The organism is Streptomyces sp. NBC_00654, assembly GCF_026341775.1.
GTDB lineage: Bacteria > Actinomycetota > Actinomycetes > Streptomycetales > Streptomycetaceae > Streptomyces.
Genome location: NZ_JAPEOB010000001.1, coordinates 4,365,196 through 4,595,881 on the forward strand (window position 1 = coordinate 4,365,196; position 230,686 = coordinate 4,595,881).

Consider the following 230,686-nt stretch of genomic DNA (forward strand, 5'->3'; position numbering starts at 1 on the left):
CCGTACGCGTCGTGGCCTCACAGATCACGTCCGCGACGAGATCGTCGGTGACCCCGACATCGGCCACGCCGTGTTTCCGGTGTGGGCGACCGTGTATGTGTACGTCACCTCGTCGCCCGCTCGGTACATCCGGGTGTCGTCGGCGGACTTCTCCAGCAGGAGACCCGGCCCCGCCCGAACCGGAACGGTCACGTCGTCGGGCGGCGAATCGACCCGGGTACCGCCGGAAGAGATGCCGTCCGCCGGAGGTCGGCCTCAGGCCCCCGTGTCGTGCGGGGCCCCTCGGACGCCCTGATTTCCGTGCAGTTCCTCGACGGCCTCACGAGCCACCTCGCCGATGACCGCGTCGGCGCGCGGCAGCCTGGTGTCGGCGCGGGCGGCCTGGGTGAAGACCACGGCGGTGTACGTACTGCCGTCGGGGAACTCGACCACCCCGGCCTCATGCCGCATCGCGCCGAACGTGCCGGTCTTGCCGTACACGGCGACATCGTCGTAGGGGAATCCGGACGCGAGCCGGTGGGTCCACGGCTGTCTGCTCATGACCGCGCGCATCACGGAGCAGTGTTCCCCGGAGGCGGCCCGGTCGGTCCAGATCGCCCTGAGGAGCCGTGCCATGTCCGCGGGTGTGGTGGACGCCTGCGTGACCGGGTCGTAGACCCCCGCGGGGACGATGTCGTCGTTGTCCGAGATCCGTGCCATCGCGGCGCTCAAGGATTCACTGCCGGTCTCCGCGACCAGACGGGCGAACGTGCTGACCACCCCGCCGTGGATATGCGTGTCGGGCATGCCGAGGCCGGCGCACATCTCGTCGACCACCCCGGGACCGACCGCGCGCAGTACCGCATGGGCTGCCGTGTTGTCCGAGATGCTCATCATGAGCACGACCATGTCGCGCAGTGACAGGGTGACGGGGTCCCGCAGGATGGAGATTCCCGTGGGACCGGCGACCCGCTCCCCGGGGTGCAGGGTCACTTGCGTGGCAGGGTCGATCGCACCGGTTTCCACCAGCCGCCAGAAGGCGACCATCAGCGGCAGCTTGTAGACGGAGCCCATGGGTACGGGCTCTTCGGAGTCGACGGCGACGTGACTCGAAGGGTGATGCAGTTCCGCCACGTGCAGCCAGCCGCGGACCCCCGCGTCGTCGAACATCTTGCGGATCGTGCGTTCCACACGGCTTCCGCGCGGTGTTCCGCTCATCCGGCCACCGCCGTGCCGGAAAGGGTGTCCGCCAGCAGCCGGGCCGTCCCCGCGGACTCCGCGGAACCCCGGCGCCGCGGGTCCCACGCCACGCGCAGCCGCAGGGGGAGCGGCGGGTCCGTCGTCTGCCTCCGCACGACGCCGGTGGCCGCCAGGCTGTTGTCCGCCGTCACCAGTACGGCCTGGCCCGCCGCTACGAGAGCGAGTCCGGCCCGCTCGTCGGAGACCACGACCGTCCTCACCCGCCGCCCGCGGCTCGCCAGCGTGTCGACGAAGAGGTCGTGGGCCGCGGGTGCCTCGCCACGGGCGCGCACCGCGACGGGAAGCTCCCGGAGCACCGCCGCCAGGGTGTGCTCCGCGTAGTCGGCCGGGGTGAGGGTCCAGGTCGGCAGACGTACCACCTGACCCGCGGCCAGGCCGTGCAGCACGGCCGGATGCCGGACGACCGCGATGTCGAGGCGCCCGGCCGCGATGTCGGAGAGCAGCGTGGCGGTCGGTGCCATCGCCACACCGATCCTGACCGGCGCTCCCGTCCGGACCGGTGCGGCCGCCACGTCGGCGGCCAGCCAAGCGGGTACCTCGGGTGTCAGCCCGATCCTGAGTCTGCGCCCGTCGGCGTGTTCACGGGCACCGGACTCCCGGAGCTCGGTGATCGCGGCGAGCGCCCTGCGCGCGTGGGGCAGCAGCAACGCCCCTTCCTCTGTGAGGGATACCCCCCGCTCGCGCTCGAACAGGCGCACCCCGAGCAGCGTTTCCAGTCTGCGCAGTCCCTGCGAGAGGGGTGGCTGGGTGATGCCCACGCGTTGAGCGGCGGTCCCGAAGTGTTCCTCCTCTGCCAGCGCGATGAAGATTTCCAGATGCCGTTCCGTCAGCACTCCGCCCCCTGGCGTGCGGTGATATGGCTTCCGTATCGGAGCGATGCCGAGAGCGTATTCGACATGGCGCGGGACCGCAGGTTTGACTCGTTCGACTCGTCCGATGCCACGGGCCGTCCGCCCGCCGGCCGGAGCGTCACAGCACCTGCTCGCCCCTCGGAAGGGAACCTCTTGCCCGCCACCGGATCATCCCCGTCCCGTCGTACGGCGCTCGCCATCGGCACCGGCGCGGTACTCGCCGCCCTGTCCTCGGGCGGTACCGCCCACGCCGCCTCCCGCGGCGAGCGCGTCACCGCACGGCTGAGGGCGCTCGAACGGCACCATTCCACCCGCCTGGGAGTGTTCGCGCGCAACACACGCACCGGCCGGACGGTGGCATACCGTGCGGACGAACGCTTCCCCATGGCCTCACTGTTCAAGACGATCGCAGCGGCGGGTGTGCTGCGCGATCTCGACCGCGACGGCGAGTTCCTGGGCCGTCGGATCCGGTACACCGCGGACCACGTCCGGAGGTCGGGCTACTCGCCGATCACGGAGAAGTCCGGGAACCTCGCGCGCGGGATGACGGTCGCACAGCTGTGTGACGCGGCCATCCGCTACAGCGACAACACCGCGGGAAACCTGCTGCTCCGCGAGCTGGGCGGCCCGACCGCCATCACCCGATTCTGCCGCTCCATCGGGGACGGCCGGACCCGGCTCGACCGCTGGGAACCCGAACTCAACTCTGCCGAACCCTGGCGCCCGACCGATACCACCACCCCGCGTGCCATCGGCCGGACCTACGAGAACCTCATCCTCGGCGACGCACTCGCCCGCCGCGACCGAAGCCGTCTCACCGGCTGGCTGCTCGCCAATACCACCAGCGGTGAGGAGTTCCGCAAGGGACTTCCCGCGGACTGGATCCTGGCCGACAAGACCGGCGGCGGGCGATACGGCGGCAGCAACGACGTCGGCGTCACCTGGCCGCCCAACGGCGTACCCATCGTGATGGCCGTCCTGACGACCCGGGCCGAGGAGGACGCCCCCGCCGACTCCCCGCTCGTGGCAGAGACCGCCTCGTTGCTGGCATCGGCCCTCGCGTAGAAGGAAGCGGTGCCGTACGGGGAGGAGTGATCGCCGTACGGCACCGCCGTGTCAGCCGATGAGCTTGACCAGTTGCACGCCGCTGTACGCCCGAACCCCGTCGCGGGTGACGACGGCGCGGACCGTCACCCATCCGGCACCTCCACCGGAGTCCGGCGCGAGCCACACGCTGTCGTCGTCGTCGGTTTCCAGACGCGCGATCGAGCGGCCGTCGAGTTCCCAGGTGATCCCGGCACCGGTCAGGTCGATCGGAGTGCCGTCCCAGGCCGCGAGGGACAGTGCCGCCCGGCCGGTGCCCCCTGCGGGGAGTTCGGCGGGCGTGGCGGTGAGCCGGAGATCGGCGTGCACCGTGTCCGAGCGGTACCCGGCCAGATCCGCCGGATACCAGGCGAGTTCGGGCACGAACCGGCCGCCCGTCCATCGTGCGAGGTAGCCCGGCCGGTGATGCGCGTCGCTGATCAGCGCGTACGTCGGTCTTCCGTTCTCGCAGGCGACGAAGCCGTGCGGGGCCACCGTCACCGTGCCGAGCGTGCCGGGCAGCGACAGCGCACGGGGCTGGAGGTCGTGGCTGGCGAAGATCTCGACACCCCCGTCGAACGCGGTGCGTGAGACCTTCAGGTCCTCGGTGAGATACCGGAACGCTGTCATCGCCCGCCCGAAGTACCGGGCGGCGACGCGCTTCTGGACCAGCGACAGCCCCTTGAGCATCTCGAATCCGCGCCCCGCTCTGAAGTCCCTCTCCATGTGCTGCGCCTGGTAATGCATGTTGAGGCCGAACGCCAGCGACCAGCTCAGGTTCTCGGTGGTGTCGATGCCGCGGTCGAGGTTGTGGGGGTAGAACGCGATCTTGTCGTGCATGACGGCTGTACCCAGCGGCCATTGCTGGATCACGACGCCGTTGCGGTTGGGCCCGTCATAGGTGTTGGCCCGGTCACCCTGCATGGTGTTGAGGTAGAAGCCGAGGCTCGACGTCAGGTTCTGGAAGAGCCGGTCACCGCCCACGCCCTCGGTGCCGATCGGCAGAATCGCGGCCGACTGCGCGGTCTGCTCCACGATCTCCTCGCAGTACGCGTACGGCGGGGCGCCGAAGTCCGCCGAGTAGTCGTACTCCCGGCGCGCTATCTCGTCCTGGAACATCATGTCCATGCCGTACCTGTCGCGGAATGTACGGAGCTGGTCGAGGATCAGGGCCCGGGGTGCCTTCCGCCAGCCGCCGATGAGGTACCCGAGGTTGTTGGTGTGCGTCTTGGTGACCAGCCTGCCGCGCCCGTCCCGGATCCCGATCCGTTCGACGCCGCCGAGCAGCGCCACCGCTCGGCTGTCGGGGTGCCACCAGGTCGGATTGGTGTACGCGCTGGCATAGTGCCCGCGGTCGTGGATGGTGTCGATGAGCCGTTGGAACTCCGCGGGCCCGCCGAGGTAGTCGAACGAGAGGAAGTCCGGGTAGTGGTGGTCGTGCCGGCCGTCGGAGTAGTAGCTGGCGAGTTCGACGCTGTACGGTCCGCCGGGTACCGCCCGCAGGTACTCGAAGGCCGCTTCCGGCCGTCCGGTCGCCCAGGTTCCGCCGGTCGGTTGCCAGAGGTCCATCTTGAGGTGCACCGATTCGGCGAGCCCCGCGCGCAGTCGCGGGCCGAGCTTGTCCGGGAGCCCGCGCCAGGCGTTCATCCTGTTGTCCGCCCGGTACGCCGCGAACAGGTCGAAGGCGGTGCTGCCCGTCGCGAGCCGGGTCGCCGGAAGCCTGTGGGACTCGCCCGGCGCGATCCAGGCGTCCAGGCGGTGCATCAGCCCGGTCAGGGATTCGGCGCGGGCGCGGCCGCCCACGAAGCCGAACTGGGTCGGGCGGTAGGGCTTCACGTTCGCGGGCTGCACGGAGTACACCCCGAGCGCGGAGTCGTCCTCCTCGAACAGGATCAGGTCGTGGGTCGCGGTCGGCATACCGTAGTTGGCGTAGAAGCCGCCGGCGAGCACCGACCGGGTATGGGCGAGCCCGCCCCACTTCGGCGCGATGCCGAGCATGGTGCCTTCGGAGGGGATGACCCGGTAGGCCACTTCGGGGCAGGCGACCCGCAGGATCGGACGGGACCAGAGGTTCCGGATGGCGGTCGGGCGCAGTTCGAGATGTCCTGAACGGAGTCGTACCGCCATGTCGGCGACATAGAATCCGGGCACCGTGAGCCTGACGGTCGCCTCATCGGCGGCGACCCGGAAAACCTCGGCCGTGGCCTCGTCGGAGAAGACGCCGGTGCCGTTGTCGTAGTACACCGCGAGCGGCAGCACACCGGGGGACTGGACCCGGCCGCCGGCCGTCCAGTCGAGCAGCCGGCCGCGGCTGTCGATGAGCACCCGGTCCGTGCCACTGGTCAGTTCCAGCGCACCGGCCCTGCTCCAGGTGTTCACCGGCCCGCCGTCGCCGGCCACCTCTATGGAGTCGATGTCGACCACGAACGGCTCCGCCGACTGCTTGTCGTCGGGAAAGAACACGAGCACGAGCCGGCGCAGGGGATAGGTGAGCTGTCCGTCGCCCTTCCCGCTCCATGCCATCCGGGACAACCGCTGAGGCTCGAACGTGACCCTGGTCCGCCCGTTGAATCCGGCCGGGTCGATCCGGCTCGTGAGTGTGCCCCACTCCTCGTTCTCGTGGTCGAAGAGCTTCAGCCAGAGGTTGCCCTTCTTCGGCGTCACCCCGGTGAGCCACACGGACACCCGGCTCAGGCGCGGCGTGTACGGGGCCGGGAACGCGACGGAGAACTCGCTGTAGGCGTCGGTCATGGTGACCCGCGCCTGTCCGGCCGTGCCGGTGGCCGCGAGTGTCGTCCGGTGCAGCGTGGTCGGCGGCAGATCGTGCGGTACGCCGTCGAGGACGAGGCGCACGGTCGCGGCGGTGCCGGCAGCGTCGGCGGACGGCGCGGCAGAGGCGGCGGGGGGTGCGATGGCGGTGGTGACGGGCACGGACGCGGCGGCGGTTCCGGCAAGGAAGGTGCGGCGCTTCATGGGTACGCTCCGACGGCGGCTCGATGAGGGGGGCGGCGTCTGCACCGTATGGTCCAGCCCTTAATGCGTCAACACTCCTGACGTTGCGCGTACTTGGACTCCTGATTAGTGCGTCAATGGGGGGCGCGGTCGTCGTTCGGTCGAAAGATTGATGCGTCAAGACCCGTATGTGAGGCGCTTCGGGCATGCGCGGAGGGCGGGCCGGACCCCGCCGCCGTCCCGGCCGGAGTGGGCGGCCGTACCCGGGGTACCCGGGAGACATGACTGTCGAGAAGATGAGTGTCCTGGTTCTGGACTGCGCGGAACCCCTGGAACTGGCCGAGTTCTACTGCCATTTGCTCAACGCCGAAAGCCGGATCGGGAGCGATCCGGACTTCGTGGAGGTGGTCGGGGGCCGGGGAGTGCATCTGGCCGTCCGTCGTGACCACGGCTATGCGCCGCCGAGCTGGCCGCGCCCGGAGGACGCGCAGCAGGCCCATCTGCGCATCCTGGTGCGTGCGGGCGACATGGACGAAGCGGAGCGCGAGGTGATCGGCCTGGGTGCCAGACCGGTCGACACCAAGGACAACAGCGGCCCGCGCGATGTCAGGGTCTACACGGATCCCGCCGGGCACTCCTTCTCCCTCGCCGTGTACCCGTCCTCCCTGTCCTCGCACAGCTGAGGAACGTGCTTCGGCGCCGTCGTGAACGGGCCGCGCGGACAGCCCCATTACCGTGCCGCCGTAAAGGTGACAAGTCGCCCACCCCGCACCTCGTCGGCCGTCTACTGTACGGACAAACGCGCTGCCCTTCGCAGCCGCCCGAGGAGGAGTTCTGTGTCATCGCCCTGCGACCCCAAGTACGCTTCCGCCGGTGATGTCGGCGCGGCGCTCATGCTGATCGACTCCCGGCTCAAGGGCATCCACGCCGGCAAGACCGAGACCGACCCCGAACAACAATTGCTGATCGAACAGTTCACCGCGTCAATGGGCCCCAAGGGTGCCGGTGAACTGCTGGACGGCGCGTGCACGCTCATCTTCATGTTCATGACGTGGCTGCGGAAGGCCCACGAGGAGCACGACAAGGACGTCATCGAGTACGTGGTGCCCAACCTCGTGGGCACGATGCGCATGATGCCCAGAAGCGTGCCTTCCGAGGCCATCCCCACCATGGCAGGCCTGGTCATCGCCGCGGGCACCGGCCTGAGCCCCAACCTGTGGCGCCGGCAGTACGGCGACTGGACACAGGAGGAGATGACCCCCCTCGAAGCCACGGCCTTCCTGCTCGCGGAGCACATCAACCGCATCACCGACGACCCCGACTTCGCCACCCGCATGATCACCGAAGCTCTGTCCGGGGCGGACGAGGACTGATCCGCCGCATCCTGCGCGCGGGCCCTTCCGGCCCCCGGACTTCACCCACGGACGGGCCGCTTCGACGCCCCAGGACGGGTGAGCAGCGGTGCGAGGTCGGCCCCGGCCGCCTCCAGGACGTGGATGCGGAGCGGATCGCGGACCGCCTGTTCTGGGCGGCGTTCCGCCACTGCGGGCAGGTCTGCATGGCGGTCAAGCGCGTCCACGCCGCTCGGCTGCGGCTTCCCCACCGGCTCCGGATTCGACAGGGGGACGCGGCCGGATTCCGCCGGTCACCTTGCGGGCAAGGGCTGGTCCACCTCGGTACATACCCCTTCGACTTCACCCGTCACCACGGACGCGGCCCGTCGCCCGGGCAGAACGACGCGCCGGCGGGCAACCGGTGGGTGTTCGCGGACAACCTCCGACCCTGACGCTGCCGTGACCGTGAGGTCGGCCCGGTGACCACCGCCGCACGAGCGGCGGCGGTGGTCACCGTCCTGATCAAGGCCCCGCCGGGAAGGGCCTCGCGCCGACCACGCTCGTGGTCGTACGCCCGGCTGTCGCCGCGTGCCGTCAGCCGGCGAACCGGGCCATCCACGCCTCGATGTCGTCGGCCGACCTGGGCAGGCCCGCCGACAGGTTCTCGTGGCCGTCGTCGGTGACGACGAGGTCGTCCTCGATCCGGACACCGATGCCGCGCCACTCCTCGGGAACGGTGAGGTCGTCCGGCTGGAAGTACAGGCCGGGCTCCACGGTGAGCACCATGCCCGGCTCCAGCACGCCGTCGACGTACTCCTCGTTCCTGGCCTGCGCGCAGTCGTGGACGTCCAGACCGAGCATGTGACCGGTGCCCGCCATGGTGAACCGGCGCTGGAGGCCGAGTTCGTACGCACGGTCGGCCGGTCCCTCGATGAAGCCCCACTCGACCAGCCGGGCCGCCAGATGACGCTGGGACGCCTCGTGGAAGTCGCGGTACGCGGCACCCGGCTTGACCGCGGCGATACCGGCCTCCTGCGCCTCGTACACCGCGTCGTAGACCTTGCGCTGCAGGGGAGTGAAGGTGCCGTTGATCGGAAGCGTGCGCGTGACATCAGCGGTGTAGAGGGTGCGTGTCTCCACGCCCGCGTCGAGCAGGAGCAGGTCTCCCGGGCGCACCGGGCCGTCGTTGTCGGTCCAGTGCATGATCGTGGCGTGCTCGCCCGCGGCGCAGATCGAGCCGTAGCCCAGGGCGTTGCCCTCCAGGCGTGCGCGGCGGAAGAACGTGCCCTCGATCCACCGCTCGGACGAGGCGACCGCGCGGGAGAGCTCACCGATCACATCGGTGAATCCGCGCACCGTGGAGTCCACGGCCTTGCGGAGCTCGGCGATCTCCCAGTCGTCCTTGACGAGGCGGAGATCGCTGAGCGCCTCTTCGAGCTCGATGTCACGCTCCTCCTCGGTGGTGACGGCGGCCTCCAGGGACGGGTCGATCCCGCGGACGATCCGGGTCGGCGCCGTGGAGGCGGCGGCCAGGTCATCGGCCGCCGTACGGACGTCCCGGCAGGGCAGACCGAGCACGGTCTGCGACTCGGCGAGGGAGCGGCGCCGGCCCATCCACAGCTCCGCCGTGGGGCCGGTCCAGAAATCGTTGTTGTCCCGGCTGTCCCGCGGCAGCTGGTAGCAGAAGGCGTCATGGCCACCGTCCGCGCGGGGTTCGAGGACGAGAGCGCCGTCCCGGGCCTGGTCGCCGGTCATGTGCACATAGCCCGTGTACGCCCGGAACGGGTAGGTGTCGTCGTTGGAACGGACCTTGAGGTTCCCCGAGGGGATGACGAGGCGCTCGCCGGGGAAGCGCGCGGAGAGCGCGGCGCGGCGGCGGTCCGCGTACGGGGCCTGCTCGCCGGGCCGCAGGTCGTGCCGCTCGGTGTCCGCCCATCCCGTCCGCATCAGCGCGGACAGTTCCTCGGAGATCTCCGAGTAGAGACCGTTCTTGCGGCGGCCTTTCGCCACGGCGTACACCTTCTTCCGGGTGGATTTCCAGAACAGCGAGGGACGGCGGGAACCGTACGGGCGGGACTGCTCCCGGGAACGGCTCCGGCTTCCTCGCTGCCGCCGTTCATCAGCGGCTCCCGGACGGTATCCGCTGCCGCGCGCGCGTGGTGCCCGGGAGTGCCACTGGCACTGATCGGACACGGAGCTGTACGGCACCATCGATAATCGGGCCCATGACGAACGTGAAACTCGGCGAGGCCCTGCGGCTTCTGGGCATCGACCACGCGGCGGTCCGGGTCTATCTTGTGCTGCTCGAACTGGCGCCCGCTCCGCTGAGTGCGATCGAGGCCGCGTCCGGTCTGGGCGGTGCGGAACTGGCCAGGGCGTACGGTGCGCTCGTCGACGCCGGTCTGGCCAGCGCCGCCGAGGAGGGCGGGGACGTGGTGGCCCCGGTTCCGCCGACCGCGGGGCTGGAGATCCTCGCCCGGCACCGGGCCGCCGAGATCGAGGAGTCGCGCATCGCCGTCGGGGGCGCGTTCGAGTCGTTCCGGCGGCAGCGGCTCGCCGCGTACAACGACAATCTCGTCGAGGTCGTCACGGGCGAGGCCATCGGCGCCAGGATTCGGCACGCCTGGGTGAGTGCCCGGAACCAGATCCGGCAGTTCGAGTCACCGCCCTACTTCCCCCTGGCGGGAGCCACGGACGACGCGCTGGCCACGCTCGCCCGCGGTGTGACGCAGCGCGTCGTGTACTCGCGCGAGTCACTGGAGTATCCAGGTCACCTGAAGGACGTCATCGAACCGTGCATCAAGGCGGGCGAACAGGCCAGGGTGCTGCCGTCGGTACCCGTCAAGCTCGTGATCATCGACGAGGCGTACGCCCTCGTGTCGTTGTCGATCAAAGAGGCCGACGTGCACAACACCATGCTGGTCGTGCAGCCGTGCGGCCTGCTCTCCGCACTCGTGGCGCTCTTCGAGCAGTCCTGGCAGAACGCCCTGCCGTTCCACGGCCGCACCACACGACCGGGCGGCCTGCCACCGGCCGACCGCCGGCTGCTGTGGCTCCTGGCGGGCGGCGCGAGCGACGACATCATCGCCCGCGAGCTGGGAATCAGCCGCCGTACGCTGTTCCGCCGCCTGCAGGTCCTGATGGCCCAGCTGGGCGCCGCGAACCGTTTCCAGATGGCCCTGCAGGCACAGCGCTCCGGGTGGCTGTGACCGGCACACCGCCCCGCGGAAGCGCCGCCGCGGCACGAAGACTCCACCCGCACCCGCATTCGTACCTGTCGCCTCAGGCCCGGTCACCGAGCCACTGGTGGATGGCGAGTGCGGTGGTGCGGGCGTGTTCCTCCAGCATGGTGAAGTGGTCCCCGGGCACGGTGACCTCGGCGTGCGGCAGGCTCCAGTCCGGGGCGGGGCCGGTGCCGGGCAGCAGGTCCCGGGCCCGTACGTACAGGGTGGGACAGGCGAGCGGCGCGGGCTTCCAGTCGCCGAAGAGCTCGAAGTATCCCGCCATGGCGGTGAGCCGGTCGGGCTCGGCGGCGGCGAACTCCGCCGCCCGGCGCAGCATGTCCGAGGTCATCGCGGAGAGCGCCCGCCCCCGGTCGCCGTGACCGGGCGGATAGGTGTCCAGCAGGACGACGGCCGCCGGGGCGGCACCCTCGGACTCCAGACGCTCGGCCACGGCATGGGCCACCCAGCCACCGGCCGACCGCCCCAGCAGTACCGGGGGGCCGTCGGGGGCGGCTGCGCGGACGGCGGCGGCCTGGGCGGTGACGAAGGCGTCCAGTGTGGCGGGCAGAGCCTCACGGGGCTCGAACCCCGGGTGCCGCACCGCGGAGACCGGCCGCAGCCCGCGCAGTCCGGCGCCGAGTCGCGCGTACTCCTGCGGACCGGACAGCGCGCTGAGCGCGGGCGAGCAGACCAGCCGGGCCGCCGTTCCACCTGTCGCGAGGACGACGGGTGCGTGCGCCGCACCGGGCGCCCCCGTCCTGTCGAAGACCGGGCGGAGGCGCCCGGCGATGGTGAGGAGCGCCATGCCGTCCCAGCTCCGGCCCCGGGCGCACGCGGTACGGAAGAGCGCGCCCAGGGAGTCCGGGGCTTCCCCGGCGTGCGGTGCGCCGACGGCCCGCACCCGGGCGTCCGGCGGAGTGCCCGCCTGCGTGTCGTCCCCCGCGCCGACGCCCGCGCCACCCGCCGGGCCCGAGTCAGGTGCCTCGGCGGCATACCGTCGCGTCAGCTCGGCGGTGAGCGCCCGGGGGGTCGGGAAGTCGAACAGCAGCGTGGACGGCAGTGCCAGTCCGGTCCACGCAGCGAGCTCATTGCGCAGATCGACCGCGGCCAGGGAGTCCAGCCCCAGGTCCGCCAGCACCGTTTCCTCACCGATCTCGCCCGCCCCCTCCCAGTGGCCCAGGACGCGGGCGGCCAGGGTCCGGACCTTGGTGAGCAGCGCCTCGCCCTGCTCGCCGGAGGGTGCGGCCGCCGGTTCCGGGCCGCGCCGCTCCCCGTCCCGGTCGTCCGTGCCGGCCGCAGGTGCCGGGAGCGGGCCCGCCGCCCGCTCGCCGCCGCGGAGAGCGGCCGGGGCGAGCCGCGCCGCCACCACCACGGGTTCGTCCCCGGCCACGGCGGCGTCGAAGAGGGCCAGGCCTTCCTCCGGCCCGAGCGGGCCGAACCCGGAGCGGTCCATCCGCTGCCGGTCCGCGTCGCCGAGCTGCGCCATCATGCCGTCGTTCTGCCGCCAGGGGCCCCAGGCGATCGACGTCCCGGGCAGTCCGAGCCGCCCGCGGTGTCGTGCCAAGGCATCCAGCACACAGTTGGCCGCGGCGTAGTTGGCCTGGCCGGCGGAGCCGAAGGTGCCCGCCACCGAGGAGAACAGCGCGAACACGGCCAGGTTGTGTCCCCGGGTCAGTTCGTGCAGAGCGAGAGCGGCGTCCGCCTTGGGGCGCAGCACCTGCCGCAGACGGTCGGTGGTGAGCGCCGTGACGACACCGTCGTCCAGCACCCCCGCGGTGTGCACCACACCCGTCAGCGGGTGGGCCGCCGGTACGGCGTCGAGCAGGGCGGCGAGCGCGGTCCGGTCGGCGACGTCACAGGCGTGAACGGCCACCTCCGCGCCCGCCGCACGCAGCTCCGCGACGAGTTCCCGGGCCCCCGGAGCGCCGGGCCCGCGCCGGCCGGCGAGCAGCAGACGCCGCACTCCGTGGGCGGTGACCAGGTGCCGAGCCACCAGCATGCCCAGGGAACCGGTGCCGCCGGTGACCAGGACGGTGCCCTCCGGGTCGAGCGGGCGCCGCTTCCGCGGCTCCGGTGCCGCCTCGGCCGGTGTCACCAGCTCCGGCACGTACGCCGTCCCCGCGCGTACGGCCGCCTCCGGTACCGACGCGGCCAGCAGGGCGGGCAGGGCACTCCAGGAACCGGGCCGTCCGTCCACGTCGATCAGGGCGAAGCGGCCCGGGTTCTCCCGCACGGCCGAGCGGACCAGTCCCCATACCGGCGCGTGCGACGGTACGGACCCCGCTTCGCCGGACCGGCCGTCAACGCCGTGGCCGACGTCGTCCGCGTGGAGAGCGTCGTCGGCCGGAGCGACGGCGCCGGACGTCACGAGGACGAGCCGGGAGCGGGACAGGCGAGGCTCGGCGAGCCACTCCTGTACGAGCCCGAGCGCCCAGCCCGCTGCCCGCAGCATCCCGTCAGCCTGGTCCCGCGCGTCCCCGGCCGCACCGGGCGGCGGGCACGGTGCCACGACGACGGCCGACGACGCGTCGCACGCCGCCGGGCCGGCGTACACCGGGACGCCGGAACCCGGGGGTGCGAGGGCGTCCACCAGCGGTGTGCCCGCCGTGCCCAGAACCCCCCAGCGGGGCATCGCCACGGGCGCGGGCGGCTCGGCCAGCGGCACCCAGTCCGTCCGGTGAAGGGCACCGGTGACCGTGTCCGCCGTCGCCGGGCCGGTACGCGGCAGGGGCCGGAGCGTCAGCGAACGGATCGTCGCCACCGGCGAGCCCGTCTCGTCGGTCAGTTCCACTCCGGCCCGACCGTCGGGCCCGGGAGTCAGCCGTACCCGCACGCGCCGTACGCGTGTGGTGTGCACGCGCACTCCGCCGAAGGCGAACGGCAGGGACAGTCCGCCCGGTTCCGGACCGGCCGTCCCGGAACCGTTCGTGACCAGGCTGTCCAGGGCCAGGGCGTGCAGCGCCGCGTCGAGCAGCGCGGGATGCAGGACGAAGTCCGGACCGTCCGACTCCGGGCGCGGCGCGCGGACCGCTTCGGGAAGCTCGACGTCGGCGTACAGCTCCTCCCCGTGCCGCCAGGCGGCGCGCATGCCCCGGAAGGCGGGGCCGTAGCGCAGTCCGTCGGCGGCCAGCCGGTCGTACGGACCGGCCCCCGCGCCGTCGGCAGGCAGTGGAATCGTCGCCTCGGGCGGCCAGGGCGCCTCCGGACACGACTCCTGCGGCCGGGGCGTCTGAGCGGGCGAAAGAGTGCCGGCGGCGTTCCGGAGCCAGGGCCGGTCACCCGGCGGATCGTGCGGCCGGGAGTGGAGGAGCACGGTCCGGCGTCCCGCGTGGTCCGCCCCCGACACCTTCACCTGCAGGGCGACGGCACCGTCCGGGGGCAGGGTCAGCGGCGCGGTCAGGACCAGTTCGTCCAGGACGGCCGCGCCCACCGACCCACCGGCGTGCAGAGCCATGTCGACGAAGGCGGTTCCCGGCAGCAGGATCTCCCCGGCCACCACATGGTCGGCGAGCCATGGGTGGTCGCGCACCGAGAGCACCCCGCTCAGCAGCAGCCCGTCGTCCTCCGCCGTGCGGGTGACCGACCGGAGGAACGGATGGGCGGGCTCAGCCGTCGAGGGCACGGGCGAAAGCTCCGGGGTGGCCTCCAGCCAGTACCGGCGGCGCTGGAAGGCGTACGTGGGCAGTGCGCCGCGCCGTCCGCCGCGCCCGTCGAACACGGCCCGCCAGTCGACGGGCACGCCGTGGGCGTGCAGCGCGGCCAGCGTGTCGAGCAGGGCGTCCGCTTCCGGCCGAGCCCCGCGCAGTGTCGGCAGCACCAGCCGTGCCGGGCCCCGCTCGCCGCCGGCCGCCTCGCCCGTGTCCGGTCCGGCCGGGACGAGGCAGTCGCGTACCAGGCCGGTGAGCACCCCGTCCGGCCCCAGCTCGACGTAGTGTGCCGCGCCTCGGTCACCCAGGTGCGCCACCGAATCGGCGAACCGCACCGGACGGCGGACATGGTCCACCCAGAACTCCGGTGTGCGCAGCTCCTCGTCGGAGGCCGCCCGGCCCGGGACCGCGGTGATCAGCGGCAGCCGGGGCGCGGCGAAGGACAGCCGCCGCACCACATCCGCGAACTCGGCCAGCATGGGCTCCGTCCGGGCGGAGTGGAAGGCATGGCCGACCCGCAGCGGCTTCACCGAACGGCCCCGCTCGCGGAAGTACGCGGTCACCTCCCGCACCGCGGCCTCCTCGCCCGAGACCACCACCGAGGCGGGCCCGTTGACGGCGGCGATCTCCACGGCGCACCCGGTCCCGGCGAGGTGGGCGGCCACCTCGTCCACCCCGGCGGCCACGGCTGCCATCGCGCCGCCCGGAGGCAGGGCGCCCATCAGCCGGCCCCGGGCCTCCACCAGCGTGCACGCGTCCGCGAGGGACAGCACACCGGCGACGTGTGCCGCCGTCACCTCGCCCACCGAGTGCCCCGCCACCAGGCCGGGGCGTACCCCCCAGGCCTCGAACTGCCGGAACAGGGCAGTCTCCAGGGCGAAGAGCGCCGGCTGCGTGAACCGGGTCGTATGCAGCAGCGCGCCCGCCTCCGTACCGGGCGCGGCGAACATGACGTCCCGCAGGGGCACCGGCAGCATCGGGTCCAGCAGCGCACAGCACTCGTCCAGCGAACCGGCGAAGGCCGGATGCAGATCCCGCGCCCCGTACAGTTCACGGCCCATCCCGGCGCGCTGGCTGCCCTGGCCCGTGAACAGCAGGGCCAGCGGGCCCTGGTGGCGGGAGGTGCCCGTGTGCACTCCGGGCCGCCCGCCGTCCTCCGCCACGGTCCGCAGGGAGTCGAGCAGCTCGGCACGGTCACGGGCCACGAGCACGGCCCGGTGGTCGAAGGCCGCACGCGTGGTGGCGAGTGAGTACCCGATGTCCACCAGGGACGCGTCGGGCGCGGCGGCCACATGGTCGTACAGCCGTCGCGCCTGGGCCCGCAGCCCCGGCACGCTCCTGGCCGACACCGGAAAGGCCACGGAGGCCGGTCCGGGAGGCGCGGCACCTTCCGGCGTCGCCCCGGGCCGGTCGTGGCGGTTCGCCGTCCCGCCGTCCGCCACGGCACTCGGCGGTGCGGCCTCCCCGCCGTCCGGGGCCTCTTCGAGCAGCACATGGGCGTTGGTGCCACTGATTCCGAACGAGGACACCCCCGCCCGGCGCGGACGGTCCGTGGCGGACCACTCCACCGGCCGGGTCAGCAGCGCGATCCGTCCCGTCGACCAGTCGACACGGGGGGTCGGCTCGTCGGCGTGCAGCGTACGCGGGAGCATGCCGTGCCGCATCGCCTGCACCATCTTGATCACCCCTGCCACTCCGGCGGCGGCCTGGGTGTGACCGATGTTCGACTTCACCGAGCCCAGCCGGAGGGGACGCTGCCGCGCCTGCCGCCCGTACGTCGCGAAGAAGGCCTCCGCCTCGATGACGTCCCCCAGGCGGGTGCCGGTGCCGTGCGCCTCCACCGCGTCGATGTCCCCGGCATCCAGCCGCGCGTCCGCGAGAGCCTGGCGGATCACCCGCTGCTGCGCCGGTCCGTGGGGTGCGGTCAGACCGTTGCTCGCCCCGTCCTGGTTCACCGCCGACCCGCGCAGCACGGCCAGTACCGGAAGTCCGGCGCGGCGCGCCTCGGACAGCCGGCTCAGCAGCAGCATCCCCGCGCCCTCGGCCCACCCCGTGCCGTCGGCCGACGCGCCGAACGCCTTGCAGCGGCCGTCGGGGGACAGCGCCCGCTGGCGGCTGAACTCCACGAACGACGAGGGTCCCGACATCACCGTGGCGCCGCCGGCCAACGCGAAGGCGCACTCGCCCCGGCGCAGTGCCTGGGCCGCCAGATGCAGAGCCACCAGGGACGACGAGCACGCCGTGTCCACGGTGATGGCCGGGCCTTCGAGGCCGAAGGTGTAGGCGATACGGCCCGAGGCGACGCTTCCGGCGTTGCCCAGGCCGAGGTACCCCTCGACATGCTCCGGCGTCCTCGTCAGGCCGCGGGCGTAGTCGCTGTACATCAGCCCGACGTACACCCCGGTCGCCGAGCCGCGCAGGGTGGCGGGGATCAGACCGGCGTGCTCGAAGGCCTCCCACGCCACTTCGAGCAGCAGCCGGTGCTGCGGATCCATGGCCAGCGCCTCGCGGGGAGAGATGCCGAAGAAGCCGGGGTCGAAGCGGTCCGCACCGGAGAGGAAGCCGCCTTCGCGCACATACGTCCGTCCGGCCCGTCCGGGATCGGGGTCGTACAGCGCCCGGATGTCCCAGCCCCGGTCGGTGGGGAAGGGGCCGATGGCATCCCTCCCGTCGGCCACCAGCCGCCACAGGTCCTCGGGGGAGGTCACGCCTCCGGGATAGCGGCATGCCATCCCCACGATCACCACGGGATCGTCGTCCGACCGGGCCGCGCTCCGGTGCACGGACCCGGCACCGGCCGGCGCGGTGGCCTTCCGCGCACCGAGGTGGGCGGCGAGCGCGGCTGCGGTGGGAAAGTCGAAGGCGACCGCCTCGGAGAGCGGCAGGCCGGTGGCCGCCGACAGCCGCTCCCGCAGCACCGTCGCCGTCAGGGAGTCCATACCCAGGTCCCGCAGTGCCGTGCTCGGCTCCACCGCCTCCGCCGTGCAGCCGAGCACGGCCGCCACTTCGTTCCGCACCAGCGCCAGCAGGTCCTTCGGCGGCTCCCCGGTGGCCTCCGCGCCCAGCGCCCGTGCCGGCAGGCCGGCGATGCTCCGCCGCAGCGTCTTCCCGGAAGCGGTACGGGGGATCTCCGCCACCTCGAAGAGCTCGACGGGAACCTTGACGGCGGACAGTCCGGCTCGGCAGGCGGCGAGGACGTGCCCCCTGTCCAGCACGCCGCCACCCGGTTCGGGGACCAGATAGCCGACCGGCACCTCGCCGAAGAGGGGGTGCGGGCGTCCGGCCACGGCGGCGTCCGCCACCCCCGGCAGCCGCCGCAGTACCTCCTCCACCTCCGAAGGGTGGATGCTGACCCCGCCCCGAATGATCAGATCACTCGCCCGGCCCGTGATCGCCAGTCCACCGGAGGCATCGATCCTGGCCAGATCACCCGTGCGGAACCAGCCCTCGCTCAGTACCTCCGCGGTGGCCTCCGGCCTGCCGTGGTAACCGGCCATGACCCCGGGCCCGTTGACCCACAGCTCACCCTCGCCCGTGTCCCGGCCGTCGGGGCCCCCGCCGACCCGGACGCGGGTGCCGGGCAGCACCCGGCCGCACGTCCCGGACGTCGCCCCGCCCGGCGCCGGCATGGTGACCGGGCCCGCCTCCGTGCTGCCGTAGTGCTCCAGGTAGGGAACACGGCAGACGGCCTCGAAGGATTCGCGGAACCCGGGCCCCGCCGCGGCACCGGCGCTGACACAGCCCCGCAGCGCGGGGCCGCCGAGGCCGCCGCCGTCCCTTCCGCCCTCCTCGCCCCGTACCGCGTCGAGCAACGCCGAACAGGTTGTGGGGACCCCGCCGAGCAGCGTGAACGAGGCGTCGTCGCGGCGCAGTTCGCCGAGCACTTCCGCCACCGAGAACCGGGGCAGCAGTACGGCGCTCGCCCCCACCGCGATCACCCCGAGGAAGCACACCACCTGGCTCATCGCGTGATGGAGGGGCAGCGGCCACAGCACGTGGTCCCGTTCGGACAGGCCCAGGACGCCGACGAGGCCGGTCGCGACCGGCGCGAGACGGTTGCGCTGGGTGGACAGGACTCCCTTGGGAACGCCGGAGGAGCCCGAGGTGTAGAGCAGCCAGGCCACGTCGTCCAGTGCGAGATCGTCCCGGGCCGGTGTCCGGGGCTCCGAACCCGCCAACTCCTCGTACCGCAGAAAGCCGTCCGGGCCCCTGGCGTCCGCCCCCTCCGCCCTGTCCTCGTCGCCGCCCTCCGCCACCACCACGGTCAGCCCGGGTCGGGACAGCAGCGTGCGCCGCCGCGCCAGGCAGGCGTCGTCGGTGATGAGCACCCGAGCCCCGCTGTCGTCCAGCAAGCGGGTCAGTTCCCCCTCCGGGTTCCCGGTGTCCAGAGGTACGCCCACGCCGCCGGCCCGGGTGACGGCGAGCAGGCTCTCGACCGCCTCGACCCGGTTGCCGAGCAGTACGGCCACTCGGTCGCCGCGCGCCAGACCGAGTTCTGCCAGGTGACCGGCCAGCCGAGCGGTCCGCCGTTCCAGCTCCCGGTAGGTCACACGTGTGAACCGGTCCTGGAAACAGACCTTGTCCCCGAGGCGCCGGGCGTGGTGCCCGAGCAGTTGTGGCAGTGGTGTGACGATGTCGGCGCGCGGACCCACCGCATGACCTCCTTGAGACGACCCGTCGTTGAGGACGACGGCACGGTGTACCGGGTTGCCTTCCAGTGCCGATTCGAGCCCCGCCGGAGTGCCGTCGACCCATTCGGGTGACGGGCACGAGCCACGCCGAGGGGGGAGCGTATCCACCGGACCGACAGCGTCCCGGCGCGTCGCCGGCCCGACATGACCCACAGCGAACCGGGTGGCGCGGGACCCGGTGCGAGGGGCAGCGTCCCGGATCGTCCCGTCACGGAGCGCGGACCGCGCCTTCACCCGCCCACGGGCGGCCCGGCGGCGTCCCCGCGACCCGCGGCAGAGGCCGGCCTCGACCGACCCGGCCTGCCCGCAGGCACCTCGGCCAGGGCCCAGGAATTGCTTGAACCGTCCGCTCACGCATTCCTGAGGTCACTCGAACGGCGCACGCGCGGTCGTCCTGGGCCGCTACCCGTCACAGGCTCGTACTTCCCTCATCGCTCGTATTTCCCGGATCGAAGAAAGAGGTGGCCATGAGCAGCGCGACCGCGCCCCGGGTTCCCGGTCCGGACGGTTCCGCACCGCGCCGGGACCCCGTCGGCTCCGCGAGCCCCTGGGCTCCCGGAGCCGCGATGTCCGCCGGTGTCCCGATGCGCGTGACCGGTGCCCTCGCCATCCGGGCGCTCTGCGCGGACCACCCGGACCGAGCCGCGCTCTGAGAGCGGGGAAGGGCGTGCACGGGAGAGACGGGAAGGCGGCCGTGCGCAGGAAGCTCGGCCGTCCCCGGATCGCCGATGTGAGGTCCGGCGCAGTGACCGGGCTCTTCTCCATTCCCGAGGGCATGGCGTACGCGGCGATCGCCGGGTTCAACCCGGTCGCAGGCCTCTACGCGGGTGTGGTCCCCGCGATCGTCGGCTCGCTCACCTCGCGCACCGTGCTGATGGTCACCACCCTCACCAGCGCCATCGCCCTGACCTCGCAGAGCGTCCTCTCGGACGCCGGGCTCGACCCGAAGGACGCGGGAAACGTGGCAACGCTGACCCTGCTGGTCGGCGTTGTCATGCTGGCGATGGGCGTGCTGCGGCTGGGCGTGGTGCTCAGCTTCGTCTCGAACGCCGTGATGACGGGGTTCTCCACCGGTATCGCACTGCAGATCATCACCGGCGTACTCGAGGACGCCACGGGATACGAGCCGCACGGACACAACAAGCTGTACCAACTGGGTGACTGGCTCGTCCACGCCGGCGAGTGGAAGGGGGCCGCGACCGCGGTCGCGCTCGTCACCGTCGCCGTCTGGGGGTCTCCCGCACGGTCCGGAAGCTGGAGCCCGTGGCGCTTCTGATCGCCATGGTCGCGGTCAGCCTCGGGGTCGGCATCCTTTCGGCCGACGTGGAGCTCGTGCGCGACATCGCCCACATCCCGGGCTCCCTGCCCGGCTTCTCCGCGCCCGACCTGTCCGCCGCGCCCGCGCTGATCGGCGGGGCCTGCTCCGTCGCCCTCGTCGCCCTCGCGCAGGCCGCCGGGATCGCTCCGTCCATGCCGAACCCGGACGGCAGCCGCTCCGACATCAACGGCGACTTCCGCGCCCAGGGGTACGCCAACGTGCTCGGCGGGCTCTTCCAGTCGCTGCCCAGCGGCGGCTCCATGTCGCGGACCGGCGTGGCGGTCAGCGCGGGGGCGCGCACCCGGTCGGCCGGAATCATCTCCGGCGCCTTCCTCGCCGTGGTGGTGCTGGTGTGCGGGTCGCTCGCCGAACGGATCCCCATGCCGGTCATCGGCGGGCTCATCCTCGTCGTCGGCGGGGAATGATCTGGGGCAAGCGGCACGACATCGTGCTGGTCCTCCGTACGTCGTGGGTGTCGGCCGGGGCGATGATCCTCACCTTCCCCGCCACCACGCAACTGCCGCTCCAGCAGGCCATCGTGATCGGCGCTGTGCTGTCCCTGCTGCTGTACTGCGCGCAGGCCGCGCGGCAGGCCGAGCTCGTCGCCCTCGAACGGTCGGCCGATGGCCGGTGGAGCACGGCACGGCTGCCGGAGAGGCTCGACCCCGGCGAGATCACCGTCCTCGACTACGCGGGGTCCTCGTTCTTCGCCGAACTGCCCCGGATCGAAGCTCATTTGCCCTCGGCGAGCGGCGCACAAGGCAGCGTTCTCATCCTGGTCGTGCGCGCACTGCCCGATGTGCCGTCCTCAGCCGTCCTCCGGTTCCTCGACCGCTACGCCGCCTCCCTCGCGGACCGGGGCGGGCGGCTGATCCTTGCCGGGGTGCAGCCGTCGCTGGCCCGGCTCCTGGAGAGGTCGGGGCTCGCCGCACGTCTCGGCGAGGGCGGCATCGTGCCCGCCGAGCCGGAACTCTTCGCGCCGCTGGACAGAGCGGTCGCCACCGCGCGTGCGTGGATCGCGCGACGGACGGCGCCGCGGGAGAAGTGATCCGGCGGGCCGTCGCCCGGGCGGTGACGCCGGTGAGGTCGGCACGACCGCGGTCAGCGGGGCTCTCCCCTTGACAACGCGGCGCCTGTTGTGGCTGGTCAGGGCGGTGAAAGGGCCCTATTGGCCCTCGGTCATAGTGTGCGCCATGGACTATGACGTAGTAGTGGCCGGAGGCGGCCCGGTCGGACTGATGCTGGCCTGCGAGCTCCGGCTCGGAGGCGCGCGGGTGGCCGTCCTGGAGCGCCTCGCGGAAGTGGATCCGACGATCAAGGGCGGGGCGATCACCACGCCCAGCGCCGAGGCGCTCTACCGCCGGGGCATGCTGCCCGCGCTGGCCGAGGCGCAGCGGCTGTCGATGGACCGGTTCCGGTCCTTCATGCGCGAGCGGAACGGCGGGAAAGGAGGCGGGGACGGAGACCGGGTGGCAGGCCAAGGGCTCGGGTTCGTCGGGCACTTCGCGGGGATCATGCTGCGCGCCGACCTGGTCGACCGTACGGCGCCGGACTTCGGCGACGCCGGACCGGCCGCCGAGACCAGTCTCGTGACGCAGCAGGACATCGAGCGGCTGCTCGGCGGGCGGGCGGCCGAGCTGGGCGTGGAGGTGCGCCGGGGAGTGGAGCTGACCGGCTTCGACGTGGACGAGGGAACCGTGGTCGTGCGAACGAGCGGTGGGCCGATACGCGCCGGCTGGCTCGTGGGATGCGACGGCGGCCGCAGCACGGTCCGCAAGCTCGCTGGGTTCGAATTCCCCGGTACGGAACCCGAGATCACCTGTCACCAGGCGGTCGTGGAGATGACCGGCGCCGAGGACCTGAAGGTCGGCTGGAGCGCCACGGACACCGGGGTGTACGCCCACGGGCCGATGCCGGGCCGCATCGTCACCGTGGAGTTCGACGGCCCGCCGGCCGACCGGGACGCGCCGGTCACCACCGAGGACCTCCAGGCACGGCTGCGTCACGTCTCCGGCGTGGACGTCAGGATCACCGCGGTGCGGACCGCCACCCGCTTCACCGACCACGCCCGCCAGGTCACCGAGTACCGCAAGGGCCGGGTGCTGCTGGCGGGCGACGCGGCACACGTGCACTCCGCGTTCGGGAGCCAGGGGCTGAGCCTGGGTATCGGGGACGCGATGAACCTCGGCTGGAAGCTCGCCGCGGTCATCGCCGGCCGGGCGCCGGAAGGGCTGCTGGACACGTACACCTCCGAACGGCACCCGGTCGGCGCGTGGGTCCTGGACTGGACGCGTTCCCAGGTCGCGGCCATGCGCCCGGACCCTCAGTCCCGGGCCCTGCGCGAGGTCGTCGGCGACCTGGCGGGAACGGTCGCGGGCACCACGTACCTCGCCGCGCGGCTCAACGGTGCCGCGGTGCGGTACGAAATGCCGGGCGGGCACCCGCTGACCGGCCGCAGCACCCCGGACCTCGAACTCACCGGCAACGGCCGCCTCGCGGACCACCTCCACGCCGGCCGGGCGCTCCTCCTCGACCTCACCGACGACCCGGAGCTCCGGGCCCTCGCCGCGGGGTACGCCGACCGTGTCGACATCCTGACGGCCTCCTGCCCGTCCCGTCCGGACCTGGCGGCGGTCCTCGTCCGTCCGGACGGCTTCACGGCCTGGGCGGCCGACTCGACGGCGCAGGCACCGACATCGACGGCCGGGCCGGCGGAGGCACTGGAGGAGTGGTTCGGAGTGCCGGAGGGCTCGTGAACTGGTTGATCACCGACTGACTCCGAATCCGGCGGAGAGAAGCTGTTTCACGAATGCGCCCTCCGGGTGCCTGCGCCGGCGGTGGCACAGGGCACAGTGGCGCGGTAGCCGCTCCTGCCGCCGGGGGCTGCCGCGTTGCCGATGTCTCGCTGTGGAGAGCGCTGATGGACCGGACCATGTATGCCGAGAGCTTCGTCGAGCACCGTGACGGTGAGACGTCGCAGACGCTGCGGTGGCTTCCTGAGATGTACAGGGCCGCCGCGGCGCGGCTGGAGAAACTCGAGCGGGAGGCAGAGCAGAGGTATCCAGGGATCTTCGAGCGCCTGGACACGGAACGCGTGGCGGCCGGGGGCGCTGTCCCCTCGTGGTGCTGGCTGCCGGTGGCCCGGGTTCACGAGGTACTGGCGCACGACTGCATCAGTCACGGGACGGGCGTCGAAGGCGCCTCCCCGACAGCACAGAGGTCCGTCGATGCCGCGCGTCTGGCATCGATCGGGGCGTGGCGGGCGGCAGGGCGGCACATGCTCCACCCGGACGACGACCTCATCCCCTGGCCGCACGAGGCAGAGTGCGAAGGGGGCGACGAGCTGCCTGTCGGCCTGCCCGGACGATGGCCGCTCTGCGGCCTGTACGTGGTCTTTCTGTCCCCGAACCCGGCCGTCCTGGCCGAGGGAGGCTTTCTGCACCTGGAGTGGGACGAGCGGGAGCAGCGGGCCGCCTTGCGCATCGCGCCCGACACGGCGCCGGTTGCCGGCCTGGATCGGCTGGATGCCCAGGCGCTCCACCTGGTGGGCGGGTGGGCAGGGGAGCGAAGGCACGCTTCCGAGACCCGGCGAAGGGTGCCCGGTCCGTAGTCGAGTTCAGTTGTGACCCAGGTCGCCGAGACCACTCTGGACGGCATGCGGCCGTGGCCCTGAACGCCCTGTGCCGCCCGACAGGGGTTCTTTCCCCCATCAGGCGGCGTGCGTTACGGGCCCGCGGCGGCGCGCCGGTCGGTTCAGGCCGCGTCAGCCTTGGCGGACTGCTCCTCGCTGTGAGCGGCAGCCTGTGCGGGGGCTGTTCGCAGGGTGAGCAGTGACGCGAGTGCGCCGACGGCGGCGAGGGCTGCCGCGCCGAGGAAGGCGGCGGAGAACCCGTTGGTGAGTGCACCGGGGTTGCCGAGTTCGCGGGCGCCGTACGCCGCGGACACGGCCGTCATCGCGGCCAGCCCGAGGGCGGAGCCGACCTGGTAGCTCGTGTTGACGATGCCGGAGGCCAGGCCGCCTTCTTCGGGGCGTGCACTGGACAGGGCGGTGCCGAGGGAGGGGATGAACGCCAGTGACATGCCGGCCGCGGCCAGCAGGGAGGCGGGCAGGACGTCGACCCAGAAGGTGCCCTCCGCCCGAGCGAAGGACAGCCACACCATGCCTGCTGCGAGGGCCAGCAGGCCGGTGACGATCAGCGGCTTGCTCCCGAAGCGGGCCATGAGACGGGGCGCCAGGACGATCATCATGATCATGATGGCGACCGTCATGGGCAGCAGAGCCGCGCCGGAGGCGAAGGCGCCCAGTCCCAGGACCTGCTGGAGGTAGAGGTTGAGGAAGAACCACATCGGGATCCATGCGGCGGCCATCAGCAGCTGCGCGATGTTCGCTCCGGCCAGGTTGGGGGCCCGCCAGATGCCCAGCCGCATCAGCGGCTCGCGGCGCTTGGACTGGATGGCGATGAACACGGCGACCAGGGCCACACCGGCCAGCAGCACGAGCCAGGTCCGGGCCGAGCCCCAGCCTGTTTCGGGTGCGCGGACGATGGCGTAGACGGCGGTGGCCAGTCCTACGGTGACGGTGGCTGCTCCCGCGAAATCGACGGATCCGCGACGGACCGGGGTCGTGGGCATGACGGCCGGGGTGGCAGCCAGCACGATCAGGGCGATCGGGATGTTGATGTAGAACACCCAGGGCCAGCTGGCGTACTCGGTGATGACACCGCCGAGGAAGACTCCGGCGGTGCCGCCCGCAGGGGCCGCGGCGCCGTACAGCGCCAGCGCCTTGGTCAGCTCCTTGGGGCGGGCGCCGAAGAGCATCATCAGCAACGTCAGGGCGGACGGGGCGATCAGCGCGGCACCGACACCCTGCAGGGCGCGGCCGGTCAGTTCGACCCAGACCTCGGTGGCGAGACCGGCGACCAGGGATCCCGCGGCCATCACGGTCCAGCCGGCGACGAAGATTCGCTTGGCTCCCAACAGGTCGGACAGCCGCCCGCCGAGCAGGAGCAGCCCGCCGAAGGCAACGACGTAGGCGTTGAACACCCAGGACAGGCCTTCCTGGGAAAAGCCCAGGTCAACCTGCATCTTGGGGAGGGCCACGCCGATGATGGACGTGTCCATGATGACGGTGAACTGGGCCAGGGCTATGAGGACGAGTGCCGTCCAGCGGCGTGGGCTCGGAGGAGTGGTCGGGGTTGACATGGCAATCTCCTATACCGGAGGGGGGTATATCTTCCTGAGTCGGCAATATACCCCCCCACGGTATGTAGAAGCGACCTGGCTTCCTAATCCGACCGCCCCGGTCGGCCGTCCGTGTGCTCCGTGGCGATGGACGCCTCTCCGGGGTGAGCCGGGGTGAGCCGGGGTGCGGTGGGCGCCCCGTCGCCCGCGAGGGTCTGCGTGACCGGGTGGGCTCAAGTACCCCCAGGGGGTAGTTGACTGCGGGTGTGCGGAGCCCTACTCTCCTTCCTGTCCATGAAATACCCCCTGGGGGTATAGGTGATCTTAGGAGGTCCACGATGTGCACCACGTCTGCCGCAGCTCACGACATCCCCGCCGTCGTCCGAGCGGGCACGAATGACGGCGCGCTGCCCGACTGGCATTTACGGGGCGAGTGGTTCGACGTGTGCAGCTGCGCGCTGCCCTGTCCTTGTACGTTCGCCCAGACGCCGACCCACGGGGACTGCCTCTTCACGCTCGTCTGGCAGGTTCACGAAGGGCACTTCGGGGATGTGCGCCTGGACGGCCTGGGTGTGGTGGCTCTCGGCGAGTTCGCCGGGAACATGTGGGTCGGTGATCCGGACGCCACGATGAAGGTGATGCTCTACATCGACGCCAAGGGTGACCCGGCCCAGCGAGACGCGCTGGAGCAGATCTTCGCCGGTCATGTCGGTGGCTGGCCGGGCCAGTTCGGCTCGCTCATCAGTGAACTGCGCGAGGTGCGGTACGCGCCGGTCCACTTCGATTCCGCCGAGGATCTCTCGTACTGGCGGGCCCGTGTGGCCGACAAGGTCTCGGTCGGCGCGGTCGCTCTCACCGGCCCTACTGCCGACCCCTCCCGTCGAGTCCAGCTGGTCAATGCTCCGGGCGCCGAGGTCGGCCCCGGCCAGATCGCCACCTGGGGCGTCGTCGAGAGCGACCGTGCGGAAGGGTTCGACTTCTCCCATGAATACCGCGGTGGATCCAGCAAGCACTTCCCCTTCGACTGGCGTCCCTGACCACAGGGCGGGCGCAGGGGGGCGGCCAGGGGTCTCGCCCTGCGGCTGATCGGTTCGGCTGGTCGGCGCGGCGGACGGGGCGCCGCGCCGACCGGCGGGCCACGTGCGGGATCTGCCGCTCCGGGGTGGGGTGCGGGTAGTGGCGGCTGGCTCGGCCTGGAGGATCTCTCGTGCTCCGGTGCGCAACGGCAGGGGCTCTCGAATCGATTCGATGGGCCCTGGCCGTTGCTGGGAGACTGTCGGCGTGACTGGCATGATCGTGATCGGCGACTACGACCCCCGGTGGCCCGAGCAGTTCGAGTACCTGCGGCAGAGGCTCGCACCTCATGTCGCGGATCTGGCCGTATCCATCGAGCATGTCGGAAGTACGGCCGTGCCCGGATGTGCCGCCAAGCCGATCATCGACCTTGACGTCGTGGTGGCCGAGGGGGCGGTTGTCCCCGAGTTGATCTCCCGGCTCACCGGGCAGGGTTACCGGCACGAAGGTGATCTGGGGATTCCCGGGCGGGAGGCCTTTCAAGCCCCTTCCGCGGCTCCCGAACATCACCTGTACAGCGTGGTCGCGGGTTCCAAGCCCCATCTTGATCACATCTTGCTCCGTGACTACCTGCGTCAACGGCCCGATGAGGTCCGGCGCTACAGCGCGCTGAAGGTGGCCCTCGCACAGCGGTTCCACGCCGACAGGGGTACTCGACGGCGAAGGGCGCTCTGGTGGAGGAGCTGATCGCGAAGTCCTCCACCGCTCGGGCCGCCGGGGGACCGTGACGTGACGGTGGCCGAACGGGCCAGGGCCGGAAGGTTCCGTCCGGCACGCACACTCGCGGCGTTGCCGGAGTCGTCCGCGTGCATCCGGTACCCGGACGGATGGCGTGAGCCGTCCTGCCGACCCGCTTCCGCGAGACGCCCCTGCCCGACGGGCAAGGGGCTTTCGTGGCTCCGTCGTTGGGCCGGTCGGACAGCGGAAGCCTGGAGCCACAGGGCGTCAAGGAGACGCGACATCAGCGGCGCGCTGTGCCTTCGTGCCGCCCCGGCCCTGCACGGTCCGGTAGGCCCGGAGGAAGGTCCGTACCCCCTCGACGACGAGCGGCCGGACGCGGGTGTCCTCCACGGCGTTCGCGGAGCCGAGCCTGTTGAGCGCGACACCGAAGGTCAGCGCGATGAACTGGTCGGCCGCGAGTCGCGGGTCAGAGAAGTCGAGCAGCCCGGCCGCGGCGAAGGCGGCGAACCGCTCGGCAAGTGCCTCGTCGGGGGTGTCGGCCATGGCGTTGTAGCCCTGGTGCGGCAGGTGGCCTGATTCCGCCCGGACCAGCCGTTGCAGTGTCGCGTACTCCGCCGAGCCGAGCATGTCGGTCGCGATGCGCATCGAGAACGTGACCAGGGCGTCCTCAAGGTCGGTGATCTCGGTGGGGTCGGCGAGCGTGTCGTCGAGGGTGCGCCGGATCGTGGTGATCAGTGACTGGCCGACGGCATCGACGACTGCTTGCAGCAGCGTCTGCTTGTCGCCGAAGTAGTCGTAGACCGTCCGCTTGGACACCTCGGCCCGCGCGGCGACAGCGTCGACGCTGGACCGGTCGAAGCCGTCGGCGAGGAAGAGTTCCCGGGCCGCCGAGAGGATGGCGGCCCGCTTCCGCGTGGACCCCTCGCGCAGTGTCTTCGTGGTCGGCATGAGCACATCCTAACCGTTCTACACTGCACGGTGTAGTGTAATAATGACTCGGCGCGCCGCACTCGTCCGTCCGCTCAGCCGGCGGAGCCGTGCATACGCCACTTCGGGCCGCTTCCCCGGGTTCACCCCGTCGGACGACCTCGGACCCGTACCAGAGCACCATGCGCACCGCGCCCCGCGTGAATCGGCCGCTGTGTCCGTGCCGGGCCGGCACGGCGGCAGCACTCTGCGTACGGCCGGCCTCTTGCCCCCGGCGAATGACGGAAAGGACGTCCATGACCGCAACTCTGGCTCCTCCGGTCCGTATCGGTAGGGCCGCTGTCGGAGCTCTCGGAATGCTGGCAGTCGCCACCGGAGCCCTGGAATCGGTGGTGACGCCGACACTCCCGCTCCTGCAGCGTGATCTGGATATGAGCCCAGCTGAAGGGGCGTTACTCAGCATCACGCTTCTCATCACCGGCGCGCTCGTCACGCCGGTCGCGGGCAGGTTCGGTGACCGCTACGGCGGGAAACGGGTCCTGATCCGGCTGATGGCGGTGGTCTCGGCCGGTGGCCTGGTGTCCTCGCTGGCGCCGAACCTGCCCGTGCTGCTGCTCGGCCAGGTACTGCAGGGGGCGATGGTGGGCGCGCTTCCCCTGTCGTTCATCCTGGTGCGCAAGCACCTCCCCGCGGGGGATTCGAAGGTGGCCATCGGGGTGGTCAGCGGGTTGTTCGTGGCGGGCGGGATGGCGGGAACGCTGTCGGCCGGGCCCGTGGCGGAAGGGCTGTCCCGACACTGGATGTTCGCGCTGCCGACGATCGCGGTCATCGGGGCCACCATCCTGGTGAACAGGCTGATGCCGCACGATCCGCCGGACCGTTCGGACGGCGCCGGGGTCGACTGGCCCGGCCTGGCCCTCTTGAGCGGGACGCTGGTGACGCTCATGCTCGTGCTCGCGCTGGCGCCCGACATGGGCTCGCAGCCGCTCGTGCTCGGTGCCCTCGTCGTGGTTCTGGCCGCCTTCGCCACCGGATGGACAGCCGTTGAGCGTCGTGCGGCCTCGCCGATGGTCGATCTGCGCATGCTGGCACGGCCCGCGATATGGAAGTCGTGCGTGCTGACGTTCGTGGTGTGCGTCGGTACGTCGGTGGCGGTCCACCTCGTCCCACAGTTGTTCGCCGTGTCCGCCGAAGAGTACGGCTTCGGCGCCGGCGCCACCGAGATCGGCCTCTTCCTGCTGCCCGGCGCCGTGGCCGCGTCGCTGGCCGGGCCGGTCGGCGGGACAGGGGCTCGGCGCTTCGGCTCGCGTGCCGTGGTCACCGCGGGGATCGTCATTCTGGCCGCCGCCCTGATCGCCCTGGCAGCCGTGCACACCGAGGTCTGGCACCTCGTCATCGGCAAGGTGATGATCGCGCTTGCCAACGGCCTGTGCGTCACGGCGTTGGTGACCAGCACCGCCACATCCGTCGATCGGAGCGACACCGGCATCGCCACCAGCCTGGTCCTGGTGACTCGGGTGATCGGCTACGCCGTGGGTGTGCAGGTCAGTGGCGCGATCCTCACCGCCGGGACCCCTTCCGGGTCGGACGTTCCGGCCGAATCAGCCTTCGTCACCGGCTTCGTCATAGCAGGCGCCGTCACGGCGCTGTCCCTGCTCGTTGCCCGAACCATGAGCAAAGGAGTCAAGGAATGACCCGCACCGATCTGTTGACGGATATCCGTACCGCGTCGAGGCGCAAGGTCCTCATATCCGGGGGCGGCGTCGCCGGGTCGGCCCTCGCGTTCTGGCTGAACCGCTACGGATTCGCGGTCACGGTGGTCGAGAAGGCGGGCACACCGCGTCGAGGTGGTTACCCCATCGACGTACGCGGCACCGCGCTTGAGGTCGTCCGGAGGATGGGGATCCTGCCGCGCCTGCAGGACGCGCACATCGACCTGCGCCGGCTGACCTTCCTCGAAGGGAACGGCAGCGAGGTGGCCTCGGTCAAACCGCACAGCGTCGCCGGAGGTGTCGCGGGACGGGACGTCGAGGTGCGGCGCGGGGACCTGACCGACGCTCTTCACGCGGTGGTCCGAGATGACGTGGAGTTCCTGTTCAACGACTCCATCGGCACCCTGGACCAGTCCGGCCACGGGGTCGACGTCACGTTCCGAAGGGGCAACAGGCGTACGTTCGACATGGTGTTCGGTGCGGACGGTCTGCACTCACGTACCCGGGAGGCAGTGTTCGGACCCGAAGGGCAGTTCCACCGGTACCTCGGCTACTGCTTCGCCGGATTCACCATGCGCAACACCTTCGGGCTCTCCCACGAGACCGTGATGTGGAATGACCCGGGCAGAGCCGCGGCACTCTACGCCGTAGGGGACACCGGCGACGTACACGCCCTTCTGAACTTCGCCCACCCGGAACCGCCGTTCGAAGCGTTCCGGAACCCGGAAGCCCAACGGGACCTGGTCGCCGCCGTCTTCGCCGACGCGGGATGGGAGGTGCCCGGCATGGTCGCCGCCATGCGCGGCGCGGAGGATCTGTTCTTCGACGTGGTCAGCCAGATCCGCATGCCCCGCTGGTCCAGTGGCAGGGTCGCGCTGGTGGGCGACGCCGCGTACGCACCCTCGTTCCTCACGGGGCAAGGCTCCAGCCTCGCGCTCGTCGGTGCGTACATGCTTGCGGGTTCCCTGGCCGACCGGGACCACGCCGCGGGCTTCGCCGCCTACGAGCACCACACCCGAGAGTTTGTGACCGTGAATCAGGAACAGGTCGGCGAGGGCGACGCCACACTCTTCCCCACCACCGCCCAGGCCCTGGAGCAGCGCAACGACATGCTGCGCAGTCTCGGCGCCATGTCTTCAGCGGAGGGACGACCGGCCCATTCGGCACTCACCCTGCCCGAATTCATGCCCATGACATAACTCTGGGGGCACGCACCGGTGCGGGTGCCATCGGCGGCCGTCCGAGCACGGTGAGCGGGCCGCGCATGGCTCACAGCCGGGCGTACGGTGCCCTTGCCCTTGCCCTTGCCGTGCTCCGGCGGGTCGCGCTACCTCTCCGGCACACCCGTGTCGAGGCCCGAGCTGACGGGGCGATCGTCGTTGACAAGAATGAGCCGGTTCCGCGCCCAGGTGTCAAGCCGGTCGCATGCCCAAACGGGGTCATACGCTGCGGTGGGCAGCTGGGGGATCCGCTTGCGGCCGGTGTCGTCGGGCCGGTACGAAACGTCGAAGGCCGTGTTCCAGCCCTCCAGGTTCGCGGCGAAACGCCCCTCCGCTTCCGCTGGGCCGATTCCCAGGAACCGGGCGATCTCTTCCCAGGAACTGCCCCGCTCCCGTTCGTAGACCACGGCCGAGATCACTGCGCGTTCGGCGAGCTCGACGAGCCGAAACGCCTGGCTGACCCGGCCTCCGGGCCCGGCATCGGAGTCATTCGCGGTGGCGACCAAGCCCGCTGCGCCATCGGCGACGTCCACGGCGTGATCGCAGAGGACCAGGCGTGCCAGCGCCTGGCGGGTGAACCGGGCACGGTCGGCGTCGTAAGGGGTCGTCTCAGTCACTCCCGAAGCCTCCCAGGCCGTGCTTGCGGCGAGTACCGATTTTCCACCAGGGGGATTGTTCTCCGCTCGACGGCCGCCGTCGAGCGCGACGGCTGCCGCACGGCTCCGGCCTTGCCGCTGTGGAGGGGCTGTGAGGTTACCGAGTGGCAGGTGGCCGGGTGTGCTGGCTGGAGCCCGGCGACGCTGCCGATGACAGCCCGGCATTGCGCGAACGCTGGGTATGCTCCCCGATCCATCCGTGGTCCGGTTCAGCCCCGTATGGGCCTGTCGAATTGTGGAACTGGTGCGGTCGGTATGAGTCTGGAGACCGAGCCCGCGGGCGCCCGTAGTCCGGCGCGGTCGCGCCCAGTGATCGGGCGGAGGAGAGAGCCACGGCGAAGGAGCGTGATCGGAATGGCCCGGAACCGCCGTCTGATCCTGAGCTCGCCGTCCGAGGTGTGGGGCCTGTTGTCCGACGGCCACCGCTATGGGGAGTGGGTTACGGGTACCCGGCGGGTCCTCGCCGCGGACCCGCACTGGCCGGAGGTCGGCGCCCGTCTGAGAGTCCGGGTCGGCGCAGGCCCGCTGACCTTGGATGACACCTGCGTCGTCCGTATCTGCGAGCCGCAGCGCCGTCTCGAACTGGAAGCGAAGGCAGAGCCGTTCGGCGCAGCCCGTATCGCCATGAACTTGATCCCCTGGAGCAAGAACACCCTCTTCGTCCTCGACTGGCACCCCCTCCGGGGCCCCGGCACCCGGCTGCACGGGCTCCCCGTGGACTACCTCGTCGCGGTCCGCAACGGAATGATGCTGACGAAGCTGGCCCGGATCGCGATGCGGGAGCACGCCGGAAAAGCTTGAGGCACCCCAGCCGGAGCCGCCCGCGCCCCGGCGATGCCGACCAGGTCTGTGCGCGTGAGCCGGCCGACCGGGTTGCGCGTCGGATTGCACAACGGGTTGCCGACGTTTCGGGAGTGGTCGATGACCTGGCACGCCCTGACCACATTGCTTCGAACTGGGAGCAGCCGAGTCGGTCTGGTGGCCACGGTGATCCGTGATTCTCTCCAGGCGCGCTTGCGTTCCGAACTGGCCTGGCATGCGTCCGGGGCCGGGCCGGGCCGTCCGCTCGTGGAGGGCGAACCGGTGGCCTCCAGCCGGGAAGAACCGCCTCGCCGACGAACGCGGACTTGTCGAATATCGATATGCTCCGCTAGCCTCGAACATATCGATATTCGATAGGGAGGGGTGCGATGAACACGCGACTCACGAGGGCCCTGGCCTCGGTGACCTTCATGTTGGCGGTGCTCTCCGGGCTCACCTTCGTCGGCACGGGGTTTACGCACATGCTCGACGACGGGGCGGTCTGCGTACAGACGGGCTTCTGGAGCAATGCGTCACTGGCGCCGGACAGCCTGCCGATCAACACAGGTGTGAAGGCGTCCAGCAGCGCCACGCGCCTCTGCCAGGATGGCCCCTCCACAGGTCAGCGCGCCGCGGACCTCGGGAGCGAACTGCCCTGGCTGTTGTTCGGCACCCTCGCACTGCTGCTCTTCTCCCGGCTGCTGAAAACCGTCCAGTTGCAAGGGCCGTTCACCGAAGTGGTGGCGCAACGGCTCTCGGTTCTCGGCTGGTTCATCGCGGTGGGCACGCCGCTGGCCGGCCTCGTCGTCGGCTGGTCGCAGTCCTGGCTCGTTGCGAGCATGGCACCGATGGTGGGTTCCGGGCCGACGGTCTCCGGATCACAGGAACTCGTCCTCGCAGGCCTTGCCGCAGTGATCATGGGGAAGGTCATGCGCGAGGGTGTGCGCATGCGAGAGGACCTCGAAGGGACCATCTGATGCCCGAAGAGGAGCCTCACGCCATCCGGATCCATCTCGACCGAATGCTCGCCCAGCGTGGTATGACGCTCACCGAACTGTCCGCGCAGGTGGGCATCACCGTCGTCAACCTGTCCGTGCTCAAGAACGGGCGGGCCAAGGCCATCCGCTTCTCGACCCTGTCGCGGATCTGCGATGTTCTCCAGTGTCAGCCGGGGGACCTGATCACCCATAACCCTGACGAGGCGGCCTAGAAGTCTGCTGAAGGCTCGGGTTCCGGTTCCGGTTCCGGTCCCGGCTCGGCGGAGTCGGGGCCGGCCCTGTAGGTGCGGGGGGGAACGGGCCGGGAGGCGGTTGGGCGGGATACAGGGGAGACCTGACGGGAGTTCATCCCGGCGGTGGGCGTGTTCGCGTTCTTGACCGGGCCGCCAGCTGCCCAGTGGGCCGGAGCGACGTCGGCTTCGGGGGCCTTCGAAGCGCATGAGCGGGGGATGAGCCGGGGGCTGCGGCCCGTCGCCCCGGGCCGTATGCGGTCACGGCTGTACCGTGCGGGGCTGGCTCGCCGGGATCCGGTGCGTGAAGAACAACGCGAGGAGAGCGGCGAGGGCGAGGACGGCCAGTGCGGCGCGCAGACCGTCGATCCTGGCATCGGCATTCGCGTCGAATGCTGCTTGTGCCACCTCCTTGCTCGCACCCGCTTCAGCGAAGGCGGATTCGAGCTGGGCGTCCGACAGGAACGGTGCGCCGCTTTGGAGTTCGACGGTCGCCTGGCTCTTGACCTCGGCCGGGACCGCAGGGTTCTGCTCGACGCTGGTCAGGAACGACGATGTGAGCGCGGCGATCATGATCGATCCGGCGAGTGCGGTACCGATCGAGGCGCCGAGGTTGGTCACCGCGTTCTGGACGCCACCGACCTCCGCGCTCTGTGCTTCCGGCGCCGCGGACACGGTGACCGAGCCGAGCTGGGAGGCCAGCGCGCCCATGCCGAGCCCGATCAGCAGAAGAGGAAGGGTCACAATTTCCGGCCCGGCGTTCACATCGAGGGCGGACATCAGGGCCACCGCGCCCGCGAGCAGCGCGAAGGTCCCGAGCCGCACCACCCGCCGCGGCGAGACGTCCGGGAGGAAGCGGGGGATCAGGATCGCGGCCGCGAGCAGCGTCAGCGAGAGGGGCAGGATGCGGGCCCCGGTCGCGAGCGCGGACAGGCCCAGAGCCACCGACAGATACAGCGGTACGACGAAGAACACGCCCATCTGCACGAGGTACTGGAAGAAGAACATCGTCAGCCCGCCGGTGAGCTGCTTGTTGTGCAGCATGGCCGGTTCGACGAGTGGATTGCCGCCTTGCTTCACCAGGCGGGCCTCCCAGAGGAGGAAGAGCCAGACCAGAAGCAGTCCGGCCAGCATCAGCCACACGACCAGCGAGACCCCGAGCCATGAAGGCGTGTCGGGCTTCGGCCGGAACCAGCCCCACTCGCCCGAGCGGAGTACGCCGTAGACGAAGACCCCGAGTCCGGCCGCGGAGAGGGCGGCACCGACGAGATCGATGCGAGACCGTTCGCCGATCGGCGCATCCGTGATGCGGCGGGTGAGCACCAGAATGCCGAGCACGATCACCACCTCGCCGGCGAAGACCCACCGCCAGGAGAAGTACGTTGTCGCCACACCTCCGATGAGCGGTCCGACCGCGATCGCCGCGGCACCTGCGGCCGCGACGAGTCCGTAGGCGGCGGGACGGCGTTCGGTGGCGAAGTTGCTCGCCACGAGCGCAACGATCGCGGGCAGGATGAGGGCGGCTCCGATTCCCTCCAGGAAGGACCATCCAAGGAGCAGCACAGGCAAGGTCGGCGCGAGCGCCGTGGTGAGGGAACCGCAGCCATAGATGGCGCAGCCGATCATGAACGCGCGTTTGCGGCCGATCAATGCCCCGACCTTGCCGCCGAGGATCATGAACATCGCCATCACGAGGGTGTAGGCCGTGATGGCGCCTTGAACACCGGTCACGGTCGTGCCCACGTCATTGGCCACCGTCGCGATCGAGACGTTCATGACGGAGCTGTCGAGCGCCATCAGGAACTGACCGGCCGCGAGTGTCATGAGGACGAGTTGCGCTGACGAACTCTCGGCAGTGCCTGCCTTGGGTGTCATGCCCGCATAGTTCCAGCCGCTCCGGAGGACGGTCTGCGACCCGCTGCAGGAGTCGACCACTTGGCGGACCGGATTCGAGCACACATGGACGAGAGTCGGCGTCAGGAGGCCGGAGAACAGCCTCATATGTGTGTGGCCTCAGCGTTGCGCTCCCACAGTTCACGGCGGGAGGTCCTCACCGAGTCCCGGCACCCGATCACACACGGAGCCTGATTTCCTGTCCGGCCGGTACGGCCCGGTCCTGAGCTGTCAGCCCGCTGCCCCCGGCCGTACGGCACGGGGGACCCGTACCGTACGGCCGGAAGAGGCTCGCGCAAGCTCGAACGGGCTTACGATTCAGTGGACTTACCCGGCGAGGTCGCTCTTGTAGAAGACGGTTGCCCGGAACTCGTCCGGACTGTCGATGAGCCTGCTGGAGAACCCGAAGGCGAGGCGCGGGCCGTCCGGCGATCGCCAGATCGCCATTCCCTGAGGTTCGCGACCCGGCAGAGACTCGCCCGCCTTCGTCTGGAACACCTGCTCGACGGAATCCCCCGTCTTGTTCATGTCGAGACGGACCAGGTAGGACGGTTTGGCCGGGTCCGAGAGCTTCGCGGGCGGACCACCGTAGGAGAGATAGGCGTACTGTCCGTACGACGTCACGCCCTGGAAATGGTCGGATTCGGCGAGACCGAGTTGGGCGTTGGTGGGAAGGGCACGCTTGGCGAGGATGGGCGTGGTGTCGCTGATGCCCTTGTTGATGACGGCGGGGAGGTCGAACAGCGCGAGGCGCCACGGACTCGTCGTGCCCATGTACCGGATGAGCAGCCGGTTGGTGTAGGGATCGATCGACGGTCTCGGACAGTCCCGGAAATCGGAGAGGCCGATCGGGAATGTCCAGACCCGCGCGCTGTCGGAGTAGTCGAGCACGCCCTCGTCGCTGTACTTGATGCGGCAGATCACATGGCTGTTGGGGGGCGTCCCGGGGGACAGGCTCCTCCAGTCACCCGCGAGCCACACGTACGGAGACCCGAACGTGTCCGGCTGGATCGCTATCGACGAACCGTGATCGAACCCGTGGAGCGCCATGGCACCCAGCACCGTGCCGGTCATGTCGGTCCTGGTCATCCAGAGGTCGCCGTTCGCGCTCCCGACCTTGGTCTGCACGAAGTACATGTGACCGTGGACGTGGTCAATGGCGAAGGACTGCATCGCCCAGTAGGGCTGGTGAAGTGCGGCCGGCACCACGGGATTGCCGCCGGCTCCCTCGAATACGAAGCGCTGCGACGTCGGGACGGTCGCGGACGCCGATCCGGCCGCGAACAGGGAAAGGCCACCGCTCGCGGCGGCGGCTGCTATCCCTGTACCGGTGCGGAGGAGCGTACGACGACTTACGGCAGATGCTCCGCCGGTCTGGGTATTTTCGCGCAAGTGCATCACCCTGCTGGTCGTTCGGCTGATTTGTTGGATCACGATCAACCTATCCATCGGGACGATGAGTGTCGACAGGATGAACTGCGGGTGCGGTAAGGGAACTTCGGACGCCACAAGCGTCCTGCGCCCACGCGCCCACGCGCCCACGCGCCCACGCGCCCACGGGTCGGGATCGTGAGTCGGCCTCGGTCCGGACGAGGCGCCGGCGCTCCGTCCGACGGGGACCGTGTCGGACGGCGGGGCCGCTCACAGCCGGGCCGACGTCGTGATCGGGATCGAGACCGATCGCGGCCCGTGAGTGCGGGCGCACCCCGGGCACCCACGCAGGCACCGGCCGGGGTGCCGGTGCCTGCGTCACTACAACCACCACCGCTGCCACACCGCACTCGGAGGCAAGCCCCCTATCAGCCGTGTGAACAACGCTACGGGTCAATACACCTAGCGGGTCAGCGTCTCGAAGCCGACGTCTCCGCAGTACTGCACAACGCGCCCTTCCGCCTCGGAGTCACTGTTGTTCATCGCTGCCACCGTCGCCTCCGCCAAGGTGCGGCCTCCGCCGACGGTCTCGTCCCGGAGCGGCCTCATCGCCAGGAAGGCGTCCTCGGCGACGGCCCCGACCTCGTCGTATTCGGACGGCTCCGGTGTGTCCGTGCCCGCCGCGTTCCGCGCCTTCTGCCATGCTCCCAGCTGCGTACAGTAGTTCTCCCGCTGCGCGGTCAGCCGCTGTTCGTCCTTGCCGTCGGACGAGGAACACCCCGCCGCCACCGCCACCAGGGCGAGCACCGGGACCACTGTCTTGAGCACGCGCACCATGTTGCCCCCCGGCTGAAACTGCGTTTCGCTTGTCCTTGACACCTGCAACTGCTGCAACTTCCGCAGCAGGATACCCGCGTGGGAGTCGTCGACCGCCGCAGCGGTCGCTGACTGAGCTCCGGCAGCGCCCGTACACCCGTGTCCAGTGACGACGAACCCCAACCACTTGTGATGCCTGTTTCAGTTCGCCAGGCTGAGGCGGAGTTTCGTAGTCCCGCGCCAGGGGCCGGTGCTGCATCAGCCACCCGAAGGTCCGCTCGATCACCCGCCACTTCGGAGCAGCGGCCGGTAGCCACTTGCGGTCGACCGTTCACGACCTGGACACATCGACCTCGACGTCGATGTCCAGTCCGGCACTTCACACGGGGATGTGTGACCGTCAGCTCGTCGAACAGCCGCTTCCCGCCGGTGGAGTGGTGGACCGAGGCAGCCGTGACGATGACCGCGAGGACCAGGCCGAGATCCTCACGCTTTGGGCATCCACCACCGCCGTCGACGGTTCCGGGGTGCGACCGTGGGCGTGGCGGGTCCCGTTCCGCAGCGGATCGTGGACCCGACGGGTGGCGCCGTCGGCCTCCCCCGTCATGCACCCGCGCTGTCACGCCGGGCCCGGTCCGCGCATCCCTCCAGGTGGTGAAAACCGGCTCGATCAATGCCCACCAGGCATCGCATACATCACTGCGATACGCACGACGAGTGCTCACCCACTGTCCAACGACCCACCGTCGTGAGCACTCACAAGAGCATCCCGAAACATCAACTACCCGGATCGGATGCCCTCTTACCCCACGGCTTGTCAGGCTGGAACAATATTCCCTACTCTTAGTGACTATGACACTACAGAGATCCTGGACCGTTCAGTTACGCAGGAATCACACGAGGACGTTCCGTAGTGACCGTTCCTGAGCAGGCTGCCCCGAATGACAGCCCCCGGTACACACACAGCGAGGCGACCCGGCTGCTGTGCGCGGGCGTCTACTTCGACGGGGTGTTCCGGCGTCGTGTCATCGAGGAGCTGGTTGAGCACGAGGAGCGCCCGGTTGCGCCCTCGCTGGGCATCGACGCCCTTCCGGTCCTTGCGCACGCGCTGCGCGCCCGGCGCAGGGAGACCGGGACCGGACTGGCGCTGCTGCTGATCTGGGCGCTGTTCATCGGACTGGGACTGGCGGGGACCGGCTCCGAGCAGACGGTGTTCCCGATCCCCTGGTTCGTGGCGTACGGGCTGGTCTGCCTTGTGGCCTATGCCATGCAGGGTCCCACGGCCACCACCTTCACGCTGGACCGCGCGGTACTGAAGCGGGCTACGCGAGGCCGACTGAAGGCCGTACTGCCCGTCCTGCCGTTCGCCTTGATGCTCGGCTACTGGGGCACAGTCGCCTTCTCGGTCATCTCCGGCGCGGACGTCTGGGCGGCCTTGGTGCTCCCGATACTGCTGATGCTGCCCGTAGGGGAGTACCAGAGGCGCGTTCAGGAGATCATCCGCAGCGAGGTCGGCCGTGACGCCTTCCGGACAGGTCCCCGCAAGAAGCTTCCGGACGGTGAGCAGTTCGAGCGGATCGGCGCAGCCATCGACCGCGAACAGCATGCGAGGCTGACGATCTACGACCCGTTCCGACCGTTCGTCGGTGCGGGCAAACCGTATAAGCCGTGGTCCGTGGTGATGGAGTTGAAGGGCGGCAACGTCGGAGCCCAGCCGCTCACCGGACGTGAGGTCATCGACCTCGTAAAGCCACAGCTGGAGGAACTGCGCGAGTCAGCGGCCACCAGCCGCGACCGCCTCCGCTCCCTCGAGATCGACGAGATGGTGTATCTGCCGGTCGGACTGCCCCGGGATCGGTTTGCACAGGAGCTCGACCAAACCGACAGGCACGTGGAAGCGGCTCTCGGCGAGGGCGGCGAGGGGCGTCGGCACTTCCTGCGGGTACGTATCGGGGCGTGGGACGAACAGGTCGGGATCTCTGTCCTGGTCCGAGTCCACACCCAGGGAGGCATACTCGTACTGGAGGTCATCCCGCATGTGCTCAACCCGCTGCGCCCGCAGTTCCGTTCGGCTGACGTGATCGCGCGGCATGCCACGGCCGGCGCCCTGCCGCGCAGCCTCGTCCACGTGCTGCTCACTGGTCCCGGCGCGGGCGTCGCCGCCGGGCTCTGTCTGTTCCGCACGGTCGTCTCGGCGATCCGTGTCTGGCTGACCGTGCCGCAGTACGCCCTGCCCGACGGGCCGGTGGCGTCAGTGCGGGAGCTGGGGAGCGTGGAGGAGATCTCTCTGTTCCAGGAGATGGACATCAGTCGGTACGTGAAGACGCTCCAGGACCGGATCTCAAGCGGGGTGGGCCGGGCGCTGCACGTGAAGGGCTACGAGACGGGTGACTTCGAGCGCTACGTCATCAATGTGAGCGAGGGCGGCGTGTTCATCGGGGAGATCAGCAACAGCGCAGTCGCTGTGGGCGAGAAGTCTTCGGCGAAGCAAGTGCAGTCGAAGACGGTGACCAAGGACTGAAGAGGCGACACATCGTGGCAGCGGGCAACCGGAATCCGGAGCCACAGCGAGGCGGTACCAGCATCAGGGATGACAACGCTGCAGCTCAGGGCTCACATGGTCAGGCTGTCAGCTTCGCGCAGGGGTACGACCGACGAGTACGACCACGTCGGCCGTGACGGACTTGAGCGAGAAGCTGAACGCGCGGGGTGACCCGGTTGCCCAACCCGCTGCCGCGGCCAGGGAGATTCGGGCCGACGGAAGACCATATCCGGGTGTAGGGAATGGCTGCGTGGCCAGGCCGCTATTGGCACGGGGCGCCGGACTCGTCACGGCCGGACAGACAGCCGAGCAGCACGCCCGACTCATTGACAGGCAGGGGTAGGCACCGTGGACCAGTGGGACGAGAAAAGGCAGGACTGGACGGAGCCAGACATCCCGGAGGGGCCGCCGCCGGGTATCAGGACCGCGCGGGTTGCGGTGGTGACGGCGGTCGCGGTCCTGCTGTGCGTCGCGGTGGGCGCCGGGATCTGGGCGTGGGCGCCGGACCGGGAGCCCGAGTCCCCGGGCTCCGCCCTCCCGGTCCAGACCGGGCCGAGTACGCCGGACAGCACTCAGACCGGGCCCGAGACAACGGACCCTTCCGATGGAGCGGAGAGCAGCCCCACTCCACCCAGTCCCGAGGACGAGGCGTTCGCCGGCATCGGCATTGACGACTGTCTGGACAACTTCAACGACCTCTACGGGGCATGGTCGCCCGAAACTCCGCAAGCGGCCAGCTGCAGCGGGTCCTACTACCGTGTGATGTCGATCGTCAACGACTCCACGGAGTGCTCGGAGTACGACTACAAATGGTCCCACGCCAACGACGATCTCTCAGAGACTGTCTTCTGCCTGAACCGCAACTTCCGTGCCGGCCAATGCATGTTTGCCGACGAGGAGGAACGCTTGAGTCGCAACGCGATCACTCCCTGCGATGGCGACATCCCCGACGACTACAAGTACATCATCAAGATCACGGGCGTGACCCCCAATGGTGGCGACTGCGAAGACAGTTCCTGGACGTTCGACGAACACGGCATCGCCGTATGCGGCAAGAAGGTCTGACAACCAAGCTGGTGTGATGCGCCTGGAGTCCTGATGGTTGTTCACCACCCATGTCGCCATGGTGCATCCGGGTCCTTCCGCCGTGGAGATCAAGTTGTCCGAGTCCGAGCGCGCCGAGTTGGTGCGCCGGTCGAAGCTGTCGGACCGGCGCTCGGCCGGGAAGGTCCGCATCGTCCTGGCATGCGCTGACGGCATGCCAAACGCAGGTGCCGTACGGATCTTCGGTGTCCAGGCCAAGACGGTCGGCACGTGGCGTCGGGCTTTCGTGGCAGCCCCCGCAAACTCGGCCAGCCCTTCACTCGCTGGTCCATCCGCAAACTCGTCGCCCATCTGCGCAAGGTTCACGGCAGGGTGATCCGCATCGGCTGTGAGGCTCTGAGGATGCCATTGGCCCGCCACGGGGTCACTTTCCAGCGCACCACGACGTGGAAGGAGTCCACCGATCCTGACCGTGACGCCAAGCTCGACCGGATCGAGCACGTCCTGGAACACTTCCCGGACACGCACGTTCGCCTTCGACGAGTTCGGCCCGCTGGGCATCCGCCCCACCGGCGTCACCTGCTGGGCCGAACAGGGCCGGCCCGACCGGCTGCCGGCGACCTACCAACGCGCCCACGGCGTCACCTACTTTCACGGCTGCTACTCCGTCGGTGACGACACCCTGTGGGGAGTCAACCGTCGCCACAAAAAGGTACCGCCAACACGCTCGCGGCCCCTGAAGTCGATCCGGGCAGCCCGCCCCGACGGCGCCCTGATCTCCATCAGCCTGGACAACCTCTCCGCCCACAGAGGTGCCAAGATCCGCCGCTGGGCGAAGAGGAACAAGGTCGAGCTGTGTTTCACACCGACCAACACCTCCTGGGCCAACCCCATCGAGGCGCACTTCGGGCCGCTGCGGCAGTTCACCCTCGCCAATTCCCACCACCCCAACCACCCCGTCCAGATCCGCGAGCTGCACCGGTTCCTACGCCGGCGCAACACCAACGCCCGCCCCCCCGACGTGCTGGCAGCCCAATGCCGCGAACGCGCCAGGATCCGCCGCGAGAAGGGCGTCCGCTGGGGAGGACGGCCCAGGCGACAGCGGCCTACCGACCCGGCGCTGCGGTCATAGCGGCAGACAGCCGGGCCGCTGATCAGTTGACATGTGCGGCGATGGTCCGTGCGCAGTGCATCGACTCGGCATGCGTGGTGTCCACCTCCAGGTCATAGACGATGCCCCGGTGGACCACATCCGCCTGGGACGCCGCCATGCCGATGATCCGATCACCTCGTGCGACCTCACGGCCCGCGGCAACCGCACTGTCGCATCGGACACCGACCCACAGCACCCGCAGCTCGCCCAGAGCCTTCTGCCATCGCTTCTGCGAGTCCGATCCGCCGAGAAAGACCTCATCCACGATGACCCGGGCACCCGCACGGGCCATCGCGGCGACCCCCTCGATCCACGCCGCTTCCAGCGTCCGGAACTCCGGCCCGACGATCACCTGTCCGTCCGGAGCGAACTCGATCCCGGCATCCGATGTCTGCATAGACGCGGGCATCGCGTCAACCAGTGTGTCTGTCCCCAGGGCCAGCCATGGATCCGGCAGGACTGCCTGCAGACACCGAACGATCCCGGACTTACCCGAGCTGGAACCACCGTTGAGAACGATCACCTCAGTCATCACCGCGCCACAGTAGAGGCACCACAGCTACGCTCGAAACAGTTTTCCGTGAACGCTGCACCGCCTGCCACAACCGGTGAACCTTCTGGTCAGAGCGCTAAGGGCTGTCCCGTAATCCCTGGCGGGCGCACGACGACAGCTACGGTACCTCGCCGCGTTGTCGGAACGCCCGCATACATCCGGTATGCGGGCGTCCCTCCGCCTTGCGATGCACCGCAACTGACGCCGCGCGCTGATCCGCAGACGGGAGACTCCTCCGTATGGCCTCCGGCTGAGTCACGTCTGCTCCTTGGCCGGCCATCCACCGACGAGCACGGATTCAACCAACCGCGGTTCTGTCCGGTGTCAGAGAGCGGATACGAGGTATGGGTGAGGGCAGCAGCCAAAGCAGCGACAGGGCTCCGCCAACGGCGGCGATGACGAGGGTGGCCCGCAATCCGGCCATGGTGGCCAGAAGGCCGCCCACGACGGCGCCGACGGGCCGTACCCCGTAATTGATCGTGCTGTACGCGCCGGCTACGCGACTGCGCAGGCCGTCGGGGATCACCGTGGTCTGCAGGGCGTTGAGGTTGACGTCGAACAGCATGACACCGAAGCCGGACAGGAACTGGGACGCGGCGAGGGCCCCGGCGCGGAGCCAGAGCGGACCGCCCGCCGCAGCGGCGATGGCGATCGGAGCGGGGAAGAGCACCGCCCCCACGACGATGCTGCGCCCCACACCGAACTGTCGCGAGACTTTCGGAGCGACCAGGGCGCCCAGAACGGAACCCGTCGCGCCAATCCCGAGCGCGGTACCGATGACTCCTGCGGACAGACCGAGGTTCCGGCTGGCAAACAGCACGGTCAGCCCACTGCCGGCGAGGAACGTGAAGAAGTTGACGGTCGCCGCGCATCCCAGACTGGCCCGCAGTACTGGATGACGGACGACGAGTGCCAGTCCCTCCCTCGCGCGCCGCAAGAGCGAGGGTGCCGTCGTGTCGGCCGCTATCGGCGGTTCGTCGACCGAGACACGGCCGATCAGGACCGCCGATGCCAGGAAGGTCAAGGCATCGACGACGAGGGTGACGGGAGCGGTGAGTATCTGGATCAGAGCGCCGCCGATGGCCGGGCCGGCGACATACGAGGCGGATCGGCTGGCGCTGAGTTTGCTGTTCGCCTCCACGTACGACGCGCGCGGCACGAGGCCCACGAAGAACGGGGGATAGGCGGTGTTGAACAGAACTCCGGCAGCGCCCGTGAACAACGCCACGGCGTACAGCTGACCGAGCGTCACTGCTCCCCACACATAGGCTGCCGGGACGCTGAGCAGTACCGCGGCGCGTACCAGGTCGGCAATGATCATCAGACGGCGTTTGCGAGCGCGGTGGTCGACCCAGGCCCCCAGGAAGATTGCCAGTAGGTTCGGGACCCAGATGAGTGCGGTCAACCAAGCAACCTGATTGGCCGATGCGTTCAGGGCGCTGACAGCGATCAGGGGCAGGGCCAGTTCGGTGATCCGGTCGCCGAACTGTGAAACCGCGTTTCCGGCCCAGAAGCGGCGGAACCGTAGATCACGCCACAGCGATATCGCAGTGGTCCGTCCCGCGCCGTTCACGGCGTCTGCCCGGTCTGCTCCTCGGCACCTTCCGGCAGCACGTAGCGCATCACCTGGACGCCGCGGCCGTCGGCCGGCCGCTCGGCCGGGTCGCGAGTGACATACGGCGCGAGGACGCGCTCGATCCCGTCCTCAATGGCGGCGAGTTCCTCGGCGGAGACGACGAGGCGGGTGTTCGCCAGCCCTGCCAGCCTCTGCCACGCCGGATCGAGTTCGGGCTCCACCTCTGCCGCCCACCGGCTCGGCAGGTCCGCGTAGCGCAGGAACATCTGCTGCGACAGCACCCGCACGGCCGACCGGCCCGCCTCATCAGCTGGATCCTGCGGAGTCCGGAACCGGAAACCGCGTGCCGCCGCCTCCCACCTCCTCTGGCGGCGGTCCGAGCCAGGCTCGCTGTCGCGGACCAGCCCGAAGCCGGCCAAGTGCCGCAGATGCCAGCTGGTCACCGACGGCGTCGCTCCCACATCGGGGGCGAGCTGTGTCGCGGTGGCGGGCCCGTGCCGCGTCAAGCGGTCAAGGATCGCCAGCCGCACGGGATGCGCCAACGCCCGCATCGCTTGCGGGTCACTGATCTCGATATCGCCCAGGCGATTACTGGAGTCCATGGCGTGAGAGTTTCCTCTCACATTATGTGAGAGTCAACTCTCACATATTTCGAGGGTCGGGTACGCCCGGATCCGCCTGCGGGCAGGGGTGGGCCCTGAGGTGGTGGGAGGCTTCCGTATGCCGGATGGCTGTCCGGTTCCGGCACACCGAAGGCCGTGGCGAGGTGCCGGGGATCACCGTCACCCGTGGCCGCTCAGGAGATGCAGGGAACGGTCGCCGGGGGAAGCGGTGCGGCCGCTGCTCGGCAACGGCGGTGAGGCGACGCTGGCGCTGACCGTGAAGCCCTGGGTGAATGCGAACGGATCACCCCGAAGCGGACGTGCGGCGTCGTCGCCTCACTCATCGGCAGCGGATGAGTCATGGTCCCGGATCTGCGTGGTGACGAACCATGCGAGTGCGGCATCGGTACGAATCGGTCACGGCGTGGGGCGGCGGCAACTGCCTTTTCGTGGTGAGGATGAGCCGAGGCCGAGGGGGTACTGGGCGGCTCAGTCGTGGAGTGTGACGTTGGGCAGTGGGTGGCCGGTAGCGTCGAACAACGCGGTTCCACAGTGGCAGTTCTCGTCGGCCAGGGTCTGGGACGCCGGCAGTTGCCAGACCAGCATCTGCGTGCAGTCCGGGCAGTTCAGACTGACCAGGGTCTCTTCGGGTTCCGAGCCCCAGGCCCGCACCGGGAGGTCCTCGTACGTCAACCCGGTCAGCTCGCGCTCAGCGGTCAGCGCGACCAGCACCTCGTATGTGTCGGTGCCGTTGTCCCGCACCATGAGCGTGCAGCCGAGATGCCCCAGTACACGGGACAAATGATCGAGCTGACGGACCGGGAAATCACCGCGACGCAGAGTCGGGTCGTCCTCGGCGGCTTGGTGGACAACGTCGGTGTCGACGTCTGGCGGCTCCGCCCCGAAGGCCCTTACCCGGTCCGCCGCGAACGCCGCCAGCCGGCCCGGGTGGTCCTCACCGGACCAGTCCATGGTGAACATCACACGGTCGACTCCGACACCCTGTGCCCGCTCGCCGGGGGTCAGTACCAGCTCTTCCAGCTCTGTCACGACGATCATTTTATCAACTGCCGGGCGGTGGGCCATGCTGCTGTTGTGCCGTTGCCGTGCATGGCCAACACCACTCCCGTGTCTACTCGAACGACCTTTCAGGCGAAGTCGGCCGCAGGCTCGATCCGGCCGAGGAGGTCCCGCCACTCCGCGGCCGGCAGGACGCGGGCGGCTCGGCGCAGGTCGACGGGGTGGCCCGCGCCGAGGGACGCGGCGATCTCAAGGAGGACGAGGTGAGGGTCCATGGCGCCGGGCTCCAGGTCGTCGTCCTTGAGGACCTCCGGTGTGCGAAGGAGTTCCACGACCTGATCCCAGTCCATCAGCGTCGGGTGTTCGGCCGGTTCGAGGATCCCGGCCAGGGTGGGGTCGTGGGCGAACCGGCACAGCCAGTACCCGTCCTGGCAGTAGCCGAGAAGGATGATGGCCCGGCGCATTCGGTAGTTCCCGACACCGGCCAGTAGCTGCCTGGCGATCTGGACGCCTTCGGGCTGAGTCCGGCGGCGGGACGGCAACTTTTCGACGTCGGCGTCGAGTTCGATGGTCATGTGGTCACTGTGCTGCCCATACGGGATCGGGCCTCCCGTACACGCCGGTCCTTCACCCGAAGAGGCGTCCCCGCACCAGCGATGACGTGCGTCGCGAGGAGCGGGAACGCGGCACAGGCCTCGACGGTTCAGGCCGGCCCGGCGTACGCGATAGCCAGCACGGTGAGCATGCGGGTGTCGTGGCCGAGGAGGATGACGGCGGTGGCGTGCCCCTGGGCGACGGTGCGGATGATGCCGTCGTCCTGACCGTAGGGCTCGGAATGCTCAAGCGGCCTCTGCTGCGCGTCGACCAGGACGAGTGAGAGGTCCCGGCGGGCAAGCTCGGGAAGCTGCTTGTACATGTCGAAGACGTCCGGGGAAATGTGGAGCCGGTAGGTCACGCCGCGCCCTGGCCGTGACCCTGCGGGTCGGTGTCGTTGCTGTGGCGATGAGTAGGGGCGGTCTGGTCGTGGCCGGGTCCGGCGTCGCGCAGGATGTCCGCGGTCACGTCCCGCGCCCCGAGACCCTCGGGGAGAACACCGTGGGACTTCATGCTGACCCGGGCCGCCTCGATCATCGGCCGCGCCTTCTCGAGGTCCTCGGCCGCGGCCGCCCACCCGTCGAGCACGGCGGGCAGGGCATCGATCGGGGTCAGGTTGACGTCATGGAGGAGCTGCTGCCGTGATGCGGAGTGGGGGAGCGCGACATGCAGTCGGTCCACCGTCCAGTCCTCGTGCCCCATAACATCCCCTCCGTGGAGTCAGGTCGTCCAGCGTAGCGGGGACAGGTCCCGCACAGTTCCCAACCCGTTCCTCGTCGGCAACCTGAGCAACGGCGGCCGACGAGGGAGTGCCGCGGCGGGCATCCGGCCGTACGGTACGCATCATGACCGTAGAGATCACCGAGTACAGCGACACCCACCGCGATGCGCTGCACGCCCTGTTCACCGCTGAGGACTACCGTGATCAGGCGGAGAGGCTGAAGCTTGGTCAGCACCTGTACGAGAAGCGGTACGTAGCCGTAGGGCACGATGTAGTCCTCGGCTTCGTGGAGGGAACGTTTCTCGATGGGAGCGACTTCGAACCCGGACTCTTTCCGGCGCCTCGGGCAAGGGTCGTGACTCTCCTTGTTTCCTCGGCCGCACGGCGCCATCGGATAGGCAGCACACTGCTCCACCGGTTCGCCACTGACGCACTCGATGCTGGACGCGACGCGCTGGTGCTCTTCCCCGACCCGCATGACCCGGCCGGCCGGCTCTCGTTCTTCAGGCGATGCGGTTTCGAGAAGCTGCCGTCCAACGAGATGCTGGGGGCCCATCTGCGCACTGTCCTGGCGAACACCGTGCGCGCCGTCCCATGCTGACCGGCGAGCCGGCCGATCCACGCTTCGGCCCGGCTCACACTCTGTTCATGCAGCGGTCTGCGCGGCGGTCGCCGGCATCACCGAACGGGACGTCACCGTCACCGCTCCGAAGTCGAGCCGCCCGCGCTGCGCGACGCGCTGTTCTTCCCGGAGGAGCAGCAGCCATGACCGCCCGCCCCTCGCCCGGCGCTTCCTGCGTGCTCCGCCGCGACGACGGCACGGTAGAAGAGCGAGATCAGGCGGAATACGTACCGAAGTATGGGTCGGGTTCGCCTGTACAGGGGTCAATGCCGGCCTCCCACCGGCGTCGTTCCTCGCGCCAGTGGAGGAAGTGCGGAGAGGGCTCTCCCCACAGGGAGGCATCGCTCAGTGGGCACTCGTCGAAGCCCTTGGCGAACAGGCGCCGAAGGAACTCCGCCATTCCGAAGTCGTAGATCTTCCAGTGGGGCCGGCCGTGCCGTTCCCATACGACAACGGGCCACTTGTCGGGGTCGTGGTCAACGGTGAGCCAGCCAAGGATGTCGGCTCCGCAACTGACGCCCCAGGCGATGACGGAATCAGGACGGGAATCGACCCCAGCCGGTCCTCCTTCGGACTCCCACATATGACGCATGGTGGCCGTCTCGGCCGCCATACCCCCGAAGTCTGGGCTGTCGGCCGGCCGCGTGCTCGCTTCAGGGGGCAGGATGCTCAGCGCGCCGTCGATGCCGCCGGCTCCGTACGTGCTCATGAACGCGATGTAGTCGGAGGGAAAGCCCGCTCCCCAAGCCCGCCGGACCGCAGCCCAGTCCGCCTGCTCATCGGCCCCGTCATGCGGCGGCATTACCACTGTGAGTGCGGCGAGAGCTGTTCCTCGAGACGGCATGTCCCCTCCGGTGTGATACGTCGTCCGATGCACGATATCCGGGGCCACTGACACCGAGCCTCGTGCGCCTCGTCCGGGACGAGGCCTGCTGTCACCGGTCGTCAAGCCGGGCGACGAAGGAAGTGTCATGAATCAGGTGGGCACTTACTCAGAAGGGACCCCTGATGGACGCGGAGAACGGTCACCTGATCGAGGACGCTGGCGGCGTGTCGGTTGCGGTGTTCGACAGGGACGTTGACGGTGCCGGTGTGACATCGAAGACGACGGCGGCGAGCCGGGAAGCGGCGGCCGCGCACGGGCTGAGCCCCGGGCTGATGGACGAGCTGGCCGAGCTCGCCGCCGGCAAGGTCCGCGACGGCGGGCTCAGGCTGATGGGCGAGGGCGGCCTGCTGGTCGAGCTCACCCGGCACCTGATGCAGGCCGCCGTCGAGGCGGAGATGGACCTGCACCTGGCCGAGGAGGCCGGCCGCACCGGCGGCCGGGGCTCGCGCTCGGGCGGCAACGCCCGCAACGGCCACCGGAGCCGGAAGGTGATGACGGAGGTCGGCAGTGTGACGGTGCAGGTCCCCCGGGACCGGCTGGGCACCTTCACCTCCGGCCTGCTGCCGAAGTACGCGCGCCGCACCGGCGGCCTGGAGGAGATGGTCCTCTCGCTGACCGCGAAGGGGCTCACCTCCGGGGAGATCGTCGCGCATCTCGCCGAGACGTACGGCATGGAGACATCGAAGGAGACGGTCTCCACCATCACCGACAAGGCCCTGGACGCCATGGCCGACTGGCGCACGCGCCCGCTCGATCCGGTCTGTCCGGTCCTGTTCGTGGACTGCGTGAACGTGAAGATCAGAGACGGTGCGGTGGCGAACCGCCCCATCCACGTGGTCCTCGCGGTCACCTGCGACGGCCACCGCGAGATCCTCGGACTGTGGGCCGGGGATGGCGGCGAGGGCGCCAAATACTGGCAGAACGTCCTTGCCGAGCTGCAGAACCGCGGCGTGAGGGACGTGCTCATGCTCGTCCGCGACGGCCTGAAGGGCCTGCCCGAGGCGGTCAACACCGTCTTCCCGCAGACGGTGGTCCAGCTCTGCATCGTTCACCTCATCCGCACCACGCTGAAGTACATCTCGCGCGCCGACTGGGACAAGGCCGCCCGCGACCTGCGGCCCGTCTACACCGCCGCCAACGAGGACGAGGACGAGGCCCTCGCCCGGCTCGCCGAGTTCGGCGAGAAATGGCAGGCCAAGTACCCGGCCGCGGTCCGTGCCTGGGAAAGGTCCTGGAGCGAGGTGGTGCCCTTCCTGGGCTTCCCACCGCCGATCCGGAAGATCATCTCGACCACGAACGCGATCGAGAGTCTGAACGCGCGCTACCGGCGCTCGGTCAACGCCTGCGGGCATTTCCCGAACGAGACCGCTGCCCTCAAGCGTCTCTACCTCACCACCCTCGCCCCCGACCCGACCGGGAAGGGCCGCAAGCGGTGGACCAGCCGCTGGAAGGAGGCCATGAACGCGTTCGACATCGCCTTCGACGGCCGCCTCTCGGCCGAACGTGTGTGAGCCAACCAGACCAACGAGAAACCTCTACGCCAACCGAGTGGTGAACACCGCTTTCGTGATACTCCCGCGACGAAGGAACGCGTGGGGCGGTCAGGTCTGGTTCTGAGCAGGCTGACCTTGCAGGTTTCGGGACACTGGCGGGTGGTTGCCTCCGGTGCGGTTGATCGAAGCAGTCCATGCGACCCGGTTCGGCGGGTGCCGGCGTGAGGTCGGCCGAGGGCGCGGCGAGGGCAGTGCCGCCGTTCCGTCTTCCCGACTCGATCCGCCCCTGTGGAGACCGGACTCCGCTGCCTCTACCGAGGAGTTGCCTGCATCCGAAGCCTTCCCGGTCCGAACGACGCTCCCAGGACAGGGCGGGTCCGGTGATGGCCGGGCAGGTGTTTCAGGCTCCAGCGGGCGGTGATGTCGGCGAGGGCGAGGGTGGCCTCGGCCATCGCGAAGGTGTCACCGATGCACTTGCGGGCGCCGGTGGCGAAGGGGATGAAGGCGTGTCGGGGTGGCTGGGGGCGCTCGGGGTCCCAGCGGTCGGGGTCGAAGGTTTCGGGATCGGTGTGGAGATCGGGGCGGTGGTGGATGAGGTAGGGGCTGTAGGCGAGGTTGGTGCCGGTGGGGAGTGGGTGCCCGCCGAGGTGAGTGTCATGGGTGACCGTGCGGGTGAGGAACCAGGCCGAGGGGTACAGACGGAGAGTTTCGGTGATGATGCGTCCGGTCAGCTCCAGGCGGGGCAGATCCGCATGGGAGGCCGGGGCTCCGCGCAGGACGGTGTCGAGCTCGCTGTGCAGCCGCTGTTCGATCGCGGGGTGGCGGGCCAGCAGGTCCAATGCCCAGGCGAGGGTGCTGGCCGTCGTCTCCGTCCCGGCCAGGAAGACGGTGAGGATCGTGTCGCTGATCTCCGCATCCGTCATGCCGCGGCCGCCGTCCTCAAGATCGCGGGCTGTGACCAGGGCCGAGAGCAGGTCGCCGTGGTCGGTGCCGTCGGCACGCCGATCGGCGATGATCCGGTCGCAGGTGTGACGCAGGCGGGTATGTGCGCGCTGATGGGCACGGTTGTCCGGAGTGGGGAGCCGGTCCAGTGGCGGCGCCAGGAGCATGCGCCGGAAGAGCCCGCCCGCGATCGTCCTGACGTCGTCGATGAGCTGTCCGAACTCGGCTGCGGGCAGGGAGTTGGAGAACAGAGTGGCGGCCGTGACTCGGGAGCTGATCGACATCATCTCGGTGGGCACGGCCAGGGTTCGTCCCGGCGTCCAGGAGCCGGTCACCTCCTCGACGCAGGCGGTCATGGTTCGTGCGTAGCCGGGAAGACGGTCAGGATGGAAGGCGGGCTGGGTCAGTCGGCGCAGCCGACGGTGGGCATGGTGCGGGCAACTGCTGAGACCGTCACCGAGAACGTCACGGAAGCGGTCGAACACCGGTCCGCCCTTGTCGAAGAGACGGTCGTCCACCAGGGCCTGACGGGTCAGCTCCGGATCACAGATCACGACCAGTGGGACTGGACCCATGTGGACGCGGACCAATGGTCCGTGGGCGGGCAGCGATTTCAGGAAGGCCAACGGGTCCCGTGCCAAGGACACCAGGTGGCCTATCAGAGGCCACGCGTGGGGGGCCGGGGGGATCAGCCGTAGATCTCTCACCCGTACTCCCGATGTCCTCCTGGCCCCGCCCTTCGGGGTGATCTCGTTCACAGCACTTGTCCTCCGTGGGCCGGACGGCATCCTTCTTGGTCAGGGTCGGCCGTCCCGGCCGGGGCGTAGGCCTGGTCCTGCGGGGTCAGGGCGGTGACGATTCCGTCGATGAGCCGGCCGCACGGGCCGATTCCGCTGAGTTCCGCGCTGCTTGTCAGCGTGCCGATGAAGGCTCGGCGGATGGGGATTCCCTGCAGGGGAGGCAGGGAGTAGCTGTCCCAGACAGCGTGGTAGGTGTCGATCGACAGGACGGTGTCGGCGTTGCCGGGCGGGGTGGGGGCGGTTCCGGGGCCGGCGATGATGTGCGACCAGATGCGGGCTGTCAGGCCGGCGAGTCGGGTGACGACGCCGTGAAGGGCGGAGGTGCCGACGGCGGTGGTGTCGATGGTGGGGGCGGCGGCGGTGAGGAACAGCTCACGCCAATGGGGCGCCAGGTGCGGCAGTTCGTCGGGCGTGGCCGTGGCACAGGCGCTGATGGCCTTGTGTGCCGCGGCGGCACAGGCGCTGGTGATGGCGGTACTGGTGCCGGCGGTGACGACGCGTCGTGCGGCACGTTCGGCGAGCTGACCGGCCCAGTGCGTTTCGGGTGTGTCGTCCTCGTACCACAGCGGTTCCCATCCGAGGCCGTGGAGCATGTCGCCGTCGGTCAGTCTCGTCCGCGCGACCGATCCGAGCCGTGGCCTCTCCCTGCTCAGGGAGAACTCCCGCTGAAACTCGTCTCCCGTGGTGGACAGCGCGTGCAGCTGGGCGCGGACATCGTAGCGGGGGGTCACCAGGTACCAGGCGAGGGCGCCCATGGCCGTCTCGCCCACCTCCTCGTGCCCGGCCTCTCCGCAGTCGCACGCCAGGACGTCATCGACCACGCGGGCGCACGCGGTGGCGTATCCGGTGAGTGCCCGCACCCCTCCTGCGGCGACGGCCAGCAGCGCCTCGTTACAGGTTTCCGCGTGGGCATAGTCGGTGAGGATGCCGATGATTTCGTTGTAGCGGTAGGAGCTGTCGATCGCCCGGCGGATCCGGTGGCAGCGGAACGAGGCGTCGAAGGTTCCGGCGCCGTCGTCGTCGAGCATCCGGTACGGCGGTGAGCCGAAGCCCAGACGGAAATAGGGCAGCATTGCCGCGTCCCACCACCGGGCCCACCTGTACTCGTGCGGGGTCGGTGCACCACCCGCGTCGGCCAGGAACCGATGCGGGTCGGGGAGCGGGGCGGAAGCACCCCGTAGGGCGTCCTTGGCGAGCATCACCCCACACGTCAGGACGGTCTCCTGGAGTGCGAGGTCGGCGGCACGCCCGGCCACGGCAACGGTCCCCTCGGCAGCGGCCTTGACGTGCAGGTCCCGGCCACCGACCCCGGAGTCGTCCGAGGCACCGGCGTAGTCGATGGCGCTGGCGAGGATGAACACGGAGCCGAACAGGTCCAGGAACTCGCCGGTTCCCCGAGGGAGCCAGAACGTGTTGATGCTGCCCCAGTAGTCACGAACCGCCATCAACGCGGCCTGGGTGCCGTCCATGGCGTGCCGCGCGACGTACTCGGCGATGATCGGCCCGGCCTCACCACCCTTGGCGGGAATGGCGGCGGCGAGCGCGGCCAGCCGGTCCCCCTCGGGATTGCCGGGGCCGGCCAGGATCTGCCGGACGGCCTCCGTGGCGGCCAGGATCGCCATCGGACCGCTCTCCTGGACGCTCCTGGTGACCTCGTCGCTGAACAGCGCGTCCATGAACTCTGCGCAGAGACGGTCGCCGTCCGGTGAGCCGGGGATGCCCGGTGACTCGTACGGCCGGTAATCGGTGGCGGTCACGACCTGTGCCCCATCCAGCGCGGGGTGTCCGGGCGGTCCCATGGTCAGCCGCGCCAGCCTCTGCCGGCACGCCTCGTCGGAGAGGCCGTCGGCCAGCCGTGCGAGGCCGGCCGGCACCGGACCACGACGCTGCCGGACCACAAACGGGTCGGGGAACCGATCCAGCCACCCCCGCGCCCCTTCCTGACCACCCATGATCACCCTCCAGGAGTTACGTGCCGTTCCTTCCGGCGTGCGGTGCCGTACCACCGTATTCAGGTGTGCGGGGAGTTCTCGTATGCGGCGCGCGCACCGCAGGACCTGGAGTCGGGCGAGCCGGTCCTCTCCGGCGACAGCCCATATCAAGAGCGGGTACTGGCAGGTCGCGAGGTGCTCCAGCGTGGCGGTGACATGTCCGCCGGCGAACGGGCGGACAGGTCGTGGACCGAGACCTCCGGTACGGCAACCGCGCAGCACGGAAAGCCAGTTCGTCTCGTAGAAGATCTGGCAGGATCCGGAGTCCAGCTCCCGGTACGCAGATTCGCCTGCTCTCAGTAGTCGGCGCGGCCAGAGAGGGACGAGACCCTCGTCGCCTGGAGGGGGCCGGTATCCGTGAGCGTCTCTTCACCACGATGTCAGGCGATGCCGACGAGGAGTGCTGACGGTGTCCGAGACCTACATGTCCTGGTATCGCGAGGGCCGGATGGACGAGTGCCGAGGTGACGGATCTCGGCAACGGGCTGAGTGCCGTCCGCTGGCAGGCGGGGCCCGTGGTGAGGAACCACCCGGTAGATGATCAGCCACGTTGCGGTCGCGTGGACGACCTCGTCGTACGCTGCCGGCCACCGTGAGCGCTGAACCGGAGCGGCGACCTGCCAATACCGTGGCACTTCTCGCATCCTGCACCGGATGGAGGGGTCGCTACCTGGCCTACAACGAGGCCAGTTCTTCGGGGTGCGGCCGGACGCTTCCTGTGCCGGCATCCGCTTCCGTCACTCCGCAGGCCCGGTCCTTGCCGACCATCACGTCCCGCCCCCCGCGTAGCCTCGTAGGCTCCGCCCACTGCAGCCAACTGGCCGCAGTGGTCACGCTGTTCGCCCACATAGTGTGGTCAGAACTCCGGAACGCCGAGATGGTCGTGGTCCGCTTCGGCCACGTTCACTGCCTCCCACCTCGTGGTCGAGCAGATCTCCAAGGTCCAGCGCAACCGCGCTCAGCTCGTCATGGTCGACGTATCCCTGCGGCCGGCAAGCACGAAATACGTCTCCGCACCCTCGGGGCGATCGGGCAGCCCGGCGCCATCCTGTGCCGTACCAACGTCACCCGCCGCAGCCTTAGGATCACGGCATGCCCTTCCAACCCGCGCTGCTGGACCGTTTGGAGCGCGCCGTCCGGCGTTACGGCGCCGGCACGCCGACGGACCGAGTGGAACTCGCGTCCGCGATTTCCCCTCTTGGGGTCGGCCTCGACCCGGATTACGCCGAGTTCGTCGAGCGTTTCGGGGGTTGCTATGTCGGCGTCCCCGTGTACGGGCTGCGGAACTCGGACCTGCTGGAGCACATGAGCGTCGTAGACCTCACCCTGCGCTTCCGCCGCGACGGATGGCCCGGCACCGACCGGGGACTCGTCGTGTCCTTCGACCCCGCAGGCAACCCCCTCGTGCTCACTCCCGGTGGCCCCGTGACGAGCTACGACCACGACGCGGGGCGTGCGTACGAGCTCGCCCAGGGGTTCGCGGCGCTGCTCGACCAGCACACCGAGGACTGATACGGGCCTCCGCCTGCGGGCCCGGGTCCGCGCCGGACGACACGGGCCGGGGGAGTGGGGAGACAGCCTTCAGGGCACTCCGGAACATCCCCCAGTTCGGCTAATCTAATGATCTACCGATCATCTTCCGTGTGGTGACCGGCTTTCCGCCCGGTGACGTTCCTACGCTCCCACCGACCCCGCATGGGAGGGCAAGGACCCGTGGCGGTTGGGGACGACTGTCACGCGCTGTCCGACATCTCCCACCTGCTGCGGCATGGGCCCGTGTTCCCGCAGCGGTTGCTGGTGTCCGACGAGCAGCAGTTCCAGGGACAGGTGCCCCTGGTGGCTTCTCCTTCTCCCGCAAGGAGGAGCGGTATGCGTTCCATCATCGGTAAGAGAGTTCTGACCGCCACCGCGGTGTCGGGGATCCTGTCGCTGACCGGCGGGTTCGCGGTTGCGGCGAAATTTGAGGGCAACAGCGGTGGCACGCCCGATCCTCCCGGCGGCCACCACCAGGAGATCGACGGGCTCCCCGAAGATCTCTGCGGGAAGCTCAACCTCGGTGGGATCGCCGCCCAGGCAGTCGGCGACCTGTGCGCCCCTCCACACGAAGCTTCCGACGAATCAGGATCCGGCGGTGACGACGACGGGCACCCGGCCATCTCGCACCGATGCCCCCGCTGCGCCGCCCGCAATTCCGGACGAGCCGGAGGAGCCGAGTCAGGTGACTCCGGGGTATGGGGAGCCGGAGGAGCCGACGCCGACGCCGCCGGGGTACGGCGGGCCGGAGGAGCCGACGCCGACGCCGTCCCATCCCGGTCGGCCTCAACTCCCCGGCACCGGAAGTGAGCCCGCCCTCATGGGTGCCGCCGCACTGAGTGTGGCGCTCATTCTCGGGGGGACCGTCCTGTACGTGCGGAAGGGGCGCGCATTGCGGCGCAACTGACGCAGGGACAGACGTCATCACGTAGTGCGTCACAGGCGCCGATTCGGGTGACTCGCGCGACCGGGGTCGTCGACGCGACTTGCCGCCCGACCCGCGCTGCGAGGGTCAGGCCGTGGAGGCGGGACCGGGCGGCAGGTGGACGGTCATGATCAGGTGGCAGGTGTCGGCGCCGGCGCCGCGGTAGGCGTGGGGGGCGTCGCCGTCGAAGCCTGCGGTCTGCCCGGCTTCGACGGGGTGCTCGGTGCCGTCGACGACCAGGATCATCCGGCCGGAGGTGACGCTGACGGTTTCCACGACCCCGGCCTGGTGGGGGTGACTGGGGTATTCCTCGCCCGGCTGGAGTTGCCAGCGCCAGACTTCGGTGGGGGCCGGACCTGAGGTTGTCAGTATGAGCCGGGCTTCACTGCCCCGCTCGCCGGTCCACAGCGGCATCACTGTGTCGGCGGAGACGACGCGGACACGGCCCTCTGCCCGCCCCTCCATGAGGGCGGACACGGAAACGCCGAGCGTGTCGGCCAGCCGGACCAGGGTCGCGAAGTTCGGGTTCCCCTGTGCCTTCTCCAAGGCGACCAGGGCGCCCTTGCTGACCTTGGCGCGCCGGCCGAGTTCATCCAGGGAGAGCCCGGCCCGGGTTCGTGCCGCCCTGACGTTGTGTGCGAGCGTCCGCAGTGCTACGTCCGTCTCGGCCATCCGATCACCATCCTCACAAAAGGGGACCGCGCGAATGCACCGTGCGATCTTTTGGTTGACACGGGGCGGTCGGTTCGTTGTACGGTCTGGTCGTTCCATTACATCGTAAGGGATGTGCCGTGATCGCTCTGCTGCTGGCCCTGGGCAGCTCCCTCGCCTACGGGTGCGCCGACTTCCTCGGCGGCCTCGGCGCGCGCAAGGCCCATGTACTGCGCACCGTGATGATCGCGGCCCCGGCTTCTCTCGCGCTGGAGATCATGCTGTGGCCGGTGCTCGGTGCCTCGTTCAGTGCCGGCACCCTCGGGTGGGGTGCCGCGTCCGGGGTGGCTTCGGCCGCCGCGTTCACCCTGCTCTACAAGACTCTGGCGATCGGCCCGATGAACGTGCTCTCGCCCGTGACCGCGTTGGTGTCCGCCATGCTTCCCGTCGGTGTGGGTCTGCTGCAGGGCGAGCATCTTGGTGCCGCCGGACTTGTGGGTCTGCCGCTCGCGCTGGCCGCGGTGGTGATGGTCAGTGCCGGTCACGGCGCCGGGTCGGCGCGCCCCTCCCGTACGGCTCTGCTGCTGGCCCTCGGCGCCGGTGCGGCGATTGCCCTCCAGCTGGTCTTCTTGCACCAGGCGCCCTCCGACAGCGGGGTAGCCCCGCTGATCGTGGGCCGGGCGGTCTCCTCGGCAGTCACCCTGGCCGCGGCCGGGCTGATGTTCCGCAGGCTGGGGTCCGAGAAGCCCGCCTATGCGGTGTCGGCGGCGGCGGGCCTGCTGGACTCGGTGGCGAATCTGCTGTTCCTCATGGCTGCCCGCAGCGGGGACCTCGCCGTCGTCGCCGTGATCACCGCCCTCTATCCGGCGGGCACTGTTCTGCTCGCCCGCAGCGTGCTGGCCGAACGGATCCACCGCAGCCAGCTGGTCGGGCTCGGCACCGCGGCCATCGCCGTCGGCCTCCTCGCCCTGACCTGAGCGGCCGCCCACCGTCATCGATCGCGCGCAAGGAGAGATGGATGTTCATCCAGCCCTGGGATGCGGCCCCGGGCGAGGCGGAATGGCAGGCCTGGATCGCCCCAGGCCACGACTTCGGACAGCTGAGTGTCAACGGCACGCCCGGCGGGCCGCCCGCTGTCGTCCCCACTCACTTCACCTCTTATGACGGGGACCTGCCGATCCACCTCACCCGGCCCAACCCGGTCTGGGACGGCGATGGAGCACGACCCGAACGTCACTTTCACCGTGGTCGGCGACTACGCGTTCGTCCCCGGCCCCTGGCGCGCCAAGCCCGGCATCCCGCCCATCGACGGCGTACCCACCAGCTACTGCGCCACCGCGCAGTTCACCTGCCGTGCCCACCCGGTCGACGCTCCCGAGGCCAAGGCCGAACTGCTGCGCCGCCGGCTCGCGCACTTCCAGCCCGACAGCGACCACGTCCCGGTGACCGTCGACCAGCCCCCGTACGGCCGGATGCTGTCCGGCGTCCGCGGCCTGCGCCTTGAGGTCACCGACGTACGGGCGAGGTTCACGTACGACGACCACAAGCCCGTCGAACAGCGTGCCGGTGTCGCCGACCGCCTCATCGAACGCGGACAGGATCTCGACGTTCGCGCCGCACGGCAGCAGCGCCGCCACCTGGACCACCTCGGCCCCTGGAAGCCCTGACCCCACCCCGTACGCACACACGCACCGAGGAACGGAGCCATTCATGACCGCCTTCCGTATCGCCCCCGCAGTGGCCGACGCCTTCCCCGACACCCTCATCGCCGTGATCACCGCCACCGGCCTCCACGGCCACGAGCCCTGGCCCTCCACCACCGCCGCGCTTCAGGACCTGGAGCAACAACTCGCCGACGGTACCTGGCAGCCCGCCGACGAGACCGACCCGAGGATCGAGGCGTGGCACACCGCCTACCGGTCCTTCGGTACCAACCCCCGCCGTATCCGCCCCAGCGTCGACGCGCTCGGCCGCCGCTTCACGAAGAAGGGGTCTCTGCCGCGCATCAACCCGGCCGTCGACTCCTACAACGCCGTCTCCGTCCAGCACGGCCTGCCCGCCGGCGCCTTCGACCTGGACCAGGTCACCGGTGACGTGGACATCCGGTACGCCGACGGCACCGAGGAGTTCACCCCACTCGGCGAGCCCGGAACCGTCGAGAACCCCAAGCCCGGCGAGATCATCTACACGGACACCACCGGCGTCCTGACCCGCCACTGGAACCACCGAGATGCCCACCGCACCCGCGTCACCGAAGACTCCACCCGCGTCGCCTTCATCCTCGAAACCCTCCACGCCACCCGCGACGGCCACCTGCTGACGGCTGCGGCACCGGAACTGCGGGGGCTGCTCGCCCCGCACACCGAACAGACCGCCGTGTACTACCTCAGCCCGGACCAGCCCCGGATCACCGTCTGAGGACCGGCCCCCTGCCCACGTCCCATCAACCGCAAGCGGATCGAAGAGACACCGGGCTGAGCCACTGCCCCGGTCCTTGCCCGAACGGCCGACCGGTCGGCACAACCCGTCCACACTCCGGTCGTTGATACGCAGGCTGCATTTGCCACGTGCTGCGGAGTCGCCCGGGCAGGCGTCCCCGGGACAGCCGGGAGCAGACGGCAGCCCGCCTCTTGGTGGTCGCCGCCACCGTCGGGGTGCCGGCCCCGACGAGTGATCACGGCAGGAGGTCCGCCGTAGTGGACGGCATTCCAGCACACGTCGCATTCCACCGTGCGAACCAGGGGATGACGCCAACGCACCATGCGGCAGTGGGCTGTTGCGGCCGCCGCCCGCTGTTGATACCGGTGAACGGTCCGTCCACCACCGTGTTGAGGGTGGTTCCGTCGGAGGTAGGGATGTCCAGTTGGCCGGTATCCCGCATCCGGGGCCGGTCAGGCCCGGGGCGCTGCCCTGACGAGTTGTGCGAGATGGACGGCGGCATCCCGGAGGGGAGTGTCGTCGGCGGTTACGCGGCTCAGCAGTTCGGCGCCCTCCAGAATGCTGATCACCGTCCCGGCGAGGGAGTGGGCCGCGGCCGGCGCGATACCGCTCTCTGTCAGCTTGGCCGTGACAAGGTCCCGCCAGCCGGTGAGAGCCTGGGTCGCGGCCTCCTGGAGCCCCGGGACGCGGCCGATGGTCTCCAGGGCGGTGACCGCGACGGGGCATCCGTCGCTCCAGTCCGACCGCATCAGGTCGTCGGCGAGCAGCAGGGCACAGGCGGCCGTGGCCTCGGCGGGATCGGAGGCGGAAGCGAGGCCTTCGACGAGCATCTCGCCGAACTCCCGGGCGCCGTGATGCATCGCCTCGATGGCGAGCTCCTGCTTGCCCCCGGGAAAGAAGTGGTAGACGGAGCTGGGTGAGGCCTGCGCGGCGCCGGCGATGCGTTTGACCGAGGTGCTCTCGTACCCCTGCTGCTGCAGCAGGGCGGCAGTGGCCCGGATGATCCGGCGGCGGGTGTCGGCGTCGGACGAGCGGTCGAACGGTGCGGTGGTTGCCATGACAGCGATTCTACTGATTGGAACGTTCGATCCAGAACTGTCGTATGCTCTGGATCGAACGTTCCAATCAGAGTGATGGATGGGTATCGATGCAAGCAGCAGCACCGGCTTCCTCATGGGCGAGCCACTCCGGATACACCCGCATGTTCGCGCCGGGGGAGCTGACCGTGGGGTTGTTCCTTCCCCTGTGGCCCTACACAGGGAACATGGCGGCAATGCGCGGTCAGACGAAGGTCGTCCAGCAGGCCGAGCAGGGAGGCATCGCCGCCGTCTGGGTGCGGGACGTGCCCCTGGCCGACCCCGCCTTCGGCGACGTGGGGCAGGTGTACGACCCGTGGACCGCACTGACCTGGCTCGCGGCACACACCTCCCGGATCACTCTGGCTTCCGGCAGCGTGATCCTTCCGCTGCGGCACCCCATCGACCTGGCGAAACAGGCGGCTTCCGTGGACCATCTCAGCGGGGGCCGACTGGTCCTCGGAGTGGCGTCAGGCGACCGCCCGGTGGAGTTCCCCGCGTACGGTCTGGATCACGGGGCGCGGGGTACCCGCTACCGGGAAGTGGTCGATTCCTTCCGTGGGCTGCTGGCGGAGGAGCGTCCCGGCGGTGCGAGCCTCTTGCCGAAGCCGGTGCATGACGGGATCCCTCTCCTGGTCACCGGCTCCTCCCAGCAGTCACCGCTATGGATCGCCGAGCACGCGGACGGCTGGCTGGTCTACTCCGGGACCACCGCGACCCCTGACGGCCCCCGGACCCTCGGGGACCGGATCGGGGCATGGCGTGAGCTGATCCCCGGCGGAGAGTTCCGCCCGGTCGCGACCAATGAATGGATCGATCTGGTCGAGGATCCGGGTTATCCGCCCACTGCGCTGCGCGGCGGCTTCGTCCTGCGCACCGGTACAGAAGGGCTGCTCGAACTGCTTGGCCGCTGGAGGACCGCCGGGGTCAATCACGCCGCACTCGGAGTCCAGCACGGAAGGCGCCCCGCGGCGGAGGTGGTGGCGCAGCTCACCGAAGAGGTCGTACCGCACTTCCCCGCACTGGCGTCCCCCACACCCCTGGCAGCCGCGTGGTGACTTCGCTGCCGTCCTCGCGAGTCGGTGCTCCCGGTGACGCGGCGGAGCCCGACGCGTTCCGTGAGGCCATGCGCCTCTGGGCGACGGGCGTGGCGGTCGTCACCACGCAGAGCGACCAAGGGCCGCATGGCGTGACGGTCAACTCCCTGCTGTCGGTGTCGCTCGATCCACCCACTCTGCTGATCTCCCTCAAGCGGGGCAGCCGCACCGAAGGCGTCATCGAGCGGTCCGGCCGCTTCACCGTGAACGTCCTCACCGCCGGGCAGCACGTTCTTGCCGACCGTTTCACCCGGCGTCGTGCCTTCGGTGCCGAGGAGTTCGCTGGGGTGGGTCACCGGCCGTCCCCGGATGGTGGAGGGCCGGAGTTGGAAGGGAGCGCCGTCGTTCTGACCTGCCGAATGACCCGACGTATCGAGGTCGCCGACCACGTCCTGATCATCGCCAGGACGACCGGCGTCCGTCTGGTTCCGGCCGACGGCCCCCATGTGCCGCTCGTCTACCTGGACCGGCACTACCGTCGGCTCAGCGAGAGGGCGCCGGGCGCGGAGGACGGTCCTGACCGCGCCGGTCAGTCGGGCAGGAGCTGACCGGGGCCGTTTCGACGCCACCCATGCCCCCCACTGCCACCGCCACCGGAGCCTGTCGTCCGCCGTCTGTAGAGGGCAGCGACAGGCCGGTCCGGTGTTCGCGACGGCAGCGGAGTGGCCGGAGCCAGGCGGGCGTCGGAAGCCCTGCCGCACTTGCCGCCGTCGGGGACACCGGACCGGCGAGCCTGATGCCTGCCTTCTGCTACAGACGATCGGCGCACGGACGCGGTGAACCATTTGCGCCCGTCGAGCTCGCGGGCGCCGAACGCCCACTCCCTGCGGGCGCGGCCTTGCCCGCGGAGGACCTGGACGGCCGCGCCGGAGAGGTGCCGCGGCCTGGCCAGACGCCGGGGCGCAGCGGTTTCATGGTTTGCGGGCGACGAGTCCCCACTGGTCGACGGGTACCGGCTCCTCGTCGGCCGTCGGCCGCCACTGCGAGATCGATACGAAGCCCGGCTCGACCATTTCCAGACCCTCGGCGCATCCGGTGATCTCTTCCGGTTCCCGCACCAGGTAGGGCGGGTTGTCGCCCGATGCGTACGCCTTCTCGGCCGCGAGCGTGGCGGGTGTCTTCACCGTGTCGCACAGGACGAGACAGCTCCCGGACGGCATACGGGACATGTATCTCTGGACCACTTCGATTCCCTCGGCCGGGGCCAGGTGTCCCAGGGTCGACAGCAGCATCACGGCGACCGGCTCGGACAGGTCCAGCGTCTTGGAGGCCGCGTCCACCACCGCGTCCGTGTCGGACAGGTCCGCCTCCACGTAGTCCGTCCGGCCCTCAGGAGCGCTGGTCAGCAATGCCGCCGCGTGGACCAGCACGATGGGGTCGTTGTCCACGTAGACGATACGGGCCTGGGGCACGATGCTCTGCGCCACCTCATGGGTGCTGTTCTCCACCGGCAGGCCTGTTCCCACATCCAGGAACTGACGCACGCCCAGCCCTGCAAGGTACCGGACAGCACGGGCCTGGAACGCACGCGAGGCGCGGGCGATGTCGACCGTCTGCGGGTAGGCCGCGCTCACCACGTCGGCCAGCTCCCGGTCGACCGGGTAGTTGTCCTTCCCGCCCAGCCACGCGTTCCACACCCGAGCGGAATGCGGCACGTCCGATCGGATCAGCCTACGGAAGTCAGCGTCGCTGCTGCTCAAAGCGCACTCCATGCTTGTCATATTCATACGTCAGTTGTCTATGCGTATCGTTGCACGCCGGTCGTGCCACTGGGACTTGACCTCATCGCTTCTCGAACCTCGTCTCGGATCACTGCTCAAGTCCCGTGGATCGGTCCCGGGTTGGACACGGAGGGTGCACCCTTCCGGGTGATCGACTGCCGGCCATCGCGCGGGAGTCCGAAGTGCGGCCCGCTGGGCAGACGAAGCCGGGGGTGCCGGGCGATGGTCTTCTGTCTGCTCAGCCCTTGGTGTCCGTGGGGCGCAGTCGGTGAGGACGTCGAGGCTGGTGCTGCGGCATGCGGCATGCGGCGTACGGCATGCGGCGTGGGTAGGCGGTCCGGGGCCGGGCTCTCATGCACTGGAGGGCTCGGCTGCGGCGGTCCTGGGACATTTTCCGTGCGGGAAGGCGGGCAGGAATGGCGTCGACCATGGTTCCGGCGGACAACACCCGGGCCATCCGGTGCACTTCGACATCCAGGTTCCCAACAGCGTCCGAGGGATTCCCGCGGATGAGACATCGTTCACGCCCCAGGCCCCGGACGGGCAGATCCCCGGCACGTCTGTCGTCGAGGGCACGCGCAAGGTGTCCGCCGGCACCCTCATCGGCCCGGTCCAGCACGGCGCCTGACCCTGCGGCAACACCCCGGTGGAGTTCCGGACAGTGCCCCTGTCGCGGAACGCCACGGCCGTTCCCACCAGCGGCGTCCGAGGCCGCGCGGAAGCGTGGCGGACGGGTCCGCACACGCGAGAGCCCCCACGGGTCCACGATATGCGCGGTCCCGGGTGCGGGGGCTCTCGGTCAGGGAAGTGCCACGGCCGCTACGAGTCCGGGGAGCCGAGGGCGATGGCCCCGGCGGGACAGAGGCCGACGGCCATCCGGGCGGCGGCGCGGTGCTCGGGTGCCGGTGCGGGGTGCAGGAGTACCACCAGGCCTTCCTCCTCGTCCTGGTCGAAGACCGCGGGAGCCGTCAGGGCGCACATGCCGGCGCCGGCGCAGCGCTCACGGTCGGCGCCGAGACGCAGCGGCGCTTGCGGGTCGCTCATCGCGCTACTCCTTGTCCCAGGTGACGGGCAGGCTGATCACGCCGTAGATGTTGGAGCGGTTGCGCAGCGGTACCTCCTGCGGCGGCACCGCGAGGCGCAAGGTGGGAAAACGGGAGAGCAGCGCCGGGAAGGCGACAGCCATCTCGACGCGGGCGAGCTGCTGGCCCAGGCACTGGTGGGCGCCGTGGCCGAAGGCCAGGTGCCCGGTGGCCTTGCGGTGGATGTCGAGCCGGTTGGGGTCGGGGAACCTGCGTGGGTCCCGGTTGACGGCCTGCACGGAAACGGTCACCGTCTCGCCCGCCCTGATGAGCGCGCCCTCCACCTCGACGTCCTCGAGCGCCGACCGAAGCAGAGGGTCGGCCACGCTGAGGTAGCGCAGCAGCTCCTCCACGGTCTGTCCGGCCAGGCCCGGGTCGGCGCGCAGAGCGTCCAGCTGGTCGGGATTGCTGAGCAGGGCGAAGGTGCCGAGGCCGAGCATGTTCGCCGTGGTGTCGAGTCCGGCGGCGAGCAGCAGCCCGCCTACCCCGGCCAGCTCCTCGTCGGTGAGGTCGGAGGTGGTCAGATCGCTGAGCAGGTCGTCGGTGGGCTCGGCGCGCTTGGCGAGGACGAGTTCGGCCAGGTACTGGAGCAGCGCCGTATAGGCCTCGCCCGTCGCCTCCGCATCCGCTGTCTGATCGAAGATGGTCGCCACGTGGCCCTGGAATCGCTTCCGGTCGGTGTACGGCACGCCGAGCAGCTCACAGATCATGAGCGCGGGCACGGGTTGCGCGAACGCCTCCACCAGGTCGGCCGTGGGCCCGGCCTGTTCCATGGCATCCAGACATTCCTCGGTGAACTGCTCCACACGTTCGGTGAGTTGCCGCATCCTGCGGACGGTGAACTTTCCGGTGAGCAGACGCCGATAGCGGGTGTGCTCGGGGGCGTCGAGGCCGATGATGTCGCCGGCCGGCGCCGGCGGTATCTCCCCTGACACGCCCCCCATCGGCACCGGCAGATGCAGGAGTTCGTAGCGCGAGCTGAAGCGGGGGTCGGCCAGGATCGCGCGGGCCGTGGCGTGGCCGGTGACCAGCCGGCCCACATGTCCGTCGGCGTAGCGCATACGGCGTATCGGTTCATCGCTCAGGGCGGTGAGCCCTTCGGGCGGGTCGAAGGGGCAGCCGGTGTGCCGGTCGGTGGGCAGGGTGGGGAGATCATCGGCGGTGATGTCGTCGGTTGTGGCACCGGTGGTGGTGCCGACGGCCGTCGGGTCGTGCGACATGGGGTCCTCCCGGGATCGTGGAGCTGGGCAGGGTTGGTGCGAATCGGTGAAGTGGTCTGTGGGAAGCGGCGGTTACCGCCTGAGGGCCGGTTCGGAAGGTGCGGTGCGGTCATACGTAACGAACCGGGAGAGTGACTCGTGCCGGGCGCTCCACGGCAGGGCCCTCGGCGCGGGCCTTGAGTCGGGCGGGGAGGCGGAAGGTGATCCGCGACGGGGCGATCTCATCGGTATCCGCAGGCGACGGGGGCGGTACGGGTACGGGTACGGCGGGGGCCGTGACTGGCACCGGCTTCTCCCGGAACGGTGCGGGTGCGGGCGCGATGTCACCGTGAACTCGGGGGCGAGTCACGCAGCCGTGCATCGACGGATATCGGCGTCGGCGTCCGCGTGAGCCTGCCCAGGGCGGCGGACAGTGCGGTTGGGTAGAGGGCGACCGGGTGGCGGAGCTCAGAGGGATGCTGAGTCGCTCAGGCGGCGCAGAGGCTTCGTCAGCGTCGGCGTCCGCCGCGACGGCCAACTCGCGTCGGCGTCCGCTGCCGTCGAGTAAGAGGTCCATGGCGTCATGGTGGCACACCTGAGATGCCATTTGCGAGCCAATCTGGCTCTTGATTGTGGATGGGGCTCTGAACTGCACACTCTTGCTGAATATTGTGTGATGTCGTGCCGCTATGGAAGAGGAAGGGCTTGCGGCAGTGTGATGGTGAAGTCATGGTGACGCCATGGGAGCAGCGGACTTGATGCCGCCTGGGCGTTCCCGCTGACTGGCGAGGCCCGGTCTGATCGTTGGTGAGGTCTGCGTTCAGCGTGCGGGGGCGGGCGCCCTGCCGGGTGCGCGGTATCAACTGCATGCCCTGATGGTGGTGGTTCGAGGCGGCACCGGGCGGCCGGCCGAGCTGTTGCGGCGGCTTCGCGGGGCCGGATGACCTCCGCGTGCTGTGCGGTGAGCCGGGTCAGGTCAGGGGTGGAAGTCTGTGAGCTGATCGGCCTCTTGCACGCCTGCCCCGTCAGTCGCTGACCTTGCCCGTGGTGCCGGTGTACGGCCTGGATACGCATGGCGACGCATCCCTGCCCTTGAGGAAGCCGGTGTCGTCGACAGTCAACGTCTCCGGCCGGATCTTGTCCTGGATTGTCCAGGCCGGGCGGGTCCGCGCATGCGCTGAATTCGACGGGATGGCCGTCACGAAGGCGCCAATGCCGGCCAGCCGCCGTCCTCGCCCAGCCTCGCCGCCATCGGTTTTACCGGCTCGCGCCGTCCGGCCGGCAGCCCGCGCGTACATCTGTCCCCACTGCCGCTGAACTGGTGCCGAACCACCACGAACGACACCCTGCAGCCCCGCAGCATGCCAACTCGAGTGAAGCTGACCAATCCCTGCCAGGCCACGCGGCCGCGATCGCGGGCTGACCGGCGCGGCAGCAGGCGTCGTCCGACTCCCGCCACTCGCACCGGGCACAACCGTGAACAGATCGCCCTGCGGCAATCCAGTCACGTCGGCCTCCCGGCCGGGCCCGCGCTGTCGCCGACGTCAGCGAGCGGCTGTGTGGCTCAGGTCGTGGGCGGTCAGAGGTGGGGGAGTCGGCCGCAGCCACATCGTTCCGCGCTGATAGGGATCCCTCGTGCGAGTAGCGGAGAGGTGTGAATCCCAGTGGGGCTCATCCGCGTCCAGGTAACGGACGAGCTTGGGGTGCCCAGGGGGGCGTCGAAGGGTACGTGTTCGGGCACGGCCACGGGCGACGATCTGGAGGGCAAGCCCCGGTAGCAGGCCTCGGCAGGCCTCGGCAGGCCTCCGTGAGGCCGTTCCCGGCGGCTCAGGACCTTCGGCCCTCGAAACACCCAGGGCCTGAAGATACCCTGGGGGGTATAGCGTCGGCAGTGCATCCCAGGAGGTATCCGTGAAGGTCGTCATCATCGGAGGCGTGGCGGGCGGCATGTCCGCGGCCACCCGGCTGCGTCGCCTGGACGAGCAGGCGGAGATCGTCGTGCTGGAGCGCGGCGCTCACGTCAGCTACGCCAACTGCGGCCTGCCGTACTTCCTCGGCGGGGTCATCGAGGAACGCGACAAGCTGCTGGTGCAGACGCCCGAGGCGCTGCGCGCCCGGTTCAGGATCGATGTACGGGTCCGCAGCGAGGCGATCACCGTGGACCCGGTGTCGCGTACCGTGCGGGTGCGGGATCTGGCGAACGGGGAGGAATACGCGGAGTCGTACGACCGGCTGGTGCTCTCTCCCGGTGCCCGGCCATTCGTGCCCCAGCTGCCAGGAATCGAACGAGCATTCACGCTGCGCGACGTGTCGGACGCCGATCGGATCGCCGCTGAGCTGGACGGGGGTGCGCGTACCGCCGTTGTGGTCGGTGCCGGGTTCATCGGCGTGGAGGCGGCGGAGAATCTGCGCCGCCGTGGCCTGCGGGTGACGCTCGTCGAGCTCTCCGACCAGGTGATGCCGCCGCTCGACCCCGAGATGGCCGCGCCGCTCGCCGCTGAGCTGCGTTCCGGCGGGGTCGAGCTCGCGCTCGGCGCTCAGCTGAAGGAGGTCGGTGAGGACCGCGTACACCTGGACGACGGGCGTACCGTGCCGGCCGATGTGGTCCTGATGGCGATCGGCGTCCGCCCCGAGACGGGCCTGGCGCGCGGGGCAGGGCTGACCATCGGGCCGCGCGGCGGGATCGCCGTTGACGAGACGGGCCTCACCAGCGATCCGGCCATTTACGCGGTGGGCGACGCCGCCGAGAAGCGTGACGGGCTCACCGGCGAGAGCGCCCTGGTGCCGCTGGCCAACCTCGCCAACCGGCACGGCCGCCTCGTCGCCGACGCCATCGCGGGACGCCCGGTCGTGGCCCGGCCCGCCACCGGCACCGCGGTCGTTCAGGTCTTCGGCCTGACCGCGGCGGCCACCGGCTGGAACGAGAAGCGGCTGCGCGCCGCCGGCCGCGCCTACCGAACGGTCCACCTGCACCCCGGTTCGCACGCGGGCTACTACCCGGGCGCGTCCCCGATCGCCCTCAAAGTCCTCTTCGCCCCTTCCGACCTGCGGATCCTCGGAGCCCAGGCGGTCGGCGCGGACGGCGTGGACAAGCGCATCGACGTGATCGCCACGGCCATGGCCGGCGGACTGACCGCGCCTGACCTCGCCGATCTGGAGCTCGCCTACGCGCCGCCGTACGGCTCGGCGAAGGACCCGGTCAACATGGCCGGGATGATCGCCGAGAACCTGGCCACCGGCACGGTCCGCACCATCCAGTGGCACGAACTGGACGCGGCCCGCGAAGCCGGCGCCACCGTCGTCGATGTGCGTACGGCCGCCGAATACGTCCGGGGCGCGATCCCCGGCGCGCTCAACATCCCGCTGGACGAGCTGCGCGAGCGCGTCGACGAACTGCCCGCGGGTGACCTCGTCGTCCACTGTCAGGTGGGTTTGCGCGGTCACAACGCGCAGCGGCTCCTCGCGGGCCTCGGCAGGGACAGCGCCAATCTCGACGGCGGCTACGCCACCTGGTCCGCGGGCAGGGCCGCCTGAGATTCCCCGTACCTTCGGCCGACGCGGTCGTGAGACGGAAGGCTGTCCTGCGGGACAGCCTTCCGGCGTGAGCGCATCAGAACTGATAGGCCATCAAGTGAAGTGTGCCGGAGTATTGACTCTGCTGACGGTGGTCGCGATTCTCAACTCGCCAGTAACTTGAATGGACATGCCAATCAAGGTGAGTGATGAACATGGTTCGACATCCGCGCCGCAGGCTCCGATCGCTGACGGTGGTGTCACTGCTCGTTTCCGTGATGGCCCTGCTGCTCGGTCCGATGCCCAGCTCCGCGGCGGAGCCCGGCTGGTGGACCCCGGGCGCTCGGCCCACGCCCGATTCGCAGATCAACGTGACGGGCGAGCCTTTCAAAGGCACCGATGACCAGGGGCGCGTGAGGGGCTTCGTCGACGCCCACGACCACATCATGTCCAACGAGGGCTTCGGCGGCCGGCTGATCTGCGGCAAGCCGTTCTCGGAGCAAGGCGTTGCCGACGCGCTCAAGGACTGCCCCGAGCACTACCCCGACGGCACCCTCGCCATTTTCGACTTCATCACCAAGGGTGGCGACGGGAAGCACGACCCCAACGGGTGGCCGGCTTTCAAGGACTGGCCCGCCCACGACTCGCTCACCCACCAGCAGAACTACTACGCCTGGATCGAGAGGGCCTGGCGCGGTGGCCAGCGAGTGCTGGTCAACGACCTGGTCACCAACGGCGTGATCTGTTCGGTCTACTTCTTCAAGGACCGCGGCTGCGACGAGATGACCGCCATCCGTCTCGAGGCGCAGAAGACGTACGACATGCAGGCCTACATCGACAAGATGTACGGCGGTCCGGGCAAGGGCTGGTTCCGCATCGTCACCGACAGCGCCCAGGCCCGCGAGGTCATCGAGCAGGGCAAGCTGGCCGTCGTCCTGGGCGTCGAGACCTCCGAGCCGTTCGGCTGCAAGCAGATCCTGGACGTCGCGCAGTGCTCCAAGGCGGATATCGACCGGGGCCTGGACGAGCTGCACAAGCTGGGCGTACGCAGCATGTTCCTGTGCCACAAGTTCGACAACGCCCTGTGCGGGGTGCGCTTCGACTCCGGCGCCCTCGGAACGGCCATCAACGTGGGTCAGTTCCTGTCGACCGGAACCTTCTGGAAGACGGAGACCTGCCGCGGCGCGCAGCACGACAATCCCATCGGCAACGCGGTGGCTGCGTCAGCGGAGAAGCAGCTGCCGGCGGGGGTGGCCGTCCCTTCGTACGCCTCGGGCGCGCAGTGCAACACCCGGGGGCTGACCGACCTGGGTGAGTACGCGGTGCGCGGCATGATGGACCGCAAGATGATGCTGGAGATCGACCATATGAGCGTCAAGGCCGCGGGCCAGGCCTTCGACATCCTCGAATCCGAGTCGTACCCGGGCATCGTCTCCTCGCACAGCTGGATGGACCTGGGCTGGACCGAGCGGCTCTACAAGCTCGGCGGGTTCATCGGTCAGTACATGAGCGGCTCCGAGGCGTTCAGCGCGGAGGCCGAGCGCACGGACGCGCTGCGGGAGAAGTACGGGGTCGGCTACGGCTACGGCACCGACATGAACGGTGTCGGCGGCTGGCCGGGCCCGCGGGGCGGCGACACGCCGAATCCGGTGAAATACCCCTTCCGCAGCACGGACGGCGGATCGGTGATCGACAAGCAGACCACCGGCGAGCGCACTTGGGATTTCAACACCACTGGCGCCGCGCACTACGGCATGGTCCCGGACTGGATCGAGGACATCCGGATCGTCGGCGGTCAGGGCGTCGTGGACGACCTCTTCGCGGGCGCCGAGTCGTATCTCCGCACCTGGGGGAGTTCCGAGCGGCACAAGTCCGGGGTGAACCTGGCCTCGGGCGCGGCCGCCTCGGCGTCCACGTCGCAATGGTGGAATCCGTTGGTCAGCTTCGCGCCCGACCGGGCCGTGGACGGCGACAAGGGCACTCGCTGGGCCAGCGAGTGGAACAACAACCAGTGGCTGCGTATCGACCTCGGATCCGCGAACCTGGTCAAGCGCGTCACCCTCGACTGGGAGGCGGCGTACGGGAAGTCATACCGGATCGAGCTGTCGGCGGACGGCACGAACTGGCGGACGGCCTCGTCCACGACGGCTGGTGACGGCGGACTGGACACGGTGCGGTTCGACGGAACTCCGGCGCGCTACGTACGGATCCAGGGGCTGGAGCGCGGCACCCAGTGGGGCTACTCGCTCCACGAGGTCGGCGTCTACAGCGACTGACGGCACCGGTGGAGCGGTACCCCAAGGCCGGGGCCGGCCGGATCAGCTCTCGTGATCCGGCCGGCCCCGGCTGAATTCCCGGTCCTTCTCCTTGGGCGATCACCGGCGGGGCTCCCTGTTGTCGGGGGAGGTCTTCGGCTGGGACGAGGACCTCCCGGCGACCCCGGCTCGCATCGCACCGCGATGTCGTTCACGGCGCAGTGCAGCGGCGCCTCGGGCGTGGGCAGCCCGCGAACACCCCACGCCCAGAGCCCGCGTGGCCGCCGTCTGCATTGTTCAGGTGGGCGAACTCCTCCCGCGAACCGTCACCAAGCCCTACGACCTCCCGGCCGGGGCCGACGAAGCGCGTCGCGTCGTACACGCACTCGTGCCACGTGTGCCCGTAGGTGACTTCACGACCGTTGGGGCAGCACCGGGTTGTCAGCGGGTGCCCACCGCACGCGCGAGGCGATCTGGGCGCTGTTCTGTGCGGTCACTTCGCGGAAGCTGTATGCCGGTTCCCCCGGGCCGTCCGTCCGGTAGGGCGTCGCCCGTGTACTCGTCCGGGTGAATGCGAGCTGGCCCAGCAACAGCCGCCGGCGCGGAATTTTGCGATCTTTCGGGTGCTTTGCTGTATCGCGAGGACGGCTCCGGGCGTGGCCGGGGGAGCGGACGGTCCGCATGTTCCCGCCTGCGGCGGTGCAGGCCACCGCGGCAGCGTCGCTACGATCGGCGCCGCTGCGGCCGATGCAACGACGAATCCCGTTATGCACAGATCTGACCTGCTGCTATGCAAACCTGCGGGTGTCGCGGAGGCCTGGCGGTTTCGCACGACAACAGGGAGTGGCACTAGATGGCGCAGGAGCCGGGCGGCCAGGGGCGGGAGCATGGCGCAGGGGAACAGCTGGCGATGCTGTTGCGCCGCTGGTGGGAGGAGAGCGGGAAGCCGCCCGGAGGTACCCGGCCGACGCAGCAGGCGCTGGCCTTGAGGCTGGGGGTCGACCAGACGACGCTCTCCCGCTACCTGAACCCGAGGCACGTCTCGGTCGCTCCCTTGAACGTGGTGGAGACGCTGCATGCCCTGCTGTGTGCCCCGGCGGTGGAACGTGAACAGGCGAGGGCGTTGTGGCGGGAAGCGGCGCGCGAGAGCGGCCGTCAAAAGGCAGCGGGCGGAACTGTCCCAACTCCCGCGCCCGTCGGTGCCCGGGAGGGTGAGGCAACCGCCGCCGCCCCTGACCCGGCCGCCGAGCAAGGCACGGACGGCAGCGGTGCTCGGGTCCGGCGCAGGGGGCTGTGGTTACGGCCCTTCCTGGGGGTGGCGGCCCTGGCCGTGGCGTTCACGGCGGGAGGGGTCGTCCATGAACAGTTCTTCGCCCAGCACCTCGCGCCCACGGCCAACGGTGCGGCCGGTGCTGCTGCCACGCGTGAGGAGCCGCGGGAGTGGCCGATCATGAGCATGGGCGTGGAGGACCAGTTCACGCGTGCGCGCGCCTTGCAGTACCTGCTGAACGGGCAGGGCTACGAGATCCGCGCCGACGGCTTCATCGGGGAGGAGACCCGTGACGCGGTCATGGACTTCCAGCTGAAGAAGAACCTGCCGGTCGACGGCAAGGTGGGCAGGCTCACCTGGCCGGAGCTGGTCCCGGACGTAGGACCCGGGGCCGAGACCTTCGAAGTCCGCGCCGTGCAGGAACTCCTGAACAACGCCGGTCTTGGCGGTACGACGGTGTCCGGGAAGTACACCGCGGCGACCGCTGCGGACGTGGGGTTCTTCCAGGCCAGGCATCACCTGCCCGCGACCGGCCGGGTGGACATGGACACCTGGCTGGCCCTGCTGGTGGAACAGGACCCTCCACTCAAAAGGCCGGAATACCAGAGGGACACCGGCCCGCTGCCCTCCGACTCCGTGTGAGACCGCCCATCACATCGCCCGTCCGGGCGCGCCGCACCCGTCCCGGGCACCGGCCCCGCACCCCGCAGCCCTTCTGCATCACGGCATATCCGGTGGTCAGAGCCCCGTCATGCAGGGCGCATCGATGCGCCTGAGCATGGAGCCGGTAGCCCCTTCCCCCTCCCCACCTCTGCGGTGATGCTGGGTCCGCGACCGGCGCTCCCGGACAGTCCGCCCCATCGGCGGACGCAGAGATCCAGGTCTCATGCCGGTCCGCTCCCTGCCAGCACACCGCCCGAGAGGGGCCACGTCCATGTTCGCTGCCCGCAAGATCCTCACCTCCGCTGTGACCACCTTCCTCCTCGCCGCAGGGCTTGCCCTCGGCACAGTCGGGCCGGCGAACGCGGCCGCCTGCCCGTCCTCCGCATCCCCCGTCATCGACGGAGCATCGGCCCACTGGAGCCTGCGCTGCTCCGGCGGTGATGTGACGGTGGCCGGCTGGCTCCAGGACACCCGCACGGACGGCAGGTGCGCAAAGGTCCGCATCAACGCCGGCAACGGTGAGTACAAGGCAAAGGCGGCGTGCAACTCCGGCGTCCGCAACTCCTTCACCTACACCTTCAAGCGGACGAGTTCGGCCCAGGTACGCCTGGCCACCGTCTGACCCGGCATTCCCCCGGGGGCGGGCGCGCTCCGCCCGCCCCCGGCCGCACCACCGGCGGGGCGAGTCCCGTCCGGACCGCAGCGATCGCGGACTTCCGCCCCGACCACCTGCCGCACCACACCACGCACGTGCGGCCCGGTACGCCCGGCCGCACCGGATGAACGAGGCGAAACGCATGAATCGCACCTCACGCCACCTGCGCGGCACAGCGATCGCAGGAGCCATGGCGACCACGCTGACCCTGGCACCGGACGCCGCCGCACGGACACCCACCCTCGCGGTGGCCGCGCCCACAGCCACGGTCACCCTGGTCTTCGACAAGAACCAGGGTGACCCCACCGACTCACGCCTCTCCGTTCACCAGGGGACGAAGCTCTGGGCCGCCTACCGGGCCGGATCCGGTACCGGCACCACCGACGACTGCGCACGTGCCCGGGGCTGGCTGCCGAACGGCAACTGGAGGATCAAGGTCAAGACCCCCACCTACAACGGCAGTCTGATCAAGGGCTACGCCGTCCACCTCCAGGACATGAAGTGCTCCAAGGGCACTCGCACCCGCACGGAAATGTTCATCCACTCCGAGATGAACCGCGACGGCAGCCAGGGCAGCAGTGAAGCCCGCCGCTGGGACGGCACCAGCGACTACAGGTCCAACGGCTGCGTGAAGCTGGACCCCACCGACATCAAGAAGGTGTTCCGGCTCCTGAACCGCATCGGATGGCCCACCCACCTGCGTGTAGTGGCCTGACACCTGCGGCGGCGGAGAGGGAGGACCGCTCCGCCGCCCCAGTACGACGGCAGGCGCGCCCGGCAACGGCGCCCGCCGGGTCGCTGACCGTCGCATGGCTACCGGACCTTCCGGGAGGTGGGCGAGCGTGCAGCAGCCGCGGCAAGTACGGCCCGGATCGGTACGGCACTCTCGCTCGGGACGGCACTCCCGCCCGGGACGGCACTCCCGCCCGGGACGATCCGCAGGCGGATCCGGGCGCACTGGCCGAGCCGGGTGACGTAGCCGAGGGGCCGACGAGCAGGACGTCCCGCAAGGTCCGCCGGTCCGTGGGCAGGCTCAGGGGCGTGTACTGCGTGCGGAGGCGGGTCGGTTCGGCGGGTCGTGGTGGATGTGGCCGCGGACGAGGAAGTCTTGGAGTTCGCGGTGGCGGAACTGATAGGCGATCCCGGCGGTGCGCATCAGACCCGCGTCGCAGCACCAGTCGAGGAAACGGCCGAGACGCCAGGGCAGTGGTTGGTTGGACCACCAGCGGCGGGTGCAGAGCAGGAAGGCAATGTAGCGGACACCTGCAGCGCCGAGGGCGGGGCCGGCGCCGGCACTGAACAGGGGACCGAACACCCGCCAGGGCCGGAACAGCGAGTCGAGCGCGCCGCGGTAACCACATCTGAACAGGCGGTTGTAGAGGAGAGCGAGCGCACGCCCGCCGCCGAGACCGAACAGGAGCATGTAGATGACCACTGCCCCGAGCGCGACCACGGGGCCCCCGGCGAACCAGTAGTAGGGGGCGAACCCGAGCCCGACCACGAGGCCGGTCGCGAACCCGGTCACGAGGTCGTCCCGAACCACGCCGCGCGGCGACGCGCTTCCGCGCGATCTGGGAGCTTCGGGTGTGTCCGAGAGCACGCCCGCCAGCCCGGCCCCGACCATCGCTCCACCGGCGAGCCCTACCACCGACCCGTATACGAGCCCGGCCACCGGCCCGACGACATTCCCCATGTCGACCACGACGATGAGTCCACCCCAGAAGAGCCCGCCCACAAGCCCGTTCACGAGCTGGTGTCGTGCGGCCGGGGTTCCGGCGGCTACTCGTTCCAGCCGGGACGGTACGGGCCAGGGTGGGATTCCCAGGAGAAGACCGGCCAGCACCATGAGCGTCACGTTCGTTGCGTACACGTGCCAGGCGTCGAGCAGGGCGGCAGGCACGTCGATGGTGGCCCACACCGCGATCGTCAGCAGGACGTGGACGGTGCGTGCGCGGTGGTGGCCGGTGAGCGGCCACAGTTCATGGAGTACGAGGTCGGTGCCCGACAGGTGCCGTCCGGCCACTTCGCGGGGGCTGACGGTGTTGGTGTGCAGATAGCGGGCGAGGACGGTCAGCCAGTTGTGCACCTGCAGCCGGGTGTAGGGCGCTGCCGTGCCGCCTGTCGAGGAAGCGGCGAGGATGAACAGATTCAGCAGATGGTCTCGGATCTGTTCGGGGGTTTGCGAGGTGAGTTCGAGGAGTTCCACGGGATCACGGACCCAGCTGCCGTCGGGATGACGTTCGTCGTAGACGGCGAGGGCTACGGTCAGTCGCCAGGGTGTGGACAGGCCTTGAACCAGTGGACTGGACCGGCCGGCGTGGAGTGCGTTCAGGACGGGTTCCCAGCGGGCCGGTCTGCGGGCGCGGGCGGTGACGAACGCCTCGGTCGCGGCCGGGCTGACGGGAGCGATGTCGATCCGGGAGGCGTCCTCCGCCCACAGGTTCGCACGTTCGAGAGCGAGGTAGGCGGTGCTGCGGCAGGTGAGGACGAGCTGGCCCTTGGTGGTGCCATGGAGGTAGCTGTTCATGGCCTCCAGAGCGGCTGCGGAACGGGAGTCGCCCTCGGGAGCCTCACTGGCGTCCATTTCGTCGAGCCCGTCGAGCACGGGGAGGATCAGCCGGGCGGTGACAAGGGCGGCTGCCGCGGCGGGGCGCAACTGGTAGGTGCGGGTGAGCTGGTCGGCGATCCAGCCGTCGAGCCTGTGCCGGTTGGGGTCGAAGGTGGACAACGACAGGCGTACGGGAACGGGGGCGCCCAGTGCTCGGTCGGCGAGGAGGAGCAGCATGAGGTGGAGGGCGAGCACGGTCTTGCCGGCTCCGGGTGCGCCGGTGATGACGAGGCGGCCGAGCCGGAGATCACGGTAGTAGGTGGCGATGTCTTTCAACGTGCCTTCGGGTGCCGCGCCTGTGGCGTGGTGGGCGGGGGAGGGGAGGAAGGTGAACTTGACGTCGATGGTGCGGTCGCTGCCGCCGAGGAGCCTCTGGCGGGCTTCCTCTTCGCGTTTCCTGATGTGGCCTGCGAGGCGGTCGGCGATTCCGGCGGTGTCGGTATCCTGCGAGGCCTGGGAGAGCGTCGCCTGGTACAGGCCCGCTATCGCCAGCATCAGGCTGACCAGCCCCAACGCCAACCCGCCGGGGTCGACATCCCCGGTTCCCGCCCGGATGGCGATGGCGACCGCCACCCCCACGGCCACCACAGTGAGCGCCAGCCAACCCCACAGCGTGTGACGTGCCGTCCGCATGTGCCTGTCCTCATACTTGGCTTCGTCGTTCAGGGAACCGAACGCCGCAACAGGTGTCCACCGGGTCCGTCGCTACCGGCATTCCGACCGGCATCGATCGGCCCGGCTCGGCGGACTGCCGAGGTGAGCTTCCCGGCAGGCCACCGCAGCACCCCCTCATCGTCTGGATCAGACTCCGGGGTTTCTCTCATCCCCGTTCGGGGATGCCAGGGTTCGCCCGGTCACCTGCTGTGTGAGCGGAAGCGGAAGCGGAAGGCGGCGGCCACGACAAGGCTGCCCAGGACAACAGTTCCCGCGACCAGCGGAATCAGACTCATGCCGCCTTGGCTGCCGGTCGTAGCCAGGCTGCCGGAGGGTCCGGCCGAGCCTTCCGCGGTCGCACCCGCCCTCGCACCTTGGCTCGGGCTCTGTGACCCGGTGGTGCCGGAGGTGGCCGTATCAGGCACCTTGGACGGGGTCGGTCCGGTCGTCGTCCTCGGCCCGGTGATGTCGAGCGATGCCACGGTGTTGTTCTGTCCCTTGTTCAGCCTGCACGGCACGTCGAGTTCGATGGTCATGCCGCCACTCGCGGTGACGCGCATGATGAGGTCACCTACGGTGATCTTCGCCCTGCCCGGTCGGGTGAAGGTGAACCTCGGCGCGACGCCGGTCGCCTTGACCGAGAACGGTCCGGACTCCGGGACGTTGGTCCTGGCCACATGGAACGGCACTTTGAGGTTGGTGTCGCCCTCAGGCGCCGTCACGCGGACCTTCGTTTCCGCTGTGCCCTCGATGATCTTGATACCTGCCCTGCGCAGCGCCTTCGCGTCGGCCGCGTTCACCGGCACCGCCGCATGGATGACGAATTTCGAGGTGGGCTTGCCGACCGCAGCCGAATTCGGTACATCCGAGTCGATCCTTACCGTGCCTGCCCGGTCGTCGAGCACCGGAACCGAGCATACGTACCGCAGTTTGAGCGATACCGGGTCCGCGACCGCGGTTCCGGCTCCGAGCACTCCCACGCTCGCGCAGGCAACCCCTGCGGCCATCGCCAGCCCCAAGGCCCTACGGGCCACTGGACCGCTCGGGACGGCACGGGAAGTCCTGCGCCGCTCACGCAGGTTCCGGATCGGCTTGTCACTTGCCATCTTGATCCTCAGCCAGGTGCAAGGGCCTCTGGATAAGGCTCATGGGTTCTTCCACGGAGGGGACTGCTGCGGCGCCGTCCCACCTCAGTCGGGTGGGGCCCGCCCTGCCCTGGCGCACAGCGGATCCTGTGACCGACCGTAGGACTGGACGGCGCGCCGGGAATTGTGCCTGTGCGTAAGAAAGTTGTCGCTGTACGCAACGCTTGATGCGATGGGCGCGAGGACCGACTCTGGATATGCACACTTCGAGAAGGCTGCGGTGAAGGGTGTCTTCGATGGCCTTGGAAACTTACGTTGTGGATTCGTCGACAACCCGCGACGTGACGTTGCGTGAGCGCACCGATTTCTGGAGCGAGCACGTGACGTCGTATCAAGGCCGGATGGGCTACGGGTACCCGCGCGCCGACGACTTTCATGCGGGGACGATCCGCCAGTGCACGGACACCTATCAGCTCGTCATGTTCTGGTCGGACACGATCAAGTACACCAGGACCACGGGCCAGACGCGGCACGACCCGGACGAGGACTACCGCCTGCTGCTACCGGTCGCCGGGGAGATGGTGCTGCGGCAGGACGGCCAGGAGGTACGGCTGGCGCCGGGGGCCGGGTGCCTGGTCACGTTCGCCAAACCGTTCGAGATCCTTCAGGACGCCTCCATGCGGGCGCTCATCATGTCGATCGCCGCTCAGGAGGTGAACGGGCGATTGAACCGGTCGTCGCCACTCACCGCGGGCCTCGACCTGACCTCCGGTCTGGGCCGGGTGGTGCGCGACATACTGATCGGTCTGCATGAGGAGCGCGCCACCCTCACCAGCGGCCAGTTCGACGCGGTGTCGGACCGGCTGGTCGAGCTGCTGTGCATGCTCGCCGCGGGCGAAGACCGACCCACAGCCCCGGGCCACCTGGCCGATGTGGAGACGGTGGTCCGCCGGTACATCCGCGAGCACGCGGCCGATCCCGATCTGACCGGCGTCACCGCGGCACAGGCGCTGGGTTGGTCGCTGCGCCAGGTGCAGCTGGCCCTGCAGCATGCCGGGACGACCCCCCGCGAGCTGATCCGCGAGGAACGGCTGCGGTTGGTACGGGACCGGCTGCGGGCACCCGCGTACCGGCACATGACGATCACCGAGCTGGCGTACGCGTCGGGATTCTCCTCCTCGAGCGCGCTCAGCGCGGCATTCCGGCAGCGCTTCGGGGTATGCCCCCGCGAGATGCGGCGCGCGAGCCCCGGTCCGTCGGCGATTCGCGCCGGAGCTGATTGACAGCCTCAGCCGTCAGCCCCTCTATCGCGGATCTCCCAGCGGATCCGCAGGCGTCGGCCCCGTGCAGGTGGGCAAAGGCGCGCTCGACGACCGGGCGTTGACGTGCCGAAACGTGACGGGTGCGGCCGTGTCGGGGAATCACCTGGGCCCATCCTCGGCGTGATCGGTCGGGTGAGGCGGGGGCGAGGGAGCGGGGTGGCTGTCACAGACCGAGCTCTTTCGGATGCCAGACCCCTTCGGGCCAGTTGTACTCGTCGAAGGTGTCGGGAACCCGCCCACAGGGGGCGTAGACGCTGATGAACAGAGTCGTGGTCGAGTCGTTCCACTGCACGTCGACCTGGTCGCCACCTTCCGGACTCTCGAAACGGAAGCCCAGCTCGCGGAAGGTGGATCCGGTGCGGTCGCGTTCGTGGGTGAGTTTCCAACCCTGCCGCGCCAGCCGCTGGCGCACGCGCCGCTGCGCCTCCAGTGCGGTGGCTTCGGGGACATCGGCCACGCTCCAATCGATTCCGAAGCTGCGGACGTCGCTTCGTGCCTCGTCGATGTGGGCGATGCTCCTCAGCCCGCGGTAGTAGCAGGCGCCGGTATCTACCCTGCTCGGCTCGACGGCGTACGTTTCGGGCAGCGCGAAGCCGTCGTACACCCCGTCGGACCTGCTCTTGAGCCGTTGCGCGACCGCGTCGGGGTCGGCCGAAGGATACGGAGTGCCGTTCCATACGGCCTTCCCCGCCACCGCGGCGGCGACAAGCAGCCCGGTCACTACGAGCCCGGTGACGGCATACAGGGCGGGCCGCCCGGAGACCACGGCTCTGCGTACAGGGATCTTGAACATGCAGGTGACGGTAGACGTCAGCATTGGTGCGACGCATGAGTAGCCGTACCCAGCACCCAACGATGCCAGCACGTCGAACCACGGCGGCGAGTCCGGTGTCGCCCACCGTGCGGCCGCGCGGTGTCGGATCACCGGGGCGTGCGGTCGGAGAGGCCGTCACTGCCGGACAGCCTGGACGATCAATCCAGTCCAGAACTGTGTGACCAGGCCCGCCGCACGCTGTGGTGGGAAAGGCTGTTGGCTGCGGGCAGCGTCTGGGCAAGGATGGCTGGATGTTCGAACCTGTCACCCTCCGCGCGATCACCGACCTCAACCGGCCTGCGGTGCTGGACCTGCGAGTGGCTGCCGGGCAGGAAAGCTTCGTCGACGGTGTGGTCCGCTCGTTGCGCGACGCCGCCGAGCACCCGGAACTCGCGCCCTGGCCGCGGGCGGTCTACGCCGGGGAGCGGCCGGTGGGGTTCATGATGCTTGCTGACGGCGTGGCCGAGGGCAACCCGGACGTTCCCTGGCCGTTCTACCTGTGGCGGATGTTGATCGACGGTCGGTTCCAGGGCCGCGGGTACGGGCGGGCGGCGTTGGACGCGGCGGTCGCGCACCTGAGGTCCGGACCGGACGCCCGGGAGCTGGTGACCAGCGTCGTCCCGGGGGAGGGTTCGCCGTTGGGCTTCTACCTGCGGTACGGCTTCGCCGAGACGGGAGAGATGTTCGACCACGAGCGGGTGCTACGCCTGGCCCTGTAGCGGCGCCGTGCGTCGGTACGGAGCCGCCTTCCGGCGATGGCCGCCCGGGGGGTCGGCGGGACGTGGCCCCGTGACCCGGCGGCGGGCTGATCGAGCACCCTGTGGGCGGTTGTGGCAGCCCGTTGCCAGGGGTCTGACCGGGCTTCGGTTCTGGGCGCCGCACGGGTTACGCATCCCTATGGAAGAGCCCTGTACGGGCCCGGGGGCTGGGTGTGCAGGTCACCGGTGCGGTGCCGTGTCCGGCGGGGACGGGTGCTGTCGGCGGTGCCAGAAGGGGCGGGTTGCCCAGCGTTCCTCCCAGGAGTGGACGGTTCGGTGACCGAGGAGATAGCCGTCGAAGGTCTCGTGCAGCCGTGCCGCGTAGGTGCCGGTCGCGCTGTACCGGCCCGCGAGGTGGGCGTCCACGGCCTCGCCGGCGCATTTGCCGGTGTAGAGGGCGGTGAGGATGCCCTGGGAGGAGACCGGGTCGTAGGCGGCCGCCGCGTCGCCTGCGGCGATCCACCCCTCTCCCGCCGCCGGTTCCAGCCGGGCGGTATGGGCGGCGCAGCGGCGAGGCACGTCTCCGGGGCGGGGCGGGCGGCCCTGGGCGCGGGCGGCGACGTGTGGGGTGGTGGCGAGCAGGTCGAGGAAGACCTTTGGGGTGGTGAGGGCGGGTGGGGTGAGGTCGGTGTCGGTGAAGTAGGCGACGAGGCGGCCGGTGGGGTGGCAGGGGGCGGTGTACCACCATCCGTCGGGCGCGGATTCGACCACGGAACGGCTCTCGCTGTCGTGCGGGTCGTGGGCGAGCCGGAGGTGGACGGCGACGAGCCGGTCGTAGCGGTGGCGTACGGCTCCGCAGTGCGGGGCGATGCGGGCGCGCCGGCCTGTGGCGTCGATCAGCCAGCGGCAGCGTACGGTGCGGCGCGTGTCGTGGGTGGTCAGCGCGATCTGCCAGCCACCGTCGGACAGGCGCGTCGGTCGTCCCGCGGTGGTGTGCTCGGCGACCCGCGCGCCGTGGGCGAGGGCGTGGGAGCGCAGCATGCTGTCGAAGGCGGGCCGGTCGAGATGCCAGCCGTGGCCGTGGGGGTCGTTGATGAAGTCGGCCTGTTGCGGCTGGGACGATCCCCAGACGGAGAGGGTGCCGTGGCACGGGCGGTGGTCGCTGTCGAGTGCGCGGGGGTCGATCCCGAGGTCGTGCAGCAGCATTCGGGCGGCCGGTACGAGGGATTCGCTGGTTTTCGGCGGCCCGGTGTGTGCGTCGGCGAGCAGGACGCTGCGTCCGGCCCGGGCCAGTGCGATGGCCGCGGCGGCGCCGGCCGGGCCGCCGCCCGCGACCACGGCATCGTAGTGACCCCGGTGGTCCGGGCGGCGCCCGGCGGCGGCCGCCGAGGTGGTCATCCGCTGTCCCGGAAGGGGTCGACGTTGGCGATGTAGCCGGCCGAGATCTCCTCGGGATCGAATTCCGTGTTCCGGGTGACCTCATCGACAGCCTGCTGGTTCACGTCGGTGCGCCATGCCGCGTCGGGCGCGGCGGGGCCGGCCTCGGGGACATGGACGTTGACCAGGTTCCGGCGGTCGTTGACGTGGGGGAGGCCGGGTGTGGACTCCGCCAGGATCTGGTCGGGGAACTTCTTGTCCCCGGCTGTGTACGGGTGGGTCTCGACGATGCCGAACCTGGCCCACCAGTCGACCATGTTCTGCAGACCCTTCAGTTTGTCCCGGTCCAGGAAGCGGTGCCAGACCGCGCGCCGGGCGAAGGCCTGCTCCCGCTGGTCGTCGGTGCCGTTCATGTCGTTGACGACGTTGAAGTCCTCTTCCTTCAGTACCTGGTTGGGTACCCGGGCGGGCCAGAAGGACGGGAGGTAGGGGCTGTAGCGGGGGCCGATGTTGGCCGCGAGTTCGTAGCCGGAACGACAGCTCGCGGTGTCGGTCTGCCAGGGGAGTCCCATCCAGCGGGTGAGGTCGCCCGGGCCCTGGGCGTGCAGCGGACCGTCGTCGGCGAGCGCCTTGTCGGGCGTGAGGTAGGGCCCGTAGTCCGGGTCCTGGCCGTCGGTACGGTGCAGGATGCGGAAGGGCTCCTGGTAGAGGGTGAGGTGGCGGATGGGCCAGGTGACCTCGCAGCCCGGATGGAAGGCGTCGGCGAGGCAGTAGTCCAGCGCCGCCCGGTCGAGCAGCCCGGGTTGCAGGGCGAGGGGTGCCTTGTCGAGTTCCGGCCGGGGGGTGTGGAGCGTGATGTCGTCGAACTTTCCCTCCACCCACAGTTCGAGCAGTCTCTCCTGCGTCTGCGTGAGCACGCCGTGCTGCAGGGGGGACTTCGGGCGGCTGGACATGGCGTCCCCGTACAGCCAGGGCCAGGGCAGCGGCGAGATGCCGTCGCGCTCGTAGTTGCGCATGGAGTAATAGACGCGCTGCCGCAGGTCCCGGTACTGGGGTTTGCTGCTGCCGAGGGTGGCGAGGACCTGTGGCGAGGTGAAGTCGTTCGGGGCACGCCATCCGAACTCGGCCGCGAAGCCCTCGTTGACCCACTGGTGTCCGGTGAACCGCAGCAGCAGCGGCTTGATGTGTTCGTCGAACGTCACTTTCGCGGGGAAGGAGAGGTCACCCTTCCGTACGAAGAGGTCGTACAGAAGGTCGTGGAGCGTCACGATGCCCTTGACGTCCGGTGCGTAGTTCGGCGGCCCGACCACCACCCAGGCCGGCTTCGCCTCGAAGGGCTTGTCGCCGATGGTGACCTTGGCGGTTACCGGGCCGTCGGAGATGTCGTCGTACCATCCCTCGTTGTTGCCGAACGTCGTGAGCGCGGTCTTGGGATCGGTGAAGGAGTCGGAGTGCCCCTTGCCTCCCAGAACCACGAGCCGCCCCGCCTCGTCGGTCCGCAGTTCGCCCAGGTACACCGCGATTCCGTTGATCGTCCCTTTGTCGAAGACCTTGCCGCTCTGGCTCTTTCCGGAGATCGACTGTGCGGAGGGGGTGTTCTTGAGTGTGCTCCTGTCAGCGATGTCCGCGTTGCGTCGCGCGAATTGTTCGTCCGAGAAGTCCTTGACATCCGGGATGTCCAGCGCGAGGGAGAACTTGTACCAGGCTGCCTTCTTGTTCGCCAGGCCGGCAGTCCAGGTGACCGTGGCACCGTGCTGGCCATGTGCGACCTCTCCCAGAACGTTGTCGTTCTTGTCGTAGCTGTAGACGCGGAACCGCGCTGCCTGCCTCTTGACCGCGGCGGAGCCGTCCTTCGAGAAGCCGGGTGCCTTGGGCGGTTCGTCCGGGCTCTCGGGCCCGTAGAAGAACTTGCTGCTGTTCCCGACCCGCGCGATACCGATCGCGGGGTGAATCTTCACGTACGCGATGTCCGTCATGGCGTTCTCCAGAGTGCTCACGGAAACCGCCGGAAGAGCGTCGGCACGAGGTCCCGGCCCGCATGCCACCACGAGGGCCGCGTCACGGTCAGCGGCACGAGGCGGCCGCGCTCCTCCGGCGGCTGACATCTCAGGGTTCATCCCGGGCACAGTGTGTGAAGCCTCGTGTGCGAACGGGCTGAGAGAAGGGGCCCAAGCACCCTGCGGCGGTCCCCGAACACGCCGAAGGGGTACGCACAACCCCTCACCACGATAGGCATGTTCCGCTCCGACCGCACATGGAGGGCCGGTCGATGACGGGGACGCACCGAGGCACCTGCTGAGCGTGCACGCCCATCACCCGACGCGTCCCGTTGCGAGCACGGCCCTGCCTGTCGGCGCCGCTGCGGGACCCGAGGGCCGTCCTCGGCAGTGCTCGCGCGCAGTCGGCTTTCCGCCCGTCCTTCTCCACCTGGTGCACTGCCGTTCGTCACTTGTACGGGGTATCAGGTTCGGGGAGTGCGCATGCCGAAGGAAACCAAGGGGACGGAGAGGCCGTCCGGCAGCATGTGAGGCGGGAAGATGACGCAGACGATCACGGGAACCGGCGACCGCCAGGAAACGGATGGCACCATCGGCTCGATCGCCGGACCTGCGGTGATCATGGAGCGGCTGCGGCGGATCGCCGATCCCGAGGAGCGTGTGGTCGCCTACGCTGCCGCCGCCGGGGAGAAGGTGATCAACCTCGGCATCGCGAACAACGTACTGCTGTTCCAGCTGCTGCACGACAACGTCTTCTCGAAGGTGTCACTGACGGAAGAGGACGCCAAGTACGTGTCGCCGCCCTACGGCGCACAGGAACTGCTCGACCCGATCACCACGTTCCTGCGGCAGAGGTTCTCGGCCGGCATCGACCCCGCCTACGACGTCTACGCGACCGCCGGCGGGTCGGGGGCACTGGAGTCACTGGCGTTCGCCCTGATCCACAGCGGCGTACTGGCACCGGGGGACCGGGTACTGCTGCCGGCGCCGTTCTGGCCAGGATTCCTGTGGTGCTTCGAGCAGCGTCCCGGTCTGAGGTGCGTGCCCGCGCGCCTGGACGGGGCGGATCAGCTCACCCTGACCGTGGACGCGCTCAAGCGCGCCTACGACAACTCGCCCGACCCCAAGCCTGCTCGTGCTGACCAACCCCCACAACCCACTCGGCGTCAACTACGACAAGAAGCTGCTGGAAGACATCTGCCGCTGGGCGCTCGACAAGCAGATGCACATCGTCTCCGACGAGATCTACGCCCACTCCCAGAGCACCGGGGCGGATGGCTTCAGGAGTGTGCTGTCCCTGGACGCCTACGCCACCGACCCCGACCGTTTCCATCTGGTGTACGGGCTGACCAAGGACTTCGGGCTGTCCGGGTTCCGCATCGGCTTCCTCATCTCCAAATCGAATGCTGTCCGCAAGGTCATGCAGGGCGACGAGACGTGGAAGTCGTTGGCGTGGTTCGGGCCTCTCGACTCCCTCAAGAGTGCCTACGTACGCCAGCTCTTCGGCACCACAGGACAACCGAGCGACTTCCCCTCCACGCTGATGAAGGACTACCGCAAGAGCCTCAAGGACGCGTACGACCGGGCAGCGGCCGCGTTCAGGAGCAACAAGATCCACTACGTCGGCCAGGACGAGCCATCCCGCAACGCGGCCCAGTTTTTCCTCCTCGACCTGAGCGCGTACCTGGACAGCAAGAAGTTCCCCAAGGGCCTGGAACCGCTCTACCACGAGATCGACCCGCGCGAAGCCCTCCTTGAGGCGTACCTGCGCACCGACGCCAAGGTCCTGCTCCTGCCCGGCGGAGAGATGCACTGCCCGCATCCGGGCTTCTTCCGGCTGTGCTACACCGCTGACACACCCGGCAACGTCCATACGGCGATCACCGACATCGCAGCATCACTCGCGAAACTCTGAGCCGCGCGATAGGACGTCGGCGGACACGACGACCACACGCTCCTCAGCTCGGGCCGGTGGAAGAAGACCGGAAGGTGTGACCTCTTGCTCGGGAGCACCCTGCGGACCTCACGTCCGGCGGGCCGGATCCGCAGGGCCACGAAGCAAGTACATGCGCGCGCGCCCGCCGCGGCCGTCGCCGGGCCGCGATCCTTCCCTCCACGGTCCCGGCCGGGGTGCACGGCCGTGCGCCCTCGGGTTGCTCGGTGGTCGTGGTCGAGATACCCACCACGTAGCCGAGACCGCGTTCTTCCAGGCCGAGCCGGAAGGCGGCGGTGTTGAACGACACCTCGGAGGTCGACGCCATGGTCATGCCCTGCGCGAACAGCAGCACCGTCTGAGCGTGCCGCGAGGTCACCACCGACGCGGAGCGCCCCTGCGGATGGTCCGCGGCGGCCGTTCTTCCTCAGCCTCATCGATCTCACACAAACGCACCGGTGCGGCCATGTCCGCATACTCGCTGGTTTCCCGGGCGGCGATAGAGCAGTATGCCCACAAGATACTGAACAGAGCACTCTTATCTGTTTGAAGCATCACCGAAGGAACGTATGGACACCGGCTTCGACAACACCGCCTGGCGCTACGGACCGCTGGCAACCCTGTTCTACGAACTCGACAAGCCGATCGGCACCTCGTTCGGAGACGTCGAGTTCTACGCCGACCGCCTGCGGAACGTGTCCGGCGCCATTCTGGAACCCGCCGTGGGCACCGGCCGACTCCTGATCCCCCTGCTCGAACAGGGACTGACCGTGCGCGGCTACGACACCTCGGTATCCATGCTGGAACAGTGCCGTGTCAACTGTGCTCAGCGAGGTGTGAAGGCCGACGTCTTCGAGGGTGACATGACCACGCACCACGACCCCGGCGCCTTCGAAGCGATCGTGATCCCCACCGGGTCCTTCGCCCTGCTTCCCGACCGTGAAAGCGCGCAGACCGCGCTCACCGTCATGCACGAAAATCTGGCTCCCGCAGGCCGGCTGATCGTCGACATCGAACCGCCGTCCGCGGGCACAGGCCCTGACAACGGACCGGTCCCCCACCAGTGGAGTGGCAGCGATCTCGTCACCCTCACCACGTGGCGCACGCACGTGGATCCGGTGGCCCAGCGCACCACCCGCTGGCTTCGCTATGAGGCTTGGAGGGACGGCACCCTGACACGCACCGAGCTTCAGATCTTCTCCTTGCTGTGGTTCGGGCTGGCCGAGTTCACCACCATGCTGCACCAGGCGGGTTTCGCACATGTCAGCGTCCACGGCGGCTACCGAGCAGGTACCGCACCGACAGCCGCGGACGACGTGTGGACATTCGAGGCCACCCGCGCATAGCGCGCCTACCCTCACAATTCGGGGGCCTGATCCATCCTGGCTCGCGCCGTACCGCCGTCCGAGGACGCGTACACACTCGGTCCTACCCCGGTGACCGCCGCGTGCTACGGGGCCCACCCGACAGCAGTTGTGCTGGACGGCCGCTGGAAGCAGGAGATGTCCGAAGCGGCCTGGGACCGCGCATCCGCTGCCCAAGCGGCGGAAGTCCCGACAGACCCACACCAGGTCGCCCGCGGCAGGAGGGTGAACACCCCATCGCCGTTCCGGGCCGCGGAGCGAAGCGCGAAAGAGCCAGGGCCGGACACCTGCCCGCGTTCCCTCGTCCTGGCGCCGCCTGTGCCCCGGCCTCGCCCCCGACGACAGCACCTGAGCCGGAGCAGAGGCGTCCTTTTCGCTCCCTGGGGCTCGTCGGCACCTGCTACGGCGCGCCGGCGAGCCTGCCCATCACTTCGTACGTCTGCTGTGGGGTCAGCGGGAAAAGAGGTTGTAGACGGTGCCGTGACTGACACCGGCCCGGCGGGCGATTTCTTTCAGGGGCACGTTGAGGCCGCGCTCCAGGAAGAGTTCGGCGGCGGATGCCCGCAGTTTCTCCACGTTCCGTTGCGCGTCGGCCCGCATCAGGTCGTTGCTCCGGGCTCTGGCATTGCGGCCTCCATGGCCGCGTTCTCCGCCAGACTGACTTGACCCATGGGTCAAGAACGCTGCCGTGGCGAGGAGCGGTCCTGTGTCCAAAGTGATCGCCGTTTTCGGTGCCGGTACCGGTCTGGGTGTGTCCGTGGCCCGCCGCTTCGGGCGCGAAGGTTTCCGGGTTGCGCTGGTGGCCCGCCGCAAGGACCGGCTGGACGCCCTCGTCGAGGTGCTCGCTCTCGTCGAGGCGATCCGTGAGCGCTTCGGCCGGATCGACGTGGTCGAGTACGGGCCGATCAGCGGCGACCAGGGCTTCACCCCGGCTGCCGAGCTGGACGCGGCCACCCTGGAGGGCCTGACCCCGCTGCTGCTGGACCCTCGACTCTGTCCGACGCCACCCTCACCCTCACCATCACCCTCACCGCCAAGGCCGGCTCCGGGGGTACCAGCGGACTGCTGCGCACCTCCGCCGTTCTCACCGTCGCGGGGCCGTCCGGCGGCGATCCGGCCATCGACATCGATGTGCTGGTCTTCGGCGGCAGCACATCGTCGCAACTGGTCCTCGACCACTTCTCCGTCAAGTTCAGCGTGTTGCGGTAGGGGAAGCCCCGAGCCTGCAGAAGCGGACTGCACGGTGACATCCTCCGCTACTCGGTGATACCGTGTAGTGGTACTCGGTACTACGCAGTACCGCTAGGACCGAGGAGGACTCGCAATGGACGACCTGACGGAGATGCTGAAGGGCACGCTCGAAGGATGCGTGCTCGAAATCATCGGCAGGGAGGAAACGTACGGGTACGCCGTCACTCGTCAGCTGAACGAGCTCGGCTTCGCCGACGTCGTTGAGGGGACGGTGTACACGATCTTGCTGCGGCTGGAGCGGAACAAACTCGTCCAGGTGACGAAGCGACCCTCAGGAGTCGGTCCGCCGCGCAAGTTCTACGCACTCAACGACGCCGGACGCGAGGAACTCGCGAAGTTCTGGGCGAAATGGCTGTACGTCTCATCACGCATCGACAGGCTCAAGGAGGGCGGCAAGTGAACTTCTGGGAGACCATCACAGGCAGCGATCTCACCAGGGACTGGAAGGCGTTTGAAGCCAGGGCCGAGGCTCTGCCGGACGACTACCGGGCTGCGTGGGAACAGATCAAGGGCCACCTCTTGCCCCACGGGGACTTCACCGGCCGCAACCTGATGCCGATCCTCGACGCCGCACTGGGGCTGCTCGAAGAAACAGCAGCTGACGGGCAGAGCGTCCACGAGGTGCTCGGCGACGACATCCAGGGCTTCTGCGCGGCGCTTGCCGGTGGTGAAGGGGCTCGAACCTACCGCGACCGGTGGCGCGAGCAGTTGAACAGTAACGTCGCGAGGAAACTGAACCGGCTGGGAGGCTGACGTGAGCATCCAGGACATCATCGAGGGCAAGAAGCAGTGGCGGGCGCACACGGCTCGGGTCAAGGCGCTCCCGCCGGACTACCAGATCGTCTACAAGGAGATGCAGAAGTACTTCTTCAAGGTCGGACCGGTCGACCTGCCCGACGGGCCCCTGCTCCCCGGGATCGTCGATTTCTTCGAGGAGGGCGCCGCCGCGGGCAAGGGGGTCGTGGAACTGATCGGCACGGACGTCGCCGCGTTCTGCGACGATCTGGTCAAGGATTCGCCCACCTATGCGGACGCCTATCAGGAGTCCATCGGCGGGGACTCCGGTACGGCCGCGAAGTAGCACCCGTCGCCCCATGCCAGTGGGCGTAGTTGCCCGCACACCCGGTTCGTTACCCCGGCAACACGCCAATCGTGTTCAGCAATTCACCCCAGGCCGCTCCCGGGCGGCCGCGGAGAAGCCTCTGCGATGCCTGCCGTCCCTGCCTCCGCAACCACGCGTCCCACACCTCGCCGCAGTCCCGTCACACGCCTGTCCCGATGGGCCCTGCGCCAGGATCATCACACCCAACGCGACATACAACTTCACCGACAACTGGCATGGGGTCACCCTCGGCGGCACGGGCTGGGACGGCGGACACCTGGGTCGCCGCAACCCTGGGAGGAGGAGCCACCCGCTGTTACCACCTCGTGCCCATGCTCCACACCGTCAACGCCCAAGGCAGGGCCTACTGCGCCTTCGAGGAAGCAGCTCGTAACTGCGAACAGCTGACCATGAACGTTCGTATCTCCGCCTTCCAGGTCGATGCGACCTGCCTGGACACCGTCATCGTCTCTCCCGCCGCCTGCCGCAGATGTCCCTGGAAAACGAGACGACAGGCGTGAGGGCGGACATCGGCGAGGACATGCCCTGGAATCCCACACCAACCCAGACCGCAACGCTCATCCAGGCCTTCGGCGACTTACGAAACGCTCTCAACTGCCCCTATCAGAAAGTAGACTTGGGCTCACAGCTATAGGCCGCCGGTGAGCGGCACGTGCCGCTGCCTCCGCTCGCCCCGTGCGTCTGCAGAACTGGAACGTGCGGCGCGCCTGGAGACCAGCCTCCCTTGGCGCCCACCGGCTGAAGGGATGGCGCACAGCCCGCCTTCGCGTACCGGCGGGAGCGACGGCGCGGAGGAGGCATCCCGCTGGTTCATCCGTCCGGGCGGACGTGGGCTCTTCGGCCCCGGACCGGTGCTCCGGTAGGCGATGGTGCAGCGGTCCTATGGAGGAGTTCATGATGGAGCGTTTTCTGGCGCCGCACGAGGCAGCCATCGACGCGGCCGGTGTCCGGGTCATCCTGTCCTGCGATGTGGAGGGTGATCTGGACGATGCGACCCTCGGCCGGGCCCTGGACCATCTGTGGGCGTGCAGTCCGCTGCTCGCCGGGAAAATCAGTCAGGGCCGAGAAGGAAGGCCGCTGGTCCGTATCGAGGACACGGCCCCGGGGCTGGTACTGGGCCACGGCGAGGATTTCGACGAGGAGATCAACACGCCTCTCGCTTGGGACCGGGGGCCGTTGCTGCGGCTGACCGTGCTCCGCGAAGCCGGGTGCAGCCGGGTGGTGATGACCCTGCCGCGGGCATTCGTCGACGGGATGAGCTACCTGTCCCTCCACCAACGCCTGTGGGACACCTACACAGCCCTGACCATGGGCGGCCCCCTCCCTGGCAGCCTTGTCCAGCCGGTGCTGGGCCCCGCGCTGGACGACCTGCTCGCCGCCCGATTCACCCCGGAAGAGCTGCGGGACTTCGTTGCCGAACGAGCACAGCTGGATAGTGAGGCGCCGCCCGCGCTCGTGCCCGCTCTCGCCTCCCGGGACGGCCGACCCGGCACGGACACGCGTTTCCGCATCATCGGAATCGACACCGACGCGGAACAGACCAAGCGGCTTGTCCAGCTCGCCCGGGGTGCCTCGCTGAGCCTGAATGCTCTGGTCTCAGGCATCCTGCTGACCAGCCTGCGCTTCCTGCTCCCCGCCACTGGTGGCCCGGCGAGGCTGCTGTGCACCACGGCTGTGGACATGCGCCGCCGGCTCACCCCGCCACTGTCGGCCGAGGTCCTGCAGTCCGCGGCAACCACCACTTCCATCCGGCTGGAGGTCAGTACCGGAACTCACCCCGTGGCAGCCGGTCAGGCCCTGGCCGCCCGCCTGCGGGCCGACCTGGACAGCGGCGCCGCAGCGATGGAACTGGCCGCCTTCCCCTACATGCTCGACCAGCACCCACCCAGCCTCGTCATCACCAACGTAGGCACCATCACCGAACCGGACCTGCCCCCAGGCCTGCGCATCAGCAACATCCGCCTGGCGCCCCTCGGCCACGTCCCCATGGTCTTCGTCGTCGTCAGTCGCTACCAAGGCCGCCTGGCCATCGACCTGACCTACAGCCACGCCTGGTACACCGACGACCAGATGCAGGACCTGGCCCACACGGTGACCGCCACCATCGACACCCTGACCGCCGGAGAGCCGCAGCCGACAGCAGAATCCCGGCACGCACCCGGGCAGGCAGTCGCCTGACTCCCACGCACCGGGCGCGCCACTGGTCGCCGGGCAGCAGTCGGCCTCGTCGCGACGAGGCACTCGTATGGTCCCCGGCCGGGCGGCAGTCCTGTGGGGACCGTCGGCTCGTGGGTCGAAGCCGCCCTCGCCCGGGGCCTGCCGCCTTCTACGGGTTCCTCCGTTCCTGCGCTCCTGCCGGGAGGCCGCTGTGTTGCCAGACCACCCTGACTATCCGCCGAAGAATCCGCCGCCCCCCAAGAGGCTCGTCGAGGATCCCTGACCCGGAGCGGCAAGCCGCCCCGCGGTACGTCACGGCCACGGTCCGCGGCCGCAACTGCTCGCGCGGGACGGGAGGTCGCGGAGGCGCTGCACCGGTGGGGCTACCGTCCGAAGGGGGACCACTCCCGCCGGGTGGTCGAGCTCCTGTTCCGCTCGGCGGCGCGGGACTGCGGCCGGCGGATCTCGCTGCACCTGGCGGACGACGAGGCGCGGAACCAGGTGATGGTCCTGGCGATCAGCCACCGGCAGGACATGCCGCCGGGCGACGACCAAGTGCTCCGGGACGCCGAGCGCATGCGTACCTTCGCGCCCTCGGCCCCCATGACTGTCGGTGTCGAGACACGAAGTTCCTGGTGGGGCGCGGTGGAACTTGGTCGTGAGACCTCCTGCCAGGAGCTTCATCACGTTGCAGAACCGCCCAACTGACGGACATCGCCGACTGATCGGAATCGGCGCACTGTCAACTCCCCTTCGTGTCGAGGACACAATCACGGGTGAACAGGCGGCCGCCCGGCGGGGGATCTCGCGTTTCAGCCGCCACTCCTGCTCGGCTTCGGGCAGTCTGGCGTTCTCCGGCCCGCAGCCGGGTCGGTTTCCTCCGTCGCACTGACGCTGCCGTCACGGGCTTCGGAACGGGCACGGGACTCGTCCTTGCCTACCCGCGTCCGCAGCGACCCCGCGGTGATACCGAGAGCCGCGCCCCACCACTGCGTACGTCCGCGCCTCGGCCTCGGCCCGGTGAGGCGCGACAGCATCCTTCCTGAACTCCTCCGGATACAGAGACTTGCGTCCCGCCTGGACACCCCGCCATGGACCATCAAGGTCCATTGTCAGGGTGTCCACTCCAACGGGTCTGACTCAGGTACGGCGGTGGCCCTGTCCAGGGACAGGCAGAGCGGGCGTACTGCCGGCCCGGCCGGTGTCGGTGGGCTGGGCCGGGCGACTGCTGTACCGACGACTGGTGAGGCATGTCTCGGAATGAGATCGCGAGTCGACACGCGTCCTAGTCGATGCGGTCTACCCAGGCGCTCACGACGTACCCCGCACCCCAAGGGTTGGAGGCGACCGAAGCCTGGCCGACCGGGGCCCAGTTACCGAGGATGATGCGCTGCGGCAGTCTGGGGTCGAGCGGGTTGAGCACCGCGTGGATCCGGTGCTGACCGGTACCGCTGGTGCAGAGGCTGGAGAGGCTGGTCCCGGACGAGACGGTGCAGTCGCCGGGAGCTGCCTGGGCGGCGGGCGCCGTGGCCAGCATCATGCCCGCCGTGGCCGCCGCGACGGCCACGGCACCGGCGAGACCGCGCTTCCTGAACAGGGGCTTCGTGAACATGGGGACTCCTTCTTCTGATGACGATGCGTGCTGGGAAGGGGGCGCATGTGCGGGGAGAGTGTGGAACGGAACGATCCGGTTTCGGCAGGCGGTCCTGTGGGGTGGCACGGGCGCCGCGCATACCAAAGCGCAACAATGGATGAGAAAGCGAGTGATTCCCCGCTTGATCGCGAGCAGAATCCTTCCCAGGTACGCGGGTCCTGGCAAGAGCTTGGCCAGATTTGGTACAGACCAATTGCCGGCCCTGGTGGGGGTGTGGGACGTCGGAAGCCGTTGTGGAAGCCTTCTCAGGCTGAGCTGGGGGAGGCGGAGGCCGCGTGGGACCGGTTCGTGATCGCCCGGGAGGCGGTTCGGCGAGGTACTGGCGGAACCGCGCGGTACCGAGGCGGCGTCGCCGGTCGCGATGGGCGCTGATCAGCCCGCGCGGGCAGCACGCCGCCCCGCTGGGTCTGGAGCCGGTCGTCACGGCCGGCAGCAGGCTGCGGGCGTCCACCACGATGTGCCTTTCGGCCGTTGACCTAATGGGCGGCAGTTGGCACGACTGGAGCCCGCTCGTCGTCGGCCGCCGGCGTCAGCACAACGTCCTCCGTTGATCCGGGCCCGTGAGCCCTCAAAGAAGACTGACGTGTGCTGACGCTCGCCGCCGACGACGAGCACCACCCCCTTGATGACCGATGATCATCATGGTTCAAGCCTCCTGCGGGGACCACCTCTTACGTGATCGGGAGCCACCAGCTCCGTTCGAGACTGAGGGCCCCGCAGGTCGCTGGGGTCATGAACGGCTAATCGGATGTCGGGCCAACGAGCCCTTCCATTAGAGAGACGCATGCCCTGCACGGCTTTGACCAGCTAAAACGCAGGAAGCAGATGAGAGAGCTGGAGCAAGTGAGAGTGTTCTGCGGCATCGACTGGGCCAGCGACCACCACGACATAGCCATCGTGGACGAATCGGGCGCGCTGAAGGCCCGGGCCCGCATCGACGACAGCGTCGAAGGCCTGAACGAGCTCCTCCAGATGCTCGCCGAACACGGCGACACTGCGGAGAGCCCGATCCCGGTGGCCATCGAGACCTCGCACGGCCTCCTGGTCGCTGCGTTGCGCGCGACCGGCCGCCCTGTGTACGCGATCAACCCCATGGCCGCTGCGCGCTACCGCGAGCGCCGGACCGTCGCGCGCAAGAAGTCGGATCACCTGGACGCCCTGGTGCTGGCGAACATTCTCCGCACCGACGCCGACGCCCACCGGCAGCTGCCCGCCGACACCGAGCTCGTCCAGGCCGTCGCCGTGCTCGCCCGTGCTCAGCAGAACGCGGTCTGGGACCGCACCCAGGCCGGCAACAAGCTGACATCGCACCTGCGCGAGTACTTCCCCGGCTACCTGGCGGCCGTCGGCCACCGACGTGAAGGGATCTTCCACCCGATCGCCCGCGTCCTCCTTGCCGCGGCACCGACCCCGCAACAAGCCGCCAAGCTCACCCGCGCCCAGCTGCGGGCCCTGCTGAAGAAGGCTGGCCGCAAGAACACGATCGACGCTGAGGCCGAGCGCCTCCATACCGCTCTCCGATCGCCGCAGATGCGCCAACTCCCCTTGGTGGAAAAGGCCATGGGTAGGCAGGCCCTCGCGCTCCTGCGTCAGCTGGACGCCGCCTGCACCAGCGCCGACGACCTTGCCGAAGCCACCACCGAGGCCTTCGAGGAGCACCCTGACGCCGGGATCATCACCAGCTTCCCCGGGCTCGGCCCCCTCAGCGGCGCCCGCGTCCTGGCCGAGATCGGCGACGACCGCTCCCGCTTCGCAGACCCCCGGGGCATGAAGGCCTACGCGGGTGCGGCCCCCATCACCAGGGCCTCCGGCAGGAGCACGGTGGTCATGGCCCGCAGGGTCAAGAACCAGCGGCTGGCCGGGGTCGGCTACATGTGGGCCTTCTCGGCGATGGCCCATTCAACCGGAGCCCGGGCCCACTACGACCGCCGCCGCAACGCCGGCGACCGGCACACCGCCGCCCAGCGCAACCTCTTCAGCCGCATGATCGGCTGCCTCCACCACTGCCTCACCCAGCGCACGCACTTCAGCGAGGACATCGCCTTCCCCGCGCCACGAGAAGTCCAGCTGTCCCTGGCGGCTTGACGACTTTCCGCATCGGATGTCTTCTTGCCTCCGTCGAAGCTCCGTGACACGGCCGGAACGGACGAGGCGACTTTGACGGACCGGGCGTCGATGATCCCTGCGGTCGGTTCCCGGTCCCGGCCGGCCGCCTCGCGCACCCGGTCGTGCGGCCGGTCGTGGAACTCAGCCACCAGGCCCTTGTACCGCCGGCGTCGGAAGAAGGAGTTGGCGGGACAAGGCGGGGGAGGTCTGCCAGCATCGCCCGCCGCGTGATGCCGCCGGCGACCACATAGCGCACCGCATCGATCATCTGCCGGTGGCGGTACGCCTCAGGCTGCCCGTCCTCGACGTTCATCCATGCCGGCACCAGAAGCAGGTTCCGGACCACCGCCCACTCCGCATCGGTCATGTCGGACGGGTGGCGTCGTACGTGATCCTCGTTGTCGGCCGCGTTCCCGTACATGTGCGCGAGGCAGTCACACTGTGGGAAAGCTGAGCTGGACGCGCTTGTCACCTGCACGGAAGGCTGCGGCACAGGGGCCTCCTGCTGCTCTCGGACTCGACACCCAGGGGCTGTGCAGGAGGCCCTGCTTCCATGCCCGACGTCAGGGTCGGAGTTCGGCCGGTGTCAGGAGATGGAGTAGACCGACGCCCACTTCTGGCCGGCCGAGCCGGCGGAAGCGGTGTTGGCGATGACCGCCTGGCCCGCAGTCGCGTTGCCGTCCAGGACGAAGCCGGTGGCCGGATTGGTCAGGGTGTACGTGCCGACGGCGTTCTGTGTCACCTGCCAGCGCTGGTTGGCGGCACCGAGGCTGACGGCCTGCAGGGAGACCTGGCCGCCGGCGGTGGTCGGTGCGGTCAGGTAGAGCGGGATCGGGCAGCTGTCACAGATCCGCACGGTGCCGTCGCTGTTGGAGGTGAACTTCCAGCGCTGTGAGGCCCGGGAGGTATCCAGCGTGGCGAACCGGGCCACCGATGAGATGGTGACGCTGCAGGTCCCGCCGCGTTGGAGGGCGACGCCACCGCCGTTGCTGAGCGCGTGGTAGGCGTTGTCACCAACGACCGTGGGGCCGTAGTTGATGGCGTGCGTGTCCAGCGCGGTCAGCGCTGCGCCGGTGGTGGACAGCGGCGGCACGGCCGTCGGGCGGACGTTCCTGAACCAGTCGGCGAAGGTCGCGGGCGTATGCGAGGCCAGGGTGGTGATGGTGCGGTCCCAGCTGCCGTCCACCTGGTTCCACAGCTGGAGCAGCGCGCCGTCGACGTTGCCTTGCACCTGGTCGCCGGTCTGCCAGCCCGCGGCGGCGGTGAACGGGTAGGACGAGCCGTCCGGCCACACGTAGCGTTGGTCGCCCAGGAGGTAGGCGGCCGCCGAGTCGGCGAAGCCTACGGTCCAGGCACAGGTGGCGGACGACACCGCCTGGATGTAGTGCGGGTTGCAGTTGGTGACGGACGGGAACGTGCCGTTGTACAGCCGGTGCTGGAAGAAGTGGCCCGATTCGTGCAGCACGGTGTGCTCGGAGTCCGGGTCGGCATCGGCCAGGTGGACGGTGTTCGACAGGTCGTACCACGGGCCGTCGGTGGACCCGGTCTGCCGGCGCACCGTCAGCGTGGTGCAGCTCGCGGCGTTCGTCTCGGCGGCCGTCCAGCACGGAGTGGTCGAGTTGACCCGGCGCGACCAGAGCAGGTTGACGGTGTCGAAAGCGTGCCAGGCACGGGCCTCGGTGGTCGGTTTGACGGTGCCGAGAGCGACGCTCGCCGATATGTTCGACTGTGTCGGCGTGTTGTAGGTGTAGACCGTGCCGGTGGAGTCGGCGACCCGCCACACCTGGTTGTTGCGGGTGGCGAAGCGCACGAACAGGTGGTCCATCGCTGTGGTGCATGCTCGGACCGGCCGTGCGCCCTCGAATCTGTCGGTTATCCATACGGGCGGGACCCGTCGGCGGCGGCGTTTCCGAACCGGTGTTCCAGACAGTCACCATCCAGCGTGACGGAACTCGACTGTCAGCCCATCGACACGGATTACTGTCACTACGGCACCAGGGCCTCGTGATGTTGCTCGATGATTCGACGCCAACGAGCTGTTCAGGAGGCCCTGCTCGTATGCGCCGAGCACCCGCAACCACCCGATCGGGACTCTCGTTCTATCGACAACCCCCAAGTTTCGGTACGACAACAGCCACTCGGCCTGTTGTTCAACGTCCGCCGATCCGTCTCAGCGAAGGCGTTGCGATTCTCACCAAGCGTGGGGGAGTGCTCTGGTCCGATTCGCTCGTCGGCTCGCGTTCACAGCGAGCGGTGGAAAAGCGGTGGACAAAGATCGCGCGAGCGGCACACTGACCCATGTGAAACAACTGCTGGTGGATGTGGAAAGCGTCACTACGCGCTTGGTACGTCGATTCGGACCCCAGGTCGCCGAATGGTGCGCTGACACGCCGGATCTCATCGCGCGGCTGACGTCCCAGTGGGGACTTTCGCTCGGTGAGTCCCTCCCGGACGGTGCTTCGTCGGTCGCGTTGCGGTGCCGTTGGCCCGACGGCACGCCCGCGGTGTTGAAGATCAGTCCGGAGCGGGCCCTTATGGCCGAACAGGTCGAAATGCTGGGGTGGTTCGCCGCCTCGGGCCGGGTGCCCTCGGTGCTGGCCGTCGACGAGGAAGCAGGCGCGATGGTGCTGGAGGAGATCGTGCCCGGAACGACTGCGGGGGACATGCCCGCTGCTCCGCTTCCGGGGCAGTGGTCGGAGCTGCTCGCCGCTCTGCACGGGGTCGCTCCGCCTCCGTTGCCGACGCGTGTGCTGCGGGGGCGGTGCGAGGAGGCCTTCGCCCGGGTCGGCAGGCGGCTGTCCGAGCCTGCGATCAGTGCACAGATGGACGCTACCGCGTGGGACAGGGCCATCCAGCGGTGCGAGCGGCTGCTGGACACGGAAGCGACAACCGTGTTGCTCCACGGTGACCTGCACCTGGGCAATGTGCTCGACGGCGGCGCGGAGCGCGGTCTCATGGCCATCGACCCGAAAGCCTGTGTCGGTGATCCGTGCTTCGACGCTGTGGACTACGTCGTAGCCGGTGCCGGGCTGGAGGGCGTCGAGACCCGCTGCGCGCGTGTGGCGGTGGCGTGCGGGCTCGATGGCGACCGGCTCCATGCCTGGAGCCAGGTGATCGCACCGTTCGTGGCCATCGCCCACCTCGGTAGCGGTGGTGAGAAACCGGTGATCGATGAACTGCTCGCGTTGACCCAGTGAGCACACCCGGTATTCCCGATCGTCTCGTGCTCCCGCGCTCCGCTGGAGGCGGCGGACGGTCGAGCGCGATGGTCGGTCGGGTGTCCGTCAGCCGGCCGGGGGTGGCTGGTGCGGCCCTGGTGTGATCATGTGCGTTGTCGATGCTGTTGATCATGCCAAGGCCGCGAGGGTGAGTCTGCTGCGCGACGCTGCCCGCGTTGATCTCTGACTGTGTTGTCACGGTTCCGGACCGACTTCTCCGACTGCCTGACCGTCCGCCCCGATGCGCTGTTCGAGCTGACGGACGCGGTGCTGTGCACGGACGGGCCTGTGCGGTCGCTCATCGAGCCGGCCCTCGTGCCGGAACGCCGCCGTAGCCACGGATCTCTCTACGGTGGGCTCGACCAGGGTCGGATCGGCATCGGCCGACTGCGGCGGACCCTGGCCGGGGTGCCGCGGCCGAAGGCGGCGGACGGCAGGCTGGTCCTGGCGGCGGACGTTTCGCCGTGGCTTCGGCCGGACGCTGCCACAGTCCCGGACCGCCACCCGCCACGACGTGGGCAGAATCCTCGCCACCGGCCAGGCATACACTCGATCCGCCCACCACAAGGTCGGTACCAAACTCTGGCGAACCAGGTAGAGACAAGCTAGGCGGAGGCCCCGGCAGGCGAGCCAACGCCCCGCGTTCCGGGCGCGTTGGCCACGGGACGCGCGGGGATACAGGAGGTCTTGGGAGATACCCAGGAACCGCCTGGGCCCGTCAGGGCGGCCAAGAGGTCGACGGCCTCGTGTATGCGGCGGTAGACCGTGGCGATCCCGACGTGGAGTCCCGCCGTGAGGCGGGCGTAGGTGTCACCTCGGCCGCGGCCCGGTGGAGCGCGACAGCGTGCTTCCTGAACTTCTTCGGATACGGAGACCCGCGTCCACCTGGACATCCCTCCCTGGACCATCCAGATCCATCGTCAGGGTGTCCACTCCAAAGGGCCAGCCTCACACCCGCGCGAACGTCGATCCTGCCCGGGAAGCGGCACACCCTTGCGCCGGTGCGGCAGCCGGCGCAAGGGCGTGCAACCGCTTGGCCCAGTGCGGATTCCCGGAAGATGACCGGTGCCGGCTTGACGAACTGCTGTTTCCGGGCTGACGTCCACGTTCGGGTGATTTCCCTTCGGTGTAAGGGAAATGAGGACAAGTCCCGCCAGCATGGCAGAGGGGCTACGGCAACCCTGATCTGGAGGCCGTGGGCCCTGCCGCGCGCACCGGGCCCGGAGGGGCCGGCACAGGTTCTGCCCGGAACCGGTTCCGCGATGGGGTGCACACGGCCTGGCGGGCCGCCGGCCAGGCCGTGTGCGCAGTACGTATGTCAGAAGCCGTCGGAAACACAGCCTTGCGCGGACGAGGAGACCATGCCCGCCACCAACGACACGCTGCCGTTGCACCGCCTGCAATTCGATGAGCCGGGCCCGCCCTGCCGGACTCCGCTCCACGACGGGACGCCCGTCTGGCGTTTCACCCGCTACCACGATGTGCGCCGACTGCTGGTCGACGCCCGCTTCGCACGCATCTCACTGCCCGGTTCCTCCAGCGTGCTGGACGACCCCGAGTTCTTGGCCAAACAGGACGGGGCAGCCCACCGGCGACTGCGACGCACCGTGCAGGGCGCGTTCACCCCCCGTGCGATCGCACGCATGGAACCACGCGTGGCCGAAGCCGCCGACCGGCTCCTCGACGACCTCATCCGGCAGGGCTCTCCGGCGGACCTCGTCACCCGCTATACCCAGCCGTTCCCCATTACCGTCACCAGCACACTGCTGGGCGTGCAGGACCTGGACCACGACCGCCTGCTGCGCTGGAACGAGTACTGCCTCGCCCTCACCACGGGCAGCACCCACGAATCCGCCCTCGCCCATCACGAACTCACCGAGTTCACCGCCGGGCTCCTCGCCGAACGGCGGCATACCCCAGGCGAAGATCTGATCAGCCACCTCATCCGTTCCGCCGACCACCAGGGCGGCATCCCCGACGCCCCACTCGTCAAGCTGATCAGCACCCTGGTGATCGGTGGCTACGACACCACGATGACCATGCTCGGCAACGCCCTGCTCTACTGCCTGAGTGAACGCCCGCAGGACTGGGAGCGGCTGGGAACCGACGAGAAGGCGGCAGCGGCCCTGACCGAGCGGCTGATTCACCTGATCCCCCTCAACGACCCCGAAAAGCTCACCAACCTCCTGCGAGCCACGGAGGACATCGAGATCGGCGGCGTGAAGGTCCGCACCGGCGAACTCGTCATCGCCGACCGGGCCGCGGCCAACCGTGATCCCGCGGTGTTCCCCGGCGGCCCCTGCGCGGACCTGTTCGCCCCACTGCAACAGCCCACCCTGGCATTCGGCGTCGGACAGCACTACTGTCCGGGCACCTGGCTGGCACGCACGGAACTCCGCATCGCTCTCAGTCATCTGGCCTCACGGCTCCCCGGCCTGCGGCTGTCCGTACCGGTGGACGCCATCACATGGCGCCAGAGCAACCTCACCCGAAGCCCCCTGAGCCTGCCCGCCACCTGGTAGCACAACTCGCACACCTACGACTCACGAGGTGTCAGGGCATCACCGCTCGTCCCGAACCCTGCTCCCGACACCGACGAGGAAGTGGTGAAGTGCCACCCGGGCCGGGACTGCTTCTTCACCGCTCCCGCTGACCGGCCCGGCCGGAATCCGAAACGGACTCGACCCGGCCCCCGACTCGGATCGCGAACCTGGACAGCTCGCCGGCCCACCCCTGGCAGGTGCCCGAGAACTGCCAGCGGGAGGACCCGGCCGGGGTCCCGAGTTCGCCCACGGGACCAGTGCCGATCTGCTGAATCGTCGTCGTCGCACGGTGTGTTCCACGTGGAGGAGGCGGAAGATGGGCACCGGCAGCGGTGTACATCCGTCCAGGTCCGGCAGTCCGGACCACCCGGCCAGGCCGGCTTGTTCACCCTGTCGGACGGCAGCATCTCCACCACGGGGCCGACAGCGGTGATCGCACTGCGACGCTCGGGGCGAGCCGTACCCCAAGCCGGGGCCGTCAGTCCGACGTGCTGAGGGGCGTGGGGCGGCGGTTGTGGTCCACCGAGAGGGATCTGAGATGGGGGACAGGGCCGTCGGGGCGGGCCCGGTCCCGACGCTGAGTCGAGCCGGGGGTCGTCCGGTCGCGGCCCGCCATGCGCCCGTGGGCCGGCTCGTGCCAGGTCAGGTCGGCATGGGTCAACGGTTCGGTTCGACGCGGCGAGTGTGCGCCGGTGATGCCCGGTCAGCGGCGGCCGGCGGCCAGGGTGACGAGGAACTGGCCGCCGCCTGCCTTGATGTCGGCAGTCACCGGCAGCCCCGGTACCAGTCGGGAGAACCGGTCCACCAGCCAATCCGCCGCCTCTTGGGCGTCCTGCCTGCTGGGACAACGGCCCACCATCTCGCGGCCCCCCTTGCGCTCCAGCCTCTCGGCAACGGTGATCAGCGGCGCGGGTTCGACCACGTACAGCCGGTCCGGCCAGGCGATGACCACCTTGACCGCGCCCTTGCGGGTATTGCACCCGCGGTGCGCGAGCCGCTCGGCGACCTTGGCCTTCCGGTCGGCCGTCCGGCTGTCAACGCTGGGCCCCCGCGGGTCGTTCACCGACATGTCGGGGTCGACCGTTTCGTCGCACACCCAGCACCGCCAGCCGTCGCGCTCTGCCACATCATCAAGAAGACTCACCCGAGCAAACTAGCCTGTCCGGCCGCCACCCCGCGCACCAGGGCCCCAGGCGCCGGCTTCTTTCCCGGGTGGGAGGTTCGCGTGTGCCGAGCCGTGCCCCGGGAACGCCTCGCATTCCACTGGCCGGACCTACCGACAGCGCAGTCGTGCCGGCCGCCGGATCGGGGGTCCGGTTGCACGTCGGGCTCGCGGAACGTCGGGTCGCCAAGGCCCTTCCTCTCCGCCGCCTTCCGCGCCTTGTCCACGCTCGGACCGGGCGCGGTCCGCCCCTCCGCATCGCCCACCGCATCTTCTCCCTGCACGGACGGCGGGTCGCATCGCCAAAGCACTCCGCCGCCCCCGGACTGGGGGCGGCGGAGCGGCCCGACCGGTCGCCCGGACGGGCCGGCAGGTCAAGAGGCCTTGCAGGCGCCCGCCGCGCAGTCGGTCAGCCATTGGTCGAACTCGGCGTCGTAGGCTCCACCGATGGACCGGGTCAGAAGGTCGCGCGCGCCCGGCCAGTCACCGCTGCGGTAGTAGCGGAGCAGGGTGTCCACCTCGCCCGGGTGCCGTTCGACCATGAAACGGACGGCCAGGTAGCCCCAGCGATAGGTCCGGTCCTGGTTGCTGTTGGCGTAGGTGGTGTCGAACAGCGTGCTCAGCCGGTAAGTGTGCTTTCCGGCCTCGGTGATCGCCGCTTCGTAGGTCTCCTTGAGGTAGGAGTAGGAGACGTACTCGGCGAAGCCCTCGACCCACCAGACGGTCGGTGTCGTCATGCCGTCCTCGAAGTCGCCGTACATGTTGTACCGGCCGTCGAGGTAGTGGGTGTACTCGTGGTTGAGGTTCCAGATGGCGAATTCGGGCTTCTGCCACTCCGCCTCATAGGCGATGAAGCGCGGCTGGTTGCCCTCCGCCGAGGGGTCGCCCTCCAGGTACATGCCGCCGTTGTTGGTGTCGATGCCGTAGATGATCCCGGCGTAGGTCCGGTAGTTGTTGCTGGAGTCGAAAGCGGTGACCTCGATGGTCTCGTTGGTGTCGTCCTTCACGGGACCGCTGTCCCGCGCCACGGTGTGGAAGAAGGCGTTCTGTTCGCTCATGCTGCGGCAGGCCTCGGCCAGCTGGTCGGTGGTGATCTCCTGGGCCTTGACGGTGATGCCGCCTCCGCAGTCGTGCCGCACGGGCAGCACCGCGTCGGTCAGCCGCTCCTTGAGGTTGCAGGTGCCGTACTCCTCGCACCGCTCCTTGTCGTAGGCGTCGGTCATCTCGGCGACGCCCACCCACAGCGGGGCGGTGGGACCGGTGATCTGCGATTTGGCGAGCAGGTCCTTGGCCAGCGGAAGGGCCTTGTCGCGCAGGCTGTCGTGCTGGAGGAAGCGGCCCAGCTCGCGTCCGGCGTTGTAGACGAGGAACCACTTGTCGCCGCTGAGCACCCCGATGTGGTCCGAGGCGAACTTGGTGACGGTGTCCAGCACGCTCGGGTCCTGCTCCACCGCAGTGACGAACTCCGGCACCTGGTGGCCGCGGAAGAGCACCGTGAAGACGCTGTTGACCGCGTTGACCATCCAGTACGAGCTGTCGTAGCTCTCGTCGTAGTCGGTCAGCAGCCGTTTGACGACGGACAGGTAGCGGGCGTTCTCCTGGGCGCTGTCGACCAGGACGACCGCCTCGGAAAGCGTCTCACCGTTGGCGTCGGTGACGTCTTGCGAGTGCGGGGCGGCGAAGAAGGCGTCCAGACCGCCCTGGATCGCGGACTTCAGTGTGCCGCCGTACGGGCCCACGTCGTCCGGGTGGTACCACTGCACGAAGTAGCCCGCGCGCAGGAACAGCACCAGTTGAGGCATCCCGGTGGAGCCGTCGCCGGGGTAGTCGGCCGAGCCGGCCCGGAGCGCCTGCGCGACGGTGGCCATCTGCTCCTCGCGGAAGGCCCCGCGCGCGTCGCCGCCGGTGAGGGTGAACAGCGTGTTGACGCAGTCGGTGGCGGACTCCTTGATCTTCCGCACCAGTGCGTCGCCGGTGTTCTGGGTGAAGTCGCCGATCTGACAGTCGGCTGACCGGACTCCGCTCTTCCGCCCGTGCAGCGAGGGGCGCGGATGCACGGCCTTCCCGGCCCCCGGCTGGTCGTAGTCGGTGCGCTGGGCGGACTGGTCGGCACTGAGCGGTGGACGGTCGGAGGCGGTGCGGGCGCGCCGGCCCGAGTGCGCCGCCGCGGCCGGTACCACGTCCAACTGGGCCCGCGGGGCGTCCGGGTCGGCGCCGAGGAGGCTGAGCTGCGTCCCGGCGGCCGTGGGGGCACCCGCCGGACCGGAGATGGAGGACGGGGCCGCGGCGGCGAGACCCGGGGCGGCGAGGAGCCCGCCCCCCAGGCTCAGGGCCAGGGCCAGGGCAGCCAGGGGGGCAGCTGCGCGTCGGTGCGTCCGGTGCGCGTCTCGGCGCGCTAAAGATATTCGCATGTTCGCTCTCCCATGGGGGGATTTGACGGGCCATGCCACGGATTGGCATGTGCATGCCCGTTGTGCAATGTACAATTTCACATGCCACACTGCACCGGGAAGGCCCTTGCATCAGGAATTCACCCGGGATTCCTCCCGGGCCCTTGCCGAGCCGGGGCGGCCGTGGTCCCGCCGCCCGTCACGCCGGGGGGCGTGACGGGCGACGGCCACCCACTACCGCCCCGGCGTGCTGCCGCGCACAACCGGTTCCGCGGGAAGCAGCAGCCCGTTCGTCGGGGCGGTAGTGGGGTCCTCGACGGTGGTGATCAGCTGATCGACAAGGGCATGGGCAATGGCTGCAAGGGGCAGGCGCGCGCTGGTGAGGGAGGGCTGGAGCAGCGTGCAGAGCGGCATGTCGTTGAAGCCGGTGACGGCGACGTCGCCGCCGACGGTGAGGCCTGCGGCGCGGACGGCCTGGTAGGCGGTCAGGGCCAGCCAGTCGCTTGCGCAGACCAGGGCGGTCGGGTGGTCGGGGCCGGTGAGCAGGCGCCGGACGGCGTGGGAAAGTGCGGCCGGTTCATCGTCGGGGACCCCGACCTCGAAGGCGCCGTCGGGGGCGGCGGCCGCGGCCTGCAGGAAGCCGGCCCTGCGGTCGGCGAGCCAGGGCAGGGACGCGGCGGAGTTGATGTAACAGATCCGGCGGTGGCCCTGGTCGAGCAGGAGTCCGACCAGTGCGGCGGTGGCGGCGGTGGAGTCGATGTCCACCCAGTTCTGGGGGCGGCCGGGGGCGGTACGGCCGAAGGCGGCGAACGGGAATCCGGCCTCGGTGAGCACGTCCACACGGGGGTCGTCGTGGATGACGTCGGACAGCACGAACCCGTCGACCTGGCGGGCCGCGATCAGTCCGTTGAAGGACTTGGCCACCGCTCCGGAGCCCTGTTGGGGATCGGAGCGGAACACCAGGATGCGGTGGCCGACGGCGTCCGCTGCGGTCACCAGTGCCTGGAGGAAGCCGCCCATCAGGGGGTTGGGGTCGGCGGGATTGTCCGCGGGGGCGGGATAGCCGATGACCTTGCGGGTGCCGGTGCGCAGGCTGCGGGCGGACTGGTCGGGCTGGTAGCCGAGTTCGTCGATGGCGGCGGTGACCCGGGCGAGGGTGGTGGCGCGCAGCCGGTGGGGGGCGTTGAGGGCGTTCGAGACGGTCTGGCGGGAGACTCCGGCCGAGCGTGCGACGTCCTCGATGGTCACCTGTCGAGCGGTCATCGTTCCTCTGTGGTCGGCGGGCTGGGGACTGCGGGTGGCGGCCCCCAGCCCGCGGTTGTCAGCGCTCGCGGGTCAGGGTGAGCAGGCCGCCGGTCGGCACGGTCACCGGGTTCACCCCGGCGACGAGGTCGAGCGCGGTCTCGGACAGGATCTCACCACGGCAGTCCTGGACGCGGGCGAGTGCCTGTTCCGGCCGGGTGGCGGTCAGGAGCACCACGGTGTCGACGTCCGCGTTGGCGACGAGCAGGGTCTGCGGGCCGTCCGCGGCGTGCCGGTCCGGGAGGGCGACGGGCAGCGGCGCGTAGCGGGCGACCACGGTGGTGCTGTGGTCGTGGGCAAGGACCAGGGGGTAGCCGAGGTCCGGTCGCACGGGTTCCAGGACGCCGAGCTGGAGGACGTCGGCGTACCGGCGGAAGACGCCGAGCCAGAAGCGCAGGGTGGCGAGCCGGTCAGGACTCTGGGCGGCGAGGTCGACGGAGATCTGCGGCACCGAGAACAGAGCGTTGACGAGGTGGACGGCGACGGACTCGGACGTCTCGTCGGAGTGCCACGTGATCATGTCGGCGTGGACGGCGAGCGGGCCGGCGGTGAGCCGGCAGTCGACGGTGCGCTGGCGGTTCTCGGCGGGGCTGAGCGGGCAGTCGGTGGCGCGGACCATGGTGGCGTACGGCCACAGCCCCGGGCTGACGTAGGGCTGGCGGTGCTCGACGATCACGTCCGGCCGGGTGCGGCGCAGCCGGGTGTCGAGGTCGGCGAGCAGTTGGAGGACGCCCTCGTGGACGGTGGTGCGGTCGGCGCCGGCCGGGGCGGGCGGGGGACCGGCGACGGCGAAGCGGTCGATGAAGTCGAGTTTCACACCGTCCATGCCCCACTCCTCCACGGAGCGGGCGATCTTCTCGATCAGGTACGCCCGGACCTCGGGGTGGCGGGGGTCGAGCACGGCCGCGTCCAGGTGGGGCTCCTCGCGCAGGATCATGCCCTTGAAGCGGTCCCAGGCGTCATTGTGCCGGCCGATGAACGGCACCGCGTACCAGAGGAGATAGGCGACACCGAGCCGGTGGACCTCGGCGACATGGGCCGAGGGGTCGGGGAAGGCCTCCGGGTTGGGCTCCCAGTCACCGCAGTGGCCGTAGCCGCGCGCGCGGTCGGTGGTCTGCCAGCCGTCGTCGACGATGATGCTCTCGCAGCCGACGGCCGCGGCGAGGGCGGCCTGGCGTTCGACGGCGGCGGTGTCGACGTTCTGGTGGAGGCTGTACCAGGTCGAGTAGGCGGGCATCCGGGCGGCGGGCGCGATGCCGGGGTGGTCCAGGCCCTCGGCCCACCAGTCGGTGACGGACCGCAGGGTGGCTGCGAAGTGGCGGCCGCCGAGATCGATCCGCAGCCGCAGCGGCGGCCCCTCCGGGGTGAGGTCCTGCTCCACGGTGAAGGCGAACTCGCCGCTCTCCTCCACCACACCGGCGCCGACGCGCACGGGTGCGGAGGTCTCCCCGGCGGCGGCGGTGCACAGCGCGCGGTCGTCGGCGCCGATCAGACTGGCGACGGGGGCACCCAGGGCGAGCGAGACGGTCCGGGGTGCGACCCACGACGGCGGCAGCCAGCGCGAGGCGTTGGTGTCCGGTGTCCAGTAGGCGGTGGCCCCGACGCAGGGTATCCGCCATTCGGCACGGACGGTGGCCGGGACCGGCGCCGTGACCTCGATGACGGCCACGCCGTCACCGACCGGGGTGACAGAGGTCTCCAGCCGGTCGCAGCCGAGCCCGGTGAGGTGGACGGTGAGCGGGACGCCGGCACCGTGGAACAGCCCTGTGGCGAGCTGCCGGTGGACGATGGCGTCGGGGGTCGCGTCGGCCGGAGCGTTGGGGCGCCAGATCTGGACCGGCTGCTGCGGGACCGCGGGTACTTCGGTGGTCACGGTGGTCACTCCTTGGTGGCCCCGGCCAGCAGGCCGGAGATGAACTGGCGTTGCAGGACGAGGAAGAGGGCCATCACAGGGATGGCGGCGATGGCGGCGGCGAGCAGGACCTGCGCGTAGTTGGTGGTCGCAAGGCCCTGCAGGGTGGCGGTGGCCACGGGCAGCGTGTACATGTCGGGGCTGCGCAACGCGATCAGTGGCCAGACGAACTGGTTCCATCCGCCCAGGAAGACGAACAGCGCGAGAGCGGCGATGACCGGCCGGTTGACCGGGATGACGATCCGCCACAGCACCCGCAGTTCGCCGGCGCCGTCGACGCGGGCCGCGTCCAGGAGTTCGTCGGGCATGGAGCGCAGTGACTGGCGCATCAGGAAGATGCCGAACGGGGTGACCAGGCCGGGGAGGATGACGGACTGGTAGGAGTCGATCAGGCCCAGCTTCATCATCATCTCGAAGATCGGGATGAGCATCACCGTATCGGGGAGGACGAGGGTGCTGAGCAGCAGGACGAAGAACAGATTGCGCCCGCGGAACTCGAACTTGGCGAAGGCGTATCCCGCGAGGACCGAGACAACGACCGCGCCGGCCGTCTGAACGCCCGCCACCAGCACGGTGTTGAACAGGACGCGGGTGAGCCCGATGGATTCCTGGAGCCCCTGGAGGTTCTCCATGAGGTGACCGCCGGGCAGCAGCTTCGGCGGCCAGGAGAACACGTCGCTGTTCTCCTGCGTGGCGGCCATGGCGAGCCAGTAGAACGGACCGACGCAGAGCCCGAAGGCGCCCGCGAGGAGCAGGGTGAGGAGGGGGCTGCGGCGCTTCACTTGCGCTCCCCCATCAGGCGGACCTGCAGGAGGCCGAGCACGGCCACGATCAGCGCGAGCGCGTAGGCGAGGGCCGAGGCGTAGCCGAAGTCGAAGTATTTGAAGCCGTTGTTGTAGAGATACATGGTGACCGTCAAGGTGGAGTTGTCGGGGCCGCCGCCGGTGAGGACGTACGGCTCGTCGAAGAGCTGCAGGGTGCCGATGGTGGAGAGCACCACGGTGAGGAGCAGGATCGGGCGCAGCTGGGGAAGGGTGATGGAGACGAAGCGGCGGATCGGGCCCGCGCCGTCGACCTTCGCGGCCTCGTACAGCTCCTGGGGTATGCCCTGCAGGCCGGCGAGGTAGATCACCGCGTTGTAGCCGGTGTAGTGCCAGGTGATGACGAGGACGACGCCGACGCGGGCCCAGAAGGGGCTGCCGAGCCAGTTCACCCGGTCGATACCGAACAGGGAGAGGACCCAGTTCAGCAGTCCGGCGTCGCGGTTGAGGATCACGGAGAACATCACGCCCGCGGCGACCAGACCGGTCAGTGAGGGGATGAAGACGCCGAGGCGCCAGAGCGGGCGCAGCCAGACCTTGGTGGAGTTGAGGCCGAGGGCGACGAGCAGGGCGAGACCGAGCATCAGCGGCACCTGGACGACCAGGATCAGCGCCGTGTTCTCCAGCGCGGTCCAGAACAGCGGGTCGTGCAGCAGGCGCTGGTAGTTGTCGAGCCCGGTGAAGTGCCGGCCGGCGCCGTTGCCGGTGGTGAGGCTGATCCAGAGCGAGGCGACGATGGGGTACGCCTTGAAGATCACGAAGCCCAGCACGGCAGGCATGATCAGCAGGTACGGGACGGAAGTGCGGGTCAGTAGTCGGCGGCGTCCCGGGCGGGTGCGGCCGGTCTGGTCGGTGGTGCCGCGGCCGGCCGGGGCGGCGGCGGGAGCGTGTTCGGACGGGGCGATGGTCATGAGGGTCAGGCCGCCTGCTGCCGGCCGGTCTGCTGGGCAAGCTGCTCGGCGGCCTTCTTGAGGGCGTCGGCCGGATCGGCGCCCTTGAGCAGCACCTGGCTCTGCGCGTCGCTGGCGAACTTGAGGGCGCGGGCGTAGTCGCCGGTGAAGTTGGTGGCCCGGGCATCGGCGGAGAGCGATTCGACGAAGGGCCTCAGTACCTTCTGGCCGCCGTAGAAGGGGTGCGGCGCGCTGAATCGCGGGTCGTCGTACGCCGCCTTGAGGGCGGGGAAGACACCGCCGGAGGCGAATATCCGGTTGATCTGGGCGGGCTTGGTGAGCGCGTACTCGATGAACTGCCAGGCGGCCTTGCGGCGTGTGCTGGAGCCGGAAACGGCCAGGTAGGTGGAGTTGACGATGGTGTTGCGCTTGCCCCCGGGAACGGCGGCGGGCGGCTGCATGGAGCGCCACATCCCCTTCTGCTCGGGGAATGTGGAGGCCAGATACTCCACGGCCCAGGCCGCCTCGGCGTAGGTGGCGAGCTTCCCCTGGCTGAGCAGGCGCTTCTCGGTGCCCTGGCCCGCGGTGTCGGCGATCAGGCCGGCATCGTTGAGCCGCTTGATGATGGTGAGGGCCTTGACGGCGGCCGGGGAGGCGAGCGTGATCTTCCCGGCCTGGTCGAAGTAGAAGACGTCCTGGAGTTGCATCAGGTTCTGGAAGAAGTCCATGTCCTGGGTGGCGCCGGTCTTGTCGAGCCCGAGAAGCCGGACGCCGGTGGCGTCGAGGATCTTCGACCCTGCGGCGGTCATGTCGTTCCAGTCGCTGATGCCGTCGGGGTCGACACCGGCCTTCTCGAAGTGGTCGTGGCGATAGAAGAGACCGAGCGGGTTGACCTCCCACGGGAGGGCGTGGGCGGCCTTGCCCTTGCCTGTGACGGTCGGCCAGAGGCCCTTGGCGAAGGCGGCCTGGTAGTTGTCGGCGCCGAACTTGGACAGGTCGGCGATGCCGTTGGGGAACTTGTCCAGGTAACCGGGCAGGTAGTCGACGCCGATGTGCAGGACATCGGCAAGGCCCTTGCCGCCCGAGGCGAGGCCGACGGTGATCTTGTCCCAGATGGCCGGGTTGCCGACGTCCTGGACCTCGACCGTTATGCCGGGGTTGTCCCGCTCGAAGGAGGGCACGACGCTGCGCAGCCCCTCGGCCGCGGTGGTCCAGCTCCAGACGGTGATCTTGCCGCTGTCGCCGTCGCCTCCGGCGCTGCCCGATCCGTTGTCGCCGCAGGCGGCCAGGCCCAGCCCGGCGGCGGAGGCGGTGGCGAGCTGGAGCAGCCGGCGGCGGCTCAGTTGGTGGGACATGTCGACTCCTGGGAATGTGTCGTGCGGTGGGTGAGGGTGTGCAGCGCCTCGGCGAGCAGGTCCGCCGCGGCGCCAGGGGTGGAGGTGTGGGGAGACAGCCGGATCCACTCGTCCCGACGGGTGGTGATCAGGCCGGCCGCTTCGAGGGTGCGGTGGACGGTGGCGGGGTCGTGGCCGGGCAGGCGGAAGGTGCCGATACCGGCGCGCTCGTGGGGGCCGAGTCCGTCCAGCAGGACCTCGGCGCCGGCCCGCCGCGCGCGGTCGAGCAGGTCGGCGAGGGTGTCACGGATACGGGTGCCGACGGCGGCCGGGCCGCCCTGCTCGAACAGGTCGTCGATGGCCGCACCGATGGCTGCGGCGGCCGGGAAGTCCGGGTTGGTGGCGAGGTGGGCGGCGGCCCCGGGCAGTGGCGGCGCCGGATGTCGCGGAGCGAAGGGCTCCGCGACACCGGCCCAGCCGCCGAGCCCGGGAGACAGGCGCTCGGCGCACCGGTCGCGGATCAGCAGCAGTGCGGCTCCCCAGCCGGCCCGCAGCCACTTCTGGCCGCCGCTGACGAGGACGTCGGCGGCATCCGCTTCGAGTGGGACGGCACCCAGGCCCTGGATGGCGTCGACGATCAGCAGCCGGCCGGGCCCGAGGACCTCCTTGAGGGCGGCGAGCGGTGCCACATGGCCGGTGAGCGAGTCGACGGCGCTGACGGTGAGGGCGGTGACGTCGGGGGTGAGATGGCGGCGCAGAAGGTCGGGGGTGATGTGCCGCTGCCCGGCCGCGTCGACGAGGCGGACGGCGGGGCCGCCGCGACCGGCGAACCGGAGCCAGGGGTAGAGGTTGGCGGGAAACTCACCGCGGGGCACCAGGACGGTACCGGCGCCGTGGAGTGCGGCGGCCACGGTGAACAGGCCGTTGCTGGTGGACGGTGCCAGAGCGATCTCGTGCGGACGGGCATCGAGCAGCCGGGCCGCCGAGGTCCGGGCGGCTTCGCCGAGGGCAAAGAGCCGGTCGAGGTCGGCCGGGTCGACCCGGGTCGCGAGCGTGGTCGCGGTGGCGAGGGCGGCGACGGCCGGGCGGGAGACCGGACCGACTCTGGCGTAGTCGAGGTAGCCCGCCATCGGCCCGCGGCCGGGGGGCGCGGGGGTGGCCGTCTCGACTGCACACGGAATTTGATCGTTCAAAATTGGCCCTAACGAAGCTTGATGCAGGTACTTCCAGAGATTTGAAGGTTCACATTAGGGAGATCGGCTCGTCCCAGCAAGGGGTTCGGTGCAACTACTGCCCGGCGAGCCGTGCGGCAGCGCCCCGGGGGAGGGGGGACAGCCGGCAGGGGGTCCGGCGAGGGTGCCGGAGTGCCACCCCGGCGCGTCGGTCCGCTTCACGTCATCCGTGTCCGTCGTCGGCCGCCTCGCTTCAACGGCACCGTCATTGCGACCGGAACCGGCACCCACCGCCCCGTAGGCACCCCGGCGCGCGCCGAAGTGCCAGTCAAGACCGGCTGGCGTCTGCCCTGCGTGACTTGGCGACGACGCCCGACGAGGATCGTCGCCATGACCTACGTGATCGAAGCCGCGCATCCCGACGACGCGGCGTGGTTGGGGCCTTTGCAGCTGAGGACTTGGCTGCAGACATACCCCAACGCGGAGCTGGGGATCGATGAGAACTGGATCCGTGAACAGCGCGGCTCCTCGGCCACCGCGGAGGGCATCGCCCATTGGCGGGAGTTCATCGAGGCAGCAAGCCGACAACCGGACCGACTGTTCTGCCGTGTTGTCCGGTCCGAAGCCGGCATCGTCGGTTTTCTCTGCGGCCGCAAGGACAAGGCGGTCACCCTTGGGCCGATGTATTTGCTGAACCACGCCCAGAGGCAGGGCCTCGGCGGTCGTTTGATGACCGAGTTCCTCACCTGGGCAGGCCCCACCCGCATATGCCTGTGGGTCACCGCCTACAACGGGAGCGCGGTCCGCTTCTACCAACGCCACGGATTCAAGCTCACGGGTGAGCGAGAGCTCTGGCGAGGAACACTGCCAAACCTGCGCATGATCCGCGAGGTCACATCGAGCGTCGACCTCGGCCAAGGCGGGTTCGAGATACTGATCAAGGCCGTGGAACGATCACGGGAAGGCCGTGGAGATCTGACAGACGAACAATGAGTGCGTTTGGAACCATTGTTGCCGCCGCTACCGGAGACGGTGCGAAAGCCGAGGGACGGCGGCAGTGCTTCGACGAAATCCGGTGGCGGGCGAGAGCTGGGGTGCGCCTTGGGCGGGAACGCCCGTGCGGTATGGACCGTGGGAGGCTGGGCGCACGCTCTTCCGTCGCTGTCAGATCGACGGCACCTGGGCCCGTACCTTGAAGAAGCCGCAGGTCAAGCGGATGTTTCCGGGTGCATCGACTGGGAGGTGTCCATCGACTCGACGATCTTCCGGGCCCCATCAGTACGCCGCCGGGGCCCGGAAAATTGGGATCTCCGTCCAGGCGGTACGGGTGCGGGGGAGGTGGGCCCGGCCGACGTCACTGAGGATGAACTCGCGGGCCGGCTCGGCGGCGTTCGGGTTCTTGGCGCGCTTGTTGATTCGACCGTCGGGTTCGCCGAGGACAGCCTTTGGGCGAGTTCGGCAAACAACTGGTGTCGCCGCGGTGTCCTCGGTGCCGGAGTGCCGGCCCGGAGTTCCGCGACGGGGTCTCCGGTGGCCGCTGTACGTCATCAGGGCGACGGCGGGAGAGCGGCCGGGGAATGGTCACCAGGTATTGGAGACACAGCACCACACCCGGCAGATGCTCCCCAGGCACAGCTTCGAGTTCCTTGAGGTACAGGAAGAGGTCGACAACCGCGTCATGGTCGGGACAGTTGGAGAGAACCCCTTCCAAGCACTGCACCGGATTCACCGAGGGTTCCAGCAGCAGCACCTGGAACAACTGAAGGAACCGCGCTCCCATGCTGATGTCGGATGGTCCGTCCGAGTGGCTGAACAGGACTTGCCACTCCGCCGCAGCTGATGTGAGTCCGAACTCCAGAGTGTTCAGCATGGCCAACTCGAACTGAAAGTCCTTGTCAGTGGACAGCTCTCGGACAGCTCTGTCCAGGTCGGACCTCGCATGGTCGAAGTGTCCCATTTGGCGATGCAGCAGGCTTCGAAAGGTGTGGACCTGGGGGCTGTCCGGTTTGAGTTCGATGACACGGGTGTAGTCGGTGAGTGCGTCTTCGTGCCTGCCCAAAGACCGGTAGGTTGCCCCGCGCTGGGAGACGGTCCAGGTGCTGTCCGGTTCGAGTTCGATGACACGGTTGTAGTCGGTGAGCGCTTCCTCGTACCTGTGCAGGAGCCGGTAGGCGCTGCCGCGCTGGGTGATGACCGAGGTGTTGTCCGGTTCGAGTGCGATGGCGTGGTTGTAGTCGGTGAGCGCTTCTTCGTACCTGCCCATGGATAGGTGGGTGCCGCCGCGCAGGGCGATGGCCCAGGTGTTGGTGGGGTCGAGTGCGATGGCGCGGCTGTAGTCGGAGAGTGCTTCCTCGTACCTGCCCAGGAGCCGGTAGGTGCCGCCGCGCTCATAGAAGGCCCGGGCATCTTCAGGGTCGAGCTCGACACCATGGCTGAGGTCGGCGAGTGCTTGCTCGTGGCGCCCGGACCATCTGTGGGCCAGGCCCCGCGCGATGTGGGCTTGGGCGACGGTGGGGTCTGCGGTGATGGCGTGGCCGTATGCCGTGACCGCTTCGTCGACACGCACCGCGAGTTGAAGGTGCTCCCCGTGGTGGGTGTGGGCGTGGGCGCGGGCTGTGGCGGTCAGGCGCGGAGCGCTGAGCAGTGCGGGCAGGGTATCGAGGAACGGCTGTTCACCACTCGTGGTTCCCGTCAGGCGGTCGCCCCACGCGGCGATGCCGGGATGGGCGGTGTCGCGGCCGGCCCGGACAAGCGTGTCGGCCCAGCGGCGCAGGGTCTCCAGGTCCTGTCCGGCTGCGTGAATGGTCTCTTCCAGAGCGGCTGTGAGGAAGCGGCGGGGGTGGGCGCACAGGCGGTGGTAGGTCTCGCTGAGCCGGTGAGCGCGCCAGTCGGGATCGGACCACCGTTCCTTCTCCGGGAGATGCTCCTCGGCCATGGCGCGCCACCTTGCGTAGGCGTTGGCCAGTCGGGTGTGGCGCTCGGTCCACACCAGCGGTGAGCGGGTGCGCAGGTAGCGGAGCATGCTGGTGCGCACGACGTCGTGGTACTGGCGATGGGCGCCGTGACCGGTGACGAACGGCTGCCGGCACAGCCACCCGTACCGTCCCGCCGCGGTGGAGGGGACGACGGCCTGGAAGACGTCTTCGTTGAGCCGGACCGGCAGCGCACAGGACAGGACGGCGGCCTGATCGTCCGGGTCGGGGATCCAGCGGACGAACCGCGCCACGGCCACATCGGCGGAGTACCCCGTCTCCTGCTGATCACCGGCGGTGCCGGGATGGATGTGGGCGAGGGTGTCCACCAGCAGGGGCAGGCCCATCGACAGGTGCAGGATCTCCTGGACCACACCCTCGTCCTCGCCCACGCCGCGTGCGGTGAGCAGCGCGCGTGCCTCCTGCTCGGTGAACACCTCCAGCGGCACGTCGGTGATCTGCCCCCGCAGCTCGGCCCACTCACGCTCTCCGAGCTCGTTCTGCCCGGCGAGCACTACCAGCACGTTGGCCGGCATCGGCCCGTACTCGTCCAGGAGCAGCGCTCGCACCCACGTGTCCAGGTACCGCCCGGTCAGTTCCCATGTGTCGAAGGCCAGCACCAGCCACGGATGCTCTTCCGCCAGCCGCTCCAGCTCCTGGACGAAGACCGAACTGAGCGCCCTGACGGGTCCGTCGGACAGAGGATCATCACGCACCCGACGCGCACGCCCGCGAATCCCGGTACGCAGCCGGTCCAGCCCCTGCGCGGCGATCTCCGGACTCGTCATCCCCGCAAGAACACCGACCCCCGGCAGCAACGCCGCCCCACCAAGCGCCGCCTGCGCGATCACCCGGCTCGACGCCGACGCCACCCCACCAGGATCCTCCGCACCCTCCAGGCCCTCGGCCTGCACCGGTCCTTCTTGCTGGTGGGGCTCCCGCTCCCTGCGATACCGCTCCACGGCCGTGCTGAATGCCTTCAGCACCCCGACCTGCGAACCCAACTGCGCGGCGACGGCCTCCATCGCCTCCACCACGCCCCGCACATCGACCTCATCGACGACCGCCGTCAACGCCCCCCGCGAACGCGCAGTGCCCTGCCAATGCCGCACCAACGACGACTTCCCCACACCCCCCACACCCCGCACATGGAACAGAAAATCCACATCATCCGACTCCGGATCCCGTGCCAGATTCTCCGCAAACACCGACCGCTGCGCATGACGGCCCACAAACCCCTCACGCCCCCGCGCCCGGATCAACTCCCCACGCGACCGCCGAACCCTGCGCTGCGCCATCCCGGCTCACCCCCTGGCCCAAGCCTGCCGTGAAGTGGCAGGCGGAGGACGGGAAACAGCCACATCTGGGGGAGGAGGAAGCGGCCCGGTGGTGGCACGACCAGGCCGACGATGTTCACCCCCCCCGCTCCGGTAACCGCACCCACCCACCCACCCACCCCGCCCGACCGGACCGGCTCGACACCGCGCCCACCACGAACACGCGGCGCGTCCTTCGCCGCCCGGCCAAGAACACGGTCGGCCGTTCACGCTCAGCTGCGGTCACTGAGATCACCACGTACATGCCCATCGCGGTCGCGGTCGGGTACCTCCGCGAGCCGGACATGGAACTGCCCTTGCCCGGACCAGGCTTCGTCACCACTGTCCGCGACCTGCTGTCGCGGTCGCGGACCGGCCCGACACTTCAGGCCGGTCCCCGGCCCGTGCTGGCAGAGCCTTTCTCAGGCGCCGCGACACCGACACAGCCTGTACGGCACGGACAGACCGCTCACCCCTCCCCGCAGCCGGGAGAGCCGCGAAGCGCTGAACCCACCCCCGCCGCGAGATCCAGCCTGGTGGTTCCAGAGCGACATCTGCAGCGTTCTGTGCGGCCTGCGGCGCCTGCGGCCTGCGGCTGTATGGGAGGGATGACGGTGGCCACGCGCGTGTTTTCAGCCCAGCCGTGTCCTGATGCAGCCGATCATGGTCTGGACGTGGGAGAGCTTGTGGTGGTCCGTGCCGAGTTCTTCCGCGCTCGGACTGCAGGCGACGAGAGTCATCAGGGAGAGGGCGGCGATCAGGGCGTGGCGTGAGGTCATAGGGGTGCTTCAACGGCAGGGCAGGAGGCTGTCGACCCCTCATGATCGCAGCCACGAGGACCGAGTGACAGATGACCACGTGTGCGGCCGGAACCGGGTGGCACTCCTCGCTTCGCTCATTGCCCGACTCTCCTGCTTTCCCCTGTGCGGCAACCGTCACCGCCTGTCGGCTCCCGGGGCACCGGCCGTCGTCCCGGGCCGCGGCATCGGCGACCCCATGGCAAATAGGACCCAAGCTGTCCTAGATCCCCAATAGCGTCCCGTTCATGAGTAATGAAGACACGTCAGCGTCCACGTTCCGCTACTCGGCGGTCACCTTCGACTGCCCCGACCCCGCCGAACTGGCCCACTTCTACGGACAAGCCCTCGGTCTGCCGGTGGTCTTCTCCACCGACGATTTCATCCTGCTCGGCCAGGAGGGAGCTGCCGGTCTCGGATTCAACCGTCTCACCGACTACCGCCGCCCCACGTGGCCGGACCCCTCCCAGGAGAAGCAGGCCCATATGGATCTAGGGGTCGACGACCTGGACGCCGCTGAGGCCCGCCTGCTCGCCCTGGGGGCTGTGAAGCCCGAATTCCAGCCGGACCCCGACCGGTGGCGGGTCCTGCTGGATCCTGCGGGCCACCCGTTCTGCATCACGACCCTGGCCTGACCGCAGCTTTGTGCCGTGTGACAGGCGGTCGCAGGCACTGACTGTAGCCCGGCGGTGGGCTGGGGGCTCGCTGCCGCCGGGCATGGTCACTCACCACGTGGTTCTCCGGGACCTGGCGGCGGGTGGGTGCCGGGACGACGGGTGTCGGCATGGACGCGTGCCGGACCCCGGGCTGGTCCGCGTCTCACCCGGTGGTGGGCTGGCTCTGTCGATGACGGAGAGCAGCGTTTCCCGGGCAGTTCGGGAGGCGCGAGCGCCTGGTGGCGGGCCGGGACATCGATGGGATGGACGGCCACTGTGCGACGTCGACCGAAGTCGTCCGCCCTCGGCATCGGGGCGGTTCGGAGACAAGGCGCTGGCTACGGGGGGCGGGTGGCGCGGTGGTGTGGCTCCGTTGCCGAAGTGAACCCAGTTGTGCGGGGTGAGCACGCTGCGGGCCGCCGGAGACCGGGGCCACCGCCGAGTCAGCCGCCGACATGGAGAGGAGGCGCTGCGCGCTGTGCTGTCGATGAGCTGGACCGGGTCAGCCCGCCAGTCGGGCGAGGGCCAGCGCGTGCGCGTGGTCGAGGGAGTCAGCAGCAGCGCAAGGGACGTCCGGCTGCACACCGGTGCCCTCCCAGTTCGTGCTGGAGACGGGGTTGATGGCGCGGCCAACGGGGACGGTGGCTTCCAGGTGTGGGTGCACGGTCCAGCCCCTGCACGGGTGTGCGCCGCCGCGGGTGCGCTCGCCGACGACTACGGCGCGGCCGAGCTGCTGGAGGTCGTACGCCAGCTCTTCAGCGGCAGAGAAGGTGCTGTTACTGGACAGCACATACAACGGCTTGCTGCCGCCGAAGCACGCGCCGGGAACGTGCGGCAGGCTCCAGGACTGCTCGTTGCGCTCGCCGCCTCGCCAGTACATGGTGTTGAGGTGGGTGCGCTCGTCCAGCAGGTAGCTGCAGACGAAGGCGACCGTGTCCGGGTCGCCGCCCCGGTTGGCGCGAAGGTCCACGATCAGCGCCTGGGCGCGGGAGGCCAGGGTGAGTGCGGCGCTCAGTGGTTCGGCGGCCCATTCCAGCGGAAACAGCATCGGTGCCAGCTTCACGACGGCGACCCCTCCGTCGAGCAACTGCACCCGGGGCACACCGCCCAGTGAGGTGTCGAAGTCCCGGCGCATGGCGTCCCGGGTGGCTGCCCCCTGCTTCGGGGATACCGGGTCGGCGTGGTGCTTGAGTCTCAGGTGTCGGTCGCCGTTGACGGACTGCAGGTCCGCGGTGACCAGCCGGGCGAGGCCCTCGGCGTCGTCGACCTCGTAGGCGCCCTCGGTGAGGCGTCGTTGCAGCAGGCCGGCGAGCTGCTCGGCTGTCTCGGGGTAGACGTAGTGGTCGATCAGGAGCCGGGATATCTCGTCGATGACAGGGGCCGGCGGTAACTTCGTTGGAGTCGTCATGGCGGGGAGTAGAGCACTGTCCTTGCGAAAGCGTCAAAGAGTTTAGACACTTTCGGAATGCACGATCAGCCTTCCTGTCCACCGCCTCCTGAGGATGTTCTGGAGATCGGTGCGCCTGAGCAGTTCGCGGCGCTCGCTCACCCGTTGCGTCAGCGGTTGCTCTTCGCCCTGGGCCACCGGCCTGCCACCGTCAGCCAGCTCGCGGCGCAACTCGACGCGAGGAAGGGCAATGCGGCCCACCACCTCAAAGTGCTCCGCGAAGCCGGGCTGGTCCATGTCGCAGAGACCCGCCAGGTCCGCGGCGGCACCGAGCAGTACTACCAGCGTACGGCCCGTCACATGGTCGTCGCCGAACCCCAAGCGGCAGGCACCGCCGCGATGCTCGCCGCAGTCGCTCAAGAGCTGGACCGCTCTCCCGCCGAGACCCACCTGACACTGCGCCACCTGCGTCTCAGCCCTGCGAAGGCAAGAGAACTCGGCGAGACCCTCGCCGGACTGGTCGATGAGGCCGAGGAGAATGCAGAGGACCAGCCTGTGCATGGTGTGTTGGTGGCGCTCTATCAGCATGCTCTGCCGACCGGCACCACCGGTTCCGCCTGGGCCGTGTCTTAGGTTTGGTTACCTGCGCGCACCTTGACCGTGATGATCAAAGTGTGGGGCGTGGGGATCTTTCCGGTGAGCAGTGGTCGCAAGTGGCCGGGCTGTCGGCTGTCGGCTGTCGGCGGATGGTGGACGGTGGCCGGGTGGCGCGTTCGGACCGGCGCTCCGTGGCGGGATCTGCCGGTTGAGTACGGGACGTGGCAGACGGTGTACGGACTGTTCCGGAGGTGGCAGCGTTGGGGCGTGCGGGTCCGACTGCTGGCCTTGTTGCAGACGAGGGCAGATGAGCCCGGATTGATCTTCTGGGAAGTCGGTGTCGACTCGACGATCTGCCGTGCACATCAGCATGCGGCTGATGCCTGTCGGGACGGTGCTGTGCAGAAGGAGCTGTCGGGCGGTGTGAGCGAAGAGCCCGGGGACCGCGGGTTGGCAGGTCGCGAGGCGGGTTCACGACGAAGATCCATCTGGCGTGTGAACAAGACAGAAGCCGTTGTCGTTGCTGATCACCGCAGGGCAGCGCGGTGACAGCCCGCGGTTCGCAACGGTCGAGCGGGCCTACCAGGTCAGCAATCGCAGGCGCCGCGGCCGTAGCAGTGGACGTCCCCCTCTCTTTCGACCGTCAGGACTACAAGGCGCGGCACGCCGTCGAATGTGGGATCAGCCGTCTCAAGCGGCATCGTGCCGCGGCGACCGGTTCGACAAACTCGCAGTGCGGTTTGAGGCGGCGGTCCAGGTCGCAGCGATACCTCAGGTGCTGTGACCCCGCCTGCCCTCCTGCGGTTGTCTCCTGGCATGGATGCCGGGCGGGGTGTCTCGGGTTGCACGTTCCGTAGCGGCATGTGGTCCGGTGGACTTACGTCCCGCCCCGCTGAGGAAGGCCCCCGCTCATGTGTTCGTCCTTCATCCCGCCGCGCCAGGTCAAGATCGGTGACGCGGCGGCCTTCGTCGGCACCACGCCGCGGGCGATCCGTCACTACCACGAGATCGGCCTGCTCCCCGAGCCCGTGCGGGGCGGCGACGATCGCCGCCGCTACGGCTACGAAGACATGATCCGGCTGCTGTGGATCCGCAGGATGGCCGATGCCGGGATCGCCCTGGACGACATCCGTGACGCCTTCACCGACACGGCTTCCACCGGCGCCGACAGCGACGACGGCCTCGCGAGCATCCTGGAACGGCTGGAGGGAACCCTCGTCGCTCAGGAAGCAGAACTGCGGCGGCAACGGACTGCCGTGCAGCGCATGCGTACCGAGGGCAGCAGGATGGGTCTGCTCTCCGACTTCGTCACCAGCCGCCTCAAGAGCCTGCCCGAGGGCTCCCTGCACCAGGCGGACCTGGACAGCCTGCTGGTCACCGAGCGGATCTTCGGCCCGCTCGGTGCGGCCGTCCAGGCCACCCGTTTCATCGCCCTGGCCACTCACCCGGATCTGCGGGAGGCCTCCGACCGTATTGATGCCGCCGAGGAGGCACTCGATGACACGATCGCTGTCGATGACCCCCGCGTGGCCCGGGTGGCTGCCGAACGGCACGCCTTCGAAAAGGCGCTGCAGGCCGTTATCGAGGATTCCGGCCTGGCGGAGAGCGACGACGCGCTCTTCGACTCCTGGGACACTTTGCACCCCGCTATCGCAGATGAGGGTGGGGACGAGGCCGGCCATAGCTCTGGCAGGGGGCAAGAGTCCATGAGCGCATTCGAAGCCACCGGAAAGATGCCCTACGACTTCTCTCCGGCCCGCCTGCGCTGCATGGAATTGGCCGAAGAGCTCGCCGCCCACGAGTCACCCGCTTCCTACTGCGGTTGAACTCGTGGTGTCGTAGGGGGTGACGGCTGCCTGTTGGCTGCGGTATCACCGGAGTCGTGCGGTATCCACAAGGGGGCGGGCTGACGGCCGAACGGCAGTAGTTCCGCGAGGAGTTACGGCTCCGGGCGGCCGGGCGGCCAGGCAGTTGGCCCGGGGCGAGGGCAGTACAGCGATTGCCAGGGATCTGCGGGTCGGTGTCCGCTCGGTCAAGCGATGGCGTCACTCGTGGGCCGAGGGCGGCCCGTGTTCCTTGCGGTCGCAGAGGCCGGCGTCGCTGCCGAGGCTGAGCGATCAGCAGTTCGCGCAGCTGGAGGCGGAGTCGGCCAAGGGGTGCCGCGCATGGCCGGCAGGACCGGCGCTGGACGTCGGCCCGTGTGGGGACGGTCATCGGCCGGCGCTTTCATCTGACGTGCACGATCCAGGGTGTGCGGAAGCTGTTGGTGCGTAACGGGTGGTCCTGCCAGGTCCCGGCCCGACGCGCGATGGAGCGGGACGACGATGCGGTCGCGGGGTGGGCCAAGGAGGTGCGGCCCCGCGCGGAAGGCTCGCGGCGGCGCGTGGAGCCTGGCTCGTCTTCGAGGACGAAGCCGGATTCTCCATGACGCCGCCGCACGCAAAGGCATGGGCCCCACGCGGCCGGACCCCGGTGGTCCGGGTCCGCGGACGTTCCCGCAGACGCATATCCATCGCCGCTCCGACCTGCTGCAGACCCGGACACCGGTCAAGGCTGATCCACCGGCCCCGCCGCGACGACGGCCGGCGTGACGGGCGCAGGGGCTTCTCCTGGCGTGACTACCGCGACCTGCTCATCGCCGCCCACCAGCAGCTCGGCGGCACGATCGTGCTCATCCGGGACAACCTCGACGTCCACAAGGCCGCCGGACTGCGGGAGTTCGCCGCATCCCGGGACCGGCTGACCATCTACTGCCTGCCGCCCTACGCACCCGACCTCAACCCCGTCGAAGGCATCCGGTCACTCCTACGGCGCGGATGGCTCTCCAACGTCGCCTTCAGCACCCCCGAACACCTCGTCCAGACCGCCCGGCGCGGCCTGCGGCACATTCAGTACCGCAGCCACCTCATGGACGGCTGCCTCACCGAGACCGGCCTGACCATCCGACCCACCTGATCAGCAGCACCACATCCCGAGTTCAACCTCAGCAGCCCGGCCGAGCAGGTGCTGCATTCCATGCGGACTGGCCTGCCCGGCCCACTCGGCGATGCTCCAGCAGTTCGTGCGCGGCAGGTCCGACAGCAGCCCCAGCACCAAGTCCCGCATCCGACGCCGGGGTCAACCCGAGCGAACCGGCCTGCTATCCGGGACATCAGGACCTCGAACGCCTCCTGCCAGCGGGCAGGGTCTACGCTGTGACTCGCGGCCACCGCATGATCTTCAGTCTTCACACACCGATGATCAACGGTGGCCGCGCCCGTCTTCACCGCCCCTCGGTCACGACGTGAGAAGACGGGGCCGCATCCCTTCCGTGTCCCGTACGGAGCACGCAGCGTTCGCCCGCCGTCTCGTACCAGGAGGACACATGCAACGCGGTGAAGTCTGGTGGGTCGACTTCGATGAGCGACGCCCGGTCGTTCTGCTCTCGGACGAGGAGCCATCCGGGTTTCAGGCGATGCAGGTCGTTGCGCCAGCGGGCGTCGACATCAGCGGCCTGGGCGTTGAAGTGGCCGTAGGAGCCCCGGAAGGACTGCCCTTCGAAGGCGTGCTGCGGTTCGCGTTCCCGCGTCCAGGCTTTACTCCGTGCACATGGCTGACCACCGTGGCCCGGGACGACCTGATCGAGCGGGCGGGCGTGTTGGCCTCCGTGAAGCTCAGCGAGGTTGGAGAAGCCCTCCGTGCCGCTGGACAGAGGAGGGAGTGAACCCCGATGACGGCTGCCAGGATCAGCGAGATCAAAGATGCCCGCCGTCTCGAAGGACTCGAGTAGCGGACGCCTGTGCTGCCCAGCTCGATCTCGTCGACGACTGACCGCTGCCCCCTCTCCACCGCACTTCAGCAACAAGATCACGATCTACGGCTGGAGTACTAGGGCCCGTCTTCAAACGGACCTCGCCCAGAGCAGGAACGACGCCAGGCTGACCGCCGCATCGTAGGAGGCGGTGGTCTTGTCGTACCTGGTGGCGATGCCGCGGAAGTGCTTCAGTCGGTTGAAGCACCGCTCCACGGGTGTTGCGGCGGCGGTACGTCTCGCGGTCGAAGGCGGGTGGCCTGCCTCCCCGGTAGCCGCGGTTACGTCGGTGCCGCTGTTGGTCGGCCTTCTCGGGGATGGTGTGGCCGATCCCGCGTTTGCGCAGGTAGGTGCGGAATCCGCGAGAGCTGTATGCCTTGTCTGCGATCACGTGTGTGGGGCGGCAGCGTGGGCGGCCGGGACCGAGACGTGGGACGCGGATGCGTTCCAGCAGCGGTTGCGCACAGATACCGTCATGGCGTTGACCGGGAGTGATCAGGAGGGCCAGGGGTCTGCCGCGGCCGTCGCAGGCGAGGTGAAGTTTGGTCGTCAGACCTCCACGGGATCGGCCAAGGGCTTCATCGTCCGGTTCGTCCGGTCGACGCATCCCCCTTTTCGGCCGGTGGAGGCAGCATACTGGTGAGCTCGCACGATGGTGGAGTCGATCTGGACGGGCCAGTCGATGTCGCCGGCCGCGTCGGGTTGGGCCTGGATCTGCTGGAGGGCCTGGGTGAAGACGCCGCTCAACGCGTAGCGGCGGAAGCGGGTGTAGACCGTTTGCCACGGCCCGTAGCGGTCGGGCAGGTCACGCCACGGCAGGCTCGTGCGGATCTTGTACACCATCCCGTTGATGATCCGCCGGTCGTCCACCCTGGGCCGGCCAGTCGAGGCCGAGGGTATGAGCGGAGCGAGTAAATCCCATTCTTGATCGGTGAGTTCATGTCTCTGCCTCCGACCGTGATCCTCTGGTGGATGATCTTTGGTGACAAGGCCGAAAGGGCCCCGCACAATCGCGGTATGACCAACACCGTCGATGCAGCCTGGCACGACATCCTGACCGCTTACGGCGAACCGTTCGGGCCGAACGAGTCACCGCTTCTGGAACCATTTGCAAAGCTCGTGCGGGTAGCGCATGCCGAACCACTGCTTCGCCAGCTCTCCCCGTGGACCGGTATGTGGGAGCTGCACTTCAGCAGGTGCACGGAGATGGACTACACCTGGGACATCCCGTACATCGGCACGCTGAGAGACGGCCGGTACTACGTCGAAGGACCGCATCGGAGCAGCCCTCGGATCTCAGAGACGGACAGCGCACAGGCCGCAGTAGCGATGGTCATCGATCGCCTGCCGCCACGTTGCGGCCCTGCCTTCATCGGCAATGCGGGAGAACTGGTCGCTTGCGAGAAGGCACGCGACAGCACATAGTGCGGGTTCACCGGCTTGGAGGAAGCAGGAATCGGGGCCCTGAACAGCTTTGAAGACGGGCCCTAGGCGGCCCATGCTGCGGCGGATGCCGTGCCGACGGCAGACCTCGGCGAAGGCGGCCGATCTGGAGGTGTTCGTCTCCGACTCGTCGACCCGGAAGACGAAAGCATCGATGTGCCGGCGTTCCGGCAGGCACGGACGCGGCGGCCCTTACCGACTGCGCGTCGATGATCCCCGCCGGAACCGGCCCCAGACGGGAAGTCCGCGGGCCGCGCGCGCCAGGAGATCCCGTCGGCGACCAGGTACCGGATCGCGTCCGGCATCGAGCGGTGGCAGTAGCCGTCGGGCTGTCCGCCGTTCCATTCCAGCCAGGCCGGCACCGGCAACAACGGGCGCACAGCCGCCCACTCGGCGTCCGCCATGTCCGACGGGTACCGACACACCCGGTCCGGATGGTCAGCCGCGTTCCCGTACGCGCGTGCGAGACAATCACGCGATCGGGCGGCCGGGTCGAGCGATGCGGGCGCGAGCGCGTAGAACTGCGACAGCAGGGCCTCCTGGAAGTTGCTCGGTTCGCACCTCCGAGCTACCAAGAGGCCCTGCCTTCATACGCCTACCGCCGGAAGATCACCCCGGCGGGAAACGCGTTCGACTCGCATGTTCCATCATCGGTTGAGATCGGTTTCTGAAACAAACCGAATCAGCCGGCCTGCAGCACCCAAGACCGGACACCAAACCGAGAATCGCCCCAGACAAGGAAGCGAAGGACTCCCGTATGACCACCGGCTACGGCACTTCCTTTGGAGGGAACTCATCAGCCGTTGTTCGACTCGTACTTCCAGTCCGAGCAGTAGCCGGAGGCCACCTTGCCAAGGCAGGTCATGTAGCGAATGTCGACCCCTTCTCGGACTTCAAGGTTGAACCGTGCCGGAGGCCCGTCGGATCCTTTCGTGTTGTAGAACACCCGGTTCCCAACGCCGTACCAGCCTTCGCCGGGTACGTGGTACTCAATGATCCCGATCGTGCCCTTGCCATCGGCCTTGTAGTCGTGGACGTAGAACATGTCTCCGTGGTCCTCCCAGCGTGCGCCCGCTGCAGGCGAGGAACTGCAGGCCCTCGGAAAGCAGGCCTGCCCGTCGGCCAGAGCCGGCGTGGCGGTGAGCAATGAGGTGGCGATGACGCCACCCGCGACGATGGGCAGTGTCCACAACCCTCGACGTTCCCGTGACATGGATGTACCTCCGTGAGTCATGCTTTGGATGAAGGCCGGACGATTGAGGAGCTCTGTTGTCGTGGGCGCTGTGAGGCCTTCGGCTTTCGTCCGGCGCTCCCCGGACGAAAGCCGAAGACGGGAACTTAGCCCGCTACCCGGTCAAAGACGTAGAGGAACCACTTCTTATTGCCGTCGTTGCCCCGCTGGTACTTGCAGTTGTAGTCCTTCCACCAGTGCTTGCTCGTGCCTGCCTTGCCCTCCGACAGGCACGAGCTCTTGGCCCAGTAGGCGCGGTAGAAGCTCCACCCAGCCGCCTGGAGGGCATCAGCCGAGGCAGGGGTGCTTTCACTCGCCAGCACCTGGGCCTGAGGCGGCGATTGCGGCGTTGCCTGAGCGCTGCTCACCGGTAGCGCGAACGCCATGACAGCACCCCCCGCGAGTGCCAGTGCCACGATCTTCTTGTGCATGTCAGTCCTTCCTTTCCCTGAGGGCGAACATGTGGGAGTGGTGATGTTCGGCCTTGTCCCCGGCCTGGTCCGGAGAACGTGACGCCGGGGATGTATCGAGTCTTCAAGGGCGGGCGATTGTTGCGCACGGGGGGCAGGCGCACGAAACAATGGCCGGTCCGGCGGATGCTCAAGGGAAGTCCACGGTGTGTGGCCGAATCTGCCGGGGGTCGAGGTGGTAGTACGTGGGTAATTTCTGGGTGATGTGGGCTTTGATGTCCTTTGGCGGCACTCCTGGAAGAGGAACCGATGGCGGGACGTCGGGAGAGGCCGCTGGACCCGCATGCCGGCCCGGTGCAGCGGTTCGCGCACGAACTGCGCCAGCTGCGCGCCGACGCAGGCGGTCCGACCTATAGAGAGATGACCCGGCAGGCCGGCTACTCGGTCAGCGTGCTGTCCCGCGCGGCGGCCGGGGAGAGACTGCCGACCCTGGAAGTGGCGCTGGCCTATGCCGCCGCATGTGGGGGAAGCCCCGACAGGTGGCAGCGGCGCTGGCGCGAGGCGGCGGACGAGGATCTCCAACCGGTTGACGACGGCACTCCTTCGCCTTACCTCGGACTTGCCCGGTTCGAGCCGGAGGATCAGGAACGGTTCTTCGGACGGGACCAGCTGATCGACGACATCGTGCACTTGGTACGCACGCACCGTTTGGCCGCGCTCGTCGGGGCTTCCGGCAGCGGTAAGTCCTCACTGCTGCGTGCGGGGCTGATACCTCGGTTGCGGCAGACCGATCACGATGGGACTGCCGGGTCGACCGCGGCACCGTACGAGCGGCCTGCCGGCATCCAGATCCGTACCCCCGGCCTGCATCCTGCCCGTATGCTCGCCGCGCTGGCACCCCGCCATGGTGAAGACGAAGACCAGAGCGGAGGCGACGTGGTAGTCGTCATCGACCAGTTCGAGGAGGTCTTCGCGCTCTGCCGGCACCAGGACGAACGCACTGAGTTCCTGGACGGCCTGATCGCGGCGGTCCGGCGCCCAGGGAGCCGGATACGCGTCGTCATCGCAGTGCGCGCGGACTTCTACGGCCGTTGCGCCGAACACCGTCCGCTCGCCGACGCGTTGCGCGAGACCACCCTGCTGGTCGGTCCGATGACCTCCGCCGAACTGCGTCGGGCCGTCGTCGGTCCGGCCCAAATTCACAGACTGATCGTTGAGCGAGCCCTGACCACCCGGCTGGTGGAGGAACTGCAGGGCGAGCCCGCAGGGCTGCCGCTGCTGTCGCACGCGATGCTGGAGACGTGGCGCAGGCGTCGCGGCCGAACCCTGTCGGTGGAGGCGTACGAGGCCGCAGGCGGTGTCCACGGCGCGATCGCGATGACGGCGGAAGACGCATGTGACCGGCTCTCGGCAGAGGAACTCGTGCTGGCGCGCCAGGTGCTGCTGCGGCTGATCATGCCGGGAGAAGGGGCCCAGGACACTCGGCGCCCCGTTTCCCGGGCCGAGTTGGAGGCTGTCGGTGGAGGAGGAGCCGAGCCGGAGGCGGACCGGACAGCGGCCGTCTCGCTCATCCTCGAACACCTCGCGCGTTCCCGTCTGGTCACCATCGACGAGGAGACCATCGAACTCGCTCACGAGGCGCTGATCACCGCATGGCCGCGGCTGCGAGCGTGGATCGAGGAGGACCGCGAGGGGATCCTCACCCACCGGCGGCTGACAGATGCGGCCACGGTCTGGGACCACCACGAGCGGGACCCCGGCACGCTGTACCGGGGGACCAGGCTGGCGGTGATCCGGGAGTGGGCCGCGCGGAACCGGCATCGCGAGGAACTGACCCTGTTGGAAAGGGACTTCTTCGACGAGAGCGTCGCTGCGGAAGACCGGGAGCGGGCCGTGGCCGCCCGCCGCACCCGTCATCTGCGCTACCTCGTGGCAAGCTTGGCCCTGTTGCTGACTGTGGCAATGGCCGTCGGCGCGGTGGCGGTGAACCAGCGGCACCACGCCCTACAAGCCCAGGCGGCCGCGCTCTCCCGCCAACTGGCGGCCCAGTCCCTGAACCTGGCAGACTCCCGGCCCGGCACCGCGATGCTGCTGAGCGTGGAGGCGTATCGCACCGCAAAGACCCCGGAGGCGCGAGGCGCCCTGCTGAGCATGTCCGTACGCCGCTTCTACCAGGCCGAGCTGACCGGTCACACCGATGCCGTCTCAGAGGTGGCATACAGCTCCGACGGGACACTGGCCAGTGCCGGCCGGGATGGGAAGGTCGTGCTGTTGGATCCTTTGCGCCGCACCCGCCTGGCGACGCTGACCGCTCATGCCACGTGGCTGCGGGCAGTGGCCTTCAGCCCGGACGGACGCCGGATGGCCACCGGCGGGGACGACGGGAAGGTCGTGCTGTGGGACGTGGCACGCCGCACCCCGACGGCGACGCTTACCGGCTACCGGGCTTCGGTCAAGACCGTCGCCTTCAGTCCCGACGGCCGTACCTTGGCGGCCGCCGGTGACAACGGCACGACGCTGCTCTGGGACATCGGAAGCGGGCGACGGCTGCTGGCTCTGACCGGGCACACCGGCCGGGTGTGGTCTGTGGGGTTCAGCCCGGACGGCAGTATGCTTGCCACCTCCGGCGCGGACCGCACGGCACGGCTGTGGAGCACGTCGGACGGCCGCCCGCTCGCCCGCCTGACCGGACATACCGGTTCCGTCGACTCCGTGGCCTTCAGCCCTGACGGAAGACTGCTCGCCACGGCGGGCCAGGACCATACCGCGCGGCTGTGGAACATCGCTCGCAGAACCGGTGTGGCCGTTCTGTCCGGCCATGGCGCGGAGGTCAGGACCGTCGCCTTCAGTCCCGACGGCCACACCCTTGCCAGCAGCGGCCAGGACCACATGATCAAGTTGTGGGACACCGCACGGCACACCCTACGGGCCACACTTACCGGGCACGGTACCAACGTCTACAGCCTCGCCTTCCACCCGCGTGGCCATCAGCTGGCCGCGGCAGGGGAGAGCGGCACGATCTCTCTGTGGGACCCCACCCAGGGCCCGCTCAACGGTCATGCGGACAGAGTGAACGATGCCGTCTTCAGTCCCGACGGCCGCACCCTGGCCACCGTCGGCAGCGACCGCGCGACTGCGATGTGGGACTTGGCCCGACGCACCCGCTCTACCGTGCTCGCCGTGGGGACGGGCCCGATCCGGGCCGCCGCCTTCAGCCCCGACGGCCGGGTACTGGCCACTGCTGCAGGCGTTTCCCGGGACGCCACCGGCGGACCCGTCCGACCCCCCGGTCCGGAGGACCAGGTGCTCACCCTTTTCGACCTCACGGGCGGCGGCCGACCGGTGCGGCTCACCGGTCACACCGAGCGGGTGACGGACGTGGCCTTCAGCCCCGACGGCCGTACGATCGCCACGGCGAGCGCTGACAAGACGGTCATCATCTGGGACGCCGTACGACACACCCGCCTGGCGCGGTTCACCGCCGACACCGGGATGGTGGGCAGCGGCGTCAACGCGGTGGCCTTCAGCCCCGACGGGCGCATGCTCGCCACCGCCAACTACGACGGACGCGTCACCTTGTGGGACACGGCCGGGTGGGTCCGTGAGGCCATGCTCACCGGGCACGCTGGGCAGGTCCGCGCGGTGGCCTTCAGCCCCGACGGCAGAACCCTCGCCTCCGCAGGCATCGACCAGACCATCATGCTCTGGAACCCCACCCGGCACACCAGACGCGCCACCCTCGCAAGCAGAGCGGGAGCTGCGTTCTCCCTCGCCTTCAGCCTCGACGGCCGTACCCTCGCCACGGCCAACGCGGACACGTCCGTCATGTTGTGGAACCTCACCGACCGCACCCGCCTCGCTACGCTGACCGGGCACACTGGGCAGGTCCGCGCGGTGGCCTTCAGCCCCGACGGCCGCTCTCTCGCCACCGCAGGCGACGACCACACCGCCCGCCTCTGGGACACCGACCCCGCCCGTACCGCGGCCCGCCTGTGCGGGACGCTGGCCCGGGACTTGACCCAGGAGGAATGGCGGCAGTTCATTCCGGAACGGCCCTACCGACCGACGTGCGGGACGGGTTGAGTAGCTACCAAATTGGCATTGCCCTGCTCTCGTCGCCTGAGCCGCCATCCACCAGGCCCACGGAAAGGCCCTGCCCGCCGCAGCTTCCGTTCTAGTGGTCGTCGCAACACCCCAGCTCAGGGGATGCGATGGAGTTCGAGGTTCGGAAGGTCCGGGCGCCGCGATGGCTCAGAACGCCACGGCGTCGCTGTTGTGACGGTTGTGGGAGGCTGCGCTGATCGTGCCTGTCTCCGTGGAGCGTTCCACTGCGACCCAGTAGCCCTCTCCTCCGAGGAAGGCGTGCTCGTCCCCCTCCTCTGCCTCCTTCCAGGTGATGCCCATGCCTTCGAGGACCTTGTGGTCGAACTTCCCGGCGGGGAAGACGGCGGTGATCTCGAAGGTCGTGGGATCGATCGCCGGAATGAAGAAGTCCGGGGTGTTGATCGCTTCCTCGACGGTCATTCCGAAGCGCAGGTAGTTCAACAATCCTTGGAACGTGCGCTGGTGCAACCCCGCACCCATGGAAGCGAAGCCCAGGACGGCCCTGCCGTCCCGCAGGACGATGCCCGTCTCGGTGGGTGCCGACAGACGCCCGCCGGGGGGAGTCGCCGCGACCTGCGCCTGCTGGAAGGAGGCGGGGTCGCCGATCGAGATGCCGTCGATGTTGATGGCTGTCCTGCCCCACAGGGCACAGTTGATCGAGTGGGTGATGGCAACGATGTTGCCCTCGGCGTCCGCCGCGACAACGTCGTCGGAGTGCATCGGTGCGTTGCGCTTCCACCGGGAAAGCGGAGAGCCGTCCTTGACGAGTGCCCACAGCTTCTCCGCGTGCGCCCGCGTGACCCGGGCCTCGGGGGAGAGATCAAGACCGGGAAAGAGCCTCCCGGCTTCATCCGGGGAGAAATGCCCCAGCATCATTACCTGCGTGATCTCAAGGGCTTTGCGTAGGGCTTCCGACGACTCTGTGTAGTGCGGGCCCCGGACGAGTCCGGCGACGTCGGCGAGATGCTGTGCCTCGATCAGGGCGACGCCGCCCGCGTTGGGCCAGGGCGCGGTCGCGAGGGAGAGGCCGTTGCCGACCTCGGCCACGAGCGCGTCGGCCCAGACCACCTCGTAGTCGGCGAGGTCCTTGAGCGTCATCGTGCCGCCCTCTGCCTGGAGGGCGGCGATCAGCTTCTCCCCCCAGGGCCCCTTGTACATGTAGTCGCTGCCGAACTCGGAGATCAGCCGCAGTGTCTGTGCCAGCCGGGGCTGACACAGGATGTCACCCCGCCGGTAGGCGGACCCGTCGGGCTTCAGGAGCGTTTCCCGGGTCTCCGGAAGACGGGCCAGATCGTCCCTGCGCAGCGCGTACATCCACGCGAGGTCCTCGTTCACCGGCATGCCTGTCTCGGCGACCTCGACGGCCGGGTGAAAGAGACTGGCGAAAGGCAGCTTCCCGAACCGGGAGTGGGCGGCATCGACGCCCTTCATGAATCCGCCGACCAGCGCCGTGCGGCCGCTCGGCGGACCCACGCCGAGCATGGACTCGCTCGAGGAGAAGTCGATGGCTCCAGGGATGGAAAGGGGGTCCGATTCACCGGCGACCGTGTTCCATTCCGCGTTCATGGTGTGTACCTGGCCGGTCTTCGCCTCGAAGTAGACGAGCGACATGATGCCGAAGTAGCTGATCGGGGCCCCCGCAGTGAGGGCCACCTGGGTGAGCGCCGTCGTCAGGGCCGCGTCGACGGCGTTGCCGCCCTGCTTCATCGCCTCGAGCCCTGCGCGCGCGGCGTAGGAACCATGGGCGACGGTCACGGCGCCGTGCTTTCCCGACGCCGTGGCGGCGCTGGTGCGAGCCGTCTGCTGCGAGGAGACGAACCGTTCGCGTTCGCCTGGGCCCCAGCTCGCCGAAGTGAGGTCAGGGAACGACCCCTCGCCCTGGTGCGGACGCTCTCTCCTGTTGACGGGTCGACGGTCCACGGGCACGTCCTTTCTGCCACAACAATGTGTAGCCCTTTGAATGCTGCTGGGAAAGGCTGTCGGCGATCCCGTGCAACCCGTCCGACTGCGACCTGCTCTCCCGGCAGATACCTCGTGCGTGAGATGGAGAAGGGCACGCTGTGTCGGGCCGTCTGCGCCACAGGCACGGTGTGGGGGCGGGAGAACTACCTGTACATACTGTGCGGGGCCCGTCGGCGACATCAATCAGCAGATGTCGAATGTTCCGCCCGAATCAGGCGACAGATGTATGCGGTCCGGGAAGCAGCTCGCACTGCGCCATCGGCTTTCGCTGCCCACTTTTCCCGGAACAGCGCGGCGGGTCGCCTGGAATGCCTTCTCGCGCCCCACCGATCGCGTAATCACTCCGCTTGTCGTTCGGCTGCGAGTCGTGGCCTCGACTGCCCCCGAAGGCCGCGGAGCTGAACTCCCTCGGTCGGCGGATACGGTTGTCCCCACACCTGGGGCCGACCGGTGGACGCCGCTACAGGTCGTAACTCGCGGCCAGGGAACGGAGCTTGAGCCCGAGGTACACGACGATCCGCACTACGGCGACGGCGGGAATGAGCAGATCCAGCGCGTTGGACGAGGACATGCGGACTCCTGGAGTAGGCGCGCTCCGGAGGAGCGCGGGGCCCACAGTCCGCCTCGGAAGCTTTCTGAATCCAGTTCTCGCGAAAATTCGTTCCGGCCTGCTCAGAGGCTGCTCTGACGGAGCGCCAGGCGGATTCGCGAACGCTTGACCCATGCGACGGGCGGGGGATAGCCCCGCAATCCCGACGGGAGCGTCATCACCACCCTCCGGACGTGGGTTCCGGGGACACGGCTGCGCGGTCGCGCGAGGGGGCCTCTCTCCCTCCCCGGGAAAAGCCCCTCCGGGGAAGGCCCCTCCCCCTGCCCGACGCGACTCCGGGCAGGGGGAGGGAGGGACCCCGCCCGGCTCTGCCGGTGAAGAGGCATGCTTGCCGGGACGCGCGAACGCCTGCTCCGCCCAGAACTGCACGATCGGCACCCGGGCCTGGGCCCCGATCAGTGCGGCGTTCGCCGCGGTGATGGTGTTTTGCTGCGCAGGTAGTACTGGTCGACGTGGACCAGGCGGGATTGGGCCAGTGCCTCGTAGCCTGGGTTGATGACCGGCGTCATGCCGATGTTGCACGCCTCGGAGACCAGCAGCGCGACCATGGAGGTCGTCAGGTCCTTCATGCGGGTCCTGCCGTCGCCCAGGTGCACGAACGCGTCCAGGAACCCGGTCCCTGGCAGACGTGTTCGCCTACGCCCGGGCCGAGGGCATCGAGATGCGGCTGGATGCCACCGAGGTCCAGGTCCGCAGATTTTGAAGCCGCAGGTCAGAACGGTCGCGGACCGCGCATCCCCGCTCGGCCGGGATCCTGCGTACCTCTTCGATGGCTTGGGTGGTTGTGGCGCGGTCGACACCGAACAGCAGGGCGAGGACAGAGTGCGGGAGATCGTGCCGCAGGTGGATCAGCGTGGCGACCAACCGGTCGACGAACACCAGCCGATGCCGGGCACCTGCCCCTGCCTCGCGTTTCCTGGCCCCACCGCGTGCTTCAGGACGGCGCCCCTCGACAGCGGCCTGCCACGGGCCGGCCAACTCCTCGACCAGACAGCCCAGATGCTGACGGGAGATATCAGTGAGCAGCCGCCAACTCGCCAGGGCCGCGCCGGTCGACCTCGGCATACCCGGCATCGTGCTGCGATCAGGGGCAGGCGAGAATGAGGGGATGTATCGCCTGCAAGCGGTCATCGCCACCGAATCCGTGCTCCGCGAGTTGGCCGGCTCCGCCACGCGGGCAAGCGTCGTCCTCTCGGCCAACACTTCTGGCTCTTGCAGGTGACCGACGCTCTGTTCGATGCGGTCACGGTCGCCGGGGCATCCGAACTCAACGGGTTCTGGAAGGCGCCAGCAGGCATTGAGCGCTTGCTCGGAGGCAGGACCCGTGGCCTACAACGAGGCCGACTGGTTCGGCGGGGCAGGAACCCGGACAGCGCAGGTCTGGGATGCCGAGAAGATGGTCCTTGGCCCATTGCGCCTGGACGAAGGGGAACCGTTGACCGGCTATCTCCCACGAACCGTTCGAGGTCAGATGGGCACGCCATCGACTTGGCGCAGAGAAGGAACCGGAACCAGGCAAGCAGCTCGTACGCGTAGGAGCGCAGCGAAGCCGGGCTGTCATCGTCGGCGAGCATGTCGAGCAGGAACTCGGTGACTGCCGCCACGGCGATCCCGTCATGGTCGAGCAGTCTGTACGGCAGCGACGGATCGCCGGTCTCCTCAACCCGGCCGACCCTCGGGACCGTGACTGCCGTGACGTCCCGTAACTGCGTGCCCTCTTGCACCTGATCCTCCACAAGCCGTGGTGGTCCCCAACAACTCGTGATGACAGCACATCAGGAGGCGGTGTGGCACGGCTTCCGAGGCAAGCTGACCGGCCCGACGCTTGGTTCCGTCACCGTGCGTCGATCTCCGGGGGCTCGTCGGCTCACGCCCCGGAAGTTCGGTCAACAGGCTCTCCCTGCCGTCCTGGTAACGCTGGTAGAGCTGCCAGAACCGGCCGCGGAAGAACTTCCGGGCGAGTGCGTGACGGCATTCCTGGAGGTTGGCCTGCCCCTTGATCTGGCGGCAGCATCCGGGCTCGTCGGCCAAGCGAAGGATGTGCAGGGCCTTGGCGATCCGCCCGTAGTGCGCGATCGCATTGCCCAGCGGGGTTGGGCGGCCCTCGCGCGACAGCATCCGGGTCACGTCGTAGGCGAGGACGGCCCCGGTGTGGATGGAGCCGATGATCCGCACGATGTCCTCCCGGTTCCGCTCGATCCGCCCCAGGTCGACCCGGCCGCAGGCCACGTCCTGAAAGGCGCCGTACCCGGCAGCGCGGTCGATGCGCCACATCTTCTGGTCCGGCAGGGCCGCGAGCAGGGGTGTGTACGTGACCCCGGCCAGGGCCAGGAGTTCGAACACGATGTCGGAGTAGAGGCGGTATCGGTGACGATCGTCCTGGACGACCGTCGGCATCGCGCACCCACGTCCGCAGCGTCTCGCGGCGACGTTCAGGTCGGTCGCGACTTCCTTGAGCGTCCGCTCCCTTGGCATGCCTGGGCCTCGGCGCCGCCGTCCGGACCTGCTGATGTGGCCGGCCGGGTTCGCCCGGGCGAGGGCGGTTGACTGCGGCAGTCCGCCCGCCTAAGTTTGCTGCACTTTAGATCGTTCGATGAACAAATGTTCATAGCGTGGTTGCGGGAGGTTCCTCGGTGGCTCGTCAGGCAGTGATCGGTATCGACGCGGGCACCACCGCGGTCAAGGCCGTCGTCCTCGCCCGGGACGGCGGGCAACTCGGCTGGGCGCGCGCGCCGCTGGGGGTGACACACCACGGCGACCGGGTCGAACAGGACATGGACGAGGTGTGGTCCGCCGTCCGCGACACCGTCCGCTCGGCGGTCCGGCAGGCGGGCGACAGCGTCGAGATCGCCGCCGTCGGGGTCACCGGACAGGGTGACGGCGCGTGGCTCGTGGACGCCGACGGCCGCCCCTGCGGCCCCGCGCGGATCTGGATGGACGGCGCCGCCGCCGACCGGAGCGCGCGCTGGGAGGCCGACGGCCGGGGCGCGCTGGTCCACGAGGTCACCGGCTCGTCCCTGTTCCCCGGAGCGCTGCCGGTGCTCCTGGAACAATTGGAGGCGGACTACCCCGAGCGGCTCGCACAGGCCGCCCACCACCTCAACTGCAAGGACTGGATCCGCTTCCGGCTCACGGGCGAGGTCGCCACCGACGCCTCCGAGGCATCCCGCACCTATCTCGACGTGGCCGCCGGGGAATACTCCGATGCCCTGATCGAAGGGCTGGGGCACCAGCGCTTCCGCAGGCTTCTCGCCCCGGTACTGCCCCCCGCGTCCCCGGCGGGCCGCATCACCGCCGAGGCCGCCGCCGCCACCGGTCTGCCGGTCGGCGTTCCGGTCTCCGCCGGTCTGGTCGACGCCGCCGCGGGCGGGGTCGGCCTAGGGGCGGTCCGGCCGGGCGACGCCTACCTCATCGTGGGCACCACCGCGTTCACCGCCACCGTGCACCGCGACAGCCGGGACCGCCGCGCCCAGGGCCAGATCACCCTGGCGACCGGCCTGGACGGACAGGCCCTCGCCTGCCTCGCCCCCATGACGGGCGCGCCCAACCTCGACTGGGTGCGCCGGGTGACCGGGCTGGAGGGCAGCGACTGGCCCGAGGTGGAGCAGGTCGCGCGCGCCGCGGGCCCCGGCGCGGGCGGTGTCGTCTATCTCCCCTACGGCTCGCCCAGCGGGGAACGTGCCCCCTTCATCGACAGCGCGGCCTCCGCGTCCTGGGTGGGGATGAGCGTCCGCACCACGGCCGGGCAACTGCTGCGCGCCGTCTATGAGGGCATCGCCTTCACCCTGCGCGAGTGCCTCGGCACGCCCGTCCCCGGGCGGGTGCTGCGAATCGCGGGCGGCTCGGCTTCCTCGGATCTGCTCTGTCAGGTGCTCGCCGACGTCACCGGCGAGCCGGTGGTGCGCTCCACCGCGCCGGAGCTCGGCGCCAGGGGCGTGGCCGCCCTCGCCATGGTGACCGGCGGGGTGGCCGAGGACCTCGACGCGGCGCTCACGGCGCTGGCCCGCCCCACGGACGCCTTCCACCCCGACCCCTCCCTGCAGGAACCGTACGGCCGGCAGGCGCGGGCGTTCGCCGCCGCCCGGGACGCACTGCGACCCGTCTGGCCCGCGCTGCGGGAACTGCGGACCGAGGCCGAGGCCCCGCCGTCAATATCCCCTGCCACAAACACCTCCAGCACCTCTGACCTCTCTGACACCTCTGACACCTCTGACACCTCTGACAAGGCTGAGTCGGCGTATGACGCCGATGGATGGGAAACCCTGTGACCAGTGCGTCGCCGCGACCGCGGCTGCTCATTACCGCACCATTCGACCCCGCCGCCGCCGCGCAGCTGGCCGATCTCTTCGACATCGAGACCGTGGAGCCGTCCATGGCGGGTGACTCCCTCGCCCGGCCCCAGCTCGCCGACTGGCTCGCGGAGGCCGACGCGGTGGTCTGCGAGGTCGACCGGGTCGACCAGGCGGCCCTGGACGCCGCTCCGGCGCTGAAGTTCGTGGTCACCTGCCGGGCCAGCCCAGTCAACGTCGATCTCGCCGCATGCACCCGCCGGGGCATACCGGTGGCCACCACTCCGGCGCGCAACGCGGAGATCACCGCCGATCTGGCCTTCACCCTGATCCTCTCCACCGTCCGTCACACCAGCGCCGCCGAGCGGTGGATGCGCGCGGGTGACTGGACGGCGGACGACATCTTCGAGCCGTACGCCCGGTTCCGCGGGATCGGTCTGGGCGGCCGGACCCTGGGCATCGTCGGCGGCGGCGCGATCGGCCGCCGGGTGCTGCGCCGGGCACTGGCGTTCGGCATGGACGTCCTGGTCTACGACCCCTATCTGGAGCCGGGCGCGCTGGGCGCCGACGCCGAGATCGTCGCCCTGGACGAACTCATGCGCCGCTCCGACGTCATCACCGTTCATGTGCCCCTCAACGACGCGACGGTGGGGCTGATCGGAGCACCCGAGATCGCCCTGATGCGTCCCGACGCCTATGTCGTCAACGCGGGGCGGGCCGCCGTCGTGGACGAGACGGCGCTGCTGTCGGCCCTGCGGGAGAAGCGGATCGCGGGGGCGGGCCTCGACGTATTCTGGACCGAGCCGCCGCCCGCCGACCACGAGCTGTTCCGGCTCGACAATGTCACCCTCACCCCGCATATCGGCGGTGCGTCCGACGATGTGGTCACCGAGCACTCCCGCATCGCGGAACGGGCGCTGCGGGCCTGGGCGACAGGCGCGGAGCCCGCCGCAGTGGCCAACGCGAGGGAACTGGCCTCCTGAACACACCTCCGCACAGACTGTGGGCGGGCCCCGACGGGGCCCGCCCACAGTCTGTGCGGAGGTGAGGAAGCAAGCAGAGGTCACGCGTGGTGCAGCGTGGCCAGGGCCGAGGACGGGAAAGCGGCGGTCGCGTTGCCCAGCGTCAGCGCGCGATAGGTCGCCACGGCTGCCTCCTCCAGGTTCATGGCGCGGCGGAACGCCATGCCCACATCCGCACCCAGCGAGGAACTGCCGTGGTGGGACAGGACGACGCAGTCGTGCGTCAGTGCCTGCTCGGCCGAGGCGTCGGCGAGTTCGTCCGACCCGTTGGGGTAGTACGGCACCGTGCCGATGGAGCGGACGTAGTAGGCGTGGTCGAGGGTGATCAGCCGTATCGGCTCGCCGACGGCGTCGAGGAGCACCGCGTGCTGCGGGTGCAGATGGACCACGCAGTTCACATCCGGCCGCACCTGGTACGTCCGCTGGTGCAGCTTCCACTCACTGGACGGCCGCTCCGCGCCACCGGTCCGTTCCCCGGCGAGGTTCATCACGGTGAAGTCCGCGACCTCCAGACGGTCCAGCCACGTACCCGCGCCGGAGACCACGTACTCGTCGGATCCGGGCAGCCGCGCCGACAGATTCCCGCCGCTGGCGAGCACCAGTCCGCGCTCCACGGCGAGCCGGCCGACCTCGGCCAGTTGCTCACACAGCTCCTCGCGCGTTTGTACGGGCTTCATATCGTGTCCTTTCGTAGCGTCGCTCGGATGCCCCTGGGTGTGTCGCCGCGGAACTCCCGGCGGCGGCTCATGAAGGAGCCTCCTCGGGGGCGGCGTCGGCCAGCAGCGCCTCGGCGGTGTTGACATCGGTCACCAGCACATTGATCAGGCCGTGGTGCAGCGCGACCGCCAGGGCCCGCCGCTTGTCGGCCCCGCGCGCCACGCCGATGCGGACGGGGATCGCCCGCAACTGCTCCAGACTCAGGCCGATGAGCCGCTCGTCCACCTCGCCCGGCACGGCGGCGCCGTCCGCGTCGAAAAAGCGCCCGGAGATGTCGCCGACCGCACCACGCTCCCGGATGCCCGCGAGTTCCGCGGCGTTCAGGCCCTGAACGAGCAGTCCGGCGTCGGCCGCGGTGCCGCCGACGCCGGCGACCAGCACATCCGCCGATACGGCCCGCTCCAGCGTCTCCTGGACCGCCGGGTCCTCCCGCCACACCCTTGCGGTCTGCGCGTTGCGCGCGAGCAGCGGAGCGGGCAGGTGGTAGGCCCGCCCGTCCACGGCGGCGGCGAAGGAGAGGGCCAGCTCATGGGGGCTGGCCGCGCGGGAGACGCCGCCCTTGCTCCCGGTGAGCGGGACGATGCTCAGATTCAGCCCGGCCGCCTCCCGCAGATGCCTGGGGATCGCGGCGACCGACCCCGACAGGCCCACGGCGACGGTGGTGCCCTCCGTCAGGAATGCGGTGACGCAGTCGGCGGCCACCGCCCCCAGGGAGTGGAGCGCGCGGCCCTCGTCCTCGAACGCGGGGCCCACCCACGCCTGGAGGAGCGGATAGGTGTGTCCGAGGGCAGATTCCAGGCCCACGAACAGATGGTCGTCGCTGTGCACCGTGATCTCGACAATCCCGACCATGCGGGCCTCCGCCAGCAGCCGGGTGACCTTGATCCGGGACAGCCCACAGAGATCGGCGATCTCCTGGTGGGTCAGACCATGCTCGTAGTACAGCCGCGCGATCCTGCCCAGCGGTGGTTGCTTCTGACCATGTGTTCTCTCCATTGATCCTCCGTTCGGATCCTGTCCTCGCCGCTCTCCGCCGGTCAAGGCCTGGCGGACCGGAGAACGCGCACCCCGGCCAAGGGTTGACACCCGCAGAGGCGCCACTCATATTACATGCACTTTGGTTCGAGTTTTGATCAAATGTTCACGCGTTGTTGCGTACGTCGGAGGACACATGCCCACCTCGTCTCATACCGCGGCCGACGCCGCCGTGCCCCGCCCCGGACTGCTCGAACGGCAGGGGATCGTCCGCCCGCTCGCCTTCGGCTACCTCGCCGTCATGCTCTTCATGGTCGGCGACGGCATCGAAGTCGGATTCCTCTCGCCCTATCTGGAGTCACGCGGGCTCTCCGGCAGCGAGGTCGCCCTGCTGTGGAGCGTCTACGGCTTCGTGGTCGCCGTCGCGGCCTGGCTCTCCGGCGCGCTCGCCGAAGCCTGGGGCCCCCGTCGGGTGATGCTCCTGGGCCTGGGGATCTGGGGGGTCTTCGAGGTCCTCTTCCTGACTGTCGGCGTGGCCGCCGGGAACTACCCGCTGATGCTGCTGACGTTCGGCATCCGGGGTCTGGGCTACCCCTTCTTCGCCTATGGCTTCCTGGTCTGGATCGCCATGGAGACCCCGAGCGAGAAACTCAGCCGCGCCGTCAGCTGGTACTGGTTCGCCTCCACCGCCGGACTCGGCGTCATCAGCTCCTACTTCGCGGGCGCGGTCATCCCCGTCGTCGGTGAGATGGCCACCCTCTGGCTCTCCCTCGCCTTCGTCGCCGCCGGCGGCGCGCTGGTGCTCTTCCTTGTCCGGGCCCGGGTCACCAAGGGGCCTCCGGCATCGATGAAGGACTCCATGTCCCAGATGGTCAAGGCGCTCACCGTCGTCAAGACGCACCCCCGCGTGGGCGTCGGAGGCGTGGTCCGAATGATCAACACCCTGTCCTTCTACGCCTTCGTGGTCTTCCTGACGACCCATATGGTCAACGAGGTCGGCTTCTCCACGGCGCAGTGGCAGACCATCTGGGGCACGATGCTGCTGGCCAATGTCGTGGCCAACCTCCTCTCCGGCTACGTCGCGGACTGGATCGGCGGCGTCAACACCGTCGCCTGGGCCGGCGGGCTTGGCTGTTTCGTGACCGTGCTCGCGCTTTACTACGTGCCCGAGGCGGTCGGCCCCAGCTTCGGCATCACGCTCGCCGTCGCCGTCGTCTACGGGCTGGCCCTCGGGGCGTTCGTACCACTCTCCGCGATCATGCCGCTCCTCGCGCCCCGCCATATCGCCAGCGCGGTCGCCATCCTCAACCTGGGCGCCGGCCTCAGCCAGTTCGTCGGCTCGGCCGTGGCCGGACTGGTCGGCCCGATCGGCATCGAGGGCACCGTCTGGGTGATCGCCTCCGTCTATCTGGTGGGTCTGGTGCTCACCTTCACCCTCAAGGAGCCGAAGCCCGCCGCGGACGACGCGGTGGCGGACGGGCTGCTCTCTCCGTCGCCGGCCAAGGAGCCGACCGGGGCGGCGGTCGTCGCACGGTCGGGGGAGTGAGCGGGACGCAGACCAGGCCGCCGATGCCCGCCGATGCCCGCCGATGCCCGCCGACGCCCGCAGACCGCCGCGACGGTCGGCGGGCGTCGGCGATGGATGACATGGTGTGGCCACTGTGTGATAGCCGCGAGCGAAGCGGACGCGGAACGGACCGGGGAGGAGCACGGCCTTCTGCCCGACGAGCGGGGCGTGATCGAGATGCTCCATGACCGGCATCCCAGAGAGGTCAGCGTCACCCGCGTGGGTTGATGGAATCGAAGCCCCTGCGACGGGCGCTCCGGCCCGTGCTGGATCGATGCCGAGCGCGTACCGCCGGCCTGGGGAGCCACACCTCCAGCCGGGCCGGCGTACCGTCCGGCAGCTCCTCGCGCCAGGACCGGGGCACGACGAGCCACCCTTCCCACTCCTCGTACTGGGTAAGCGCCGCGACGCCAGGCCCAACACGCCCCCAGCCGCCGCTCGGTGCGGCGGGCGGACCTCCCGTCGGCGCACGTGCCCCCGGCCCTGGCCGGAAGCGGGTGCGAGGTCCCGGGGACCCGCCGCTTCGACTTTGACGACCGGGCCGAGGACGGCAAGACGGATTTTCTCCTGGATCCGCTCGACGGGGCCTGGGCGAAGGTCGCCCTTGAGGTGTCTTCCCTGACTGCCCCTGACCGTCAGAGCCTCTGACAGGGCCTTGACCAGCACTACGGCCAGCTGACCCTCTTGCCTGCAAGGAGACCGGATGGTCGAGTCGCTCCTGGCACGCACGTGAAGAGGTCGGCCACGCCACTGGTCGGACCGGCGGCCGACCAGCCGGCTGCTCACTGATCGGCTGCCGCGACCCCGCCCCCGGCTCCGGGCAGCCGCGACGGTCACACCCGGCAGGAGCAGGACCGTTGGGACGACGGCTTCAGCACGTGTACCCGTGAGAGCGAGGAGCCTTTCGGCAGGGTGTGGTTCTCCGAGGCCGACGAGCCGGACGAGTCCGGCTCGATTCCAAAGAGTTCGACACCTGGTCCGCACTGACGGCGACCAACTCGGCATCCTCGCCGACCTCGTGGAGCCGCCCGGTGGGTGGGTGCGCGCGATGTGATACAGGTCACCATGCCACTTGGGAGGTGTTTCGTGTTTACCTACAGCTGTCCAACATTTGGAGGTTTGAATGGAGGGGTTGAGGGAGCCGCGCCGTGGCGCGACCCTGTCCGCCCAGGCCGCTGATCAACTACGGGAGCAGATCGCCTCCGGCCGCTGGCCGGTCGGTAGTCGGATACCTCCCGAACACGAGTTGGTCGCGACTCTCGGAATCAGTCGCAACACCGTGCGAGAGGCCTTGCGCTCTTTGGTGCATCTGGGCCTGCTGGAAGCCCGTGCCGGGGACGGCACCTACGTCCGGGTCGCCAGCGAGTTGGAGGCAGTGCTGGTGCGCAGGGCGGCAACGGCACACCTGTCCGATGTCTTCGAACTGCGCGCGGTATTGGAGGAGCATGCTGCGGGGCTGGCCGCGCAGCGTCGGACGAGCGCAGACGTGCAGCGATTGCGGGAGCTGCTGCACAAGGCGCAGGAGACCAACTGTGCCGGTGAGATGACCGCGTTGGCTGACGCCGATGGCTCATTCCACCTGGCGGTGGTGGAAGCCGGCGGGAACAGGTTGCTTGCCGAGGTCTACAAGCACTTGGGGAGCGCGCTGGCCGCAGCGGTCGCCGGGCTGACCTGGGGCAGTGATATCGCCGCCGAACACGACCACTGGCACACCACCCTCGTAGAGGCCATTGCAGCGGGAGATGCGGTGGCTGCCCGCTCCGCAGCCTCCACGCTCGTGCGGATCAGCCGTCGCGCTGCGCCGGGGCAAGAGGGGGTGCATGAGCGTGACTGTGCCGAAGGACGCTGACGCTTCCGTGGACGAATCCGACGGTCACCAGGGCGGAGCGCCTCGCGTGGGGTTGCTCCTGGTCGGGATCTTGCTTATCGCGGCGAATCTGCGGGCGCCGCTGACAGGTGTCGGTTCGGTGCTGCCGATGATCGAACACGACACCGGCTTGTCCAGCACTGCGGCAGGACTGCTCAACGCTTTGCCACTACTGGCTTTCGCGGCCACGTCACCGCTGGTGGGCAGGAGCGCGCAGCGCCACGGAACCGAGCGCGTCTTGTGGATCGCTTTGCTGGTACTGACGGCCGGTATTGTGCTGCGCTCGCTGCCAGGCGTGGTGACCTTGTTCGCCGGCACCGTGATCATGGCAGCGGCGATCGCCTACGGCAACGTGCTGCTGCCCTCGCTGGTCAAAAGCACTGTTCCCGAACGGCGGATCGCCGCAGTCACCGGGCTTTACGTCACTGTCATGGGGTTGATAGCCGCGGTGTCCTCCGGGGTGTCCGTGCCCCTGGCTGACCATCTTCCCGGAGGATGGCATACCGCGTTGGGCTGCTGGGCGGTGCTGGCGCTGCTCGGGGTCCTGGCCTGGGCACCGCAACTGGCCCGCCGTCGGCCCGTAACTTCCACCGCCCCCGGAGCGGAGCAGGGGCATACTCTGTGGCGTTACCCACTGGCCTGGCAGGTCAGTGCGTTCATGGGACTGCAGTCCCTCGGTTTTTACACCACGATCGCGTGGTTGCCCAGCATCGTGCACGACCACGGCGCCTCCGAAGGCGCCGCCGGCTGGCAGCTGTTCCTGCTCCAGGTGACCGGTCTGGCCTCCAGCAGTACTGTGCCGATCCTCGCCCGTCAACTCACTGACCAACGGCTGCTGGCCGTCAGCGGTTCATTGATGTGCGCCACCGGATACCTGGGGCTGCTCCTGGCCCCCGAGATGGCGACCGCCTGGAGTGTGCTGATCGGCCTTGGCGGCGGCGCCTGCCTGGTGTTGGCGCTGACGTTCCAAGGCCAGCGTGCGGCCGACGCGTCCCAGGCCGCCGCGCTGTCCGGCATGGCCCAAAGCGTCGGCTATCTCCTGGCCGCCGTTGGGCCCCTGCTGTTCGGCTCAGTCCACGACCTCGCCGGTGGGTGGACTGTCCCGCTCGGCCTTCTTGTCGCGCTGACCCTCGTTCAGGGCCTCTTCGGCCTCGGAGCTGGTCGCGCCGTCCGCCTTCCGCAATCAACGAGCGCTCAGCTGGCACCGGAAAGGAAACAATCCGCATGAACGGAACGACCTGCTTCAGTTACTTGGACACTCCCATGGCAGCACCGCTGTCCATCACCGAACTCATGCCCGGCGCCTATAACGTCATGGAGTACACCGCCGTTGCCGCCGGCGAACAGGTGCTGATCTTGACGGAGAACTCGGTGGACCCTGTGGTGGTGCAGGCACTGGCGGCAGCAGCCGCCTGTCGCAACGCCGAGGTGCACGTTCTGGCCGTTCCCCCATTCAGCGCGGGTGGCTGGGACTCCGAGCGGCCATCACCAATGCTGTCGGCCATCCACGCCGAGGCTGATGTCGTGCTCTCCTGCACATGGTGGGGTGAGGTGCACAGCGACCGCTTGTTCTTCGACGAGATCGCCAAGCGCAAGGCCCGGTTTCTCTCACTGCACCAGACCGCGACCGCATCGGCTCTGGCCACCGGTGCCCGCTTCCCGCTGGAGCTGTATTTCGCCTTGGAATCCAAGGCGACCGCACAAATCGCCGCAGCCGGCGAGATCCGGGTAACCACCGCTGCAGGCACCGATGTGACCTTCCGTGACCTCGCAACCAGTGGCCATCACGCTCCTCTCATCGCTGGAATGTGGCGGCCCTTCCCTTACGGCGGCGTCAACTTCTACCCCAACCGCACCGACGGGCTGCTGGTTATCGAGGAGTCCACGGTCACCGGCACACCGGCCGAGCCCACCACGATCGAACTCACCAACAACGTGGTAACAGCGATCGAGGGCGCGACTGCCGCCACCGAGCTACGCCAGTATTCACCAAGGGGCTACTATCTGCGGCACGCCCTGATCGGACTCAACCCGAAAGTGCGCTCAAGCGGTGGCACCCAGTTCGAACGGGAGAAGCACGCCGGTGCGTTCTACCTTGGCCTGGACGCCCTGACCAAGGAGGGGAAGCCTGACCGTAGCGGGCCAGGACACGCCCACTGCGACTGCCAGTTCGACAAGCCGACCATCACCATTGACGGCACGCCCTTTATTGAAGACGGTCGCCTCCGCCTTCTCGAAGATCCCGAAATCCGCGAACTGGCCGCACGGTTCGGCCCCGCCGATGTGCTCCTTGATTCCAATCCTCGAATGGTACTACCTGCCAGATATGTACGGTATTAACTACTGACCTTGAGTTCGTCCTGTCGTAGGGGCTGGTGGTTTGACCTTGACCCCGAATCCTGAACACGGTTTAGGCGGCTGGTGCCGGCGTAGTTGGTGTGTGCTGGAGGGTGTTCTATGCTGCACAGCCGCTTCACGGCATGGCGGCGCCGGAGGTCGGTGACACACTGGAAGCGGTTCACCAGCGCGTCTCCCCGGCGAAATACTTCGCCGCATTCCGCGGGATCTCGCGTTCCTCCTCCTACTCGCGGAACTTCTTGCGCACGGTTGTGTGACGCCGGCTCAGCGTGGAGTGCGATCAGGGTTGCTGGGGAGTCCGTGAAAACCTGCATCATCAAAGCAGGTTTCGCATTGGAACTCGTCGGGCGGCATCCGGGGAACGAATTCCTTGCACCCGACAGAACACCCTTCGTCGGGGAGACACATGGTGGGGAAGGTCGGCCACGCAACCGTGAAACCGATCCGAGAATGCGCGAGATGCGGATCGTTCGTGCTGAAGGTGTGCACAAAATCTTCCGACCGCTCTCTGCGTTGTCCCTCGAGAGGCTTGCACTTGACAGCAATTGAGCGCGCTTCATGAGGGGCGATCGGATCGGGACGGGCCGTTATGATGCAGGGAGACCCGCTGCCGCCCAAGTGTGAGCCGACTGCATCTTCGATGATCAACGGTGCGGTGCCCACGTTGTGGACTCCGATTCCATGTGTGGTTTCTGTTTCCTGTCCTTCCAGTTGAGGTTGCGAGAAGTTCGCCCAGGATTGAAGGGTTTCGTCCTCCGTGTGCGAGATGAAGCCGACGAAGTCCAGCGCTTCGGGCTCGTTGTTCTTGATCTGAAGCTGCCAGGGGCCGGAGGAGGCGCTGTGGTTGACGGTCACCAGGTAGGTGTCGATGTCCTCAGCGATACGGTGGCAATCGGCGGTTGCCACGGTCGTTCCTCCACTTCCCGTGATGTCGACCGGGTCGGCACCCTCCTCCACCGCCGTGGGACCGCCCAGGCCTGCCTTGATCAAGAACGTCGGCGGTGCCCCGCCGTGCACGACGTTGGCTTCCAGATGTGCGATCGTCCGGAGGAACGTCTGCTCGGCACCCAGCAGCACGACGAACTCGATCGGAGAGCTCATCTCGTTTTCGGCCAGACGGGAGGTTCGGAACAGTTCGAATACCATGATCCATTTCTCCTTTGCCGCATGAAACCGAATGACCTGTCACCTGAGGCGCCCGCCCGCCCGTTCGCGAACGGTTCATCGGGAGCTGTGAATGCAGACGCAGTTCAGAACATTGATGTCAAGCATTTTGTTCGCCTCTCAGGACGGGTCGGCCACGATCTGCAGGGTGGTGTGGGCGGACTTTTCGTCGTTGGTTCTGAACGTGTGCTCGAGGTTCCTGCGGCTGAGGATCTCCCCACAACTGAACGCCAGGTGATCGACGCCATGCGGGGCGATCTCCGCAGGACGGTGGACGAGGACGACGGGGGAGTCCTGCCCGCCGACCGGTGTTCCCGGACTGTCGTCGATCGTGAGAGTTCCGGTCCCCTGGTTCCGCACGACGACGAAGCCGACCGGGCTTGCGCCGGTGATCGACAGCTGGTCCTCCAGTGCCATCCAGGGCTGGAACGTGTCGTCCTTGATGTTCGAGTTGACCCAGGTGAAACGCAACGTACGGTCGGCCTTGTTCTTGATGCGCAGTTGCCAGCTGGTTCTCGACTCCGTGTGGTTGACGACCGTCAGGAGATAGATGTCATCGTGCAGGGGCTGACAGCTCGCCGTCCCTCCCCCCTTCGGGCCGGGAATGCCGACCTCCGTGCCGTCCGCGTCAACCGTGGTGATGAGGCCTTGGCCCAGCTTGATCCCGAAGGTCGGGGCGGCACCGTTCAGCGGCGTATTGTCGGTCCACAGCGCGATGACCCGAAGGAACATCGGCACGGGTTCGATCGGTACCTCGAAATCGACCAGCGGGCCGGTCTGGCCGGGCGCCAGCGTCAGCGGCTCGTCCGAGGGGAAGATCTGGATCACGCTCATCGCATATCCCCGATTCTTACGCCGGTGTGGAGAGTCTGTGCACGGCATTGCGGCAGCGGCTCGTTCCTGGAGATCGCCGCACTAGACGTTCCGGTGGTCGGGCGGGACGTCGAAGTGCTCTGCCCCTCGATGCCCGCAGGTCTCGCATGGACCGCCCACCTCAAGCGGTGGCGGCACGTATGCCGGGCACCGCCCGCAGGCTCGGCAGAAGGCCGGTTCCTCGTCCGGCGAGTCGTGCCGGGCGGAACGAGGCAGGACCTCGAACAACAGGGTCGCGTGTGCCCGGTTCATGTCGTTGGTGTCGAAGGTATGGCTGAAGCGATCCGCGAAGGAGACCTGCCCGCACTCGACCACCAGCTCGTCCGTGTCGTGCGGGGCGATCGACGCGGGCCGCCGCCGCAGCACCACCGGCGATCGGTCCGAACCCAGCCGGGTGCCCGGCGGATCGTGGAGGATCAACGGCGCCGGGCCCAAGTTCCGTACCGTGATCGCGGTCTCGGAGTCTTCACCGTGCAGCGTCGGCAGACCGTCCTGGGACGTGGTGGCCCGATCCAGCGCCATCCAGGGCTGCAAGGTCTCTTCCTCGCGGTACGACGCGACACAGGCGAACCGCAAGGTCTCCGCGTCGTTGTTGGTGATGCGCAGGTGCCAGGGTCCGGGGTTCTCCTCGAGCCCGGACAGGGTGATGAGGTAGCTGTCTGCGGGCAGCCGCCTTACCTCGGCCAGGGCCGCGACGTCACCCTCGGTCTGACAGACCTCGGCCTTGCCCGTCCTGGCGTCCACCGTGGTGAGCAGGCCGTCACGGCCGGACTTGAGCTCGAAGGTCGGGTCGTGCCCGACGAGCGGACGGTTGTCGCGCCAGAGAGCGATCACGCGGATGAACATCTCGGTTGCCTCGATGGGCACGCCGAACGGAAGGGGTGGCCCCGTCGCGTCCCCGCGGAGTTCGAGCGGCTCTGTCTCCGGCAAGAGTTGGAACACCATCGGTCTTTCCTCCGGGCATGGGTGGTCATGTGAGTTCGGCGATGTCGGCGTAGACGGGGCCGGTAGGCTCGCCCGCCGCTCCGGGAGCGGACTCGGTCTCGGTGACGGCGATACGCATCGGCCGTTCGTCGTTGGGCCGCAGGTCGAGTACGAGGTTGTCCCCGAGCCGCCCGGTCGCCTGGGCCAGGGGGGTCCAGCCCGATGGCCCGATCAGGCCGTCCCGGGCCGCGCGCGGGTCACCGGCGAAGGCCTGCAGCTCGGCACGGACCGTGGTGAAGGGAGGCCCGGTCGGCCCCGGACCGCTGAGCACGACATCAGCCCGGTGGGCGGTGCGCGTGATGACGAGATCGCGCGGCGGGAGGAGCCGGACCGGATCGATCGCCAGCGGCGGGGACAGCCGCTGGTCGGGGTCCGCGGTGTTCTCCTGGTAGCGGGCCAGCGCCAGTCGGACGAACGGACGGTACGAGGCCGCGGCAAGGGGGGAGAGGTCGAGGTCGGCGAACCAGCAGTCGGCACCCTCCTCGTAATGCGAACTGGCGTCCAGGCGGCTGGCCATCGCCACGACCGGGGCGCCCCCTAGCTCCGCCAGGTTCACCGTCCCGGAGACGTCCGCGCGGATGTGGGTGTCATCGAGGACGGCGGACGGTGTCGTGGTGGCCTGCAGCGGGTCACGGCCGGCCAGGCTGAGATGACGCCGTTGCCGGTCGGTGGGCGAGGCCGACGACCGCGGCCAGGCCAGGACGGCGAGCGCCTCGTCGGCGCCGGTGACGAACCATGGCCGTTCGAGCATGACACGCAGGCCGCCTCCGCTGCGCGACGACCGGATCACTGCTCCGCCGCCTTCGACGGACCGGGTCCACCGGACGCTCGGCACCACGTGACGGACCTCCGGGGCCGGGGGCCGGGTGGTGCTCGCCACATCGGTGGCATCGAGCTTCCCGGTGACCGCGCAGGCCAGCGGATCCTGCGCGACGACCCGGCCGAAGTACTCACCGAAGCGCGAGACGGCGGTGACCGTGTAGCTGACCTTCCGCCGCCGCGCGTCGCCGAACTCGTGGCGCATCGGCGGGAACGCACCGTCGGGTGCCTCCAACAGCGGCGGCTTGTGCGCGATCTCGAACGAGCCGACGTCCGCCACGACCCGCCTCGATGTCGGCCGGGCGGGGGCGACGTCGACGACATCGTCCCATTCGGCCCGGACGTCGATCCGTCCGGTGCTGCGTACGTCGATGTGGAACGCCGACGTCTTCAGCTCGGCGTCCGTGTCGCCCATGTGCCGGACGGCGCCGAACCGGCCGGTGGGGTGTGCCAGGGGGCGTTGCACCGCATGGACCAGGGTGATGGTGCGCGACGGGCTCACCAGCGGGTTGCGGCCGTACTCCGCCTCGATGTTGACCGGGTTGCTCGCATCCTGTGTGGCACCCGCCCAATGCGGGATGCCCAGGTCCGGGACGGCCAGCATGGAGGGACACGAGGGGAGGTCGACGGTGACCTGCTCGGCCGGGCCCAGCGAGACCGTGAACGTGCGAGGGCCGAGACCGGGACTGCGCCTGATGGTGCACCCGTCGGCAGCCGGCTCGACCCGCAGCGCGATGGGCTCCATGTCCGGCCAGGTCCCCCGCCACAGGCTCTGGGAGTCCTTCGAGTCGAACCCGTCGGCGGTTCCCGGATAGCCGGTGTCCGGATCGGTCGGCCGCGGCCGGTTCCGGAGGTTGACCCAGATCGTGCCGCGGTCGGCGAGCCAGGCCGGTCTCGGGAACGGGGGGTTCGCTGGAACGACCACATAGGTGCCGGAGCCGTCCGGGGCGCTCTCAAGATGTGCCCCGGTGATGTCGGCGACGTCCTTGTCCGCGCGGGTCGCGATCTCGAACTGTTTGCGGACCTCGTCCATTGCGGCATCCGGTCCGAACGCGGTGCTGAACGCCCCTTCGTACTGGAGGGCCAGCTCGAACGAGCTCTTCGGGGGGAACAGGTAACGGAGCTCGGCGGCAGGGTAGCCGTGCGCCGCGGCGTAGGCGGCCGCATCGGTGCCGCGCTCGGTCCGTACCACCATGCGGTGCGGCCCGGCGCCGTCGACGTAGGCCGCGGTCGGCAACAGCTCCGGTGCCGGATTCGGATCGAAGCGCCGATGGACGATCTTCTCCGTAGCGTCCTCCGAGCCGGGCTGGTCGCGCCGCAGCCCGCCGCCGGCGAGGTCGGCCAGCCGCGCCCGGAACCGGTAGGTCGAGCCGAACTTCAGTCGGGGCAGCGACCCGTCCACGGCCTCGGCTGCCGCGGCGAACGGCGGCGACGGCTCGGCTGCGGCCGGATCCACCACCCGGTCGGGCCGGGGCACCACCTGGTTCCAGCCGTCCCAGCGGGCCACGGCCTCATGGACGTGGAGCGCGGCGCTCGCACCGGAGCCGCCTGTCGTCGCCGAGCCGACGGGGACGAAGCCCTCGTCGAACAGGCCCGGCAGACCATGCTCCGGGGGGAGCGCAACCCCGCCGACGGTGTAGCGGACCTGGCGCCGGCACAGCGAGTGCCACCTTCCGGCGGCGAAGACGTCGAGCCGGTATCCCGCGAGCAGGTTCTCCGCGGTCAGCGGAGAGCTCAGGAGTTTCTGCGGTGTGTCCCGGTCGGTGGCTCGCTGCAGCCGCGCGAAGTGCTCCTCGCGGCGGTTGCGTTCGATCAGGGCGAAGCCGGTGGAGCGCAGCGCGGGCAGACCGGCGGCGTCCGCCGCCTCCGGCGGTACCTGTCCGCGGTCCGACTGGGCGACGCTGACCATCCGCAGCGCCGCGCTGTCGATATCGAACGGCATGACCGCGTACGGGGAGCTCGTGGGTGTGCCCGCCAGGGTGACCTTGGCCAGGGGCAGCATCCCTTGGGGGCGTGCGGTACCCGCCGCAGGCGGCATCAGCGGGACGAACCGGGAACCGGCCAGCGAGTAGGCGGTCGTCGGCCGCAGATCGTCCTGGTGGGCGTTGGTCCAGCCGGCCGGGGCACCGGGGTCGGAAACGGGCCACAGGGGTTCCAGGCGGAGGTGCGCGGGGCCGTCCGCGGAGGACAGCTCGGCCACCGGCACCGCGAAGTCGATCACCAGGCCCACCGTGCGCAGCAGGAGGGGGTGACCGGCCAGCCGGGCGACGACGTCATGAAAGTCCAGGTCCTGGGCCTCCTCCTCGGCGGGCGTCGCGAGGTCGGGGTTCTCCCGACGGTAGAACAGGTAGGCCCGCACCAGCGGTGACGTGTCGGCCTCGGCGGTGTCGCGGTCGGAGAGCGTCGCCGCGGCCTGCCAGTCTCGCGCGATCTCCTGCAACGCCGCCTCCCGCCGGGCGCGCTGGCGATGGTCGCGGGCGCCGGTCCTGGCGAGGGCCCACGTGGTCCGGGTGTACGCCTGCTTGATCTCCGTACCGGCCTCGTCCGCCGGGAAGTCCCGGACCTGACGGGCCCGGTAGCTGGTCGGTTGGTAGGGCCGGACGGGCATGGAGGCGGGGAACATCGTTCGCCAGGCGGACAGCTGCTGCTCCGGCGTGCACAGCGGCCGACCGTCCTCGGAGGCGGGCCGGATCCGGGTGAGAGTGAGCCGCCGGTCGCCCCGGTACGCGGCGAAGTCCATGTCCTCCAGGCGGGAGGGCCAGGCCTGCATACCGAACTCTCCGACGGTCAGGGGAGTCCCGGGTGGGGCCAGCAGCCGCGGGGTGAGCAGCACCGAGAACAGGGCCCGTCGTGCTCCGGTGGTCTCCGCGCGGCCACCGGGTATGACGGTCCAGACGAACTGGCGGGTGAGGGCGAGCGCCATGATCACTCCTGCGTGAATGCCTTGCAGTAGGTGTGCCAGGGGAAGGACGATCCGACCGGACCCCATGCGTGCTGCACCGAGGACGGGTTCGCGGCCGTGAGCGGGGCCCTGTCGTGGGGGGCCACGGCCTGGTCCGAACCGGTGAAGGTCTTCTCGCAGGTGATCTCGACGGAGGTGGACCAGAAGGTGAGGTCCACCGCAATGACGAGCCGGGCCTTGCCGCGCAGGATGTTCGGTTCGACGAAGGTCAGGCTGATCGTGAGCTCGACGGAGACCGAGACCAGCCCGAGGACACGGACGGATCCGCCGATGCGCAAGTAGCCCGCGATCTCGATGGTGCTGCCGCGTTTGGTGAACACGACGCCGCCGAAGACGTGCACCTCGCCGCGGGCGACTCCGAAGTCCATCGCCACGGCGGCGCCGAACTCGATGCCGCCGACGAATCGTTCCAGACCGGAATCGTTCCCGCCGGCACGGATGCCCAGCTCCAGGTAGCCGCCGCCACCGAAACCCATCACGGTGACCAGGAACGGACGGTCCCGGGTCCCGAAGGAGAAGTCGACCGTCACCGGGTCGTCGCCGAGCGACAGGGTGATGCCGGCCTGCAGCAGCAGGTTCTGCACGACGAACACTCCCAGCTGCGGCGGTGGCGAGACGGCGAGCGCGTAGCGGACGCGCACCTCGCGGCTGCCCACCTCGACGGTGGGTGCCTTGCCGCCGATGCCCGGGAGGTAGCTGCTGAGCTGCTGTACGAACTTCAGCTGCCGGCCGAGCCGCGCCGAGCTGACCACCAGCGTGGTCTCCGGGAGTTCGCCCGGTTCGGCGTGGAACTTCAGGGCGGTGAACCCGAGCTTGACCAGGTACTGGCTCTCCGCGGGGGAGGGGATGCCGATCGCGAAGTTGGTGACCGTGCCGTCGATCGTGCTCCGTGGCCGGCCGTCGACCAGCTCCGTCCGTATGCCGAGTGTGACCCTGCAGTCGGCCAGGGGCTGGAAGGGGCCCTTCTCGCTGGTCAGGGACTCGGTCCAGTGCAGGGTGGCCTGCGGTGTGGGGGTGCGCGACCAGGTGATCGTCGGGCGCCCGGTGACCTGGCCGATGATGTCCACCAGCGGGACGACGCCGAGCAGTTTGGCGCCGCGGTCGAACAACTTCGCCGGGTCGGTGGGCAGGTTCGCCACCGTGGGACCCAGCTCGCGATGAATCCGGTCCACGGCCATCGACGGTGCGGCCGCGACGGCGGCCCGGGCGGCGGCGAAGTTCACGGGGACCTTGTCAGGGAGTTCGAGCAGGACATCCGGCGGTCTCCCGGACCCTGCGGCGTCCGCCACCTCCCGCGCCAGCGTCGCGCGGATGGTCTGGTGCTGCCCCAGCAGCTGCTGCACCGCCGGGAGGGTCACCTCCAGCCCGGCGATCCGGGGGTGGAACGCGGTACCGCTCCCGATCCTGGTGGCTGCGAGGGTGAGTGACCGGACGTGCTGCTCGGAGCGTTCGACCGCCTCCACGACCTTGTCCGCCCGTCGGCGCACCACCAGTGGAACGGCCCGGTCGACGAGGGCCGTCGGGGGGCCGGGGGCGGCTTCGAGATCCTCCCGCGGCCCGCCTGCGTACAGGGTGTTGAGGAATCCGACATCGGTGCCCTTCTCGGCGAAGACCAGAGGCAGGTGCAGGGGAACGACGTCGCCGGCGGAGGATGCGTGGACCGTGAACATCACTGGGAGTCCGTCCCGCGTCAGCCAGTGGGCGCGGGCGCCGACCGCCGGCCGGTCGAGCGGGGTCACCAGCACGGGCTCGATGGCCACCCGGTGGAACGGAAACTCGCGTTCGTGCCGTGCCTCGATGCCGTAATCGAGGACCGGCTGCGTCACGACCAGGGTGACGGTGCGGTGCAGTCCCGCCACTCCAGTGACCGGGTCGAACTTCCGCTCGGTCACCTCCACGATGGAGGCCTCGTTCCCGAAGGGAAACAGGACTCCCCGCTGCAGCAGCCGGATGTAGGCGTCGCGCCCCATCACGACACGGTGAGTCCATTCCAGATCCGGGTAGGCCACCGAGCCGGAGAACCACGCGCCGCACGAGGAAAGGATGAGCGAGCCGACGGAGACCGGAGTACCGGGGTGGTCGCAACCTCGGGCGGCGATCTTCTTGACACCCTCGCCGAGCGGGGTGCTGTCGGCGAACGGTGTCTCCAACGGCAGGCTGGCGAAGGGGAAGACGGCCGAGTACGTGGGCGAGGACGGTGCCAGGATCCGGGTGTGCCATATCGCGGTGACGCCGTCGTCACTGGTGGCGGGGCGGTGGGGGTGCTGACAGCGGGCCTCGTCCTCGACGGCGAGAAGAAGCCGCCACGGCAGTTCGAGCGTGCTGGCCTTGCCCTGCTCCCGTGGCGTGCCGACCAGCTTCAGCTTGTTCGCCGCGTCGAGCACACCCTCGACGGTCAGGGGGATGACGTAACCGGGCGGCACGGTGAAATGCAGGCTGGTCGGCCCTGCCGGCCGCCCCTGCACCGAGAGCGAGCCCACCACGCTTTCCGCGACGTGCTGCGGCTCCAGGTCGACGATCAGGCGGCCCTCGCCCGTGGCGACCCATTCCCTGACCCCGGCGGCACCGGTGCGTTCCTGCAAGCCCGTCGAGCGGACCGTCAGCGACACGAGATCGCTCGGACGCAGGACCGCATATCGCTCCGTGGCACTCATGCCAGACCTCGAATGTTGTTCGGGTCGCCCGGTCCGATCCTGAGAAACGTTCCGCACGCGGGATGTTCAGGAGGGAATCTTGTCGTTCCCCTGCCACACGTGGTCGGGGTTCCCCCTGCCACAGGGGGTCGCCGACTCCGGGCGCCGTTCTCGTCCCCCATTGTCCGCCGCTCCGTAACGCCCCGCACCCCGGTACGGGGCGGGGCGGGGCGTTGCCGGTGACCTGACGGGCAGGGCCGTGTGCAGGTCCGCCCCCGACACCGTGCGGAGGTGATCATCCGCGTGCTCGGACACGGGGCGGGAGTGCCGGACCGGGTGACCGGCGGCTGCCGCGTTGTTCGGGCCGCGCCCCGAAGCGGGACGGGACAGGTGGAGGCGAGCGACGACATCCGGAATCCGGGGTCCGGCGGAGCGCCCGCCATGTCGAAGAACAGGCCCGCCCTCGCCGTTCGTCCACGTTGTTCTTCACACCGCACACCGCCCGGGGTTGTTCTTCACACCGCCAGGGACGGTTGTCCCGCGGTCATCGCAGCGCTCATCCCTCATCCGCCTGATGTTCGAGGTTCCCGCGCGCCCAGCCTGGACGAGGACGGCCGGGTCGACCGGCTTCGGTACTCCGGCATTTCGTGCGGCTCCGCTTCGACCGACAGTGTGCGGATGAGGCCTCCTACTGGGTGCCGTTCCGGCAGGCTGAGCCAACCATGCGGGGGTAAAATCTGCATTGCAGGGCCGTCGTACGGGAATTGCGCGCACGCCTACGCTTATGCGCCCCGGCCGGCTTCCCGCGATTTCCCGGGACGGCTGGAGCGCCTCGCTTCGCGCCACAGGCGATGCCTCTCGGAAGAGACCACGTATTGGCCGCAGAGGGAACGTTGGTCATCGGGCCGGACGAGCCTCCGCGAACCAGAGCCGAACCGCCGTCGACGGCACATTTCCGACGACAACAGGAAGTCCACGACGGAAGCAGAATGCAGGGCAGTAGAAGGGGACCAAGATGATGAATGACCAACGCGGCTGGGGCGAGAAGGGGTTTTCCACTCCTCCGGATACGCCTCCTGAAGGCTCGACCGGTGAACAGCCCGAGGGCTTCATGCTTCCCCCACGGGAACCGTCGGCGGAGAGCCGCGCGGAACTTGAGCGGGCAGCCGGCCTGACGGATTTCCGAGTCGGCACGGCGAGAGAAGAAGTCGAGGCGGCGTTGTTCGCCGACGCGGCGAACAAGGTCCGTGACGAGCGGCCGCGCCCTCCGGATCAGTTCCTGGGTGCGGGTAATGTACAAGGTGTCGGCTGGGGGCCGGCCGGGCCGGGCTCCACCGCCCTCCCCGGAACCGAGGTGCTACGGGTTTACGTGGCGGAGCCGCAGGAGACGAGCGCCGTACGGGACGTCCTGGTCGACGCTCTTGGCGTCCGGACCGCTGGGGACGTTCCCCTTGAGGTGGTGCACAGCGGCCTCATCAATCTGCAGAACCTTACGCACCGGCACCGAAAGGCCGCCGGAGGCCTCTCTGTCGGGCATGAAACGGGAGTCCAGGGCACCTTGGGTTTCCTCGCGCGGGGACGTAGCGCGCCTGACGCGAACAAGCTCTTCCTGGTGAGCGCCAACCACGTGATCGCGAAGCTGAATGCCGCCGAATACAATTCCTGCATCGTGCAGCCTGCCCCGGCTGACGGTGGACGCTGTTCCACCGACCGGATCGCTTTGCTGGACAAGGTCCACCCCCTTGATCTGACGTTTCTCACGACCAACTACGCCGACTGCGCCCGGGCTTGGTGCTACCCCAGCGAAGTGGTGCAGGAGCAGCTCCAGGTGCACCAAGTTCCGGGGACCGGCCCGCAGTACTACGGGATCGGACATGTGCCTCAATGGGCCACGCCGAACATGTGGGTCGGTAAGACCGGCTGCCTCACTCAGACCACCTACGGAAGGGTTCTGGAGACCAACTGGGGAGGGCTCATCGGCGTCCCGAACAGCCTTACGAAGATTCCGTTCGCGGGGCAGATATCCATCATGAACCCCGGATACACCTTCTCCCTACCCGGCGACTCCGGTGCCGTCGCCTGGTCGTACGACGCAAACGCCAACCCTGTGGGATTGGTCATCGGAGGCGATCCATACACCGGAGTCTCAGTCGCCAGCCACGCCAGCTGGGTTCTCGACTACCTGGATCTGGTTCTTGTCTGACCCGGGCCGCCGCGCGTACGGCACCTGGCTCCTCCGGGCTTTCGAAGGACTCACGGAGATTCGCCGAGTTCATGCTCGACACGTACCGCTTCGCGGACGCGGCGCATGACCTGGACCGGTCCTGCTACTGATCTTTTCATAAGTTCGGTGTGTGCTGTGGATGGTCAGGCCCGTATGGGCGAGGAATGGCCATGGCAGTCGGGGTTGGCGTTGATGCGGTGGATGCCTTGCTCGGTGGCGTCGGCGACATCGGCGTGGTGGTCGCCGGCGAGGTTGGCGAGTTCACGCTTCTTGAGGGAGGACCACAGCAGTTCCGCCGGGTTCGGCTCGGGAGCGTAGGCGGGCAATCGTTCCAGGGTGAGCCAGTCCTGTTCGGCGACCAGGCCCGCATCGCCCGGCTTCAGTGGGCGGACAGGCCGTCCCGGACCAGGACAACTCGCTCGCCGCGGTAGAACACCTTCATCTGCTCCAGGACCTCGATGAGCCCGGGGGTGTCGTAGCTGCCGGGCTTGAGGTGGCAGCACAGGCGCGCCCCGCGACGGGGGTCGGCGGAGTGGTAACCCAAGGCCCCGGCCATCGATGCGCGCTTCCGGTTCAGGCGGTGCCGCAGGAGCGGAGTCCGCCCTCGGGGCGAGTAGGCGCGGCGGATCCGAGGGAGCAGGGAGACGCCTGATTCGTCGAGGAAGACGATCCAGGCACGTGTGTTCACGGCCCCTTTTTGATACGCGGCCACTCGTGCGCGATCCAACGGGCGATCTCCGACTCGTCCCGCTCGACCGCCCGCCGCTCGGGCCGTTGCAAGCTCCATCCAGCCGGCCGGTCAGCAGTCGCCACACCGACGCCGTCGACAACACCACCCCCGTAGCCCGGGTGACGACCGCGCCGACTCGTTCCAGGGTCCACAGGTCGGCCTCGAAACCATGAGCCTGGGCACCTTGCTCCAATGCGGCCCGGACCGCCTCGACCTGGGTGTGCCCAGCTTGGGTGGGCGCCCGGTGGCTGCCCGTCGCCGCAGGGCCGAAGCACCACCTTGCTCCCACACCCGCCGCCAACGCCGCACACTCTCGGTACACACCCCCACCGCCCTCGCGATCTCCGCATTCAGGACGCCATCCTCGAACAACTCGACTGCCCGAATACGACGCGCCTACGCCAACTGAGGCCGCGACAAGGGAGGAAGACAGGAGCCGGCGACCGAAGGGGAGGGTTGATGAGTCGCTCCGACAGCCTCCCGCCCATACCGCCACCACACCCACCGAACTTACGAAAAGCTCAGTGGGCCGTGTATCGAAAGTGGATCTTGAGCGATGAATGATCTCGGTTCATGGGGCGGGGAGATCTCACGGACGAGCAGTGGGCGGCGCTGGAGCCGTTGTTGCCGAAGGGCACGAAGGCGGGGCGGCCGCCCGTCTGGCCTCGGCGCCAGTTGATGTCGCTCATGTGCTCGCGGCGGCCGTGGTGGCGGGCGAGGGCCCGCCAGCTTCTTGAGGTGCCCGATGCCGTGCTCGACGCGAATACGGCGTGAGGAGTGGGCCTTGCACTGGCGTTCGTGCAGCTCCTCGTACCACTCGGGCGGGGTTCTTCTTGAACTTGCGGTGCGGCGGTGTCATCACGCGTCCGCCCGTCGCCGAGTCCCTGATAGCCGGCATCGGCCAGGATCTCCACGTCAGGCCCGTCTGCCAGTAGCTCGACCAGGCCCAACTTCCGGGCATGCGTGATGTCCGCGCAGCTGGCGGGCTCGGCAGGGCTGCAGAACAGCAGGCGCCCCTCGGCGTCCGTGACGACCATGGACTTGACGGTGTTCTGCTTGTTCTTGCCGGAGATGAACTTCTCCCGGTCCTTGCGCCCGGTGGCGGGGCGTCGGACCTGGATCCCGGTGCCGTCAAGGATCCCGGTTGGGCCGTTCGCTCCGAGGTGTTCGATGACCTCGGCGAGCGAGCGCAGTCGGATATCGGGGGTGACGGTGCAGCCCCGCTGGGCCAGCAGGAGGCCAGTACATCGTGGGTTGCGCCGTGGTGGAGGTGGACGAGGGTCGCCAACAGGCGGTCAGGACGGCCTGGCGTCGCCCATGCCACAACGGGCCGGCCTCGGCGACGAGTTCAGCAATCACGTCGGGCGTCAGGCCCGTGATCCGCCGGCATCGGATGATCGCTGCACGTGCCCGGTTCCCCCACCGCACAGACCATGATCAACGATCAAGGACCCGACGTGCCGCCGACGACTGTGCACGAGCTCGCTAGTACTCCAGCCGTAGTTGTGGATCTTGGTGGGCTGTCACCGACAAGCAGCCGAGTGGGAAAGGTGAACGGAGTGAGTCCTCACTCATTGACGGAGTGAGCACTCACTCCGTAGGCTGGCGGTCATGACAGCACCCAAGGAGAACCAGACCACCCGCCGTCGCGCCCCCGCGATGACGCCGGAGGAGCGCCGCGCGATGGTCATCCAGACCGCGATCCCGCTGATCGCCGAGTACGGGGCGGCGGTGACGACCGCGAAGATCGCCCGTGCCGCGGGCATCGGCGAGGGCACGATCTTCCGGGTCTTCGCCGACAAGGACGAGTTGCTGCAGGCTTGCATCGCCGAGGCGCTCTCCCCCGAGCACGCGGTCCGCGAGCTCGACGCGATCGACGTGTCCCAGCCGCTGTCCGACCGGCTCGCGGAGGCGGCCGAGGCGCTGCAGGCGCATATGTCCAGGATGGGCGCGATCCTCGGCTCGCTGGGGCATCGCGGCGGCAAGCACCCCGGCACGGTGCGCGGCGCGGGCCGCGACGAGTCGACGACCCGTATCCGCGCGGCCCTCGCGGAGCTGCTGGAGCCCGACAAGGCCGCCCTGCGCCGGCCGCCGGAGCAGATCGCGGCCCTCTTCTTCGGGCTGCTCTTCACCCAGCCGCGTACGGAGGACGAGCCCGACCTGACCCCGCGAGAGCTGGTGGAGGTCTTCCTGCACGGGGCGCTCTCGGGGGGTGCCAAGTGAGCGCGCGGAGAAGGCGCCTGGGGGTGACGGCCCTGACCGTTCTGGCCCCCGTCCTGGTGTGGCTGGTCGCGGACCCCCTGCTGGGGCACCGGCTGCGGATCGCCGACGGCGAGCAGACACTCGACATCGGCGCCGTGCCCGTGGCGGTCGTCGCACTGCTCGCGTCGTTTGCCGGCTGGGGACTGCTGGCCGCCCTGGAGCGGTCCGGGGTGCGGCGCGCCCGTGCCATCTGGACCGGGGCGGCCGGCGCCGTACTGGCCGTGTCCTTCCTGCCGTTCATCGGCGACGGCATGGACGGCGGCACCCGGGTCTCCCTCGCTCTGATGCACCTGGCGGTGGCGGCGGTGCTGGTCCCGGGGCTGGGCGGCAGGTCCCCCGGTGCGGAAGCCGGTGCCGCCAGGGGGTGACCGCCGGCACCAGGTACGCCGCGAACAGCACCGGATGGAGACAGCCCCGCCAGAGCGTCGCGCGGTCGAGGATGACCGTCAGAGTGCCCACCACGCTCGAGATGAAGAGAGCTACCTGGTGGGCCGGGCCGAGGCCCAGCAGGAGCGGACCCTCGTGTCAGACCGCTGCGATGGCCATCACCGGGTTGGTCAGGCCGATGCTGGCGATGTCGGAGCCGTAGGCGAAGCCGGGGGAGGCCTGGGGTGGGGTCGGAGACGGGTGCGGCCACCGGTGGATCAGTCGGCCATTCCAGGTCCTGCATGCCGAGCGCTTCACCGCCGGGCTGACCGCCCACATCACCGACCGGCGATCAGGGCCCTGCCGATCATTGGCGCGGCCGATCAATTCATCGACAGCACAGATGTCCTCGGGCACTGGGAGATGACCCGCACCGTGACCCCAGCCCCGATCACCGCAACTAGAAACGCACTGATCTCCTGGAACTGGCTGCCCCTGCGCTTGCACTCCGACGCGCGCAGGGGCAGTCCTCCGTTCCCACCTCTCTCAACGGAACGTGCCCAACGTCCCTCACCTCCTAATAGTGTTGTCAAGCCGCGACTGTGACAGGGAGTTCGCTTTGGAAGCACCGTCCGTCACGGATCAGGGCCCACAGGACGTTGACCCGTCGTCGGGCCAGCGCGAGGACGGCCTGGGTGTGTCGCTTGCCTTCGGCGCGCTTGCGTTCGTAGAAGCGCCGGGACGCGTCGCAGTTGCGGATGCTGATCAGCACGAGGCGTAGAAGACGCGTTGCAGGCCGCGGTGGTAGCGCCTGGGGCGGTGCAGGTTACCGCTGACGTTGCCGGAGTCCCGGGGAACCGGGGCGACTCCCGCGAAGCCGGCCAGCGGTCGGCGGTGCCGAAGCGGCTCATGTCGCCGGCGGTGGCGGCGAGGAACTCGGCGCCCAGCAGTGGGCCGATGCCGGGCATGCTGGAGATCACTTCGGCGAGTTCATGCTCGCGAAACCGGGCCGCAAAGAGCCTGTCGATCTCGGTGATCTGCTCGTTGAGGCCTGTCACCTCCTTCACCAGGGTATGGATCACCTGCGCGGTGATCTTCTCCCCGGGGACGGCGGTGTGCTGGCGCTCGGCCGCGACCAGGGCGGCTTCGGCCAGGGCCTCGGCGCCGCGGACCTTGCGGTTCCTGAGCCACGTCTCCAGCCGACTGCGGCCGGCGCGACGCAGGGCCGCCGGGGTCTGGCAGCCGGTCAGCAGGACCAGCGGGCCGACATTGCCGAGATCCAGTGCACGCTCCAACGCAAAGAAGATGCTGGCGAGTTGACCACGCAGGCGGTTGATGCGGCGGGTGCGATCTGCGTCGAGGTCAGCGCGACGGTCCGTGAGGATCCGGAGTTCGATGGCCTGCTCGTCGTCCGGTCGCGGGATCGTCAGGTCACGGCGCATCCGGGCCTGGTCCGCGATGACGGTGGCGTCCTTGGCGTCGGTTTTGCCCATGCCCCGGCAGCCGGCCGATGCCCGGTTGACCGCGAGACCGGGTATGCAGAGCAGCTGCTGGCCTTGGTTGAGCAGTACGTTGATCAGCGATGCACCCACAGGGGCCCGCAGCTCCTGATCAGCGGCCGAGTCGTCGTGAGACACGGGGCGGCCAGGTGACGTGAACCATCGAGGGCAACCCCCTGAAAGCCATACCTGGTGTCTCTGGCCTCTGGACCTTACGACGGCCCGTCCGATCCACCAACAACGTAGGACCCCCTGAAAGGCCACGGCCTGCGCAAACGCTCGGCAGCTCTGGAAAGCGTGGCTGCTGCTGCACGCTGGAGCGGCCACCGAACGGGCCCCGCTGCGCGACCCGCTGGTCGCCACCGCGATCCGCGGCCGCGCCCTGCACACCCGCCCCGTACCGGCCTCGCCCGGCCAGGACGGGGGCGGCCCCGACGGCCGCCCCCGCCGGGTGCCCACGTGCCCGGAGCTGGAGCAGCCAGTAGCCTCTCGCCATGCAGACCACTTTGATGATCTACGACGGCCCCGCACCGGCCGATTCCGACGCCCCGCGTACCGGGGGCGTGCCGCTGGCTCCTGCCGGATTCGACTGGCCCCTGTGCGGCTGCGGGGGACCCCTTCAGTTCTTCGCGCATCTCCCCGTCGAGGACGGCGTTTTGTCGGTGTTCCTGTGCCAGAACGACCCCGGTGCGTGTAGTTTCTGGGACGCGGGCTCCAGCGCGAACCGGGTCTACCTGTTTCCCCGGGAGGAACTGCGGCCGGTAGCCGTGCCCGAGGCGGGACTGACGCTGCTGCCCGCCACCTCGGCCATCCGCACCCATGTCGTGACGCTCGACCCGGAGGAGGTCGACGACGACGATGACATCGAGCTCGGTGCCTACGACGTCGCCCGCCAAGGATGGAAACGCGAACCCGCAGAACGATTCGGGAAGCAGCGCGAGGTGCTCGGGTCGCTCGGAGGCAGTCCCTCCTACCTTGAGGACGACCGGCTGCCCGCGTGTCCCTCCTGCACCGGCACCATGGAGTTCGCGGCACACCTGGAGGAGGGGATAACCCGGGAGACCGCGATGAACCTCGGCGGCCAGCTGGGCTACGTCTTCGTCTGCCGCACCTGCCGCAAGGGATCCTTCCTCACCGACTGAGTGCCACCTGCGAGAGTCGCTGAAAGTAACGCTGTCGCCGGTTCGATACGCCACAGAGCGCCTCTGGGGCAGGGCGAGTGGTTCGCAGGAGCTGGCCCGTGTGACGTACGCGCTGCGAAACACCCAGGGGGGCGGTCCGTCGTCCGCAGGCCCTGCCAACATGGCGGGGCCTGCGACCTATTTGACCTCGGCACCACCCCGAAGGCGGTCCAACGCCGCCTGAACCGGCTCGAACGCAACGGCGATCGTGTTCCGCTGCGACGTCGCCCGCGCGCTGGCGGGGTGGCACGCGATGGCCCTGTTGTGGCTGACCGTCCCGGACGCCGAACTGCGCACCGTCGGTAACCGCATCGCGGGCTGGGCGGAGACCAGAATGTGCGCGGCGGCGGCGAGTCCGACGAACCTCTTGGTCATCCTGAACCTGCCATCGTTCGAGCACCTGGAGGAGATTCTCATCCGGATCGCTGCCAGCCTGCCCGGCGTGACCGTCACCGAACGGCGGTTGGTGCTGCGGCATGTGAAGATCTACGGCCGCCTGGTGGACGAGGACGGGCGGAGCATCGGGGTGATCTCGCTGGATCTGTGGGCTGATCCACGAAAGCGCTGAGATCTTCGGCCGGTCGCCACCCGGTGCTGCTCCCTCCTGGCCGCTGTGCCCACCGGTTGAGGCCCTTCAGCGCGATGGCCATGGGCCGGCCTTCGGGTTTCCGTCCGCGGAGGAACGGTGCTGTTCGTTGATCAACCACCCGCGCTGCGATCCGGCGGCGTTCGCGGCCCAGATGTCGCGAGGAGACCGGGCGTTCCCGTGAATGCCGTTACGTCGTCGGCCACTTGGCGCCGAAGGAGGACGGGCCCGCGGCGTGAACGGGCAAGGGCTCGTGTCACAGTTCTGTACCCGCCGGGGGTAGCGCGGTCCGAATCGAATTTCCTGCCCGGAAGCAGGGGCATGATGGGCCGATGCGACGGCTGTTCGAGCACGGCGGGAACGACCGTGCCGCAGGACCATTGCCGACGGTCCCAACTACGTCCAGACAGCACCTTGTTGGTGCATGTCCTTCATGCGGATGACGTTAGGCTGTCAGGGCGATTCGGATGGAACGGGCGTTCTGTCCACGTACTCCCATACGTATGGCGCCTGGCGCTTTGGAGAGAACTTCAGGAGGTGGCCGGATCTCATGGACACCAGCGACGGTTCCATCATGCGGTACGGCCTGCTCGGTCCCGTCGAGGTGCTGCGCGGTGCCACCGCGCTCGATCTGGGCCCCCGGCAGCGCCGGGTGCTGCTGACCCGGCTGCTCGTCCAGGACGGCCACCCGGTCTCTCTCGCCGAGATATGCCGCGACTTATGGGAGGGCGACCAGCCGAGGGCCGCCGCGTCTTCGGTGCGCGCCCATGTCAGCCGTCTCCGGTCGGCACTCGACCCGGGTCGTCAGGGCCGCTCGGACGTACTGGTCAGCAGCAAAGCCGGGTACGCGCTGCGCATACCCCCCGAGGCGCGGGACACCACCGCCTTCGAGGAGTCCATACTCGCGGCCCGCACCGCATTGCGCCAGGGTCACCTGGAGCGGGCCCGGCAACGTCTCGACCAGGCCCTTGGGCTGTGGCGCGGCCCGGCCCTCGGCGAGGCCGCCGACCACGCCTTCGCCCTGCGGGAGAAGGCCCGGCTCAACGCGGCACGTCAGGACGCCCGGGAACTCCAGGTCACCGTCCTCATCAAACAGGCCGACTTCGACCGCGCCGTACCCACCGCCACGCGGCTCACCGCCGATGCCCCGCTGCGCGAGACGTCTTGGGCACTGCTGATGCGCGCGCTGTACGCGGCCGGGCGGCCGGCCCAGTCGCTGCGTGAGTACGAGCGGTTCCGCGCCTTGCTCGCCCGAGAGCTGGGCCTGGACCCCAGCCCGGGACTGCGCGACCTGCACATGGCCGTCCTGCGCCACGACGCCGACATCCTGGGCCCCGTGCTCGGCGCCCCGGGCCCACACCGTCTGACCACCGCGCCGTCGCCCCCGGTGCCCACAGGACCACCCCTGGTGGGGCGGGCCGAGGAGACGGCGCAGCTCGACGGGCTGCTCCGGGCCGTGGTCGCGGGCGGCACCCAGTGGGCGGTGGTCTCCGGGGAGGCGGGTTCCGGCAAGACCCGGCTGCTGGACGAACTGGCGGCGCGGGCCGCCGAGGCCGGGCTGCGCGTCGTCCGCGTACGCGGCGGCCGTTCGGGCGCCGACGGCCAAGGGGCCGCGCCGTCGTGCCCGGTGGTTCGGCTGCTGGACGAGCTGAGGCGGCGGGAGCCCGAGGAGAGCGGCCTCGGCGCGGAAGCGGCGACGCGCCCGGACCCGGTGGAGGCGCTCGCCCACGAGCTGGGCCGGGCGCCCGTGCTGTGCCAGTTGGATGACCTGGACGAAGTCGGACCGGAGAGCTGCACACGGCTGCGACGGCTCGCCGGACTGCTGCGGGACACCCCGGCGGCCGTGGTGTGCGCGCTGCGCGACACCGGGACTCCCCAGGTCAGCGGCTTGCTCGCCGACCTCGCCCGGCAAGGCACGGCCTGGCTGCGCTTGGAGCCGCTGGCCACCGAGGACGTGGCCGAGCTGCTCACGGTGCGGAATGAGGATCCGGTCGAGGCCGAGGCCCTGAACAGGCGCGCGGCGGGCAATCCGTTCGTCTTGGCGGAGCTGCTGAGGCTGCCGCCGGGCCGGCGCACCGGGCCCGGCGCCCGAGTGCCGTCCGCGGTGGGCACTATTGTTCATGACCGGGTGGCCGGGGTGTCCGCGGAGGCCCGTTCCGTCCTCGTCCACACCGCCGTCGACGGAGGGCGGCTGGACCTCGGGCTGCTCGCCGAGCTCCCGGGAACATCCCCCGACCGGCTGCCGACGCTGGTCGACGACGCCGTAACCGCCGGACTGCTGGTCTGGCACCCCGACCGCAGTGACCCGCTCGCCGGGCACTACCAGCTCCCCGAGCTGGTCCACGAAGTACTGCTCGGCACCCTCACGCCCTCCGGGCGGCAGCTCCTGCACAGTGCGCTGGCCCGCGCACTGACCGACCGCGAGGCCGCCGACCCGGCCCGGCTCGCCGGGCATCTCCGGGCGGCGGGCCCACTGGTGCCCGTGCTTCCGGCGGCCCTCCGCCGGACGCGGACCGGAGCGGGCACCGACCCGAGCGGCGAGCACTGAACCGATCCCTTCGATCTCGTACCCGCACCGCCCCGGGGCAGCGCCGCCGGGACCAGAGGAGACGTACATGTCCGACCAGCACAAGGCATCGGGTGAGCCCTCCGTCCAGCAAGAGGGGTCCGCCGAAGCCGAAGGCGTAGCGGCCGAAGCCGGGACCGCCGTACCCGAAGCCGGGACCGTCGCGGCCGACCTCCTGGGCAGGGGGCAGCCCCGCGCCGGTTCCGCCCCGGCTCCGGAGGGAGGGTCCGGGGAAGCGGCGCGGTCCACCGGGAGCACGCGAAGTCCGGCGTCCCCCGGCACCGGGTCCGGGGCCACGGGGGCCGCTGTGGCGGAGGGCGGAAGTGCCGAGGCCGCCGAGGAGGCCGGGGCGTCAACGGCGTCCGAGGCCGAGAGCGCCGAGGCGAAGGGCGGCCGGGCGGGTGCTGCCCAAGCCGGGGAAGCCGATGGCGCGGACGCGAGCAGTGCCGCCGAGAAGGCCCGCGAGGGGCAGCCGGCGGGAGTCGCACGGGCGCGGAACACCCGCCGGGGTGTTGCCGCGGCTGCCCGGTCCGGCGGCGCCGCGGCCGGAACCGGCACTGGTGAGCCCGGCCGTCCCGGCAAGCCGGTGCTGGCCGGCGCCGCTCTGGTGGGTGCCATCCTGATCGCCATCCCGCTGTTGGTCATGGTGACCGGCAAGGACGAGGACAAGAAGGCCGTCAAGTCCGCGGCGGTCGAGAACGTCCTGGAGGACGAGGACGACCTCGCGGGCGCTTTCGTCGCCGAGTCGCCCGCCCCCTCGCGGACGAAGCCCGGCAAGGAGAACAAGAAGGGGAAGGCCGGTCCGAAGACGGCGGAGGAAGCCGCCTCGCCGGCCGCCCCGCCCAGCCCCTCGTCCGGCGCGAAGCCGGAGCAGGGGAAGGGGAAGGGAGAGCTGAAGAGCAGGACGGCGAGCAACCTGCCGCCCGTGCTGTCCCGAGTGCTGATCAAGAACAACACCAATGGCACCTGTGTGGACATTCCCGGCTACTCCAAAGGCGCCCCGGACACCGAGGTCCATCACTTCACGTGCGACAACACCAGCAACGACAACCAGCTGTGGAACGTGGAGCAGCGTTACACCAGTGCTGGACCCGGAGGGGTGCCACTGTTCCAGATCCGCAATGTCAAGGACGGTATGTGCCTGGACCTCCCCGGCTACGGGGGCGGTGGCGAGGCCACGATGGTCACGGAGTACCCCTGCGACGGGACCATGAAGGACAATCAGCTCTGGTGGCTGGACAAGCGGGCGGACGGGAAGTACTGGATCCGCAACGCCGCCAGCAACAACCAGTGCCTGGACTCCTACAGTCGCAGCGAGAAGGAGCGTCAACTGTTGATTTGGCCCTGCGCGCCGGAGAGCCAGAACAACCACGAATGGGTTTTCACCCGCTCCTGAGCGGACCGCGCCGGGGGAGGTGAGCCGAGATTCAGGGCGTACGACCGGTCTCCGAGGGCAGGTCCTCCGGGCGCGGCCCGGTACCGGTGCCGGTGCCGGTGTCCGGCGCCTCGTGGTGGAGCGGGTCGGCCAGCGCCGTGCGCAGCGCCTCGGCGGTCAGCAACTGGGCCACCGGGGCGGAGGAACTGAGGAACAGCACCTCCCGGCCCTCGGGCAGCCGGTCGAGGAAGGCTCGCACCGGCATCACCCGGTGCGGCGGCGGGCGCTCCCCGTCCGGCCTCGGTGACATGGTGAAAACCGGTACGGCGTGCGTGCCGTCGGGCGTCTCGGTCACCCTCCAGGCACCTTCGGCGTTGACGCAGACAGCGATCTCGGCATCGGCGAGGACTTGGGCGAGCAGGTCCTCCGTGTCGTAGCCGGTGGCCACCAGACGTACTGCGGCGTCGGCCAGATCGACCGGCGGGCCCCAGCCGTGGGCGTCGGGGGAGGGCCGGTAGCCGGGGTTCGCCTGCCACTCGACGATCTCGCCCCGGGCGTCGCTGCGCCAGCGGCCCGGCATGGCCCAGGCCGGCGCGCCCTCGCCGTCGGCGCTGTTCCAGTGCCGGTCGATCACCGACAGCCAGTGGTGGGGGGCGAGCCGGGCAGCGGACACATACTCCTCAGGGGGTTCACGGAAGGCCGGGTGCCCACGCGGGACGGCTCCGCCGGTGGCCTCGGCCGACTCCACCGGCCTCACTGGGCCGCCCGTCTCCCGCGCAGCCTCCCCGGGAGCTCCGGAGACGCCGGGACCCACGGAGGAGGCAGGATCCGCCGCGCCGCCGCCTTCCTGCCAGTGGCCGGGGGCACGCCGGGCCGCCTCCTGGATCTCCTCGGGGACCGGGGCCGGCGCGTCCTCGCCGGCCCCGGTCCCTGATCCGGTGGCTGCTGGGATGTCATTCACGGGTTCCTCGGAGGGTGTCGGGGGCGGTGGTCCAGTACCTGCTGCGGCTCCCGGGCGGGAGGAGGGGAAGGGGGGCGGCCCGGGCCCGGGGGCCCGGGGAGGCCGGTGAGCCATTCGTCGCCGTCGCGGAGCAGGAGCACGTACGGCCGGTCGACGGGCGGGTTCGGGGCGGAGCCGTAGAGGACGACGGTACGGTCCTCCTCCGCCACCGCGGCCGTCACGCCGAGGGCGTGCACGGTGGCGGTGAGCAGCGTGAGCAGCGGCAACTCGGTTCCGGGTCCGCCGAGGCCGGGGTCGGCCAGCAGCAGCCGCAGCCGTACGGCGGGACCGGTGGCGATGTCGGCGGCCGGGAGCAGGTTGCCGAGCAGGATGCCCTGGGCACGCTGTGTCCCGGTCAGGTCGTGGCCCGCCCGCTCCAGCTGTGGCATCGTCACCGTCGCCGACCGGTCCAGCGGCGGGACTTGGTCGTCGGTGAGCAGGCCGTCGGACAGAGCGTCGGCCAGCCAGGCGCGGAACGCGACGCTCCGGTCGGGCTCCGCCGCCGGGAGCGGTCCGGCCAGCGCCGGGTGGTCGCCGAGGGCGGTCAGCACGATGGCCTCGGCGGTGCGGCCGGGCCCACCGGGCACAGGGTGCAAGGCGTACCCGACGCCGTCCAGGACTGCCCCGCCGTCGTCCGTGCGCAGCAGTGTGCCCGGGGCGGCGGACGGCACCGGGAGCGACCGGGCCCGCTCACCGACCAACTCCTCGTAGAGCGCGCGACGTCCACCGGAGACGTCATCGGCCCTGATGAGCGCCTGGTTCCAGTCCTGCTTGATCTCATCCAGACAGACGCGCCAGTCGCCGCTGGGATGGGAGGCGCCCATCGCCTTCAGGTCGACATAACGTTCGTTCCTGCCGAGGCCGCCGGAACCGATCTTGTCCCGCTTGTGGCCGTGCAGCACGGACTCGGGGTTCGAGGTGGCCTCGGTGGAACGGAAGTCGTGCCGGTAGCCGACGGGGCTGGCGGCGTGGGGCGCGATGGTCTCGACGCCGATCTGGAGGGAGCCGTCCTTCTCCAGGGTCGGACGGTGGTGGACCAGGAGGACATGGCCGTACGAGCCGTTCGGCAGGACCATGTCCCCGTTCCAGTCCTTGGCGCCGAGTCCGCCGCCGGAGATGTCCTGCCCCCACAGCTGCGGCCGGGCGGAGCCGACGGAGAGCATGTTCGTGACGGACGCTCTGGCGCCGCCCTTCTCCTCGAACGTGCCCGGCCGGTCGCCCTTGTTGGCGCCGATGGCCGTGCGGTGGGTGGCGAACCCCCGCTCGGACACGAACTCCGCGACCTCCGCCTTGGTGTCGTCCTTGGTCGCGCCCAGGAAGTGCGGCAGCCAGTAGGCTGCCTCGTCCGCCGAACGCAGGGCCGGAATACGTACGTTGACACGGCCACCGTGGGCCAGCGCACGGATGACGTCCTGCCCGTGGTCCGTCACGTGCCGGCCCTCCTGAGGGCTGTAGAGCTGAAGCCCGTGGCGCAGGAGAAGCAGGATCCTGGTGAGCATTTCACGGCCCTGGGCATCCTTCCCGACGTAGTCGGGGGCCTTCCTGCCGCTCTCGCCCAACGGGGTGCCCTCCGCCGGGACGGCATCGCCGTGCCGGCGGGAGGCCGCCATGCCCTCCGGGTGGAGAGTGTCGACAGCGGTGTCGCGGATCTGCTGGTCGCGCTCCCGCTCCAGGCTCCGCCGCTCGTCCGGCGCGGCGATGGGCGCCTGGGTGAGCATGAACCGGCCGAGTGTGTAGGCCGGGTCCGTCGGTGTGCGGGTTCCCGGGGCCCTGAGGACCGGGTGGTTCCGCCGCACGGCCAGGGTCGCGGTGAGCACGCGCCTGCCGGCGCTCAGTTCCAACCAGTTCCTGAACGGCCCCCCGGTGTACTCCTCGGCCTCTTCGTAGGTACCGATCCCCACCTCGTTCAGCCACCGCGGAGCAAGCTCGGACAACTGCATGATGTCGGCCAGGTCCTGTTCGCCGAAAGCCTCGCCCCGCATCACCCGCCGGTCCAGGGTCTTCCGCAGCCGGGCGGAACCCTCGACCATCCACTGTTCGGGCCACCACGTGCCGGGCGCGAGGACGTTGCGATCCGACGCCGTCTGGAGCGTGTTCCGCTCGATCGACCGGCTGAGGCGGGCGGTGATCTCCTTGACCTGCCGCGCCGCCTCCTCGGCCGGTCCGGCCGTCCCGGCGGTGTCCGGCGCGAACAGGGAGACCTGGTAGTGGGCGGCGCCCGCCGCGGGACCGCGGTGGCCGCTCTCCCAGCCGGCGCGGCCCCCGGGCAGCCGGCCCGGCATCAGCAGGAGGGTGCGCGGCGCGTCCGCCGGGCCGGTCAGCGTCATCGGCCCGGCGGCGGTGTGCGCGGGGCGGCCGGTGCGGTCGGCGAATCGCCGCGCGAACCCGGCGGGCAGCGGGGCCGCCGGATCTGTGGCGAAGAACAGCGCGGGGTTCTTGAGCGGCAGGGTGCGCAGCACCGGATCGAAGTCGAGCAGGGCCAGGAACTCGCTCTCGGAGAGCAGCACCTGAGTTCCACCCGGCAGACGCAGGCCGATCAGGCCCCTGCGGCAGGCGCCGACCAGGTAGATCCGGGGGTAGGGCCGGCCGGAGCCGATCCAGGGAGCCGGAGCCGGACGCGGGGAGGTACCGGCCGGGCCCGGCACGATCTGCCGCGGGCTCTGCCAGGCGACACCGAACGGTGCGGGAGCGTCGCTCCAGTTGACGCCCCCGGCGGGGGACGTCCCGTTCAGCCGGTCCATGGGGCCGAACAGCCCCCCGTCCGCCAGGTGGTAGGCGGCCAGTGTGTCGGTGTCGCCGATGTCCACCCCCTGAGTGGCCGCGCGGGTGACCAGCGCCCACACCTCCTGTTGCCGGTCGCGGTTCCACTCGGTGCCGGGCGCGAGCCGCAGGATCCGGCGGCCCAGCGCCTCCCGCCGCTCTTCGGGCGGGTCGGAGAACAGCCGCTGGGCCGAACGGGCGGCGGCCCAGAGCGTCGACGCCCACTGTCGCGAGGTGGGCGCGGCGTCGGAGGGCAGCGCGTGGGCATAGCGCGACAGCGGCTCGCCGTCGGCGGCCAGCATGTTCAGCGTGGCGTCGAGGACGCGGGAGGGGACCGCGGTACCGAAATCGGCGGCCGGGTCGGCGGCGAGGACGGCGCGTGCGTGGTCGAGCAGTGCGGTCCGCCCCTCCCGGTCGGCGGGCCGTCCGGTGTGCTGCTCGGTGGCGAAGTCCCACATATCGGTACGCAGGGGGGTGACCCCGGAAAGCCGGGGGTCGGCGGCGCGCAGGCGCTCCAGGGCGGTGATGCCCCGCCACAGGCGATCGTCGAGGGCCGGGTCGCTCTCCTCGCACCCGTACTCCAGGCGCAGCGCCCGCACCAGACGCAGGGTGGTGTGCCGGGTCGCCTCGGGTACCGGTCCGGGGTCGGTGTGCAGGCCGCCGGAGCGGGCCGACCGGTCGAGTTGCGGAAGGTCCGGCTCAGGAAGGAACAGCACCCGTCGGCCGCGGACGCCCCGAGCCGAGGACAGCATGAAGCGGGTGTCGTCGTTGAGTCCCGTCGGACGGGTGGCGGCGTCCACCCCCATACCGGTGAGGTTGGCCAGGAGCAGGCCCAGTGATGTCTCGTCCAGTAGATCGTCGCTGTACGGCAGCTCCGCGTGCATCGGGTAGTGCTGGCCAGGGTCGCCGTCCGTGGCGCTCCAGCAGACCTCCAGATGGATCCGGCCCCCGGGCGGGAGGGCGCGTACCTCGGGCAGTCCGCCGATGTACCGGACCGCCTCGATCTTGTCGAGCCAGAGGGTGCGGCCGTCCTTCAGCTCCACCAGCAGGCGGCCCGGTTCGCCGTGGCCCGCGTAGAGGGTGAGGGCCGCGGGAGGAGTGGCGACCGGCTCCCCGGGGCCGTCCTGGAAGCCGCCGCTGTCGGCGGCGGGCACCAGGTGGACCAGCTCCCCCAGATGGCGGAAGCGGCGGAGGCGCTGTCGGCGGCGGTGTGCCTGCGGTGTAGGGGCCGTGGTGGCGTGGCCCAGCGGCTCGCCGAGGTCGTCGGGGAGTGGACCGGCTTCGATCTCGCTCTCCCGCAGCCGGACACCGTCGACGGAGGTGAACTCCCTATCCTCCCCGGTCGGTTCCGCCGACTGCGTCGGCAGGGCCAGCGGGGGGTACATCTCGGCTCGGGGAGCGGTCGTGGCGGCAAAGGTGTGATCGGGTTCGGATTCCGAGGCGCTGTCGGAGTCCGGGTCGGATACGGGACCGGTATCGGTGGCCGGGGCGTCGTCGCCGTCACCGAGCAGGATGCGGGCGCGGGCCAGTCCTTCGTTCTGGGCCTGAGTGGCTTCGACCGGGTTGACCCGAAGGCGGTGCTTCGGGCCTGGGCCGTACAGCCGCCGCATCAGGTGATAAAGGGTGGGATGCTTCTCCTTCACCCATTCGGGGCCGCCGTTCTCACGGGGCAACCCGGTGACGGGGTCGTTGCCCGTGTTGGCCCGCAGATAGACATTGGTGAGCTGGGCGAAGAATTCGTACTGGTTCGTGCTGCTGTAGTTGGGCCTGCTGCGTCGGCCTGTCTTCTCATCGTAGGAGTACAGCGCGCAGTCCGGCCAGGCGCCCGCCTCGCCCGACCTACGGGTGGCTTCGTAGGATTTGTCGATCAGCCCGAGATCTTGGTAGTCCAGGCCGACCCGGTGAACGATGTGGGAGACCTCGTGGAAAGTGGCCGAGTAGCCGTCGGGGAGGCTCTTGGTGTGGCCGATCGTGGTGTGCTCGCCGAGCAGGTTCTCCTCGCTGATGGCGGCGTGGAGTGTGGCCACGCCGCGAATGGTGTGGTAGCACCGGCCGTCGGAGTTCACTTGGTGTTTCAGGTCGTGGAAGGCTTCCAGGGAGGTCACGGCCCGGTCCCGGGGCACTACCACGACGCGTGAGCCGCGCTTGACCATACGAGCCGTGACGACGGGATCGTGCAGCGCTCGGGCAACCTGCGTGCGCGCGGTCCTGCGGACGGCGCCCGGCTCGTGGACGCCGGTCGGCACCTGGACGATCAGGTGGGCGGCGGCCGTAGCGAAGTCGGCCGGGGTGAGCGAGTCGCGCAACGCGTCCACCAGGGCCGGGCCTGCGGCGAGCCGTTCGCGATGATCCGGCGTCACATCGGCGATGGCGAAGGTGAGTTCGGCCGGGGACATCCCGGGAAGTCGGGCGGCGAGCGCGCGGACCGGATCCGCGACGACCTCGGGCATGGCGCGCAGTTCTGCGGCGAGGGCGGCCAACTCGTCCTCCAGCCGCGGCTCGTCGTCCTCGGAGGCTTCGTTGTCGGCCCAGAGCCCCTCGTGCTGGTGCAGGGTGTCGGGGTCCAGGGCGGCGTCGAGGATTTCGCTGAGCTGTACGGCGAGAGTGGGGGCGGCCCCCGGGGGCGCGCCGGTGCGGTAGGCGTCCTCCCGGGCCCCGATGAGCGCGGCGGCACGGGGGCCGTGGGCAGGGGTGCGGCTGAGCGCCCACAACAGGTCGAAGAGGGCCTCTTCGCGTACTGCCCGGGTGGGCGCGGTGGCCAGAGTGAGGGCGGCGTCGGAGAGGGAATCGGCCGGTGAGGGGAGCGTGAAGCCGGGAGCCGTATCGAAGCCGGCCGGCGCGGTGCCGGTGGTGATCCGGATCTCGACGCCGTTCACCAACAGGATGACGGTCCCGGCGAGGTTCTGGTCGGGCAGGGAGACAACCGTCTCTCCCGGCAACCGCTCCAATTCCCGGCGGATGTCGTCGGCCGCGGGCAGGCCGGTCGCGACCAGCTGAAAGTCCACGGTGAGCAGCGGGCGGGGATTTCCGAACTGCACCCGGCCGCGCGCGTCGCCGGCCAGTACCGCCGGAAAGCCCATGGCGTACAGCAGGCTGCCGACGGCGGCTCCGACATTCAGCATGTAGTCGGGATGCGGCTTGAGGATCAGGCCCGCGGACCGCGGCGTCGGGGCGGTGTGCGGCCCGGGCGCGGAGCTGTGACCGGGTTCGCGTTCCAAGTCGCTGTCCGAGTCCGAGTCGCTGCCGGAGTCGCTGTCGGAGTCCGCGTCGGGTGCCGCGGCCGGCGGCAGCGCCAGGGCCGTGACGAGCGGACGCGGCCGGTCGGGGAACTCGGAAGCGGTCGCGTGCGGCCGACCCGGCCCGAGGCCGGGGCCGTCGGACTCCAGGGACGGGCGGACGGCCGACGGGACGGTGTCCGGACCGGGCGGCGCGGGGGCATCGGGCGCGGTGAGGGGAACGGCATCGGTGACCGACTCGACGGTCCGCAGCGCCTCGGGCGTGACCAGCGGGCCCGTGCCCGGGCCGGCGATGGGGGAGAGGCCCGCGTGGCGCAGTAGCCGGCGCAGGACGGTGACGGCGTTGTCGGCGCGGCGGCGCTCGCGGTCGGAGGGACTGAGTCCGGGGTCGTCGCCGTACAACCGTATGTGCTGCTGGTCGGAGAGTGCGGGACGGTCCGTCGCGGAGAGTTCGACCGCCCGGGTGGCGTCCGGGGCGACCAGCACGGAGAGGTCCACATGGAGCTGGTCACCGGAGCGCGGCAGCAGCAGGCCGTGGTTGACCTCGGTGTCGAGCAGCACGCGGACCCGCTCCTGCAGGTCGTCGAGATCCACACCGGCGAGGCCGGGGCCCGGGCGGACCGGAATGTCCAGGGAGAGCGAGCGCACCCAGCGCCCGTCGTCGGCCTGGACGCGCCGTACCTCGGTGCCGGTGGTGGCGGGCTCGCTGTTCCCCGTCGGCGCGCCGGTCCCGTCGGCGGGCGGCGCTCCGGGTGTCCCGGTGTGCACGACGCCGGCGGGAGCCGCCTCCTGGCGGTGCCGCCACTGCTCGGGCCGGACCGGGTCGGTGGCCGGGGGCTGGTGGGTGAGGGGCGCGGCGACCGGTGCGCCGTCGCTGCCCTGTACGGGGTTCTCCTGAGGAGAGCTGTCCGACGCCTGCCGGCCGTCGGCGCCGGTGCCGGTGCGCCGAGTGGTGTCCGGTGTCTCCCCCGGCGAGCGGTCGGGAGCGGTGAGGGAGGAACCGGGGGCGGGGTGCCGGTCCGGGAAGTGCTCCGGGTCCGTGTCCGGCTGCGTGGCGGCTTCGGTGTCCCTGGGGGCGGCCTGCGGCGCCTGTGACTCCGGGCGCCCGCCGGCGACGGGCGACGCCGTCACCGGGGCGGCCGGGGCGGAGACCGGGGCGGTGACAGCGCGGTCTGCCCCGGGAGCGGACACCGGGGTGGTGACGGGCGCCATGTGCAGTACGGGAACGCCCGTTCCGAGCGGCGTGGTTGTGCCGGGGGACGCAGTGGACAGCGGTGGGGCCGAGGTGCGGGTGGGCAGGTGGAGGGGACCGGTGACGGCCGGCATGGTGCGGGAGGCGTCCCTGCCGGTGGCGGTGTACGGGGAATCCCCGCCCGGCAGCGGGCTGTCCGCGCGGAACGGGTCGAGCGCGTCGTCGGGCAAGGTCGGCAGCAGGGTGTTCACCGGCGCCGGTGTGGCGGGGACCACCGGCGGGACGGGCGTGTGCACCGGCGGAGGTGTCGTCGACCCCGGCGGGGGGCGGCTGGTGGTGACCTCCGGCGCGGGACCGCTGGACGAGGTGGTGAGGGTGTTCGGCGTGGGTGCCGGGGTGTGGACGACGACATCGCCTCCGCCGCCGAGGAGGTTGTCCGGGCCGGGCGGCGGGTTGTACGGGCTGAAGACGTTCCGGCCGTCGAAGAGCTTGCTGTTGAGGCCCTTCGTGATGTGATTCAGGGCGTCGCTGAGGAACATCTCCACGACGGCGCTGAGGCTGCCGCCCGCCATCGACATGACGTCGAACTTCCAGCGGTTGTCGAAGAGCCCGTTGACCAGGAACTCGGCGAGCCCCTCGCTGGGACCTTCACCGGCCGCGTTACGGAAGACATTTCCGCCGAGGACGCCCCACTTGTTGTCGCCGAAGTTCCGGAACTGGTTCTTGAAGATGTCGCCGAGGCCCTTGGAGACGAAGGAGCCGAAGAACCCGGCGAGGCCGCCCACCGCGAGGGACTTGAGAATGTCACGGCCGTCGATACCGTCGGGGCGGCGCCTGCCCTCGTTGAGGGTGAGCATCGCCAGCCGCACGGCGAGGGTGGTCAGCGCCTCCTGCACCGCCTCGCTCAGCGCGGGCAGCAGATGGGTCTGGTTGAGCAGACGCTGCATGATGGTGAGAATCGCCACCGTGGAACGCGCCTTGGCCGTGGCGGTCTGGCTGAACGACAGGCCGCCGGTGAAGAACGAGAGTGCCGCGATCAACGCCAGTTCGGCCAGCAGGATGAGGGCCTCGGCGACGATCTCGAACTTGGACTCCATGATCTTCTGGGACTGCTTGGTCCGGTTGTCGGAGACCTGGCGGATCTGTTCCGCCAGGTCTCCGAGCACATCCGAGCCACCCGCGCCGGTGAGCGGGGCCAGCGCCTCCTTGAAGCTTTCCGCGACCCGCGGCGGCACCGCCCCGTCGACCTTGTTGAGCAGGTCGATGACCTCGCCCCGCAGATCGAGGACCTGCGCCGCTTTGTCGTCGTAGGGAACGGCGCTGGAGAACGCCATGTCGGAGGAGGCCTGCAACGGCAGCTCGCCGAGCAGAATGAAGAGGATGTAACGGGCCGCCTCGGGGAACTCGATGCTGTCGGGGATCAAAGGTCAGTGCTTTCCGCCGCCTGTGCCGCCGCCCTCGCCCACCGAGCCGAGCCGGCCGTGCAGCAGACCGATGTCGTCCAGGTTCTGGGACTGGGTGGACTTGATCTTCCGCATCGCCATGACATGGCCTTCGATGGAGCTGTCGAAGCCATCGGCGAGGCGGTTCAGGCCGTTTTGGACATACCGGTACTCGCGGTCCGCCTGCGATCCCATCTCCTGGGCGTACTCGTCGTTCAGTCCGTACCACATCGAGGTCGGCGCCACCGCGGCCGGGAAGCCGTTCGCGAGCTGTTTGAACCGCTGGGCCAGCGAGCGGGCCTCGGAGATGAACGCCGACAGCTTGGCGGGGTCTCCCTCGAAGTGTGATCCGTGTCCGTAACTCATCGCTGCTCCTTCTTCCGGTCCTCCGGACGGGGGGCGTCCGAGGACTCCTCGTCATCCTCGGTGATCGCGTCGCGCAACCGGTCGCTCGCGCCGCCGCGTCCGGCGGCGCCCTGCCTGACGGTCTCCAGCAGCGGGCCGAAGATGTCGCCCCAGTCGACTCCGGAACCCTCGATGTGCGGCCGGCCGCCGACCGTCTCGGACAGCGGCTGGAAGGTGTGCAGCACGGTGCGGGCCATCTCGGCCTGCCCCTGGCGTGCTGCCTCGACGACCGCCGCCGCGAGTTGCGAGGCGCCCATGGTCCGGTACTTGCCGTCGAGGAAGCGCACGTCGGACAGGTGGCCCTGGGAGTTGACGGTGACCTCCACACTGCGGTCCCGGGACCGCACGGTGACGCTGGAGCTCTGCAGCCGCCGCTCGGCGGCGGCGACGGCCCGCTGGGTCTGCTCCAGCCTGGCCACCGCCTCGGCCAGCCGCTCCTGGATCGGTTCGCTCATTCCGTCGCTCTCCCGGTCTGTGTGTTCATGGCGTCTAGCGGCCGATGACGGCCGGGGCGCCGTCCTCGTCGGTTCCCCACACGTCCTCGTCCTCGTCCAGCCAGGAGGACCGCTCCCGGTCGCCGCTCTCGGTCTGCTGGCCGGCGCCGCCGCCCGCCGGGGGCATGAACGGCATGCCCCCGGAAGCCGTGGCGAGAGAGCCGCGGCCCGCCACCGAGACCTCCTCCTGGCCCCGCCCGCTCTGCGCGCGACGGGTGGTGACGGGCTGGCCGTCGTCCGCCACGCCGCGGACGCGTTCCCCCTCCGCGCCACCGGTGGACGCACCGTTGATCCGCGTGCCCATGGGGAGCATCGGCATGCCAGCCCCGGCGCCGTTGCCGGAGCCCAAGCCGTGGTCGCCGCCGCCGCTGCCGGAGTCGAGGACCTGGTCGTACAGCTCCTCCTCGTAACCGGCACCGGAGTAGCCGGGCGAGTACAGGGAGCCGCCGTCCGGCAGACCGGCGCCGCCGGGGGCACCGCCGCCGAGTCCGGTGGGGAGGGTCTGGCCCGGGTCGATGGGGGAAGTGGTCCTGGTGCCGTCGGACCGGTTGTTGGTGAGGGTGGATTCGTCGGGATCCAGGACGCTGCGGGAGCCGTCGGGCAGGGTGGTGGTGAGGCTGCCGTCCTCGCCGAGCCGGGTGACGCTGCCGTCGGTGTTGGTGATCGAGTCGCCCGGACGCAGGCTGTCGGTGACGGTGGAGCCGTCGGGCAGGGTGGTGACCACATCGCCGCCGGGCAGGTCGATGGTGCGGGACGACCCGTCGGGGTAGTCCATGGTGACCGAGCCGTCGGAGTTGAGTGTGGTGGTGCCGTATCCGGCACCGTGCCCGGAGCCCTCGGGCAGCCGCAGACCGTCGGGGACGGGGGCGTCGGGCGCGCCCGACCCCAGGGGGCCGGCACCGGAGCCGAGGTCCCGCATCTGCCGCTCGGCACGCTTCTCGGCCTCGGCCTGCTTCTTTTCCTGCTCCGCTTCCCTCTTCTCCTGCTTGGCCTCGGCCTCGTGCTCCTTCTGCTCCTGTTCGGCCTGGAGTCGTTCCTGCCGGGCCTCTTGCTCGGCTTCCTTCTTCTCCTGTTCGGCCTCGGCCTCGGCCTGCTGCTCCTCCTGCCGGTCCCGGTACTCGGACTCGGTCTGGATCCGCTTCTGCTCGGCTTCGGCCTGCTTCTTCTCTTGCTCGGCTTCCTTCTTCTCCTGTTCGGCCTCGGCTTCGGCCTGCTTCTTCTCCTGTTCCGCTTCCTTCTGCTCCTGTTCGGCCTCGGCCTCGTGCTCCTTCTGCTCCTGTTCGGCCTGGAGTCGTTCCTGCCGGGCCTCTTGCTCGGCTTCCTTCTCCGCCTGCTTCCGCTCCGCTTCGGCCTGCTTGGCCTCCTGCTCCTTGCGCTGCTGCTCCCGGTCGGTGCGGGCCTGGTTCATGAGCAGGGTCTGCCGGTCCTGGGCCTCCCGCTCCTTCTTCTCCTGTTTGGCCTCCTGCTCGGCCTGTTTCTCCTCGGCGCGCCGTTCGGCTTCGGCCTGCTTCTTCTCTTGCTCGGCTTCCTTCTTCTCCTGTTCGGCCTCGGTCTCGGCCTGCTTGGCCTCCTGCTCGGCTTCCTTCTCCGCCTGCTTCCGCTCCGCCTCGGCCTGCTTGGCCTCAGCTTCCCGCTCCTTCTCCGCCTGCTTGGCCTCGGCCTCCGCCTGCTTCCGAGCCGCGCGTGCCTCCGCCTCGGCCTGCCGCCGTTCGGCGCGTGCCTCCGCCTCCAACTGCCGTTGCAGGGCGAGCTTCTCGGCCTCGGCCGCCTTGCGCTCGGCTTCCTCCCTCGCCAGGCGCGCCTTCTCCTCCGCCTCGGCCGCCTTGCGCTCGGCCTCTTCCCTCGCCAGGCGCGCCTTCTCCTCCGCGTCGGCCTTCGCCTTCGCCGCTTCGGCCCGGTCCCGTGCGGCCTGGTCCTTGGCGAGCTCGTTGGCCAGGTTGATCGACACGGTGTTCACCTTCTCGGGGAACTTCTGGTCGTTGAAGGAGTTCTCGACATCGATGAGGGCCTGCTTGCCGGCGGCTGACAGGACATCCTGTACGCACCGCTGCCAGCGTCGGATGGCCTCCTCGCCGATCTTCTTCCAGGTGTCCTTCTCCTCAAGCTTCCCGTAAGGACTGACCGCGCCGGAGAAACCCTCGTACTTGACGTAGTGGTAACCGCCGGTGGTGTAGCCACGGCCGCTGTAGGTCGGCTTGTAGCGCACCTTGGTGATGTTGTGGTGCCAGACGTGGTCGGTGACGTCCAGCAGCACGTCGTGGAGCCAGCGCAACGGGTTGCCGGTCAGGAGCTGCCAGGTGTCCCACTTGCCGTGGAGCTTCTGGGCGGCGTTCTGGACGTCGGTACGGAAGCCTCGCAGATCGTTGCCGTAGGTGGAGTGGACGGTGCCGGAGACGGGGAACTGCTCGCTGTAGGACTCATAGGTGCGCACCAGGCCGTGGATGAGGTCCTTGAAGACCCCGGCGGCCTGCCCCTTCCAGGAAGCCTCCTGCTTGCCGAGGTCGAACTCCCAGTCCTTCAGCTCCCGGCTGCGCGCCGCGAAGAACTGCGCCACCCGGTCGAACGCCTGGGCGTTCAGGGTGAGGGACTCCAGGTCCACCGCGTCCACGTCGTGCACCGGGAGATCGTTCCAGCTGAAGTGCAGCGTGCTGCCGTTGTACAGCAACTGCTCCAGGGCCTTGCCGCCGCCGTAGCTGTACTGGGCCAGCGCTTTGTTGCTCCAGACCGTGTCCTTGCTCTGTCCTTGGAAGTCCTTGCCGAAACCGCTCTTGAACTCCGCGCCCAGCACCACGCCGCCGGCGGGCGCGTCGTCGGTACCCGAGGTGCCGAGGAGGGTGATACGGGCCTTCTTCATCTTGACCTTGGTGTTCACCCCGGCCTCGGCGACCGACCCGCCCATGCCCGAGTAGAACGGGACGACGAAGTCCGTGTTCTCCACCCGCCAGCCGGAGTTGTCGCTACGCCACTCCAGGTCGTCCACGGCGTCGACCACCGCGTTGGAGGGCTCCCCGTCGTGGTCGGAGAACTCCACCCGCATCAGAGGGATCGAGTCGTTGCCCAGCAGGGAACCGAACAGGGTCTCGCGCTTGGGCATGATGTAGCCGGTGAGCACCTGTACGGCGGTGTGCCAGTAGTCATCGACGGAGTCTGCGGGGTAAACGACGTTCTCGGCCACGAGGGAGCTCTCCGGGCGTTGTGACGTGACGGGGTGTAACGGGACGTGACGGGACGAGGCCGGGCGGGCCGGCGGGAACGGGGGCGTTCGGGAACCGCGGTAAGGCGTGGCCGCGGATCACTTGTCCTTGTCTTTGCCCCCGCCGCTCTGACCACCGGTCAGTCGGGACTCCACGTCCTCGAAGACATCCAGGAAGTCCTGGCCGTCGATACCGGTCAAGTTGCCCGACTGGGTGCTGAACAGCGTCTCGATGCTTGATTCGAGGTTGTCGACGATGTCCTTGAAGAGCCCGGTCTGCTCCTCGTAGATCTTGGTGAGCCGCTCGGCCGACTTGCCGATCGCCTGGTTGAGCGCGAGGCCCTTGCCGTGCAGGTGCTCCTCCTTCAGCATCGGCCCGAGCATCAGCGGCCGTGAGGCGCCGTAGGTGTCGAAGTCGCGCTTGCCGGACAGGTCCGCGGCCCCGATGAGCTTGCCCATGGAGGGCCCGAACGTCGGGTCGTCCAGCGCGATCTTGCGCAACTGCTCCTGGAACGGCTCGACGCGGTCGCGCTGGAACGCCTGCAGGCCCCCCTTGTCCATGCTGAGCTTGCCGGTCTTCGCGTTCGGGTCTTCCGCCATGGCGCGTCTCCTGGTGGTCGGGGTGGTGCACTGCGGGCCGCAGAGCGGTGGCCCGCGGTCCGGGTCAGCGACCGATCTTCACCGAGTCCCACATCTGGGTCAGGGACCGCTCGCTGTACTGGTAGTTCTCCGAGACGCTGGTCAGCAGCAGGGAGTGCTTGGTGAGCAGCTCCTCCATCGCCTGGACCGCACTGTTCCAGACCTGCTGCTTCTGGGCGTACACGTCCTTGTCGTCACCGATCCAGGAGTTCTTCAGCTCGTTCAGCTCCGCGTCAAGGTTGGTGAGGATGCTGTCGATCGCCTTGGTCTGGCTGATCATGTCGTCCGCGGCGTTGCTCATGTGCGAGTAGTCGACGTAGATGTAGCCGTCGGAGAAGTCGGTCATGTCCTGTCCTCGTCTCGCGTGGGTGCTGGGGAGGGAAAGGGGGATGGGCGGATATGGGAAGGGCCGGCCGGTCAGCCGCGCAGCGCGTCGAAGACGGAGTCGGACCGGGCGTACTCCTGGTTGATCGAGTCGACCGCGGAGCCCTGCTGCTTGCCGTGCTCGGCGAGGGTGTGGTTCAGCGTCTCGATCATGTCCTGGACGTTGACCATGATGACCTCGGCCTTCTCCTCCCAGGCGGTGACGAGGTCCACGAACGCCTTGCCATCACTGCCCTTGTAGTGGGACATGAGGTTGTTCTTGGTGTTCTGCACGTCCTGGCTGCACTTGGTGATGCCGGTGAAGGCCATCTCCAGTGCCTGGATGCCGTTCCGGGTCGCGGACTCGTCGGACTGCTGCATTCCGTTCGTTGCCATCTCGCACCCTCCATCGTTCGGTCCGGGAACGCCGATGCTAGGAAGCCCGGATTGCACTCCGGCCTTGTTTTCTTGCCGTCACCTTGTTTTCTCCTTGTCCTGCGCCCCGGACTTCGGACGATCCCCGGCTTCGGCGCCGTCGCCGGAAGGCTGTGCGGTGCAGCGCGGGGCGGTGACCGAGGCCCGGCCCGCCTCGGCGGCCTCGGGGTGCAGGTCGGGTCCGGAAGGCAGCATGGCCAGCATCAGCGCGGGCATCCGGCCGGGGGTGACGTCCTTGTAGCCGAGGGCCTCCACCGCGGCCGCGGTGGCCAGGCGGTACTTCACCCCGGTCTCGGTGACCAGGTAGATCGTGCCGCCGAGTTCGCCCCCGCCCGCGCCCACCAGCCGTACCAGGGAGCCGCGCCCCGGCCGTACGGCGACGCGGTCGACGGGCAGGCAGGCGGCGGCCGCCACGCCCGCGGCGTGCTGGGCGATCGGTCCGAGGCCGGCAGTGGGGGCCAGGGCGACGCCGAACCGGGTGCCCTTGCCGTCGGGGGTGACCAGGGCGCACGGAGCGTGGTGCCGGGGGACGCTCACCGCCTTCGGCGGGACCTCCGGTGCCCGGCCGGGCGCGGTCTCCGCTCCCCGGCGGCCGGTGCCGGGCGCCAGCCGGCCCTGCAGGGCGTCGGAGGTCAGGACGGCGGAGGCCGGCGTGGCGCCGTCGTAGGCCTTGGCGCGGGTGCGCGGATCGGCCAGCAGCAGGGCGAGTTCCGTGGCGGTGAGGGGGGCCAGTCCATCGGCGCGCAGCACATAGTGGCGCTCCCCGGCACCCGGCACGGCGAGGGTGAAGAGCTGTCCCACCCTGGTGGGACGGCCGTCCAGCTTCGGTCCTGCGCCGCCTGCCCCCTCGATGACGGGCGCCGCGAGATCGGGCCCGGCGGGCAGGGCGTTGAGGAAGGCCGCGGAGACCGGCACAGGGCGCACGGAGGCGTAGCCCAGGGCTTCACCGGCGGGGGAGTCGCGGTCGATGCGCAGGCGGCTGCCCTGCCAGATCAGATAGTCGCGGCCGTCGGGTCCGGCCACCAGCAGGGCCTGTGTACGGCCCAGGGTGGCGCCGTCGCTGTCCAGGCCCACGGCGAGTGTGGTCACCGTCCTGGTGGAGCCGGAGCGCGGAGCCTCGGTGACACACACCTGCCAGGGCGCCCGGGACAGGTCGCCCGCAGCGGGAAGTTCGTCGGGGGCGCCCTCGATCCCGACCGGGGTGCCGCGCGGGGTGCCCTTGAGGGAGATGGTGCTCACGGTGGTGGTGGTGAGCTTGGCGCCGCCGATCAGCTTGGCTGAGGTGTAGTTGCGCACCGGTCGCAGCCGCCCGTCCAGATAGAGGTACCGGGCGCCGGTGCCCTTGTCGACTATGAGGCCGCCGGAGGTTTGCCAGGAGTTCTGCTTGCCGGGGCTGACCAGCCCGACGATGAAGGCCCCGACCGCCACCAGAACGGCGACGATGACGCCGATGGCGATCCCGCGGTTGGTACGGCCCTGAGGGCTCTCCGGGGCGTCCGGGTCGGAGCGGAGTATGCCCGAGGTCAGGCGGCTCATGAGGAACATGTGGGCCTGGACCTGGTCGCGCTTGTTCTGCATGGGTGGGTCGGTCCTTCGGGTCGGCGGTCCGTGGGTGGGCCGGGGGCGGTCAGCCGTTCATGGCCCGCAGCAGGCCGTAGACGCCGAGCACCCACAGGGCCAGCGGGAGCAGACTGATGGCCATGGCGGAGTGCAGGATCTCGCCCGCCCTGCCCCAGTACGGCACCAGGCGCCTGCCGGGAACGGTCCACGAGGTGATGGCGAGGGCGGCGGCGACCGCGGCGAGCCCGGCGACCAGCAGCAGCCGTTCGGCCCCGGAGGCGTGCGCCGCCGCGCCGTGGATCAGCAGTGCCCCGCCCCAGACCCCGGCCGCGACCAGCGAGAGCCGCTGCAGGATGTTGCCCAGGGCCCGGCTGTGCAGGAGCAGCAGCAGTGACAGGGCGCCGGCCATGAGCACGGTGGGCAGGGTGAACCGGTGAGCCAGGCCGAACAGGCAGGCCGCGCAGATGAGGGCGGTGGCGGCGTACAGGCCGGTCATCCAGCCGTCGGCGCTCACCGTACGGGCGGCCACCGAGGACGGCGAGTGCGGCTCGATGCCCTCCTGGAGCTGCTCGGCGTTGGAGGGCAGCGGCGGCATCCGCAGCCCGGAGAGCCGGAACGACATCGACGGCACGAACGCCCCGAGAATCACGGCCGCCAGGGCGATCAGACCGGCCACGTGCCCGGGCCCCAGATCCGTGGTCATCATCAGGGCCCCGGCGAGGACCCCGACGGCGGCCACCACCACCAGAGCCAGGAACAGCGCGGCGAACGCGGCGACGGCGGCGACGGCGAGCATCGCCCCACCCGCCGCGGCGGCCCCCGCCGCCAGCAGCCGGGCCCCCAGCACCTCCCACTGGTCCGGCCCGCCGAGGGCACCACCGGGCAGCAGCCAGCCGGCCAGCGCGGCGTACGGGACGGCGGCGAAGCCGAGGGCGGCGCCCGCCTCCGCGTCGCCGACCGCGCGGCTGGCGGACGCCGCACCGCCCAGGAGCAGCAGCCCGGTGGCCGAGGCGGCCAGGGCGCGCAGCCCGCCCGAGGGACCGGGCCAGGCGAGGACGGTGAGCCCGGCGGCCAGGGTGAGCACCACCAGGCCCAGCAGAACCCGGCGGGAGGCCGGGGCGCTCCAGGCGAACGGCTGAGTCTCCATGGTCTGGGCAACGCCTTCGACGATGTCGTCCAGAGCGACCTCGGGCAGGGCGTCGGTGTGCGGCCTCAGGTGGAGGGTCTCGCCGTCGACCACGCCGAGCGACTCCAGGCTGGCGTCCTCGTCGAGCGGCCGGTCCCCGAGCCGCTGGAGCACCCAACCACCGTGCTCCAGGCCCTGTTCGGCCAGGTCGTCACCGGCGTACCGGACCAGGATCGGCAGCAGGTCGGCGACTGGGACGTGGGCGGGGACCGCGAGATCGATGGACTTGGCCGGAGCGCGCACGGTGACGCGGCACAGTTCGGACATGGTGCTGTCGGTCATGAGTAACTCACGCTTCGTCGGGAGACTCCGTCAGGCTCCGGCGGGTCGGTCGATCGTGCGACGTGTGCGTGGACGGGGCCGCACACTGCTGGGCTGAACCGGTTCATCCTTCTCGCACCGGCCCGCGTGAGCCGGCGTGGATCCGTACGGGCTCGCGTGGATCACCAGGAGCTCGCGCGGGCCCATATGAGCCTGCGCAAGCCCGTTTTGAGCTCGCTCGGATCCGTACGGTCCCGCACGGGTCAGCAAGGGTCCGTACGGGTGAACCGTCAGATGGATCGTAGACTGCCGATGGCCGGTGGGTTCCGCTCCCCGGGGCCGGGTGCGGCGGTGCGCATACTTCGTCGCGGTCCGTCCAAGTTCATTTGTTTTGTACGCCTGTTCGCCGATTCGCGCGGAGCCCGGACGGCGTCGCGTCCATCGTCGAGTCCCGCCCGTGCCGTCACCGCGGCGCCCGGAAGGAGAGCGCTCGTTGAGTACCGTCCTTTTCCGCCGGCCCGCCCGCAGACGTGGACCCGACATGCCGGACGGGGAGTTGAGCCTCCAGGAGCCGCCCGTACTGCCGGAGGTCACCCCGGACAGCTCGGCGGTGTGGAACTACCTCCCGATGGCGCTGATGTCGGTCTCCATGGTGCTGATGTACATGCGCCCGGGCGGTTCTCGCAGCGGGGTGTTCATCTACCTGGCCCTCGGCATGATGGCGGTCTCCGCCGCCGCGATGGTGCTGGGTCAATACGTGCGCCGCAGCAGCGAGCGCAAGCAGCGGCTGAACGGCGAGCGGCGGGACTACCTGCGCTATCTGCGCCAGGTGCGGCGCAAAGCGCGCACGGCCGTCGCGGAGCAGCAGCGGGCGCTGGCCTGGCGGCATCCGGCACCATCCACCCTGTGGTCGCTGGTGGGCACCAGCCGGCTGTGGGAACGACGCCCGGCCGACGAGGACTTCGGTGAGGTGCGGGTCGCGGTGGGCGACCAGAAACTGGGCCTGAAACTGGCCCCGCTCTCCACCAAGCCGGTGGAGGACCTGGAGCCGCTGAGCGCCCACGCGCTGCGCAGCTTCACCCGCGCGTACTCCACCGTGCCCCGGCAGCCGATCGCGGTGTACCTGCGGACCTGGGCACGGGTGCTGTTCCGCGGTGACCAGGAGCGGATTCGCGGGCTGGCCCGGGCGATGGTGGCGCAGCTCGCCGTGGTGCACTCCCCGGAGGATGTGTGGATCGCGGTGTGCGCGGCCGACGACCGGCGCGCGGACTGGGAGTGGGTGAAGTGGCTGCCGCACAACCTGCACCGGGCGGAGTCCGACGGCGCGGGCGCGGTACGCATGGTGGTCACCTCGGTGAACGAGCTGGACGAGCTGCTCGGCCCGGAGTTCGCCGAGCGGCCCCCCTTCGATCCGGAGGCCCGGGCCGGCCGGGAGGAGCCGTATGTGGTGGTCGTGCTCGACGGGGTGACGCTTCCGGGCGGACACCGGGCGGACGGGCCGGGCTTTCGCAACACCGTGCTGCTGGACCTGGACTCCGCGCTGACCTGGCGGCCGGGCCGGTCGACGCTCCGCCTCGACGTGACCGATGAGACGCTGCGGCTGGTGCGCACCGACCGGGAACGCAAGGAACAACTGGTTCTGCTGGGGCAGCCGGACACGATGGCCGTGCCGGCCGCAGTCTCGCTCGCCAAGCGGCTGGCGCCGTACCGGATGGGCGTGGGGCGGGAGGCGAGCGAGCCGATGGCCGCCGACACCGAACTGACCGCGCTGCTGGGCATCGCCGACCTGCACCGCCATGAACCGGCCTCGCTGTGGAGGCGGCGCAACCGCTCCGAACGGCTGCGGGTGCCGATCGCGGTGGGCCCCGGCGGGACACCGGTGGAGCTGGACATCAAGGAGTCGGCGCAGGGCGGCACCGGCCCGCACGGGATGCTCATCGGCGCCACCGGCTCGGGCAAGAGCGAACTGCTGCGCACCCTGGTGCTGGCCCTGGCGCTCACCAATTCCTCGGAGACGCTGAACTTCGTCCTGGTCGACTTCAAGGGCGGCGCGACCTTTCTGGGCCTGGACGAACTCCCGCACACCTCGGCGGTGATCACCAACCTGGCGGACGAGGTGGAACTGGTCGCCCGTATGCAGGACGCGCTGCACGGCGAGCTGATTCGCCGGCAGGAGCTGCTGCGGTCCGCGGGCAACTACAGCTCGGCACTGGAGTACGAGAAGGCGCGAACGGACGGGGCCCCGCTGACCCCGCTGCCCAGCCTGTTCGTGGTGGTCGACGAGTTCAGTGAACTGCTCGCTTCGCACCGCGAGTTCATGGAGCTGTTCGTGATGATCGGACGGCTCGGTCGCAGCCTCGGGGTGCACCTGCTGCTCGCCTCGCAGCGCCTGGACGAGGGCCGGATGCACCAGCTGGAGTCACATCTGTCGTACCGGATCGGTCTGCGGACCTTCTCGGCGATGGAGAGCCGCGGCGTGCTGGGCGTACCGGACGCCTATGAACTGCCGCCGACACCGGGCAGCGGTTTCATCAAGACGGGCGTGGAGGCGCTGACCCGGTTCCGCGCCGCGTACGTCTCCGGGCCCTACCGGCGGCGCAGCGGCTCGGAGCACCAGGCGCGGGTGGCGAGCCAGGTGGTGCCGTGGACATCCGCCTGGGTGGTGCCCCGGCAGATCCCCGAACTGCCGCCCGAGGAGGTCGAGCCCGAAAGGCCGGAGGAAGAGAGCCAGTCGCTGCTGGCGGTCGCCGTGGAACGGATGCGGGACGCCGGGCCGCCCGCCCACCAGGTGTGGCTGCCGCCACTGACCGAACCGTCCGCCCTGGATGAGACGCTGGGCCCACTGGCTCCGCACCCCGAGTACGGGCTGACCAACATGGAGCTGCGCGGACAGCTCAAGGCACCGGTGGGCATCGTGGACCGGCCTTTCGATCAGCGCCGCGACCCGCTGATCGTGGACCTGTCGGCCGCCGGGGGCCACGCGGGCATCGCGGGCGGCCCGCAGAGCGGCAAGTCCACGCTGCTGCGCACCCTGATCAGTGCGCTGGCCCTCACCCACACACCGCGCGAGGTGCAGTTCTACTGTCTGGACTTCGGCGGCGGCACACTGGCCGCGCTGGCCGGGCTGCCGCATGTCGGCGGAGTGGCCGCGCGAATGGACAAGGAGCGGGTGGGCCGGGTCATGGCCGAGGTCACCGCGGTTCTGGCGCACCGCGAGCGGTTCTTCCTCGAACAGGGCATCGACTCGATGCCGACCTACCGGCGGAGACGGGCGGCCGGGGAGTTCCCCGACGAGGCGCACGGCGACGTGTTCCTGGCCGTCGACGGCTGGTCCACGGTCCGCCAGGACTACGACCAGTACCTCAGCACCTTCAACGCGCTGGCCGCCCGGGGCCTGAACTACGGCATCCACCTGCTGATCACCACCTCCCGCTGGGTGGAGCTGACCGCGGCGGTGCGCGACCAGACGGGGACCCGGCTGGAGCTGCGGATGGGCGATCCGATGGACTCCATGATCGACGTCCGCAAGGCGGCCACGGTGCCGCGGGTACCGGGCCGGGGCCTGACCCGCGACTCCAAACTGCACTACCTGGCGGCGCTGCCCCGGGTGGACGGGCGCGCCGGCGCCGGAGACCTCTCCGACGGCGTGGCCGACCTGGTGGCCCGGGTGAGCGAACACTGGCCCGGTCCGCCGGCGCCGCCGGTGCGGATGCTGCCCACGCTGTTGCCCGCCTCCGAACTGCCTCCCGCCGGGGACGACGCCCTGCGGATCCCGCTGGGCGTCGAGGAGGAGACCATGGGCACGCTGTGGCACGACTTCTCGGCGACCCCGCACCTGATCGTCGTCGGGGACACCGAGAGCGGCAAGACCAACCTGCTGCGGCTGGCCGCGAAGGCGATCACCGAGCGCTACACCCCCGCCGAGGCACGGATCATGGTGGTCGACTACCGGCGCGAGCTGGTGGAGGCCGTGCCGGACGCCTACCGCCTCGGGCACGCGGTGTCACTGGACGCCCTCAAAGAACTGGTGGACGGTGCGGCACGGGCGGTCAGGACCCGGGTGCCGGGCGCGGACATCGCCCCGTCCCGGATGCGGCAGTGCGACTGGTGGACCGGTCCGCGGCTGTTCGTCCTCGTCGACGACTACGACATGGTCGGCGGCGGCGGCCCCCTGAACCAGCCGTTCGGCCCGCTGATGGATCATCTGGCGCTGGGCTACGAGGTGGGGATGCACCTGGTGGTGGCCCGCTCGGCGGCGGGCGCGGGACGCGGCCTGAACGATCCGCTGCTGCGCCGCATGCTGGAGGTCAACACCCCGGGCATCCTGTTGTCCTGCCCGCCCACGGAGGGCTTCGTGTTCGGCAATGTCAAGGGCCGCAACCTGATCCCCGGCCGCGGAACGCGGATCACACGCCGCAAGAGCATCGACATCCAGACGGCGTTGGCCGACCAGGGGGCCCCGTGACATCCCGCGCCCCGCGCGGAACTCGCCGCCCGGCACGGACCTCGAAGGCCGTGCCGGTACGGGGCTCGGTGCGCGGCCGGCCCGTCCTAGGTCCCCGGGCGCCAGCCGCGCGCCTTGCCGCGCGGGACGACGACCATCGCGGCGCCCACCAGCAGTACCAGCGCCAGGGCGCCGCCCCCGACCAGCAGGGCGCGGACCCGGGGCCCCTCGGCGGCGGATCGGGGGAGCACCGCGGGCTCGGCGTCCTTCTCGGCCGGCGCCCGCTGGTCCGCCAGGAGCGCGGTCAGCCCGGCGTAGACGTCGAGCCGAGGGGTGTGGTCGGGATAGGCGGCCTCGGTCAGGCGGCGCGCTGTCGCGGCGGCGTCCAGCTCCGGGTGGTAGGCGCGCAGCAGCGCCGCCGCCCCCGCGACATGCGCGGCGGCGAGCGAGGAGCCGGAACCGATGAAATGGCCCGAGCCGCGCGCACCGATGCCGACCACGGCCCCGCCGGGGGCGGACAGGTCGGGCGAGAGAGCGGCGGGCGCATCCTTGGGCCGGCCGCCGTCGGGACCGTGGTCGACCACCGACAGCACCCCGGGCAGCCGGGCCGGCCAGTAGGGGCGGGCCCGGGTGTCAGGCCGGCCGTCAGCACCCTCGGGAGCGACATCCGGCACGGCGGGCGCCACGACGAGCACGTCCTTCTCGCTCGCATGCGCCACCGCGGCGGCGAGTCCCCTGTGGCCGGCGTCGAGCACCTGGCCGACGTAGACGACCCCGGCGCCCTTGTCCACGGCGGTGCGGATGCCGTGCGCAATCAGCCCGGCGTCCGGGACGCCCCAGGTGTCGGTGCCGCGCACCGCGAGGATCCGCGCCCCGGGGGCGACGCCCGTGACGGTGGACCGTCCGGTGGGCGCGGCGGCGATCAGCCCGGCGGCGAAGCTGCCGTGCCCCACACAGTCCTCACCGGCCCCGCCCACCGCGGTGACCCGGCCGGCCAGCGCGGGCACCCGGGCTCCGACCCCGGTGTCCACGACGGCTACCGTGACACCGGCGCCCCGGCTGAGCTGCCAGGAGCGGGAGAGCTGAAGAGCCCGGTGGGTCCAGGGGCTCATCAGCGCGGTCTTTGCCGAGGCGGTCGCACAGGAGTCCTCGGCGGACATCCGCAGGCGCAGCGGGGGCAGGCTCACCGGCTCGCCGCCGTCGGCGACGGCGGGCGGGGCCGACAACAGGGCGGCTGTCGCAGCGACCGCCACGAGAGTCATGACACGACGGCAACGGTCATACGGCATGGGGCACATGCTAAGCGAAGTGCGGAGGGGACCGGACGGACCCCGGGCCCGCGCAGGACACAGGAGGGGCAAGCGTGTCACGGCAAGTACTGACGGTGGGTCAGGGAGATTCGGACGAGTTCCGGACCATTGGCGAGGCGCTGGCCGCGGCACGGATGGGCGCGGTCGTCCAGGTCGGTCCCGGCCGGTACGCCGAGAACCTCACCGTGCGTACCCGGGTCACGATCGTGGGCGAGGGAGATCCGGGGTCGGTGGAGATCTGCCCGCGACGCGGCACCGCGGTCACGCTGGTCGCGGACGCGGTCCTCCTCACCGACCTCGTGCTGCGGGGCGGCAGCGAGGACGTCGCGGTGGTGGACGCGCCGCGCGGCCAGGTCGCACTGGACCGATGCACAGTGATCGGCTCGGGCTGGACGGCGGTGCTCGCCCGGCAGACCGGGTCGCTGGCGATGCGCGGCTGCCGGATCACCAACCGGGAGGGCGCCGGGATCGTGGACACCTCCACGACACCGAGCGTCATCGAGGACTGTGTGCTGGAGAATCTCGGCTCCTCGGCCGTCGTACTCAGCGAGAAGGCGGGCTCCACGCTGCGCGACTGCCGTATTCGCGACGCCCGCGGCAACGGCGTGCTGGCCAACGGGGAGGCGCAGGGCATCATCGAGTCCTGCGACATCAGCGGCACCGACAAGCCGGCCCTGGCACTGGAGGGCAACAGCACCACCCGCGTGCTGCACACCACCGTCCGCGACAGCAAGGTCGGCATCCACCTGACCAGCTCCGCCCGTCCGGTCCTGGAGGACGTCACGGTCTCCGGCACCTCGGGGCCGGGCATCGCCCTGTCGGCAGGCGCCGACCCGCTGCTGCGCCGGTGCACCACCACCCGTACCAAGGGACAGGGCCTGCTGGTCGCCGACCGGTCCCGGGGCACCTTCGAGGACTGCGCGTTCGACTCGGCGGCCGGGGCGGCGATCCGCGTCACCGACGTCGGCTCGCCGGCCTTCCTGCGTACGACGGTGCGGGACTGCGCCGATACGGAGGCGGCGGTGCAGCTCACCGAGTGCTCCAGCGCCGAATTCGACCGCCTTGAGGTCGTCGCCCCGCGCGGCAGCGGAGTCTCCATCCGCTCGCAGGCCAAACCGCTACTGCGCCGGACCCTGATCAGCGGGGCCGGGCGGCACGGCGTGGAGGCGGGTGACGACGCGCGCGGGCGGCTGGAGTTCTGCATAGTGGAACGGGCGGCCCAGGCAGGAGTGCGCGTCGCCGACGGGGCGCAGGTCCAGTTCGACGACTGCGCCCTGCGCGCCTGCGGCGACGCCGCCGTCTCGGTGGGCCGGGAGGGCATGGCCACGGTCCGCGACACCGAGGTGGAGGGCTGCGCCTCTTCCGGAGTGCTGGTGGAGGATGGCGGGGAGGCGACACTGACCCGGGTACGGATCTCCGGGGCCGGAGCGCACGGCGTGCTGCTGGCCGCAGGAGCCCGCGCGGAGCTGCGGTCCTGCGAGGTGTCCGGCAGCGTCGGCGACGGCGTCCGGGTGGACACCGCGGAGCCGGTGACGGTCCACGGCTGCACGACGCGCGGCAACCGGGGCGCCGGCCTGACCCAGACCCGGGCCGGGGACCGGCTCGAAGTGCTGGAGCTGAACAGCGCGGAGAACGGGGCCCCGGACGCCTGGGGAGTGGACGCGGCGACCGGCGACGAGCAGGGCGGGCAGGACGACGGTCCGCAGGACCCGCTGCGGGAGCTGGAGTCGCTGATAGGCCTGGACGGCGTCAAACACCAGGTGCGTACGCTGGTGAACCTCAACCAACTGGCGCAGCGACGCAAGCGGCTGGGTTTGCCGGTGCCGTCGATGAGCCGCCACCTGGTCTTCGCGGGGCCGCCCGGCACCGGCAAGACCACCGTGGCCCGGCTCTACGGCTCGATCCTGGCGCAGCTCGGCGTGCTGCAGAAGGGCCACCTGGTGGAGGTCTCCCGCGCCGACCTGGTGGCGCAGGTGATCGGCGGTACGGCGATCAAGACGACGGAGGCGTTCAAGAGGGCGATCGGTGGCGTCCTGTTCATCGACGAGGCGTACACCCTCACCTCGGGCGGTTCCTCGAACGACTTCGGCCGGGAAGCGGTGGAGACCCTGCTGAAGCTGATGGAGGATCACCGCGAGGATGTGGCGGTCATCGCCGCCGGCTACTCCGTTGAGATGGACGGCTTCCTCTCCTCCAACCCCGGTCTGGCTTCACGCTTCACCCGCACCATCGAATTCGGCAACTACTCGGTCGACGAGCTGGTGACGATCACCGAAGGCATGTGCCGCTCCCACCGGTACGAGCTGGACCCCGACACCCCCCGGGTGCTCGCCGCGCATTTCGAGGCCATGGAGCGCGGCGCCGCCTTCGGCAACGGCCGTGCCGCGCGCCGGGTGTTCGAGGAGATGGTCGACCGCCAGGCGTTTCGGCTGGCCGCGATGGACGAACCGGCCGAGCGGGACCTGACACTGCTGCTGCCGGAGGACGTCAGCGAATCCGCGACGGCCCCGCGGACGGATGCCGAGGACCGGGAGGCGATGCTGGCGAAGCTGGACGGCATGGTGGGACTGCGCGCCGTGAAGCGCGAGGTCACCGATCTGGTCAGCCTGCTCACCACCGCCAAACAGCGGGAGGCCGCGGGCCTGCCCGTGCCCCGCATCAGCCGGCACCTGGTCTTCTCCGGCTCCCCCGGTACCGGCAAGACCACGGTGGCCCGGTTCTACGCGGGCCTGCTGGCCTCGCTGGGCGTCCTGTCCCGCGGCCAACTGGTGGAGGTGGCCCGGGCGGACCTGGTCGGCCGGTATGTCGGGCACACCGCTCAGCTCACCAAAGAGGTCTTCCAGAGCGCCGTGGGTGGCGTCCTGTTCATCGACGAGGCGTACACCCTCACCTCGGGCGGTTCCTCGAACGATTTCGGCAGGGAGGCGGTGGACACCCTGCTGAAGCTGATGGAGGACCACCGGGACGAAGTGGTGGTGATCGTCGCGGGTTATACCGAGGAGATGCGCGGTTTCCTGTCCTCCAACCCCGGCCTGTCCTCGCGTTTCACCCGGTTCGTGGAGTTCGAGGACTACACCACCGACGAACTGCTCACCATCCTGGGACGGCATGCCGAGGAAAGCGGCTACACCTGCCCCGCCCCCACCCTGGAGGCGCTGCGCGCCCGGATCGACATGACCCCGCGCGGACGCACCTTCGGCAACGCCCGGCTGGCCCGCCAGTTGCTGGAGACGATGGTCACCAGCCAGGCCCGCCGCCTCACCGCTGTCACCCGACCCGGCCTGGACGACCTGCGCACTCTTTTGCCGGAGGATCTGCCGACGGCGGGGGAGGGCATCTGAGCGGCGCTCAGGGAGGCTGGGCGGGAAACGGGGAGTACTGAGGTCCGGCTCCGGTCCGAGCGGGATCCGGAGCGAGCTGAAGGAGCCGTTCCGTCCCGCATAGGCCGGGGTGCTTCCGATGCGGGGGCGACCATGCCAACCCCTGGCGTCAGGGTGGTGCCGGCCGAGGAGGAACGCGAGATCCTGCGCAGCCGTTACGGCGTGAGGCGGCTGTGCACCATCCTCGGCACCGCCCGCTCGGGCTTCTGCTACTGGCGTCGGACGACCAGGGACCGGGCCGCCCGGCAGGTGGCCGACGCCCGCCTGGCCACCCGAATACAGGCCGTGCGTCTCGATTCGGACGGCACCTACGGAGCCCCGCGCCTCACCACCGAGCTCCGCGCGACCAGCGGGGAGGCGGTCAACCACCAGCGTGTCGCCGGATTCTGCGGGCGTCCGGTATCGAAGGGGTCCGGTTGCGCGGCCGGCACCGCACCACCGTCCCTGACTCCGCAACCGTCAAGGCGCCGGACCTGATCGGCCGCGACTTCACCGCCCAGGCCCCGAACACGAAGCAAGTGCCCCGGGTGGCGCCGTCGTGCCAGCGCAGTCGGCCGGTCGTCTGCCAGGAGGGTGCAGGGTCGCCCAGGCGGCGTTCGACGAGCAGTCCGGTGACGAGGTGGGCGGTGTCGCGTGGGCTGCCCCACAGTCCTCCGGTGGGCAGGAGCGCGCCGTTCATGGTCCAGGGGCGCCGGGTTCGTCCCAGGAATCCACGCCCGGACAGCCGGCTGTCCGGCGGTGGTTTCGAGGTGATCGCGGTGAGGTACAGGGGCGCGAGTACGTGCTCGCGCAGCAGCTCTTCGTAAGACGCTCGCGCTGCGGAGGCGAGGGCGGCGCCCGGGAGGGCGTAGCCCAGGTTGGAGTATTCCTTCCTCCCTGCCAGGGTTGCCTGTGGTGAAGGAGTCGAGGCTCCGTACCACTGAGTCCGGGGCTCCGGCGTCGAAGTCGGCGTAGGGGTCGAATCTGCGCAGCCGAGGCGGGACCCGGGGGAGGGCCGCAGTGTGCTCCGCCTTGGGGCGCACGACGAGCCGGTCCCGGTCCGAGCGTGGGGAAGGGCTCCTTTCAGCCGAATTGGCCACATCACAGGACGGGTTGATGGCCCGCGCCCTACGATCGCGGCATGACGATCGCCCGCGAGGCCCCCCACCAGGCTGCGGTTTCTTGTCACTGGAGATCACCGGCCGCTGCCAGCTTTCCTGCCATTCGCTCTGCTACGCCGCCTCAGGGCCGCCGCGGAGCCACGGCAGCATGAGCGATGACGACTGGCTCCGGACCATCGACCAGGCCGTCGCCTTGGACAGTGTCCTATGTGGTGAGGCTGGGTAGCACTGTCCAACATGGGGCAGGGGACGTGGAGTTGGATTGTTCCGGACGGGCTGTGGGAGATCGCGAGGCCTCTGACCCCGCCGTCGGGGGTGCGGCCGCAGGGCGGTGGGACGCAGGACACGCCTGATGAGACGTTGTTCGCGGCGATCGTCTATGTGCTGGTCAGCGGGTGTTCTTGGCGGGCTTTGCCCATACCGATGGCCGGGTGACCGCCCGCCGCATGCTTGGCCCGGCCCCGAGGATCCCGCGCGCAGTGTCCGGGCCTCCCAGGCCGATCTCGTCGATGTGTTTCCCGGTGTCCGGATCCCCGACCTCGACGAGCTCCGGGCCCGTGGCGTGCTCGGGGCAGCCACGGAGACGCCCCGGCTGCCCGGTGGGTCCTCGGCGCCGGCGGCCACGCCGTCGAGGACCAGCTTGGCCGCTCTGGACGCACGGGCCGCGGCAGCGGGCACCTCACGCGCACAGGTGATCCGCAGCCTCGTGACCGCCGGCCTCCAGCCCGTCTGACTCACACGCGGCGCCGACGGCAGGAGACCCCGGGCGATAGGGCCCGGGGTCTTTTGTGCGACATGACGTGACGTCTGTCCCGGTCGGTTCAACGACCGGCCACGGCCGGTGTCACGCCCCTTCCGCCCCGAGCCCGGTATGGACCTCGTGCTGTTCCCGGGTGGGCCGGCTTCGGCGGCTCTTCCGGCGGCGACCGTCTCCGTGACCAACGAGTCAACCTTTGCGTCAAAAGGGTGGAATTGTGCAAAGACGCGAGTAACGGCGACCGAGGCGAGCGCTGCCGGCGTGCGCGGCACTGGACCATGAACTCGAAGTTCTCACCAGGAGGAGCAACGTGATCAAGAAATTCGCAGTCACCGCTGCCGCTGCGGTCGGCCTTGTACTCGCGACCGCAGGCGGGGCCGTCGCCGGCTCGGACGGTTACGGCCACGGCGAAGGCGGTGGGCGCGGCGGAGTTTCCGGCCTCGCGTGCGCCGTCGGCAACGACGCGGGCGTCTCGAACATCTGTGGCAACACGAACGTCTACAAACCCATCATTCTGGGCAGCCTGCTCAACCTGCTCTCCCCGCCGCACGGTGGCGGGGGCGGCGGGAACAACGGAGGGGGCAACAACGGCGGCGGCAACAACTGACTCAGTGATCGTCGGCACTCCTCGTTGCTCCACATCAGGCCCGGCTCGGGCGGGCCTGGGCTTAACGGCTCGTGACGTGACGAAGAAAGGGGTGCTGGCGTTGCCGGCCGGGATGCCCAGCACGGAGAGACCCCGGGCGTTTTCGCCCGGGGTCTCTCCGTGCTGGGCCGTTCCACCGGTTCTACGACCGGCTGCGGCCGGTGTCACGCCCACTCCACCCCGAGCCCGGCCAAAGCCTCGCACTGTTCCTGGGTGAGCTTGTCGCGTCGGCTCTTGGTGTTGCTGATGAACACACCGAGCTTCACCACGTGCTCCTGCCCGTCGATGTCGACAGGTTCCTCGTGCTTCTTCGGGACCGGCCGTTCGTGCCCTTCGTGCTGGAGGTACCACGCAAGGGTCGCGATTCCCCGCCGGAAGGGTGCCGTCAGCCCGCCCGCTCCCTTCGCCGCGTGCGCCTTCACCTGGGCGGGCACAGGTTTGTCGGGTGCTACACCGAGCCTGCCGAGGCGTTCCTGTTGCACGGCGCTCAGCTGCGCCCAGGTGTGTGCCCGGCGTTGTTGTGCGAGCCGCTTTCCCAGGTCGTCGCCTTCGAAGAGGACACCGGGTTGGATGTCGGGGAGGGTTCCGCCGGCTTCGGTGTCGGTGAGGGCGGCGAGGATCCGGTAGTGGCGTTGCCAGTCGAGTGGCCACGCTGCTCGGCCCGCGTCTCGGCGCGCCCGGGTCTTTGTCCAGGCCGTCCTTCGGCCGGACTTCGTCTGGCGGGTGACCATCACATGCGGGTTGTCCGTCCGCTGGTCTTCGCGGTGGGCCAGGCAGCGTTCCACTGCCACCCAGGACGGCGGATCCAAAAGGACCGGGTGCGGGCGGTTGCTCCCGAGCCGGGCGGTGCGGGTACGACAGTCGAGGTCAACGGCCCTGGAGCATTTTGACCTCGCGGCTTGAGGCGCCGTGCAACGAGGCGAGCATGCCCAGCAGGGCTTCGTGCGGGTGGACGGCCGGATCCGTTGTCCAGCGGCGGAACAGCAGCCGTTGCTGGTCAAGCGTCAGCGTCGCACCGGTGAAGCCGCTCGGTCCTCGGGCGGTCAGACCGCGGGCAGGTTCGACGAGGATGATCTTCTGGGAACGTGCGAAGCGAAAGAACTGTCCGAGCACCACCAGCCGACGCTTTCGGGCTTTGGACGAGCCGGCCAGGAAAGCTTCGAGATCGTGCACGTCGGTCAGTGCCCAGTGCTGCTTCGATGGTGACATCGGTGCGGGGCAGCGTTCCGGCACGCCGGGACCGCTCACGCGAGCGGATCATGAAGTCGGCGAAAGCCTCCACCGAAGGTCGCAGGGGGTCGGGGACCGCGAGGACGCGACGTCGTCGTCGGCCGGCTGCGAGCCGCTCGGCCTGGTCCGTGGCCATGGCCAGACCGCGACTGGTGAAGAAGGTCTCCAGGGCACGTGCGAGCGAGCCCATCGAGCGGCCCGGGTGGCGGGAGCGTTCGAGTACGGACTGGGGGAGGTTGGGCTGGCCGTCCCGGAGAAGCCGCCCCAGGGAAGTGATCATCGTGCAGGCCCGGCCGACGGAGTACTTGGCGGCGAGATCTGTCGTGAAGTCCTGCAGCCAGTTGGGGGGATTGTCGAGTTCGGCGACGAGGTGTTCGGCCCGGACGAAGGGCCGGTCGGAGTGACGCTGCCAGCAGGCCGAGCGCAGTCCCAGGCCTGCATGCTTCCGTACTCTGCCGCATTGTTCACAGGCGCGGGGCGGCTGTTTGGCCTGTCGGGGACGAGAGCGGTGTGCCCGCACCAGCCGGTGTCCTTGCGGAGATATCCGGGCCGGCTGCGGCGAGGGCATGGCGCCTTGGCGGCGTCGCGTTCGGCCTTCCGCAGGCAAGTGCGGCAGAGAGTCGAGGATTTACGCCGCACCGGTGCCGCATCCGGTGCATACGCGAGTACAGATGATGCACCGGCCGGTGTCCGCCTGGAGGACACGCTGCTGGCCGCACTGGGACAAGCGGCCCGGGCCGCGGCCTCCTTCTGCTGGGCAGTGCAGCGGCAGCAGTAGTGCCGGTCGATGAACCCGACCGGGGCTCCGCAGCCGGTGCAGTCGCTCTGTTTGACGCCCATGATGCCGCCCTCCTCGGGTCACGGATGAGGCATCGAACGGCCCCGCGCGGAGGCTGCCTTCGGCCGGTCGGCGACCGGCCGCATCGGGGCCGCGGGACGTTCGACGGGGGTGGTGTCGACCTCGAAAAGGTCGTTGGGGGTGCAGTCCAGCGCGGTGCACAACGCGATCAGAGTGGACATCTTCACCTGAGAGGGCTCTTTGCTGAACAGCGCAGACACCGAGGCGGAGGACATCTGCAGCCCGGCGCGTTCGGCCAGCAGCCGCTGCAGCTGGGTGCCGGTCCAGACCTCCCGCTGGGCGGCGGCCATCCGCAGGCGCCATCGGATCTTCATGCTGAGCTGTCCCCCTCGGCAGTGAGTTCGCCGAGCGTGGTGGTCACCGCGCGGCGGTAGGCATCCTCGATGAACGTTGCGGAGGGACGGACGTATCTCATGGTCGAGCTGACCGTCCAGTGACCAAGGAGCTGCTGGATGGCCACCAAGTCCACACCGCGCTCGTAGTTGTGGGTCGCGCAGGCCCTTCGCAGGGCGTGCGGACTGAACCGGTCGGTTGCCGGCCCGCCTTCGAGTTCCACTGGATAGCGCAAACGGTTGTGGATCGTCCCGCGATGCGGACTTCCGCCGGACCTGTCCGTGAACAGCACCGGTGAGTCGGGGAACTTCCTGCGGACGTCGTCGAGGAACCAGCGCAGAACGAGGTCGAGCCCGTCCAGCATCGGTACCCGACGCGGTCGGGGCCCGGAGGTGCGGGCGCCTTTGCCCGCGGCGGGTCGAGGCGGCCCGCCCGGCAAGGGCCAGGTCACCGACGACACGGTCGATGTCTTCGGGAGTGACGTCCCAGGCGGGCCGGCCCAGCGCGGTAATCGTTCGTTCCAGCAGTCCGATGTCGTTCTCGACCGTCACCGGACTGAACCCGTGGGCCCGCCACGAGGCGACAAACGCCTCAACGCACTCAGCCTGAAACTCCCACGGATGGGCGGTCACCGGCTCCAGTAGCACGGCACCACCCTGGACCACCCTCAACTGGGATGCCACCGGCACACCTTTCTCGCATCTGACCGATCAAGGCAACACCTGGAGAATCCGGGTACCACCACGAAGACCAATGAGGACAGCAGAAGACGGATACGGGCCGGTGGCAGCGGCGATCCACGAACAGGAACATGTGCCAGCCCCAGATGAACGGGGCCAGGTCTTCGGCGACGAAGTCCTCGCCACCGCGGTCCTCGACCGCCTCCTGCACCACTGCGAAGTCGTCGCCAGCAAAGGTCCCAGCTACCGACTCAAGAACTTGCCTCCAGGCCATCCAGCGCGAGACCGACGTGGCCTGACAGGTGGGGACGAGGAAAGGTACGCAACTGGGGATCCAACTCCGTACGCCGACACCAGCCGGAGTTCCGCCGAGCTTCCCGTCAGACCCAGTCGAGGGCGGCTGGCTCCCGCAGAAAGCTCACGAACACCGAGTCGTCGTCGTCCGGGCGGGCAGGGTCGTGGAGCACCTGCACCTCTCCACCCCGGACGAGCACGGACGCATCGGCGTACTTGCGCGTCACCCAGCGGCGCGTGCCGGCGGCGTCGACGTAGGTGACTGTGGCGGTGGCCCCCGCAACGTGCCGCCCACCGGAGTCGTCGCTGGAGTAGTGTATGCGCAGCTCGCTGACGGTCCCGGTGGTCCGCAGCCCCTCGATCAGCAGCCGGTCCCGGGTGGCGGCGTTCGCGGCGCCGCGGCGCTCGGCCCGGACAGCCGACCACACCAGCAGCAGCGAGAGCACGATCAGGAGGCCCGGCAGCCAGAGGTCTGCGTAGTAGAGGATCCACCGCCCCCAACCCCAGGGCTCCGGCGGATCGTAGTCCGTCACCACCCAACCGATGCGGTCCGCCGCCACCCAGTCCCGTGCCGCGACAGCGACGCCCAGGGCAAAGCCGGCGACGCCGATCGCCAGTGCCCATCCGCCGCCGCCCCGTGCAGCCCGGTAGCCGTCGAGATGTTGGGCGCCCACCGGCAGCCCCAGGCCCACCAGGAGGGCCCCTGCGGCCATCCCGGCGACGACGAGCGGGACCGAGACACCGGAGACGTGTGTGCCGGACGGCGCGTTGAGGGAGATCGCGCGCAGCGTGTCGAACCACAGAGAGACGAGGAGGCCGAGCACGAAGGCGCCGGCGGCGCCGAGGACGAACCAGATCACGCCCATACACAGGGCCGCCGGATTGCCCACCTGACGATCGCGTTGCTGGCGCCGACGCACTGACGGGTCCACGATCTCCATGACGCCTCCTGTGGTGCAGGTCGGCCCGACCGCCGGGAAGCCATGGTACTGAACTGATCGGGTGATGTCGGGGCGTGCGGCTGGCTGACCGCAGCGAACGCCGGCGACACCCCCGGCCCGCAGCCACCTACTGCGTCTTCCCGGGGCTCGTGACATCGGCGACTGACGTCGTAGGGCCCCGGCCCCCGGTCGGAATTCCTGCTCGGCGGGCGGATCCGAAGCGGCATCGCGCGGCGAACCCCAGAAATCGAACCCGCGAACGTTCGTGGCCAACGCCCCTGGCCTCGGTGCGTCCGCGCCCCTGGCGAAACTGAGTACCCGGCATGACCATCCACACCGAGCAGGACGATCACGTCGTCACGATCACCATCGACAGGGAACGCAGACTCAACGCCCTCGACTATCCAACGATCGACGCGATGTTCGCCGAGCTGGACCGCGTCGACTGCGGCGACCGGGTCCGGGCGGTCGTCCTGACCGGCGACCCGATCCCGGCCACCCGAGCCGCCGGGATGGGCCTCGTCAACAACGTCGTGCCCGCTGACGAACTCCTCGACGCTGCACGGGACTTGGCCGCACGGATTATCCGGCACGCACCGGCGGCCGTAGCAGCCTGCCTGCGCGCGGTCACCCGCGGCGTCAACCTGCCGATCGACGAGGGGATCGCCGTCGAGGCGGCCTGCTTCGCCGCCCCATGCCCACGGACGGCGTGCGGACCGGACTGCGGCGGTTCCTCGACCGCTCAGCCACTGGTCCACGTACGGACGGCCGGCGCCAGCGTGCGCGTCACCCGTAGAGGTTCGAGGAAACGGTCAGGAAGACGAGAAGGTTCGGCACGGTCTCGACCTTGGCGAGCGCCCAGGCTCTGGGCTGTCCGTGCTGCCGGACGGCCACGAAGCCCCCGCCGACATCGATCGTCGCGACGGCCGACCAGGGCAGGACTCCTTCGCGTTCGGTGGAGATACCGGTGGTGTCCACGCTGAACGGGCCGTGACTTACCTTCTGCCCCTCACGGACCGCCTCCCACACCTTCTGGGCCTGGGCGCGGGCGATGGCCTCGGAGATCAGGGGCAGCCAGGTCCCGAAGTCGGCGAATCTGGACGAGATCTGCACCCTGGTGCCGTTGGGCGCTACCAGGGTGGAGGTGTGCGTGGTGTTGTAAGGGGTCTTCGTGCCCTTGTAGATGATCACTTCCTGGACGGTTTCCTGGTAATGGACCGCCTGGTCCCAGCGGACCGCGAACAACTGCCCGGCGCCCCTGTCCACGAGCAGACCCCTCTCGAAGAGGTGCAGCCGTTGACTGCCGAGTTTCTTCCGGAAGTTGGGGCTGTTGAGCAGGGCACCGATGCTCAGCGCAGAGAGGAGCAGGGGGTACCCCCCCACCCACCAGCTCGTGTAGACCCACAACAGGATGCCTCCGGTCGCCAGGCAGGCGATGCCGGTCAGGGAAGCGGCGATGAATAGTCCCCGGTACTTCTCCTGCACGTTGACCTCCTTCCTCGGCAGGAAAGTGTGTTCGAGTCGGCCGAAGCCTCTACGGGAAGCCAGTTGGGCGACTTGAGGGGACGGGGAACCCGGCACGCTCATACAGGGGCCTCGGTTTCGTTTCGGAGCGACACTCGTCAAGGCCGCTTCAGCTGGTCGTGTGGTCAATGAGTTGAGCGAGCAGACGGGTGCGGGGGGCCATCTGCGCGATCTCGACGTACTCGGTGTCCGCGTGCGCGCCACCGCCCACGGCGCCCAGGCCGTCCAGCGTCGGACAGCCCGCCGCCGCGGTGTAGTTGCCGTCCGAGGCACCGCCGACGGCGATCCCCCGCAGCGGTTCCAGGCCCAGTTCCGCGGCAATTCGGCAGGCGAGGGCGAACAGTTCGGCGGAGGACTCCGGCTCCATGGGCGGCCGTTGCCTGCCCCCCAGCACCTCCAGCCGGGCTCCGGGAGTCCGGACGGTGAGTCCCCGCATGAGCTCGTCGATCCGGTCCTGCGCCGCCGTGGTCGGCGCGCGCACGTCCACCGACACCCGCGCCAGCGCGGGCACCGTGTTGCGCGCACTGCCGGCCGACAGCAGGGTGGGCGTGACGGTCGCGAAGCCCAGGACGGAGGGGGCGGCACCAACGGCGCCCACTGAGTCCCCGAGGCCGGCGATGGACAGCACCTGGCGAGCGGCCTCGACCGCGGCGTTGACCCCCTTGTGCGGTTCCTGACCCGCGTGCGCGGCCCGGCCGTGCACCACGACCTCGTACCGCGAAGTGCCCTTGCGGGCGGTCTTGAGCGCGCCCTCCTCGTCGGCGGACGCCTCCAGCACCAAGGCGGCCGCGCACCCCCGCACGGATTCCTCGATCAGCTGCCGGGAGGTCGGTGAGCCGACTTCCTCGTCCCCGTTGACCAGTACGCACACCCCGTCCGGGGAGGGCAGGGAGGCCAGCGCGTGGAACATCTGCACCAGGCCCGCCTTCATGTCCAGGACCCCAGGGCCGCGGGCGATCCCGTCGGCCACCGACCAGGGGTGTTTCTGAAGCGAGCCCATGGGCCACACCGTGTCGTGGTGTCCCACCAACAGGACCCGCGGGGTACCGAAGGTCCACCGCAGATGGGTCACACCGTCGATCACGATCATCTCCGGCCCGGCCCCCAACAGCCTCGCCCCCAGGGCACCGACCACCTCGGCGCTGCGCGCCACCGCCGCGTGGTCCGCCGAGAAGGACTCGCAGAGTACGAGGTCCTCCAAATCGGCCAGCATCGCCGGCAACGCGAGCGCAACCCCCCGGGTCACCGGCCCCACCCCATATCAACTCCCCCTCGCGACAACACACTTCCCCCTCGGATCTCATCGGCCATGGGCAGCGGCGGAGATCGCTCCCCCTCCGGAGCTCCGCCGCGTGCACGACGTTAGGGCGGGACAAGGCATTCCACCAGCGACTGGATTGCATAGGATCTATGCACTGAAGGAATGTGTTGGAGAAGATGGTGATGGCCGGATGGGGCTTGGAGGAGGAAGGAACGTGTTCGAGATTGACGCGCTGCGGCTGCTCGTGGCCGTTGGCGAGACCGGATCGTTCACGAAAGCGGCGGTCCGGCTCAACTACACGCAGTCCGCGGTGTCCCGGCGGATCGCCGCGCTGGAACAGCGGGCGGGCGGGCCGCTGCTCGAACGACTCCCTCGGGGCGTACGGCTGAATCCCGCCGGCCGTGTGCTGCACCGGCACGCCTTGGAGGTGCTCGACCGGATGACGCGGGCGGAGCGCGAGCTGGCGGTGCTGCACGCGGGGCACGGCGGGTTGCTGCACATGGGCGCGTTCGCCACCGCCAACATCTCCCTGGTGCCCGCTGCCCTACGGGCGCTCCAGGAGGCCCGGCCGGATGTCGAGGTCGTCGCGGTCGAGGGCCCGACCGACACGCTGATGGCCCGCCTCGCGGACGGGGCGCTGGACATCGCCGTCGTCAGCGACTACCCGTCCGGCCTGCCGTCGGCCGACGGGGTCACGACGAGCCTGCTGTGCGAGGACGAACTGTTCGTCGCTCTCCCGCGCGGACACCGCCTGGCCGGATCCGGGACGATCGGCCTGCGTGAACTGCACGACGAGACATGGCTCCAGAGCGCGTACGGAGACCGTCCCACGATGCTTGCCGACGCCTGCGCCCGGGCGGGCTTCACTCCCAGGAAGATCATCCGCATCGCGGAGTGGACCGGGAAGTTCGGCTACGTGGCCGCCGGGCTGGGGGTGGCGCTGGTCCCCTCGCTGGCCGCCCGGGCGGTCCCCGACGAACTCGTCCTGTGCCGCCTCACCGATCCGGCCCTGCGGCGGACCGTGCATGTGGCGCTGCCTGCCGCCCCGCTGCCGACGGCATTGAAACTGCGGGATCTGCTGCGCGACACCGTTGACTGAACCGTTTTCCGGAGCGATCAGCCGGTATGCAAGGTGAGTGTGGGTATAAGGCGTCGAGTGTGCTGGCCAGTACGGAACGACGGGTCACGCTGACGGAGTGGTGTACGGACGGCCACTCGGTGATCAATTTTGAGGCTGTGCAATGAGGGGCCTTGGCTGAGGACCCTCCTGAGACCTCGCACTGACAGGGACAAGGTCGTGAGACAGATGTGCCGTGTCCCTTAAGGGCGTGTATGTGGTTGCGATCTTGGCCGCCGCGGATCGCGGTCGCCATCGCCGAGATGGGGGAAATGGCAGGTCGGTAGTGGCGGCGAGTGCTGAGTGGGCGTCAAGGGCGGCAGGGAGAGCCGGGGCTGGCGCCTGTTCGGCTTGAATACGGCTACTCGAACGGCCGGTTCTACGCCTATACGCGGCCTTATCTCGAAGGGCCGGGGCTGCCGGCGGCGCAGTACGTTGGCGTAGGCCCGGCCGAACTTCGGGCACCACCGGCGCACCGTCTCGTAGGACACCATGACGCCGCGCTCGAGCATCAGCTCCTCGGCCTCGCGGAAGCTGAGCGGGAACCGGAAGTACAGCCACACGCAGTGGGAGATCACCTCGACCGGGTACCGGTGCCCCTTGTGCGACGGCGGCGTACTGCCCACGGACAACCCCCTCCACCATGACCAACCCGAAGATCATCCCACCCGTCAGCCAACGTGACAGTGCCCTCCAGCGGCACCACCGGCCGTCCCACTGTCGTCGGCTACACCGACAACGACCTGTCCATGTGGGCGGACGTGGTCGCCCGCTCGATCCGCGCCGCGGGCGGACGTCCCGGCCACAAGGTGCACATCTCCTACGGCTACGGTCTGTTCACCGGCGGTCTCGGTGCGCACTACCGGGCCGAGCGGGCCGGCTGTACGGTGATCCCGGCCTCCGGCGGCATGACGGCGCGCCAAGTGCAGATCATCCAGGCCTTCAAGCCTGAGATCATCATGGTCACCCCGTCCTACATGCTCACTCTGCTCGACGAATTCGACAGGCAGGGCATAGACCCGCGTACCAGCAGTCTCAAAGTGGGCATCTACGTCCTGTCCGAGGTGAACGGCCCTGGCGTCGCCCAGGAGTGCGTGGAGACCAAGGACGGGCCGCACGTGTGGGAGGACCACTTCTACCCCGAGGTCGTCGACCCGGTTACGGGCGCCGTCCTGGCCGCGGGCGAGGAGGGTGAGGTCGTCTTCACCTCGCTCACCAAGGATGCCCTGCCGATCATCCGCTACCGCACCCGCGACCCGACCTGGCTGCTGCCCGGCACCGCCCGGCCCGCCTTCCGCCGCATCGAAAAGATCACCGGCCGCTGCGATGACATGATCATCCTGCGCGGGGTGAACGTCTTCCCCAGCCAGTTCGAGGAGGTCGTGCTGCGCACCCCGGGCGTCGCCCTGCACTTCCAGATCCAGCTGAGCCGACGCGGCCGCATGGACCGTATGGCCGTCCGCTCGAGTATCGCCCCGGCGCCGACCCCGAGCAGCGGGAGGCCGCCGCCAGGGCGATCGCGAAGGGTGTGAAGGACGGCGTGGGCGTCACCGTCGAGGTGGCGATCGTGGAGCCGGAGACCCTGGAGCGATCCCCCGGCAAACTCCGACGGGTCCAGGACCTGCGGGAGGCGTGATCTCCGCCGAGTAGGACTCGGCGGGCCGGATTCGCCAACAGTGTCAAGGGCCCGTGGCAAGGAGAAACGCGCCGCCTCCACTCGGCCCACTCCACCGCACCGACCACCCGACGCGTACCACTCCCGCGCCGCCGGCCGCACCGGTGCGCACCACCCACCGAGTGGATACGCACCGGGTGGATGCGCACCAGCGCACCAGTGCGCATCGTGCGCGTGGCTACGGGCGCGCGGTCATGGACTGCACGGTGCGGGCCCACTCCAGGTGTTCGTCGCGCATGGTCTCCGGGGTGGCGCGGGTGTCTCCGTGGTCGTCGGGGTCGGGGATGACGATCTCGACGAAGCGGATGATGCTGCGGGCGATGCCCACCATGGCCGTAGTGGGGGAGTCGCGTGTCCAGTCCCGCAGGGCGGACAGCAGGATGCACCCGATCTCGTCCAGGGCGAAGGAGTCCGCGTGCGGCTCCCCGTTGCCCAGGACCCCCGTGACGGGGAAGACGATGCTCGGCGAGCCGCAGCAACAGGAAGGCCGGCTCTGACGTGGCCGACGTGGGTCCGAGTGATGTATCAACTCGCCTTGTTCGTACGGGAATCCATCCCGATTGCGTTGCCACAGGGGCCATCTCCAGGGCGTCCAGGACGATCCTGGTCTCCTTGGTGGTGGAGGCGGACCAGCCGACGATGCGACGGGAGAAGGTGTCACGACGAAGGCGACGTAGACGACTCCGTTCCAGGTTGCGACGTGTGTGAGGTCCGCGACCCAGCAGCGGTTGGGGGCACTGGCGACGAAGTCGCGGTCAAGGAGGTCCGGGGCCCGCTCGGCGGCCGGATCGGTGATCGTCGTGATCGCCTTCCTACCGCGGACGGCTCCAGTGATACCGAGCTCGCGCATGAGGCGCTCGACGGTGCAGCGGGCCACGGCGTGTTCCTGCCGGTTCAGCTCACGCCAGATCTTCCGGGCCCCGTAGACGCGGTAGTTGGACGAATAGACCTCCTGGATCCGCTCCTTGAGTTCCTCATCGCGCACGGAACGGGCGGAGGGAGTGTGGAGGCGCTTGCTCGTCTTCTGGATGGTGTCGCGACCGCAGCTTGGCAGCGGCATGAGGCCACCTGCGGCCTGACAAGACCGTTCGCGGTTGAAGATGGCCAGCTGCGCCTCCGGCCGCCACCTTGGGATGTCGGCGAACCGCAGGTCGCCGGAGGCACTCCGCAGCGTTGAGGACAACGCCGACCGAGTCCTTCCACTCGTGACGCCAAGCCACCTGACGCGGCGGGCGGCAAGAGTGTGAGCGAGGGCGCCGGGCCGATGAGGTCGTTGACTTGATGACCACGACTGTCACGGAGGTCGGCGACCGTGATGCGCTGCCCGGGCTCAGACCTTGGAGTGCTTGGAGCCCTTGCGGCGGTCGGCGAACTCGGTGAGCAACTCGGCCGGCTCCGGCTCGGTGCCGCTGCCGAGGTACCGGATGCCCTCGCCTTCCGGAGCGGCGGCGGTGGCCAGGTGGTCGTCGCCGATCCGGCGGACCTCCACCCGGACCGGCTCGGCGACGTCGGCCTGGGCCAGGACGTCGGCGACCCGCTGCAGGTACGGGCGGGCGCGTCGAGTGCGCAGTTCGGCCTCGGCGATCGCCGAGGCGCCGTGGTGGGTGGCGGTGGGGTAGCTGAGGTGCTCAGCGGCCTCGGTCGGTGTGAGACCGGGGGTGGCCTCGACCAGGTCGGCGATGCGCCGGCCGCGGAGCTGTGCGAGGCCGGCCTGGGCGGTCGGGAACTCCGCGATTCCCAGAGTGTCGGCGACTTCGTTGATCGTGATTGCCGGGTTGGCGTCGAGCAGCTCGGCGATGCGGGGCAAGATCTGGTCCCGGGGGATCATGTCGCCGCTGCCGACGCGACGGCCGCCGTCGGCTCCTCGTTCGGGCCTGTCAGCTTTGTAGCCGCGGACGATGCGGCGCGGCCAGTGCTCCGTAATGGCCACATGGTGGCCACTCGGGCAGGCCGGGCGAGCGGACCTGGGCCGGGGAGCCGGCCCGCGAGGGGCGGTGACGGTCTTCCTGGCGATCGCCAGGTATTCGAAGTGGGTCCCGGCCTCCCGCAGCCAGCCCTGCAGTTCGGCGATCTGTGTGCCGAGGTCGCCGGCCAGGGTCCGGGCGGCGTCCTGCTTGATGCCGAGCGCCTCAAGCAGGGCTGGATGTTCGCGCGGTCACCGCCTGCGGTTCGCGCCAGGTGGGAGTGTTCGCGCCGACGCCGGCCGGCTCTCGCCAGCACGGCCGCGCGGCTTCAGGAGAGCGAGGTCGGGCTGCGGGGTGGTGGTACGGCCCGGAGCAGTTACCACAAGGGGTGTGGGGCGCTACGGAATCTGCTTCGATTCAGTCTTCGTTGGCGGTGAAGTACGTCTGGTCGATGTCAGTAACGGTGAGCCCGTTATCGAGCCTGACAGTCAGCAGATACTTGATTGGTCCGGCTGCCCGACTCTCTTCCACTATGCCTGGCGTGCCCTCAGTTATCCAAAGGCGGGGTTGCCCACGCTCGCCTTGTGCAATCAAAATACTCTGTGCCGCTTTGACACGGGTGCCCTCGTCAAGAGACTCCATCGTGTACGCCCTCCTGCTGGCCAGCACCTTGCCGACCCGCGTCGATCCTGCCATGACAGCACGTCACGGCTCCGCGAGAACCGGCCCCGGCCCAGCAGGGCGTTGGCTACGTCTGCTGTCTTGCATCGACACTACCGAGCCGGGCCAGGCAGATTGGGGTCCTGATCCGGCACGCCCTGGGCATCGATGTGCGGGCAGCGCTGCTCGATGTCGCCCTCAGCCGCCCGGCCGCGGTCGCCCCCACCGCCCGCGGATACGCAACCGTGCGGGTTCGTGACCAGCCCGTGCAGCGGACGGCTGACGTCTCTCTACCGCTTCCCGAGGATGGGGGTACCCGTAACGCAGCCCACTGGCTCGACCAGAACGTTGCCTGCTGCGGGAGAACTACCGGGACGCCCCACCCGTGGACGGGTTGGCGGCCAGGCGGACGAGGTCGCGCATCGGGTGCACGTCGACCGGGACGCTCGTCCCGGCTTCGATGATCTCCTCACCGGAGACGAGGTGGCTCGTGGTGAACGGCGGCCGGCCCGGCACGGTGACCAGCATCCGGACCCTGGTGCAGCGGTCGTTCTCTCCGCACCACACGCGCTGCGCGGACGTGACCCGCCCATTGACGCGCACGTTTGCCGTGTCCAGGTCGAGCCACACACGCTGGTCCCGCACGGTGCCGACGATGGCCAGGACCAGGACGACCACGGTGAGAGGGGTACAGACGAGGCCGGTCACGACGACACTCAGCCTGTCGTCGTCGGGGACTTACCGGCTGATACCTGCCAGCAGGATCAGGGGACCGGCGCAGACGACCAGGAGCCCGAGACCGGTCCAGATCGGCTGCTCGGAAGAGCCCGGCGGACGATTCACCGGACCTTCGGCCTCGGGTACTCCACCGCTCGTAAAGCTGATGGCCATGACGCAATGCCCTTCCGAGGTCGTCGAGACGGCGCGCACCGAACTCGCCGCCCTCCCGCTGCGCGACCGCAGCCCCCATGTAGATACTCAGCGCTGCATGTCCGTTCGCCGGAGCTATACGAGAACAGGGCCAAGCCCCCCCCCCGTGAGTTCACGAAAACTCTTCGGGCGGCACTCTGGGAGCCATCGCGTTCGAGTTGTTCACGAGCTGTGGCGGCACCGATTCCCTCGGAGGCCCTCGAATGGATTTGCCACGCGCGGCTGGCCGTTGAGCACTGGGCCGTGCCCGGCTGGGGCTGTAGGTGCTCAGTGGCGGTACGCGGCCATCGCGACCTCGATGAACGAGTGGACCAACGGGTTGGTTTCGCCGTCGTTCCGTACCGCGACCACTCGGCTTGGCGCCATGTCGACCAGCGGAACCGCGATCAGGTTCTCGGGCAGGTCGTGTCCGAGTGGGGCCAAGCCGACAGTGCTGTTCCAGAGCACGGCCTGCAGGCATTCCTGGACGACGCGCACCACCGGGCCCTCGCGCGGCTTGCCGCCATTCCAGTACGACTGCCAGATCGGGTCGGTTCCCTGCGGGAACTGGAACCATCGGCTGTCGGCCAGGTCGGCCAGCTTCAGGTAGTCGCGACGGGCCAGCGGATCGTCGGTGCGCAGTACCGCACCGACCGGATCGGTGCGCAGCTCACGCACCGTCAGGGCGGTGTCGTTGAACGGCGCACGGGTCAGGGCGACGTCGACCAGTCCGGCGCGTAGCCCGCAGGTCGGGTCGGTCAGGTCGGTGTCGCGGATGCGGATGTCGACGCCGGGGTGGCGTCGGCGGTAGACAGCCGCCAGCCTGGTGATGCCGGGGTCGGTGCCGTCGCCCAGGATGCCGATGGTGAGGGTCGCGGCGCCTGCCGCCGCGGCCACGCGGACGCGGACGCGGTCGGCCTGGTCGAGCAGGGCCCGCGCTTCGTCGAGCAGCAGCGCCCCCACAGGGGTGAGCGTGACGCCGGCCTGCGAGCGGGCGAACAGCAGGGCACCGATCTCTGTCTCCAGCTGCTTGATCGCCCGGCTCAGTGGCGGCTGGCTCATGTGCAGGCGGGTGGCGGCCCGGCCGAAGTTGAGTTCCTCGGCGACCGCCACGAAGTAGCGCAGGGTACGTAGCTCCACGCTGCGACGATACCCGCAAGGTATCGGCGTGCTGTAACAGGTCTTGGACACTCGCAGAGCCCTGGCGGTGCACTCGGAGCATGACCGACGAAGCGAAGACCAGTAAACCGCAGGCCGGCCCCGCCGTATCGGTGGTCGGCCCCGACGACGGCGAGACGATCGTCATGGGCACCACACATATGCGCGTCCTCGAAGACGGCAGCCACACCGGGCACCGCCTGGGGATCGCCGAGTCCGTGCTCGCCCCGCATACCCCCGGACCGCCGCAGCACCGCCATGCCCAGCACGAGGAGGGTTTCTACATCATCTCCGGCACGGTGCGGTTCACCGTCGGGCAAAAGGACTACGACGCGGTCGCGGGCACACTCGTGATGGTCCCGCGCGGCGCCCCGCACACCTTCGCCAACCTGGCCGACCGACCCGCCGTCATGCTCAGCATGTTCACCCCCGACCTGTATGTGCAGTACTTCCGAGACCTCCAGAGCATGACCGCCGACGGCAGGCCGCTGACACCCCAGGCCGGCATTCACACGATGAGCCGCTACGCCACCGAGCCCGCTACCGACTTCGCCTGAAGCCGGCGGGCCGACACCCCGGCTGCCCGCCCCGGCTGACCTTTCACGGCAGATGCCTGCTGGTGCGCCGTGTCGCCCTCGACCGGCGTCCGGTCGCGCATGTCGCGAAGGAACTCGGCGTCTCCCGTCAGTGCGCCCACCGCTGGGTGAACCGCTACCGCGCCGAGGGCTGGTGCGGGCTGCAGGACCGCAGCAGCAGCCCGCACCGCCATCCCATGACCGGCCAGGTCATCCGAGCCACCAGAGCCAGCAGCCGACGCTACGAACACCCCCGGCCCGGCGACATGATTCACACCGTGTCAAGAAACTCGGAAAGATCCCCGCCGGCGGCGGCCACCGCGCCCACGGCCGCGGCAAACGACCCGCATCCCTCCGGGGCCTGGGTTACGACTACGTCCACGCCGCCGTCGATGACCACTCCCGCCTCGCCCACGCCGAGATCCTTCCCGACGGGAAGGGCGCCACCTGCGCGGGCTTCCTCACCCGCGCAGCCGAGTTCTTCCACGCCCGCGGCATCACCCGCATCGAGCGGGTCATGACCGACAACGCCAAGAACTACCGGCTCTCCCACGACTTCCAGGCCGCCTGCCAAGCACTCGGCGCACGGCAGAAGTTCACCCGCCCGCACTGCCCATGGGCCAACGGAAAAGCCGAACGCTTCAACCGGACCATGCAGACCGAATGGGCCTACCGGAAGGTCTTCACCAGCAACGCCCAGCGCGCCCGAGCACTCGCACCCTGGCTCGGCTTCTGCAACACCGGCCGCCGACACACTGCGCTCGGCGGCCAGCCACCGATCAGCCGACTGTCACCAATGTCATGACCGAGTACACCTAGGGTACTCGTGCTGGTCATGGGCGTGAGTCTGCGGAGAAGACCGTCTGTCAGCACGGTTGAGTCGAAGAGAAGCGCGGCAACGACGTCGCCGGATGTGCGAGCCTTCTTCTCCCGGACGCCGACCGGGAAGACTCTGATGCACCCCGACGATGCCCTCAAGCAGCTCAGCCACATCGCGCGCGAGCGGGCGTTCTGTACTCACGTCGGGTCCGACCGGCTCATCCAGGCAGGGCCTGACGCGTTGATTGCCGGGATTGAGAGCCCCTCCCTCGCCATGTTGGCTGGCCTCCTCCGGACCGAAGAGCCCGACGCCCCAGGGCTCTTCGACCAGGTGCTGGAGGAGTTGGGACTGGTCTTCCAGCCCCCTGCTGACCCGCGTGCCGCGAAGTGGGCAATGGCCCACTGGGTCGCCGGTCAGATCGTTGACGGATCCCTCGCCCCTGCCACCGGCACCCACATCATCTGGGCAGACATCGCCCATGACCTTGACTATCCCGAAGATCTGGAACCCCTCGTCTCCTGTGCACACGGCTGGGACGACTGCCAGGAGGGCTGGGGAGCTCCTTCGAGGAACTCAACAAGGAAGCGGTCGAGGCGGCGAAGCAGTTCTTGATCAAGCGGTCGGCAGCAGAGGCAGGGAGCTGACCACCGGTTCCTGCCCGCAGTGGTTGGGCGGTCTTCTACGATCCGGCGCATGTTGGATCCCGAGCTGCTGGCGGAGGTGCGGGCCGAGCGGGACGAACTCTCCGTCGCCGAGCGAGTCTTTGAACGGGTGAGCGAACAGCTCGCCGACGAATGAGCCTCGGACGCGCCGATGCCCGGGCATGTGGGTGGGCATGCGGTGATGCTGATCCCGCACCGCACGTCGGGTCTGGAGGAGACTGTGCTCCCGCCGGGGGTTCCGCCCCGTCGTAACCCGGTACGAGAATCGGGCCTACATCTACCTCGGCACCGTCACCCTCGGAGCCCTCATGATCTGGCTCCGAACATGATCCGAGAAACAGTGCCTAGAAGACTGATGAAGATCTTGTTGAGGGGCTGTCCGGCCGGAGGCCGGGCAGCCCCTCGTGGTCATGTGCCGGCTGGGGCGAGGTGCCAGGTGCCGTTCGTGTGGGTGAGTCCGAGGTTGATCAGTCGGCGGAGGTTGAGAGCGGCTGCTCGGGTGTGGAGCCAGGTGTCGTTCTTGATGGTGCCGATGTAGCGGAGTCTGCGGTTGCCTCGGCGGACGATCCAGGCGACAGCCCGTTCGACCGGTGGTCGCCAGCGACGGTAGGCGGCTTGCCAATGGGGGTCGGTGGCGGCCTGGTGGCGGGCGGCCGCCTGCTGGTCGTGGTGGGGGCGGAGGGTCAGGATCCTGCCCGCTTTGGCTCTGGTGCACTTCTCACGCAGGGGGCAGCCGGTGCACAGGTCTTTGAAAGCCGCTTTGCGCTGGTGGTGCTGCCCGCCCGGGTCCGACAGAGGGACGGTGTGTCCTTGGGGACAGGTCACGGTGGCCGCGGCGGTGTCGATGGCGAAGTCGTCGAGAGTGAAACCGCCGGGAACGGCCGCCCGCAGCGGGGCGGGTTTGAGGAACAGCCGGTGTCCGGTCTGCTCCAGCACCTGGCGGGCGTCACCGGTGGAGTAGGCGGTGTCGCCGAAGGCGTGAACCGGCTCGTCCTCCTCGGCGAGCAGGTCCAGGCCGACGGCGGCTTCGTGGTGCTCCGGCCCGGTTCCGGGAGTGAGGGCGACGGCGGTGAACAGGCCGGTCTCGGGCTCGACGGCGAGGTGGGCCTTGTATCCGTCCTGCTTGTGGGAGCGGGTCTTGTGGACGTGCCGGGCTTCGGGATCGACGGTGGAGACCATGCGGCCAGGGGCGGTGCCCTGGGTGATGCGCCAGCGCCCGTCGCGGCCGTCGGAGTCCTCGGCCGGTTCGACATCCTGCCCGGCGACCAGGGCCAGGATGCCCACCGCGTTCGCGGCCTTCTCGCCGAGCTGCTGCTCGGGCAGGTGCCCCAGCAGCCGCAGTGCATCCGTGACCAGGGCGTCGACCAGCGCGGCGCGGGCCCGGGCGTCGTTCCAGGCGATGCGGGGCTTGCCCGGGTCGGTGTAGTCGTGCGCGGTGCACTGCACGGCCGCGGCCGGGCCAGCTCCCGGGACTTCCCGGATGACCGCCCGGACAGCGGCGATGATCTGGGTGACGGTGTCCTGGGTGGCGACCGCGTCGTCCAGGACGGTGGAGTCCAGTGCCCGGCGGCGCCTGCCCCTCAGGACGCCGGTGGCCTTGACGACCTCGCGGACCGCTTCGAAGACCCGGTTCGGGCGCGTGGAGCGGGCCAGCCGTCGACGGAAGTAGGCCAGCAGGGACGGGTCGAAGGCCATGTCGTGCAGACCGAGCCCGCAGGCGGCTTTCCACCGCAGGTCACAGCGTAATTCCTGGACCGTCTCGAAGTCCGACAGGCCGTGCAAGGCCTGCACCGTGATCGCGGCGGCCAGGATCTGCGGCGGCATCGAGGGCCGCCCGTTCGCCGACGGATACATGTCGGCGAACATCTCCGCGGGAAACAGCCGGCCACGGTGCTCGGCCAGGAACGCGAACACACTCCCAGCCGGAATCAACTCCCGGCACGTCACCCACACATCGGGCCCGACCGTCTCCCCGACCCACTCCCCTTGAACCACAACAACGAGTCTGGCCCCGCCGCTGACGCGGCGGGGCCAGAACCCAACATCTTCATCAGTCTTCTAGGGCTTTCTTCCGAGGCCGGGTGCGACCGAGGACCGATCCGGAAGAGGAACCTCCACCTTTAGCGTGGTGGTCATGAGTGAAGCTGGGCAGATAGCCGCCTCGGACTGCGCCGTTGCCCTTGTGCGCGGGTACGCGGAGCAGGACGCCGTCGCGGTGGCGAGTTCCCTCGTCACGCTGGACGCGTCCGGTCAGGCGAGGGCGTACGCAATCCTCGGGGCGCAGTTCCAGTGGACTCTGAGCATCGTCGAGGTTGTCGGCCGGGGCATCGGGGTCTGCCGTCTGGTGCGTCTGGCTGACTTCGTCGCTTCGGCCGCGCCGCCGCACTACGAGTTCGCCGTCACCGAGGCCGTACGTGCCTGGGCTCGCGACGACCTGGGTGGGGTTCGGCAGGTGTGCGGCGAGGACTTGGTGGGTGCCCTGCATGTGTCGGCCGTTTTCGTCGCGGCGCTGGGACTGGCGCTGTGGGGCCAGGACACTTTCCTGGGCGTTCTGACCGAGTACGGGCAGAACGCCCAGGACCTCATGACGGGACACCGGCCCGACTTCTAGCCGACTCGCCCCCAATGAACTCTCGCCGGCTTCGTCGTCGATGCCCCCATCCCTGACCGAGGCCGGCGAGAACCCCCGCGTAGTGAAGGAGAGTTCCGCGTATGCCCAGCCGTGCCGCCTTGGTCGAGGGTCTCATGGATCGCTTCCCGGACCTGCCTCGGGAAGCGGTGATCAAGGAGGACCTGCTGCGCGGCGGCATCGCCTTCGATGCCGCCGCGCTGAGTGACAACCACGACGGGGACGTCAAACCGAAGTCGTACTTCATCTTCTCCTTCGACCATGGCACCCTGCCCGAGCTGGGTCAGGCCGCGCTGCGCCGCCCGCCGGAGGAGATCGTGCTGACTGGCGGGCCCTATGGGCTGCGCCGCACGGTGGTGTCGGTTCGGGTGAACCCTGCCTCGCCCTATCGGGTGGCTCCCGGCGCTGAGGGGAGGCTGGGTCTGTATCTGGAGGGGGAGCGGATCGCCGATGTCGGTCTGCCGCCGATGCCGGACTATTACCGGCACACCCTGGCGAGCGGGAAATCGGTGATGGAGGTCGCCCCGACCATCCAGTGGGGCTATCTGATCTATTTGACGGTGTTCCGCGTCTGCCAGTACTTCGGCGCCAAGCAGGAGTGCCAGTACTGCGACATCAACCACAACTGGCACCAGCACAAGGCTGCGGGCCGCCCCTACACCGGTGTCAAGCCCGTCGAGGAGGTACTGGAGGCGCTGGAGATCATCGACCGGCACGATGTCGCCGGCACTTCAACCGCTTACACGCTGACCGGCGGGGCGATCACCTCACGGGTCGGGGGGCTGGACGAAGCCGATTTCTACGGGCAGTACGCCAAGGCGATCGAGGAGCGGTTCCCCGGCCGCTGGATCGGCAAGGTCGTCGCCCAGGCCCTGCCCAATGACGCCGTGAGGCGCTTCCACCACCACGGGATACGGATCTACCACCCCAACTACGAGGTGTGGGACCGGCGTCTGTTCGAACTGTACTGCCCCGGCAAGGAACGGCACGTCGGCCGCGACGAATGGCACCGGCGCATCCTGGACTCCGCCGAGATCTTCGGGCCGCGCAACGTGATCCCGAACTTCGTCGCGGGGGTCGAGATGGCCGAGCCCTTCGGTTTCACCAGTGTCGGCGAGGCCATCGACTCCACCGTCGAAGGCCTGCGGTTCTTCATGTCGCACGGCATCACCCCGCGCTTCACCACCCGGTGCCCGGAGCCCACCACCCCCCTGGGCAAGGCCAACCCGCACGGAGCACCGCTGGAATACCACGTCCGGCTCCTTGAGGCGTACCGGGCGACGATGCAGGAGTTCGGACTGAGCTCGCCGCCCGGATACGGCCCGGCCGGCCCCGGGAACGCCGTCTTCTCCGTCAGCTCCTTCATGGACACCCTCCCCGCGCAACCGCGGGAGGCGAAGAAGTGAACTTCCGTACACCGATCCCGGCGCTGTTCCCCGGCGCCTCGGGCCGTATCGTCACCGCGCTGACCGCCCACCGGGCGACGAACACGGGGGCACCGTTGTCGCCGACGGACCTGGCCCGTGACGCGTCCGTTGCCGTCACCCAAGTGGAGGCCACGCTCTTCCGCCTCGGTCTCCTGGGCCTGATCGAGCCACGTGGGCGTGGAGGGGATGTGCGGCTGGTCGCAGGGCACGTCGTGTGGAAGGCACTGGACGGCTTGGCCGACTTGCGGCAGCGCGTGGTGGAGGAAGTCCGCGAACGTGCCGCTGCGGACCTCATCCCCGCCCCGGCCCGGCTCGCCATCGCCGGTCCCGTCGCCGACGGCACTGCCACACACCCGGCCGACGTACTGGAACTGATCGTCGTCCCACCCTCCACAGCCCCCGAGAACTGGAGCGAGCAGGCAGACCGCATGGCCGCGCGGCTCTCCCGGCACCTGGGCAACGTCGTCACCCTTCGCACAGCGGCGACCGACGCCGACGCCGCCCGCGTCGCCGGACCCGAGGCATTCCTCATCATCCCGCCAGACAGTGCGCGGTAAATCACCGGCAACCGCTTCCAGGAGACGAGGGGAGATGCCCCTCCCCTCGTAGCGTGGAGTCCGTGATTGCGGGGGAAGCCGGGATTGCCGTGGAGGTCATGTTCCACTCGTCGTCTGGCTCCTTCAACGCGATCAATGTGGCCGCGCCGGAAGAAGCTGGCCACTGGTTGTTCCGGCACCGTCGTGAAGTACGAGGTCGCCCCCTTGGGTAGCAGTCAGGCTGATCGCCTCCGAGGGCGGTATCAGCATTCTCGCCCAAGGAGTACGAACAGGGCATGGAGCAGTTCCGCGTCGCGGTGCTCGACGCCGACCCGGAACGCTTCCCCGCCCTGGCCCACTTCGCCCGCGACATCCGTCCCCTCGGAGCGGACCGCCGCGCCGCATGCTCCGTACGCCCGCGTGGGATCCGGACCGGACGTACGGCGGGTGGTGAGGAGGTCTCGGGACCTCCTCCGGCTCTCCGGCACCCCGCGGTACGCGGAAGTGCACGGCGCCGCCCGCGAGGTGCTGGCACGGCATCTCGCGGGCGGTGGACCGCACATCCGCATCGCCGATCGCCGCCAGGCGCTGCGCGGGTAGCCGCCCGGTGCGGTCCGGGTGTCCGGTGGAGGTCCGGACCCGTCGGCCGCAGGGGTGTCACCGTTCGCCTACGGTCAGCCTTTCGGGGGCCGACGGCCACTTCTCCATGGCTGCGACGATCTCCGTCAGTCGGGTCTCGAAGGCCGCAGCGTCGACGTCGCCGCTTCCGTAGGCCTGCCACAGGTCGACGAGCTGGTCTTCCCGCTCGCCGAGATCGATGAGCTTGCCGGCCAAGGTGAAGCCGTCCAGGGACGGCTTCCCGACCTCCAGCACCCAACGAGTCGCAGCCGCGGCTGCGGTGATGCCACGGCCTGCCAGTTCAACAATGGTGAAAGGCACCTTGGGATGGGTTGCCACGGCGAGGAACACACCCAGGAAGACCGAGTTCCGAACGGCCGTCACGGCCGCTGTCCCGCCGCTGGACGCTTCACTGTCCGACACGTCCCTACCTCTCATCCGCAGGATGCCGCACGCCCAGAGCAGTCGCGATCGCCCAGCAGCCTACCGAGATGTCCGGCCAAGGATCTGAGCCGAGCCACTAGCCCCGTACTCCGCGGGTCGCTATTCGGCTGGAGAGCGGGGCCGGGCAGTGTCCGGCACGGGCCTGTCGACGTTCGATCGGGTGTGTCGATGGCTTCCCGGTCCCCGCGGCCACGAACGGAACGCCCCCGTATGGAGTGCGTGATCGAGTCCGTGTTTGGGCGCTCTGCCCGTCGCTGCCGAGTTTCTGCGCCGGCTGGATGTCAAGGGCCGGAAGCCCCCGCTTCCGCTGGACGCTCGCCCGGTGAGGGGTACGCGGCCGCGCCGGGGGATGACCACGGGGAGCCGTCGCCCTGCGCGCGGCTGCGGGAGCTCGACGAGAACTGCACGATGCGGCACTGAGTTTTCCCGGCCCGGCCGGTCTACGGTTCGTCAGGTGATCAGAAAGCGCGAAGCAGGAGGAGCGACATGAGCCAGTTGCTGCGGGTCCAGAACTTCACCGTCTCGAGCGACGGGTTCGGCGCCGGCGAGGGCCAGAGCCTCGAGAAGCCGTTCGGCCATGCCGATCCGGGGAACTTGCTCGCCTGGGCCTTTGCCACCGACCACCCACCCATCAAGCGCTCCGAACCCGGTGGCCGAGGTCTGGACGACTACTTCACGCGGGACTACGCCCGCAACATCGGCGCCGAGATCATGGGCCGCAACAAGTTCGGGCCGCAGCGCGGGCCCTGGCAGGACCACGAGTGGCAGGGATGGTGGGGTGACGAGCCCCCGTTCCACACGCCGGTGTTCGTCATGACGCACCACAAGCGCCCCTCGTTCACGCTCTCCGACACCACGTTCCACTTCGTCGACGGCGACCCGGCCTCGGTGCTCGCCCAGGCGAAGGAGGCAGCGCAGGGCCAGGACGTCCGGCTTGGCGGTGGGGCCACGATCATCCGGCAGTTCCTCGAGGCCGACCTCCTCGACACCTTGCATGTGGCGGTCGCGCCGACGAAGCTCGGCTCCGGGGCCCGGCTGTGGGAGTCCCCTGATGAGCTGCTCGACCGGTTCCACCAGGACGTCGTGCCCAGCCCGAGCGGCGTGACGCACCACCTGTTCTGGCGGAAGTGAGGCCGGACCACCCGGCCGGCGCGGGCTCCGTCACCGGCGCCCGCGGCATGGCCGCTGCCCAGCGGCGTCCTAAGGGCTGTCCCGTAATCCCTGGCGGGCGCACGACGACAGCTACGGCACCTCGCGGCGTTGTCGGAACGCCCGCATACATCCGGTATGCGGGCGTCCCTCCGCCTTGCGATGGACCGCATCCGACGCCGCGCGCTGATCCACCAGGGATTACGGGACAGCCCTTAGCCTCGTATTTCGCGGGTAGCTGCGGGTGCTGTTCAGGTCTGCAGCCAGCGTGGGCGTCGCACGTCGAGTCCCAGCAGATCGAGGAGGTCGACCTGGACGACCTGGCTGAGGATGATGGTGGGCGGGTCGGTGACTCCGCGGATGCGTAGCTGGGGCACTGTCACGTTGACTGACCGGCCTGGGATGATCTTCTGGTCGGTCGTGCTGGGAGGGGGCGTCCGTGGACAGCGCACCGCCGTCGTGCAAGGGGCACCGGTACCCGGTGGAGATCATCGCGCACTGCGTGTGGCTGTACTTCCGTTTCCCGCTGTCGTTCCGCGAGGTCGAGGAGCTGATGCTCGAGCGCGGCGTGATCGTCTCCCACGAGACGGTCCGCCGCTGGTGTACGAAGTTTCGGGCAGGCCTACGCCGACGGCCTGGGCCCCCGGCGTGTGCAGCCGGGCGACAAGTGGCACCTGGACGAGGTCTTTCTCAGGATCAACGGTGAGCTGAAGTACCTGTGGCGGGCCGTCGACGCCGATGGCAACGTGCTCGGCATTCTGGTCCAGAACCGGCGGGACACCGCTGCGGCCAGGCGGTTCTTCCGCAAACTGCTACAGAAGACCTGCTCGGTGCCGAGGGCGGTCGTCACCGACAAGCTGCGCTCCTACAGCGCGGCCCACCGCGAGGTCATGCCCTCCGTAGAACACCGCGCCCACAAGGGTCTGAACAACCGGGCCGAGAACAGTCATCAGCCGACGAGGCAGCGCGAACGCGCGATGAAGGGCTTCCGCAGTACCGGCGGGGCCCAGCGGTTCCTGTCCGCGTTCAGCGGCATCTCACCGCACTTCCGACCACGCCGCCACCTGATGACCGCCACCGAAATACCGCACCCAGGATGACCACCCGCTTCGCCATCCGGGACGAGATCACTGGCGCCACCGACCAGCCCATGGCAACGTAAGCCAGGCCCCACCCGACCCCTGCACACCCTGACGCGCCCGCAATCGATCAACACCACACCAACGTGACGACGCCCTGCGGGAGGCTGACCACGGCCTGGGCACGCTCGCCGTTCTCGGTGCCTATTCGGCCCGGCGCGGCAGCCGCAGACGTAGCTCGTAGCCGCCGTCGGCGGTGGTGCCCGATTCGAGCGTCCCGCGCAGGATATCGGCTCGCTCGCGCAGACCCATGAGTCCGTGGTGCGCGCCGGGCAGAGGGAGCGCCGGCCGGGGCGCGGAGGTATTGGTCACGGTGACGCCGAGGGCGTCCTGGTCGTGCCACAGCAGAATGGCCGCCGTGGCGCCAGGGGCATGTTTGCGGACGTTGGTGAGGGCTTCCTGGACGGTTCGGTAGAGGGTGCGCTGAACCGTGGCGGGGAGGCCAGCGGGAAGGCCGCCCTCCAGGCAGGCCTCGATGCCGCTGCCTTCGACCAGCCGGTGCAGGTCGGCCAGGGTGGGCTGCGGGGTGAGCTCGGTGACGGTGCCGCCGGAGAGCCGCGACTTCGGCCAGACGCAGGGCGACGTCTCCGCAGGCCTGTACGAGCTGGCCCAGGAATACGGGGGCAGCGGCCGTGGCAAGCAGATAGACGAAGTCGACGAACGTCCGGGCCGCGCCGTCCTCTGCGTATTCGGCCAGCGGCCAGGGCGTGGCGTTGGCCGCGGCGGAGGCCAGAGCGCAGACGGTCAGCAGGAGCCGGCTACGCGCTCGCCCGGCCAGCGTGTAGAGGGTGACGAAGGGAATCAGCGTGAGTGAGAAGAACAGGGTGGCGGGCAGGCCCAGCACGAAAAGAGCCGGTGGGTAGCGCCGTCGAACGACGAGGGCGGAGCACGCGAGCGCACCGTATGCCACCTCCAGGGGGCTGCCGCCATCCAAGTTGAACCACAGATCAAGGGCTGCGAGACAGACGAGCGCGGCGTCGGTCAACGGCGCGGGTACGCGAAGCGAACGCATCGCTCGCACTCGGGCAGGCCGTCTGCCCTTGGGCAGGAGAACCCGTGCAGCTCCTGCCGTCCGTCTCACCGGCGAGGTTCGGGCAGCGGCCCTTACACGGACCTCCGCCCGGCCGGCCCGGCACGCAGAAGTCCGGCCCGCTGAGCAAGCAGCGCCGCCTGGACCCGTCCAGCTACTTGCAGCTTGGTCAGGATCGCGCTGACATGGTCCTTGACCGTGCTCGCGCTGAGGTGGACGCGGGAACCGATGTCGGCGTTCGACAGGCCTTCGGCGACCAGGAGGAGCACTTCGCGTTCGCGGTCGGTCAGCAGAATCAGGCGCGGCATGTCTTCGTCGGTGCTGCTCTCCTTGGGCATTGCACGGACGATGGCGCTGGATGCTTTGGGGGAGAGTACGACGCCGCCCGCTGCGAGCGTGCGGACCAGCTGGCCGAGCTGCTCGGGTTCGGTGTCCTTGAGGATGAAGCCGGCTGCCCCGGAGCGCAGCGCTGTCATGACGTACTCGTCGGAATCGAACGTGGTCAGCATGGCGACCACTGGCGGTTCGGTCATGGAGCGGATTTCACGCAGAACGGCGAGCCCATCGGTATCGGGCATGCGGATGTCGAGCAGGACGACATCTGGCCTCGCCCGGCGCATCGTGTCCACCGCCTGGCCACCACCGCAGGTGGCGACGACCTCGATGCCGCCTACCGCATTCAGGATGAGCTCGAACCCGGACCGGATCAGGGCCTCGTCGTCCACCACCAGTACCCGGATCACCTGTACTTCCTCTCGCTGCCGCTGCCGCTGCGAATCGGCGCGGACAAGGACAGAGACGGAACCCATCGCCGCACCTGCCGCGCGTGCGCCCGACCGCCACCCGGCGGGTCGAGGCCCACCGACCGGCGGGGTCGCCCCCAGCTTCCGGCGGATGGCCATCGGCCCGCGCAGCCAGCAGCTTACTGATCGTTTCAGAATGCGGTTCGGAGTCGTCTCAAGCAGATGATGCTGCAGGCGAGTTGGAGCAGGCCGAGATGGAGGTCGGCGCGTATCTCGTAGCGGATCCGAAGGCGTTTGAACTGGTGCAGCCAGGCGAAGGTCCGCTCGACGACCCAGCGGGTCCTGCCCAGGCCGGAGCCGTGCGGTGTGCCGCGGCGGGCGATCTTCGGTGTGATCCCACGAGCCCGGACGAGGCGGCGGTACTTGTCGTAGTCGTAGCCACGGTCGGCGAACAGTCGCCGGGGCCGGTGGCGGGGCCGGCCGCGCAGGCCGCGGATGTGCGGTATGGCGTCCAGAAGTGGCATGAGCTGGGTGACGTCGTGGCGGTTGCCGCTGGTCAGAGCAACGGCGAGCGGGGTTCCGTGCCGGTCGACGATGATGTGGTGTTTGCTGCCGGGGCGTGCGCGGTCGACCGGCGAAGGTCCGGTGTGAGCCCCCCCTTGAGGGCCCTGACGTGCGAGCCGTCGATCGCAGCGTCGTCCATCTCCAGCAGGCCCTCTTTGCGTAGTTCTGCCAGCAGGACTTCGTGGAGGCGGGGCCAGACTCCGGCTTCGGTCCAGTCCCGCAGACGCCGCCAGGCCGTCACCCCACTGCAGCCCACCTGCTCCGCCGGGACGTCCCGCCAGCTCACACTTTTGCGCAGCACGTAAACGATGCCCCGCAGAGCAGCACGGTCATCGGCCGGCAGCCGCCCGGGATACCGGTGCCGCCGAGGCGGACGAGGAGGCAGCAGCGGGGCTATGCGTTCCCACAGGTCATCGGGCACGAGATCAGCAGACACCCGGCAGATCCTGCCGACACAACACCCAACTGCCAAGCCAACACACCGATCTCATTCTGAAATGATCAGTAAGACCGACCGGCAAATGGATCACTTGAGGCGTCGGGTGGTGGGGCGGCCGTCCCAGCGGTAGCGGCTCGTCGAGCGTCGGATGAGCATGCGGAGCGTGACGAGAGTGGCGGCGAGGTAGAGGTAGAAGTCCACGACCTCGCCGCTCCTCTCGGTGCGGCGCCGGAGCTTGCCGTAGTCGTTCGTCCACGAGTGGGTGCGCTCGACCACCCAGCGCTTGCCGGCTTGGATCGGGGCGGGCACTCCCTTGCGGGCGATCTCGGCCGTGAAACCCAACTCGGCTATCAGTAAACGGGACTTGGCGCTGTCGTAGCCGCGGTCGAGGTTGACGTTGACGGTCTCCGGCATCGCGCCGACCTGCGCCTGCGCCGCGTCCAGGGTGGGGCCGAGCAAGGGTGAATCGTGCCGGTTGGCCCCGTCGGAGACGATCCCGAGCGGGACACCACAGGCATCGGAGGCGACGGAGCGTTTCAGCCCCTGCTTGCCCCGGTCCACCGGTGACCGCCCGGCCTTGTCACCGCCGGACGGGGCCTTGGTGATGCAGCCGTCCACCGAGATCTCGCTCAGCCCGAGGCCGATCATGCGGTCGTAGGCCTCGAGTGCGAGGGCATGGACCTTCTCGGATATCCCCAGTTCAGCCCACTGTTTGACGCGGCGTCGGATCGTTCGGTCGGAGCATCCGGCGCCAGCGATCCGCTCGTAGCCGGAGCCGTGGACCAGCGCGAGCACGATGTACTTGAAGACGGTCCGGTCTGGAACCCGTCGCCGGTGACAACCCAGCGGATGGCTCTCGGCGTATTCGTTCCGCACGGGCAGCAGAGCGGCGAATTGGTCCCACAGGGGTTCCAAAAGGCATGATGGGACCGCAGGCACGAGCCCTCCGGGTGATCGCTGAGCGTCAAGAACTCCATGATCACTCAGGCTCGTGCCTGCCTTGCGTTCGGGCCCGGCTGGGCAGCCCCGCCCACCATTTGCCGGTCGGTCTTACTGATCATTTCAGAATGAGATCGGTGTGTTGGCTTGGCAGTTGGGTGTTGTGTCGGCAGGATCTGCCGGGTGTCTGCTGATCTCGTGCCCGATGACCTGTGGGAACGCATAGCCCCGCTGCTGCCTCCTCGTCCGCCTCGGCGGCACCGGTATCCCGGGCGGCTGCCGGCCGATGACCGTGCTGCTCTGCGGGGCATCGTTTACGTGCTGCGCAAAAGTGTGAGCTGGCGGGACGTCCCGGCGGAGCAGGTGGGCTGCAGTGGGGTGACGGCCTGGCGGCGTCTGCGGGACTGGACCGAAGCCGGAGTCTGGCCCCGCCTCCACGAAGTCCTGCTGGCAGAACTACGCAAAGAGGGCCTGCTGGAGATGGACGACGCTGCGATCGACGGCTCGCACGTCAGGGCCCTCAAGGGGGCTCACACCGGACCTTCGCCGGTCGACCGCGCACGCCCCGGCAGCAAACACCACATCATCGTCGACCGGCACGGAACCCCGCTCGCCGTTGCTCTGACCAGCGGCAACCGCCACGACGTCACCCAGCTCATGCCACTTCTGGACGCCATACCGCACATCCGCGGCCTGCGCGGCCGGCCCCGCCACCGGCCCCGGCGACTGTTCGCCGACCGTGGCTACGACTACGACAAGTACCGCCGCCTCGTCCGGGCTCGTGGGATCACACCGAAGATCGCCCGCCGCGGCACACCGCACGGCTCCGGCCTGGGCAGGACCCGCTGGGTCGTCGAGCGGACCTTCGCCTGGCTGCACCAGTTCAAACGCCTTCGGATCCGCTACGAGATACGCGCCGACCTCCATCTCGGCCTGCTCCAACTCGCCTGCAGCATCATCTGCTTGAGACGACTCCGAACCGCATTCTGAAACGATCAGTTAGACGGATGAACAGGAACGCACATACGGCCGGTACCCTCAGGGGCGCCAAATGGTTCGCGGGCAGCGCCCGCAGAGGACTCATCGTGAGTGCTGCCGCACTGGCCGTCATGCTTACGGCCTGTGTCATGGACGGCGGCGGTGGCTCCGCCCACCCACGGTCGAGCGACATCGACGGCACGTGGCGGAGTGCCGGATACGGAACCGTCTACGTGATCAAGCAGAACGAGCACAGCGGTGCGCGGGAGCTTTCCGGCTACGAGAATTCCGGGACGAGCTGTGTCAAGGGCGATGCCATGACGGCACTCGGCGGCGAGCGTGACAGCGGAGGCGCGGTGTCCTTCGGCGAGGACGGTGACCGCGAACTGACCGTCCGCAGGCAGGGTGGCCACCTGCTCGTTCAGGAATCCGGCTCGGTCGGTCACATCCGGATGAACCGCCTGAAGGTGCTCCCGCACTGCCCGTCCGAGACACCGAACGACGGCCCCGCCCGTCGTCTGAAGACCTTGGACGTGTTCTGGCAGAACCTGTCGGAGCACTACCCTCCTTACGCGCACCGACGCCTCGATCTGCGTGACCGGGAGCGTGACCACGCGACCCTGAAAGGCGGCAACACCGATCGCACGCTGGAAGCTCTGCTGCGACGTACCGTCCGCAAGCTGGGTGACATGCACACAGGCATCACCTGGAAGGGCGAGAGCAGCTACGGACTGCGGCCAGGCACCCGCGATTCGGCCGATCTGACCGACGCCGATATCGAAGCCGCACGGTCCGCCATCAAAGTCCGGCTGGGAGCCGAACTGCGGCCGGTCATCGAGGGAAAGGTGGAGTACGCGACCGGCTTGCCGGGCGGAACAGGCTACCTGCGGATCACTCAACTCAAGGAGCTCGACGGCGAGGAAAGCAGCTACGACGACGACCTCGCGCGGTTCAAACGTGCCCTGGACACGGTATTCATCCAGGGCGCGAGGGATCACTGGCGCGGCCTGATCCTCGATCTGAGGCTCAACGACGGCGGACACGACGCACTCGGGCAGGAACTTGCATCCCGTCTGACCAGGCATCCACATGTGGCGTTCAAGAAGCGCGCCCGCGATCTCAGCGCCCTCAGCGGATTCACCCCGTACGAGACGGTGAACGTCAGACCCAGCAGATACCCGGGCTTCCACGGGCGGCTCGCGCTGCTGGTCAGCGACCTGACCGTCAGCGCCGGCGAGACGACAGCGATGACCCTGCTGAACCGCAGCCCGGCACCCACACTGATCGGCCGCGACACACAGGGCATCTTCTCCGACCAGCTGTCACGAACCCTGCCCGGAGGCACGTCACTTGACCTCAGTAACGAGGACTACCGCAACTCCGCCGGGCAGAGTTTCGAAGGCCGTGGTCTTCCCGTCGACGCCCGGTTCCGTACGCCTGTCTTCACGTCCGCCGAGCTCGAAGACGGCTGTGACTCCGCCCTTGCCATGGCCCTCGACCACCTCGGGCACAGGAAGGCTGGCACAACACCTCGGTGCCCCACGAAGAACGGCGGATAGGTCTGGTTGTTGATGCGATCCGTCAAGGACACCGTCGGCCTGAAGGTACGGCTACTCTGCCAAAGCCCGCGCAGCTGACACCCCCGCTGCCCCGCTACTCTCCGCCGCCCTATTCAGTTGTGAATGGTGGGGGTTGCTGTCAGTGGGGGATCCGTCAAACGAGCGGCTCTGTTCCGTAGTCGGTGGTGACGGCAGGTAACCGGCGTCGTCGACGTTGTATGCGAGATGCCAACTCCCCTGTGGCAACGGTGTTTTCAGGGCTATCGGCACTGGTCATCGATGATGTGGCGGATGACGAGGTGATCCGGGTTCTGGCCCGGACCAGGGATGTTCCCTTTCCCTGCCCGATGTGCGGGATGCCGACGGGGAAGGTGCACGGATACCATGTC

General features: G+C 69.5%; 172 protein-coding genes and 31 pseudogenes (1 of these 203 cut by a window edge). 100 read left to right on the plus strand and 103 right to left on the minus strand.

Annotated elements, in window-relative coordinates:
• Positions 1-24: 24 nt before the first annotated feature.
• From OHA98_RS18595 to OHA98_RS18605, 3 genes are all read right to left on the minus strand, one after another.
• Positions 25-192, minus strand: coding sequence for a hypothetical protein (locus OHA98_RS18595; protein WP_266927193.1), 168 nt, complete (start codon positions 190-192; stop codon positions 25-27).
• A 63-nt stretch (positions 193-255) separates the two neighbouring features.
• Entirely contained in the window at positions 256-1,170 is a 915-nt protein-coding gene (locus OHA98_RS18600; RefSeq protein WP_323179576.1) for a serine hydrolase, read from the minus strand.
• Positions 1,171-1,193: 23 nt separating this feature from the next.
• Positions 1,194-2,072 (minus strand): LysR family transcriptional regulator, encoded by an 879-nt coding sequence (locus OHA98_RS18605; RefSeq protein ID WP_266927197.1) that lies wholly within the window; start codon positions 2,070-2,072, stop codon positions 1,194-1,196.
• A 171-nt stretch (positions 2,073-2,243) separates the two neighbouring features.
• On the opposite strand from OHA98_RS18605, the gene bla reads away from it, so the two are divergent.
• Complete coding sequence (bla, locus tag OHA98_RS18610) at positions 2,244-3,155, plus strand: class A beta-lactamase (protein WP_266927199.1); 912 nt, start codon at positions 2,244-2,246, stop codon at positions 3,153-3,155.
• Positions 3,156-3,206: 51 nt separating this feature from the next.
• Here bla and OHA98_RS18615 read toward each other — a convergent pair whose 3' ends face one another.
• Positions 3,207-6,146, minus strand: coding sequence for a hypothetical protein (locus OHA98_RS18615; protein ID WP_266927201.1), 2,940 nt, complete (start codon positions 6,144-6,146; stop codon positions 3,207-3,209).
• Positions 6,147-6,406: 260 nt separating this feature from the next.
• On the opposite strand from OHA98_RS18615, the gene OHA98_RS18620 reads away from it, so the two are divergent.
• The 3 genes and pseudogenes from OHA98_RS18620 to OHA98_RS18630 all read left to right on the plus strand — a co-directional run.
• Complete coding sequence (locus OHA98_RS18620) at positions 6,407-6,808, plus strand: VOC family protein (RefSeq protein WP_266927202.1); 402 nt, start codon at positions 6,407-6,409, stop codon at positions 6,806-6,808.
• A gap of 153 nt (positions 6,809-6,961) precedes the next feature.
• Positions 6,962-7,498, plus strand: a complete 537-nt coding sequence (locus OHA98_RS18625) for a hypothetical protein (protein ID WP_266927204.1) — start codon at positions 6,962-6,964, stop codon at positions 7,496-7,498.
• 240 nt (positions 7,499-7,738) lie between these two features.
• Positions 7,739-7,911 (plus strand): annotated as a pseudogene (locus OHA98_RS18630) (SAM-dependent methyltransferase); the annotation flags it as partial.
• Between the two features lie 142 nt (positions 7,912-8,053).
• Here OHA98_RS18630 and OHA98_RS18635 read toward each other — a convergent pair.
• The gene (locus OHA98_RS18635; protein WP_266927205.1) at positions 8,054-9,469 is read right to left on the minus strand and encodes an aminopeptidase P family protein; all 1,416 of its coding nucleotides are present in this window, start codon (positions 9,467-9,469) and stop codon (positions 8,054-8,056) included.
• 215 nt (positions 9,470-9,684) lie between these two features.
• Between OHA98_RS18635 and OHA98_RS18640 the strand changes: the two genes are divergently transcribed.
• Entirely contained in the window at positions 9,685-10,668 is a 984-nt protein-coding gene (locus OHA98_RS18640) for a LuxR family transcriptional regulator (RefSeq protein WP_266927207.1), read from the plus strand.
• 73 nt (positions 10,669-10,741) lie between these two features.
• Here the strand turns inward: OHA98_RS18640 and OHA98_RS18645 are convergent, their stop codons facing one another.
• The gene (locus tag OHA98_RS18645) at positions 10,742-18,982 is read right to left on the minus strand and encodes a type I polyketide synthase (RefSeq protein WP_266927209.1); all 8,241 of its coding nucleotides are present in this window, start codon (positions 18,980-18,982) and stop codon (positions 10,742-10,744) included.
• Positions 18,983-19,488: 506 nt separating this feature from the next.
• Here OHA98_RS18645 and OHA98_RS18650 point away from each other — a divergent pair.
• The 6 genes from OHA98_RS18650 to OHA98_RS18675 all read left to right on the plus strand — a co-directional run bounded on the left by OHA98_RS18650 (position 19,489) and on the right by OHA98_RS18675 (position 23,949).
• Entirely contained in the window at positions 19,489-19,674 is a 186-nt protein-coding gene (locus tag OHA98_RS18650) for a hypothetical protein (RefSeq protein ID WP_266927210.1), read from the plus strand.
• Between the two features lie 41 nt (positions 19,675-19,715).
• Positions 19,716-20,297 carry a SulP family inorganic anion transporter gene (locus tag OHA98_RS18655; RefSeq protein WP_266927212.1) on the plus strand — a complete coding sequence of 194 codons (582 nt, stop codon included), beginning with the start codon at positions 19,716-19,718 and terminating at the stop codon, positions 20,295-20,297.
• Positions 20,285-20,764 carry a SulP family inorganic anion transporter gene (locus OHA98_RS18660; RefSeq protein ID WP_266927214.1) on the plus strand — a complete coding sequence of 160 codons (480 nt, stop codon included), beginning with the start codon at positions 20,285-20,287 and terminating at the stop codon, positions 20,762-20,764. Before OHA98_RS18655 ends, OHA98_RS18660 begins: the two co-directional genes overlap by 13 nt.
• The gene (locus OHA98_RS18665; RefSeq protein WP_266927216.1) at positions 20,761-21,387 is read left to right on the plus strand and encodes an STAS domain-containing protein; all 627 of its coding nucleotides are present in this window, start codon (positions 20,761-20,763) and stop codon (positions 21,385-21,387) included. The genes OHA98_RS18660 and OHA98_RS18665 overlap by 4 nt, the downstream gene beginning before the upstream one ends.
• 145 nt (positions 21,388-21,532) lie before the next feature.
• Complete coding sequence (locus OHA98_RS18670) at positions 21,533-23,095, plus strand: FAD-dependent monooxygenase (protein WP_266927218.1); 1,563 nt, start codon at positions 21,533-21,535, stop codon at positions 23,093-23,095.
• Between the two features lie 164 nt (positions 23,096-23,259).
• Entirely contained in the window at positions 23,260-23,949 is a 690-nt protein-coding gene (locus OHA98_RS18675; RefSeq protein ID WP_266927220.1) for a hypothetical protein, read from the plus strand.
• Between the two features lie 143 nt (positions 23,950-24,092).
• Here the strand turns inward: OHA98_RS18675 and OHA98_RS18680 are convergent, their stop codons facing one another.
• Positions 24,093-25,541 carry an MFS transporter gene (locus OHA98_RS18680; protein ID WP_266927222.1) on the minus strand — a complete coding sequence of 483 codons (1,449 nt, stop codon included), beginning with the start codon at positions 25,539-25,541 and terminating at the stop codon, positions 24,093-24,095.
• Between the two features lie 317 nt (positions 25,542-25,858).
• On the opposite strand from OHA98_RS18680, the gene OHA98_RS18685 reads away from it, so the two are divergent.
• Both OHA98_RS18685 and OHA98_RS18690 read left to right on the plus strand, forming a co-directional pair.
• On the plus strand, positions 25,859-26,557 hold the full coding sequence (locus OHA98_RS18685; protein WP_266927223.1) for a DUF1326 domain-containing protein: 699 nt from the start codon (positions 25,859-25,861) through the stop codon (positions 26,555-26,557).
• Positions 26,558-26,810: 253 nt separating this feature from the next.
• Positions 26,811-27,281: a GrpB family protein gene (locus OHA98_RS18690; RefSeq protein ID WP_266927948.1), complete on the plus strand. Its 471-nt coding sequence runs from the start codon at positions 26,811-26,813 to the stop codon at positions 27,279-27,281.
• Positions 27,282-27,539: 258 nt separating this feature from the next.
• Here OHA98_RS18690 and OHA98_RS18695 read toward each other — a convergent pair whose 3' ends face one another.
• A complete protein-coding gene (locus tag OHA98_RS18695) occupies positions 27,540-28,223 on the minus strand; it encodes a TetR/AcrR family transcriptional regulator (RefSeq protein ID WP_266927225.1) in 684 nt (227 codons plus the stop codon).
• A gap of 275 nt (positions 28,224-28,498) precedes the next feature.
• Here OHA98_RS18695 and OHA98_RS18700 point away from each other — a divergent pair, with 275 nt between their 5' ends.
• Positions 28,499-29,896, plus strand: coding sequence for an MFS transporter (locus OHA98_RS18700; protein WP_266927949.1), 1,398 nt, complete (start codon positions 28,499-28,501; stop codon positions 29,894-29,896).
• Positions 29,893-31,113, plus strand: coding sequence for an FAD-dependent monooxygenase (locus tag OHA98_RS18705; RefSeq protein ID WP_266927227.1), 1,221 nt, complete (start codon positions 29,893-29,895; stop codon positions 31,111-31,113). Before OHA98_RS18700 ends, OHA98_RS18705 begins: the two co-directional genes overlap by 4 nt.
• Before the next feature lie 128 nt (positions 31,114-31,241).
• Here OHA98_RS18705 and OHA98_RS18710 read toward each other — a convergent pair whose 3' ends face one another.
• Positions 31,242-31,751: a hypothetical protein gene (locus tag OHA98_RS18710; RefSeq protein WP_266927229.1), complete on the minus strand. Its 510-nt coding sequence runs from the start codon at positions 31,749-31,751 to the stop codon at positions 31,242-31,244.
• 393 nt (positions 31,752-32,144) lie between these two features.
• Between OHA98_RS18710 and OHA98_RS18715 the strand changes: the two genes are divergently transcribed.
• The 3 genes from OHA98_RS18715 to OHA98_RS18725 all read left to right on the plus strand — a co-directional run bounded on the left by OHA98_RS18715 (position 32,145) and on the right by OHA98_RS18725 (position 33,801).
• Complete coding sequence (locus OHA98_RS18715; RefSeq protein WP_266927231.1) at positions 32,145-32,591, plus strand: SRPBCC family protein; 447 nt, start codon at positions 32,145-32,147, stop codon at positions 32,589-32,591.
• Between the two features lie 389 nt (positions 32,592-32,980).
• The gene (locus OHA98_RS18720) at positions 32,981-33,568 is read left to right on the plus strand and encodes a DUF2975 domain-containing protein (protein ID WP_266927232.1); all 588 of its coding nucleotides are present in this window, start codon (positions 32,981-32,983) and stop codon (positions 33,566-33,568) included.
• The gene (locus OHA98_RS18725; protein WP_266927234.1) at positions 33,568-33,801 is read left to right on the plus strand and encodes a helix-turn-helix transcriptional regulator; all 234 of its coding nucleotides are present in this window, start codon (positions 33,568-33,570) and stop codon (positions 33,799-33,801) included. The genes OHA98_RS18720 and OHA98_RS18725 overlap by 1 nt, the downstream gene beginning before the upstream one ends.
• Before the next feature lie 279 nt (positions 33,802-34,080).
• Here the strand turns inward: OHA98_RS18725 and OHA98_RS18730 are convergent, their stop codons facing one another.
• From OHA98_RS18730 to OHA98_RS18745, 4 genes and pseudogenes are all read right to left on the minus strand, one after another.
• Complete coding sequence (locus OHA98_RS18730; protein ID WP_266927236.1) at positions 34,081-35,694, minus strand: MFS transporter; 1,614 nt, start codon at positions 35,692-35,694, stop codon at positions 34,081-34,083.
• Positions 35,695-36,039: 345 nt separating this feature from the next.
• Positions 36,040-37,221, minus strand: coding sequence for a hypothetical protein (locus tag OHA98_RS18735; RefSeq protein ID WP_266927238.1), 1,182 nt, complete (start codon positions 37,219-37,221; stop codon positions 36,040-36,042).
• 324 nt (positions 37,222-37,545) lie between these two features.
• Positions 37,546-37,920 (minus strand): hypothetical protein, encoded by a 375-nt coding sequence (locus OHA98_RS18740; RefSeq protein ID WP_266927240.1) that lies wholly within the window; start codon positions 37,918-37,920, stop codon positions 37,546-37,548.
• A gap of 469 nt (positions 37,921-38,389) precedes the next feature.
• A pseudogene (locus OHA98_RS18745) lies at positions 38,390-38,494 on the minus strand (IS5/IS1182 family transposase); the annotation flags it as partial.
• Between the two features lie 318 nt (positions 38,495-38,812).
• Here OHA98_RS18745 and OHA98_RS18750 point away from each other — a divergent pair.
• The 3 genes and pseudogenes from OHA98_RS18750 to OHA98_RS18760 all read left to right on the plus strand — a co-directional run.
• Entirely contained in the window at positions 38,813-40,420 is a 1,608-nt protein-coding gene (locus tag OHA98_RS18750; RefSeq protein WP_266927241.1) for a hypothetical protein, read from the plus strand.
• Between the two features lie 369 nt (positions 40,421-40,789).
• Positions 40,790-41,506: a hypothetical protein gene (locus OHA98_RS18755; RefSeq protein WP_266927243.1), complete on the plus strand. Its 717-nt coding sequence runs from the start codon at positions 40,790-40,792 to the stop codon at positions 41,504-41,506.
• A 279-nt stretch (positions 41,507-41,785) separates the two neighbouring features.
• Positions 41,786-42,617, plus strand: a pseudogene (locus OHA98_RS18760) (transposase); the annotation flags it as partial.
• A gap of 22 nt (positions 42,618-42,639) precedes the next feature.
• Here OHA98_RS18760 and cpt read toward each other — a convergent pair.
• The 7 genes from cpt to OHA98_RS18795 all read right to left on the minus strand — a co-directional run bounded on the left by cpt (position 42,640) and on the right by OHA98_RS18795 (position 47,685).
• Complete coding sequence (cpt, locus tag OHA98_RS18765) at positions 42,640-43,170, minus strand: chloramphenicol phosphotransferase CPT (RefSeq protein WP_266927245.1); 531 nt, start codon at positions 43,168-43,170, stop codon at positions 42,640-42,642.
• Between the two features lie 319 nt (positions 43,171-43,489).
• Positions 43,490-44,764: an MFS transporter gene (locus OHA98_RS18770; protein ID WP_266927247.1), complete on the minus strand. Its 1,275-nt coding sequence runs from the start codon at positions 44,762-44,764 to the stop codon at positions 43,490-43,492.
• Positions 44,761-45,369: a helix-turn-helix transcriptional regulator gene (locus OHA98_RS18775; protein WP_266927249.1), complete on the minus strand. Its 609-nt coding sequence runs from the start codon at positions 45,367-45,369 to the stop codon at positions 44,761-44,763. The genes OHA98_RS18770 and OHA98_RS18775 overlap by 4 nt, the downstream gene beginning before the upstream one ends.
• Positions 45,370-45,858: 489 nt before the next feature.
• On the minus strand, positions 45,859-46,428 hold the full coding sequence (locus OHA98_RS18780) for a hypothetical protein (protein WP_266927250.1): 570 nt from the start codon (positions 46,426-46,428) through the stop codon (positions 45,859-45,861).
• Positions 46,429-46,517: 89 nt separating this feature from the next.
• Entirely contained in the window at positions 46,518-46,964 is a 447-nt protein-coding gene (locus OHA98_RS18785; RefSeq protein ID WP_266927252.1) for a hypothetical protein, read from the minus strand.
• Between the two features lie 128 nt (positions 46,965-47,092).
• Entirely contained in the window at positions 47,093-47,344 is a 252-nt protein-coding gene (locus OHA98_RS18790) for a hypothetical protein (RefSeq protein WP_266927254.1), read from the minus strand.
• Complete coding sequence (locus OHA98_RS18795) at positions 47,341-47,685, minus strand: hypothetical protein (protein ID WP_266927256.1); 345 nt, start codon at positions 47,683-47,685, stop codon at positions 47,341-47,343. The genes OHA98_RS18790 and OHA98_RS18795 overlap by 4 nt, the downstream gene beginning before the upstream one ends.
• 143 nt (positions 47,686-47,828) lie before the next feature.
• Here OHA98_RS18795 and OHA98_RS18800 point away from each other — a divergent pair, with 143 nt between their 5' ends.
• On the plus strand, positions 47,829-48,305 hold the full coding sequence (locus OHA98_RS18800) for a GNAT family N-acetyltransferase (protein ID WP_266927258.1): 477 nt from the start codon (positions 47,829-47,831) through the stop codon (positions 48,303-48,305).
• A gap of 235 nt (positions 48,306-48,540) precedes the next feature.
• Here the strand turns inward: OHA98_RS18800 and OHA98_RS18805 are convergent, their stop codons facing one another.
• Complete coding sequence (locus tag OHA98_RS18805) at positions 48,541-49,128, minus strand: SMI1/KNR4 family protein (RefSeq protein WP_266927260.1); 588 nt, start codon at positions 49,126-49,128, stop codon at positions 48,541-48,543.
• 356 nt (positions 49,129-49,484) lie between these two features.
• On the opposite strand from OHA98_RS18805, the gene OHA98_RS18810 reads away from it, so the two are divergent.
• Positions 49,485-50,723, plus strand: a complete 1,239-nt coding sequence (locus OHA98_RS18810; protein WP_266927950.1) for an IS256 family transposase — start codon at positions 49,485-49,487, stop codon at positions 50,721-50,723.
• Positions 50,724-51,016: 293 nt separating this feature from the next.
• Here the strand turns inward: OHA98_RS18810 and OHA98_RS18815 are convergent, their stop codons facing one another.
• Both OHA98_RS18815 and OHA98_RS18820 read right to left on the minus strand, forming a co-directional pair.
• The gene (locus OHA98_RS18815; protein WP_323179578.1) at positions 51,017-52,405 is read right to left on the minus strand and encodes a cytochrome P450; all 1,389 of its coding nucleotides are present in this window, start codon (positions 52,403-52,405) and stop codon (positions 51,017-51,019) included.
• Complete coding sequence (locus tag OHA98_RS18820) at positions 52,402-54,399, minus strand: hypothetical protein (RefSeq protein WP_266927262.1); 1,998 nt, start codon at positions 54,397-54,399, stop codon at positions 52,402-52,404. Before OHA98_RS18820 ends, OHA98_RS18815 begins: the two co-directional genes overlap by 4 nt.
• Positions 54,400-55,530: 1,131 nt before the next feature.
• Here OHA98_RS18820 and OHA98_RS18825 point away from each other — a divergent pair.
• Positions 55,531-55,950 (plus strand): SMI1/KNR4 family protein, encoded by a 420-nt coding sequence (locus tag OHA98_RS18825; protein WP_266927264.1) that lies wholly within the window; start codon positions 55,531-55,533, stop codon positions 55,948-55,950.
• A gap of 357 nt (positions 55,951-56,307) precedes the next feature.
• Positions 56,308-56,781, plus strand: coding sequence for a hypothetical protein (locus OHA98_RS18830; RefSeq protein ID WP_266927266.1), 474 nt, complete (start codon positions 56,308-56,310; stop codon positions 56,779-56,781).
• 202 nt (positions 56,782-56,983) lie between these two features.
• On the opposite strand, the gene OHA98_RS18835 is transcribed toward OHA98_RS18830, so the two are convergent.
• Positions 56,984-57,568, minus strand: a complete 585-nt coding sequence (locus OHA98_RS18835; protein WP_266927268.1) for an XRE family transcriptional regulator — start codon at positions 57,566-57,568, stop codon at positions 56,984-56,986.
• A 119-nt stretch (positions 57,569-57,687) separates the two neighbouring features.
• On the opposite strand from OHA98_RS18835, the gene OHA98_RS18840 reads away from it, so the two are divergent.
• From OHA98_RS18840 to OHA98_RS18850, 3 genes and pseudogenes are all read left to right on the plus strand, one after another.
• Positions 57,688-58,524: an EamA family transporter gene (locus OHA98_RS18840; RefSeq protein WP_266927270.1), complete on the plus strand. Its 837-nt coding sequence runs from the start codon at positions 57,688-57,690 to the stop codon at positions 58,522-58,524.
• Positions 58,525-58,565: 41 nt separating this feature from the next.
• Positions 58,566-59,214, plus strand: a pseudogene (locus OHA98_RS18845) (FMN-binding negative transcriptional regulator).
• A 43-nt stretch (positions 59,215-59,257) separates the two neighbouring features.
• Positions 59,258-59,965 carry a B3/4 domain-containing protein gene (locus OHA98_RS18850; protein ID WP_266927271.1) on the plus strand — a complete coding sequence of 236 codons (708 nt, stop codon included), beginning with the start codon at positions 59,258-59,260 and terminating at the stop codon, positions 59,963-59,965.
• A 473-nt stretch (positions 59,966-60,438) separates the two neighbouring features.
• Here the strand turns inward: OHA98_RS18850 and OHA98_RS18855 are convergent, their stop codons facing one another.
• On the minus strand, positions 60,439-61,044 hold the full coding sequence (locus OHA98_RS18855; protein WP_266927273.1) for a TetR/AcrR family transcriptional regulator: 606 nt from the start codon (positions 61,042-61,044) through the stop codon (positions 60,439-60,441).
• A 143-nt stretch (positions 61,045-61,187) separates the two neighbouring features.
• Here OHA98_RS18855 and OHA98_RS18860 point away from each other — a divergent pair, with 143 nt between their 5' ends.
• Together OHA98_RS18860 and OHA98_RS18865 are read left to right on the plus strand one after the other, a co-directional pair.
• Positions 61,188-62,120, plus strand: a complete 933-nt coding sequence (locus OHA98_RS18860) for an LLM class oxidoreductase (protein WP_266927952.1) — start codon at positions 61,188-61,190, stop codon at positions 62,118-62,120.
• A complete protein-coding gene (locus OHA98_RS18865) occupies positions 62,114-62,707 on the plus strand; it encodes a flavin reductase family protein (protein ID WP_266927275.1) in 594 nt (197 codons plus the stop codon). The genes OHA98_RS18860 and OHA98_RS18865 overlap by 7 nt, the downstream gene beginning before the upstream one ends.
• A gap of 363 nt (positions 62,708-63,070) precedes the next feature.
• Here OHA98_RS18865 and OHA98_RS18870 read toward each other — a convergent pair whose 3' ends face one another.
• From OHA98_RS18870 to OHA98_RS18885, 4 genes are all read right to left on the minus strand, one after another.
• Positions 63,071-63,859 (minus strand): SAM-dependent methyltransferase, encoded by a 789-nt coding sequence (locus tag OHA98_RS18870; protein WP_266927277.1) that lies wholly within the window; start codon positions 63,857-63,859, stop codon positions 63,071-63,073.
• Between the two features lie 840 nt (positions 63,860-64,699).
• Positions 64,700-64,924 (minus strand): ferredoxin, encoded by a 225-nt coding sequence (locus tag OHA98_RS18875; RefSeq protein ID WP_266927279.1) that lies wholly within the window; start codon positions 64,922-64,924, stop codon positions 64,700-64,702.
• Positions 64,925-64,928: 4 nt separating this feature from the next.
• Positions 64,929-66,182: a cytochrome P450 gene (locus tag OHA98_RS18880; protein ID WP_266927281.1), complete on the minus strand. Its 1,254-nt coding sequence runs from the start codon at positions 66,180-66,182 to the stop codon at positions 64,929-64,931.
• A 1,004-nt stretch (positions 66,183-67,186) separates the two neighbouring features.
• Positions 67,187-67,459, minus strand: coding sequence for a transposase (locus OHA98_RS18885; protein ID WP_266927283.1), 273 nt, complete (start codon positions 67,457-67,459; stop codon positions 67,187-67,189).
• Positions 67,460-68,072: 613 nt separating this feature from the next.
• Here OHA98_RS18885 and OHA98_RS18890 point away from each other — a divergent pair.
• The 5 genes from OHA98_RS18890 (at position 68,073) to OHA98_RS18910 (ending at position 75,232) form a co-directional block, all read left to right on the plus strand.
• Positions 68,073-69,695 carry an FAD-dependent oxidoreductase gene (locus OHA98_RS18890; RefSeq protein WP_266927285.1) on the plus strand — a complete coding sequence of 541 codons (1,623 nt, stop codon included), beginning with the start codon at positions 68,073-68,075 and terminating at the stop codon, positions 69,693-69,695.
• Between the two features lie 188 nt (positions 69,696-69,883).
• The gene (locus tag OHA98_RS18895) at positions 69,884-71,950 is read left to right on the plus strand and encodes a discoidin domain-containing protein (protein WP_266927287.1); all 2,067 of its coding nucleotides are present in this window, start codon (positions 69,884-69,886) and stop codon (positions 71,948-71,950) included.
• Between the two features lie 832 nt (positions 71,951-72,782).
• Positions 72,783-73,841, plus strand: a complete 1,059-nt coding sequence (locus OHA98_RS18900) for a peptidoglycan-binding protein (RefSeq protein ID WP_266927289.1) — start codon at positions 72,783-72,785, stop codon at positions 73,839-73,841.
• A 292-nt stretch (positions 73,842-74,133) separates the two neighbouring features.
• Complete coding sequence (locus OHA98_RS18905; protein WP_266927291.1) at positions 74,134-74,484, plus strand: hypothetical protein; 351 nt, start codon at positions 74,134-74,136, stop codon at positions 74,482-74,484.
• A 175-nt stretch (positions 74,485-74,659) separates the two neighbouring features.
• The gene (locus tag OHA98_RS18910) at positions 74,660-75,232 is read left to right on the plus strand and encodes a L,D-transpeptidase family protein (protein ID WP_266927293.1); all 573 of its coding nucleotides are present in this window, start codon (positions 74,660-74,662) and stop codon (positions 75,230-75,232) included.
• Positions 75,233-75,550: 318 nt separating this feature from the next.
• Here the strand turns inward: OHA98_RS18910 and OHA98_RS18915 are convergent, their stop codons facing one another.
• Together OHA98_RS18915 and OHA98_RS18920 are read right to left on the minus strand one after the other, a co-directional pair.
• On the minus strand, positions 75,551-77,758 hold the full coding sequence (locus OHA98_RS18915) for an NACHT domain-containing protein (protein WP_266927295.1): 2,208 nt from the start codon (positions 77,756-77,758) through the stop codon (positions 75,551-75,553).
• 221 nt (positions 77,759-77,979) lie between these two features.
• Complete coding sequence (locus tag OHA98_RS18920) at positions 77,980-78,885, minus strand: DUF6801 domain-containing protein (RefSeq protein WP_323179580.1); 906 nt, start codon at positions 78,883-78,885, stop codon at positions 77,980-77,982.
• 275 nt (positions 78,886-79,160) lie between these two features.
• Between OHA98_RS18920 and OHA98_RS18925 the strand changes: the two genes are divergently transcribed.
• The gene (locus OHA98_RS18925; protein WP_266927953.1) at positions 79,161-80,147 is read left to right on the plus strand and encodes a helix-turn-helix domain-containing protein; all 987 of its coding nucleotides are present in this window, start codon (positions 79,161-79,163) and stop codon (positions 80,145-80,147) included.
• 202 nt (positions 80,148-80,349) lie between these two features.
• Here the strand turns inward: OHA98_RS18925 and OHA98_RS18930 are convergent, their stop codons facing one another.
• Entirely contained in the window at positions 80,350-80,979 is a 630-nt protein-coding gene (locus OHA98_RS18930) for a hypothetical protein (protein WP_266927299.1), read from the minus strand.
• Between the two features lie 272 nt (positions 80,980-81,251).
• On the opposite strand from OHA98_RS18930, the gene OHA98_RS18935 reads away from it, so the two are divergent.
• Positions 81,252-81,719 (plus strand): GNAT family N-acetyltransferase, encoded by a 468-nt coding sequence (locus tag OHA98_RS18935; RefSeq protein ID WP_266927301.1) that lies wholly within the window; start codon positions 81,252-81,254, stop codon positions 81,717-81,719.
• Between the two features lie 219 nt (positions 81,720-81,938).
• Here the strand turns inward: OHA98_RS18935 and OHA98_RS18940 are convergent, their stop codons facing one another.
• Together OHA98_RS18940 and OHA98_RS18945 are read right to left on the minus strand one after the other, a co-directional pair.
• Positions 81,939-83,096, minus strand: a complete 1,158-nt coding sequence (locus OHA98_RS18940) for an NAD(P)/FAD-dependent oxidoreductase (protein WP_266927303.1) — start codon at positions 83,094-83,096, stop codon at positions 81,939-81,941.
• Complete coding sequence (locus OHA98_RS18945; RefSeq protein ID WP_323179581.1) at positions 83,093-85,072, minus strand: LodA/GoxA family CTQ-dependent oxidase; 1,980 nt, start codon at positions 85,070-85,072, stop codon at positions 83,093-83,095. Before OHA98_RS18945 ends, OHA98_RS18940 begins: the two co-directional genes overlap by 4 nt.
• A 621-nt stretch (positions 85,073-85,693) precedes the next feature.
• Here OHA98_RS18945 and OHA98_RS42925 point away from each other — a divergent pair.
• The 3 genes and pseudogenes from OHA98_RS42925 to OHA98_RS18955 form a co-directional block, all read left to right on the plus strand.
• A pseudogene (locus tag OHA98_RS42925) lies at positions 85,694-86,179 on the plus strand (aminotransferase class I/II-fold pyridoxal phosphate-dependent enzyme); the annotation flags it as partial.
• 28 nt (positions 86,180-86,207) lie between these two features.
• Positions 86,208-86,987, plus strand: a complete 780-nt coding sequence (locus OHA98_RS18950; RefSeq protein WP_323179583.1) for an aminotransferase class I/II-fold pyridoxal phosphate-dependent enzyme — start codon at positions 86,208-86,210, stop codon at positions 86,985-86,987.
• A 587-nt stretch (positions 86,988-87,574) separates the two neighbouring features.
• Complete coding sequence (locus OHA98_RS18955; RefSeq protein WP_266927305.1) at positions 87,575-88,351, plus strand: class I SAM-dependent methyltransferase; 777 nt, start codon at positions 87,575-87,577, stop codon at positions 88,349-88,351.
• A gap of 477 nt (positions 88,352-88,828) precedes the next feature.
• Here OHA98_RS18955 and OHA98_RS18960 read toward each other — a convergent pair.
• A pseudogene (locus OHA98_RS18960) lies at positions 88,829-88,969 on the minus strand (TetR/AcrR family transcriptional regulator); the annotation flags it as partial.
• 106 nt (positions 88,970-89,075) lie between these two features.
• Between OHA98_RS18960 and OHA98_RS18965 the strand changes: the two are divergent.
• The 7 genes and pseudogenes from OHA98_RS18965 to OHA98_RS18995 all read left to right on the plus strand — a co-directional run.
• Positions 89,076-89,351 (plus strand): annotated as a pseudogene (locus OHA98_RS18965) (SDR family NAD(P)-dependent oxidoreductase); the annotation flags it as partial.
• Positions 89,352-89,693: 342 nt separating this feature from the next.
• Positions 89,694-90,020: a PadR family transcriptional regulator gene (locus OHA98_RS18970; protein ID WP_266927307.1), complete on the plus strand. Its 327-nt coding sequence runs from the start codon at positions 89,694-89,696 to the stop codon at positions 90,018-90,020.
• A complete protein-coding gene (locus OHA98_RS18975) occupies positions 90,017-90,373 on the plus strand; it encodes a DUF1048 domain-containing protein (protein ID WP_266927309.1) in 357 nt (118 codons plus the stop codon). The genes OHA98_RS18970 and OHA98_RS18975 overlap by 4 nt, the downstream gene beginning before the upstream one ends.
• A gap of 1 nt (position 90,374) precedes the next feature.
• Positions 90,375-90,701 carry a DUF1048 domain-containing protein gene (locus tag OHA98_RS18980; RefSeq protein WP_266927311.1) on the plus strand — a complete coding sequence of 109 codons (327 nt, stop codon included), beginning with the start codon at positions 90,375-90,377 and terminating at the stop codon, positions 90,699-90,701.
• Between the two features lie 353 nt (positions 90,702-91,054).
• The gene (locus OHA98_RS18985) at positions 91,055-91,243 is read left to right on the plus strand and encodes a hypothetical protein (protein WP_266927313.1); all 189 of its coding nucleotides are present in this window, start codon (positions 91,055-91,057) and stop codon (positions 91,241-91,243) included.
• Positions 91,244-91,637: 394 nt separating this feature from the next.
• Entirely contained in the window at positions 91,638-92,921 is a 1,284-nt protein-coding gene (locus tag OHA98_RS18990) for a condensation protein (RefSeq protein ID WP_266927315.1), read from the plus strand.
• Between the two features lie 393 nt (positions 92,922-93,314).
• Positions 93,315-93,608 carry a hypothetical protein gene (locus OHA98_RS18995; protein ID WP_266927317.1) on the plus strand — a complete coding sequence of 98 codons (294 nt, stop codon included), beginning with the start codon at positions 93,315-93,317 and terminating at the stop codon, positions 93,606-93,608.
• 577 nt (positions 93,609-94,185) lie between these two features.
• On the opposite strand, the gene OHA98_RS19000 is transcribed toward OHA98_RS18995, so the two are convergent.
• The gene (locus tag OHA98_RS19000) at positions 94,186-94,512 is read right to left on the minus strand and encodes a hypothetical protein (protein ID WP_266927319.1); all 327 of its coding nucleotides are present in this window, start codon (positions 94,510-94,512) and stop codon (positions 94,186-94,188) included.
• 867 nt (positions 94,513-95,379) lie between these two features.
• On the opposite strand from OHA98_RS19000, the gene OHA98_RS19005 reads away from it, so the two are divergent.
• On the plus strand, positions 95,380-96,639 hold the full coding sequence (locus OHA98_RS19005; RefSeq protein WP_266927321.1) for an IS110 family transposase: 1,260 nt from the start codon (positions 95,380-95,382) through the stop codon (positions 96,637-96,639).
• Positions 96,640-97,246: 607 nt separating this feature from the next.
• Here the strand turns inward: OHA98_RS19005 and OHA98_RS19010 are convergent.
• Positions 97,247-98,485, minus strand: a complete 1,239-nt coding sequence (locus tag OHA98_RS19010) for an RICIN domain-containing protein (RefSeq protein WP_266927323.1) — start codon at positions 98,483-98,485, stop codon at positions 97,247-97,249.
• Between the two features lie 496 nt (positions 98,486-98,981).
• On the opposite strand from OHA98_RS19010, the gene OHA98_RS19015 reads away from it, so the two are divergent.
• Positions 98,982-99,857, plus strand: coding sequence for an aminoglycoside phosphotransferase family protein (locus tag OHA98_RS19015; RefSeq protein WP_266927956.1), 876 nt, complete (start codon positions 98,982-98,984; stop codon positions 99,855-99,857).
• Positions 99,858-100,061: 204 nt separating this feature from the next.
• Positions 100,062-100,379, plus strand: a pseudogene (locus OHA98_RS19020) (transposase); the annotation flags it as partial.
• A gap of 218 nt (positions 100,380-100,597) precedes the next feature.
• Here OHA98_RS19020 and OHA98_RS19025 read toward each other — a convergent pair.
• Positions 100,598-100,693 (minus strand): annotated as a pseudogene (locus tag OHA98_RS19025) (IS5/IS1182 family transposase); the annotation flags it as partial.
• Between the two features lie 546 nt (positions 100,694-101,239).
• Between OHA98_RS19025 and OHA98_RS19030 the strand changes: the two are divergent.
• On the plus strand, positions 101,240-102,400 hold the full coding sequence (locus OHA98_RS19030) for a cytochrome P450 (protein ID WP_266927324.1): 1,161 nt from the start codon (positions 101,240-101,242) through the stop codon (positions 102,398-102,400).
• Between the two features lie 724 nt (positions 102,401-103,124).
• Here OHA98_RS19030 and OHA98_RS19035 read toward each other — a convergent pair.
• The 8 genes from OHA98_RS19035 to OHA98_RS19070 all read right to left on the minus strand — a co-directional run bounded on the left by OHA98_RS19035 (position 103,125) and on the right by OHA98_RS19070 (position 113,362).
• Entirely contained in the window at positions 103,125-103,565 is a 441-nt protein-coding gene (locus OHA98_RS19035) for a hypothetical protein (RefSeq protein ID WP_266927325.1), read from the minus strand.
• Between the two features lie 392 nt (positions 103,566-103,957).
• Positions 103,958-105,994, minus strand: coding sequence for a collagenase (locus tag OHA98_RS19040; protein ID WP_266927326.1), 2,037 nt, complete (start codon positions 105,992-105,994; stop codon positions 103,958-103,960).
• Positions 105,995-106,207: 213 nt separating this feature from the next.
• Positions 106,208-107,236: a LacI family DNA-binding transcriptional regulator gene (locus tag OHA98_RS19045; protein ID WP_266927328.1), complete on the minus strand. Its 1,029-nt coding sequence runs from the start codon at positions 107,234-107,236 to the stop codon at positions 106,208-106,210.
• A 58-nt stretch (positions 107,237-107,294) separates the two neighbouring features.
• Entirely contained in the window at positions 107,295-109,148 is a 1,854-nt protein-coding gene (locus OHA98_RS19050; RefSeq protein WP_266927330.1) for a glycoside hydrolase family 36 protein, read from the minus strand.
• Positions 109,149-109,153: 5 nt separating this feature from the next.
• Positions 109,154-109,969 (minus strand): carbohydrate ABC transporter permease, encoded by an 816-nt coding sequence (locus tag OHA98_RS19055; protein WP_266927332.1) that lies wholly within the window; start codon positions 109,967-109,969, stop codon positions 109,154-109,156.
• A complete protein-coding gene (locus OHA98_RS19060) occupies positions 109,966-110,919 on the minus strand; it encodes a carbohydrate ABC transporter permease (protein ID WP_266927334.1) in 954 nt (317 codons plus the stop codon). Before OHA98_RS19060 ends, OHA98_RS19055 begins: the two co-directional genes overlap by 4 nt.
• 5 nt (positions 110,920-110,924) lie before the next feature.
• On the minus strand, positions 110,925-112,253 hold the full coding sequence (locus OHA98_RS19065; RefSeq protein WP_266927336.1) for an extracellular solute-binding protein: 1,329 nt from the start codon (positions 112,251-112,253) through the stop codon (positions 110,925-110,927).
• A complete protein-coding gene (locus OHA98_RS19070; RefSeq protein WP_266927338.1) occupies positions 112,238-113,362 on the minus strand; it encodes an aminotransferase class V-fold PLP-dependent enzyme in 1,125 nt (374 codons plus the stop codon). The genes OHA98_RS19065 and OHA98_RS19070 overlap by 16 nt, the downstream gene beginning before the upstream one ends.
• Before the next feature lie 432 nt (positions 113,363-113,794).
• On the opposite strand from OHA98_RS19070, the gene OHA98_RS19075 reads away from it, so the two are divergent.
• Positions 113,795-114,397 (plus strand): GNAT family N-acetyltransferase, encoded by a 603-nt coding sequence (locus OHA98_RS19075; RefSeq protein ID WP_266927340.1) that lies wholly within the window; start codon positions 113,795-113,797, stop codon positions 114,395-114,397.
• A gap of 361 nt (positions 114,398-114,758) precedes the next feature.
• On the opposite strand, the gene OHA98_RS19080 is transcribed toward OHA98_RS19075, so the two are convergent.
• On the minus strand, positions 114,759-117,449 hold the full coding sequence (locus tag OHA98_RS19080; protein WP_266927342.1) for a tetratricopeptide repeat protein: 2,691 nt from the start codon (positions 117,447-117,449) through the stop codon (positions 114,759-114,761).
• A gap of 875 nt (positions 117,450-118,324) precedes the next feature.
• Positions 118,325-118,471: a hypothetical protein gene (locus OHA98_RS19085; protein WP_266927344.1), complete on the minus strand. Its 147-nt coding sequence runs from the start codon at positions 118,469-118,471 to the stop codon at positions 118,325-118,327.
• Positions 118,472-118,737: 266 nt separating this feature from the next.
• Here OHA98_RS19085 and OHA98_RS19090 point away from each other — a divergent pair, with 266 nt between their 5' ends.
• Positions 118,738-119,124, plus strand: a complete 387-nt coding sequence (locus OHA98_RS19090; RefSeq protein ID WP_266927346.1) for a VOC family protein — start codon at positions 118,738-118,740, stop codon at positions 119,122-119,124.
• Between the two features lie 523 nt (positions 119,125-119,647).
• Here OHA98_RS19090 and OHA98_RS19095 read toward each other — a convergent pair.
• Positions 119,648-120,553 carry a S41 family peptidase gene (locus tag OHA98_RS19095; protein WP_266927348.1) on the minus strand — a complete coding sequence of 302 codons (906 nt, stop codon included), beginning with the start codon at positions 120,551-120,553 and terminating at the stop codon, positions 119,648-119,650.
• 57 nt (positions 120,554-120,610) lie between these two features.
• On the opposite strand from OHA98_RS19095, the gene OHA98_RS19100 reads away from it, so the two are divergent.
• The 6 genes and pseudogenes from OHA98_RS19100 to OHA98_RS19120 all read left to right on the plus strand — a co-directional run bounded on the left by OHA98_RS19100 (position 120,611) and on the right by OHA98_RS19120 (position 124,084).
• Positions 120,611-121,165: a transcriptional regulator gene (locus tag OHA98_RS19100; RefSeq protein WP_266927350.1), complete on the plus strand. Its 555-nt coding sequence runs from the start codon at positions 120,611-120,613 to the stop codon at positions 121,163-121,165.
• 41 nt (positions 121,166-121,206) lie between these two features.
• Positions 121,207-121,913: pseudogene (locus tag OHA98_RS19105) on the plus strand (IS5 family transposase).
• Positions 121,914-122,040: 127 nt separating this feature from the next.
• Positions 122,041-122,955, plus strand: coding sequence for a MerR family transcriptional regulator (locus OHA98_RS19110; protein WP_266927352.1), 915 nt, complete (start codon positions 122,041-122,043; stop codon positions 122,953-122,955).
• A gap of 19 nt (positions 122,956-122,974) precedes the next feature.
• Positions 122,975-123,403 (plus strand): helix-turn-helix domain-containing protein, encoded by a 429-nt coding sequence (locus OHA98_RS42690; RefSeq protein ID WP_323179585.1) that lies wholly within the window; start codon positions 122,975-122,977, stop codon positions 123,401-123,403.
• Positions 123,330-123,557 carry a winged helix-turn-helix domain-containing protein gene (locus OHA98_RS42695; protein WP_323179587.1) on the plus strand — a complete coding sequence of 76 codons (228 nt, stop codon included), beginning with the start codon at positions 123,330-123,332 and terminating at the stop codon, positions 123,555-123,557. The genes OHA98_RS42690 and OHA98_RS42695 overlap by 74 nt, the downstream gene beginning before the upstream one ends.
• Positions 123,554-124,084 carry a transposase gene (locus OHA98_RS19120; RefSeq protein ID WP_266927354.1) on the plus strand — a complete coding sequence of 177 codons (531 nt, stop codon included), beginning with the start codon at positions 123,554-123,556 and terminating at the stop codon, positions 124,082-124,084. Before OHA98_RS42695 ends, OHA98_RS19120 begins: the two co-directional genes overlap by 4 nt.
• A gap of 33 nt (positions 124,085-124,117) precedes the next feature.
• Here the strand turns inward: OHA98_RS19120 and OHA98_RS19125 are convergent.
• Positions 124,118-124,338, minus strand: a pseudogene (locus OHA98_RS19125) (IS701 family transposase); the annotation flags it as partial.
• Positions 124,339-124,493: 155 nt separating this feature from the next.
• Here OHA98_RS19125 and OHA98_RS19130 point away from each other — a divergent pair.
• Positions 124,494-124,898, plus strand: a pseudogene (locus tag OHA98_RS19130) (type II toxin-antitoxin system PemK/MazF family toxin).
• A gap of 111 nt (positions 124,899-125,009) precedes the next feature.
• Here OHA98_RS19130 and OHA98_RS19135 read toward each other — a convergent pair.
• Positions 125,010-125,927, minus strand: a pseudogene (locus OHA98_RS19135) (IS5 family transposase).
• A gap of 9 nt (positions 125,928-125,936) precedes the next feature.
• Between OHA98_RS19135 and OHA98_RS19140 the strand changes: the two are divergent.
• Positions 125,937-126,344 carry a DUF6193 family natural product biosynthesis protein gene (locus OHA98_RS19140; RefSeq protein WP_266927358.1) on the plus strand — a complete coding sequence of 136 codons (408 nt, stop codon included), beginning with the start codon at positions 125,937-125,939 and terminating at the stop codon, positions 126,342-126,344.
• Between the two features lie 254 nt (positions 126,345-126,598).
• Here the strand turns inward: OHA98_RS19140 and OHA98_RS19145 are convergent.
• The 3 genes and pseudogenes from OHA98_RS19145 to OHA98_RS19155 form a co-directional block, all read right to left on the minus strand.
• Positions 126,599-126,787, minus strand: a pseudogene (locus tag OHA98_RS19145) (transposase); the annotation flags it as partial.
• Between the two features lie 371 nt (positions 126,788-127,158).
• Positions 127,159-127,575: a hypothetical protein gene (locus OHA98_RS19150; protein WP_266927360.1), complete on the minus strand. Its 417-nt coding sequence runs from the start codon at positions 127,573-127,575 to the stop codon at positions 127,159-127,161.
• Positions 127,576-127,700: 125 nt separating this feature from the next.
• Positions 127,701-128,024 carry a hypothetical protein gene (locus OHA98_RS19155; RefSeq protein WP_266927362.1) on the minus strand — a complete coding sequence of 108 codons (324 nt, stop codon included), beginning with the start codon at positions 128,022-128,024 and terminating at the stop codon, positions 127,701-127,703.
• A 288-nt stretch (positions 128,025-128,312) separates the two neighbouring features.
• Between OHA98_RS19155 and OHA98_RS19160 the strand changes: the two genes are divergently transcribed.
• Positions 128,313-132,086 carry a hypothetical protein gene (locus OHA98_RS19160; protein WP_266927364.1) on the plus strand — a complete coding sequence of 1,258 codons (3,774 nt, stop codon included), beginning with the start codon at positions 128,313-128,315 and terminating at the stop codon, positions 132,084-132,086.
• A 168-nt stretch (positions 132,087-132,254) separates the two neighbouring features.
• Here OHA98_RS19160 and OHA98_RS19165 read toward each other — a convergent pair whose 3' ends face one another.
• Positions 132,255-134,027 (minus strand): gamma-glutamyltransferase, encoded by a 1,773-nt coding sequence (locus tag OHA98_RS19165; protein WP_266927366.1) that lies wholly within the window; start codon positions 134,025-134,027, stop codon positions 132,255-132,257.
• A gap of 1,003 nt (positions 134,028-135,030) precedes the next feature.
• Positions 135,031-135,296: pseudogene (locus OHA98_RS19170) on the minus strand (Tn3 family transposase); the annotation flags it as partial.
• Here OHA98_RS19170 and OHA98_RS42700 point away from each other — a divergent pair.
• Positions 135,293-135,376: pseudogene (locus OHA98_RS42700) on the plus strand (DDE transposase family protein); the annotation flags it as partial. The pseudogenes OHA98_RS19170 and OHA98_RS42700 overlap by 4 nt on opposite strands.
• Here OHA98_RS42700 and OHA98_RS19175 read toward each other — a convergent pair.
• Together OHA98_RS19175 and OHA98_RS42930 are read right to left on the minus strand one after the other, a co-directional pair.
• Positions 135,373-135,744 (minus strand): annotated as a pseudogene (locus OHA98_RS19175) (transposase family protein); the annotation flags it as partial. The pseudogenes OHA98_RS42700 and OHA98_RS19175 sit on opposite strands and share 4 nt — an antisense overlap.
• Positions 135,745-136,575: 831 nt before the next feature.
• A pseudogene (locus OHA98_RS42930) lies at positions 136,576-137,034 on the minus strand (Tn3 family transposase); the annotation flags it as partial.
• 278 nt (positions 137,035-137,312) lie between these two features.
• Here OHA98_RS42930 and OHA98_RS19185 point away from each other — a divergent pair.
• Complete coding sequence (locus tag OHA98_RS19185) at positions 137,313-138,947, plus strand: FGGY-family carbohydrate kinase (protein WP_266927372.1); 1,635 nt, start codon at positions 137,313-137,315, stop codon at positions 138,945-138,947.
• Positions 138,944-139,951, plus strand: a complete 1,008-nt coding sequence (locus OHA98_RS19190; RefSeq protein WP_266927374.1) for an NAD(P)-dependent oxidoreductase — start codon at positions 138,944-138,946, stop codon at positions 139,949-139,951. Before OHA98_RS19185 ends, OHA98_RS19190 begins: the two co-directional genes overlap by 4 nt.
• Before the next feature lie 80 nt (positions 139,952-140,031).
• On the opposite strand, the gene OHA98_RS19195 is transcribed toward OHA98_RS19190, so the two are convergent.
• Positions 140,032-140,667, minus strand: a complete 636-nt coding sequence (locus tag OHA98_RS19195) for a class II aldolase/adducin family protein (RefSeq protein WP_266927376.1) — start codon at positions 140,665-140,667, stop codon at positions 140,032-140,034.
• Between the two features lie 67 nt (positions 140,668-140,734).
• Positions 140,735-141,703, minus strand: a complete 969-nt coding sequence (locus tag OHA98_RS19200) for a sugar-binding transcriptional regulator (protein WP_266927378.1) — start codon at positions 141,701-141,703, stop codon at positions 140,735-140,737.
• Between the two features lie 175 nt (positions 141,704-141,878).
• On the opposite strand from OHA98_RS19200, the gene OHA98_RS19205 reads away from it, so the two are divergent.
• From OHA98_RS19205 to OHA98_RS19225, 5 genes are all read left to right on the plus strand, one after another.
• Positions 141,879-143,228 (plus strand): MFS transporter, encoded by a 1,350-nt coding sequence (locus tag OHA98_RS19205; protein ID WP_266927380.1) that lies wholly within the window; start codon positions 141,879-141,881, stop codon positions 143,226-143,228.
• A 117-nt stretch (positions 143,229-143,345) separates the two neighbouring features.
• Positions 143,346-143,477 carry a hypothetical protein gene (locus tag OHA98_RS19210; RefSeq protein WP_266927382.1) on the plus strand — a complete coding sequence of 44 codons (132 nt, stop codon included), beginning with the start codon at positions 143,346-143,348 and terminating at the stop codon, positions 143,475-143,477.
• Between the two features lie 895 nt (positions 143,478-144,372).
• A complete protein-coding gene (locus OHA98_RS19215) occupies positions 144,373-145,098 on the plus strand; it encodes a FadR/GntR family transcriptional regulator (protein WP_266927384.1) in 726 nt (241 codons plus the stop codon).
• A gap of 7 nt (positions 145,099-145,105) precedes the next feature.
• Positions 145,106-146,344 carry an MFS transporter gene (locus OHA98_RS19220; RefSeq protein WP_266927386.1) on the plus strand — a complete coding sequence of 413 codons (1,239 nt, stop codon included), beginning with the start codon at positions 145,106-145,108 and terminating at the stop codon, positions 146,342-146,344.
• Entirely contained in the window at positions 146,341-147,456 is a 1,116-nt protein-coding gene (locus tag OHA98_RS19225) for a hypothetical protein (RefSeq protein ID WP_266927388.1), read from the plus strand. The genes OHA98_RS19220 and OHA98_RS19225 overlap by 4 nt, the downstream gene beginning before the upstream one ends.
• Before the next feature lie 282 nt (positions 147,457-147,738).
• Here the strand turns inward: OHA98_RS19225 and OHA98_RS19230 are convergent, their stop codons facing one another.
• The 5 genes from OHA98_RS19230 to OHA98_RS19250 form a co-directional block, all read right to left on the minus strand.
• Positions 147,739-148,620, minus strand: a complete 882-nt coding sequence (locus OHA98_RS19230) for a hypothetical protein (protein WP_266927390.1) — start codon at positions 148,618-148,620, stop codon at positions 147,739-147,741.
• A 138-nt stretch (positions 148,621-148,758) separates the two neighbouring features.
• Positions 148,759-149,472, minus strand: a complete 714-nt coding sequence (locus tag OHA98_RS19235) for a hypothetical protein (RefSeq protein ID WP_266927391.1) — start codon at positions 149,470-149,472, stop codon at positions 148,759-148,761.
• An 81-nt stretch (positions 149,473-149,553) separates the two neighbouring features.
• On the minus strand, positions 149,554-150,456 hold the full coding sequence (locus OHA98_RS19240; RefSeq protein WP_266927393.1) for a hypothetical protein: 903 nt from the start codon (positions 150,454-150,456) through the stop codon (positions 149,554-149,556).
• Positions 150,457-150,481: 25 nt separating this feature from the next.
• Complete coding sequence (locus OHA98_RS19245; protein WP_266927396.1) at positions 150,482-154,237, minus strand: hypothetical protein; 3,756 nt, start codon at positions 154,235-154,237, stop codon at positions 150,482-150,484.
• Positions 154,238-154,239: 2 nt separating this feature from the next.
• On the minus strand, positions 154,240-156,930 hold the full coding sequence (locus OHA98_RS19250) for a hypothetical protein (protein ID WP_266927398.1): 2,691 nt from the start codon (positions 156,928-156,930) through the stop codon (positions 154,240-154,242).
• A gap of 994 nt (positions 156,931-157,924) precedes the next feature.
• Here OHA98_RS19250 and OHA98_RS19255 point away from each other — a divergent pair.
• The gene (locus tag OHA98_RS19255) at positions 157,925-159,112 is read left to right on the plus strand and encodes a hypothetical protein (protein ID WP_266927400.1); all 1,188 of its coding nucleotides are present in this window, start codon (positions 157,925-157,927) and stop codon (positions 159,110-159,112) included.
• A gap of 164 nt (positions 159,113-159,276) precedes the next feature.
• Here OHA98_RS19255 and OHA98_RS19260 read toward each other — a convergent pair whose 3' ends face one another.
• The 4 genes from OHA98_RS19260 to OHA98_RS19270 all read right to left on the minus strand — a co-directional run bounded on the left by OHA98_RS19260 (position 159,277) and on the right by OHA98_RS19270 (position 161,098).
• Positions 159,277-159,459, minus strand: a complete 183-nt coding sequence (locus OHA98_RS19260) for a hypothetical protein (protein ID WP_266927402.1) — start codon at positions 159,457-159,459, stop codon at positions 159,277-159,279.
• A gap of 53 nt (positions 159,460-159,512) precedes the next feature.
• The gene (locus tag OHA98_RS19265; protein ID WP_266927404.1) at positions 159,513-159,821 is read right to left on the minus strand and encodes a transposase; all 309 of its coding nucleotides are present in this window, start codon (positions 159,819-159,821) and stop codon (positions 159,513-159,515) included.
• Positions 159,822-159,932: 111 nt separating this feature from the next.
• Positions 159,933-160,235 carry a helix-turn-helix domain-containing protein gene (locus OHA98_RS42935; protein WP_353962249.1) on the minus strand — a complete coding sequence of 101 codons (303 nt, stop codon included), beginning with the start codon at positions 160,233-160,235 and terminating at the stop codon, positions 159,933-159,935.
• A gap of 149 nt (positions 160,236-160,384) precedes the next feature.
• The gene (locus OHA98_RS19270) at positions 160,385-161,098 is read right to left on the minus strand and encodes a transposase family protein (protein ID WP_323179604.1); all 714 of its coding nucleotides are present in this window, start codon (positions 161,096-161,098) and stop codon (positions 160,385-160,387) included.
• Between the two features lie 376 nt (positions 161,099-161,474).
• Between OHA98_RS19270 and OHA98_RS19275 the strand changes: the two genes are divergently transcribed.
• Together OHA98_RS19275 and OHA98_RS19280 are read left to right on the plus strand one after the other, a co-directional pair.
• Complete coding sequence (locus tag OHA98_RS19275; protein ID WP_266927406.1) at positions 161,475-162,086, plus strand: TetR/AcrR family transcriptional regulator; 612 nt, start codon at positions 161,475-161,477, stop codon at positions 162,084-162,086.
• Positions 162,083-162,493, plus strand: coding sequence for a DUF6069 family protein (locus tag OHA98_RS19280; protein WP_266927408.1), 411 nt, complete (start codon positions 162,083-162,085; stop codon positions 162,491-162,493). The genes OHA98_RS19275 and OHA98_RS19280 overlap by 4 nt, the downstream gene beginning before the upstream one ends.
• A gap of 157 nt (positions 162,494-162,650) precedes the next feature.
• Here the strand turns inward: OHA98_RS19280 and OHA98_RS19285 are convergent, their stop codons facing one another.
• Together OHA98_RS19285 and OHA98_RS19290 are read right to left on the minus strand one after the other, a co-directional pair.
• Positions 162,651-162,908: a hypothetical protein gene (locus OHA98_RS19285; RefSeq protein WP_266927410.1), complete on the minus strand. Its 258-nt coding sequence runs from the start codon at positions 162,906-162,908 to the stop codon at positions 162,651-162,653.
• 172 nt (positions 162,909-163,080) lie between these two features.
• Positions 163,081-164,068 (minus strand): annotated as a pseudogene (locus OHA98_RS19290) (IS110 family transposase); the annotation flags it as partial.
• A gap of 416 nt (positions 164,069-164,484) precedes the next feature.
• Here OHA98_RS19290 and OHA98_RS19295 point away from each other — a divergent pair.
• The 4 genes from OHA98_RS19295 (at position 164,485) to OHA98_RS19310 (ending at position 169,719) form a co-directional block, all read left to right on the plus strand.
• A complete protein-coding gene (locus OHA98_RS19295) occupies positions 164,485-165,132 on the plus strand; it encodes a hypothetical protein (protein ID WP_266927412.1) in 648 nt (215 codons plus the stop codon).
• Between the two features lie 247 nt (positions 165,133-165,379).
• The gene (locus tag OHA98_RS19300) at positions 165,380-165,739 is read left to right on the plus strand and encodes an Lrp/AsnC family transcriptional regulator (RefSeq protein ID WP_266927414.1); all 360 of its coding nucleotides are present in this window, start codon (positions 165,380-165,382) and stop codon (positions 165,737-165,739) included.
• Positions 165,740-166,307: 568 nt separating this feature from the next.
• Positions 166,308-168,305, plus strand: coding sequence for a BTAD domain-containing putative transcriptional regulator (locus tag OHA98_RS19305; RefSeq protein WP_266927415.1), 1,998 nt, complete (start codon positions 166,308-166,310; stop codon positions 168,303-168,305).
• A 67-nt stretch (positions 168,306-168,372) separates the two neighbouring features.
• On the plus strand, positions 168,373-169,719 hold the full coding sequence (locus tag OHA98_RS19310) for an RICIN domain-containing protein (protein WP_266927417.1): 1,347 nt from the start codon (positions 168,373-168,375) through the stop codon (positions 169,717-169,719).
• 31 nt (positions 169,720-169,750) lie between these two features.
• Here the strand turns inward: OHA98_RS19310 and OHA98_RS19315 are convergent, their stop codons facing one another.
• The 10 genes from OHA98_RS19315 to eccD form a co-directional block, all read right to left on the minus strand.
• Positions 169,751-170,659 carry a type VII secretion system-associated protein gene (locus OHA98_RS19315; RefSeq protein ID WP_266927419.1) on the minus strand — a complete coding sequence of 303 codons (909 nt, stop codon included), beginning with the start codon at positions 170,657-170,659 and terminating at the stop codon, positions 169,751-169,753.
• On the minus strand, positions 170,656-179,310 hold the full coding sequence (locus tag OHA98_RS19320) for a lonely Cys domain-containing protein (protein ID WP_266927420.1): 8,655 nt from the start codon (positions 179,308-179,310) through the stop codon (positions 170,656-170,658). Before OHA98_RS19320 ends, OHA98_RS19315 begins: the two co-directional genes overlap by 4 nt.
• A gap of 3 nt (positions 179,311-179,313) precedes the next feature.
• On the minus strand, positions 179,314-179,694 hold the full coding sequence (locus OHA98_RS19325; RefSeq protein ID WP_266927421.1) for a hypothetical protein: 381 nt from the start codon (positions 179,692-179,694) through the stop codon (positions 179,314-179,316).
• On the minus strand, positions 179,691-180,188 hold the full coding sequence (locus OHA98_RS19330) for a YbaB/EbfC family nucleoid-associated protein (RefSeq protein WP_266927423.1): 498 nt from the start codon (positions 180,186-180,188) through the stop codon (positions 179,691-179,693). The genes OHA98_RS19325 and OHA98_RS19330 overlap by 4 nt, the downstream gene beginning before the upstream one ends.
• A 34-nt stretch (positions 180,189-180,222) precedes the next feature.
• Positions 180,223-183,402, minus strand: a complete 3,180-nt coding sequence (locus OHA98_RS19335; RefSeq protein WP_266927425.1) for an AAWKG family protein — start codon at positions 183,400-183,402, stop codon at positions 180,223-180,225.
• Positions 183,403-183,519: 117 nt separating this feature from the next.
• Positions 183,520-184,020 (minus strand): type VII secretion system-associated protein, encoded by a 501-nt coding sequence (locus OHA98_RS19340; protein ID WP_266927427.1) that lies wholly within the window; start codon positions 184,018-184,020, stop codon positions 183,520-183,522.
• Positions 184,021-184,084: 64 nt separating this feature from the next.
• Positions 184,085-184,405, minus strand: coding sequence for a WXG100 family type VII secretion target (locus tag OHA98_RS19345; RefSeq protein ID WP_266927429.1), 321 nt, complete (start codon positions 184,403-184,405; stop codon positions 184,085-184,087).
• A gap of 71 nt (positions 184,406-184,476) precedes the next feature.
• The gene (locus tag OHA98_RS19350) at positions 184,477-184,818 is read right to left on the minus strand and encodes a hypothetical protein (RefSeq protein ID WP_266927430.1); all 342 of its coding nucleotides are present in this window, start codon (positions 184,816-184,818) and stop codon (positions 184,477-184,479) included.
• 78 nt (positions 184,819-184,896) lie between these two features.
• Positions 184,897-186,435 carry a type VII secretion protein EccB gene (eccB, locus tag OHA98_RS19355; RefSeq protein WP_266927432.1) on the minus strand — a complete coding sequence of 513 codons (1,539 nt, stop codon included), beginning with the start codon at positions 186,433-186,435 and terminating at the stop codon, positions 184,897-184,899.
• A gap of 49 nt (positions 186,436-186,484) precedes the next feature.
• On the minus strand, positions 186,485-187,885 hold the full coding sequence (gene eccD / locus OHA98_RS19360; RefSeq protein WP_266927433.1) for a type VII secretion integral membrane protein EccD: 1,401 nt from the start codon (positions 187,883-187,885) through the stop codon (positions 186,485-186,487).
• 472 nt (positions 187,886-188,357) lie between these two features.
• Between eccD and eccCa the strand changes: the two genes are divergently transcribed.
• Entirely contained in the window at positions 188,358-192,329 is a 3,972-nt protein-coding gene (gene eccCa, locus OHA98_RS19365; protein ID WP_266927434.1) for a type VII secretion protein EccCa, read from the plus strand.
• Positions 192,330-192,415: 86 nt separating this feature from the next.
• On the opposite strand, the gene OHA98_RS19370 is transcribed toward eccCa, so the two are convergent.
• Positions 192,416-193,597 (minus strand): S8 family serine peptidase, encoded by a 1,182-nt coding sequence (locus tag OHA98_RS19370; protein WP_266927436.1) that lies wholly within the window; start codon positions 193,595-193,597, stop codon positions 192,416-192,418.
• Positions 193,598-193,671: 74 nt separating this feature from the next.
• Here OHA98_RS19370 and OHA98_RS19375 point away from each other — a divergent pair, with 74 nt between their 5' ends.
• From OHA98_RS19375 to OHA98_RS19385, 3 genes and pseudogenes are all read left to right on the plus strand, one after another.
• Positions 193,672-196,959, plus strand: coding sequence for a right-handed parallel beta-helix repeat-containing protein (locus tag OHA98_RS19375; RefSeq protein ID WP_266927438.1), 3,288 nt, complete (start codon positions 193,672-193,674; stop codon positions 196,957-196,959).
• Between the two features lie 132 nt (positions 196,960-197,091).
• Positions 197,092-197,319, plus strand: a pseudogene (locus tag OHA98_RS19380) (hypothetical protein); the annotation flags it as partial.
• A gap of 59 nt (positions 197,320-197,378) precedes the next feature.
• Positions 197,379-197,507: pseudogene (locus OHA98_RS19385) on the plus strand (IS3 family transposase); the annotation flags it as partial.
• A 38-nt stretch (positions 197,508-197,545) separates the two neighbouring features.
• Here OHA98_RS19385 and OHA98_RS19390 read toward each other — a convergent pair.
• Positions 197,546-198,079, minus strand: a pseudogene (locus tag OHA98_RS19390) (serine hydrolase); the annotation flags it as partial.
• A gap of 256 nt (positions 198,080-198,335) precedes the next feature.
• Between OHA98_RS19390 and OHA98_RS19395 the strand changes: the two are divergent.
• Positions 198,336-198,515, plus strand: a pseudogene (locus OHA98_RS19395) (transposase); the annotation flags it as partial.
• A gap of 650 nt (positions 198,516-199,165) precedes the next feature.
• Positions 199,166-199,462 carry a hypothetical protein gene (locus OHA98_RS19400; RefSeq protein WP_266927439.1) on the plus strand — a complete coding sequence of 99 codons (297 nt, stop codon included), beginning with the start codon at positions 199,166-199,168 and terminating at the stop codon, positions 199,460-199,462.
• A 203-nt stretch (positions 199,463-199,665) separates the two neighbouring features.
• Here OHA98_RS19400 and OHA98_RS19405 read toward each other — a convergent pair whose 3' ends face one another.
• The 4 genes from OHA98_RS19405 to OHA98_RS19420 all read right to left on the minus strand — a co-directional run bounded on the left by OHA98_RS19405 (position 199,666) and on the right by OHA98_RS19420 (position 202,287).
• On the minus strand, positions 199,666-200,292 hold the full coding sequence (locus OHA98_RS19405) for a helicase associated domain-containing protein (protein WP_266927440.1): 627 nt from the start codon (positions 200,290-200,292) through the stop codon (positions 199,666-199,668).
• 76 nt (positions 200,293-200,368) lie between these two features.
• Positions 200,369-200,749, minus strand: a complete 381-nt coding sequence (locus OHA98_RS19410) for a hypothetical protein (protein ID WP_266927441.1) — start codon at positions 200,747-200,749, stop codon at positions 200,369-200,371.
• An 840-nt stretch (positions 200,750-201,589) separates the two neighbouring features.
• Positions 201,590-201,904, minus strand: coding sequence for a helix-turn-helix transcriptional regulator (locus OHA98_RS19415; protein ID WP_266927443.1), 315 nt, complete (start codon positions 201,902-201,904; stop codon positions 201,590-201,592).
• Positions 201,901-202,287 carry a site-specific integrase gene (locus OHA98_RS19420; protein ID WP_266927444.1) on the minus strand — a complete coding sequence of 129 codons (387 nt, stop codon included), beginning with the start codon at positions 202,285-202,287 and terminating at the stop codon, positions 201,901-201,903. Before OHA98_RS19420 ends, OHA98_RS19415 begins: the two co-directional genes overlap by 4 nt.
• A 464-nt stretch (positions 202,288-202,751) precedes the next feature.
• Between OHA98_RS19420 and OHA98_RS19425 the strand changes: the two are divergent.
• Positions 202,752-202,902: pseudogene (locus OHA98_RS19425) on the plus strand (ATP-binding protein); the annotation flags it as partial.
• Positions 202,903-202,983: 81 nt separating this feature from the next.
• Here the strand turns inward: OHA98_RS19425 and OHA98_RS19430 are convergent.
• A complete protein-coding gene (locus tag OHA98_RS19430; protein ID WP_266927446.1) occupies positions 202,984-203,838 on the minus strand; it encodes a hypothetical protein in 855 nt (284 codons plus the stop codon).
• A 512-nt stretch (positions 203,839-204,350) separates the two neighbouring features.
• On the opposite strand from OHA98_RS19430, the pseudogene OHA98_RS19435 reads away from it, so the two are divergent.
• A pseudogene (locus OHA98_RS19435) lies at positions 204,351-204,470 on the plus strand (enoyl-CoA hydratase); the annotation flags it as partial.
• Between the two features lie 154 nt (positions 204,471-204,624).
• Here the strand turns inward: OHA98_RS19435 and OHA98_RS19440 are convergent.
• Positions 204,625-205,323, minus strand: a complete 699-nt coding sequence (locus OHA98_RS19440) for a DUF6585 family protein (RefSeq protein WP_266927447.1) — start codon at positions 205,321-205,323, stop codon at positions 204,625-204,627.
• 148 nt (positions 205,324-205,471) lie between these two features.
• Positions 205,472-206,575: a M20 family metallopeptidase gene (locus OHA98_RS19445; RefSeq protein ID WP_266927958.1), complete on the minus strand. Its 1,104-nt coding sequence runs from the start codon at positions 206,573-206,575 to the stop codon at positions 205,472-205,474.
• A gap of 262 nt (positions 206,576-206,837) precedes the next feature.
• Here OHA98_RS19445 and OHA98_RS19450 point away from each other — a divergent pair, with 262 nt between their 5' ends.
• Complete coding sequence (locus tag OHA98_RS19450) at positions 206,838-207,722, plus strand: LysR family transcriptional regulator (RefSeq protein WP_266927448.1); 885 nt, start codon at positions 206,838-206,840, stop codon at positions 207,720-207,722.
• Between the two features lie 431 nt (positions 207,723-208,153).
• On the opposite strand, the pseudogene OHA98_RS19455 reads toward OHA98_RS19450, so the two are convergent.
• Positions 208,154-208,366: pseudogene (locus tag OHA98_RS19455) on the minus strand (IS6 family transposase); the annotation flags it as partial.
• 66 nt (positions 208,367-208,432) lie between these two features.
• On the opposite strand from OHA98_RS19455, the pseudogene OHA98_RS19460 reads away from it, so the two are divergent.
• Positions 208,433-209,376 (plus strand): annotated as a pseudogene (locus tag OHA98_RS19460) (phenylacetate--CoA ligase); the annotation flags it as partial.
• Positions 209,377-209,593: 217 nt separating this feature from the next.
• Here the strand turns inward: OHA98_RS19460 and OHA98_RS19465 are convergent.
• The 5 genes from OHA98_RS19465 to OHA98_RS19485 form a co-directional block, all read right to left on the minus strand.
• Positions 209,594-210,475, minus strand: coding sequence for an IS3 family transposase (locus tag OHA98_RS19465; RefSeq protein ID WP_266927450.1), 882 nt, complete (start codon positions 210,473-210,475; stop codon positions 209,594-209,596).
• Positions 210,476-210,745: 270 nt separating this feature from the next.
• Positions 210,746-211,345 (minus strand): hypothetical protein, encoded by a 600-nt coding sequence (locus tag OHA98_RS19470; RefSeq protein WP_266927452.1) that lies wholly within the window; start codon positions 211,343-211,345, stop codon positions 210,746-210,748.
• Positions 211,346-211,736: 391 nt separating this feature from the next.
• A complete protein-coding gene (locus tag OHA98_RS19475; protein WP_266927453.1) occupies positions 211,737-212,015 on the minus strand; it encodes a hypothetical protein in 279 nt (92 codons plus the stop codon).
• Between the two features lie 330 nt (positions 212,016-212,345).
• Complete coding sequence (locus OHA98_RS19480; RefSeq protein WP_266927455.1) at positions 212,346-212,687, minus strand: hypothetical protein; 342 nt, start codon at positions 212,685-212,687, stop codon at positions 212,346-212,348.
• A 489-nt stretch (positions 212,688-213,176) separates the two neighbouring features.
• Positions 213,177-214,028: a LysR family transcriptional regulator gene (locus tag OHA98_RS19485; protein ID WP_266927456.1), complete on the minus strand. Its 852-nt coding sequence runs from the start codon at positions 214,026-214,028 to the stop codon at positions 213,177-213,179.
• Positions 214,029-214,108: 80 nt separating this feature from the next.
• On the opposite strand from OHA98_RS19485, the gene OHA98_RS19490 reads away from it, so the two are divergent.
• The 3 genes and pseudogenes from OHA98_RS19490 (at position 214,109) to OHA98_RS19500 (ending at position 216,053) form a co-directional block, all read left to right on the plus strand.
• Positions 214,109-214,603: a cupin domain-containing protein gene (locus OHA98_RS19490; protein WP_266927457.1), complete on the plus strand. Its 495-nt coding sequence runs from the start codon at positions 214,109-214,111 to the stop codon at positions 214,601-214,603.
• Positions 214,600-215,426, plus strand: a pseudogene (locus tag OHA98_RS19495) (leucine zipper domain-containing protein). Before OHA98_RS19490 ends, OHA98_RS19495 begins: the two are co-directional and overlap by 4 nt.
• Before the next feature lie 30 nt (positions 215,427-215,456).
• Positions 215,457-216,053, plus strand: coding sequence for a hypothetical protein (locus OHA98_RS19500; protein ID WP_266927458.1), 597 nt, complete (start codon positions 215,457-215,459; stop codon positions 216,051-216,053).
• Between the two features lie 458 nt (positions 216,054-216,511).
• Here OHA98_RS19500 and OHA98_RS19505 read toward each other — a convergent pair whose 3' ends face one another.
• Positions 216,512-218,056: an IS1182 family transposase gene (locus tag OHA98_RS19505; protein ID WP_266927959.1), complete on the minus strand. Its 1,545-nt coding sequence runs from the start codon at positions 218,054-218,056 to the stop codon at positions 216,512-216,514.
• A 181-nt stretch (positions 218,057-218,237) separates the two neighbouring features.
• On the opposite strand from OHA98_RS19505, the gene OHA98_RS19510 reads away from it, so the two are divergent.
• The 5 genes and pseudogenes from OHA98_RS19510 (at position 218,238) to OHA98_RS19530 (ending at position 221,295) form a co-directional block, all read left to right on the plus strand.
• Positions 218,238-218,714 carry a hypothetical protein gene (locus OHA98_RS19510; RefSeq protein ID WP_266927459.1) on the plus strand — a complete coding sequence of 159 codons (477 nt, stop codon included), beginning with the start codon at positions 218,238-218,240 and terminating at the stop codon, positions 218,712-218,714.
• A gap of 101 nt (positions 218,715-218,815) precedes the next feature.
• Positions 218,816-220,138 carry a radical SAM protein gene (locus tag OHA98_RS19515; protein ID WP_266927461.1) on the plus strand — a complete coding sequence of 441 codons (1,323 nt, stop codon included), beginning with the start codon at positions 218,816-218,818 and terminating at the stop codon, positions 220,136-220,138.
• The gene (locus tag OHA98_RS19520; protein ID WP_266927463.1) at positions 220,135-220,716 is read left to right on the plus strand and encodes a hypothetical protein; all 582 of its coding nucleotides are present in this window, start codon (positions 220,135-220,137) and stop codon (positions 220,714-220,716) included. Before OHA98_RS19515 ends, OHA98_RS19520 begins: the two co-directional genes overlap by 4 nt.
• 239 nt (positions 220,717-220,955) lie before the next feature.
• A pseudogene (locus OHA98_RS19525) lies at positions 220,956-221,099 on the plus strand (TetR/AcrR family transcriptional regulator); the annotation flags it as partial.
• 43 nt (positions 221,100-221,142) lie between these two features.
• The gene (locus tag OHA98_RS19530; protein WP_266927464.1) at positions 221,143-221,295 is read left to right on the plus strand and encodes a hypothetical protein; all 153 of its coding nucleotides are present in this window, start codon (positions 221,143-221,145) and stop codon (positions 221,293-221,295) included.
• 57 nt (positions 221,296-221,352) lie between these two features.
• On the opposite strand, the gene OHA98_RS19535 is transcribed toward OHA98_RS19530, so the two are convergent.
• On the minus strand, positions 221,353-221,736 hold the full coding sequence (locus OHA98_RS19535) for a hypothetical protein (protein ID WP_266927465.1): 384 nt from the start codon (positions 221,734-221,736) through the stop codon (positions 221,353-221,355).
• A gap of 507 nt (positions 221,737-222,243) precedes the next feature.
• Between OHA98_RS19535 and OHA98_RS19540 the strand changes: the two genes are divergently transcribed.
• Positions 222,244-222,888 (plus strand): dihydrofolate reductase family protein, encoded by a 645-nt coding sequence (locus OHA98_RS19540; RefSeq protein ID WP_266927466.1) that lies wholly within the window; start codon positions 222,244-222,246, stop codon positions 222,886-222,888.
• A gap of 269 nt (positions 222,889-223,157) precedes the next feature.
• On the opposite strand, the gene OHA98_RS19545 is transcribed toward OHA98_RS19540, so the two are convergent.
• The gene (locus OHA98_RS19545) at positions 223,158-223,289 is read right to left on the minus strand and encodes a hypothetical protein (RefSeq protein WP_266927468.1); all 132 of its coding nucleotides are present in this window, start codon (positions 223,287-223,289) and stop codon (positions 223,158-223,160) included.
• A gap of 56 nt (positions 223,290-223,345) precedes the next feature.
• Here OHA98_RS19545 and OHA98_RS19550 point away from each other — a divergent pair.
• Positions 223,346-223,943, plus strand: a pseudogene (locus OHA98_RS19550) (IS6 family transposase); the annotation flags it as partial.
• 246 nt (positions 223,944-224,189) lie between these two features.
• On the opposite strand, the gene OHA98_RS42705 reads toward OHA98_RS19550, so the two are convergent.
• The 4 genes from OHA98_RS42705 to OHA98_RS19570 all read right to left on the minus strand — a co-directional run bounded on the left by OHA98_RS42705 (position 224,190) and on the right by OHA98_RS19570 (position 227,760).
• The gene (locus tag OHA98_RS42705; protein ID WP_323179591.1) at positions 224,190-224,684 is read right to left on the minus strand and encodes a hypothetical protein; all 495 of its coding nucleotides are present in this window, start codon (positions 224,682-224,684) and stop codon (positions 224,190-224,192) included.
• Between the two features lie 465 nt (positions 224,685-225,149).
• On the minus strand, positions 225,150-225,818 hold the full coding sequence (locus tag OHA98_RS19560; protein WP_266927960.1) for a response regulator transcription factor: 669 nt from the start codon (positions 225,816-225,818) through the stop codon (positions 225,150-225,152).
• 191 nt (positions 225,819-226,009) lie between these two features.
• Positions 226,010-226,818 (minus strand): IS5 family transposase gene (locus OHA98_RS19565; RefSeq protein ID WP_266927470.1). Its coding sequence is split into 2 segments (ribosomal slippage): positions 226,010-226,470 and positions 226,470-226,818, totalling 810 coding nucleotides; the frame shifts between segments, so codons are not numbered across the junction.
• Between the two features lie 90 nt (positions 226,819-226,908).
• On the minus strand, positions 226,909-227,760 hold the full coding sequence (locus OHA98_RS19570; RefSeq protein ID WP_266927471.1) for an IS5 family transposase: 852 nt from the start codon (positions 227,758-227,760) through the stop codon (positions 226,909-226,911).
• Positions 227,761-227,943: 183 nt separating this feature from the next.
• On the opposite strand from OHA98_RS19570, the gene OHA98_RS19575 reads away from it, so the two are divergent.
• The 3 genes and pseudogenes from OHA98_RS19575 to OHA98_RS19585 form a co-directional block, all read left to right on the plus strand.
• Positions 227,944-228,750 carry an IS5 family transposase gene (locus OHA98_RS19575; protein WP_266922961.1) on the plus strand — a complete coding sequence of 269 codons (807 nt, stop codon included), beginning with the start codon at positions 227,944-227,946 and terminating at the stop codon, positions 228,748-228,750.
• A 95-nt stretch (positions 228,751-228,845) separates the two neighbouring features.
• Positions 228,846-230,297: a S41 family peptidase gene (locus OHA98_RS19580; RefSeq protein WP_266927473.1), complete on the plus strand. Its 1,452-nt coding sequence runs from the start codon at positions 228,846-228,848 to the stop codon at positions 230,295-230,297.
• A 248-nt stretch (positions 230,298-230,545) separates the two neighbouring features.
• A pseudogene (locus OHA98_RS19585) lies at positions 230,546-230,686 on the plus strand (transposase family protein); its annotated part runs 193 nt beyond the window's last position; the annotation flags it as partial.

What these genes read in the sequence shown, in the direction of transcription:
- OHA98_RS19095 (WP_266927348.1), bottom strand. Translation starts at nt 120,553, where the DNA reads ATGACGACTCCAACGAAGTTACCGCCGGCCCCTGTCATCGACGAGATA.
- OHA98_RS18900 (WP_266927289.1), top strand. Translation starts at nt 72,783, where the DNA reads ATGGCGCAGGAGCCGGGCGGCCAGGGGCGGGAGCATGGCGCAGGGGAA.
- eccB (WP_266927432.1), bottom strand. Translation starts at nt 186,435, where the DNA reads ATGCAGAACAAGCGCGACCAGGTCCAGGCCCACATGTTCCTCATGAGC.
- OHA98_RS19225 (WP_266927388.1), top strand. Translation starts at nt 146,341, where the DNA reads ATGAACGGAACGACCTGCTTCAGTTACTTGGACACTCCCATGGCAGCA.
- OHA98_RS18780 (WP_266927250.1), bottom strand. Translation starts at nt 46,428, where the DNA reads ATGATCGTCGTGACAGAGCTGGAAGAGCTGGTACTGACCCCCGGCGAG.
- OHA98_RS18905 (WP_266927291.1), top strand. Translation starts at nt 74,134, where the DNA reads ATGTTCGCTGCCCGCAAGATCCTCACCTCCGCTGTGACCACCTTCCTC.
- OHA98_RS18640 (WP_266927207.1), top strand. Translation starts at nt 9,685, where the DNA reads ATGACGAACGTGAAACTCGGCGAGGCCCTGCGGCTTCTGGGCATCGAC.
- OHA98_RS18875 (WP_266927279.1), bottom strand. Translation starts at nt 64,924, where the DNA reads ATGAGCGACCCGCAAGCGCCGCTGCGTCTCGGCGCCGACCGTGAGCGC.
- OHA98_RS19345 (WP_266927429.1), bottom strand. Translation starts at nt 184,405, where the DNA reads ATGACCGACTTCTCCGACGGCTACATCTACGTCGACTACTCGCACATG.
- OHA98_RS18665 (WP_266927216.1), top strand. Translation starts at nt 20,761, where the DNA reads ATGATCTGGGGCAAGCGGCACGACATCGTGCTGGTCCTCCGTACGTCG.
- OHA98_RS19005 (WP_266927321.1), top strand. Translation starts at nt 95,380, where the DNA reads ATGAGAGAGCTGGAGCAAGTGAGAGTGTTCTGCGGCATCGACTGGGCC.
- OHA98_RS19120 (WP_266927354.1), top strand. Translation starts at nt 123,554, where the DNA reads ATGACGCCGCCGCACGCAAAGGCATGGGCCCCACGCGGCCGGACCCCG.
- eccD (WP_266927433.1), bottom strand. Translation starts at nt 187,885, where the DNA reads ATGACCGACAGCACCATGTCCGAACTGTGCCGCGTCACCGTGCGCGCT.
- OHA98_RS18805 (WP_266927260.1), bottom strand. Translation starts at nt 49,128, where the DNA reads ATGCCGCCGCATGACGGGGCCGATGAGCAGGCGGACTGGGCTGCGGTC.
- OHA98_RS18825 (WP_266927264.1), top strand. Translation starts at nt 55,531, where the DNA reads ATGCCCTTCCAACCCGCGCTGCTGGACCGTTTGGAGCGCGCCGTCCGG.
- OHA98_RS19250 (WP_266927398.1), bottom strand. Translation starts at nt 156,930, where the DNA reads ATGAGTGCCACGGAGCGATATGCGGTCCTGCGTCCGAGCGATCTCGTG.
- OHA98_RS19070 (WP_266927338.1), bottom strand. Translation starts at nt 113,362, where the DNA reads ATGGCGGGCTACCTCGACTACGCCAGAGTCGGTCCGGTCTCCCGCCCG.
- OHA98_RS18925 (WP_266927953.1), top strand. Translation starts at nt 79,161, where the DNA reads ATGGCCTTGGAAACTTACGTTGTGGATTCGTCGACAACCCGCGACGTG.
- OHA98_RS18930 (WP_266927299.1), bottom strand. Translation starts at nt 80,979, where the DNA reads ATGTTCAAGATCCCTGTACGCAGAGCCGTGGTCTCCGGGCGGCCCGCC.
- OHA98_RS19310 (WP_266927417.1), top strand. Translation starts at nt 168,373, where the DNA reads ATGTCCGACCAGCACAAGGCATCGGGTGAGCCCTCCGTCCAGCAAGAG.
- cpt (WP_266927245.1), bottom strand. Translation starts at nt 43,170, where the DNA reads ATGACTGAGGTGATCGTTCTCAACGGTGGTTCCAGCTCGGGTAAGTCC.
- OHA98_RS19325 (WP_266927421.1), bottom strand. Translation starts at nt 179,694, where the DNA reads ATGAGTTACGGACACGGATCACACTTCGAGGGAGACCCCGCCAAGCTG.
- OHA98_RS18680 (WP_266927222.1), bottom strand. Translation starts at nt 25,541, where the DNA reads ATGTCAACCCCGACCACTCCTCCGAGCCCACGCCGCTGGACGGCACTC.
- OHA98_RS19150 (WP_266927360.1), bottom strand. Translation starts at nt 127,575, where the DNA reads ATGTCACGGGAACGTCGAGGGTTGTGGACACTGCCCATCGTCGCGGGT.
- OHA98_RS18935 (WP_266927301.1), top strand. Translation starts at nt 81,252, where the DNA reads ATGTTCGAACCTGTCACCCTCCGCGCGATCACCGACCTCAACCGGCCT.
- OHA98_RS18615 (WP_266927201.1), bottom strand. Translation starts at nt 6,146, where the DNA reads ATGAAGCGCCGCACCTTCCTTGCCGGAACCGCCGCCGCGTCCGTGCCC.
- OHA98_RS18970 (WP_266927307.1), top strand. Translation starts at nt 89,694, where the DNA reads ATGGACGACCTGACGGAGATGCTGAAGGGCACGCTCGAAGGATGCGTG.
- OHA98_RS19255 (WP_266927400.1), top strand. Translation starts at nt 157,925, where the DNA reads ATGATGAATGACCAACGCGGCTGGGGCGAGAAGGGGTTTTCCACTCCT.
- OHA98_RS18830 (WP_266927266.1), top strand. Translation starts at nt 56,308, where the DNA reads ATGCGTTCCATCATCGGTAAGAGAGTTCTGACCGCCACCGCGGTGTCG.
- OHA98_RS19340 (WP_266927427.1), bottom strand. Translation starts at nt 184,020, where the DNA reads ATGGCGGAAGACCCGAACGCGAAGACCGGCAAGCTCAGCATGGACAAG.
- OHA98_RS19415 (WP_266927443.1), bottom strand. Translation starts at nt 201,904, where the DNA reads ATGAAGATCCGATGGCGCCTGCGGATGGCCGCCGCCCAGCGGGAGGTC.
- OHA98_RS19155 (WP_266927362.1), bottom strand. Translation starts at nt 128,024, where the DNA reads ATGCACAAGAAGATCGTGGCACTGGCACTCGCGGGGGGTGCTGTCATG.
- OHA98_RS18725 (WP_266927234.1), top strand. Translation starts at nt 33,568, where the DNA reads ATGCCCGAAGAGGAGCCTCACGCCATCCGGATCCATCTCGACCGAATG.
- OHA98_RS19060 (WP_266927334.1), bottom strand. Translation starts at nt 110,919, where the DNA reads ATGACCATCGCCCCGTCCGAACACGCTCCCGCCGCCGCCCCGGCCGGC.
- OHA98_RS18985 (WP_266927313.1), top strand. Translation starts at nt 91,055, where the DNA reads ATGCTCCACACCGTCAACGCCCAAGGCAGGGCCTACTGCGCCTTCGAG.
- OHA98_RS18835 (WP_266927268.1), bottom strand. Translation starts at nt 57,568, where the DNA reads ATGGCCGAGACGGACGTAGCACTGCGGACGCTCGCACACAACGTCAGG.
- OHA98_RS18910 (WP_266927293.1), top strand. Translation starts at nt 74,660, where the DNA reads ATGAATCGCACCTCACGCCACCTGCGCGGCACAGCGATCGCAGGAGCC.
- OHA98_RS18740 (WP_266927240.1), bottom strand. Translation starts at nt 37,920, where the DNA reads ATGGTGCGCGTGCTCAAGACAGTGGTCCCGGTGCTCGCCCTGGTGGCG.
- OHA98_RS19010 (WP_266927323.1), bottom strand. Translation starts at nt 98,485, where the DNA reads ATGGACCACCTGTTCGTGCGCTTCGCCACCCGCAACAACCAGGTGTGG.
- OHA98_RS19445 (WP_266927958.1), bottom strand. Translation starts at nt 206,575, where the DNA reads ATGCTGGCCGATTTGGAGGACCTCGTACTCTGCGAGTCCTTCTCGGCG.
- OHA98_RS19275 (WP_266927406.1), top strand. Translation starts at nt 161,475, where the DNA reads ATGACAGCACCCAAGGAGAACCAGACCACCCGCCGTCGCGCCCCCGCG.
- OHA98_RS19040 (WP_266927326.1), bottom strand. Translation starts at nt 105,994, where the DNA reads ATGCGAATATCTTTAGCGCGCCGAGACGCGCACCGGACGCACCGACGC.
- OHA98_RS18855 (WP_266927273.1), bottom strand. Translation starts at nt 61,044, where the DNA reads ATGGCAACCACCGCACCGTTCGACCGCTCGTCCGACGCCGACACCCGC.
- OHA98_RS19500 (WP_266927458.1), top strand. Translation starts at nt 215,457, where the DNA reads ATGGGCGTGAGTCTGCGGAGAAGACCGTCTGTCAGCACGGTTGAGTCG.
- OHA98_RS18730 (WP_266927236.1), bottom strand. Translation starts at nt 35,694, where the DNA reads ATGACACCCAAGGCAGGCACTGCCGAGAGTTCGTCAGCGCAACTCGTC.
- OHA98_RS19370 (WP_266927436.1), bottom strand. Translation starts at nt 193,597, where the DNA reads ATGCCGTATGACCGTTGCCGTCGTGTCATGACTCTCGTGGCGGTCGCT.
- OHA98_RS19085 (WP_266927344.1), bottom strand. Translation starts at nt 118,471, where the DNA reads ATGACCTCACGCCACGCCCTGATCGCCGCCCTCTCCCTGATGACTCTC.
- OHA98_RS18685 (WP_266927223.1), top strand. Translation starts at nt 25,859, where the DNA reads ATGTGCACCACGTCTGCCGCAGCTCACGACATCCCCGCCGTCGTCCGA.
- OHA98_RS18860 (WP_266927952.1), top strand. Translation starts at nt 61,188, where the DNA reads ATGTTCGCGCCGGGGGAGCTGACCGTGGGGTTGTTCCTTCCCCTGTGG.
- OHA98_RS19140 (WP_266927358.1), top strand. Translation starts at nt 125,937, where the DNA reads ATGACCAACACCGTCGATGCAGCCTGGCACGACATCCTGACCGCTTAC.
- OHA98_RS19090 (WP_266927346.1), top strand. Translation starts at nt 118,738, where the DNA reads ATGAGTAATGAAGACACGTCAGCGTCCACGTTCCGCTACTCGGCGGTC.
- OHA98_RS19230 (WP_266927390.1), bottom strand. Translation starts at nt 148,620, where the DNA reads ATGGTATTCGAACTGTTCCGAACCTCCCGTCTGGCCGAAAACGAGATG.
- OHA98_RS18915 (WP_266927295.1), bottom strand. Translation starts at nt 77,758, where the DNA reads ATGCGGACGGCACGTCACACGCTGTGGGGTTGGCTGGCGCTCACTGTG.
- OHA98_RS19245 (WP_266927396.1), bottom strand. Translation starts at nt 154,237, where the DNA reads ATGGCGCTCGCCCTCACCCGCCAGTTCGTCTGGACCGTCATACCCGGT.
- OHA98_RS19475 (WP_266927453.1), bottom strand. Translation starts at nt 212,015, where the DNA reads ATGGCAGGATCGACGCGGGTCGGCAAGGTGCTGGCCAGCAGGAGGGCG.
- OHA98_RS18795 (WP_266927256.1), bottom strand. Translation starts at nt 47,685, where the DNA reads ATGGGGCACGAGGACTGGACGGTGGACCGACTGCATGTCGCGCTCCCC.
- OHA98_RS18695 (WP_266927225.1), bottom strand. Translation starts at nt 28,223, where the DNA reads ATGCCGACCACGAAGACACTGCGCGAGGGGTCCACGCGGAAGCGGGCC.
- OHA98_RS19430 (WP_266927446.1), bottom strand. Translation starts at nt 203,838, where the DNA reads ATGGAGATCGTGGACCCGTCAGTGCGTCGGCGCCAGCAACGCGATCGT.
- OHA98_RS18895 (WP_266927287.1), top strand. Translation starts at nt 69,884, where the DNA reads ATGAACATGGTTCGACATCCGCGCCGCAGGCTCCGATCGCTGACGGTG.
- OHA98_RS18720 (WP_266927232.1), top strand. Translation starts at nt 32,981, where the DNA reads ATGAACACGCGACTCACGAGGGCCCTGGCCTCGGTGACCTTCATGTTG.
- OHA98_RS18810 (WP_266927950.1), top strand. Translation starts at nt 49,485, where the DNA reads ATGGACGAGCTGGCCGAGCTCGCCGCCGGCAAGGTCCGCGACGGCGGG.
- OHA98_RS19065 (WP_266927336.1), bottom strand. Translation starts at nt 112,253, where the DNA reads ATGTCCCACCAACTGAGCCGCCGCCGGCTGCTCCAGCTCGCCACCGCC.
- OHA98_RS19045 (WP_266927328.1), bottom strand. Translation starts at nt 107,236, where the DNA reads ATGACCGCTCGACAGGTGACCATCGAGGACGTCGCACGCTCGGCCGGA.
- OHA98_RS19100 (WP_266927350.1), top strand. Translation starts at nt 120,611, where the DNA reads ATGCACGATCAGCCTTCCTGTCCACCGCCTCCTGAGGATGTTCTGGAG.
- OHA98_RS18670 (WP_266927218.1), top strand. Translation starts at nt 21,533, where the DNA reads ATGGACTATGACGTAGTAGTGGCCGGAGGCGGCCCGGTCGGACTGATG.
- OHA98_RS19195 (WP_266927376.1), bottom strand. Translation starts at nt 140,667, where the DNA reads ATGAAGCCCGTACAAACGCGCGAGGAGCTGTGTGAGCAACTGGCCGAG.
- OHA98_RS19465 (WP_266927450.1), bottom strand. Translation starts at nt 210,475, where the DNA reads ATGCCGCTGCCAAGCTGCGGTCGCGACACCATCCAGAAGACGAGCAAG.
- OHA98_RS19110 (WP_266927352.1), top strand. Translation starts at nt 122,041, where the DNA reads ATGTGTTCGTCCTTCATCCCGCCGCGCCAGGTCAAGATCGGTGACGCG.
- OHA98_RS19305 (WP_266927415.1), top strand. Translation starts at nt 166,308, where the DNA reads ATGGACACCAGCGACGGTTCCATCATGCGGTACGGCCTGCTCGGTCCC.
- OHA98_RS18850 (WP_266927271.1), top strand. Translation starts at nt 59,258, where the DNA reads ATGACCGCCTTCCGTATCGCCCCCGCAGTGGCCGACGCCTTCCCCGAC.
- OHA98_RS18775 (WP_266927249.1), bottom strand. Translation starts at nt 45,369, where the DNA reads ATGGACTCCAGTAATCGCCTGGGCGATATCGAGATCAGTGACCCGCAA.
- OHA98_RS18880 (WP_266927281.1), bottom strand. Translation starts at nt 66,182, where the DNA reads ATGTCGCACGACCCGACGGCCGTCGGCACCACCACCGGTGCCACAACC.
- OHA98_RS19215 (WP_266927384.1), top strand. Translation starts at nt 144,373, where the DNA reads ATGGAGGGGTTGAGGGAGCCGCGCCGTGGCGCGACCCTGTCCGCCCAG.
- OHA98_RS18885 (WP_266927283.1), bottom strand. Translation starts at nt 67,459, where the DNA reads ATGTACGCGCGGGCTGCCGGCCGGACGGCGCGAGCCGGTAAAACCGAT.
- OHA98_RS19420 (WP_266927444.1), bottom strand. Translation starts at nt 202,287, where the DNA reads ATGCTGGACGGGCTCGACCTCGTTCTGCGCTGGTTCCTCGACGACGTC.
- OHA98_RS18705 (WP_266927227.1), top strand. Translation starts at nt 29,893, where the DNA reads ATGACCCGCACCGATCTGTTGACGGATATCCGTACCGCGTCGAGGCGC.
- OHA98_RS19030 (WP_266927324.1), top strand. Translation starts at nt 101,240, where the DNA reads ATGCCCGCCACCAACGACACGCTGCCGTTGCACCGCCTGCAATTCGAT.
- OHA98_RS18690 (WP_266927948.1), top strand. Translation starts at nt 26,811, where the DNA reads ATGATCGTGATCGGCGACTACGACCCCCGGTGGCCCGAGCAGTTCGAG.
- OHA98_RS18800 (WP_266927258.1), top strand. Translation starts at nt 47,829, where the DNA reads ATGACCGTAGAGATCACCGAGTACAGCGACACCCACCGCGATGCGCTG.
- OHA98_RS19000 (WP_266927319.1), bottom strand. Translation starts at nt 94,512, where the DNA reads ATGTTCACGAAGCCCCTGTTCAGGAAGCGCGGTCTCGCCGGTGCCGTG.
- OHA98_RS19540 (WP_266927466.1), top strand. Translation starts at nt 222,244, where the DNA reads ATGAGCCAGTTGCTGCGGGTCCAGAACTTCACCGTCTCGAGCGACGGG.
- OHA98_RS18785 (WP_266927252.1), bottom strand. Translation starts at nt 46,964, where the DNA reads ATGACCATCGAACTCGACGCCGACGTCGAAAAGTTGCCGTCCCGCCGC.
- OHA98_RS19295 (WP_266927412.1), top strand. Translation starts at nt 164,485, where the DNA reads ATGCAGACCACTTTGATGATCTACGACGGCCCCGCACCGGCCGATTCC.
- OHA98_RS19350 (WP_266927430.1), bottom strand. Translation starts at nt 184,818, where the DNA reads ATGGCAACGAACGGAATGCAGCAGTCCGACGAGTCCGCGACCCGGAAC.
- OHA98_RS19200 (WP_266927378.1), bottom strand. Translation starts at nt 141,703, where the DNA reads ATGGAGAGAACACATGGTCAGAAGCAACCACCGCTGGGCAGGATCGCG.
- OHA98_RS18700 (WP_266927949.1), top strand. Translation starts at nt 28,499, where the DNA reads ATGACCGCAACTCTGGCTCCTCCGGTCCGTATCGGTAGGGCCGCTGTC.
- OHA98_RS19240 (WP_266927393.1), bottom strand. Translation starts at nt 150,456, where the DNA reads ATGGTGTTCCAACTCTTGCCGGAGACAGAGCCGCTCGAACTCCGCGGG.
- OHA98_RS18940 (WP_266927303.1), bottom strand. Translation starts at nt 83,096, where the DNA reads ATGACCACCTCGGCGGCCGCCGCCGGGCGCCGCCCGGACCACCGGGGT.
- OHA98_RS19235 (WP_266927391.1), bottom strand. Translation starts at nt 149,472, where the DNA reads ATGAGCGTGATCCAGATCTTCCCCTCGGACGAGCCGCTGACGCTGGCG.
- OHA98_RS19160 (WP_266927364.1), top strand. Translation starts at nt 128,313, where the DNA reads ATGGCGGGACGTCGGGAGAGGCCGCTGGACCCGCATGCCGGCCCGGTG.
- OHA98_RS18920 (WP_323179580.1), bottom strand. Translation starts at nt 78,885, where the DNA reads ATGGCAAGTGACAAGCCGATCCGGAACCTGCGTGAGCGGCGCAGGACT.
- OHA98_RS19075 (WP_266927340.1), top strand. Translation starts at nt 113,795, where the DNA reads ATGACCTACGTGATCGAAGCCGCGCATCCCGACGACGCGGCGTGGTTG.
- OHA98_RS18955 (WP_266927305.1), top strand. Translation starts at nt 87,575, where the DNA reads ATGGACACCGGCTTCGACAACACCGCCTGGCGCTACGGACCGCTGGCA.
- OHA98_RS19510 (WP_266927459.1), top strand. Translation starts at nt 218,238, where the DNA reads ATGAGTGAAGCTGGGCAGATAGCCGCCTCGGACTGCGCCGTTGCCCTT.
- OHA98_RS18990 (WP_266927315.1), top strand. Translation starts at nt 91,638, where the DNA reads ATGATGGAGCGTTTTCTGGCGCCGCACGAGGCAGCCATCGACGCGGCC.
- OHA98_RS19330 (WP_266927423.1), bottom strand. Translation starts at nt 180,188, where the DNA reads ATGAGCGAACCGATCCAGGAGCGGCTGGCCGAGGCGGTGGCCAGGCTG.
- OHA98_RS19515 (WP_266927461.1), top strand. Translation starts at nt 218,816, where the DNA reads ATGCCCAGCCGTGCCGCCTTGGTCGAGGGTCTCATGGATCGCTTCCCG.
- OHA98_RS18715 (WP_266927231.1), top strand. Translation starts at nt 32,145, where the DNA reads ATGGCCCGGAACCGCCGTCTGATCCTGAGCTCGCCGTCCGAGGTGTGG.
- OHA98_RS18820 (WP_266927262.1), bottom strand. Translation starts at nt 54,399, where the DNA reads ATGGGTGGTCAGGAAGGGGCGCGGGGGTGGCTGGATCGGTTCCCCGAC.
- OHA98_RS19205 (WP_266927380.1), top strand. Translation starts at nt 141,879, where the DNA reads ATGCCCACCTCGTCTCATACCGCGGCCGACGCCGCCGTGCCCCGCCCC.
- OHA98_RS18650 (WP_266927210.1), top strand. Translation starts at nt 19,489, where the DNA reads ATGAGCAGCGCGACCGCGCCCCGGGTTCCCGGTCCGGACGGTTCCGCA.
- OHA98_RS19490 (WP_266927457.1), top strand. Translation starts at nt 214,109, where the DNA reads ATGACCGACGAAGCGAAGACCAGTAAACCGCAGGCCGGCCCCGCCGTA.
- OHA98_RS18675 (WP_266927220.1), top strand. Translation starts at nt 23,260, where the DNA reads ATGGACCGGACCATGTATGCCGAGAGCTTCGTCGAGCACCGTGACGGT.
- OHA98_RS18620 (WP_266927202.1), top strand. Translation starts at nt 6,407, where the DNA reads ATGACTGTCGAGAAGATGAGTGTCCTGGTTCTGGACTGCGCGGAACCC.